The following is a 229,856-nucleotide window of genomic DNA, read 5'->3' on the forward strand; positions in this document are numbered from 1 at the left end:
CAGGACGGGCGCACGCAGGCCGCGCTACCGATCTTCATGGCGGCAGACCCCGGCATCGGCGCCGAGGAGATCCCCGCGCTCGACTCGTTCACCCGGCCGTTCGCCTCCGAAGTGACCGTGCTGCAACGGGAACGGTCGTTCGAGCACCCGGCGTGGTTGTTCAGCGTGGCCTCGTTGGTGGTGCTGGTGTGCAGCCTGCTGCTCGTCGCGGCCCTGTCGTGGGGGGCGGCTCGGATCAACAACCGCTACCCACACTCGACCCGAGCACCGGAACCGGTCGCCACCGAATGACCGTGCGCACCGACAACGTCGATGTGCTCGCGGATCATTCGATCCTGCTGGCGATCCCGGCATTCTTTCCCGCGGTACTGCTCGCCGGTGTCGTCCTGTTCATCGCCCTGCGCGACCGCCGCCAGGGCGATGAAGACGACGACGAAGACACCGGCGACACCGCCCCGAAACCCGACAACGATGCTTCGGCATCCGACAGCGACAAGGACGATTGATGGCACCCCTATGGCACCGCTGCGCGCTGGCTCTCCTCGGTGGACTCCTCGTGGCAGGGTGCGCAGCCGCCGATCCCGAACACACAGCCGAACCCGGTAATTCGGTCACCGCGCCGGACGCTCCCGCCGCCCTCGTCGTCGAGGTGCGGATCGCCGGTGGCCAGGTCACTCCCGCCGACCAGCGGTTCGACGCGAAAGTCGGCCAGCCGGTCGAGATCGTGGTCGACAGCGACGCCGAGGACGAACTGCACGTGCACGCCGCACCACAACACACCTTCGCGGTGACTCCCGGTGCGGGACAACGGTTCCGGTTCAGCGTCGACGTGCCGGGCCGGGTCGAGGTCGAACTGCATCACGCCGATCGCACGGTGGTGACGCTGCTCGTGCGCGCATGACGATCCTCGCCCACGGTATCGGCGGCGCCTCCGACCTGCCGATACCTTTGACCTACGCGCTCATCGGCGCGGCATGGGCGCTGACGTTCTCCTTCGGGATCCTGGTATTCGCCTGGCGTGAGCCACGACTGAACCCGCGGTCCCCCGGTTTCGCACTGCCCCCGGCGTTTCGCGCCGTCGTCGACGCGCCGCTCGCGCGGGTGTTCCTCGCGGCGGTCAGCCTTGTCGGCACTGCTCTCGTCTTGGCGATAGCGCTTCTCGGGCAGCGCGATTCGGCGCTCAGTCCGGTCCCCGGCGTGCTCTATATCTTCTTGTGGGTCGGTGTTCCCGTCGTCTCACTCGTGCTCGGCCCCGTGTGGCAGGTGATATCCGCGCCGCGTGCGATCCACCGTGCGCTCTGCGCCGTGCTCGGTCGACCGCTGGATCGAGGTGTGGTTCGCTATCCCGAATCGTGGGGGCAGTGGCCCGCGGCGGTCGGATTGTTCACCTTCGTCTGGCTCGAGCTCGCCTATTCGGAGCCGAGTTCGCTTGCGGCGGTGACGACGTGGCTGATCGGATATCTCGCCGTGACCACGGTCGGATTGATCGTGTGCGGCACCGCGTGGGCGGAGAACGCCGACCCGCTCGAGGTGTACAGCAGCCTGCTCGGCAGGTCGAGCGCACTCGGGCGCCGCGACACCGGCGAACTCGTCCTGCGGTCCCCGCTGGCCAACCTCGCGGGCACCCCGGTTCGTCTCGGCGGGGTCGCGGTGGCCGCCACCCTGCTGGGTTCCACCGCGTTCGACAGCTTCTCCAGCTTTCCCTTCTGGCGCGCACTGCTCGCCGACGCGGGCAGTGGATCAGGAGGCTCCTCGATTCTGCCGACCTTGATACGCACACTCGGCCTGCTCGGCTTCATCGTGTTCGTCGGCGGAATATTCGTGCTCGCCGCCCGCGCCACCGGCGGTCTCACTCCTCTCGACCGCAAGCTGATACCAGGCCGACTCGCCCACAGCCTCACCCCGATCATCGCGGGATACATTGTGGCCCACTACCTCACGTTCCTGGTCGAGAAAGGTCAGGCGACGGTGATCCTGTTCGCCGACCCCTTCGACCAGGGCTGGGACCTCGCCGGACTCGCCGACCGCGACGTCGCCTACCTCCTGTCGACCCATCCCGCGTTGCTCGGCACGATCAAGGTGCTCGCGGTGCTGCTCGGCCACATCGTCGGCGTCGCCCTCGCGCACGACCGCTGCCTGCGCCTACTCCCCCGCGCCCACCGACTCAGCGGCCAACTGGCCTTGATGCTCACCATGGTCGGCTTCACCTTCACCGGGCTGTACCTGCTGTTCGAGGCCTAGCGAAAGTACGGATAGTCCTGCACCCAATGAAATCCCCGGTTACGCAGGGTGAAACTGTCGAGATCGACACGTTCCAGGGTGATCGTGATCGGGTGGCCACGCAGACTTCCGTGGAGTACGAGCTGGTCCGGGTTCGGTTGCTCGGCAGACAGTCGCGCGAAGGGTGGCGCCGCGTCGGCCGTTCTGCCGCTCGGGTCGGCGGTGGTGGTGAGTTCGAACTCTCCGTTGGCGCGGAACTCGGCATGCGCTGGCACCAGTTCGCCGTTCATGCGTTGATACGTCGCCGCACCGGGATCATCGAAAACAAGCCGTTGCCAACGAGTCTCGTCGGTGATCAGCGGTGGAACCGACGCCCCGTCGAGGGCGAAATCCTGAACATCCCAGATGCCGTACAGCTCGGATTTGGGGCTGTCGGGGCCGTACTGCCGCTGCCAGACATCCCACCGGTCGTAGCCGTTCACGACGACCCAGAGGCACAAAAGCAGCTGTGCCACGAGCGCGATGCGGTTGCGGCGGCGGTCGGCGAACAACGCGGGTGGCCGCAGCGGTTCGCACGCACGTTGGCGCGCGAAGACATCGAACAGTCGCCGCGCATACGGTGCGAGCAGCACCATGCTCATCGCCAGCAGATGCAGCGCGAGCAGCTTCTCCGGAATATCGAACGCCATGTTGGTGAGCAGGACTTGCGCCATGCTCGCCAGGCTCACCGCGGAACCCAGCACCGCGGTCCTCGGTACGAACAACAGCAGCCCGGCGACCACCTCGACTGCGCCGAGCGCCATTTCGTACGGAAAAGAACTACCCACCTGCAACCACAGCACCGAGGCCGGGCTCAGGTGACCGTACGGCTCCAACAGCTGTGCCAGCGTGGGGCCCGGCATTTGGGTGGGAATCAGCTTCGCGAACCCGAACGACAACATCTGCCCGCCCAGACACACCCGGAGCAACAGCGTGAACCAGGCCAACAGCCGAGGATAGGCACCACGACGATCGACGGCCGTCCACACGGCGACAACCGCTGCCGACACCACCAGCAGACAGCAGGCCAGCACCCACATGGCCGCCTGGTCCCCGGCCCCGGAGTCGGTGTGCAGCACCGCGTCGACCCCGAAAAACGTGCGGCCCACCCAGGTGGTGACGGGATTCGTCAGGGGTGTCCCCCACGGTCCCGCATACCGGCCGAGCACACCGAGCAGTGCGAGCGGAATCGGCGTGTAGAGCAGGCAGAGCAGGGTGAAGTAGAGGAAAGAGAATCGAAACGCGATCCGCGTCAGCGGATGCCAATGGGGTCGCACGGTGAGCGCAGGTGCGTCCGATTCGACTCGCCGGATATGCTTTCCATGAATTACCAAGGTATTGCTCCTCTTTCATGAGCGGACGCTCACGGATACCAGATCCCGGTGCGCGGCCACGCACTATTGCTGTCGCATCCTCGGATCCTCGGTGGGGTCGGCATACGGTGGCGGACAGCCGTAATCTTCAGCACCGGGGCGCAATTCGAAATGCCACGGTTCGTTGACGTAGATCTGACACAGGCCGTAAGCAGCGCCGTGCGCGGACAACCACGCCGTGGCTTCGGTAGGACCGATATCCACCGCGTTACCCGTCACGTGCGCGGACGTATCGGCGGCGGCCACCCATCGCGCGGCTTCCTGCTCAGAGCCGTACTTCGCGACCGCCTCGCGCAGCAGCTGGGTCTGGTACTCGGCCGAGCGCCAGCCACTGTTGACGACGATCCGCACCCCGTCCCCCACCGCATCCGCGGCCGCTTGCCTTAGGGCACTGCGCAATTCGGGGTCGAGATCGGCCACGGTCGGCGCGTCGTCATCGAAGACCGACACCCCGTCGGAAGATCGTTCGGTCAAGAAGGACAGGGATGTCAACGCCGGCAAGGCGAGAACTCCGGCAAGCGCCGCGCCGCCGACGACAACGGCGGCCAGAACGCTCGATCGGATACCGTGGGACGCGGTTCGTGCTGGTTGGCTGTGCATCATGCCTTCAGTCAAGGCAGTGTGGCGTTGCCAGCACGTATGCGATTTTCGATACGCCGACGATATGTCCCGGCTGGGAGAATCGAGCACCTATGCGCGTGTTGATCGTTGAGGACGAACCCTATTTGGCCGAGGCCATCCGCGATGGATTGCGTCTGGCCGCGATCGCCGCCGACATCGCCGGTGACGGCGATACCGCCATGGAACTCTTGAGCATCAACACCTACGACATCGCTGTCCTCGACCGCGACATTCCAGGGCCCTCCGGCGACGAGATCGCGGAACACATCGTCGCCGCCGGCAGCGGTATGCCGATCATGATGCTCACCGCCGCCGACCGCCTCGACGACAAGGCGACCGGATTCGGCCTCGGCGCCGACGACTACCTCACCAAGCCTTTCGAATTGCGAGAACTCGTGCTCCGGCTCCGCGCGCTCGACCGGCGACGCGCCCACAGCAGGCCGCCGGTGCGGGAGATCGCGGGGCTGCGTGTGGACCCGTTTCGCCGCGAGGTGTACCGCGACGGCCGCTACATCGCGCTCACCAGGAAACAGTTCGCCGTGCTCGAAGTGCTCGTGGCGGCCGAGGGTGGTGTCGTCAGTGCCGAGGACCTGCTCGAACGGGCGTGGGACGAGAACGCCGATCCGTTCACGAACGCTGTGCGCATCACCGTCTCGGCGTTGCGTAAACGGCTCGGCGAACCCTGGATCATCGCGACCGTCGCCGGTACCGGGTACCGGATCGACGCGGGCGTCCGCCGTGGGTAGGCAGCCGGGATTGAGTGTTCGCCTCAAACTCACCCTCAGCTACGCGGGTTTCCTGATGCTCGCTGGCACCTTGCTGCTCGCGGCCGTCATGATCTTCTACCTGTACTTCTTGCCCGCCGGTTGGATCGACACCAACGGCAACTTCTGGATCGACCGCAAACTGCTGCTGCGCACCTTCGCGCCGTTCATGGCCCTTGTGCTGGCGTTTCTCCTGATATTCGGCCTCCTGGGGGGATGGATTCTCGCGGGGCGCATGCTCGCTCCGCTGACCCGCATCACCGATTCCACCCGCATGGCCGCGAATGGGTCACTCTCCCACCGGATTCGACTCCCCGGCCGCAGCGATGAATTCCGCGAACTCGCCGACGCCTTCGACACCATGCTCGCCCGCCTCGAAACGCACGTCGCCGAACAACAGCGCTTCGCGGCCAACGCCGCACACGAACTGCGCACTCCGCTGGCGATCACGCAAACCCTGCTCGACGTGGCACGCAAGGATGCCCAGCACGATCCCCGAGAACTGGCCGATCGTCTGCACACCGTCAATACCCGCGCGATCGACCTCACCGAAGCGTTGCTGCTCCTCAGCCGAGCCGACCGAGGGTCATTCGCCCGAGAACCCGTCGATCTCTCGTTACTCGCGGAGGAGGCCACCGAAACACTGCTTTTCCTCGCCGAAGAACACGGCGTCACGCTGGAAACCTCGGGCAGACCAGCACCGACCAGCGGCTCGCACGCCCTCCTCCTACAGCTGACGACGAACCTCGTGCACAACGCGATCGTGCACAACCTGCCACGACAGGGCATCGTGTGGACCACGACCGACGCCTACCCCGGCACCGTCGTGCTCACCGTGGAGAACACCGGCGAATACCTCACGCCGCAACTGGTTTCCACGCTGGTCGAACCGTTCCAGCGCGGCACCGAACGCGTCCGCACCCACCACTCCGGCGTCGGCCTCGGCCTGGCCATCGTCGACAGCATCACCCGCGCGCACGGTGGAATACTGACCCTCACCCCACGTCCCGGCGGCGGGCTGCTCAGCACCGTCCGGCTCCCCGTGACAGGAGCGGACGGGCACCTACGCGGTCCTCACTGATCGTCGACTTTCCCTGCGCGGAACGCGATCGCCGCGGCCGCGAGCAACTCACCGGGTGCGCGACCGGCGAGTGCGACCTCGCCATCCATCGTTGCGGCAGACACCGCGAGACCGCTTCCGAGAACATGCTCGACGCGTGGGCCAAACAGTACGGCCCGGAAAGACACCGGTGGCCCACAAGAGACTCACCACTGAGCTCGCGCGGCGGGAGGCCAGGCGTTGCGGCAATCGAATGCTGTGCGACCGGGAAGCTGTCGCCCCGTAGTCCGTCGGCGAGTCTTCGTGATCAGTTCGGGGCGTTGTGACCGGCGAGGGTCGAAGCACCCGCGTAGATCGCCTGTGCGCCGAGTTCGGTTTCGATGCGCAGGAGTTGGTTGTACTTCGCGGTGCGGTCCGACCGCGACAGCGAACCGGTTTTGATCTGGCCCGCCCCGAGGGCGACGGCGAGGTCGGCGATGCTGGTGTCCTCGGTCTCACCGGAGCGGTGCGAAACGATCGTGGCGTATGCGGCCCTGCGTGCGATGTCGGCGGTGTCGAAAGTCTCGGTGAGCGTGCCGATTTGGTTGATCTTCATGAGGATCGAGTTTCCGAGGCCGTCGCGGATGCCTTCGGTCAGTAGCGCTGGGTTGGTGCAGAACACGTCGTCGCCGACGAGTTGGCAGCGTTCGCCGATGACGGTGGTGAGTTGCGCCCAACCCGCGTAATCGTCCTGGGCGATGGGGTCTTCCAAGGACACGATCGGGTACGCGTCCAGCAGTCTCACCAGGTAGTCGATGTGTTCATCGACGGTCATCACCGTGTCGTCCGCGCGATAGTGGTAGGCGCCGTCGGTGTAGAACTCCGAGGCGGCGGGGTCGAGCATGATGACGATGTCCACGCCGGGTCGGTAGCCCGCCGACTCGATCGCCGCCACAATGTAATCCAGGGCCTGCTCCGCGGAACGCAAGTCGGGGGCGAACCCGCCCTCGTCGCCGACGTTGGTGTATTCACCGACAGCGGCCAGGTCGGCCTTCAGCGTGTGAAAGACCTCCGCGCCGATGCGCACCGACTCTCGGAAGGTGGCTGCTCCGATCGGCGCGATCATGAATTCCTGGAAATCGAGCAGGTTGTCCGCGTGCGCACCGCCGTTGATGATGTTGAACATCGGCAACGGCAACAGCCGAGCGGCCGCTCCACCGAGATAGCGGTAGAGCGGGGTCCGGTGGGATGCGGCGGCCGCCTTGGCGACGGCGAGCGAAACCCCCAGCGTGGCGTTCGCACCCAACCCCGCCTTGTTCGCGGTGCCGTCCAAGCTGATCATGGCGTGGTCGATCGCCGCCTGATCCTCGGCATCCTTGCCGACCACGACCGCCGCGATCTCGGCGTTCACACGCGCCACCGCGGTGAGCACACCGCGGCCGTGGAAGCGAGACCGGTCGCCGTCACGCAGTTCGACGGCCTCACGGGTACCCGTCGACGCACCCGAAGGCACGCTGGCCCGCCCCGTGGAGCCGTCTTCCAGTTCTACGGCGACCTCGACGGTGGGATTGCCTCGGCTGTCGAGGATTTCGTGTCCGACTACCGCCTGAATGCGTGTCATCAACCATGCCCTTCTGTCCTGAATATCGGGGTGCCCCGATGGCATGACAAGTGTCTTGGGCGTGCCCCTGGACGCGGTAGAGCCGGTTTCCTCGGGTACCCATAAGGTCGCTTTATGGGTTTGTCGTCGAAAGTCACCGATCTGGGGCCGTACGAACTGCTGGCCACGATCGCCGCCACCGGCAGCATCGGCGCCTGCGCCCGCCAGCACGGCCTCACCCAGCCCGCGGTCAGTACCCGCATCCGCGGTCTCGAGCAGCGCTTGGGTCTGCGGCTACTGGACCGGCATCCGCGCGGCGCGACCGTGACCGAGAGTGGTCAGCGGGTGTTGCGGTGGGCGCGGCCCGCGTTGGAAGCCGCCGCCAACCTAGACCAGGCGCTGACCGCGGTGAGCGGTGCGGCGCCGGTGCACCTGATGCTCGCGGCCAGTACCACCATCGCCGAATTCTTCCTGCCGACGTGGTTCTCCGCCTTGCGAAAACGGTTGCCGGGCACCAACGTCAGCCTGTTGTGCCATAACAGCGCCGACACCGTCGCACTGATCCGCCGCGGCGGCGCGGAATTGGGATTCGCCGAAGCGGGTCACATTCCCGCCGAGCTCGACCACTGCCCTGTCGTGCGTGATCGCCTCGTCGTCGTGGTCGCCCCGGACCACCCCTGGGCCGCGCGTGCGAGCATCACCGCCACCGACCTCGCGACGGCGCCCTTGATCTTGCGCGAATCCGGTTCGGCCACCCGCTCGGTGCTGCACGACCGGCTCGCCACCCTCCCCGACCCGTTGACCGCACTCCCCGCGATGGAACTGACCTCGGCCACCGCCATCAAGAACGCGGCCGCCAGCGGCCTCGGCCCCGCCGTACTGAGCGAATTGACCGTCCGCGGCGAACTCGCCGACGGCACCCTCCGCGAAGTCCCCATCCCCAGCCTCACCCTCGAACGCAACCTGCACGCCTGCTGGCGCCGCAACCACCGCTTCAGCGCCCCGGCGCGCAACCTGCTCGACATCGCCGTCACCCATGCCGACGACGCCGAACACACGCTTGCCGTGCGATGAACCAGGCAGTGCCCGGGTCGTCCTCGCGGCGAGCGGCCGGATCGAGTGGGTGTTACCAGTCCACGACCAATTCCGTCAGGCCGCCGTTGAGTCTGTCGCCGTCCAGGCTCGCGTCTTCGACCGCGTGGACCAGTCGCAGGCCCGGTAGGCGCCCGGGCATGGTGGAGAAGACCACGCTCAACTCGGCGCGGGCCAGAGGCGGCCGAGCGTCATCGTCATTCGCCAGGGCGGTACCCGAACACCCTGGCGAAAATATCGTCGCCGTAGCTGGTCGATTCCGGCGCGCCGACGGTGAGCCGATAGGTCCGGCCACCATCGGAAGCACGCTCGGCGTGGAGGAACAGATCAGTAGCTCGCTCATCCGCGTACCGTTGTCGCACGAAGTCGAAAAGGTGGGTGACCAGCACCACTTTCGTACCCGAATCCACCAACGCCGAGAAGATCGGTGCGGCGATCATCGCTGCCTCTCGGTCGTTGGTCGAGGCGAACGGCTCGTTGCACAGCAGCATGCCACCCGGCCGAAGCTGGTCGGTGATCGAGCGCATCCGCGTCAGCTCCTCATCGAGCCGGCCATGCTTCATGGTCTCGTCTTCTCCGCGCACGAAATGCGTGAACACCCCGGCCCGCACGTCGGACGCGAAACTCTGAGCGACCACGAACATTCCGGCCTGCATCATCAATTGGGCGAGGCCGACACTGCGCAGAAAGGTCGATTTTCCGCCGCTGTTGGCTCCCGTCACGACGACGAAAGTGCTGCCGAGGTCATCGATGTCGTTGCCCACCACCGCGTTCGAGGACAGGCATAGCGACGGATCTCGCAGGTCACGGCACTGGAGCGCGGGGCTGCCCACCACGGGCTGTGGCAGACATATCGGCGCCCCCATCCGGCCGAGTCGCTCATGCAAGTTCAAGCAGCCGATGTAGAACCCCAGCTCGGTCCGCAGCTGGCGAAAGAAGGCCTGCACCTTGTCTGCCGCGCGCGAGACCACCTCGGCGACCGAGTCGAGGGCCGGCTCGATTACCGCTGCCAGTGGGTCATTGGGGAGTTCGTAGTCGCTGGTCGCTTCGAACGAGCCACCGGAGCGTCGACTGAACAACGAAAGCTTCGCATTCTTCGACGTTTTCGGTGGTTCGTGCAACATGACCCGATCGGCCTTGTTGCCTGTCCCGAGCGCCGCACTGAGCAGCACGCCGTTTTCGAAGAACAACACCGGCAACAGGCTGTCCAGCTTCGTCAGGTAGTCGTCGTCGAGCTGCTCGGACAGCGTTGCCCGGAATCGGATAAAACCTTCCGAGCGGCTCTGTCCGGCATTTCGCTCACAGTATTGTCGCAGCCGACGCAGATGGCCGACGAGTTCCTCCAGCGGTTGCAGTCCGAGGCCGAGTTTCGATCTGGGCGCCCGACCGCGACCGACGGTCCAGCGGCGCGCCGTCGTTGCCTCGGTAGCGATGTCGTACAGGGCGCGGACTAGTTCGGGCTTTTCCAAGCACTCCTGGAGGACTCCTTGCCGGTATCGGATCACCGCGGGGTCGGTCAGACTGGCCGAAACGACGGATTTCACCACCGTCGCCACGAATTCGTCGTTGCAGGACATCGCTGCGCACAGCTCGGTCACACCGAGGTCCTCGCTGGTCGATTCACCATTGCGCACGACCTGCGGGGCGTAATTCGGAGGATGCAGCAGCCCGACCGGGATCATCGGACCCTCGCCCTGATCGCGTCGTAGGTCAATCCGTGCCGCTCGGCAACCACCGCGGCGTGCGCAAGCCCGTCGGGTAAACGGCGTTCGACGCGAAACGTCCGTATCGCATCGTCAGCGGAATCCACACCGGCAACCATGCTCACCACCTCCGGGCCCAATTCGGCGAGTTCTTCCAGAAATGTCACATAAACCGCGACTGCCCCGCGCTCCACTATTCGGCGCAATACTTCGCCGCCGAGTCGTGTGGCATCGGAAACAGTTGTCGTACTCAGGCTTTCATTCAGTACCACCAGGCTGCTCGCGGTAATATCTGCCAGAATATCGTGCAAGCGGGCGAGCTCACGCGCCAAGCCGCCCTCCGCGTCGCTGATGTCGTCTTCTCTCACGAAATGCGTGAAGATGTTGTCGGGCAATGGCAGCCGCGCACGGGTGGCGGGGACCGGGCAGCCCAGTGCGGCCAAGTAGGCCAATCCGCCGAACATTCGGGCGAAGGTGCTTTTGCCACCCTGATTGGGGCCGGTGACGACGATCGCGCGCTCCGCGCCTTCCAGCCGAAAGTCGTTGCGGACCACGGAGACTTTCGACTTGATCAGCTTGGGCACCAGTGCGGCGTCGTAGGCACCCTCGGCGTACATACCCGCGAAACCCTCGGTGACCTCGGGCAGGCAGAACGCCAGCCCGTGCTTGTCGAACTCGCGCACCATCCATAGATAGTCGAGATAGAAATGCAATTCGGCGTCGAACCGACCGAGTACTGGATCGATGAATTCTCGGTAGTGCCGAGCATGCCCTTCCAGTTGCTGGAACGGGCCTGGTTGCTGGTCGGCGACCAAGGCGATGACCTGCTCTTCGACCACGTTCATATCCGGCCACGGGTCGAAGAAGCGCTGGCGGTCCGCGTCGTCGTCCACGCCGAACCGGGCGAATGCGGCGGCGATGACGTCGCTGTAGTCGGATTGCCCCGCATACCGGTCGATAACCAGGTGTCGGCCGTTCACATGTACCGTATAGCGCACCTCGTCCAGGGCGGCGCGCACGTGCGCCTCGTCGGCCAGTAGCCCGCCGAAGTTCGGACCGTCGACGTACTCGGCCAACCAGTCGCGCCATTGTCGCAAGCCCTCGCCCGAGAGCGGTAGTTCACGCAGGGCCGCGTGCAAGTCCAGCACTGTGCGGCAGTACAGCGTCTCGGCGTCGAGTTGCCAACGGTCGCTCTGCCGAGGGTTCGTCAGCTTCCTGGCCCGCTCCAGATGTTGACGAACAGAGCTCATTCCGGCAACGAACGTCTCGAAGGCGCGTGACACGGCTTCGTCCTGTAGATCGTTGAACACCTGCTGTCGGTACCGGACCAGGCTGACATCACGCAGTGGACGATGGTGCGCGGCTTTGTGTTTCGTGGCTCCGGCCAGAACGAAGACCTGCTCCAGGTTCAGATCGATGATCGAATCGGACGGAGCACTCGCCGTATCGCTGGGGTTACCACTGTCCCAAAGAATGCTTACGAAGCGCTTCAAGCTACATCCCTTCCCCGGCCAGGCAGGCCGAAGACGCCACCCCACACGTGTGCGCACGCTAACCAACTTGTCGACCGGCAAGCTCCGTGCGGCATACCATACGTTAGGCTCATGCCTTGTCGGCCGTCAAGCAAATGAGGAACACCAATGGACAAGCGCCGTAGTGACACCAGGGAGCGAATCCGTTCGGTCGCCATCGAACTGTTCGCCGAGCGCGGATACGAGACAACGTCGCTGCGAGAAATCGCCGAACGGCTCGATGTCACGAAAGCCGCTCTCTACTACCACTTCCGCACCAAGGAAGACATCGTCGCGAGTCTGTTCGAGGATTTGCATCGCGGCATCGATGACATTGTGCGATGGGCAGAATCGGCACCGCCGGGCCGAGAACGCAGTGAACACATCGTTCTGCGTTATGGCGAGCTGCTGCACGATCTCGGTAGGGACATGATTCGGTTCTGGGCGGAAAACCAGTCCGCGCTCGGCGAAATCGGGATCGGCGCGAGCCTGCGGGGCCAGTTCCGAACGTTGGCCGACCTGATGGCGGGGCCCGACCGGACGCCGATCGCCGTCTTCCATGCCCGCCAAGCCCTGTTGGCAATCAGTCTGAGCCTGTCGATGATGAACGATCTCGATCTCGGCAACGACGAAAGCCACACGGCCGCAACCCAGCTCGCCTTGGACATCGCCGCCCGAGTCTTCCCCTCGTACGCGGAGCCCGAATAGGATAATGACACGGTGGCGGACCGGATCAAGTCCGCCGCGACTCTGCGCTACCGCGGGCTCAATCCGGTTCAGCTACGCCGCGACGTCGACCTGCTGTCGATCCGGCTCCGCGAACTCGACAGGCCATCCGCCGAAGGTGACATAGGCCGATGGAACAGGCATTACGCAAAACAATGCCGACACCCCGGCCCAGGGGCCGCACCCACCACGACTCCTTCTCCGGGACCGGACAATTCGCCCCTTCCGACCACGGAGACCAGCGGAACTCGAACACCGAGCGCACCCTTCTGGCGACGCTCGTTCGACCGACCATATTCCTACGTTGTTGTATATGGGGAATGTCGAACCCGTTCGATACGGAAGTTCACAAGATGCGCACGTTCGCCGAAATGAGCGGCTACACTTCGCCAACCGCCCCATCCGGCATTCGGTTAATTTGCCCAAATGTCAGGTATTTCCGAATGTTTCAGATGTCGGACGGGTTGGCCTGGGGAGAGTATTCCGCCGCATACGAGCGACCGCTGTGAACGCACATGTCGAACGGATCTGATGAGGGGTAAATGGACACAGCGAAGCCGACACGGCGAACCGAAGGCGAGCCTGAATTACGGAGCTTCCGCGAATTACTGCCGGTTCTCGGCAGTCTGCTGATCGCATTACTCCTCGCAATGCTGGACAACACCGTCGTGGGAACCGCGATGCCCACGATGGTCGGCGAACTCGGCGGTGCACAGCATCTGCTGTGGGTGGTGACCGGATACACGCTCACCTCCGGAATCTCGACCTTGGTCCTGGGTAAGATCGGTGATCTGGTCGGGCACAAAGCGGTTTTCCTGGCGTCGATCGGGCTGTTTCTGCTCGGGTCCGCCCTCAGCGGCGCCTCGCAGAACATGGTGGAGCTGGTCGTATTTCGCGCGATCCAGGGCTTGGGCGCCGGCGGGCTCGTATCCGGTTCCATGGCGATCATGGGGGCGATGGTGCTACCCGCTGAACGGGCGAGGTACCAGGGTCTGTTGATGGCGATCATGCCGATCGCGCTACTCGGCGGTCCGCTCGTAGGCGGTTGGTTCACTGATCACGCGTCCTGGCGCTGGGTGTTCTACATCAACCTCCCGCTCGGCGCGATCGTACTGCTGACGATCAGCCTCGCTGTGCATCTCCCGCATCGGGAGCGACCGAAACTGATCATCGATTGGTGGGGAATCCTGCTGCTGACGATATGGACCACTGCGCTGGTGCTGATCGGCAGTTTGGCAGGCGCGCACTACGCGTGGGGGTCGTGGCAGATCCTCGTCCTCGCCGTGGTGCTGGTCGTCGTGCTTCCCCTCTATGTCTGGGTCGAGCGTACGACGCCCGAACCGGTCACACCGTTGCATATCCTTGCCAATCGAGACTTCGCGATGGCCAGCGTGTTGGCGTTCGTCTCCGGCCTGGTGATGATCGCCGCGGCATCCTTCATTGCGCTCTACCTGCAACTGGTGCAGGGCTTTTCGGCGACCAACAGCGGATTACTCGGCCTCCCGATCATGGCGCCCGCCGTGGTCGTCAGTGTCCTGGTGGGTCAAGCCATCTCGCGCTCCGGTCGAGTCAGGATCCACCCGATCATCGGGTCGGCCGTCGCTGCCCTCGGCATGCTGCTGCTCGCCCAGATCGATGTGCACACCAGTCAACTGGTGGTGATCGGATACATGGCCGTGCTCGGTGTCGGCCTCGGATTCACGCTGCAGGTGCCGACTCTGATCGCGCAGAACAGTGTCTCGATGCGAGACCTGGGCGCGGGCATGGGAATCAGCACCTTCCTCCGCACGATGGGTATGTCGCTCGGTGCCGCGGTATTGGGCACAATCTATGCGAGCAGGTTCGCCGCTACCGCGGCTGATCGCGGCGGGCTCGGACCGCACGTGACCTCGGACGGCAGTGACCTGTCGCCGGATCTGGTCCGTTCCCTGCCATCAGCTGCGCAGGACACGGTGCATGCGGCCGTGACCTCGGGCGTGCAGACCGTCTTCTGGGTCGGAGCGCTGTGCGCGGTCGTTAGCCTCGTTGCCGCGTACCTGCTGCGAGATATTCGGCTGACGGTTCGTCCTCGGCCGGAACGCTCACGTCCTACGGCAAAGGTGAGCGAACCCGAATAGCGCCGAACAGATTCGATGTGTCGAAACAAATCACGGAGGGTTATCCAACGCGCGCATACCGCGCCCTGCAACGGTCGCGGCGGCCACAATGCCTTGCAATCGGGCGCCATCGTGGCAGCGAGGCCGGGCCCCGAGCGGAGGAAGGCCGGCCCATGAGCCGTTCGACGACGACCGTGCACCTCCGAACACGCACCGCCCGAACGGCAGGGGAAGCCGTGGCCCCAACAGTCCGGACTGCTGCGATGGTTATGAGCCCACCCCGGCACAGGCGGCGCCAGTCAGGCCGCTCAACAGCGTGTGACCATTCAACCTCTGGCCTACTTTTCGCAGCTCAACCCCGCGATTTGGTCCATGCGACACCCTTCCTATAATCTTGCTGAGCATCACCGGTCCGGGTGGCGGAATGGCAGACGCGCTAGCTTGAGGTGCTAGTGCCCTTTAACGGGCGTGGGGGTTCAAGTCCCCCTCCGGACACACCAGTGCTAACCCCACAGGGGTTGACACCAACGATGGCGCACCGCCGATCGGGTTGATAGCGCACTTCCAGTTCAAGTACTCGATAGAGTTCGGCCTTGTCGGCAGCCGGTGCTGCGGTCAGTTCGGCCTTGATATCGCCCAGTGATTCGAGGAGTTTTCGGATCTCGGTTTCGGTGCGTCGTTCGATTTTCGACAAGCTGGTCAGTTCGACTTGCGCTGCGGCTTTGTCACGCACGCCGTGGCGAGCGAATCCAGCATGCGCTCGTTGTCCTCCGGCGGCGGCAGGGTCCTCATCGACCCGTTGACATCGCCTATGGCGAAATCGCCAGCACAACAACACGATTAAGCCCGTCCGCTGACCGTGACTCTTCTTCTCAGATGCTCCTCGACCCCGTGTCAGCGAGGAGCTGGACGACCAACTTCACCAGGAAACCCGCCCGGCCAACGAGTTGACTCCTCAGCGAGGTGAGTCACGGAATACAGATCACTTCGATACAGATCCTTACCAGTCTCAACCCCCGACCGCGCTGACGCCATCGATGACCTTGCATCCGCAGGCGCGCATCGCGATCCGTGGGCGATCACCGTTCCCAGACCCTCATGACGGTTGACCAGGTGAATCCAGTTCGCGGCCGCTCAAGAGGGCTACGTGGGCACCCGGTGCGACACCCGTGGTCCGCGCTCGGGTGAGCAGGCCCGCCAGGGCAACCGCTCCCGCAGGGGTGGGGAACGCGTTGTACTGAGCCAAATTCGACGCGGCGGCGCACAGGTCCTCGTCTTCCACACCGTAGAGGGCACCACCGGTGTCCGCTACAGCCGCGAGTGCCTCCGGCCCGTGCAGGGCGTGCCAGTTGACCAGCGGCTGGTTGTGCTCGGTGGTACGGACTTGGTCAGGATCGAGCATTCGGTAGACCCCCGGCCAGCTGGTCAGCATCGCGTTGTTGCCACGTGAACCGACTCCGTTGATCGCGGTGGGCCAGTTCAGTGCCCGAAGGCGTTGGTGCACCGCGATGATGGTGGTCCCGTTACCCGCAGGGAGCCAGATCGCGGTAGGCGGCGTAAGCAGCGCCGCGGCTAGGGAGTCGACGACGATCCCGTGGCCCCGGAGGATAGTTTCAGCGTACTGACCGTCGACATTTCCGTCGGCTACGCCATAGTCGCCGTCGGCCATTGCCCGAGACCGGGATTGTGCGACCGCGTCCTCATAGCTGCCTTCGATCAACCGCACGTCGGCACCGGCGGCACGCATCCACTCGGCACCATCACTCTTGCCCGCCGGTAGCACTACCGTGCAGCTGATTCCAGCGGCGCGAGACGCGATCGCCATGGCACGCCCGTAGTTGCCGCATGAGCCGAGCACGATGCGGTGACACCCGTCGGCCATCGCCCGTGCGACCACCGCTCGCGCGGCTGGTTCTTTGTGACTGCCCGAGGCATACCTGGTCTCGTCTTTGATCAGAACGTGGGCACCCGGTACCAGTGCCGACACGTCGAGAAGTGGAGTCTGATCCGCATCGTCGGGTATGTGCGGTTCGCTGGCTTCGACTGATGACATGACGAATCTTTCGTTCGGAGGGCAGCGATCGTGAAAGTCAGTGCTGATCGAGCAAGCGGCTGTCTTCATGCCGCTGCAGTGCATCGCGGTCGCCGATCTCATCCGGCGGAATCGCGTCGGGCAGAGCATCTTCGATGAACCGCACCGGCCGGTACAACCACCCCCGCACCGCCCAACCGAACTGCAGCAGACCACTGATGACGAGCAGCAATGCCAGCCCGCGTGCCGGACCGGTACCCAGCAGCGGACCCAAGAGATCGGCAAGGGGACGCCCCGGCTTCAACAGTGGCTGCACATACGTTTCGGCGAGCGGTCCGATCAACAGATAGCTCAACGGCTCGGTCAGCAGCATCACCGTCAAGAAGCAGGACAGCACCCGGCCCTGCAGTTCGACACCGACTTTGGTTTGCAGCAGTGTCATCCAGTGAGCGATGGCCATGGACTCACCGAACGACATCAGGAACATTCCGCCTATCACCAGAATCGGCGAGGGGCTCACGCCGACAGCGGTGATGCCGACGCTGCACACGCCCATGAAAAAGAGCATCCCGTTCGCGCGGCGTGCCACGCCGCCCCACAGCCCCATAACCAGCCCAGCGCTGAGCGCCCCGAGGCCCCCTGCGGTCAGCGCCGCACTCAGCACCCAGGCAGATTGTTCGATGAGCAGCAGCGGCATGATGACCGCGAACCCGATCAAGAACATGGCATTGTCGACGAGAAAATAACGCAGCGCCGCCAGCAGGGATGGGCGGCGGACGATGTAGCGCCAGCCATTGAGAATTTCGGCGGCGAAGCGCTCTTCGCGCCGACGGAACAGTCGATCGGGGAAGCGCACCAGCAGCAGTGCGCTGACAGCCACGGCGAACGTGGCGATGTCGAGCAGGATCGCGCCTCCGACATCGATATGTCCGATCAGCCAGATGCCGACTATCGGCGCGACTACCGCGGCCGCACCGACGCCGAGTTGGGTAATCCCGTTGGTACGTCCGAGATAGCGCTTGGGGACGAGCTGGGCGACCGCCGCCAGATACGCGGGCCGTTGGAAGGCCACAGCCACAGAAGTGACGATGACCGCCAGGTAGACCTGCCACAGGTGTACGTCGCCGCTGTAGACGAGCACGGCGACGATCCCCATCGCTATGGCGGCCCCGAAATCACTGGCGAGCATCACCATTCGGCGATCCGCCGCGTCCGCGACAGCCCCCGCGAACGGCGAGACGATGATGCCCGGCAACATCCCCAGCGCACTGATCACGGAGAACTGGGTGATGGAGCCGGTCTCGCGAAACACCCAGATGCTGAGCACGAGTGCACTGATGGCACTGCCGAGCATCGAGATGGTCTGTCCCCCTGCGACCACGGCGTACCGTCGCAGGCTTGGCTCAGGGGACGATCGCGATGGCCGCGCCGCGACTACCCGACTCTCGGCCGGGGCACCGACCTTCGGGCTTACGGGTTTCGGTGCCGGTGGGCCGAACTTGTCGTGCAGTGCTTCGGCGAGCTGCCTGGCGTGGGTGCGAACGAAAAAGTGTCCTGCCCGTGGGATTACCGCCAGGTCGACGCTTTCAGCCAGCTGTTCCCACTCGTGGTGGCGCTCCTCGTACAGTTCCGTGGCCCGATCGCGCGCGCCGACGATGCTGATTATCGGAGCCTCCAGCTTGGCCTGCCCGGAATGCCGGTACTGCTCGGTGAAGTACTCTTCGGCGTCCCGCGCATCGCGGCGCACGTTGCGCAGCACAAACGCTTCCTCCTCCGGGCTACCCAAATCGATGAAACCGCCCCGAGACCGCAGAAAAGACAGGTAGTGCCGGTCGGAGACGAATCGGTCCAGCGGGAAGAGTCGGTAGAAGAGATCGAACAACCGACCAGGGAGGCGGGCCGTGGGAAAAGCGGCGCCGAGGCCGACACCGGCCAGTGGGAGACCTTCCGCTTCCATGCGCTTGGCGATTTCCACGGTCGCCGCGACGCCGAGGCAGTGCCCGTAGAGCAGCACGGACCCCGTCAGCGCCCGCACCTCCGCTACGACCGATGCCGCGATCTCCTCCACCCCGAGTAGCACCTCGTCTGGTCGCGCACTGTCATGGCCCGGCAACTCGGCTGCGTAGAGCGCCCAACCGATCGGCATCGAGTCGGCCAGCGGCTGGTACGAGACGGCACTTCCGCCGGAGTAGGGAATGGCGACAACGGTGAGGCCGTCGCGGTCGGCGTCGGTTGCGGTCAGTCGGTGCAGCAGGGGGCGCGGGTGATCGGCCGCTTCGGGTTCGGAGTCGAACCAACCGGCAAGCATGCGAATGGTCGGATTTCGATACAGCTCGAGCAATGGCGGTGCGGGGTCGAGACGCCGGGCAACCCTCAGCGCCGAAAATGAGTCACCGCCAAGGGAAAAGAAGCTGTCATCGATGCCGATGGTGTCGGGACCGGTGTCGATTTCGAGAACGGTCGCCCAGACCGCTGCGATTCGCTGTTCGGTCGTGGTGCGCGCGGTGATCGACACGGCGCGGTCCGCGACGGCGGGTATCGGGAGTGCTTTGCGGTCCAGCTTTCCGTTGGGTGTCAAAGGCAGGGAAGGCAATACGATGATCCGGGCGGGCACGAGATGGGGCGGCACAACCTCGGCCAAGTGCAGACGGATCGCGTTCTCATCGAGTTGCTCGGCGTCGGCTCCCGGCCTGGCTGCCACGTAGCCGACGAGATAGGCGTGGTCGGTCGAGGTGCGGTGCACCGCGGCGCCCACCGCCGCGACCGCGGGTAGCGCCGTCAGGGCGGCCTCGACCTCGTTCAGCTCGACGCGATAGCCGTTGATTTTGACTTGGTCATCGAGGCGGCCGAGGAATTCCACCACCCCATCGCCGCGCCAGCGAGCGCTGTCGCCTGTGCGATACATGCGCCCGCCATCCCGAGAGTCGAACGGATCGGGCAGGAAGCGCTCGGCGTTGAGCCGCTCACGTTCGTGATAGCCGCGAGCGACGCCACGGCCTCCGAGATAGAGCTCACCTACGATCCCGGCGGGGACAGGCGACTGGTGGGCGTCGAGCACATATACGCGGTTGTTCGGGAAGGGCCTGCCGATGGGAAGTGGCGCGTCGGCGGGCAAGCCCTCCACATCACCGTCGAAGTAGACGTTGTCGACGGTCACCTCTGTGACGCCGTAGGAGTTCACCACCCGCCCGTGCGGGCCGACGAGCCGACGGGCTCGCTCGTATTCTTGAACACTCCACTTCTCACCGCCGCCGATCAGCACCTTGACGAAGTCGAGCGATTGTTCCGTGGACTCGACGTACGCCAGTAGCCGACGAAGTACCGCGGGAACGAGTTCCGTACATGCCACCTGCTCGGTACTCATCAGTGTGAACAGCTCGCCCGGGTCGAGCAGTGTCTCGCGCGGGATCACCAGGAGACGGCCACCGGCACAGTGGGCTCGGAGCGTTTCGCCGACGAACATGTCGAAGGAAAAGCTCGCCGCCTGCTGAAAGGTCCACGAAGGCTCCAGCTGGTATGCGTGCTGCCACATCGCCGCGGCGTGCAACAGGTGGCCGTGTTCGACCACAACGCCTTTGGGATCGCCACTCGAACCGGAGGTATATGTCAGGTAGGCCGTGTCGGACGGGTCGCCGACTGGCACGGGATCGGTGCCGGGCTGAGCGACGATCTCCGCACTGTCGCGGTCGAGGGCGACAAGCACCACACCGTCGGGCGCCTGTGGACTGACCGCCATGTCCTGCCTGGTTATCAGAACCAGCGGTGCGCTGTCGCGCAGCATGAAACTCAACCGGCGAGGCGGATAGGCCGGATCGAGCGGGACGTAGCCGCCGCCCGCCTTCAACACTGCCCACATGGCGACAAAGAAATCTGTTCCTCGGTCCAGACAGATCGCCGCCCTGGCACCCGGGCCGATGCCGAGAGAGCGCAGCAGGTGCGCGAGCCGGTTGGCCGCGCGGTTCAGCTGCTCATATGTCATCGTCTGGTCGCGGTAGGTCAGCGCCGCCGCGTGCGGTGTTGTGCGAGCGTGATATTCGAGCAATTGATGGATTCCACGGTTCGCGGGCACGTCCACACTGGTGTCGTTCCAGCGGTTGATCAGGCGGTCACGCTCGTCGTCGGTGAGCCACCGCAGCCGCGTGACCGGGATGGCTGGATCGTTCATCGCCGCAGTGAGCAACGTCAGCAGATGATCGATCAGTGCGTCGACTCGGCTGGAATCGAACATCTCCGTCGCGTAATCGATGGAGAGAACCGGTCCATCAACGAAACAGTCGAGAGTGATCGACAGATCGACCGGAATGGTCGCCGGCCCTCCAGGCTGCGAGTGACTACCGAGACGCACTGGTTCGTGCACTGCGAGCACCACGTCACCCAGCGGATGGCGGTTCGAAGAGATGGGCAAGCCCGAGGCGGACACGATGTCGGACAGGGCCGGTAGCCGATGCTCGAGATCAGCGGCGACCGCGTCGCGTAGCTGAACCACCAAGTCGGCGAACCCCGGCTCGGCCCGCAGGTCACCGTGGATCGGCAGGCAGGTCGGTTGTACGTCGATGACGCTTACACCCGGGTCGACATGGTGGGCAGCCGCGGTGAGTTCGCGGTGCGCGGCGGCGTTCTCGATATCTTCCCGCCGACCGCCGACCATTCGGCGCGCGTGGAGTTCTGGGGCGAGGTCACCGGACTGCGTACGTGCACGATCGTCGCCACCGGCCGATGGAGCAAGGATGGTGACGCCAGTTCGCCCGGTGTAGCGGGAGATGACCGCGTGCAGCCCAGCCAGTATCACCGGGAACAGGCCGGCTTCCCTGGCATGGCCGAACTCTCGGAGCCGCTCGACCAGCTGTGTGTCCAGCCGACGGGTGACCCGTGCCGCGGCAAACGGCCGATCCTGCGGTCGTGGACGGTCACGCGGCAACTCGGCTGCGACGTCGGCATCGACCAGTCGTCGCTGCCAGTAATGGGTGAGTACCGCGTCCCGGTCTGGAGTCGCGACGGTGGGGACCGAAGGCAATGGCAGGCGACTGAGCGAGTGGGCTGGATCCTCGGTCACGGCGTCGAGCAGGGTGAGGAATTGGTCGGCGAGCTGGGCGACAGTGGTTTCGTCGAACAGTTCCTGGGCGTACTCGATGTAGAGCACGGGCAGACCGTCGGGAAAATCGATACTGAAGGTCAGATCGAGCTTCGTCATCCCAGGATGCGTGCTGCCGAGAAACTCCACCGAGGTTCGACCGCTGTGCGCCACCGCTGGTGGCGTGTTCTGCATCATCAAGATGACCTGGGTGAACGGGCTCCGGTCGGTGTGCACGGGCACGCCCAACGCGGTTACCAGCTCCGCCATCGGCGGGTCGTCATGATCCAGCGCGCCGAGCAAGGTGCGGTTCGCTCGGGCTATCACGGTCTGGAAGTCGGGATCACCGGCGAGGTCTGTGCGTAGCGGCACGACGGTGACGAAGGCCCCGATGCTCCGTTCACCATCGACGTCGGTGCGGTGGGCGACCGGTGCGAGCACGGTGATGTCGGTGTGCCCGGTCACCCTCGAGAGCAGAGTTTGCACAGCGGCGAGTACCACAGTGGCCGTGCTGGTTCCGGCCGCGGCCGCGATACTGCCGACACGGTCGAACCGGTCGGTGCCGATGCGGCGCTCGATGATCGCGCCCTGGAACGATCGCACTGCGGGCCGGGGTCGGTCGGTGGGGACGAGAACATCGGTGTCGATGCCGGTGAGCTGCTCGATCCAGTAATCGAGCGAGGTGTCACGGGGACGGGCGAGCTGGGTCGCGAAAGCGCCTGCCGGTTCGAGTGATGCGCCGTCGATCAGGGCGGCGAGGTCTTCGGCGAGCACAGTGGCCGACCAGCCGTCGAAGACGAGGTGATGCACGGCCACGATCAGCTCGGTGCTCTCGTCGGCGATGACCAGGGTCGCCGCGATCACGTCACCGGAAGCAGGATCGAGGACGGTGCGACCCCGTTCGCGGCGCAGCTGGTCGATCTCAGTCATGTCGGCGTATCTCACCCGCAGCGGCACCGACCGCGCGGGGCGGCCGAACACCATGACAGGGTCATCGCCGTCCAGACCGAATACGGCGCGCAATGCGTCGTGGCGTGTCACCAAGGCATCGAGCGCGGCCTGAATTCGGGCCGGGTCGGCGTCGCCGGTGATTCGATAGCACACGCCGATGGTGTGTAGCGGAGTACCAGGGTGTAGCTGGTCGGCCAACCAGATGTCGCGTTGAAACTCCGTCAGCGGCAACACGGTAGCTGGCGTCGGCGTGCGTTCGACAACCCGTTCGCGGGTGCGCACCGCCGCTGCGATGCCCCTGATCGTTGGCTCGGCATGCAGGTCGGCCAGCGATAACCGCACTCCGAACTCACGGGCGACGCGTGTGCCGATCTGCACCATGGCCAGCGAGTGGGTACCCATCGCGACCAGCGAATCGTCGAGACCGATCCGGTCGGTGGCAAGCACCGCGGCCAGCAGAGCCCGTACCCGTACCTCGGTGGGGGTTCCGCCACGGTCACCTGGATCGGGCGCGGGGTAATCGCGGTGCAGCGCAGCCACATCCACCTTGTCACGGCTGGTGCGCGGAAACGTGGCGACGGGTACGAGCAGCGAGGGGACGCTATAGGCGGGGAGTCGACTCTCGATGTGGTGGCGAACGTCATCGACGGTGCCACCGTCGATGATCAGGTAAGCGATCAACACGCCACGCGCACGATCGAGGTCTACCACCGCATCGCGGACGGCGAAGTGACCGAGCAGCGCACGCTCGACAGCGGCGCGCTCTATGCGGTAGCCGCGGATCTTGAGCTGACCGTCGGTACGCCCGCCGAATGCCAGGCGGCCGTCGGCCCGCATACGCACCCGATCGCCAGTGCGGTAATAGCGCTGTCCGTCGGGTCCGATGATGAATCGTTCGGCTGTCCGATCCGGCTGGCCGACGTATCCGACAGCGACGGTGGGGCCACCCAACAGCAGTTCACCTTCGTGCCCCTCGACCACATCGACCCCGGCATCGTCGACGACCCGCACGGCGATCCCCGGCAGCGGCCGACCGATGGTGGACTCACCGTCGAGATCGACCTGGCTGCGCGGGCCTGCCAGTTCGTCCGCGGTGACCGCGACTGTGGTCTCGGTCGGGCCGTACTCGTTCACCAAGCGAACGCGCGGGTCCAGCGACATCCGTCGCCAATCGGCCACCCGATCGGCGCGAACTTCCTCACCGCCGATGGTCACCAGCCGGACCGTCGCGGGCAGCCGCAATCCGTCCCGCACCATCGCATCGACGAGCTCATGCCAGTAGGCCGTGGGCAGCATCAGGATTGTGATCGCCCATTCGGCGCAGCGCTGAAGGAAGAGGTCGAGCGTCGCGACCATGGCGTCGTCGCGCAGCACGATCGTGGCTCCCGCGCGCAACGGCGGAAAGATGTCTTCGATGCATGCGTCGAACGACAAGGAAAAGAACTGCAGAATCCGATCCCCGGGGCCCATCTCGAAGTACTCGGCGGAGATCTTGCTGAAATGATCGAGGGCGCGTCGCGGAATGCCGACGCCTTTCGCGCGACCGGTAGTGCCCGAGGTGTGGATGATGTAACACAGGGCATCGGCGTCGACAGACCACCCGGCGCCGATCGGGCCGTCACCCGACCCCTCGGGACGCAGGCAGGTGAGGCCCGCCTCAGCGAACGTCGAGTGATGTTCGACCGCGGCGACCGCCACTGTGGCCCCGACGTCATGAACCATCTCGGCCAGCCGCCCCGGTGGGTCGCCCGGCTCGAGCGGAACGAACGCGGCATCGGCCAGCAGGATCCCGAGCATGGCCACGATGTTCTCGATGTCGCGGACCGCGGCGACCGCGACCGGTTCACCTGGGCGCACCCCGCAGCTGATGAGCTGGGCGGCGACCGACTCCGCGGCCGACATCAGCTGGCCATAGGTCAACACGCGGTCGCCGGCTATCACCGCGGCCGCGGACGATTGCGTCTCGACCCGACATCGGATTTCCTCCAGTAGCCCTGGCGGGCGGTCTTTTCCGGAGGTTCCAGGGCTGGAGATGACCTGCGCGTCCATCAACGCGCCGCCATTTCCGGGTAGAGCTGATCGGCGTCGCAGTTCAACGTGGCGAGGTAGTCACTGACAGTCTCCGCCCGCCGGATGCGTTCGACACTGCCGTCGGTGTGCAACAGCAACTCCTGTGGGCGCAGGCGTCCGTTGTAGGTGTACGCCTGTGACAGGGCGTGAGCCCCGGTGTCGTGCACCATCAACAGGTCGCCTTCGACGGTTCGCGGCAACGTTCGCGCAATGGCCAACTTGTCGTTGTTCTCGCACATCGACCCGACCACGTCTACGGTCTCCGTCGGGCGGCCTTCACCGTCGTGGACGGTGATGTGGTGATAGGCGTCCGGGTACATGCCCGGACGGATCAACGCGTTCATCCCGGAATCGACGCCGACCATTTCGCGCCACTTGCTCATCCGGTTGAGCACCCGGGTGACCAGTACGCCGTGCGGCCCGAGCATGTACCGGCCGCACTCGAACAAAACTCGCAACGGCCAGTGGTGTCGCTGCTCGAACGCACGCAAACGCTGGTGGATACCGTCCGCGAGCAGCGGCAGGTCGAACCTCTCTTGTTCGGGGCGGTACGGGATGCCGATGCCACCCCCGAGATTGAGCACGTCGACCCGAAACCCCGATGTGCTGCGCAGGAGCAAGCTCTGCCGCAACAGCAAGTCCAGGTTGCTCAGAAACTGGTCGACTCGCTGTAGATGGGAGCCCAGCATGATGTGCAGTCCGTATGTGGCCGCGCGGACCTGCGTGGCCTTCGCCGCGACAGCGGCCAAACGGTCGAGGCGGATACCGAATTTGGCCGAATTCGCACCCCCGAGATGCATGTCCTGGACGACAGCCGCCGCGCCAGGATGCACTCTCAGACACAGCGTCGTCGGCCGTAGTCGCATCTCGAGGAGTTTGTCGAGAACTGTCTCATCGTCAACTGTGATGATCGCACCGAGTCGGACCGCCTCTGCCAACTCCTCGCGACTTGTGTTATTCGAGGTGAAGGCAATGTCTTCTCCGGACGCACCCGCCGTAGTCGCGGCCGCAAGTTCGGCAGGAGAGCTGCAATCGAAACCGAAGCCATGCTCGGCGAGATGACGCAACATCACCGGATTCGGCTGCGCTTTCACCGAAAAATATTCACGGAATTCGATATCCCGAAACGCATAATTGAATGCTGTCGATGTTTCGTGCACGCCACAAAGATCGTAGATGTGAAACGGGGTACCGAAATGCTGGGCCACCGCAGGCAGCAAGGGGGTGAATCGACGGGTGAAATCATCACTCATGGGCATTGGAGCGATTTCTCCTTGTATTAAATTCGTAAGCTGTCAATATGCGAATATTTATTCTCGAAGGCCTCGCGAGTGCCGGCGGCACCGAAGCGGGTGAACACGTATCCGGCAGCGAGGCAAGGGTTTTGAACTGCGCTTCGGCGGGAATCATCGCGGTCGTACCGCCGGATTCCGCCCGTGCCGGGCGCTGCTGCACTCGTCGGCAACCTTGTCGCGGTACCGCGCGGTGACGGTTCACCGTGTCGGCTTCGGAATCGTATCGACCGGACCACTTCAGGCGCGGAACTCGAGCTACTCACGGAATCTTTACTCAAGTCGCGCCCTCGAACAGTGAACCCGGGGAAGTCCGAGTTTCGCACCTCAGTCTGACAGAGCAGGGTGCGTCGTTCAACAGACGCTAGGGCAAGAAGTGACACCTCGAAATGATGTCAGCGAGGCATCGGCCCATGCCTGGACCGCAATAAGCTGCGACAGCAGGATATTGAGCAACCTACTGGAGAGTTTTTGTTCAACCGCCGTTCGCGAGGATTTGGCGAAATGGAAAGCGAACGGGGCCTCAGCTCATTCGAATAGATGTCACTCGAGCACAAATAATGGACTGCCTCATGATCGATCCCGACGGTCGATCACTGAGCCCTTTTTTCATCCTCGGATGAGAGGTGTTGTGCCCGTTGAGGATTTGTGCGGTGTATCACCGCCCTGACCGAGAAAGCCCCTGATAGATCAGCTGTTTACCACAACCGCTGAACACCAAGGGCTTCACATGCTTTTCTACCGGTCCGCGCTGCCGTTGTCACGTCAGACCGTGCGCATTGGTGCCGCGACAAGACTCGGCCTCGTCTCCAGCAGTCGCTGCCCGTCACAACCCGCCCGCCCTGTCGTTCGCGTTTCCCGCCGCAGAACGGGATGGCTCGCGCGGCAACTATTTCCGTAGGTCGATCCGTGTGGTTAGCGGATGTATCCCTGGCGACGACACACAGTTACGACGTGACGATCGAATGGACCGGCAATCACGGCACCGGCACCGCTACCCAGGGCTATACCGGCCTGACCATGGAGGCGGTCGCGGTCAAATCCGGTGTCAACAAGACAACCCTGTACCGCTGGTGGTCGTCGAAGGACGCATTGCTGGCCGACGCACTCACCAACTCCGACCTGCTGAGCTTCCCTGTGCCAGGCACCGGGACCCTGCGCAGCGATCTACTCGAAGTCGCTGCGGCAATTCACGGTCTGCTCACCGACACGAAAACCGCGCCGCTCGCCACCGCCGTGCTCGCTGCCGCACCCGACCGCCCGCAGTTGGGCGCTATGAGTCACACCTTCTTCGCAGCAGGCTCGAACGCGAACGCCCCCTATTCGAACGAGCGGTCGAACGCGGCGAATTACCCGAATCCACCGATCCCGCAACGGTCATGGACGCGCCGAGCGCTTCGACCCCTCCGCCAATTCACTTGGACAGCTCACTGTCGACGTATCGGACCTGCCAACGGTCCCGACTTCGTAGGAATCCCGGGCGCGGCCGACGACGCATTCCCCGACGCTGTGATGCCCACGCCGAATCACCTCAGGCGGGATGGCTTTCACTCTTTCCCAGACGTGCCATTGACCGGCGGCGATCCCAACGCTGGCGGTCCGGAATAATAGGCGACCGGAGTCTGGGAGAATCGCAGCGGGTTACCGACATAGGGGACATCCGAACCGGGAACTCGTACCGCTACGGGCAGGCCGAGGCTCTCGGCGAAGGTGAACGCTTCGGCGATGTCGTTGATCGGGCCCGCAGGTACGCCCGCAGCGGTGAGATCGCGGAACCAAGCTTCCGCACCACGCGCCGCCAGTAATGGCAGGACCTCATCTCGCAGAGCATCGCGATGCTCGACTCGATCAGCATTCGTCACGAAACGAGGATCCTCGGCAAGATGTCCGACGCCGAGGACGGTGACGAAATCTCGGAACTGCCGGTCATTTCCCACCGCGACGACCAGTGGACGGTCCTTGGTCGCGAACTCCTCATAGGGCGCGATACTGGGATGTCGGTTACCCATAATCCCCGGCACGACCCCGGCCCCCTGATAGGCGGCCGCCTGATTGACCAGCGACGACAACAGCACCGAGAGAAGGTCGGTCTCCAAGTACTGGCCATTACCGGTCCTGTCCCGATGGTGCAGCGCGGCAAGGATTCCACTGAGCGCATGGGTGCCGGTGAGGACGTCGACGACCGCGACACCGACCTTCGTAGGTGCTCCGCGCTGCGACCCTGTAATGCTCATCAGCCCGCCGAGCGCCTGCACAAGCAGGTCGTATCCGGGCAGACTCGCGCCGCGGCCGCTGCCGAATCCGGTGATGGAGCAATAGATCAGGCCGGGGTTGGTGGCCGAGAGACGCTCGTAATCGAGTCCGAGCCGACCCATTGTTCCCGCCCGAAAGTTCTCGATCACGATGTCGGCGGTCGAGGCAAGCCGAACGGCTTCCGCCCGGCCCTGCGCGGTGGACAGATCGAGCACGGTGGATGTCTTGTTTCGGTTGACGGAGTTGAAGTAGGTGGTGGTTCCGCTTGGGTCGTAGGGCGGCCCCCAGGATCGAGTGTCGTCACCGGTGATCGGACGTTCGATCTTGATCACCCTGGCTCCCATGTCGGCGAGCATCATCGTCGCGTAAGGCCCGGCCAGTACCCTGGTGAAGTCGATAACGAGCAGCCCGTCGAGTGCTCCTGCGCTCATCGATCGCTCCTTCCGCCCCGCAAGTAAACGGTAGTCGGGTGGGTGAAGAATTCGACCGCGGCCCTGCCCTGTTCCTTCGGTCCGTATCCACTGGCCTTGGCACCGCCGAAGGGAACGTGCGGATCGGCTCCAGCGGATTCGGAGTTGATGTGCAGGATACCGACGTCGAGATCGTCCACCGCACCGAGCGCTCGACTGAGGTCATTGGTGAAAATGGCCGCGGAGAGGCCGAATTCGCTGTCGGCGGCGAGCATGAAGGCGTGGTCGGAGTTCTCGGCGCGGTGCACGGCGAGCACCGGACCGAACAGCTCGGTGCGCCACACCTGCGCCGTGGTGTCCTCGAGTTCCAGAATCGTCGGCGGCACAAAGCATCCGGCCTGTCGAAACCCCGACACATACGGCTGACCGCCGAATAGCACCCGAGCGTTCTGGTCGAGTGCCCCGCGTATTCCGGCAAGAATCGATGCCTGCGCGGCCCGGTCCACGACCGGGCCGATCCGGACATGCTGGTCGAGAGGGTCGCCGACGGCCCAGGCCCCGAGGCGTGCCACGAGTTCGTCGAGGAGAGCGTCGGCGATTCCGGGGGTGACGACCAATCTCGAAGTGGCGGTGCATTTTTGTCCGGCCGAACGAAACGCTCCGGCCAGCACCTGATCGACGGCGGTGCCGAGATCGGCGTCGTCGAGGACCACAGCGGCGTTCTTGCCGCCCATTTCGGCCTGCACCGGTATTCCACGGCCCGCCGCCGACGCGGCGATGGCGCGGCCGACAGAAGTTGACCCGGTGAAGGTAACTCCGTTGATATCGCGATGTTCCACCAGACACGCACCGAGCTCGCGATCGCCGAGGACGAGATTGCACACGCCCGCGGGCAGCCCGGCATCGGCGAGCGCCGTCATCAGACGCATTGCCAATAGTGGAACCGCCTCGGCGGGCTTCCACACCACGGTGTTACCCAGCGCAAGCGCGGGCGCGATTTTCCATGCCGGTATCGCGATCGGGAAGTTGAACGGTGTGATGACGGCTACGACACCGAGTGCTTTGCGGGTCACCAGGATTCGCTCGCCCGGGCGCGGCGAGTGGTAGCTCTCGCCGCTGGGGCGGTCGCCTTCCACACCGTAATAGCGCAGGATCTGGGCGGCCCGCCGCACTTCACCGATGGCTTCGGCGACGGGTTTGCCTTCTTCCCGTGCGAGTTCGCTGCCCCATCGATCGGCGGCGGCGTCGACCGCCGCGGCGGCACGCAGCAGTATGGCTCCCCGTTCGTGGGCCTGCGTGCGCGCCCAGTCGTGCGCTGCGGCACGAGCCGCCGCCACGGCGGCATCGAGTTCGGCGTGAGTTGCGTTGTGGCCGTGGGCAATGACCTCGTCCGGATAGGTGGGGCTCGTGCTCACGAACCGTTCCCCACTGCCGGTATGCCAGCGTCCCGCTATGTGGTTACGGAGGCCGACCGGTGCGGTGACGGTCGCACGACGACTCGACTTCACCGGAACGCGGACAGGCCGGTCAATGCGCGACCGATGGTCAGCGCGTGCATTTCGCTGGTGCCTTCGTAAGTGAGGACCGACTCCAGGTTGTTCGCGTGACGTAGCGGGGAGTACTCGAGGGTGATGCCGCTTGCACCGAGAATGGTGCGGCATTCGCGGGCGATCGCGAGTGCTTCGCGCACATTGTTCAACTTGCCGAGACTCACTTGTTCGGGCGCGGCGAGACCCTTGTCCTTGAGTCGGCCGAGATGCAGCGCCAGGAGGTAGCCTTTGCCGAGCTCGAGGGACATGTCGGCGAGCTTTTGCTGTGTGATCTGGAAGGACGAGAGCGGGCGATCGAACACCTCACGCACGGCCGCGTAGTCGATCGTGGTCTCCAGGCTGTCGCGGGCGGCGCCGATCGCACCGAACGCGATACCGAACCGCGCCTCGTTCAAGCAGGTCAACGGGGCACGTAAGCCTTTGGCCAGCGGAAGTTCGGCGGCGGCGGGCAGCCGGACGCCATCCAGCACGAGTTCGGAGGTGACCGACGCGCGCAGGGAAAGCTTGCGCTCGATCTTGTTGGCCGTGAAACCCGTTGTGCCAGTGGGGACGACGAACCCACGCACACCGTCGTCGGTCTGCGCCCAGATAGTGGCCACGTCGGCGAGATTGCCGTTGGTGATCCACATCTTGGTGCCGTCAAGAACCCAGTCCGAGCCGTCGCGACGAGCACGTGTACGCATCCCGGCCGGATTGGAGCCGAAATCGGGTTCGGTCAGTCCGAAACAGCCGATCGCCTCCCCGGTGGCCATGCGGGGCAGCCATTCGAGTTTCTGTTCCTCGGAACCGAATCGGTGGATCGAGAACATTGCCAGCGATCCCTGAACGGAGACGAAACTGCGTAATCCACTGTCTCCGGCCTCGAGTTCCAGGCAGGCAAGCCCGTAGCTGACCGCATTGGCCCCGGCACACCCGTATCCCTCCAGATGCATACCGAACAACCCGATGGCCCCGACCTCGCGGGCCAGCTCGCGGGGCAGTATCGCGGATTCGAACCATGCGGGCAGTTCCGGCCGCAGCCGGCTGTCGACGAACTTCCGCACGGTGGCGGCGACATCCCGTTCCTCGTCCTCGAGTAGTCCGTCGGTGGCGAACAGTTCCAGCGGTCGCTGGGTGGGCGCGGTGATCTTCATAATTTCCTCGAGACTGTCTGATGGCCGGATTACTACAGGACCGACTTCGGGGTCTGCCCGATGGGAATCATCCGTGAAATCTTGCCCAGAGCGGCATAATTGGGCCCGCCGATGCGGGCGATGGGGCGCAATGCGGAGGTATCGATCTTGCCGTCGCGATACAGTTCGTCACGGATATGGAAAGCGAGGATTTCCCCGACAACGAATTCCGCTCCGGTACTGCCGTATTCGGTGCTACTGCAGATTCTGCACTCCAGTGCGATCGGCGCGTCGCGCAATCGCGGCACACCGACATGATCGGACTCGATCGTGGACAGTCCCAAGACCTCTATCTCGCTCACCCCGGCCGGATATTCGACCGCGCTGCGATGCACCGCTTCGATCCAACCCTCGTCGGGAATATGCACGACATACTCGCGTGTCTCGTGGATATTCCGACCGGTGTCCTTGCGATTACCCGCTTTTCGGCCGATATTGATCCCGATCATCGGCGGCTTGTTCGACACGAACGTGAAGCAACTGAAGGGGGCGAGGTTGCCGATGCCGTCTACCGATTCGGTGAGGACCCACGCGATCGGCCTCGGCACCACCACGCCGGTCATCAGCTTGTAGGTCTGTTCTGGACTCAACGCACCGGGGTCGACCTTCATGCCTGCCGCTCGGTGATCGACCTGCGATACTCCTCGCGCGTCGACGCAGACGGGGGGTACACGCCTGCGAGCGGCGCTCCCGCACGAACTTTCGCGATGAGAAACTCCTCCAACCGTTCCTGCTCGACCGAGCCGAGGGCCACCTCTTCGGCAAGGTGGCGGGGGACCACGATCACGCCGTCGCCGTCGCCTACGAGCACATCACCGGGATACACCGCTGTGCCGCCGCAACCGACCGGGATGTTCTGGTCGATGACCCGCAGGTACGCACGGCTCACATTGGCGGTAGCGCCTGCCGAGTAACACGGCAAATCGGTGGCGCGCACGCCTGCGACATCGCGCAGACAGCCGTCGGTGACCAGCCCGGCGCCACCACGAACCCGCAGCCGCTCGATGAGAATGTCACCGCCGGTAGCGGTCCGGGTCTCCCCGCGACCATCGATCACCAGTACTGCACCCGCGGGCGTGGACTCGATCACCTCGAACAGCGAAAGACCTTTCACCGGGGTCGAACCGGGCAATAGGCCGTCGAGATCTTCCCGGGACGGAATCATCCGCATAGTCCACGCTGCGCCTGCGATCCGCTGGTCAGGAGCGAGCGGAGTGACTCCAGCGACGAACTGGTCGCGCAGACCGCGTTTGAGTAGCTGGCTGGCGACGGTGGCGGTGCCGACAGCACGGAATTTCTCGATGAGGTCGGGGTCGAGCGGAACCCAGGTCGGCTCGTTCATTTCGCACCCTCCAGCAGTCCCCACCTGGCAGCGGCCGCACGGACCGTGGCCTGCCCCTGTTCGGACAGCGGCGCGAGCGGCGCCCGCAGGGTCGGCGCGCACATATCGAGTTCTCCCATAAGCCATTTCACGGCAGTCGGATTGGTTTCGGTCAGCACGACATCATTGAGTTCGAGCAGCCGGTAGTGCAAATCTCTGGTCGCGTCCCAGTCGCCCGCACGGAACAGCTCGTACATTTGGGCGATCTGCATTGGGACGAGATTGGCTGTGACGCTGATGAATCCGGCACCGCCGATCGCTAGGATCGGGAAACATAGCGCTTCGAGACCGGAGAAGAGCAGGAACTCACGGCCGCATTCGTGTATGACGAAGTTGGCGTGCGCGAAATCCGGACTGGCCTCCTTCATGCCGATGATGTTCGGCACGTCTCGGTAGAGCCGTCCGACGGTCTCGGGCGTGATCTCGACCCCCGTGCGTGACGGGATATTGTAGATCAGTATCGGAATATCCACGGCCGCAGCTAGTTCGGAATACCAGGCGTAGAGGCCATCCTGGGTCGGACGCGCGTAGTAGGGCACGATGACGAGCGCGGCGTCGGCGCCGACCTCGGCGGCCTTGCGGGTGATCTCGATCGTTTCGGGCAACTGGTGAGTGCCGGTACCAGGCACGAACGGCAACCGTCCGTCGACTGCGGCAGCGGCCTCCTCGATCATGGTGAGCCGCTCGGACAGCGTCAACGCTCCCGGTTCGCCGGTGGTGCCAGTGACCGAGATGCCGTGCGTTCCTGCTGCGACCTGCTGATCGATCAGCTTACGCAGAGTGGGCAGGTCCAGCGACCCGTCGGGAGCGAACGGAGTGACCAGCGGGGTGATCGAACCACCCAGTTCTCGTGGTGCGTCGGCCATGCGTTGAACTCCCTCGGTTGCCGATTGCGGTAGCGAATACGACGCTATGAGCGGATTTCCGACGACTCAAGACAAAGCCGAACAGTATTGATAAATTCCAAGCATGAATGTGGATACTGCCCTTCTCCGCTCGTTCACCGTCGTTGCCGAGGAATTGCATTTCGCGCGCGCGGCCGAGCGGTTATACATCGAGCAGCCCGCCCTCAGCCAGCGAATCAAGCGTCTGGAGCAGCGAATCGGCGTGCGATTACTGACTCGCGATACCCGCAACGTGCGACTGACCCCGGCAGGTGCAACCTTCCTGAAAGATGCGGCGGAGATTCTCGACCGAATCGACAACGCTGTTGAGCGTGCCCGCGAAGCGCAGAAAGGTTCCCGCGGTCTGGTACGTATCGCATACACGCTCAGTGTGGGATACGAGACGTTGCCGGTGATACTGTCCGCCGCACACGAGCGGGCCCCCGGCCTCGAGTTCGAGGCGTTGGAAATGTGGGAGCGCGATGTGCTCGACGCGGTCCGTCGCCGCACCATGGATATCGGCGCGGTGCGCTGCGACCCACCCGGGGACGGACTCGTCTCCATTCTCATCCGAAGGGAGCCGCTGATTCTCGCTGTGCCGACCGGCCACCACCTCGCCGGAAGGCAAGGCATCAGCGTCACCGAACTCGCCGGTGAGCGTTTCGTCGTCACTCCCGCCACGCTGGCGCCGGGCTATCAGGGACTCATCGACGACATCTTCGCCGCCGCCGGGTTCACCCCGAAAGCGGTCGCCAACCCGGTCCCGGGCAGCAGGGTAATGACCGTACTGCGCCGCAACGAGGCCGTGTCCATCCTGCCCGCCTCCGCCGAGCAGATCCACCCCAGCGGCGTCGCGGCCTTTCTCCCCATCACCGACGACTTCGCGCGGTTGCCAGTCCGGCTGGTGTATCGCGAAGACGCGGATCCGGCCGTCGCCGCCTTCGCCGAAACAGCACAGCTACACGGACGCGAAAACAACTGGTTGTGACACGGATTCGGCCCGAGGCGATGGATCGCCCCGGGCCGAACGTACTCACGTGTGCACAGTATTTCGAGACAAAGCTCCTCGCGTCTCGTCGGCGCGCACGATCAGCACAAGGAAACCGACCGCGATAAGCAGGCTGAGCACGATCAGAACCGGCACCATACTGCCCGCCCCCGCACTGAGCGCCGTCACCAGCGTCGGCATCATCCCGCTCAGCCCGTAACCAATGTTCCAAGCGAATGCAGTTGCGGTAGAACGGAGTTCAGTAGGAAAGCGCTCGTTGAGGAAGATGATCAACGGGGCGCTGATCGCCCCGGAAGCCATCACCATGGTGGCGCTACAGATCAGCACGACCGCAAGATTGTCCGGGGTGACGTACCACATGAACGCGTACAGCCCGGGAATCAGGACCAGGCACGCGACACCCGCACCGAGAAACAACCGCTTACGACCGATGTGCTGACTCAGATGCCCACAGACCACTGCGACGATCGCCGAGCCCACCACATTGATGATCAGGAAGCTGCTCGTCTCCGACTGGGAAAGATGAAAAGCGTTCTTGTACACCGTCGGAAGAATTCCGGTGGTCAGATAGTACGGGGCGGATGCGGCGAAAACGATTGCCGCACTGGTCAACACCAGCGTGCGCCATCGGGCGGAGAACAGCTCCCGACCGGGACGTTCCACTCTCACGGTAACCGATTCGATGTCCCGTTCGTGGGCGATCTGGGCTTGCCGTCGCAGCCACAGCGGCGATTCCTCGATGCCGCGCAGCACAAAGTAATTCACAAACGCGCCGAGCAGCGCAACGGCGAACAAGATCCGCCATCCCCATTCGGCGAACGCCGCACTGCCGAACGCCGCGGTCAAACCCAAGACCAGCACATTGATCACCACGACGGCCAAGCTCGCACCGCCGCCTTTGATCAAACCCGCGGTCATACCCCGAAAACGCTCCGGAACGGTTTCGGTCGCGATCGTGTGGGTGGACGCGGCGATACCACCAACGAAGATACCCTGCACGATCCGCAAAACAATGAACAAGACCGGCGCGGCGAGACCGATGGTCACCACGCCGGGCAATGCTCCCATGGCCGCCGTCGCCGCGCCTGCGCCGAGAACACCGATCATCATCGACACCCGGCGCCCGGAACGATCGGAGAGCGAACCGAGCAGCAATGCACCCAGCGGGCGGACCAGCAAGCTCACTGCGAATGCGGCGTAGGTGGCCGTAAATCCGAGCATCTCGTTGTCCGAAGGGAAGAACGCCCTCGACACATGGCCTGCGACATGCAAGATGACCAGCAGATCGAACATGTCGATCGTCCAGCCCAGTACCGCTGCCGCGATGACCTTGGCATCGGCGCGCCCGAGTCGTTCCCGCGCGCTGTCCGGGTCACGCACGATGTCACCGCCGATCATCGTCGCCCCGGTTCACCGTGGCGAATCCGAACAGCTCCACGGGATTGTCTACCAGGATGCGCGCACGCATCCGCTCGTCCGGGGCGTAACGGGCAAGCAAGTCGAGCAGGTCGCCGTCATTCGGAATCGGTCCCGCGTGCAGCGGGTGTGGCCAATCCGTGGCCCACAGAACACGATCGGGTGCGTGCCTGATGTATTCGGCCGCGTAGGTGCGCGCGTCGTCCCACGGGTAGCCTGCCACCGAACGCCGGTCCCCATTGGACAGCATGATCCACCAATTGCCGCGCTCCAGTAGTTCCAGCAGATGTCGGAAGTATGGATCGTCGGTTCCGTGCTCGTATTGCAGTGGTCCCATGTGATCGATAACGACGGGCGTTTCGATTCCGTCGAGCAGCGGCGTCACCGTTCGTGGGTCGAGCCCATTCATGTGCAGCTTGAGATGCCACCCCAGCGGCAGCACCCGCCGGGCGGTCCGAATGACATCCTCCGGACTCGGCATCCGGTTCTTCAGCTTCGGATGGAAATTGAACCGAGCACCACGGACACCTGCTTCGTGCATGGCGGCCAACTCGACATCGCTGACCGAATCATTGACGACACCACATCCCCGGTATTCCGGGCCGGCGATACGCAGCGCCTCGAGCAATGCGCCGTGGTCGGCCCCGTATGCGGTGGACTGCACGATCACTCCGCGATCTATGCCGAGCTTCTTGTGCATATCCAGCATCGCTTGAACCGTGGCCTGGTGCACGACGTAAGCCGCATCCGGTTTGGTCGGAAAGCGTTGCGAATCACCGAAAATATGGACCTGACTGTCGCAGGCACCTCGCGGCACCGGATACTCCGGGGCTCGGGTATCGGGATCGAACAGCGCGTAGTCGTGCACAAGAACTCCTTCGAAAGACGCCGCCGCGAAACCGCGATCACGCGTTGGGCAGCACACCGACGACCTCGCACTGCACGAGAATGTGCGGCTGGGTGGTTCCGACCGTCACCTGTCGCGCAGGCCTACTGTGCGGGTCAGGAAAGAGATTGCCCCAGAAACGGTTCAGCGCTCCCCGAACCGCGGGCGAGGCGATCCGAACCGACATCTTCACAATGTCATCGGCGCTGCCGCCCGCAGCCGACATAATCGCGAGAACTCGCTCGAACATCCGCTCGCACTGCGTTGCGGCGTCCGGCGAGAACTCCTCAGGATCGCTCCCTCGACCGCCACCGTGCACCGCACCCGTGAAAAGCACGTTGTCGATCACACAGGCAGCTGGCACCGGATTCTCATGAGCGAATCCCTCGACATAAACACTGCGTCGGCGCGACATCGTGCCTCCTCGGCCACCTCGTTGTGCTGTGACCACCGACACTACGAACTACGCAAAAGCCTGCTCAAGTCACACAAACAGCAGTTTGATCAACAAAATGCATTAAATATCGCAGCCCCTTCATCACCCACGCAAGACCCGCACACTTCTCACAACAGGAGCGACAAGGGTGACTCCGTTGTTTTCGGCACGGTTCGCTGCGCAGCACTTGCCCGCCGACGCGCATAGTTTTTTTTCCGGCACAGAACGACCGCTACTGATCAGTCTGTCGCGGGATCAATTCGGCCGCAAAGTGATCGATGAATTCTTCGAAGGATCTTGGGCCGGTGTAGCGAACCACGAACTTGCTGAGTCCGGCCTCGAGGTAACCGTCGAGGAGTCGGTGTAGGTCTGCCCAGCCGTCGGCGATCATGCTCGTCGGGTCGATGCCGGGTCGGCGATGGCGGACTACCGCCGCCAGTTCGGCGGGGATGCCGCCCTCGGCGATGGCCAGGTTGATGCCGAAGTGGTCGTCCTCGATCTCTCGACCCGCGTCGGCCGCCGTGGACTGGATTGTTTCCCGTCCGATCCGCGCTTGCTCAGGAGTCAGAAAACTGCCGAGCCAACCGTCCGCGTAGCGGCCGATGCGGCGAAGCGCCGCGGGCGCGGAGCCGCCGAGCCAAATATCCAGCGGCCGCGCGGGGCGTGACCCGATGCCCGCGTTCCGGACGGTGAAGAATTCACCCTCGAACGAAACGTCGTCCGCATCGAGGACCGCGCGCAACAGGCGCAGCGACTCATCGAATACCGCACCACGCTGGCCCGGCGGCACCGGGAAAAGCTCACGTTCGCTCGGCTGAGCCGACTGCAGGCCGAATACCGGCAACACGCGTTTCGGCGCGAGTGCGGCGAGCGAGGCCAGTTGTTTGGCGACAAGAACCGGGTGACGACCAGGCAGGATCGCCACCGACGTTCCAACTTTCAAGCGGCTGGTCCGCGAGAGCGCGAAAGCCATACCGACGGCGGGATCCACGGCCTTCGAGTAGACGAGCTCGGACAACCACAAGGAATCCACGCCGGTCGACTCGAGCCGATCCACCACGGCCCCGAGTTGCTCCGGTGCGGTGTCAGGGCCGAGGCCGACGCCGATCCGAACTTTCATTCTTCCGCTCCTCTGCGCTCGACTGTGCCAACCGGAACCGGTGCACGATCCATTCCCCCGCCGGGCTCTCACCACCGCGAGGGTGCTCGCGGAAGCCAGCGGGAAACGCCGGTGCTGTCCGGGCGGAACGCTCCTGAACGCGCGGACGGATTCGCCGCCGCGTACCAAGGTATTGCACGGACGTGGGAGCCGTCGGTCGTAGAGTTTCGGTATGGCACAACGACTCGTCAGCGTCTGGCAGCCCTATTTCCTCGCCAACGAAGACTCCGCGGCGGTCACCGCCGCAGCGGTCGAACTGGAAGAGCTGGGGTACGCACGGCTTTGGTTCTCCGGGGGCTTCGGGAAGACCGTTCCACCACGATTCCGTGAGATCCTCGACGGCACCGAGCGGCTCGGACTCGCCTCGGGAATCCTGAGCATCTGGCATACGCCACCCGCCGAGACGGCGGCATTCACCGAGCAAGCCGAGCGTGATCATCCCGGTCGCTTCCTGCTCGGCCTCGGCGCCAGCCACGCCGCGCTGGTGGAAAACGACGACACCGCCTACCGGAAGCCGTACTCGAAGACGGTGGCCTACCTCGACGCGCTCGACGCGGCAGGGATCGCGCCCGAGCGACGGGTGCTGGCCGCGCTCGGCCCACGGATGATGGAGCTGTCACGCGACCGTTCGGTGGGCGCGCACCCGTACTTCGTTCCCGTCGAGCACACGGCCGAGGCGAGGAAGATCCTCGGGCCCGACCCACTGCTGGCACCCGAAGTCGCGGTCGTCGTCGAGCAGGACGCGGCCGCTGCGCGCCAGGTCGCCCGGCAGTACACCACCCTCTATCTCGCAATGCCGAACTACACCAACAACCTTCGACGCTTCGGTTGGACCGACGAAGACTTCGTCGATGGTGGCAGCGACCGCCTCGTCGACGCCCTCATCCCGTGGGGCACGCTCGAGCAGGTGGCGGCCGGGATCGAGAAGCACTTCCAGGCCGGGGCGGACGAGGTGGCGATCCAGGTCCTCAACGGTGGCGACGCCACCGCGTTTCCCGCCGACGCCTTCCGTGCCATCGCGGCAAAACTGATCTGACCAGCAATGAAGCGAAAGGCTCTGCGGCGCTGTATCTCTGGGTGACGAGGGCGGGTACCGCCGACAGGTGATAACGTCGATCTCGCCGAGGAAGGGAGCCCCGCCGTGGTCGCCGAGCCGTTCGAGGTCAGCATCACCGAGTCCGAGATCGCGGATCTGCGTGAACGGTTGCGACGAACGCGGTGGCCCGAGGCCGAGCCGGTGGACGACTGGTCGCAGGGGCTGCCGCTGGCTTACGCGCAGGAACTGTGCCGCAGTTGGGCCGAGGACTACGACTTCGGATTCGCCAAGCGGCTGAACGCTTTTCCGCAGTACCGCGACACCATCGATGGGTTGGGCATCCACTTCCTACACGTCCGCTCGCCGGAGCCGGACGCGTTGCCGCTGGTGCTCACGCACGGGTGGCCGGGGTCGGTGCTCGAGTTCTTGGATGTTCTCGGCCCGCTGACCGACCCGCGCGCGCACGGCGCAGACCCGGCGGACGCCTTCCATGTCGTCGCACCATCGTTGCCCGGGTACGGCTGGAGCGACAAGCCTTCGACGACCGGGTGGGGTGTCACTCGCATCGCGCGCGCCTGGGACGCCTTGATGGTTTCGCTGGGATACGAGCGGTACGGGGCGCAGGGCGGTGACTGGGGTTCGGCGGTGTCCGGTGCGCTGGGCGAGGTGGCGCCCGAACGGGTTGTCGGCGTGCACCTGAACATGGGGTCCGCGGCGCTGGGCACGTTCGATGATCCGACGCCGGCGGAGCTGGCGAATCTCGAGGCGGCGAAGGAATTCCAGCGCACCGGCCGGGGGTACTCGGGTCAGCAGGCGACGCGGCCGCAGACGCTCGGTTACGGCCTCACCGACTCCCCCGCGGGCCAGGCCGCCTGGATCGCCGAGAAGTTCTGGGCGTGGACGGACAACAACGGCCGCCCCGAGGACGCGGTGTCGCGGCAAACGATCCTCGACGCGATTTCCGTCTACTGGTTCACCGCGTCGGCCACGTCGTCGGCGCGCCTGTACTGGGAAAGCTTCGGCAGCTTCCGCGACAAGGTCACCGCACCGTCTGGGTTGTCGATCTACCCGCGCGAAATCACCCGCCCGTCCCGGCGAGAGGCCGAACGGCGGTTCACCGACCTGCGCTGGTTCGAGGAACTACCGCACGGTGGCCACTTCGCCGCATTGGAGCAGCCGAAGTCGCTGGTCGAGCAGGTGCGCGGATTCTTCCGTCTGTTTCGCTGATCGTCGGCGGCACAGCACTATTCGGTGTCGAATTATCGCGCCGCCGAGCCGTTCACCCCTCGCCCTCGAAGGTGTACGCGCCACCTTCGATTCGCTCGATCAGGCCGAGGGTCCACTCCGCGCCCGCGTCCGCCGAGTGCACCCAGAAGCGCATGACCTCGCCGATGTGACCGAACTGTTCGGACCCGCCCTCCGGGGCGTAGTAGTCGGTCACGCTCTTGCGCCACTCCGCGTGCCCCGCCACCCGCTTCCTCAGTAGCGCCACCGCCTCCTCGCGCGGCAGATGGACGAGGAAGCCGATGCCGGACGAGACGACGTCCATCTTCTGGTCATGGGAGACGAGCGCCCGGCGAAGGAGGGAGAAGAACTCCTCGGTGCCCCGCTGTGTGAGTTCGTACTCGGTGCGTGGCGGTCCGCCCGCCGTGGACGGGGCGATCTCGTGGGCCAGCAGCAGACCTCGCTTCGCCATTTGCTTGAGCGCGTGGTAGATCGAGCCGGGCTGTGCGCTCGACCACTCGTGCGCACCCCATTGTTCGAGGTCGTTGCGCACCTGATAGCCGTGCGCGCGGCCACGCTGGCGGACGGCGCCCAGTACGAGGAGACGGATCGCGGACATGCGGAAAACCCTTCCTCTTCTAGTCAATTTTGACTAGTTTAGCGGTATGGCCGAGAAGACGATCCCCCTACTCCCCTGTCAGACCATCCAGCCCGTCGTCGACTTCTATACGGCGCTCGGCTTCGAGGTGACCTTCCTACAGAAGAGTCCCAACCCGTTCGCGGTTGTCGAGCGCGGCGATATCGGGCTGCAGTTCTTCGGCATGAAGAAGTACGAGCCGAGCGAGTCGTACAGCACCTGCTATGTCCTCACCGATGACGTGGACGGGCTGTACGAGGCCTTCCGGGCCGGACTCAGGGCCGCGTACGGAAAGATTCCGAGCCGGGGCATTCCGCGGATCGGGCCGCTCAAGGATATGTCCTACGGGGTGCGGCAGTTCCTGATGACCGACCCCGGGGGCAACTGCATCCGGGTCGGGCGGCCCACCAGCGAGGACCTGCACCACCGGCCCGCACCCAAGGAGACCTTCGCGCGGGCGCTGCACAACGCCACGCTCTTCGCCGACTCCAAAGAGGACCCGGCGGGTGCGGCGAAGATCATCGACCGAGTGCTCGGACTAGAGGGCGAGCGGCCGACACCCACACAGCTCGTACGCCTGCTAGTCCTGCGCGGCGACGTGGCCGGGCGACTCGGCGACGAGGCCACGGCGGCGTCCACGCTGAAGAAGGCCGCCGCGGTCCAGCTCACCGATGCGCAGCGGCAGTCGCTCGGTGTCGACCTGGCGAGACTGCGGGACCTCGCAGGTTCGGAGTCGACGCTCGAGCGGTGACAGCTGCGCAGAACCGTCTTCCAGCCGACGACATCGTCTCCATATCAGCCGACCGGAAAACCGCTATTGGGCCGTGCGCGCGGGCGTAACCTGCGGTGATGGCAAATAAGACGAACACCCTCAATGGGCGGCCGTGCCCGGTGTGTGCGCAGCCTATGAAGCAGGACGTGCGATCGGTGATGGCGTTGACCGGCGACACCGAAGAGTGGATCAATGTCGGAAACCCGTACTGCGATGTGCCCGGCTGCAACGGGTACCGCCGGCTCTGATCCAGAGGCGACGACCCGCGCCTTGCCCGGATTGTCGGGTATGCGGCACACTCGCGAGTGCGCCAGCCTCGCCACCGCGCACGCGTGCGTTGACCCATGCGGTCGTTCGTGACGAGAACTCGAGCGCGCCAAGACTTTACCGCTCGCCGAGCGTTCGACCGATGCGCGTGCGGCTACCTCTGCGACTGATGCGGCGTCCTCGTCCAGCGGTAGCCGATAACCGCCACCGCGGTCGCGATCACGAATTGCACCACCAGAATGACCGCGAAGGCAGTGGTGTGGCCGGTGACGACGAGGGCGGTATACAGCGAACCGAACGCCGTGACGCCGATCGCCATCGAGCCCTGCTGGGTAGTGACCAGCACTCCCCCGCCGACCCCGGCGTACTCGGTCGGCACCGCGCCGAGCACGGAGATCTGCGACGATCCGACCACCAGTGCCTGGCCGAGCCCGATCAGCACCAGTCCGGGCATGACCAACCACACCGCGCCGTCGCCGTGCAATACGCCCAACAGCCACAGCACGCCGACGGCCTGCCCCAGTGCGCCCGCACTCATCGTCCGGTCACCCAGGCGCGCACGCAGTTTCGGCACCGCGAACGATCCGGCGAGGAACGCCGCCGACATCGGTGCCACGGCCAGTCCGGCTGGTGCGGGGTCGAGGCCGAACCCGTGTTGCAGCGTCAATGGCAGTGCGAACAGATATCCGGCCCATGCCGCCAGGAACGGTGCCACGAGCAGCAGCCCGGTACGCACCCGTGGCTCGGTCAGCACCGAGGGCGGCAACAGCGGCACCCGCCCCTGCTCGACGACCCGCGTTTCGGTGCGCCACAACACTATTGCCGCACACGGCAGCACAACGAGCAGGGCGACAGTCCACCACGGCCAGCCCAGCAGCGCCCCACGGTTGAGTCCCACCAGTAGCAGCACGATCGTCGTACCGAGCAGCGCGGTGCCACGCAGATCGATACCCGTGGGGTGCGGGGAACGGGTCTCGGGGACCAGCAGCAGCGTCAGCACCACCGCGGCGATGCCGAGGGGCAGGTTCACCAGGAAAATCAGCCGCCACGAAGTACCCCACAGGTCGGCCTGCACCAGCACACCGCCCAGCACCAAACCGAGGATGGCCGCGAGCCCGCTCACCGCGGCGTAGCGGCTCATCGCGCGCGGCTTGCGCTCGGCAGCTACGGCGGCCTGGATCGTGCCGAGTACCTGCGGCACGATCAGCGCGGCCGCCGCACCTTGCAGAACGCGCGCGGCGACCAGCCACCCACCTGCCCCGGCCAGGGCACACAGCAACGAGGCGAGCGTGAACACCACCAACCCGGTGACGAGGACCCGCTTGCGCCCATAGGCGTCACCGAGCCGACCGCTCAGGACCAGGAAAACCGTGAACGCCAACCCGTACCCGGCCACCACCAGTTCCAGGTCGGCCCCGGAGGCGCCCAGGTCGTCGGCGATGGTGGGTAGCGCGACATTGACGATGAAGGCGTCCATCATCGGCAGCAGTGCGGCCAGCAGCAGCGTGGCCAGGCCGAGCGATCCGAGTTTCCGCTCAGCGACGGTGGTCATGCGGTGCGGAACCCCCGGTAGCCCTGGGCCGCAACGTCATCGCAGATGCGGCGGTAGGCGTCCAGGCCCCCTGCGAAGGGGGCGAACACCCGCGCCTTTCCCTCGATGTTGGCGCCGAGGTAGTAGGAATCGGTGTGCGGGTACAGGGTTCGGCCCGCGAGTTCGGCGACCCGAGCCACCCAGTCGTTTTCAGCGGACTCCAGTGCCTCGACCTCGGTGATGCCGTGCGAGCGGGCATGCAGAAGCAGCTCGCGCACCCACTCGACGTGATGCTCGATTGCCCGCATGACGTTGGACAGCACCATGGTGCTGCCGGGGCCGGTCAGCGTGAACAGGTTGGGAAACCCTGCGACCGCGAGTCCGAGGTAGCTGCGCGGCCCGTCCTGCCAGCGGTCGGCGAGTGCTTTCCCGGCACGGTCGGTGAGGCCCAGTCTGGTGAGCGATCCGGTGAAGGCGTCGAATCCGGTGGCCAGTACGAGGACATCCAGCTCGTAATCGCCACTCCTGGTGCGGATTCCGGTCTCGGTAACTTCCTCGATCGGGTCGTGGCGCAGGTCGACGAGCTCGACGTGCGAGTGATTGAAGGTTTCGTAGTAGCCGTCATCGACGCACAGGCGCTTGGTGCCGATCGGGTAGCCGATCGGCGTGAGGGCCCGCGCGAGTTGCTCGTCGTGCACTGTTTCCCGTATCCGATCGCGAAAGTATTCCGCCAGTACAGCATTCGCTGTCGGGTCGCGGCCGGTGTCGGTGAAGGTCGCGACGATGTGTGTGCCGCCGCGCTCCCACCCCTTGTCGAATTCGGCGGCACGCTCGGCCGGTTCGGTGGCCAAGGCGGCTCTGCCGGTGCCAGTTACCGGGTGCCCGAAGCGAGTGGTGCTGGCGTGCACCACTTTCCGCTCGTATTCGGTAACGGCGGCGACGCGCTCAGCCTCGGTCAGCGGACGATTTCGAGCAGGCACGCTGAAGTTGGGTGTGCGCTGAAAAACCACCAGTTCGGCGGCTTCCCTCGCTAGTTCGGGCACGAGTTGGACCCCGGAGGAGCCGGTGCCGATCACGCCGACCCGTCGACCGGTCAGCTCGACCGGTTCGGTGGGCCACCTGGCGGTGCGCAATAGTGTTCCACCGAACTGTTCCAGGCCGGGGATGGGTGGCGTGTTGACCGCGGACATGCAGCCGACGGCCGTCACCACGAACCGCGCCCGCACCTGCTCACCGGTGTCGGTACCGAGGGTCCAGCTGCCGTCGGCGAAGGTCGCACCGAGCACCGTGGTCCCGAAGGTGATGTGCGGCAACAGGTCTTGGCGTTCGGCGAAATGCTCGGCGTAGCGAAGGATTTCGGGCTGACTGGCGAACCGCGACGACCACGCCCAGGCTTCGTACAGCTCCCGATCGTGCAGGTAGGAGTAGTCCAGGCTCTCCACGTCGCAGCGGGCTCCTGGGTAGCGATTCCAGTACCACGTGCCACCGACCCCGGGCGCCGATTCATAAGCGTGACAGTCGAATCCGTGCCTGCGGAGCTGATCGAGCATGTGCATCCCGGCGAACCCGGCCCCGATTACCGCGACATCCAACACGCCGCCCAGACTACCCATTCCGGACAAACCGGCCACGTCGGTCCACGCTCTCTGTTGCTTCGTCGGTTCTGTCGGGACCAGTGCCGCCGTACCGCCCGGGGCGGGCGGGGGTCACCGAGGGCACCGCCATCGTTCGAAACGTCCGGTGACACCCTCGGTGCGTCCTCGAACCGCCACGCCCGTGGGCGAAGGAACCCTCGCTCGGCACTCAGCTACCACTGGTGGCGTCGGCAGGATGGAGTGCCGAGATGTCGCTCAGGCTGTAGTTCATCTGTTCGTGCAGGAAGCGCACCATGGTCCACCACGCGGCGCCTTCCGCATCGAATTCGCCGAATCTGCTGCAATACAGGGGAATCCAGCGCAGGGATTGCTCGATCATGGTCTCGCGGGAGGGCTGCTCGCGACCGTAGTCGGAGTAGGAAATCGACCGGTGCTCGATGAAGAATCCACCGGGGAGACGGTTCTCGCAGAGGTCGACATACTCGCGGGTTTGCAGGATGAGGTAGTGCCACACCTCGTCGATCGCCTGCTCGACGGGCAAGAACAGCCCACCGAGCTGGTCGGGGTGCGCCGAAACCAACGTCAGATAACGTACCGCCTCCCGCACCTGCACCCGCGCGACCGCGTCGTCGACCTGATTGTGTTGGCGCACATAGTGCACCGTTTCGTCGTACAGCTCACCGAGCATGTCGTGTTCTGTCATCGGTTGCTTCCTCAGCGCTCGAGCCAGGCGTATTTTCCGGACTTACCGATCGGGATGTGGCGGCGATGTTCGACGGTGACGGAAAGTCCGGTCAGCTGCGCGGCCGATGCCGCCAACGCAGTGGTTTCGTCCGCATCCAGCGCCGTTTCGTCGAAGGTGGTGTACGCCAATCGGCCATCGCCGCCCTCGACGCGCAGCTGGTAAACGAACACCCGCGGGCTGACATTCGCGACGACATCATCGAGTTCGGCCTGCGAGGTGATCGCCGTGTCGGTGACGAGTAGTTCCTTCTCGCGCCCGCAGAACCGCACGATTCGCCGCGGGTCGGCCGAGCCGTCGCTGGTGTGCACGCAGTCACCGGTGTTGTAGCGCAGCAACGGCATGAACGGGTTCCGGATACTCGAGACGATCAGATTGTGGATCCCACGGGTACCGGGAATCGGTTGCAGCTCGACTTCCATGTGTTCCAGATGCGGGTGGTACCGGCCCTGCGTATCGCCGTAGTACAGATATCCCAGCTCGGTACTGCCGAACAGTTCGACCACCGGGCAATCGAGGTGTTCTTCGAGGAACCTTCGGACGTTGCGCGGCGTGAATTCGTATCCGTGGATCGCGCTCACCGGCTGCGCGAGTCGCGTTCCACCAGCGCGCAGCAGATACGCGGCATGATAGGACGAGCAGTCGAGATGGTAACGGCCGTCGCCCTTCTCGCTGCGTACGGTGTCGATCTCGGCGAGCATCCTCTCGACGGCCGCCGGGGTCCACAATGCCGGGTCGAGGTCCTGGTTGATGTAGAAGGTTCGGTCGTCGAGCCAGCGCCTGGCGATGTCGGTGGGCTCGCCACCCTTGGACTCGTTGACTCGCGCCACGTGATCGGTGGCCAGTCGTGTTGTCACCGAAATGCGGGGAACGCCGGCGGCGAAGGTGTCGCCGATATCCGGATGGTCCTGCCACACCGCGTAATAGGTGCGCAGGAGGAAAAGTGGCGGCCGGATCAGCTGCATCCTGGCGTGATTGGTGCCGGTTGACCAGACATATTGTGCCGCACCGGACTCCAGCGCCTGCTCGACCTGGGGCGTCAGGAACGACTCGGGAAATGATTGCGCCAGATCGGCTTTGGTGATGACGGGGAAAGAATTCGCCACGGCCTGTTCCCGATAGAACGGGATCGCGCGAGTGGCCTCGACGAACGCGGGCGAAAGAGGGCGGGCAACAGGGGCTTCCATCATAGATTACCGCTCGAAGCCGGGCCGGAAAACCGGCCCGGCTCCTGCATAGCGGTTAGGAGATGCAACCGGCCTTGGAGATGCAACCCGCCTTCGAGATGCACCCGTCCTTAGCGGCTGCCGCCGAGTTCACCGACACCCACTTTTCCCAATTCTCTTCCCGGGCAAGAACCTTGATCATGTCTTTCATGGAAAATCCCTTCGGTGGAGCTGAACCTGCGTGCGACACCCAGAGTAAAGCAAAGGTAAAGGAAGAGTTTGCTGGAGTGATGAGCGTCACAAGTGACGCCCAGCCCCCACGGCAGGGAACCCGACCACATCGACACTCGGGGTACCCCGCATCGCACTGTTGGCGTCTCAACCTCGTATCGGAACCAACGCCATTGCGGCGCAGTGATATACGTGCGCACTTTCGCACAATCCCAGACCCACCCTGGAAAGGTCGGTGACGCACCTACTGTGGTGGGTCGGCGCAGCTGGGGTGCAAGATCTTCTGGATCTCCGGGGACTCCAGGTTTTGCTTGGTGATGAGCATCGAGCCGGTGTCGGTATTCGGTTCCGACTCCCCACTGCCTCGGATCTTGCCGATCACCGAACGCACTGCGCCGTAACCCATTTCGAAGGGGTTCTGCGCTATCAGTCCGGTGATTACGCCGTCGCGTAGGGCATCGATTTGACCTTCGGAGCTATCCCATCCGACGATCTTGATTTGGCCCGCCTTTCCGGCCTGCCGCACGGCCTCCGCCGCACCGAGCACACTCGGCTCGTTGCCCGCGTAGATCCCCTTCAGTCGCGGGTTCGCCGTCAGAATGTCTTGGGTGACCTGCAGTGCGGTGTTGTAGTCGCTCTGACTCGATTGGCGGGCTACCAGTGTGAGCCCCGGATGCTCGGCCAAGCCAAGCTCGAAACCCCGGCCTCTGAGTTCGTTGGTACTGGTTCCCGGCTGGAACTCGATGTAGGCGACGTCGCCGGCGTCGCCGAGTTGCTCGGCCAGCAGTGCGGTGCCCTTTCTCGCGGCCTCCACATTGTTCGTCGCGTATACCGGAACACCCCTCGGCTGCGGGTCGGTGCCGGAGTCGAGGTTGACGACCCTGGTGTTCTGCTGCTGTGCGGTCTTGCTGACCTCGGCCAATGCCCGCGCGTCCGTTGCCGCGTAAACCAGCCCGTCTACTCCCTGCGCCAGTAGATCCTGCAAGAGGTTCTGCTGGCCGCTGACGTCTTCCTCCGAGGTGACACCGTCCCAGTGCAGGTTGATGTCGGTGTCCGTGGCCCCCGCGCATTCCGCGCCGATCCTGACCTGTTCCCAGAAGTCGAAACCGATGGCCTTCGGGACGACGGCCACCCGGATCTTGCCGGAACCGCCTGCGCCACCGGTGGGTTCGTAGATCGAGCAGGCCGACAGCAGTAGCGTAAGCACAACGACCACGAGGACTTTTCTCCGCCACATCGTATGCCGCCTATCCCTCGGCGCCGCTGAGCTTGCGCCGCTGGTAGCGGTCCCACCACACGGCAAGCCAGATGATCACGCCGATCAGCACGTTCTGGTAGAAGGTGCCGATATCGAGTTGCACGGCGCCGTTGCGGATCACCGCGACCAAGAACGCGCCGATCAAGGAACCCAGCACGGTGCCGCGACCGCCGAAAAGACTTGCGCCACCGATGACTACGGCGGCAATCACATCGAGTTCCAACCCGTCACCGAAGTTGGGCTGCCCCGAGTTGATGCGCGAAGCCGCGATCATCCCGCCGAGCCCGGCCAATGCACCGGAGACCACGTACACCAGGGTGAGATGCTTGCGCACCGGGACACCGGACAGCCGCGCGGCATCCATATTGGAGCCCATGATGTAGGAGTACCGCCCCAGCCTGGTTCGGGTCAGCACCACATGCCCGAGGATCGCGACCACGACGATGATCAAAACCGGGATCGGAATCGGTCCGAGCACCCCCTGCCCGAGCAATCGGAACGAGTCCGGTGCACCGAACACGGCCACCGCGCCCGTGGCGATCAGCACCAAACCTCTACCCACACTGAGCATTCCGAGCGTCGCGATAAACGGCGGCAGCTCGACCACCGACACCAACAAGCCGTTCACCAGCCCAGCGAGCGCACCGATCACAATGCCGCCGAGAATGCCGAGCACGGGACCGAATCCGTAGTCGGCCATCAGCATCACACCGAGCACGCCGGACAGCGCCGACACCGACCCCACCGACAGGTCGATCCCGCCGGTGATGATCACCAGGGTTACCCCGACCGCCATGACCGCGTTCACCGAGGTCTGTGAGCCCAGGTTGAACAGATTGTCGGCGGTGAGGAACGACGGCGCCGCGATCGAGAGCGCGATGAACAGCACGATCAGCGTTCCGGCCGCCGCCACCTGCGAAATCGCGCCCGACATCCGGCCTTTCATGCGCAGTCCAGCACCACTCGCGCGCAGTTGCTCAGTCATGAGTGTCCTTCGCTCCCGTAGCGAGGGCGATCACACGCTCCTCAGAGAAGTCGGAGAAGTCCGCCGAGCGCGCGACCTCGCCGGTGATCCGTCCCTGCCGCATCACCAGGATGCGATCGCACATGTTCAACAGTTCCGGCAGGTAGCTGGAGATCAAAACGAGCGCTTTACCCTGCGCCGCAAGTCGATCCATCTGATGGAACATCTCCGATTTGGCTCCGACATCCATCCCCCTGCCCGGCTCGTCGAACAACAGCACCTCGGCCCCGGTCTCCAACCAGCGAGCCAGCACCACCTTCTGCTGGTTACCGCCGGACAGTAGTCGCACGGGACGGCCCACCCATGGCACGCGGATTCGTAGGCTGTCGGTGTACTTTTCGGCCACCCGCCGCTGCGCACCCAGGTCGATCAGTCCCCTGCGCATCGGAAGCTTCGCCATCGTGATGTTGGTGTCCACACCCAGTTGCAGTGCCAGGCCGTCCTCTTTCCTGCTCTCGGTGAGGTACCCGATCCCGGCCGCGATGGCGTCGGCGGGGTTGCGGATCTTCAGCCGACGGCCGTCCAAGGTGACCGTGCCGCTGTCGGGCAGTTCGGCGCCGAATATGGCGCGCGCGAGCTCGGTGCGCCCGGCGCCGACCAGCCCGGCCATTCCTACGATCTCACCGGCCCTGACCTCGAACGACGCGTCGCGAACGGTATCGGCCAGATTCAGCTCGCTGACTCGCAAGCGCACCTCGCCGGGTTCCTGATACGCGCGCGGGTACAAATTCTCGACATCCCGGCCGACCATCAGACCGACGAGTTGTCCTTCGTCGAGGTCGGACACCGGCCGGGTCTCCACTACCGCCCCGTCCCGCAGCACGGTGACGCGGTCACCGATCTCGAAGATCTCGTCCAACCGATGCGAAATGTAGAGCACCGCAATGCCTTGCGCGGTGAGTTCGCGAACGATGCCGAACAGGTCCCGCGTTTCGCTTTCGGTGAGGGTCGCGGTGGGCTCGTCCAAGATCAGCACGCTCGCCTCGACCGCGAGCGCCTTGGCCAATTCCACCCGCTGCTGCTGTGCCGTCGACAGGTGTCGCACCTGCCGGTCCGGCTCGATCGCCAATCCGACCCGGCGCAGCAGTCGCTGCGCGGCCCGTCGTTCGGCACTACGGGAGATCCAGCCGTACTTACCGGGCTCCCTGCCGATGAACAGGTTTTCCGACACCGACAGGTCCGGGGCCAGCACGAATTCCTGGTGCACCATGGAGATTCCGAGGTCGCGCGCGGCACCCGGCCCCTGGTGGGGCATCGGGCGACCGTGCAACTCGAGCACACCCGAGGTCGGTGCCTCGATCTGCGCGATGAGCTTCATCAGGGTCGACTTGCCTGCCCCGTTCTCCCCCGCCAGGACATGCACCTCACCGGCCAGGATCTCGAGATCGACGTCCGACACCGCCACCACGCCGGGGAAGCGCTTGTTCACGCCCCGCAGACGGAGCGCGGGCGGCCGATCCTCGGGACTCGCGTTGGAAACCACACGCACCCTCCCCACGATCGGCACGTATCAACCGGGAAAAACTGTGGTCCGGATCATACCCACATCGTCGGCGATGTCGAAAGGGTCTTACCCACCAACGTTTTCCATGCGATCCTCGCGTCTGCCTCCACGAGAGCGCATACCTGGGGCGCGGCTCGTGTCAGGATTGCAGGGCGGCCAGGAACTCGTCGGTGTCTTCGACATCCGCGCGCTCGAAAGTGCTGACGCTCGCGAGAATTTCTGACGCGCCGGTTCGCTCGACGATCTTCGCCAGCGCGTCGGCCACCGCTTCGGCGGTGCCCGCGACGGCCGCGTCCGTCCAGGCGCGCACAGCTTCGATCTTTTTCGAACTGCTTGCGCCGCTGAGCATTCGACGCACGTGCGCCACCGGGCGCAGGGCACGGAACTCGCCGACGTCCCGTGAGTCGGCGTATGCCCAAGCCTCCGGTAGTAGCAAGTCGCGGGCGCGCTCGGTGGTTTCCGCTACCGACACCTCGACGCTCGCGATCAGATACGGGTCAGGCACGAGCGAGCTGGGTCGAAAGTTCTGGAAATAGGCGTCGAGTCGCTTCTTGTCCCGCAGGAGCGGACCTCCGATCACCACCGGCAGACCCAGTTCGGCGGCAAGTGTCAGACCGCCTTGGATGGCGAGCAGCAGTACGGGCGGCGGATCGACGCGGGGTCGGACGGTGATGTCGGCGCGCCCGTCCAGATAGGCCAGGATCTCCGCGATCTCGGCCGCGTACGCACCGTCGCGCACGATCGTCCGCCCCAGTGCGCGCCGCACCGGAGCTGTGAAGCCGAGCGAGCCGCCGAGCCCGATGTCCACCCTGCCGGGATAGAGCGATTCGAGCAGAAGCGCCTGCTCGGCAACCACCAGCGGACGGTGGTTGGGAACCATGATCCCCCCGGTACCGAGCCGAATCCGGTCAGTGCGTGCCCCGATCGCCGCGAGCAGCAGGGTGGGCGCCGCACTGGCAATACCGGGCACCGCATGGTGCTCGGCGGTCCAGAACCGATCGAACCCGAGCCGCTCCGCGCGCACAGCCCGTTCCACCGTGCCGGCCACCGCCTCGGCGTCGGTCTCACCGCTGCGTGTCCGTGCGCGATCGAGCAAGGAAACGCGCATCAGCCCTGCCCGTCAATCCTACTGTGGCGCACCGCATCCTCTTCCTGTGCTGGGTAGTCGAAACGCGTCCTCGAGCACGCCGCCGACCCCGATTCCACGGAGCACCGACCGCTCGATCCGCCGCTGTTGCCAACATCAGAACAGTCCGCCCGATTCCCTGCCCTTGGGACACCCGGACCACCACGACGCGATCATTGTCGTGCGTGCCGCGCACACCGGACCGGCCGCTCCACAGTGGCTGACGACCGGTGACTCACTGGCTGTCGTCGACGGCTTGATCACCGGCGGGCGCCTCGGAGATATGCTCGCGCCAGCCGTCACTTCGTGCTGCGAATTGTCACGATCAGACGTCGTCTCACGCGGTATGCGGTGTCGTAAGCTCGAGCAAACGGGTCACCCTAAGGAGCTGATTGTGCCGGCCACACATTCCGACGCGCATCCCAGAATCACTGCCGAAGAGTTTCTGGCCGCCGAGCCGGACGTGTTCAGCAGCACATTCGGTGACGTCGAGATCACCGACGGTCTCGTAGTTCGCTTGATGGCTCAATCCGAAGCACACAGCCGCGTCGTTCGGCGACTCGCGACCGCCATGGATGACGCTCGCGATCCCGTGGGCCCCTGTCTGCGGGTCGGATCCGATGTTGCCGTTCGCTTCGCCGACGCCGAGGATCGCCGAACCGACCACCAGCTCAACATCCGTTACCCGGACATCTTCATCCGTGACTGCGAGCCATACGACGTCAATACTGTCCGTCACCACATCGCCCTCGTCGTCGAGGTCGTTTCCAAAAGCACTGTCGATACGGACATCAGTGAAAAGCACAAGCTCTACGCGCGCACCGGAATCCCCGCCTATCTGATCGTGCACTTCGACAAGAGCTGGGAAGCCATCGATCGCATCGAGGAATATCGGCTCGACTGGTCAGGATTGCGATACATGCCACACAAGGTTCACCGCACCGCCTTGGTCCTCGACTCACCGGTCACCCTCGCGATCACTTTCGACACTCTCCACCGCCCCTGACGACAGCGGTCCTCTTGTCGTGATGTGCTTCGCGGTTCATTCGCGGAAGACGACTTCGTCATCGGGGGCGTCGCTCGATCTTTTGCGTCCGCGACCGGTGTGCTCTGCGTGCACGTCGTCCATGACTACCCGCCGCTACTTGCGACTGCGTGTGCGTGGCCGCAAGAGGCGCGCCAGCGCCGTGCAAGCTGGCCCGGAAACCATTGGGTCATGGATGAATTCGATGTTGTTGTGGTCGGTGCCGGACCGGTGGGGTTGTTCGTTGCCTGTGAGCTCGGCCTCGCTGGATGTTCGGTGGTGGTGCTGGAGCGGGAAGCGGAGTCGGGGTCGCCCTGGCGTGCGGCGCCGCTGGGTCGGCGTGGGTTGTTCGCCACTTCGATCGACGCGTTCTATCGTCGGGGGATGTTGCCGCAGCTACGGGCGGCAGGTCACACGTTTCCGGGTGCTCCTGGACCGTCGGCGCCGCGAATCGTTGGCCATTTCGCGGGCATGATGATCGACGGTTCCGTGATCGATCCGGCGGCTGCGCCGTACCAACTTCCTCGTCCCGCGCCGGGCATGCTGATGACCAGCCTCACCGAGATCGAGGAAATACTGGCCGCGCGTGCCGAGCATCTCGGTGTGCGGGTGCACTACGGGGCGGCGGTGACGGAGCTGACGCAAGAAGACAAGGGCGTGCTCGTGCGCGCCGGTGACGACGAATACGCAGCACGATGGGTGGTCGGTTGCGATGGCGGCCGCAGCACGGTGCGCAAGCTCGCCGGTTTCGAGTTCGTCGGCACCGAGCCACAATTCACGGGATACACCATGCGCGCCACCATTCCCGATCTGGACAAACTCGGCACCGGGATGATCACCACGACCCCGACCGGCGCCTACATTCGCATGTCGATCGGCCAACAGGTAGGCCACGTCGCCATCATGGATTTCGACGGCGGCGCGTTCGATCGCAGCCGGGAGCTCACGCGGGATTACCTGCAGTCGGTGCTGCGCCGTGTGTCCGGAACCGACGTCACGATCGAGGAGGTGCAGCTGGCCTCGAGCTTCACCGACCGTGCGATGCAGACGACGAGCTACCGGCGCGGCCGTGTTCTGCTCGCGGGCGACGCCGCGCACATTCACTCCCCGCTGGGCGGGCAGGGACTCAACACCGGTTTGGGTGACGCCGGAAATCTCGGCTGGAAGCTGGCCGCGACCGTGCTCGACGACGCGCAGGACGACCTGCTCGACAGCTATACCCGCGAGCGTCACCCGATCGGCGCACGAGTGCTCGACTGGTCTCGCGCCCAGGTGGAGGTCATGCGACCGGACGCCCATTCGCGCGCGACCCGCTCCCTGCTGCGCGACCTGCTCGCGACCCGCGACGGCGCAACCTATGCGGCACAGAAGGTTTCGGGCGCCTGCATCCGCTACGACCTCGGCGACCAGCACCCACTGGTAGGTAGAGACGTGCCGGACTTCCACCTCGAGGGCGGTAGCCGCCTCGGCGACCTGATGCACGAAGGACAGGCAGTCCTGCTCGACTTCAGCGCCGACCGAGCACTGCGGGCGCCGGTAGCGAACTGGGCGAACAAGATTCGCTACTCCGCCCTGCCAGCCCGCGACAATCTGGGATTGGCCGCCGTTCTGATCCGCCCGGACGGGATCGTCGCCTGGGCCGTCGACCACGACCCCGATCGTGGTGAATTCGAGCACGCCGCAGGTCGATGGTTCGGAAAACCCGTACTGCCAGCCGCGGCTCGATAATGCGCCGACGGTGACCACCGAGCCACGCGCTGGGGCGAGCACCGCATCGTGGTCGAACTCGCGGTTGTATTACGGGCCCTTGATCACCCTCGCCTCCCACGACCACCGGACAACGCGGAATGGTCGGGCGCGCGGAGGCGAATAGCAGTTTCCACGGTGTCTCGTTCGGCGGCCCGCCGCTCCTACGTGACCTGGTGCCGACGAACCCGCTCAGGTGCGAGGCTCGCGGGGAGTCGACAGATATACCGGCAGGTGGTGATGTCCGTTGGAGATGAAGCTGGCCACCGCGCCGAGTTCCGCTGGGGCGACGGCGAGTTCGATCTCCGGGAATCGCTGGAAGATGGCGGGCAGGGCGATCGTTGCCTCCAACCTGGCCAGTGGTGCGCCGAGACAGTGGTGCGCACCGTAGCCGAAGGCGAGGTGGGTTTTGAGCGCGCGGGTGGGGTCGAATTCGTCGGCGGTGGCGCCGTGGACCGCAGGATCCCGGTTGGCACCGGCGTATCCGGCGAGGATCGGTTCCCCCTGAGCGATCACCACCTCGCCCACCGTCAGGTCTCTGACGGCGAAGCGCAGCGGAACATGCGCGAGCGGTGCTTCGAAGCGCAGCACCTCCTCGATCAGCGCCGACCATTCGACCTGGCCCGCCAGCAGCTGTGCCCGCAACTGCGGGCGCAGCAGTAGCTGGTAGATCGCCTGGTCGAGAAGGTTCACCGTTGTTTCGTGCCCGGCGCCGATCACCAGCATCAACGTGTCGACCAGCTCCAGTTCGGTGAGCGGGGTATCGACATCGTCGGCGGCGGCGACGAGCAGACTCGTCATGTCGTCGCCGGGGTGATCGCGCCTGCGAGCGACGAGTTCGAACATGAGCTCGTAGAGCGCGGCGTAGTTCGCCTGGGATTGCTCGGGCGACAATGAGGTGTCGAAGACCCCGTCCACACATTGCCGTAGCCGCGTCCGCAAATCCGCTGGCACGCCCATCAATTCGCAGATCACCCGGATCGGCAAGGGGTATGCGAAGCGTTCCCGCAGATCGGTGGGCGTGCCCGCAGGGGTTGCGGCGAGCCCATCGAGGAGTTCCTCGGTGATTTCGTGGATCCGAGGTTCCAGTGCCGTAGTGCGCCGGTGCGTGAAGGCCGGGGCGACGATCTTGCGTAGTCGGCGGTGATCGGGGCCGTAGGCGGTGAACATATTGTTCACCGCCACCCATGGGAGAAGTGGCCAGTCCTCGGCGATTTCGCCGTCACGGAAGGCGGGCCAGTGCTGCCTGGCATTCTTCGACACGTCGGGCCCCGACAGCAGCTGCTCCAGCACGGCGGCATCGGTGACCGACCACGCTCGAATGCCGCCCGGCAACTCCACGAGGGCCGCGGGCCCCCGCTCTCGGAGACGGGCACTCTCGCCTTGGATATCCGATCCTGTCGGATCGAGGACCACGGGAGTGGTGTGCTTGGCCATCGAGAGCTCCTCACTCGACTATCAAAAACCGACCGTCCCGATCGGTGGACTCGGTGGGAACCGGACCGGCAGCGAGACCAGAGCCCGGTAGAACGGGTCGGGTCGCCACTCGAGTTTCGAGACCGGCACCGCGAGTTCCAATTCCGGGAGCGCGTCGAGGAGTTGGTCGATCGCGTCCTGCACGATCAGCGTCGCGGGCGAACGCGCGGGGCAGGCGTGCGGGCCCGCGCTGAACGCCAGATGCGAACGGTTGTCGAGGATTTCGCCTCGCCGAATGGCTGGATCGTTGTTGCACGCAGCCATACTCACGACCACCGGCTGATGCGCGGGCAACCACATTCGGTCCACCAGAATCGGCTGGCGCGGATAGCTGATGCAGAAGTTCGCCATCGGCGGATCGTTGAACAGGACCTCGTCCAAGGCGTCCCTGGTCGAGAGGCTGCCATCGAGGACCGTCGCGGCGAATCGGTCATCGGTCAGCATCAGCAGCAGCGAGTTGGTGATCAGATGCTGCGGTGGCTCGAGCCCCGCACCGTAGAGCAGCACGAGCTGCTGCATCATCTCTTCATCGCTCAACCCGACCGGATGCTGGATCAGCCAGCTTGTGACGTCCTCCCCCGGCGTCGCGCGTTTGAGCTGGACGAGGTCCTGCAACGCCGCACCGAGCATCGCGTTGCCCGCGGCGGCATCGACCATCCCGAAGATGGCGGCCATCCCCTCCGATGCGCGCTGACCGATTTCGGGCGTCACCCCGAGCATCGCGCTCAGGGCGGCGAAGATGAGCGGTTGGGCGTACTGGCCGAGCACATCGGCTTCGCCGGTCTCACAGAACGAATTGATCAGCGGAACCGCGATCTGTTCGACCGTCGCGTGTAGTCGGTGCAGATCGACCTTGGCCAGCGCCGAGGAGACCGCCGACCGGTAGCGTGTGTGGTCCTGACCGGCGCTGCGAATGGGGTTGGGCCGCCATTCCATCATCGGCAGCACGGGGCAATCCGCCGGAATATTGCGCTGCCAGGTCCGCGGATCGGCGGGAAAGTGCTCAGGATCGTTGAGGATCTGCAACGCCGCCTGGTAACCGACCACCAAGGTGGCTGGGACCCCTGGCGCCAGCTCCACCGGCACCAACGAACCGAACTGGTCACGCATTTGGCGGTATGCGGCATGCGGATCGGCCGCGAACTCCGCCGAGTACATCGCAAGACGCGGTCCGCCGAAACCGCCCGGCGATGTGGTCGTGAGAACTTCACTGTCGGATATCAATGTCCCCCGGTTCCCTACTTGTCTGGTCCACGGCCGGACGCCCCACCGCGCGGCTGCCCGTCGAATTGCACCCCCGAACCTACCGCAGGTCAGCGAATGCCGCAGCAGCGCAATCTATTCAGCAAGTAATTGGCGACCCCGCGCTGGTCGCCGACCGCTGGTCTTGCCATCGCCACTGCGCGCTGCTCCGAGGATAGTCAGCGGACCCACGAGCGCCGCGATACACGCCTTGCGCGGCAAACGCTTCGCATCCGTCCGGCCTCGACATCCTCGACTCATTGCTGAGACACGTACTGGAATGACAACGACCGCTGCCCCGGCAGCACACGCGGAAGCAGGCTGGTCAGGAAGTGGCGGCGACGGCGTCGATGTCGAGGTCGGTGAGCGGTCGGGTCCGCAGGTGCTCGGCGTCTCGGCTCGATCATTGTCGTTGTGTGCGCCATGATCGCTGGCGTGACTGATTCCGAAACGTTCGACAATAGTGCGCGCGCCGGTATCGCGCATCGTTTGGCGCCGATGACCGGACGTGACCCCGACGAGAGTGGTCGTGTGGCCTCGCCGTTGGAGCTGTTGGTCGACCTCACTTTCGTCGTCGCGGTCAGTGCCGCGGCCGCGCAGTTCGCCGAATTGCTCGCGCAAGGGCAGGTCATCGGGTCGATCGCGGCGTTTGTCCTCGCGATGTTCGCGATCTTCGTCGCCTGGTTCAGCTTCACCTGGTTCGCCTCGGCGTTCGACACCGACGACTGGTTCTATCGCGTGCTGACCATGCTGCAAATGGTGGGTGTCGTGGTGTTCGCTCTGGGATTGCCGCCGATGTTCCACTCGGTGGAACACGGCGATCAACTGGAGCTACGGCTCATGGTGATCGGATACGTGGTGATGCGGATCGCGATGGTGCTGCAATGGTGGCGCGCTGCACGCCAGTCCGAGGCATTCCGCTCGGTGGGGATCGCCAATATCCGCTGGACGGTGCTTGCTCAAATCGGTTGGGTGGTCCTGGCTTTCAGTCAACCGCCGCTCACCGTCACCATCATCGCGGTTCTCGTCCTCGGTGTGCTGGAGCTGTTGCTGCCGGTGCTGGCGCAGGGTGATGCGGGAGGAACCCCCTGGCACCCCCACCACATCGCGGAGCGCTACAGCGCCTTCGCGATCATCACCCTCGGCGAAGGCGTGGTCGGCACGGTCGCCTCCTCGAGCGGGCTGCTGGGCGGCGAGGACGGACTGGATTGGACCAGCAACGCGGTCGCGGTCGTCATCGCCGGTGTCGGGCTCACCTTCGGCATGTGGTGGGTGTATTTCGCGACGCCGTTCGGCGACATCCTCGAGCTACGTCGGCGACGGGGATACCTCTTCGGCTACGGACATCTGCCGCTGTTCATCGGAATCGCGGGCGCGGGCGCGGGACTGCACGTGGCGGGACTGCACCTCGAACACGACGCGGAACTCGGCGCCGTCGCCGTGGTGCTGGCGCTGGCTTTGCCGGTCGGGATCTACCTGTTGATGGTGTATCTGCTGCACACGCTGCTGCTTTCCCGCGCCGACCGCGCCCATGTCCAGCTGATCGTCGGCACGCTCGCGGTACTGGCCGCGGCCGTCCTCCTCGCGGCCGGTGGCGTTCCGGTGGCGGTCTGCGTGCTCGTGGTCATGCTCGTGCCGTTTGTCACGGTGATTGGTTACGAGACTTTCGGTCACCGACATCAGCGGCGGATGATCACCGAGCTCGAGGCGCGCGGCGACGGGCAATAGTTCCGCGCTTTCCGGTCTGCGGAGTGGTCCGGATGCTGTGAGATCCGCCCCCCGCGGGAATCACCACGAGCCCGAACGCCTTGGATGAGGGTATGAGCAACGAAAGCGTGGAACTCAGCCCCACCGATTGGGTGCAGGACCAGACGAAGAAGATTCTCGAGACCGGGACCACCGAGGGCATCGAAGTTGTGGGTTCGCCGGTGGTGTTGCTGACCCTGCGTGGCGCCAAGAGCGGCAAGCTGCGCTACACCCCGCTGATGCGCGTCGAGCACGAAGGCAAGTACGCGGCGGTCGCGTCGAAGGGTGGCGCGCAGGAGCACCCGGTGTGGTACCACAACATCAAGGCGCACCCCGAATTTCCGTTGCAGGACGGGACCGTCACCAAGGAATACACCGCGCGCGAGGTCGAGGGCGACGAACGTGCGCAGTGGTGGGAACGCGCGGTCGCGGCGTACCCGCCCTACGCCGAGTACCAGCTCAAGACCGACCGCCAGATTCCGGTCTTCGTTCTCGAGCCGAAGTAGCCACCGGTCGGGTTCGGCTGCACACGGTCGTCACGGCGCTCTCGATTCGGGAGGCCGCGGCGGCCGTCTCGCTTTCCTCGGGGGCCCGCGCATCGCGCCTGGTGGCACCCTAAAATCGACTCATGCTCGTTTCACTCGCGTCGTTTCTCGTCGCCGCGACCATCCTGGTGCTGATCCCAGGCCCGGACACCCTGATCATCGTGCGCGGCCTCATCCGTGGCGGACGTCGCGGCGGCATCCGAACCAGCGCGGGCGTGCTGTGCGGGCTCATGGTGTGGGTGATCGCCGCGACACTAGGATTGTCAGCCCTGTTGCGTGCCAGCGAGTTCGGCTACGAAGCGCTGAAAATCGCGGGCGCCTGCTACCTGGTCTGGATGGGCATTCAGTCGCTGCGCTCCCTGCGCCGCACCGCCACCGAGATAGCCGCGGTCGACGTGTCGAACACCGCGCAAACAGGACGTTCCACCGGCTTCCGCTCCGGCTTGCTCACCGACATCCTGAACCCGAAGATCGGCATCCTGTTCATCAGCTTCCTCCCCGGTTTCGTCCCCGACGGCTACCCCGTCGGCTGGACAACCCTCGGCTTGGCCAGCATCTACGTAGCGCTCACCGCCGCCTACTGCTTCGTCCTGGTCACCGCCGCCGGCAAGGTCGCCACCTGGATGCAAACCCCCCGCATCCGCAAACGCCTCGACGCCATCGCGGGCTTCGCCCTCGTCGGCTTCGGCGTGCACCTGGTGACCGAAGCCTGAGCGCTCGAACCAAGCAGCGACGGGCCTGTTGGCGCCGAGGTGTACTCCCGGGAAGATCCGGCCGCCTCGGCGCAGCGCGATCACTCCAGGCGCGCCCGCCCCAGGACATGACGCAACGCGGGTTCTAGTTCCGCGGCGCGAAACGCATGGTCGCTGCCGAGAAGGCGTTGCGGTGTCACGCGTTGGCTCGCCGTCGCGAGTTCCTGCGCGCCCTCGCCGCCCAGGAGCAGTTCCGGACCGAACGCGGGCACGGGAAGCAGTGTCGGTCGGCGCAGTGTTTTTCCGAGGGCACGCGTGAAGTCGTTGTTGCGCACGGGGTTCGGTGCGACGGCGTTGACAGGCCCGTGCAGCTCGGTGTCCCACAGCGCGCGGTGATAGATGTCGACGAGGTCATCGATGCCGATCCACGGCATCCATTGACGGCCCGCGCCGATTCGCCCGCCGAGGCCCGCGGCGAACAGTGGCCGCAGCAGCCGAAGAACGCCGCCGCGTGGCGACTGCACGATGCCGGTGCGCACGGACACAACGCGGGTGGTCCCGGTGGCGGCTTCGCTGGCCGCGTCCTCCCAATCGGCGACAACGTCGGCCAGGAAGCCGGTGCCGCGCTCGGCGTTCTCCGTCAGCACCTCGTCGCCGCGATCATTGCCGTAGTAGCCGATCGCCGACGCGGAGACAAATGTGGGGACGCCGCTGCGTGCGGTGAGCTCGGCGAGCTTGCGGGTCGGGTCGACCCTGCTGTCGCGGATCGCGCGTTTGTGCTCCTCGGTGAAGCGTCCCGCGATCGACTCACCCGCCAAATGGATGACCGCGTCCACCCCCGCGAGCAGCGCCGGGTTCGGGTCATCGGGGTTCCACCGGCGCTCGTCACTGCCGTGAGGTTGATGACGCACCAAGCGAACGACCGTGTGACCGCCCGCGGTGAGAAACGCGGTCAGTGCCGAACCGATCAGCCCGGAGGACCCGGTCACCGCAACCGTTTTGGCGGCGAACCCGCGTTCGGCCGCCCTGCCGTGGGCGTCGAGATCATCGGCGAGCTGGCGGTACCGATACGCGAACATGGGGCGGAGCGCGAATTCCGGAACCCAGGTGTCCACCCGGTCGATCACCCTGGTATGGGTGGGGTCGACTTCGGCGAATTCGTGCACGTGATGCCACGACAATGCCTTGGCGACGGGAATCGAAGCCGGTCCGTCTCGCGAAATCCGGTCAGCGAATCGAGACGGCGGATCATAGGCGGCGGCCTCGTGCTGGGCGACCCAGCGAAGCCCACCCGGTAGGCCGAGCACCGCCCGCCCGTCCGCGAGCGATTCGGCCTCCTCGACCAGCGACGCTGGCTGCCACGGCGGCGCAAGGCGGGCAAACGCTCCCGGGCGTCCGAACCACGCGAAAACTTCGGATCGAGGGACCGCGACAACAGTCGAACACTCGATGCTCATCCCCCGACCCTACGCAGCTCGGCTCGCGGTGATGGCGTTATCTTCGCGGGACGCCCTCGAGCGCGGAGCAGGGACGTCTGACAATGCCTGGTCATCGAGGTGAAGAACCCCAACCGCCACGGGTGCTGAGCGTCATGGCGACTTCCATGCTCGGCCTGCCCGAGACTCAGGTCCGGAGTTCGCCGTGCTCGAGATACGCGATGGTATCTGACTTGCACGAGCGACAGGCGTGGATGAGGCGGCGTTCGAGTCGCTGAATCACGTAGTCGGACAGCTTGTTTACGGGAACCCATTCGGTTCTGTCGATCTCGACACCGTCGACGCGCATCTTCTGTTCATCGTCACCGAGTGCACCGCAGTCGAATATGTACAGGATCTTGTCACCTTCGGAATCGCTCGGCGCCCAGTCGTGAACCAGCAATCGACGCACCGACCGGTTCAAGCCCAACTCCTCTCGAACCTCACGTTCGCAGGCCGACGCAGGAGACTCGCCCCTATCGACATAACCGCCGGGGAGATCCCACCGGTTGCCATAGGTCTTGCGAACAAGCAGGATGCTGTTGCCGTCGACAAACAGCGCACCGGCCGCAAGACGAGGTGTGGCAAATAGCTCGACTGGGTTACCTACCATCAGATCGACTCGAGAGCGTTCACGCGCCGCGCCAATCTGTCGAGTTCGACCGGACCATCCATCTTGCTACGCACCAATGCAATGACCACCTTTCTGCTCAAGTAATGTTGTCGAACTTGTTCGGGAGCGATTCTTTCGGCCATCAGTAGCGTGCTGAGCGCGTCGGCGCGGTTACCTCCAAGGCAATGTGCGCGAGCGATATCGAGGAGATAACGCGTACGTCGTTCCAAGGGCGCGCTGTTTACATTGATTGTCGAGTCGAGTGCAGTCTTAAAATCACCGAGCTCAGCCGCCGTATTGACACGGTGGATAGCAACGTTGGTGGGACCAAACGCAGTCCACAAGTGGTTTGCGTCTTTCCCTAGACATTGCGCGGCGTTGCTGGCTTTGTCCAGATAATCGAGCGTTCTAGCCCTATCGCCGAATCGTGCGGCCGCGATGGAACCGACTAGCAGAAGCGTTCCATAAACCGACAGGACGCTGTCGTTCTCGGGTACCTCGGCTGCCAGGCTCTCTACACCTGAGTCGACCAAACTCATTGCGGGTTCAAGACGTCCGCTCGACAGCAGGGCGAAAGCGACCGACCGAATCAACGAACCCCGAACCGACGGACTATCGGCAACATCAGATGCGTTCAAACCACGTTCTGACGCAATCCACGCGGCATCCACTTCACTCGCTTTCGCCAATACAGACGCAGTGCACTGATAGGCCATGGCGAGTAAACGGTACGCCCGCGGACGCTCTATTTCCTCGCAATGTCGTGAAACTGACTGCGCGTCAGGCAGTAACACCGCGCAGCGACTTGCCGCAGCGGCGAGGTGCGAGTGCTGATACGCGATGAAAGCGACTTCGAGATCGCGCTCCAAGGACTCGACTGACGGAATCTGACGTGGCCGACTCGGCACAGGTCGGTAGTGACTGGCACCGTAATCGGTCAGTACAGCACACAGTTGGGTGATCGCGGGCGATCTCTGTCGTGACGATCGTTCGTCCCACGGTATCGAGGCCGGTGTGCCGGGGCCGACAAGCTCAGTGGTTCGCCGGCTGGTTGTGATTTCGGCACGTAGCGCGGTAAGTGCCCCACCAGCGCCGAGAGCCTTATCCAGGGCTGCAACAAGTTCTGATGAAGGGAGGTTGGCGTCTTCCCATTCAGTCATCGAGACGTACTGGCGTGAGTAGCCGATCCGGGTGGCGAGCGCACGCTGACTGAGTCCAGCTTCGTCCCGGCGGCGTTTGATTTCACGCGCGAGTGCATCGGCCACGGCTGCGCGGTGCAGTCCGTGGTCGACTGGCTCGTTGGTAGGCCCCCTGCTCATGGGTTCATTGTGACTTACCAGGCAATGGTGGCAAGTCCCCTTTCGGGTAATTTGCCACCTTCCTTGCCTGCAGGGTGGCGCGGTGTGCTCAGTTCAGGCGGCACGAACCGTGTGCCCCGATCCGATTGGGAAGCACGAGGCTTGCCTCGAATGGCCTGTCCTCGGCGTCCGGAAACTCTGCCAACCGACTCGTGCACCAGGGGGCGCGCATGTCTGAGCTCGCGATCACCATCGTTGTTGTCGTCGGATCACTGGCGCTGCTCGGCGTCGTGTTCTGGCTGCTGCCGTGGCTACTCGATCGACCCGTCGACGTTCCCGGTGCGGTGCCGGTCGACGAGATCCTGAAGCGGGGATGTCATGCGGCGCCGGAGGCTCCGTATTCCGTCGAGCAGGCGCATCGTGTGATGCAAGTACGCATCGACTGCGATACCGCTACGTGTGCGGCGAAGCACGCCGCGTTCTGGACGGTGGTCGACGCCGGGCGGGCGACGCCGGACCCGCGTGTGGAGCGGTGAGCGAGGATGAACCGCTTCTCGCGCTCGGGTACCTGCGCGGCGACTTGTCCGGCGAGGCACAGCAGTGGGATGCGAAGCGGTTGCGGGCGTTGGCAACTCGCTACGGCTATCGCATGGACTTGATCGTGACGCACACGGCGAGCACTCCGAACCGCACCGCGGAGCTGCTCGACCTCGTGCGCCGGATGGACGTCGCGGCGGTGTTCCTTCCTGCTTTGGAACACCTACCGGTGTCGACGGTTCGAGCATTGCTCGGAGAAGTCGACGGGGTGACAACCCTGTACCCGCAGCAGACATTTCAGCGGCACGCGACCGCAGCGGATGTGGAATGCCCGCCGCGTCGACCGTTTTGATGAATCTCGTATATCGCCGGTGAGCTGGTCGCGGTAATGTCCGTGTATGGGTGGTGGGAGGCCGGGGGTCCGGTGGTTCGTGGTGGTGGTGCTGTGCGTGATCGGGGTGCTGTCCGGGTGTACACGGTCGGTGTCGGGGACCGCGGTGGACCAGAAGGAGGCGATCGCCGGGGTGTGGACTGGTACTTACAGCTGTACGCAAGGCGAGACCGGGCTGCGGCTGGCGATCGAGCCGTCCGGCAAGATCGAATTCTCCTTCTATCCGGTGAACAGTGGTAGTCATTCGGCGACAGGTAAATACCAGGCGGAGGCGGTGTTCATCATCGATACGCTTGGAATCGCGGCCAAAAGGTGGATCGAGCGGCCCGGTCGCTACGACATGGTGAATCTTCTGGTCAGGGAACGCACGGCGACCACCATGCGCGGCGAGGTGCTGTCGCGCGGATGCACGACGTTCTCGGTGAGTCGGAATCGGTAGCGGCTCTGTCGAACCGACCGCCCCAGCCCCCGAACGCGCTGATTTCGGGCGCCGCCCGGCGAGGGAATGTCGAGCCCCATCGCCTGCGGCAATCCGAATCGATAAGCTGGTGCACCCATAACCTCCTGCGGTGGAAGCTGATTCACCGCGTCAAGACCCGGGTGCCTCGAATCCTCCGATCCGCTGCTCGAGCAATTCGGCAAGCCGCAACGGCGTCCGGTCCTCGAACATCGGCCCGATGAGCTGCACGCCCACCGGCAAACCCTCGGGGGTTCGACCCGCGGGTATCGCGGTGGCGGGAAGTCCTGGCATGGTCGCTACACCGGCCCAGACCATCTGATCGCCGTAGGGGTGTTCGACACCGTCGATGTCGATTCCCTGTTCCCACGAATTGGGGCCTTGGTTGTGCGGGAACGCGGGGGTCGGTGTGATCGGGCATATCACGGCGTCGAACTCGGCGAAGAGTTGTCGCCAGCCGTGGCGGTGTCGCTCGCGGAGGTTGTTCGCTTCGATCCAGTCGCGGTGACTGAACACCGTGCCACGCAACCATGCGGCGTCACGACTCTGATCGTCGGCATCGAGTCCGGCCGCGGCGGCGCGCAACTGTTCGTACTGCTGCGCGGGGAAACTCGCGGCGACATTCGAGACCATCAATTGCGTGTAGAGCGTGGCGGCTTCGGTCAGGTCGGGTAGCAGTGGACTGTGGCGTTCGACGCGGGCGCCGTCGGCGGCGAGTGCGTCTGTGACGCGGTTCAGCGCGGCTCGTACGGCGGAACCGGTGGGAAGTACCGGATGCTCCTCGAGGATGAGGACTCGGAAGTCGCGCAGCTCCTGGTGCCGCGCGGGCGGCAGCGCCAGGTTGTACGCGACCCCGTGCGTCAGCGGATCAGGGCCTGCCATGACATCCAGCAGCAGCGTGAGGTCACGGGCGGTTCGTGCCATCGGACCCGCGACCGCAAGCTCTCCTTCGCTAGGCAATGCCTGTACCGGTGGCGGAACCATACCGCGCGTCGCCACCAGCCCGAACGACGGCTTGTGCGCGTAGATGCCGCAGAAATGCGCGGGCGTACGCAACGAACCGGCGAGGTCGGAGCCCAGCGACAGCGCACCGAATCCGGCGGCCAGTGCCGCCGACGATCCACCGGAGGATCCGCCGGGGGTGCGAGTGCGGTCCCACGGGTTGTTGGTGGTGCCGTAGATGTCGTTGTAGCTCTGCCAATCCTTCAGCATCAGCGGCACATTGGTCTTGCCGAGCACCACCGCCCCGGCAGCCTTCACCCGCGCTACCGCTACGGCGTCTTCGGTCGGCACATAGTCGGCGAACTGCGGCATACCCCAGGTCGTGGGGAGCCCGGCGACGTTGTAGGACTCTTTGACCGTCAGCGGGATGCCCAGCAATGGCCGGTCCTCGCCGCGCGCCCGCGCCTGGTCGGCCTCGCGTGCGGCGTCGCGCGCACGGTCGAAGTCCGGCACGCAGATCGCGTTGATCGTCTTGTCGTCGCTCTCGATGTGCGCGATCGCGTCCTCGGTCAGCTCCACCGAGCTCACTTCACCTGCGCGCAAGGCGGCCGAGAGCTGCTCGGCCGATCGGTAATTCCACTCCATGAACCCGACGCTAACTGCCCACAGGAGTGGGCATAAAATCCCAGTTCGCGCAACGTATTTGTGCGCTGCCGCCGACGAGTACCGTGGCGCCGACGGGAAGCGGTCAGGGGTAGACGACCACTAGGTGCTGAAGCCGATCGCGAGGGATCCGCGATCAGCTCTCCTCGCGCGGATCCCGTTGACGAGTGACTGTTCGAGGTTCTCGTTACAGCGGCAACCCCCACCGGACGCGCGAATTCCCCGGTAGCAGCGAGAGTTCCCGCCTCGATCCCGACTAGGCCACGACGCACGAAAGCCGATGATGCCTTGTCGCCCTTGTCCGTCCGGCGCCCTAGGGACTCCCCCAGCTACTGGTGGGCGAGGTCGTTGAGTTGGTCGCGGGCGTAGGTGCGGAGGGCATGCCTGATCATGGTGTAGCGAACCGGAGCAGATCGTTGGCCTTCCAGAGTGATCGCAGTATCGCGCCGATCGCAGGCACCTCGATCTCGCCGCTGTTCGTCCGTCGGACCGGGGAAAGCGTTGGCGACGCACACTACCTACGCCCGGCGGAGTTTATCCAGCGAATCGTGTGAATGGTCGGCGTGTAGTAGTTCGGTGAGACGGCGAGTCGCGAAGTCGACCAACGGTTGCGCCGGGATCAGTCGGCACGGCGCGTCGCCGATCATGACCTCCTCGATGCCTGCCCGCTCCTCGAATTCGCGACCGACGGTCGGGAAATGCCGCCCGTTGTCGTTGCCGACATCGAGCGTCTCGACCCACACCCGTTCGCCGTCGAACTCTCGGGGAAAGCGGCGAATCCGCAAGCGGGGGTTCGGTGTCAGCGTTTCGGCGTAATGCAGAAAGGTGTTGCGGTCGTGGCCGACTCCTAGCAGAAGAATATGGCCGCCGAGGTCGTGCAAGCGACCGAACGGCGATGTCGGTCCCACCGCGAATCCGAGCGTCTGGCGCCGAACGATGTCGGCGGCCCGAGCGCCGATGGCGGCCACGGAGGCCTGCGGATGCGCGCTGCGCATGCTCCCTGGCAAACAACGCAGCGATTCCGCGACGGCACCCATGCCGGTGGACGGCAGGTCGGGATGATAAGTGGGTACCGCCGCGCGCCGTCGCATTACCTCGACATCGGGGATCCCGACGCGACTGGGAGCGGGATCGGTGACCTGCCAGGTGAACGTGGGAGCAACGAGCGTGCCGGTCGGGCCGAGGACGGTGCGCAGACTGGCGATGACGGTGGCGGCCGCGCCCTCGACGCGGCCGATGCGCGACAGCGAGGAGTGCACGATCACCGACATGCCCGCACGCAACCCGATCGTGTGCCATCGCGCCACAAGGTCGGGTTGTGTCAATCCCTGTGTTCGCGGCCCGGTCATTCGCATGCTCGGGGGTCGCCGTCTACCGGACGGTGGCTCGCACTCACTTCGCCAGCGCCGCACGAAGAAACGCGAGAACCTCCGACTGGGCGGGCTCGGCCTGTGGTTCTACGCCGGGCATCGCGAGGAACCCGTGCCGTGCGTCCGGATACTCGGTGTACTGCACGTCGGTTCCCGCGGCGCGGAGGAACTCGGCGTAGCAGCGGCCGTGATCGGCGACGGGATCCCGGGTGGGCACGACGACGAGCGCGGGGGCCAGGCGGTCGAGGTTCGCGTACAGCGGCGACAGGACGCGGCCGTCGGTACCCGTTGGGATGGCCAGTCGTTGGAACAGTCGCAAGGTCGGCAGGTTCAGCCCGGGACTGTCCGTGGGCTCGGCGATCGAGGGGTAGTCGAACATCGTCTCGGACACATCGACCGCGGGGTTGACCAGTACTTGCGCAGCAAGGTCGAGCCCGGTGTCCCTGGCGCGAATGGCCGCCAGGGCGCTGATCAGTCCACCGCAGCTTTCGCCGAAGACGGCGACGCGCGCCGGATCGATACCCCACCGCACGGCATGGCGTACCACGTGGTCGAGCACGTCCCAGCCGTCGTCGACGGCATTCGCCAGCGGACTGTCGTGAGCGAGGAGACGATGCTCCACCGAGACGACGACGGCGGGCAGTCTGGCAGCGAGATGACTGTTGGTCCAGTCGCACTGCACTGCGGTCCCCACGAAACCGCCTCCGTGTACATGGATTACGAGTGGCAGGGCCGTTCCGGGATCACCGTCTCCTGTCGACCGCGGCCGGTACACCCTGACCGGTAGGTCGCGGCCGGGCAGCGCGATCTGCTGCCAGGTGATCACCGCGTCCTGGTGCGGTTCGCCGGTGATCGCTCGCATCTCGGGTGAGGCGCGGAAGCGGTTCTCCGCGTCGCGGTAGGCGAGCAGCTCTTCGCGCGTGATCGCCGCGAAGTCGGGGGCCAACGGCCTTGCCGCAGTGTTGATCTCGTTCATGATCTTCCTGTCCTGGGCCCGGTGTCACCGGGACCTCGGTGTAGTCGACAACGTCTTGTCCCCATTATGCACGCGGCGCGTGCAACAGCAAGTGCATAGGTTATGCTCGACTGGACGAAAGGGAACAGATGACTGGCCGAAGGCGATGGTCGACCGACGAGATCCTGGATACCGCGGCGCAACTGTTACGCACCGGCGACGCCGAGTCGTTCAGCGTGCGCAAGCTCGCGTCGGTGCTCGGCACCGACTCCTCCAGCCTCTACCGGCACTTTCGCAACAAGACCGAACTGCTGCGGGCGGTGGCCGACCGAATCCTGCTGGCCGCCATGGACGACTACCGCCCCGAGGGCGATTGGAAACAACGCATCACCGCGGTGGCCCTACGTTTACGCGCAGCCTTCGGCGAACAACCCCAACTCGCCGCGGTGTGGGGACGTTTCGGCTCCGGCGGTACCGGATCCCGCCTGGTGATGGAAGAACTACTCCAGGCCCTGCGCGTTTCCGGCCTCCCCGACACAGAGGTGCCGGTGCGCTACCACCGTCTCGCCATCCTCCTCGCCGCGCTGATCGCCGCGGAATCCGGGATCAGCACCGTCGCCCCGGCCGAGTACGAACAGGGCATGGAGCAATTCCGCGTCGCGGTACTCGGCGCCGACCCCGAACACTTCCCCGCCCTAGCCCATTTCGCGCGCGACATCCGCCCCCTGGGAGCCGAACGCACCGCCGCCTTCGAGCAGATCCTCGCCGCCCAACTCAGCCACATCGAGGCACAGATCCCCTGAACCTTGCCGGACGCGACTGCGTCGAAACAGTCCGGGCTCATTCCCAGCTAGTCGGCGAGCCGACCGACGGTGCTGCCGTCCAACCCTCGCGCGGAAGCGACCTCGGGACGCGCGGCACCGCTGCTCCTCGGCGGTTCGGGTGTCGGCACCACCGGGCTCGCGTAAAGCGCCGGGGCCGGGAACATCTCGCAGTCGGTCAGGGGCGACCGGCCGTGCGGTGGGCGCGGCGGGCCAGTTCGGCGAAAGCGGTGCGCAGTGGGTCCGGGGTGATGACCTCGATCTCGGCGTCGAAGCGCGCGAGCGTCGCGGCGAGGGCGATCCAGGACCAGGAACCGAGGCCGAGTTTGGTTCGAGTGGGGCCGAGCTCCTCGACGACGCCATCGCCGACAAACGGAACCACCTGTGCAGCAGGCAATTCGAGAATCGCCTCGCCGTAACACGGCCAGCTGTCCTCGGTTTCGGAGCCCTTGAAACGGGCCGAGAGGAACGTGGCGATGTCACCGCCGGGTAGGTGTTTCGACACAAAGCGCGGCCCGTTGGGGACCCGGAGCGTCATCCGGTCGACGCGAAAGACGCGCCAGTCCTCGCGGGATGGGTCCCATCCCACGAGGTACCACCGACCGCCGCGAGCCACGAGGTGATGGGCCTGCACGCGCCGCGGCGGCTGTGAGTCGATGGAATCGGAGCGTGTCGGTGATCGGTAGTCGAATCGCACCTCCGTACAGGTTCGGATGGCGGCGCTCAGTGCGAGCAGGACCGGCGGGTCGACCTGCGAGTCGCTTGTGCGCGCGGTTGTTTCGACCGCGGTGATCTCCAGAGCGTCCACGTGTTGGCGCAAACGCGAGGGCAGGACCCGGCGGATCGTCGCCAACGCGCGGGTCGCGCCCTCCTCGATGCCCGCGCCGGTCCCGACCGCGATGCGTAATGCCACCGCGAGCGCGACAGCCTGTTCGTCATCGAAACGCAGCGGCGGCAGTTCGCTACCCGCCTCCAGGCGATAACCCCCCTCGGGCCCCTTGACCGCACGGACCGGGTAGCCCAGCTCACGCAAACGATCGACGTCGCGGCGCACGGTGCGTTCGCTGATACCCAGCCGCTGCGCGAGCAGTTCGCCAGGCCAATCCCGACGGACTTGCAGCAGGGAAAGCAACGACAACAGGCGCGCGGAGGTCGTGGTCGAGGAAGCAATGGGCACAACGACCAGATTGCCATAAATAGCGGACGTTCCCTGACCGGTATCGCTGCCAGAGTGGTCCTCGTCGCACGGAATCCCCGGCGACGAAACCTCCTGCGAAGGGAACCGAACCACAATGTCGGTAAACGCTGTTGCTCACCTGAACTTCCACGGTCAGGCGCGCGCCGCCCTGGAGTTCTACCAGTCGGTGTTCGACGGGCAGGCCACGATCGCCACCTACGGCGACTTCGGGATGCCCGCCGAGTCGCCCGACGCGGCCAAGGTGGTGTTCGGCCAGGTGGTCGCCGACAACGGCTTCCGTGTGATGGCCTATGACGTGCCCGGCGCCGACGAACCGGCGAGCAAGGCCGCACCTTCCACTCGCCGCGAACACGGGACCACGATCACCGAGGAGCCGTTCTTCCTGTCCGTCCGTGGTGAGACCGTCGACGAGGTCGGTGCGCTGTGGAAACGCCTCGCCGACGGCGCCACGGTCATCGAGGACTTCGGCCCCGCCCAGTGGGCGCCCGCTTTCGGGATGTTGAGCGACCGCTTCGGCGTCACCTGGATCCTCGACGTCGTCGCCGAGTACACCCCGGCCTGATCGACACCCTGGGCGCGGCCGAACCTCGGTCGCGCCCAGTTCTTTTCCTGACGAACGTCGGCTACCACAGGAGACAGCATGCGCACCCGCCCACTGGGCCGCACCGGCATCCAGGTGAGCTCGTACACCCTGGGCACCATGAAATTCGGGCGCTTCGGCAACCCCGACCACGATGACTGCGTACGCATCATCCACCGCGCACTCGACAGCGGGATCAACACCATCGACACCGCCGACGTGTACGGCGGTGACGGCGAATCCGAGCGTATCGTCGCAAAAGCCTTGCGCGGCCGCCGCGACGACGTCGTTGTCGCCACCAAGTTCAACGGACCGATGGGTCCTGACCCCAATCGGCGTGGCAATTCTCGCCGCTGGATCGTCTCGGCCGTCGAGGCGTCGCTGCGTCGACTCGATATCGACCACATCGATCTCTATCAGGTCCATCACCCCGCACCCGACACCGATATCGAGGAAACCCTGAGTGCGTTGACCGATCTGCTGCGCTCGGGAAAAGTGCGTGCCATCGGCCACTCCAACCTGCCGCCCTCGGAAATCGTGGAGGCCCAATGGGTGTCCGACCATCGCGGACTGGCCCGATTCCGCACCGAGCAACCGCACTACTCGATTCTCGAGCGCGGAGTCGAACGTGAGATCTTCCCGGTCTGTCAGCGCTATGGCCTCGGCACCCTGGTGTGGAGCCCGCTGTCGATGGGATTGCTCACCGGCCGCTACCGCAGGCGCGGCGGCGAAACGGCATCGGATGCGCTCTTGCACTGGGCGCCGAAACACATTGCCGACGAACGCAAACGCGACGCCGTCGAAGCGCTCATCCCGGTCGCCGCACAGGCCGGACTGTCCTTGACCCACCTGGCCATGGGTTTCGTCCTCGCGCATCCCGCGGTCAGTTCGGCCATTATCGGACCGCGCACCGCCGAGCAATTGGACGACCTCCTCGCCGGAACCGCCACCGGCCTGAGCGACGACCTCCTCGACCAGATCGACGACATCGTGCCGCCGGGGACCGACACCGGACCGATCGACGTGGCATACGTGCCACCGCACCTCCAGGACGCGAGACTGCGCCGACACGCCTTCCACGATCGGGCTGCCGGATGACGCCGCGACAACCGGTCCCCCGGCTCGAGAGGTAGCCGCACGGCGCAGCTGGTAGTGCGTCGACGCCCGCGAGTTCGGCAGCCCGACGCACCGCCTCGGGCAACGTTGAAGGGGCGCGTACGCAGCTCTCCCACCGAAGTTCGAGTGTCTTTCGAACCGCCCCTCTAGCTGGGTGCGCGAAGGTGAGTCCGGCCCGCCCACTCCGGGTCGGGCGAGGACCCCGGCGGACCGAGCAGGAGTTTGATGTGGCGCACCACACCACCGCGGAACAGACCGCACCGCTGTCGGTGGGGCCGGACGTGGACACGCCACGTCGGCTCGCGGTGTCGGCGGTGGCCGGCTCCGATCCTGCGGGACCGCTCGGTGACCTCGATGGGTTTCGGCAATGGTTCGAGCAGTGCCACGGGCGCGCCACCATGGCGGTACGCCAGGTGTCGCTGGACGACCTCGCAGGGTGGCGCACCGACCAGGACACCGGCGACATCACCCACGACAGCGGCCGATTCTTCACCGTCGGCGGCTTGGAAGTACACCGCAGCGGCGCGCCCGTCTCGACCTGGAGTCAGCCGATCATCAACCAACCCGAGGTCGGCGTGCTCGGCATCCTGGTCAAGGAGTTCGACGGTGTGGCACACCTACTGATGCAGGGCAAGGTGGAGCCGGGCAATGCTCTTGGACTTCAACTTTCGCCTACCGTGCAGGCCACGAGGTCGAACTACACACGCGTACACGGCGGTTCGGCGGTCCCCTACCTCGACATCTTCCGCGACACGGCCCGACACCGCGTCCTCGCGGACGTGCGGCAGTCCGAACAGGGCGCGTGGTTTCGACAGAAGCGCAACCGCAACATGGTCGTCGAGGTCACCGAAGAGGTTCGCGAACTACCGGGGTTTTACTGGCTGACCCTGGGCCAGGTGCACCGATTACTGGCTGTCGAGGACCTGATCAATATGGACGCGCGGACGGTACTGGCTTGTCTGCCCTTCGCCGGGCCCGCACTGCGCGAGGCGATCGTGCCGCCGCACGGCGAGTTCCACGCCGCGCTGCTGGCTTCTTGCGACGCCGACAGCGGCGGCCTGCACAGCATGGCAGAGGTGCTCAGCTGGGTCACAGACATTCGCACCCACACCGAGGTCGCCACACGAGAGTTGCCGCTGGCCGCGCTCCCGGACTGGCATCGGGTCGACGGGACCATTTCGCACGTCAGCGGGCAGTTCTTCGATGTCATCGGGGTCGAGGTGCGGACGAGGACACGGGAGGTGCCCGGCTGGAGCCAACCCATGATCGCCGCCAAGGGCACCGGCCTGGTGGCGTTCCTGGTGGCCCGCGTGCACGGCGTGCTGCACGCACTCGTCCACGCTCGCGCCGAACCCGGATACCTCGATGTGGTGGAGCTGGCCCCGACGGTGCAATGCACGCCCGACAACTATCGGCACCTGCCTGCCGCCGCCAGGCCGACGTTCGTGGACGAGGTGTTGTCCGCCCGTCCCGAACAGATCCGGTATCGCACGCTGCTGTCGGAGGAGGGCGGCCGGTTCTATCGGTCGCGCAACACGTATGCGGTGGTCGAGGTCGAGCGCGACAGCCGCCACGAACGCCAGGACTTCCGCTGGATGCCGGTGCACCAGTTGGCAGATTTACTTCGCCACAGCCACTACGTCAATGTGCAGGCCCGCACGTTGGTGGCCTGCCTGCACAGCCTGACGATCCGGACCACTCGATGAAGGCGCGCGACTTGTCCGTCACCGGTGCGCTGGAATTCGATGCCACCGGCTTCACCGACGATCGGGGAAGCTTCGTCACCCCACTGGATGCCGACGTGCTCGCCGCCGAACTGGGCCGCCCGCTGTTTCCGGTGGCGCAGGGCGCGATCAGTCGATCCAAACGGGGCGTCTTTCGGGGCGTGCACTACACGATGCCGCCACCCGGCCGGGCGAAGTATGTGTGGTGCGCGCACGGTCGCTGCCTCGACATGGTGCTGGATGTCCGCGTCGGCTCCCCGACCTTCGGCGCGCTCGAGATCGTGGAATTGGACGGGAGTGCACAACGCGGCCTGTACCTGCCGATCGGTGTCGCCCACGCCTTTCTCGCACTGGAGGACGACACGGTGATGACATACCTGTTGTCCGGCGGCTATATCCCGGAAAACGAATGTGCGCTCGACCCGCGCGATCCCGAGCTCGGTGTGCACGTTCGCTCGGCCCAGCTACTGTCCGAGCGCGACACCAGCGCACCGACCTTGGCCGAGGCACTGGAACGCGACCTGCTCCCCCACTACGAGGACTGCCTCGCGCTGGAGCCGTGACCTGACAGATTCACCGCTGCTTCACCCCCACGAACAATCCCCGACCGAACGGCTCGGGCCGGACGAACTCCGCCGGGCACTTCGCTGTCGCGAATGCCGCGAGATACTGCGCGCGGGTGAACAACGCGAGCCGGTGCCGGTCGGTGAGGTGGTGAATCCCCTGCTCCGGCGTCGCGACCAGGTATTGCACGCTCATCACGACAGCGTCACCTTCCCGCACGGAATGGGAGAAGCGAGTCACCGCGCCTTCGTCGTCGCGGACCAGATCGGTCGCGAGGTAGTCGGGGGTAAAGGAATCGGGAAACACCCATGGCTCGACCACGACCACTCCGCCGGGCGTGAGATGGCGGCTCAGCGCGGCCAGTGCCCGCTCCAGATCGGCGTAGTCCTCCACATAACCGATACTGCTGAACATCAGCGTGACGACGTCGAAGGTGCGTCCGAGGTCGAAGTCGCGCATGTCGCCCTCATGGATGGTGATCTCGGGAATGCGCCGCTTGGCTGTCGCGATCATTTCCGGCGATTGTTCCAACCCTGCGGCATCGGGGAAATCCGCACGGAGGTAACGCAAGTGGTTGCCGGTTCCCGCGGCGATGTCGAGCACCGAAGCCGCGCCGGGGTTGCGCTCGCGCACGAGATCGGCGACCAGTCGAGCCTCCCCCGCGTAGTCCTTGCCACGGTGTGCGTGGATGCGGTCGTAGATGTCGGCGAACTCGCCCTCGTACATCTCAACGTTCCTCTCGATAGGCGTCTACCAGGGCTTCCAGCCTCGCCACCAGTGCGGCGGGTGTCGGCAGGGTGTGGATCTCGTCGCGCAGCCGCAACGCGCCTTCGGCGAGCGACGGGTCCGTCAGCAGAGTGTGCAGACTGTCGCGCAGCACCTGGGCGGAGAGCTTCTCCACCGGGACACACAGGCCAGCCCCTGCTTCCTGAATACCGTTGCCGCGCAACACATCCCATCCTTCTGCGACCATCAGCTGCGGCACACCGTGCACCTCTGCCGTGGAGCGGGTGCCGCTGCCGCCGTGATGGGCGACGGCCGAACAGGTGGGCAGCAGATCGCTGAGCGGGACGAAGCCGACGGCGCGCACATTCTCGGGCACCGGGATCGTCAGTCGCTCCGGGTCCAGCGTCGCGATCACTTCACAGTCCACATCGGCGACCGCGTCGAACAATTCGACCTGGGTCAATTCTCCGAGCACCGCGTCCAAGTGGTTGATCTGTCCGTGCTCGCGGTCGGTGACGCCCAATGTCAGGCAGAGCCGGGGGCGTTCAGGTGGGGTGTGCAACCAGTCCGGGACGACCGAGGGGCCGTTGTACGGGATGTACCGCAGGGACTCGTAGTGCAGTCCGGTGTCCACCCGCATCGCTGGCGGCGTGATATCCACGGTGAACTGGCCGGTGATTATCTTCTCGTCGAAGCAACAGTCGTACCTGGCAAGGGTATTCGACAACCACTCGCCGGTGGGGTCCTCGCGGTGACTCGCGGGCAGTGCGGCCGATGTGCGAAGCAGCGCCTGCCTGGCGCGCAGTGCACCGTCCGGCCCCCAGGTGAATCTGGCGTACGCGGCGCCGACGACACGGGCGGCGATGCTACCGGCGAACGTGAAGGTCTCCGAGATGACCAGGTCGGGACGCCAGCCCCTGGCAAACGCGACGATATCGTCCACCATCCGGTCGTCGTTCATGGTGGCGAACATCGCCGAACTCGCCATGTGCTCGAGGGCGAGCAGCCCGGTGTGTGTCCAGGTGTCGGTGCCCGCGTAATCGAAGTCGCGTACCTGATCGAGACAGCCGGGAAAAATCGTGGTGAGCAGATCCGGCGCGTGCTGGTCACCGAACCACTCGGCGCGCCCCGCTGTGACGGCGGTGAGTCCCGCACCGGTGATCGTCGGCACCATCGCGGCCTGGCTGACCACCCGCACTTCGTGCCCGGCCGTGCGCAGCGCCCAGGCCAGCGGAACCATGGAGTAGAAGTGCGTGGGCGCGGCGAAACAGGTCAGAACGACCCTCATACGAATACCAACTCTCAGATGTGCGGTGAGCCCGGCGTTTTGCTACCGCACGAGCAGGGGGTCGGTGCGCAGCGAAGCGACCGGCAGGTGCGCAAGCCCGCTGGTCGCCGGAGCGCACCGGCGGCGTACCGGGGCGCCGGTGGCCATCAGTCGAGGGTGGCGGGTGGCGATCGCCGTCACCACAGCGTCCGCGGTGGCGTCGACCAATGGCAGATCCAGTGTCCGCGGCCACACAGCGGGGCTGTTCAGCACGGCCACCTGACTGCTTCCTGGAATCACCTCCCCGGCAACGGTCACGTCCTCGGTCGTGGTTGTCAGCGACAGCGACAGCAGCGGGTTCGCGGCGCTGACCCGCTCGACCGCTCCCACGACGTCCGGCCATCGGCCGTCCGCGAGGAGGGTCGCGGCCGTGCGGCTGACCAGGTCGGCGGTGAGTCGTGGCGCGACCACAGCGAGGAAGAAGGCCGGTGTGCGGGGGCACAGTGCGTCGCGCAGGTTTTCGACCGCGGCGAGCATGCCCTCGGTGACCGAGGTCTCCTGTGGGCACAGGAAGTTGTCCAGCACCGCGGTGGCGCCGAGCAAGCTGTCCGGTTCGACGCCGAGCAGATCCGCGTATGCCTTGGCGCACAACGACTCCGCGATGGGCACGAGGTCGCTCAGTTCGTCGGGAACATCCCCCACCGCCGGCGGCGCTGTGTCGGCCAGCGCGGCCACATCCGCCGGATCGGCGGGTTCGATTTCCTCGGCGGCGACCGCCATCACCCTGGTGCCGGTCGGGCGCCAATCGGCGAGCCCTGCACTGGCCGCGAACAATTCAGCCGTATGCCTGCCGCCGACGACTACCGTCCCGGTGGTACTGCGGTACACCGAATCCGTGATCGTCGACGGTGCGGCCGCCGGGTGTCCACGCAACACTGCCGCCAGCGGGTCCCCCTCCGCGGAGCGCAACCACTGCAACCCGCGTACGAGCTGCAACCTCCGGCGTAGCCCACTGTCCACTCCCTACCCCTTCGCTCCCGAGCCGCATCCCATTCGTTTCGGACGCTAGTTCGGCCGCCTCCAAATCTGGTTGAAAGCACATACAGAAGCGCTCGGAGGTGCCGTGAACGACGGAAACGAACGCATTCGCCGCGCCCGACTGCGGTGCGTAAATCTGCGGAATACGCAATGCCGATTACACCCGAAGATTACCTCGACGGTCAGCTTGATCGAACAGGATATTCTGGCGAAAACACCCGCTGAACAGGCTGTTTGATGCGTGTTTCAAATTCGATGGCACGACTGATCCATTCTAGGATAACCTTTTTTAATTTTGTCAAATCAAGCTCTCATGTGCACTTCCTGAAAATAATTTGTACTGTCTTGTCCGTCGCTGTCTTCGCGGACGAGAAATGGGGAAATAATGTCATCGGATGCCGTACCCGTCAGCCTGGGAAAGGACCGGGGCAGAGCGCAGCCCGCCGGTCGTCTCGGCTCTGCGCTGGTGATCATCGTCGTGGTTCAACTCATGCTCACGATCGACCTGATGATCGTGACCGTGGCACTACCCTCGATCGGCAAGGACCTCGGCCTCGGTGAGAGCGGACTAGCCTGGGTGGTCAACGCCTACGGCCTCGCGCTGGGCGGTCTCATGCTGCTCGGCGGCAGATTCGGTGACACCTTCGGACGGCGCAAGCTGTTCATGCTGGGTATCGCGCTGTTCACCGTCGCCTCGCTGGCCGGCGGTTTCGCGATGTCCGACTGGTGGTTCCTCACTTGTCGTGCGCTGCAAGGCATTGGCGCGGCGATGGTCATGCCGAACTGCCTCGCGCTCATCCTGAGCCTGTTCCCGGCGGGACCCCAGCGCACCAAAGCGATCGCCACTTCGGCGGCGGCCTCCAGTTCCGGCGCCGTCGTCGGGCTGCTCCTCGGCGGTGTGCTGTCCACCGGGTTGTCTTGGCGTTGGGTCATGTTCGTCAATGTCCCGGTCGGCATCATCGTGCTCATCCTCGCCCCGCTCTACATCAAGGAGCAGTCCCGGATCCGCGGCAAATTCGACATCGCGGGGGCGGCGACGTCGGCGCTCGGTGTGGCGCTGCTGGTTTTCGGGCTCTCGCACGCGGGCGAAGCGGGCTGGTCAACGGTATCGGTGTGGCTGCCGATCCTGCTTGGAGCGGCATTGTTCGTCGCGTTCACGCTGGTGGAGCGACGAGCTTCGCAACCGATCATGCCGCTGTCGCTGTTCGCTGACCGTAATCGCGTGGCCGCCTACATCTGCGCGGTACTGGTCACCGGCGTCATGATCGGTCAGTCGTTCTTCCTGACGATGTTTCTGCAGGGGCCACTCGGATTCAGTGCGCTGTTGACCGGATTCGCCTTCTTGACCACCGGTTTCGCCCTGGTGTTCAGTTCCACCGTGGTGATCGGCCTGATGCGCAAGATCGGTGAGCGGTGGATGACCTTCGCGGGCGCGCTGATGCTGATCGCCGGTAACCTGTGGCTCACCACAATCGCACTCGACAGTGGTTACTGGGGAACAATTTTCGGCCCCTTGGCGCTGACCGGCATCGGTATGGCGGCGACGCTCATACCGGCCACCGAAATGGCGGGCGCAGGCGTCGAGTCGGGCAATTACGGCTCGGCCTCGAGCACCTACAACACCATGCTGCAACTGGGCGGGCCGTTCGTGCTGGCCATCCTCGTGACCGTACTCGCCACCGCCGGTAGGAACGTGACCGTACCCGCCGGGGTGCCTGGCGATCGGGCCGACTATTACGTGCTCACCGAGAGCATGGTCTCCGGTTTCGTCACGGCGGTCATTCTGTCCATAGGCGTGGCCGTGACAAGCCTTTTCATCCGCAGAACCACGCCTGCTCCCACACCCACGCCCACCGTGACACCTGCGCCCGTCCCCGCATGATCCGGCTCCGTTGCACGCCCGGTCCTGCATGCCGGGCGTGCAACGGACGTCCCGTTCGCTACGGACGTCTCGTTCAAAGCCGCGCGAGGACCTCACACAGGGCGCCGATCACCTTGTCCTGCACGTCCAACGGCAGCGAGGGGTACATCGGGAGCGAGAAAATCTCGTCGGCCAGCGCCTCGGTGACCGGCAGCGACCCCATGGCATAGCCGAGTTTCTCGAATCCGGACATGGTGTGCACCGGCCAGCGATAGCTGACGTTCAGCTGGATGTCGTAGTCCAGCAAAGCTTTCAGGATCTCGTCGCGGCGCGGATGGCGGACCACGTACAGGTAATACACGTGGTCGTTGCCCTCGGCGAGCACGGGAAGACCGAGGTCGGTCCCCGCCAAACCCTCGGCGTATCGGGCCGCGACGGCACGTCGGTGCGCGATGTACTCGTCGAGCCTGTCGAGCTTGCGGCGCAGAATCTCCGCCTGCACCTCGTCGAGTCGGCTGTTGTGTCCGGGCGTCTCGACTACGTAGTACTGCTCCGCCATGCCGTAGTACCGCAGCCGACGCAACCGCCGATCGAGCTCCGCATCGGCCGTCACGACCGCGCCACCATCGCCGTACCCGCCGAGCACCTTGGTGGGATAGAACGAGAAGGCGCTCGCGTCGCTCATAGTGCCCGCCACCTGCCCGCGCTGTCGAGCGCCGTGCGACTGCGCACAGTCTTCCAAGATCCTGAGCCCGTGCTCGGTCGCGAGTCGCCGCAGCGGCACCATGTCGACACACTGGCCGTACAGATGGACGGGCACAAGCGCTTTGGTTCGCTCGGTGATCGCCCCGGCCACCTGTGCGGTATCCATCAGATAGTCCTCGACGCGTACGTCTACGAACACCGGGGTCGCGCCGAGGGCGTCGATGGCAACGACGGTCGGCGCCGCGGTGTTCGACACCGTGATCACCTCGTCGCCGGGACCGATCCCCAGGGCCTGCAGACCGAGCTTGATCGCATTGGTGCCGTTGTCCACGCCGACGGCGTGGCGCGTCCCGTGATACGCGGCGAACTCGTGCTCGAACGAGCTCGTGCTCTCGCCGAACACGAGTCGGCCGGACCGGAAGACCTTGTCCACGGCGGCGAGAATGTCGTCGCGTTCGCTGTCGTATTCGCCCAGATAATCCCACACCAAGGTAGCCACGGATCAGTCCTCTGCAGTCGGGTCGATTCCTCTCGGGTTTACCAACGGCAACTCAAGCCTCACTGGAGCTTTCGTGGGAGCGCGGTTACGGTGGCGACGAGCCCAGGCCGCCTCTAGGCTGCACCTATGGGGAGTAGAAAACCGTTGGTACACAACCGGATCAGGACAGCCGTGGTGTTGGGTGGCACGGGCTGGGTCGGCAGGTTTGTCTGCGCGGAGCTGGCGCAGCGGGGCGCCCGTGTGGTGGCGGTGGCCCGCGGGCACACCGAAGGACTCCGGTGCGATCGGTTCGTCTCGCTCGACCTGTCCCGCGCGTCGGCGGCCACCACCGCGACCCTGTTGCACGAGGAGTCGGCCGACGTCGTGGTCAACGCCACCGACGCGGCGAACGCGACCGACGGATGGGACCGTACCGAGACCGAACTCCAGCGCGCCAACGTCGCGCTGGTCGAGCAAGTTCTGCGCGCGGTGCGAACGCAGCCACGGCCGGTGCGGTTGGTGCACCTCGGAACGATGCACGAGTACACACCCGTCGACTTCGGTGTCGCGGTCGACGAATCCGCCGCATGCGTGCCCGAATCAGCCTATGCCCGAACAAAACTCGCTGGCTCGCAGGCTGTGCTCGACGCGGCATCGGCCGGTGCCGTGGACGCCATCGTGTTGCGATCGGTGAATGTCTCCGGGCCGCAGCCGTCGCGGGCGAGTCTGCCGGGAAAGCTGGTGACGCTGCTGACATCCGGACAGGTGCGACTACCGATCGCCGACGCGCACCGCGATTGGCTGGACGTGCGCGACTTGGCGCGTGCCGTCGTGGCCGCCGCCCAGCGCCCCGGCGTGTGCGGCGTGGTCAATATCGGCAGCGGTCGGGCGGTAGCGATGCGCGAATTCGTGGAGACCTTCGTCCGAGAAGCGGGCTTCCCGCAATCGGTGATAGAAGATCTCCCGACCGAGGTCCGCGGTTACGGCGGGTCGTGGTTACAGGCCGACGTGGGTAGGGCGGTCGACCTGCTCGATTGGCAGCCTCGATGGTCGCTACAGGAGTCGCTGCGCGACATGTGGACGTCGAGGTGATCGGAAAGTCCGACCGTCAGTCGACAACCCGAACGTTCGGGGTGTACAGGATCCACTTGCCGCCACCGGCACGGAATTCGGATTCCTTGGCCATGATCTCCTCCGCGTGGTTCCACGCGAACAGCAGCGCGTAGTCCGGGTAGGGTGCCGCGAACGCTTCGGCGGGACGTACGGGCAAGTGCGCGCCCGGTGTCACCCGGTGCTGCTTGGCGGGGGTCGTGTCGACGACATAACGCACCTGGTCCGGCGTGATACCGCAGTAGTTGATGACGGTGGCACTCTTGGCCGTCGCTCCGTATCCCACGACGGTGGCACCGTCGGCCTTCAGCTTGTGCAGCAGCGCGATCAGCTCGGTACGGACCACCCCGACCTCGGCGGCGAAGCGGGCGAGGCAGTCACGATCGTGCAGGCCACGCACCGACTCTTCGGCCAACAGTTCCGCGACAGCCGGGGTCGCCGCGCGGGCACCGGCGCGAGCCAGGGTGTAGCGCACTTCGCCTCCGTGCACCGTCAGCCGTTGAACATCGACCAACTCGAAGCCGAACCGGCGGGCCATGGCATCCACCGAGGTGGCGCTGAAGAAATAGAAGTGCTCGTCATAAATCTGATCGAACGAGGTGCGCTCGACGATCTCGCCCAGGTACGGGTCTTCGAACACGAACACCCCGCCGGGGGTGAGCAAGGCATCCAAACCCGCGAAGATGGAGTCGACGTACGGGATGTGGCACATCGTATTGGCGGCGTAGACGACATCGGCGGGGCCGTATTCGGCGCGCACCGCGGCCGCGGTGGTGGCCTCGAAGAATTCGGTGAGTACGTTGATGCCTTGCGCGCGAGCGTGTTCGGCGACACCGCCGGAGGGTTCGACACCGAGATGACGCACCCCCGCTTTCGCGATGGTGCGAAGCATGATGCCGTCGTTGCTGCCGAGCTCGACGATAAACGGATCGGATCCGATCAGCTCTTGTTCCAGGAATTTATTCGCGGTGTTCTCGAAATGCTCGCGCATGACCGAGGAGCCGGAAGAGAAATAGGGATAGTCCGTGTGGAACATCTTTGTCCGCGGTACTTCTTCGAGCAATTGGGTCATCGAGCACGACCCGCACTGTCCTACCGCTAAACGATAGAAGAACTCCTCTCGAGTCTCTTCCTCGGTTCGGAAAGCATCCGACAACGGCTGCTGCCCGAAGTCGATGAACTCCGTAACGACATCGCCACACACTCGGCATTCGACCATGTCATGGACTGTATCGACCTGCTCGTGAAGACCGCTGGAGTCCTGCTAGAGCCGGGGTGCGGGGCGAAATCCTTTGCGCTAGTATCGCGTTCGGTCGAATTGGTTTCGTGCTGGTTCGAGGGTGGTGCCATCGGGGGGAGTCATGCTGCGGTCGAATTCTTCGTTTCTGTCGACCGTCCAGCCTTTCGGGTGAGCGGCGGGCGATTCGACCTATTCCGCGTGGAGAACAGGGAGCTTGAATGAACAGTAGTGGTGCGGATACTTTCGGTGCGCCGGTCGAAGCGGACACCGTGCGGGTAGTCGGCTCCCGCGGCGCGGCCGCCGAGGTAGCGCCGGTCGATCTGACCGTGAACTATCTCATCGACCCCCGCGGAATCGATGACCCGACGCCCACCCTGGGTTGGCGGCTGGACTCGACCGACCGTGCCGTCACACAGTCGGCGTACCAGCTCAGAGCCGCTTCCACCGCGCGACATCTCGAACAGGACCTGCCGGACCTGTGGGACTCCGGCGCAACGGAATCCGATCAGCAGACCGACGTCGAATACGGCGGTCGGGCGTTGTTCGCGCGTGCGCGGGTGTTCTGGCAGGTTCGGGTGTGGACCGGCGGCGATCGCCCCTCGACGTGGAGTCCGGTGGCCCATTGGGAAATGGGTCTCCTCGAACCGGCCGATTGGACGGCGCAATGGCTCACCGACCCCACGCCGACCGCACGGACAGCGCTGCCGATCTTCGCCAAGCGGTTCACCGCCGGGCCTGGTCGAATCGCGCGGGCGCGGCTTTATGTGTCGGGGCTCGGCCTGTACGAAGCTCGGCTCAACGGCCGCAAAATCGGCACGGATGTCTTGACGCCGAGCGTGACCGATTACCGGAAGCGAGCGCTGTACAAGACCTACGACATCGCCGAATACCTGCGGACCGGCGACAACGTGGTGGGACTCATGGTCGGCAACGGCTTGTTCAACGTGCCGGAACGAGAAGGCCGCTACTGGGAATCGGTGACCTGGAAAAGCGGACTCGGCGGCAGTGGGGAGACCGTCCGGCTGTCCGGCGAGCCAAAGGTGATCGCGCAGTTGGAGATCCACTATGCCGACGGAACAGTTCAGCGAGTGTCCAGCGACTCCTCCTGGCGAGCAGACGACGGACCCCTCGAATTCTCCGGCCATTACGGGGGCGAGGACTACGACGCACGCCGCTGGCAACCCGACTGGGATCGACCGGAAGGTGACCACTCCGGGTGGCGATACGCCGCGCCCGCCTCCGACATCCCCGCCGCGCTCAGCGCGCAATTCGAACCCGCCGTGACCGAGGTACAGCGGCTACCCGCCGTCGAGATGACCGAACCCGAGCCGGGAATCTATGTCTTCGATTTCGGCAAGTCCTTCGTCGGATGGCCGCAGATCGACGTCGAAGGGCCTGCCGGAGCGCGGGTCGCGCTGCTGCCCGGCTGGTATCTGGACAGCGGCCGGGTCAGCCAGAGCGGCATGGTCGGCTGGGTGCCGAATGTGGTTGTCGCCGACCACTACACGTTGGCGGGCGGCGGGATCGAACGGTGGCATCCACGCTTCACCTATCACGGATTTCGCTACCTCGAGATTCGCGGAATGCCCACCGCACCGAGCATTTCGAGCGTGACCGGGATCGTGCTGCGCGCCGCGACGGTCGCCACCGTCGAGTTCGAATGCTCCCATCAGCTGCTCAACGACATCGACAGAATCGCCGACCGCAGCATGCAAAGCGCCATGGTCTCGCCGACGATGCCCACCGATCCCAACCGGGAAAAGGCCGGGTGGCAGGCCGACCGCGGTGTCGCGCTGAGCGGCGGAGTCCATCGCTACGATTTCGCCGCCTACAACCAGGCGCTGCTGCGCGATGTCTTCGACGCGCAACGTCCTGACGGCGCGCTGTCGGGCATCGTGCCCGACCCCACCGGCTTCTGGTACATCGGCGACATCAACTGGACCGGGGCGCCGATCGTGCAAGCGTATGAAAGCTACCGCCGCTACGGTGACACCCGCTCGCTGCGTCGCCACTATCCCGAAATGCGGCACTACTTTCGGCTGCTGCGAGCCGGAGAAAAGGAAGGAAGCTACCCCGCCGGTGACTTCGCCGAGGGTTACTTCGGCGATTGGATGTACCCGGGCCAGCACTGGCAGCAGCCGTTCGATCAGGACAACGCCCACTTCACCCCACCTGAAGTGACGGTGACATGGGGGTATTGGAAACTTGCCACCGCGATGGCGGGTATCGCGCGAGCACTGGGCCGACCCGACGACATGCTCGAGTACCAACGCAGCGCCGAGGCCATCGCGACCGGGTACCACCGGAGCTTCTTCGACCCCGCCACCGGCACATACTCGCGGGGGTCGCAGACCGCGACAGCGCTGGCCCTCGATATGGACGCGCCTCCCGCGCGATTGCGCGCGCCCGTGCTCGCCCGCCTCATCGCGAGCATCAGAGAATCCGGAAACCACCTCAACGCCGGGATGATCGGATTGCTCGCCATTGTGCGTGCCCTCACCGAAGCTGGCAGACACGACGTCCTCTACGACGCCGCCACCCGAACCAGCTACCCCAGCTACGGGTATTGGATCGAACACGGTGCCACCGCTCTACCGGAGAGCTGGGAATGGAACGGCACAGCGGGCGTGGCGGATCTGAATATCCTCGGTGGACTGACCGCATGGTTCACCCGTGGCCTCGCGGGAATTCAGCAGGACCACGACGCGGTGGCCTTCGACAAGATCCGCATCGCCCCCGCCGTCGTCGGCTCGCTCACGGCGGTAACAGCGCGGGTTCGGACCGTACGCGGGGACATCACCAGTAGTTGGCGCCGTGCTGGCACGACGATGACACTGGATGTCTCGGTACCGGCGAACAGTATTGCCACCATCGTCGTGCCCCTGTTGCGAGCGAACGCGGAAGTCGACGCCGCCGATGACGCGTTACCGGTCGATCGAGACGCGAGGTTCGCCACCTACCGTGCTGGATCGGGGTCATGGACTTTCATCCAGCACTGAACATTCGAAACTCGGTGGTGGGCAGCGATTGTCACGAACTCGCGTGCAACCGGTCGGCCTCCGCGATCGCGCTGGCCAGGCTGCGTTGAACGAACCGGAGCAGCACTCGCAGCTCCTCCTCGGTGAAGTCGGCCAGGTCCTGCTCGGTCCGGTCGGTGAGGCCCGCATAGTAGGAACTGGCGCGCGCCAAGCCTTCCTGGGTCGCCGCGACCACTACCTTGCGTCGGTCCTTGGGATCGGTCGCTCGGGTAACGCAGCCGGCCGCTTCCAGTCGGTCGACCATCCGGGTCGCCGAGCCGGCGGTGAGACCGACACGGGCCGCGAGTGCGCCGGGTGTGGCCGGCCCGTCCTGCTGGAGTACGTGCAGACAGTGGAAGTCGGTCATGATCACGCCCATCCGGGTCGCGACCAGGCTGTTGATCCGGATCAGCTGCTGAAGCCAGTCGGGCAATAGCTCCAGCAACGCACTGACCTGCGCCTTTTCCTGCTGTCCCATAGTCATGTGACACGAGCCCATCCGTGGAAGTATTCTTGCGTCACACAATATTCACGCAACACAATATTTCTCACGCACAATATCACCGCAGCACAATGATGTGGGCTGCTAGCCGGTGCCCGACGCGAGACGACTTCTCGCGACCGCAGGAGATCCAAGGAGTTGGTCCCACTGTCTGGACGGACGAAAGTTCCACGCCTGCAGGCCACATTCGTCCCCGCCGAGAACGCCTTCGCCTGGTGGGGCCCGCTCGACCTCGATGCGGCCGTGCGCGAATTCGGGCTGCCCGCCGGACGAGTCGCGACGTGTTCGCTCGCGGCACCCGAGGGCGAGGCGGTGGTCGCCGCCGAGCGGGACGTCCGCCTCCTCGATCTGAACGAGGCTGTGCCCGCTCTGGTCGCCCTCGACCGGCGAGCCAAGGTGGGCAAGTCGGTGAAGAGCTGGCAGGCGGCCGCGCGATTGCTGGGCGACAGCGCGGCCAAAGACACGGACTTCGACGAACTCGCCGCCAAGATGCCCGCCGCCGCGCACGCCGTGACCAATCAGGACGGCGCGGCGGTGGCCGCCCCGACGGCGCTGCTCACCCAGTTCCGTCGCGCGGCGACCACCAGCGACATCCTGGCCGACACGGCGGTCGAGGCGACGCTACGCCCGTACCAGATCCACGGCGTGACCTGGCTCAACTCCCGCCCGGAGCTGGGCACGGGCGGCGTGCTCGCCGACGAGATGGGTCTCGGCAAAACGCTCCAGGCCATCTGTCTGCTGGCGATCCGACGTAGCGAGCGCCCACACCTGGTGGTCTGCCCGACCTCGCTGATCGGCAACTGGCGGCGCGAACTCGCGCGCTTCTCCCCTACATCGCCGGTGCTGCGATATCACGGCAGCAATCGCGATCTGCCCGAACAGTGGGAGCCCGGCACCGTCGTGATCACCAGCTATCCGGTGCTGCGCAGCGACAAACGGCTGATGGACAACGTGTGGGACATCGTCGTGCTCGACGAGGCGCAACAGATCAAAAACCCTGAGGCACAGGCGAGCCGGGCGGCCGCGCGGCTGCACGCGACGGTGCGGATCGCGATGACCGGCACCCCCGTGGAGAACCGACTCGATGAGCTCTGGTCGATCTTCCACGTCACCAATCCCGGCCTGCTCGGCACCCGAGGACGGTTCCGGCAGCGATTCGTGGCGCCGATCGAACAGCGCCGATCGGCCCCGGCCGCCGCGGCACTCAACGCACTGGTGCGCCCACACATGTTGCGCCGCACCAAGGCACTGGTCGCCGCCGAACTGCCACCCAAGCAGTACACCTCGATGATCTGCACCCTCACCGACGAGCAGGTGCGGCTGTACCGGGAGGCCACCGACCGAGCATTCAACCAGGGCCTCGGCAGCGGCATCGGCCGCAGCGGCAGGGTGCTCGCGCTGCTCACCGCGCTGAAGCAGATCTGTAACCACCCGGCGCACTACCTAGCGGACGGCCCCGCGGGCCCCGGCCGCTCGGGCAAGTTCGACCGGGCCGTCGAGATGTTGTCCGAGATCGTCGACGATGGCGACCGTGCCCTTGTCTTCACCCAGTACCGCATCATGGGTGAGCTCCTGTCCGAGGCGCTCGGCAAGACCCTCGGCACGGGTCGAGTGCCGTTCCTGCATGGCGGATTGTCCGGCGACAAGCGCGATGAGATGGTCCGCGCATTCCAGGAGGACGACGACGCACCTCCGGTGCTGCTGCTCAGTTTGCGCGCGGCGGGGTTCGGACTCAACCTCACGCGAGCCGCGCATGTCATGCATTACGACCGCTGGTGGAACCCGGCGGTCGAGGAGCAGGCCACCGACCGCGCCCACCGCATCGGTCAACAACGCACCCTCAACGTGTACACACTGGTCTCCGGCGGCACGATCGAGGACCACATCGCGCAGATGCACGAGGCCAAGCGTGGTGTCGCCGACGTCGTCGTGGACGGCGGCACCGAGGCCGCGCTCGCCAAACTGTCCGACGACGAATTGCATGCCGTCCTCGAACTCGACCAGGGAGCGATCGCCTGATGCCCGCCGAATTCGGCGCCACCCCGTGGGGGCGCTCATGGACCCGCACCGTGGAGTCCACCGTCACCTCGGCCCCGAACCCGTTGCTGCCCAAGGCCCGCAGCATCGCACGCAATCACCATGCCACGCTGAGCACGACGGTCGGCGCGGTCACCGCGAAGGTTGTGGTATCGGGCACCGAGTCCACCGTGCTGATCGAGCTACCGCCGTGGTCCGAGGCGACCAGGCAGGACGCGGAGCGACTGATCGCGAAGTCGCTCGCGGCCAATCCAGGACTTGCCACCGGCGACCTGCCCGATAGCTTGGAGTCCGAATTGACCTCGGCAGGAATCACTTTCGCGGTCCCCTTGGCCGAGCAGGTCGCGACCTGCGACTGCAAGACGCGTAAACGGCCGTGCGTGCACATCCTCGCCACTCTGTACGCGCTTTCGATGCGGGTGGACGAGCGACCACGGCTGGCGGTGGAGCTGCGGATGAACAGCGCCGCGGCCGCCGAGGTGGCCGACCCGGACTGGATCCCGCTGGCCGAACTGGACGCGGCGACCTTCTACGGGTGATCGAGCGACCCGGCCACCCATTGCGGGTGACCGGGTCCGGAGTGTCAGGCGGTGATGCCCAGCGCGTGTCCGAAGAAACCGGTCGGGTCGTATGCGGCCTTGGCGCGCTGCAAGCGCGGATAGTTGTCCTTGTAATACAGGTCGTGCCAGGCAGATTCCGACCGGTTCCAGTGCGGATCGGCAAGATCGGTGTCCGGGTAGTTGATGTACGACCCGTCCGACTGGCCGTTCAGGTCGGGGACACCACCGCTGTCCGCGTACAAATCTCGGTAAAACGACCGGATCCAGGCTACGTGCGCGTCGTCGCCGGCCGGGTCGGTCCAATTGTTCAGGTAAAAGGCCTTCAGTACCGAGTCACGCTGCGCGGTAGCTGTGGCATCGGGTGCCGTCGCCGAAGCCTGTCCGCCATACGCGGCGAGGATGACCCCGGCGGTCGGATTGTCGTAGGCGTCATCGGTGAGGTAGCGGTAGATGACGGCGATCTGCTCGTCGGTGTAGCGCCGCCGCAGGTAGGCCGCCTTGCACTTGGCCCGCTGGCCGTACACGTCGCCACGCATTCTCGGCCACAGCATCGATCGAAGCCACGGCCGCCGCCGCACATCATGGTCGTACCGCACGCCGACACCGGCGTTGAGTGCGTCGAGGTAATCCGACAACATCTCCTCGGCACCGTCGACGGTCGCATCCACCTGGGTGAGCAAGGCGATCGTATTCGACTGAGCGCGAAGCACTGTGAGGATGGAGAACAGGGCGTTCTCCGGCATGCCTGGCGCGCTGTGGTGCTCATGCCACCGGCCGTGGTTGGCCAGTAGTCGACGGAAGGAATCCGGCGTCATGTCCGACCACGACCACAACGTCAGACCGTCCAGGACCTCGGCGGGCGGTCTCGGCAACAGCAGCGCCGGGTTGTCGCCCTCGGCATCGGGTGCGCGCATCCAATACTTCGTCACCACTCCGAAATTCCCACCGCCGCAACCGGTGTGCGCCCACCAGAGGTCGTGGTGCCGGTCGGCGGCCTCGCGAGTAGCGACGACGATCCTGGCCTTGCCCGCCCCGTCCACCGTGACAACCTCGACGGCATAGAGGTGGTCGACGACGCAGCCGTGTACCCGGGTCAGCGGGCCGTAGCCGCCGCCGAGGATGTGTCCGCCCGCCGCGACCGTGTACTCGAGACCCGCTGGAATCGTGACACCCCAACCCTTCAGCAAACCGCGGTACACCTCGCCGAGCAGCGCCCCCGGCTCGATCGCGAACGCACGCATCCCAGCGTCGTACTCCACCCGGTTCAGCCGCGAGAGATCAAGCAACACTTCGGTTTCCGCCGAGTCGACGAAATCCTCCAAGCAGTGTCCCCCACTACGCACCGCCACACGCGCACCGGAGTCGGCCGCCGACTGCACCGCGGCCACCACCTCCCCCGGCGTTGACGGCACGTAGACGACCCGTGGTGTGCACCGAAAGCGGCTGTTCGCGGCCGTCGTCATCTCGAGGTATCGGGGGTCGTCGGCGGTGATCGCGGTGCGATCGAGCATCCCGGTCATCGGCGCACCAGGTCCATCGGGAGCTTCTTGGTGCCATTGAAGTCCTTGGGGTCGTGGAACACGATCTCCTCGCCCTCGGCTACCTGGAAGTCCTCGAACCGCTCGAGCATGGCGGTGAGCGCGATCCTGACCTCTTGCCTGGCCAGCGGCGCACCGAGGCAGAAGTGAATCCCCTTGCCGAACGCCAGATGTCGGGCCTGCTTGCGGTGCATGTCGAAGACATCCGGATCGACGAATTCGGCCTCGTCACGCATGGTCGAGACCAGTGAGGCGCTGACAAGTGACCCCTGCGGGATCTGTTTGCCGCCCAACTCGACGTCGACGCGCGCACGACGATCGATCCACACCAGTGGCGATCGCACGCGCATGACTTCCTCGATCGTCGGCGCGAGCAGCGCGGGGTCGGCGCGCAGCTGCTCGAGCAGACCGGGGTTCTCGTCCAGGCACAGCAGCGTATTGGTGAGCACGGTGCTGGTGGTGAGATGGCCCGCGGTCAGCAAAAGGGCGAGGAATCCGAGGATCTCGAAGTCGTCCAAGGTGCGCCCGTTGAGCTCGGCGCAGAGCAGGTCGCGGATCATCCCCTCCTTGTTCGAACGACGGTAGGAGTCCACATGGCTGAGCAGATACTCGTTCATCGCACGGATGGACGGTGCCATCGCCGCCACGCCCTCCTCGCTGAACAGCGCGTCCACGCCGTTGTCCACCAGTAGGGCGTCCGCCCACTCGCGGAACAGCTTTCGGTCTTCCACCGGCAGGCCCATTACCTCGGCGATGACGATCACCGGCAGCGGGGCCGCGAGTTCGGCCACGATATCGACCTGCTTCTGGCCACGTTCCACTGTCGCGTCGAGCAACTCGGCTGCTACCCGCTCCACCCTGGGCACCAGGCTCTGGACGAATTTCGGCGTGAAACCCTGGGTGACCAGTCCGCGCAACTCCCTGTGCCGAGGTTCGTCCATCGCCTGGAAGTTGCCCTTCCTGAAGTTCCGTAGTTCCTCGTGGTCGGGAATGAACTCGCTGAGATCGTTGGAGAAGACGTCGGAGTCGGAGATCACGCGCAGGCCGTCGACGTAGCGCAGCACCTCCCACCGGCCGGTCGACTCGTTGAACCGAACCGGCTCGTGCACGCGGCCGTGCGCGTAGTCGTCCATCATCGCGCGCAGTTTCGGAGAAGTGTGTGGACCGCCCATGGTCAGGCCTCCTGCTTGGTGAGTGCGAGCGCGAGCTGGCGGTAGAACGCGAGCACGCCGGGTTCTTTCGGACTCAGATGGCCGCGCTCGACGAAGCGGGAGCCGAGGGTGCGTTGCACCGCCTCCATGCCCGCTCGGTCCTCGGCGTTGATGACGCTGGTGATCGATTCGATCTCCTTGCGCATCACCTCCAGGGAGACGTGTTCCAGCGCCTGACGCGGGACCAGGGTGCCGCCTCGGACCTGAGTGCGCTCCAGCGACAGCGGGATGATGCTGATCCACGCCACCGACTCGCCGAACGTCGCCACCGCACCGCACGGGAAAAGTCGGTAGCTGTACATGACGGATCGTTCGGCTTCGGTGAGCGGCAGGATCGGCGCGTCGAACGGGGTCCCCGCGGCGCTGAGCAGTCGAGTCACCCACGGCGAGTCCAGGTGCACCGTCATGTCGATGCCACCGGTCATCAACGGCCGCACGGTCTCCGGGTGCAGTCCGATCGCGTGATAGTTCTCGTAGCCGTTCTCGACCGCGACCTTCCAGTTGCAGGCCCACTCCTCGGTCCAATGGCTCACTTGGACCATGTCGTCGAGCCGGTAATTGGTCATCTCGGTCTCGACGATGGCCAGATCGGGTTCGAACGAGCGAGCTTGCGCGTCCAAGTTGACGAACACCAAGCCGTGCCATTCGCGCACCGCGAAGCCGGGCAGGCGGCAGGTGGCCGGGTCGAACTCGGGGTTGTCGCGCATGTGGGTGGCCGCGCGCAGCGAGCCGTCGAGCTTGTATCGCCACAGGTGGTAGGAGCAGGTGAAATCCTTCACGGTGCCCTCCCCCGCCTCCAACAGCGGCATCGCCCGGTGGCGGCAGACCGGGGACATGCCGTGCAGCTGACCGTCTTCGGCGCGGGTGATGGCCACGGGCTCACCGGCGATGGACAGCGCCACGTAGTCGCCGGGTGCGGCCAGTTGGTCGGTGTGCGCGACCATAATCCAGTTCCGGTGGAAGATCCGCTCCCGCTCCAGCTCGTACACCTGCGGCGAGGTGAACATCTGCGGCGGCAAACTGATCGCGGGCGGGTCGGCCGCCGCGTAGCCGCTGACTTCGACCAGCAGCTCGGCCACCGTCTGGTCGGGCGTCGGTCCGGTTCGGACGGTTGTGTTCACTGCGGCTCCTTCGATTCAGTCCGTCGGCGGGAGGGCGCCCAACGCCGCCCACGCCGCGTCGTCCATCCACGGCGGGATACCGACCTCGCCGTTGGTTCCCTTCTCTACGAAGGCGATATTGCGGTAGGCCCGCACTCCCACCACGTCCTGCTGCGTCGCCGTGGGAACGCTCGCGGGACTGTGTTCGTGGTAGTGCAGGTCGTCCACCAGTCGCTTGATCAGGCCGATCGAGGTATCGGCGCCCGCCGACGGCCCCTCGGTGCCGCCCATGCGGGGGATGTAGGCGGTCTGCATGTCTTCGATGACGTAGAGCCCGCCCGGCCGGACGTACGGAAACAGTGCGTCGAAAGAGATGCGCACATGCTCGTTCTCGTGGCTCCCGTCATCGATGACGATGTCGAACGGCCCGTGCTCCTGCGCCAGCGCCGCCAACGCGGCGGGGTCGCTCTGGTCACAGACCAGCGCGGTCTGCCGAGGCTCATCGAGCGCGGACTTGTCGAACAAGTCGATGCCGAACACCTGGGCCCGGTGGAAGTACCGCTTCCACATCCGCAGCGAGCCGCCACCGAGGTCGCCGTCGAAGCCGCCGATTCCGATCTCGAGGATCCGCACGGGCTCGTCGCGGTACGGCGCGAACTCTCGCTCGTAATGCCCTGTGTACCAATGGAAGCTGGCCCACTTGTCCGAACCCGACGACGAGCACAGCGCACCCAGTTCGTGGCGCGGAATGGTCAGCCCGGTCATCAACGCGCCGGAAGCGCGACTGGTCGAGTCCACCAAGCCGGGCAGCCGGGACAGATCGTCGGGTCGGCTCGGCAGGAAGACGTCACTGAAGTCTCCGGTCCTGCGCTGGTCGAATCGGCCGTAGACGCGGCGAACCAGGTGCGTCAGTGACATTCCGAGCGCACGGCAGATCTCGCGGGACGCGTCGCCGTCGACCCTGGTGACGGGCTCGCCACCGACACTGCGGAACACCACGCGCCGGGTCTCGGCGTAGTGGGTGATGTCCAGCGCGATATCTACCGGATCCGGGTTGTTCGGCAGCGAGGCACGAAACAGCACCTCTTCGACCAGGGCGGCGAGCACCGCGTCCATGCCCTCTTCCTTGACGAGCACGGCGATTTCCGCATCCGAAGCGGTGCCCGCGCGCAGTAAGCGGTCGAGCAGCTCACTCATGACTGATCGGCCCCTCTGTTCCAGATCGACAGCTGGTCGAAGGCGTCGGGCCGGGCCAGGGGGATCACCTCGAACTTCAGATGCGGGCTGACCGGGTTGTCGTACAGCACCGACAGCAGTTCCTCATGCGAGTCGACATCGTAGATATTGAGCCCACCCGACGCACCGACGCGGATCCAGCTGTGCAGGATGGTGCCTTTCTCCACCAACGCCCGCGTGTAGGCGAAACCTTCGCCGAGACGTTCGCGGAATTCCTTCGCCTCCCCCGCGGCTGGGGCCTGTGTGGCCAAGACGGCGAACAACGCCATGACTGCTCCTTCGGTTTCGACTGCGGTGCACAAGGTTTCGTAGACGGTGCTAGTGCGTCAGCTGGGCGCCGTGTCGGGCTGCGGCGGCGACAACGGTCTCGACGATCTCGCCAGGACTCGGCTCGGCGAGCATGCGATCGCGCAGCGATCGCGCTCCCGTACGGAGATCGGGGTCATCGAGCAGTCCGATCACGCCCTCGCGCAACCGGCTACCGGTCAGCTCGTGCGGCGGCAGATAGCGGCCCGCCCCCAGCTCACTGAGGCGTTGGGCGCGGAAGACGTTGTCCCACATGCCCGCTACCACCAGTTGCGGCACGCCGTACACGGCCGCGGTGGACCAGGTACCCGCGCCACCGTGATGGACGATGCCAGCGCAGGTGGGCATCAGGGCGTGCAGCGGTACGAAGTCGACCGCCCTCGTGTTGTCGGGAATCCGGCCGACCTCGGCGATCTGCGCCGCGTCGAGCGTGGCCACGATCTCCACGTCGAGATCGGCGACCGCGTCGAACAGTTCGGCGGGGGAAAGGAGGTTGGGATAGGCCATATCGCGAGCGGTGATACCGAGGGTGAGACAGATACGAGGTCGAGAAGGCGTCTCGCGCAACCACTCCGGCACCTCCGACACTCCGTTGTATGGCACGTACCGCATAGGTATGGACTCACTCCGGCTCGGCAACCGCACGCCTTCGGGCATCTGGTCGATGCTGAAGTGCCCGGTGACGACTCGCTCGTCGTAGTCGAGACCGTGTCGTGCGAGGGTCCAACTCAACCATTCCTCCAGCGCGTCGTCGCGCGACTCCGGTGGCAACGCGGCGGTGTCGGCGCGCAAACTCTCCCTGGACAGTCCGAAAAGATCGGGGCCCCACAGCAGCCGGGCACCGGCGGTGTCGCAGGCGCGCGCGGCGACTCCGCCCGCGAAGGAGAACGGCTCCCAGATCACCAGGTCCGGTTGCCACCAGCGGGCATACGCGACCAGGTCGTCCACCATCGAGTCGTTGTTGGCCTGGGCGTAGAACGTCGCGGTGAGTAGGGAATTGGCGGCCTTGCGCGCACGCGGGCCACCGCGTTGACCGGTGAAGTCGATGTCGCGGTAGAAGCCGGTGAGCTCCTCACCCAGGTCGCGCACGATCTCATGGTGGGTGTGGTCGGTGCCGACCGGTACGGCGGTCAGTCCCGCGTGGGTGATGGCCTTGGTGAGCGCGGGCTGGCTGGCGAAGCGCACTTCGTGACCCGCGGCGCGCAGCGCCCACGCCAGGGGGACGGTCCCATTGAAGTGTGCTTCTACCGCAAGCGATGTCATGAGAACTCGCATCGTGGGCAGCTCCTAGTCAGTGGGCGGCAAGGGAATTCGCGTCGGCAACCGGCAAACGGATCAGAGCGCCCGTCACCGGCGCGCGCAGTCGTCGCACCGGCGCGCCGTCGAGGCGCAGTTCGGGGAAGCGGACCGCGACGGCCGCCAATACAGTCGCCGCCACCTCGCGGGTGAACGCCGCGATCCTCGGCACGCCCCGCAGTCCGATTCCCGCCGCGCCGATATGCACGACAACCTCGTCGCCGGCCGCGATCGCTTCGCCACCCAGGTCCAAATCTTCGCGAGCGACCCTGCGGTCCAGTCGCATCGGCGGGTACTCGGCGAGCACACCGTCGAGCAGCGCGCCGACCGCCACCGGGTCGGTGGACAACGCCCGCCAGCGAACTCGGTCGGCGAGCAGCAGGTGCGCGGCTTCCGCGGCCAGTGTCGCTGTGAGCTCGACGCCGAGAACCGACAGCGACAAGGCACTGTCCGGCACGAGTTTCCGCAGGCCGGCGCAGGCGTCGATCACAGCGCGAGCGTCGGCGAGTCGAGGCGCGCAGAGCGTGGCGTCCACCGCAGGTCCAGCGGCGATGACGTGGCGGGTGTAGGTGGCCAGGTCGGCGCCAGACACGGTCAACGCTTGCGCGGCCAGCCCGGCCACCGCCGGACGCAGAACGTCGCGGACAAGGTCGAACCGAGGACCGAACCCGTCGAGCGGCACGCCGCCGGTCGGCACCGGCGCCGTCCAGTCCGTCGCGGGAAACGGCTCCACGTCCGCGAGTACATGCGAGGACGGCAGTTCCGTGCCGAGACGCGGATCGGTGAGAACTCGCTCGGCGAGCTCCGAAGCACTGACCACCCAGGGGCCCGGTCGGCTGCGATAGATCCGCCCCCGCTGCTTGATTCGCTCGACGATCTCCTGGTTGTCCTCGTCTTCCGCGCGAAGCAGCACCGCGTACGGGTCACCCCCGTGCGCGAAGAGGAACTGCATTCCGCGTTCGGTCAGCAACAGCCGACCCAGGTCGCTATCCGTCCGGGTCATCTCGCCGCCGTGGTGGTCGGCGTCTGGTTCACCGGGACAATCGGCAGTTGCTTCATGCCGCCTCCTTCTGTGTGCTGCGTCGGGTTCCGCTGTGGTTGGTGAGCACCATCGCCGCGTTGAAGCCGCCGTGCCCGCGCGCCACGACGAGTGCCACCGACAACGGCAGGGCCCTCGTCTCGGTCACCAGGTCGAGTTCGTATTCGGGGACCGGATCGGTGACACCGACGGTGGCGGGAATTCGACCGTCGCGTATCGCGAGCAACGCGGTGGCGACGTCGAGCGACGCGCCACCGCTGCCGAGCCGACCCGTCATGGTCTTGGGTGCGGTAACCGGAACCCCGTGCGGCCCGAATACCGCGCGCAATGCGTCGGCTTCGACCCGGTCCAGTTCCGGCGTACCCGCGGCATCGGCGAATACGACGTCAACGTCGGTGGGCGCGAGCTCGGCGTCCGCCAGCGCGTTGTCGATGGCGCGGCGCAGCGTCGACGGCCGACCCGATTCCGGCGCGGGATCGAAAGTGGTTGCGTAGCCGGATACTTCGCCGTACCAGGATCCGACACCTCGCGCCCGGGCGCGCTGCGCCGATTCCATGACGAACAGTGCGCCGCCGTCGCCGGGCACATGGCCGCGTGCCGCGGTGTCGAAGGGTAGGTAGGCGCGTGCCGGATCGTTGGCGGTGCTGATCCGGCCGCTGGTGAGCTGCGCGACCCACCCCCATGGGGAGGGCGAGCCGTCCACGGCGCCACAGACCATCGCCGGTTGTCCCGCGCGCACTCGTCGGCGAGCGACCCCCAGCGCGTCCAATCCGCCCGCCTGCCCGGTCACGACGACGCCACTGGGACCACGCATGTCGTGGCGGATGGATATCTGTCCGGTGTTCACCGCGTAGAACCAGGCGAACGACTGGTAGGCGCTGACGTGCTGTGGTCCTTTGCGCCAGAGCTTGTCCAATTCGCGGTGGCCGAATTCGAAGCCCCCCGCCGAGCTCGCCGTGACCACGCCGACATCGAATCCGGCGGGGGCCGAGTCACCCACCGTCGAGTCGGCCAGGGCGTGATCGGCGGCTACCAGGGACAACTGGGTCATCCGGTCGGTCTGTGGCAGCAGTCGGCTCGGCAGATGGTCCTCGGCGGTGAATCCGGCGATCTCCCCGGCAAGGGTCGCCGAGTATCCGGAGGGGTCGAAGGCGGTGATCCGTGCGATCTTTCGCTGTCCCGCAAGGGTATTCGCCCAGTGCTCGGCGACGTCCATGCCGGTGGGGGCGATCACGCCCATCCCGGTGATCACCGCCCTCATGCGACTTTCCGCAGGATCATGGCGCTCTGGAATCCGCCGAAACCGCTACCGACGGTCAGCACCGTACCGACGGGTACCGCACGGGCGGTGAGTGGCACATAGTCCAGGTCGCATTCCGGGTCCGGCTCGTGCAGATTCGCCGTCGGCGGCACCAGGCCGTCGCGGATCGCCAGCGCGCAGGCGGCGACCTCCAACGATCCGATGGCACCGAGCGAGTGGCCGACCATCGACTTGATGGAGCTGACCGGGGTGCGGTAGGCGTGTTCGCCGAGACTCCGCTTGAACGCGGCTGTTTCGTGCCGATCGTTCTGTACGGTGCCGGAACCGTGGGCGTTGATGTAGTCCACGTCTTCGGCATTGACTTCGGCCTGGTTCATGGCTGCCCGTATCGCCTCGGCCATCTCCGCACCGTCGGGCCGCAGGCCGGTCATGTGGTAGGCGTTGCAGCGTGCGGCGTACCCGGCGACCTCGGCGTAGATGCGCGCGCCGCGGCGGCGCGCGTGTTCGTACTCCTCGAACACGAACATCGCCGAGCCTTCGCCGAGGACGAAACCGTTGCGACTGCGGTCGAACGGCCGAGAGGCGTGCTCCGGGTCGTCATTTCGCGGTGTGGTGGCCTTGATCGCGTCGAAGCAGGCCAGGGTTATCGGGGAGATCGGCGCGTCCGTCGCACCGCCGACCACCACGTCGGCCGAGCCCTCGGCGATCAGCTCCACGGCGTGACCCACCGAGTCCAGCCCGGAGGTGCAGCCCGTGGATACGGTGGAGACCGGGCCTTCGGCACCCAGTTCCCAGGCAACCTCGGTCGCCAGCGAGCTCGGTACGAAGTGGTTGTACAGGTGCCCGACGGCGTATGCCTCGTCGACGTTCCAGTGCTGACCCCCATTGGACACCACCACGTATTCCTGTTCCAGTCCCATCGTGCAACCGACCGCGCTGCCGACGACGACACCGGTGCGAGCCGGGTCGAGTGCGGACGGGTCGATGCCGCTGTCGGACAGGCATTCTCGTGCGCTCACCACCGCCAGCTGCGCGGCCCGATCCATCCGCCGGATCTGTTGTGGGGCAAGCCCTTCGGCGACAGGATCGAAATCACATTCGGCAGCCACCTGCGAGCGGAACCGCTGCGCGTCGAACAGGGTGATCCGCCGCGTCGCGGTGCGGCCGGAGGACAACAGATCCCAGAACGGCTTGGCTCCGGTGCCACCGGGCGCGACGACCCCGATACCGGTCATGACGACACGACGTTTCATCTCTCGGAAATCCTTACGGTTGCAGGCCGCGTCAGGCCTTGATGAACTCCAGCCTCGGCTCATAGAGGTTGGCGACGTTGGTCGCGCGTGCCCGGATCTCCTTGGCGTGGTCGGCGAATCCGGGTGCCGCGATGGCGTCCCGCCACGACTGGACGTCGGTCCACAGCGCGATGTTCACGTATTCGTCGGCACGCGAGGCATCTGTGTGCTTAGACAAGGTGAACTGGACGAAGCCGGGCTGTGCGGCCATGAACTCCGAGATGTCGGCGAACACCCGCTCGAACTCCTGCGGGTCGCCGGTCACGGTGAAGGTGTTGACGAAAGTCACGATGCCCTTGTCGGTGGCGTCGTAGCGGTCCTTGGCGTTCTGGGCCGTAGCGGTCATCGGTGCTGCTCCTGAGATCGTTTTCCTGGTGTCGTCAACGGTGCGCCCCGCGCCTCGTACCCGGCTAGATTCTCGACTCACAACAGGCTCAAACCCCCGTCTACAACGGCGATCGAGCCGGTAGCGAACTCGGCTTCATGCGCGGTCAATTGCCTTGCCCACCAGGCGATTTCCTCCGGCTTCCCGACGCGACCGGCAGGCGTTCTCGTCGCTGTATCGGAAAGGAAGGCGCGGTACTGCTCCGGCGTGGAGCCCATCCGAACGCCCATCCCGGAGGCGACGACGCCCGCCGCGATCGCCACGACCCGAATCCCCCTCGGTGCCAGTTCGACCGACCATGTCCTGGTCAGGAATTCGAGCGCGACCTTGGTTGCGCCATACACCGAGAATCCGGGCCACGCGCGTCCACCGGAGGCCCCCGAACTGCTGATATTCAGCACCGTGCCGTGGGTTTCGGCGAGCGCGTCGAGTGCCGCACGGGTGAGAAAAACCGGCGCGAGGAGATTGACCGCCACCTGGGTCTCGGCGGCGGCCCGTTCGACGTCCACGAGTGCGGCCGGGGCGGCCGTTCCCGCGTTGTTGACGAGAACATCGACGCGTGCGAAGATCCGCAGCGCCGTCTCGACGACGTGTTCGGCGGCACCCGCTTCGGTCAGATCGGCCGCGAGTACGCGAATGTTGTCGCGCCCCGCCGCCGTCGCGCGCAGGGTGGACTCCGTGCGCCCCACCACGAGCACGTCGCAATCCTCTGCGTAGCTGTGGGCGAGCGCCCTTCCGATTCCGGTCCCGCCGCCGGTGATGATCACGCCGCGTCTCTGCTTGGAGGTCATGCCCCGAAGTTAGGTTCGCGCACTCGCAGCGCGGTCGAGATCCGCTGATGCTCAGACTATTTCGTCGTCTCGAGTGACCACGCGTTCGGCGACCAGTAGTTCACCGTCGACGCGCACGAGCACGTCCTCACACACGCACATCGCGTGCAGGTACGACCCTTTGCCGCGCTCGGTCCTGACCACCTGCACGTAGGACTTGGCGAAGATCGATCCGTCGGCGCGCACCTCGACCAGGATCGTGCTGTAGCAGCGGCGGTATCGAATACCGTCGGCGGACAACTGGTCCGCGTTGGCCCGCAGTCCGGCTGCCAGCGTCGTGCGCCCCACGATCGGCGTGCTGATCTTTGGCGGCGAAACCATGGTGCCGTCTTCGGTGAAGGTGGCGGCGGTCTCCTCGGCGCGTCCCTCGTCCATCAACTGGACGTGGCGGGCGTAGAACCGCACCACCTCGGCGCAGACCTGTTCGTATGTCTTCTCCCCTACCGCTGCGTTCACGGTCTACCGCCTCTCGACTGGATTGATTCCTCAAACCTGGCGGTACCCGGTCGAAGTCCGCTGGAGAAGCCCTCGGGCCTCCCTGTGCGGCGGCTGGGATCAGACGGACACCGGAGGGACCCGCGCCCCGATCCGGTGCGCGGGCCCCTCCAGGCGCGTGTCAGGCGGCGGCCACCGGTTCGGCGCGAAGAACATGCGTCGCGATCGCCGCGGCCAGCGCCGAGTGCACCGCGGTCGGGAAGCTGTGGCCGAGGCCAGGGATTTCGAGCAACTCGGCGCCCGGGATGGATTCGGCGAGGAACGCGCCGTGCGGCGGTTGGTGGACCGGGTCCAGCGGCCCCTGGATCACCAACGTCGGCGTGTGCACATTCGCCAGTTCGCCACCGCGATCGGTGATATCGGCGGTCTCGCTGATCTTCGGCTGGTTGAGTCCCGCGATTCCGGAGTGCGCGATTTCCCGCTGCTCCCAGCGCCGGAACTCGCCAGGGTCGAACGGCAGCGCGGAGCCCGACATCGCGCGCGCCAACTCGACCCGGCGGTCCAACTCGGCCTCGACGTCGTCGAGGATCGGCGGTTGCATGATCAGGTCGAGCACCTCCCGACGGGGCGCGGGCAACCCGCTCGGGGTCGGTGCCCCGTTGTAGGCACAGTCGCAGCTGGTGAAGAAGTCCACGGTCAGCGCGGCCGCGCCGGTCATCGTCAAGCTGCGCAGACGGTCGGGATAGTCGAGTGCGATGAGCTGTCCGGTCGCCGCACCCAGCGCGAAGCAGACCAGGTGGACGCGGTCGATCTCCCAGCCGTCCAAGACCGCCATCGCGTCGGAGGCCAGCTCATAGAAGGTGTACGGCTGGGGATCCGCACGGAGGGAAACCGTCCGCCCGGTGTCGCGGTGGTCGTACCGGATGACGTGCAGTCCCTTCGCCGCGAGCGCTGCCACGAATTCGTCGGGCCAGCCTCGCGAGCTGTGCGCGCCGAGCAGGAGCAGCGGAGGGTCGCTCGGGTCGCCGAAATCTTCGGTCCACAGGCGGAGGTCAGCTGTGGAGACGACGCGTTCTGCCATGGAATTCACGCTTCCTATCTGATGTGCCCGACTCAGCCGAAGTCGTCGTGTGACTCGGCCCCACCTTGCCGCACAGGGCTAGCGGGGCGGCTCGAAACACACTCGAACTTCGATGGGGCCGGTACCGCGCGCTGGCACGCGGCTGTCAACGGCGCGGCAATATCTGAATTACGCACTGGTGCAACGTGTTCCCGGCATGCGGGAGCACACTGGCGAGCATCACTCTTCGCGTGTGCGGGGACCCGGGTGTATGTCCCGGATCCCCGCCCGGCGCTGCCACCGCTCGCAAACGCGGCGAGCGGATCTTTTCCGGCTACCGCGTGCCGACCACTCGGCTCAACGGAACAGGTCGGCGTTCGCCGTGGCCCATGCCTTGAAGGTGGTGGCGTGGCCGGTGAGGTCGGCCACCGTCGTCGTCGCGAGCTGCGGCTGATCGACCCTGGTGGCAAGGCCGTTCACGAAGTAGCCCGCGTAGTCGCCCATCGCGGGCTCCAGCAGCGCGATGAGCTCCTCGGGTGGCACCGTCACGAATTCCAGTTCGCGGCCGATCGCGTCTGCCAGATACTGGAGACGCTGTGCCCTGGTAATGGTTTCGGGGCCGGTCAGGTTGTAGGTCTTGCCGAGGTGCCCTTCGCTGACCAGGATGTTCGCGGCGACCCGGGCGATATCGTCCATGGCGATGGGAGCGTTCCCCGAATCCGGGTACGGTTCGCGCACGGCGCCGGTCGTGCGAATCTGCTCGGCCCAGTCGGTGGAGTTCTCCATGAATTCACCCGTCCACAGGTGTGTCCAGCCGACATCCGACTTTTCGACCGCCTGTGCGATGGGGTGCCAATTGGTGTTCTCGTCGCCGGACAGGTCGACGACGTGCGGAATGCCCGCTCGACTCACCAGATCGACTACGTCGGTGATGGTTTCGAGCGAGGGTGCGAGATACACCCGGTCGACACCTTCGAATGCGGCGGGCAATGAGGAAGGCCGTTTGAGGTAGCCCTTGACTACCTCTACTTCGGGTGGGAACGCGGTGCGTTCCGGATGGTTCGACAGCGCACGAATGTCATCGGCACCCAGGTTCACAAGATGATCCACCACCTTGCGGCCGATATTTCCAGTAGCTCCTGTAACGAGTATTTTCATGCCCCCAGGCTAGACAGATCAGTGACCATCGCGCACATAGAAATCTGTCGTGTGGCGGACACGAACCTGTCCTACTCGGTCACCGACCGCAGCGTCTTGCCACATTTTCCTGATCCATCTCTCTTATCAGTTGTCCTGATGCTCCGACCACCCGATCCACAGCGTCCGACCGCGTTCACCGTCGCGCCCGACACTGATGCGTAGGCACCCCCACAGATGGGTTATTTTCGATTAGTCAAGACCTCAAAGTATTTGTATACAGGCACGAAACACCAACGCACACAGGGTGGTTCGCGACAGATTCATACATTGACGTAGGCATGAAAGCCGGTATATCGTACGGGACATATCGGTCAGAGTCTGATCCGGGGAGGCAGCAAGATCCATGCGAGGGTCATTGGATCCTCATTTTCGATGTTCCAGGCAAGAGGCGCCGCCGTGAAGAGCGCCGATATTCAGTGTTTGGGGGAAGTATGGAATTTGGCGTGCTCGGTCCACTTTCGATAGAGCATCAAGGTAAATCAAATGTCCCCAGTGCTCCGAAACTACGCACCGTATTGGCGATGCTGCTGATCCACTCCGACCAAGTGGTACCGGTGTCCTCGCTTGTCACCGACCTCTGGGATGAGCTTCCGCCGGCGAGCGGGCTCACCACACTGCAGACGTACGTGCTCAATTTGCGCAAATACTTCGCGGGCGTCACCGGCCTGTCCCCGACGGAAGTCACCAAGCAGATCCTGATGACACGCCCCGGCGGATATCTGCTGCACGTCGAACCGAACGCTCTCGATATGCATCGCTACGATGCCCTCGTCGATTCCGGACTGGCCGCACTGGCCGGCGGAAACGACGAAGAAGGAATCGCCGACCTCGACGCAGCCCTTCGCACGTGGCGTGGTCCCGCGCTCGTGGACATCGCCACGGGGCGGGTGCTGGCGTCCAAGGCGCTGCAACTGTCGGAATCGAGGCTCGTCACCATCGAGTACATGCTCGACGGTGAACTTCGCCTCGGTCGGTACCGGGAAGTCCTGTCTCGGCTCGCCGCGTTGTGCGCTGAATACCCCCTCAATGAACGGTTGCACGCGCAGTACATGCGGGCGCTGCACCTGAGCGGGCGGCGGGCGCAGGCACTGCAAGTGTTCCACCGCTTGCGCGTCGCCCTGGTCGACGAACTGGGGTTGGATCCGGAGCGTGGCCTGCAGGAACTGTATTCCGCGATCCTCGGTGTCGACGACGACGCCCGAATCCTCACCCTCACCGCCCGCCCCGCGATGTTAGCCGGCCGCGGCGCCCCTGCCGCGCTGCGCATCGCGCACTCCCCGGTCCGCAACGTCTCCACCGCGCACGCCGACGTGCGACCGTAGTTGTCGCCGGGCTCGCCGACCACGCCGTGCACGACCCCACCGTCGGCATCGGCCACGAGAATCATCTGGTTCTCCAATATCGTTGTCACGAAAGCGAATACGTCCCCGAGCGAATCCTTGGTGGCTCTCTCGGACACTCTATCGAAGCTCAGGGGGTGTTCGCACATAGAAATGTGCGAGCGCTGGTCAAGACGGCGCAGGCCGAGGCTGCGGCGGCGCCATTCGCGTGCGTGAACCTGAGAACCGGCGCTGCATCGGAACTTCCACGAGCCGGTGCAGCCCCCACGCCAGCAGCACCGTCCCGCCCAGACCCACCACCCACAGTCCGATCGATTGCAGGAGGTTCGGCTGAAATTCGTTGCCGTAGAGGCGATACATGGTGTAGAGGACCAGTTCGTGCAAGAGGTAGAACGCGAATGAGATGTCGCCGAGCCACACCATCGGACGACTGGCGAGCCACGATCGCCCGCCCTCGACGTCGGTGGTGGCCACCGCGGGAATGAGCAACGCCAGCGGCAGGATGGTCGCCGCGACGATCGCGAACGTGGTCGGCAGCGACGACGCGGCCACATACCCGGCGACGAACACCAGCCCCGCCCAGAGCGGTCGCACCCTCGGCCATTTTCCCGTCATGACGATCCGCGCCATCACCATGCCCAGCACGAAGTCCAGCGCGCGCACCGGCGGGAACACGTAGACGAACCAGTATTCGTACTCGGGTATGGCCTCCCACCACACCTGAGGCTGTGCGGGCAACAGCTTCGCGAACACGGGCATCAGCAAGACCGCGGCCATGATCGCGCCCGCCCACCACCACAGTCGCTCCGCCCTGATCCGGCGCACCAGCACGATCAGCAACGGAAACGACAGATAGAACAGCGCCTCCACCGACAACGACCAACTGACGTCGTTCACGCCGAAAGCCACGTCGAGGTCGGGCCACCACGCGTGCAACAACAACAGTTGTCGCACGCTGCCGACGATCTCCCGACCGCTCGACAGCATGAGCCCGATCGCGAGCAGGAATGTGACGAGGTGGTTCGGGTAGATCTTGAACAAGCGCCGCCGCCAGAACCGCGTCGGGCGATCATGCTCGCGCGCCGACCACGTGAGCACGAACCCGCTGAGCACGAAGAAGAACCCGACACCGACGTAGCCGCCCATCTTCACCACGTCCATGAATGCCATCGAAACGTCGCCGGGGGGCAACAGGCCGGGCTGGAACGCGGCGTGCGTCGCGAAGACCATCAGCGCGGCGATCCAACGCAATCCGGTCAGCGACGGCAGCCTTGTCCTCGACCCGGCCGCTGCCTCGTCCCCGCTCACCGCTCGTCCACCAATGCCACCGCACGGGCCCACCCCGCCCCTGCCCGCGCCACCTTGACCGGAAAGCAGACGACGGTAAACCCCTGTGGCGGAAGCAGTTCCAGGTTCGCCAGCCGCTCGACCTGACAGTACTCACGGTCGCGGCCCGCGAAGTGCGCCGGCCAGAGAACCGAGGGGTCGCGCGAGCGTTGATACCGGTCGATGATGTCGGTGAAGGGTGCGTCGAGGCTGAACGCGTCCGTGCCGATCACTTTCACCCCCAGATCCAGCAAGTAGTTCGTCGCCGCCCCGTCCAGCCCGGCGAAGTCCGTGAAGTACTTCGGTGTGCCCCGGTGTCGCTGCGCACCGGTGTGCAATAGCACGATGTCCATCGGTTCGGGCAATGTGGCGATCCGCGCGAATTCCCGTTCCAGCACTTCTCTTCCGACGGCACCGGTCGGCGCGTCCGACAGATCGAGTACGAGGCCAGGACGGTGAAACCAGTCCAGCGGCATCTCATCGATGTGCCGAGGACCGCCCTCCCGGTAGGAGGCTCGCGTCCCGTAGTGCGATGGGGCATCCACGTGCGTGCCGGTGTGCGTGGTCAGACTCAGCCGGTCCAACGACAGGAATTCGCCGTCGGGCAGGTCGTTCACGTCGAAGCCGAGCCCGAAGTGCGCGGCCATTTCCGCACTCATGTGCCGAGCGCCCTCCGCCGGAGTGAGCACCGTGTGCTCCACCGGGTCCGATTCGTACTGCTCGCTATCCACGGGCGATGACAGGTCGATGATGTGCATTCGCCCTCCTGGACGGTTCGATCCGTCGCAGGGACGGCGCGCACAGCGGGGCCGAGCCCGCACGTCGCTGTTCGATTAGTCGTGCATCATCGAGGGTCGTCGCGGGGCCTCGAACTTCGGTGGAGGTTCGGGAGAAGCCAGGATTCGTTGGTCGTGACGTCCGTTCAGGGGTGGCCGAATTTCGTCTCGAGACGCGCGGGCCGGTCGTCGGCCTCCATTCATGTCCTAGCGGTTTTCGAATATCGAGCCGGAGACTGTCGGGAGGCAGTCGGTGGCGGCACGCGCCACCGAGCACCGGTGCGGCCGGGGCTGTTTCACCATCGAGGACGAGCCCGCTGCGCACGGATGTCGCCGACGCACTCGGGTCCAGTGGGAGTTGTGATGATCGGGCAAGCCACCGCTCTCGTGCTCGGCGGGACGGGTTCCGTCGGCACGCACGTCGTCGCGGCGCTGCGCGGCGGCGGCTATCGCGTCATCTCGGTGTCACGCGGACCGAGTAAGGCTGGCATCGACCATGTTTCGCTCGAACTCGCCACCGAAGACCCGCGACCATTGCTCGAGCTGCTGCGCCGATTCAGCCCCACCCTGGTGGTCAACGCGGCCGGATCGTACTGGGGCATGGATGAACCACAGATGTATCGGTCGCTTGTCACTCTCACCGAAACCACGCTGGTCGCGTTGGCGGCCCTGCCCGACCTGCGCGCTCGTTACGTCCACCTGGGCAGCATCATGGAGTACGGCCCACTTCCCACGTCCGGCCAGGTCGATGAGTCGGCGCCCACCGAGCCCCGATCTCCCTACGGTCGAATGAAGTTGGCGGCCACCACGGCCGTGCGGGCAAGCAAGGAACTCGGCGCCGTCGACGGGATCGTGCTGCGCGTGACCAACAGCCTCGGGCCCGGTGTGCATCACGGCACCCTGATCGGCAAAGTCGGCACCGCTCTTGCCGCCGGTCGGGCGCGTATCGAGTTGTCGACGTTAGGGGGATACCGCGATTTCATCGACGTGCGCGACCTCGGTGACGCGGTACACGCGGCGGCGCGCCCACCCACCGTCCCCGACGTCGTGAATATCGGTTACGGACAGGCAGTCTCGGTACGGCAGTTGGTTCACCGCTTGGCCGAGATCAGCGCGGTACCCGTCGATATCGTCGAAACGGCCACGGCGTCCGGCGCGCTCGGGGCCAGCGGGGCCAGCGCGCCCTGGCTGGAAGTGGCGACCGATACCGCCGAACGCACCCTCGGCTGGCGCGCCACCCGCAACGTCGAGCAAGCACTGCACGACTACTGGCTGACCTTCCGGTAGCGCGCCGCCCCACGTGCGCGCAGGCCAGAGCGCCGGTTGAGTCGGACTCACAGGGTCGGATCAGTGACGGCCCCGGAGTGGTCAGAAATCGACTTTTCCGTTCCCGCCGTCACTTGCCGTACCGCCAGCGCGCATCCACCGTCGAACGGCGCGACACCACGCCCCGCGCCCTGCCGTCCGGTCAAGCACTCGGTGGCGGCGACACGGCTGTCCACGTCACGCGAATCCTCCACTCCGCCAGCGGTACAACGATGCTCGTCGCCGTGGTCGAGGACGACCGGAGCGCCGATCCAGCGGCCCTCGACCTGCACGATCACCGCCGCACCGAGCACCGCTGGAGTGATCTTCTAGCGCACCACACGAGACTGTGCGCACGACACCTGCCCGCCGCGAACCGGTAGAGGGGAGACGAAGAGAATGCGCGTCCTGATCGCAACGTGGAACGTGCCGGGTCATCTGCGCCCGCTGGTGCCACTGGGCTGGGCGCTGCGCGCCCTCGGACACGACGTCGTGGTCGTGAGCAGCCCTGACATGGTCGATACCGTGCTCGGCGCCGGACTACCCGCGCTCGCCGCGGGTCCGCACTTCGATTCCTTCACGGCGCTGCGCGACGAATCCGCCAGGCGCGCATGGAAACCCGAGACAGAGGTACTCAGTACCGACCCGGCGATCGCCGCCGAGCAGGAAAAGCAGCGATTGATGATCGGGTTCGGGCTCGCAGCGGCCGCGGCGAAGGCCCAGGCCGCCGACGCAGTGGCCTTTGCCGAGCGTTGGCGCCCCGACCTGGTCGTCTTCGAGCCGACCGGAATCGTCGGACCCCTGATCGGCACGTTGCTCGGTGTGCCCACGGTCCGCCACCTGTGGAGTATCGACTTCACCGCGCGTATCGGGGAATTCGAGCACGATATCGTCGGCGAGCTCGCGCAACCCTTCGGTGTGACACGGATCGGGGTGAACGGCACGCACACACTCGATCCCGCACCCGCACGGTTGCAGATCGCCGACGACCGAGGCCGTGACCCGATTCGATTCATTCCCTACAACGGCCCCACGGTGCTGGACCCGTGGTTGTGGCAGCCGCCTCGGCGCCCACGGGTCGCAATCACCTGGGGCACTTCGAAGTCCGCGCTCGGCTTCGACCACATGGTGCTCGCGCCACGGGTGGTCGCCGCGCTCGCTCACCACGACGTAGAAGTCGCTGTGGCCGTCACCGACGACCAGCGTGAGCTGTTCGACGAGGTGCCCGACAACGTCGTGCACCTCGGCCCGGTTCCGCTGGACGCCCTGGTCTCGACCTGCTCGGTGCTCGTCGGCGGAGGCGGTGCGGGCACCGTGCTGACCTCGCTCGTCAACGGTGTGCCGCAACTGGTCATCTCGCATATGCCGGACGAGTCGATCCATGGTCAGCGGGTACAGGAAAGCGGATCCGGGCTGCATCTGCCGGGCGCCGACGTCACCGACAGCGAGATCGATACCGCCGTCCGACGGCTGCTCGGGACCGAATTTCGCACTGCCGCCAACGAACTGCGCGCCGATATGCGGGCCCGGCCGACACCGTTCGAGGTGGTCGAGCGGCTCGAACGCCTCGTCGCCGAGCACGCGCTCGCCCCGCAGTCGAGCGGACAGGGACGCCGAACGTGAAGGGCATAATCCTGGCGGGTGGCGCCGGTTCTCGGCTGCATCCGATCACCCGAGGCGTCAGCAAGCAACTGGTCCCGGTATACGACAAGCCGATGGTGTATTACCCGTTGTCGACCTTGATGTTGGCCGACATTCGCGACATCCTCGTGATCACGACACCGGAGGATGCCGAGGGCTTCCGGCGACTGCTGGGTGACGGTTCGCAATTCGGGCTGGCCATCGACTACGTGGTGCAACCGAAGCCGGACGGATTGGCCAGCGCGTTCGTGCTCGGCGCCGAGCACATCGGTGCGGGATCGGTCGCGCTGGTATTGGGCGACAACATCTTTCACGGTCCCGAGCTCGGCACCCGGTTGCGCCGGTTCCACGGTCTCGACGGTGCGGCCGTGTTCGCGTACTGGGTCTCGGACCCCACTGCCTACGGCGTGATCGAATTCGCCGAGGGCCGTGCGGTATCGATCGAGGAGAAGCCCAAGGTGCCGCGTTCCCATTACGCGATCCCCGGCCTGTACTTCTACGACAACGACGTGGTCGAGATCGCGCGCGGCCTGCGCCCCTCCGATCGTGGCGAATACGAGATCACCGACATCAACCGGACCTACCTCGAACAGGACCGACTGCGCGTCGACGTGCTCGCCCGTGGCACCGCGTGGCTGGACACCGGCACCTTCGACTCGCTGCTCGACGCCGCCAATTATGTCCGCACCATCGGGGAGCGCCAAGGCCTGAAAATCAGCGTGCCAGAGGAGGTGGCCTGGCGGATGGGGTTCATCGACGACGAGCAGCTGTGCCGGTTGGCCGACCCGCTGGTGCGCTCCGGCTACGGCCGGTACCTGCTCGGACTTCTCGAACACGGAAGGGATTGGTAACAATGCGGGTTCGAGAATTGGCGATACCCGGTGCGTGGGAGTTCACCCCGACCGTGCGTGTCGACCCCCGAGGCGGTTTCGCCGAGATGTTCAAGGCGTCGGAATTCGAGCAGGTGGTGGGGCGGCCGTTCGACCTACTCCAGATCAACAGCTCGACCTCGGCCGCCGGGGTGCTGCGCGGTATCCACTACACCGAAGATCCACCGGGACAGGCGAAATACGTGACCTGCACGCGTGGTGCGTTCGTGGACGTGGTCGTGGACCTTCGACCGGATTCGCCGACCTTCGGCGCCTGGGACAGCATCATCATCGATGATGTCGACCGGCGCTGGGTCTTTCTGTCCGAGGGGCTGGGCCACGCACTGCTTTCCTTGGCCGACGACTCGACGGTGACCTATCTGTGTTCGTTGGAGTACAGCCCCGAATTCGACCACGCGGTGGACGCTTTGGATCCGGACATCGGCATCGCCTGGCCGACTGCCGACCGCGAAGGACGGGCACTGCACCTGCTGCGCTCCCCCAAGGATGCCGAGGCACCTCGTCTGCGCGAGACGGCCGTCGCGCGTCGCGGTGTCGCGTGACCGCCACCGAGGACGAATGATTCATGGAACACACCGAGCAGCACGGCCGACCACCCGTCGACGCCATGCGCACCGAAAACCCGTTCTATACGCAGCTGGGTCGCACCGGCCTACGGGTCAGCCGACTCGCGTTCGGGACGGTGAACTTTGGTGGGCGCGTGCAGGAACCGGAAGCTCACCGGCTCATGGACTACGCCGTCGCGCACGGCATCAACCTCTTCGACACCGCGAATCTGTACGGCTGGCGCGTGCACAAGGGATACACCGAAGAAGCCATCGGCCGATGGTTGCGTTCCCGATCCGGTAGTCGTGACGGGATCGTGCTCGCGACCAAAGTCGGCAACGAGATGGCATCGGGACCCAACGACCGTGGCCTGTCCGCGCGACACATCATCGCCGAGTGCGAGGCCTCACTGCGGCGCATGCGCACCGAATGGATCGATCTTTACCAGATGCATCGAGTGGACCGCACCGTCGGCTGGGAGGAGGTGTGGCAGGCCATGGAGCTGCTTGTCGGGCAGGGGAAAGTGCGTTACGTCGGATCCTCCAACTTCGCGGGCTGGCACCTCGCGGCGGCACAGGAGTCCGCCCGAGCGCGCCACTTCCTCGGACTGGCTTCCGAGCAGTGCCTCTACAACCTGACCACACGGTTCGCCGAATCGGAGGTGCTCCCGGCGGCGCACGCCTACGGCATCGCTGTGCTCGCGTGGTCACCACTGCACGGCGGACTACTCAGCGGCGCGGTGCGCAAGCTCGCCGAGGGGACCGCCGTGAAGTCGGCGCAGGGCCGCGCGCTCACGGCGATGCATCACCGGCGCGACACCATCGTGCGATACGAACGGTTCTGCGACCAGATCGGACGTGACCCCGCCCAGGTCGGGCTGGCGTGGGTCCTCGCCCGCCCCGAGGTCACCGCCGCGGTCATCGGACCTCGAACGATCGAGCACGTCGACGGCGCGCTGGCCGCACTCGACGCCCCCTTGTCGGAGGCAGAGCTGTCCGGCCTCGACACCTTGTTCCCGCCGACGGGCCGGGGCGGGCCCGCCCCGGAGGCCTGGATTTCCTGATCGCCGTCGCCCTTCCATCGCCTGTGCGCCTTTCGGTAGGAGGGGCGCTGCTACATCGGGAAAGGAATCCGCATGACAGAGCCCACCCACACGAACCCTCGGCGGCTGCCGCACGAGTCCCCGCAGGAGAAGCAGGTGCGTGAACGGCTCACAGAGCTGCTCATCGAGACACCGATACCGCCGGTGTATCTGATCGACAATCTTCCGGTGTACCTTCGGCGCCACCAGCTCGCGGATCTGCTGACCATGGACGCCCTCTATCGCCTGCTCCCCGAGTTACCCGGCGTGATCATGGAATTCGGCGTCCTCCACGGACGTCATCTCGCGATTCTCTCCGCACTGCGTAGCCTGTACGAGCCCTACAACTGCTTCCGCAGGATCATCGGCTTCGATACCTTCACCGGATTTCCCGACCTCTCCGACATCGACCAGGTGAGTCCGAGCGCGGCCGTCGGCAGGTTCGCTGTCCCACCCCGTGAGGTAGACCATCTGCGTGAGGTACTTGCCGTGCACGAGTCCGGCGACGCGGTCTCCCACGTCGAGCGAACCTTCGTGATCCAGGGAGACGTCCGGGAGACGGTTCCGCGATATCTGGCGGAGAATCCGGAGACGATTATCGGTATGGCCTTCTTCGACCTCGATCTCTACGAGCCGACTCGCGAATTACTCGAAGCGATCCGCCCACACCTGGCCAAGGGCAGCATCCTGGCGTTCGACGAGCTCGGACACCCCCGGTGGCCCGGTGTCACCGCGGCGCTGCGTGAGACGTTCGGCCTGGATCGGGTGGTGTTGCGGCAACTCCCGCACCGTGAGCAACCCGTGATCTATCTGAAGTGGGGTGAGTGAACATTCGAGGATGAATCGAGCACGACCCGACAACCCGGAAACGACCGGGACGCACTCTCCCGCGCGAAGAGATAGGCGAGACCAGATGACTGACGCAAATCCGCAGACCGACCCCGCGATGGTCGATTTCGAACAGAGCTATCAGGACCACACACTCTCGCCGGGCGACGCGACAATGGACCGGCTGCCCTGGGAAACCGGCAGACCACAGCCCGAACTGGTCGAGTTCGAGAGGTCCGGCAGCATTCACGGCGAGGTACTCGACATCGGTTGTGGACCAGGTGATTCCGCTATCTACCTGGCGGAGCGTGGATATCGGGTGACCGGACTGGATCTCGCTCCGACCGCCATCGAGCAAGCTCGTGCGCACGCGGCGGCCGATCGGATCACGGCGTCGTTCGATGTCGCCGACGCCCTGACACTCGTCGGCTACGAGGACCGATTCGACACGGTTGTCAGCAGCGCGTTGTTCCACTGCCTGGAGCCGCAGCAGCGCCGGGCACACGTCGCCGCGTTGTCGCGAGTGACGAGGACGGGCGGCACGCTCATCCAATTCACATTCGCCGAAGGGGAATTCAGCGCGGCGTTCGCACCGTACGCGATCGATGCGGACGGGTTGCGCGAAGCGTTCGGCACTCCCGAGTGGTCGATCACCGTCCTTCGCGCGGGCAGCCTCGCGGCGGTGGCTTCGGAGTCGATGTTGGATTCCTTCGCGCAGACCGGCTTTCGACCCGGGCTCGATGACGACGGGTTCATGCGACTGCCGATCTGGGTCTTGGTGGCCGAGCGCACCTGAGCCTCCCGAAACCACCGCCGCTGCCCGACCGGTGCGGCTATCGGTCGCCCCCTCGAATCACACCCACGTCTGTCCGGCACGCCAGATAGCTGACAGGCGTGGGTTTTTCGGTTCCATGCTCGGCAAGTCCCGGCGCGTCGTCGCTGGACGCGTCCGCGTGCTCGCGGGCTTCGAGACAGTCTTCAGAGGACTTCAAGTGTGACGCGAGTCGCTGCGCCCAGGATCGCCTCATGACGAAAACACTTCTCCTGCTCCTCGGAGTGCTGGCCGCCACGGTGGCGCCCGCACAGGCACAGGCACAAGCCATCGAATTCTTGCCGGTCGGCACTTGGCAGGGTCTGGTCAAGGTGAGCGAGGACCCACCGCACGAGGCGACGTTCCAATTCACCGAGTCGGGCAAGATCTGCCTGACCTACGGCCAGCCCGGCGACGCTTCCGGCACCGGTACCGGCACCTGGCAGCAAGCCGGGCATAACCGGTTCACCTTCGAACTCACCCACGACGTGATCCTCCCGGACGGCACATTGGCGGCCTACGTCGCGGTACAGCACACCGCCGACCAAAACGGCGACAAGTTCAGCAGCTCCGGCGACACCCAGGTCACCGATCCCGACGGCAACCCGGTGAGCTCGGGACCGTCCTCGATCGAGGCGACCAGGACCAGCCCCACTCCTTCCGGCTGCGCGTAGCCGACCGGACACCGTCGCATCGGTCATTCGAGCAACAGCCCACGAGGCAAGGGAATTCGATGACCGAGCTGGCTCCAGAGAGGTATTACCCATGGCCGACAGGCATCTCACACTAGAGGATTTCCAGGGCATCATGCTCGCCGCGGCCGGCGGCGACGACGGTGTCGACTTCGTCACCGACAGCGAGCGGGAGTTCGAGGATCTCGGCTACGACTCGCTGGCGCTGCTGGAGGTCGGCGGTCGAATCGAACGCGAATTCGGTATCTCCCTTGATGATTCGGTCCTGACCGGTGCGACCACGCCGCAGTCGTTCGTCGACGCCGTCAACAACGTGATCGCCACGGGAACCGCGGCATGAGCGCGCAGGACGAACGTGTCGCGCTGATCACCGGTGCGACCAGTGGCATCGGCCTCGCGGTGGCCGATCAGCTGGCGACCCAGGGGCATCGAGTCTTCATCGGAGCACGAACAGCGGAGTCCGTCGCGCAGACGGTGAAAGCCCTGCGGGAGCGCAATCCGCACGTTGACGGCACCGAACTCGACGTGCGGTCGGACGCCTCGGTGCACGAATTCGTCGCCGCCGCGGTCGCGCGCTTCGGCTCGGTCGACGTACTGGTCAACAATGCCGGGCGCAGCGGCGGTGGCGTCACCGCGGACGTGACCGACGAATTGTGGTTCGACGTCATCGATACCAACCTGCACAGCGTGTTCCGCATGACACGGGAGGTGCTCAACACCGGCGGAATGCGAGACAAGCCGTGGGGGCGGATCGTCAATATCGCGTCCACGGCCGGCAAACAGGGTGTCGTCCTCGGCGCACCCTATTCGGCCTCCAAACACGGAGTGGTCGGGTTCACCAAGGCGCTGGGCAACGAGCTGGCGCCGACCGGCGTCACAGTCAACGCGGTCTGCCCCGGGTATGTGGAAACGCCGATGGCGCAACGGGTCCGGCAGGGCTACGCCGCGGCCTACGACACCACCGAAGAACAGATCCTCGCCCGATTCCAGTCGAAAATCCCGCTCGGCAGGTATTCGACACCCGCCGAGGTCGCGGGATTGGTCGGCTACCTGGTCTCCGACGTCGCCGCGTCCATCACCTCGCAGGCGCTCAACGTGTGCGGCGGCCTCGGCAACTTCTGACCACTTCATCCATCCCGTCCAGGGAGGCGGCAATGTCTACAGCAGATCAGCACGAATGCGAGCACGAGATCACGATCGCGGCGCCCGCCGAGGTCGTCTACCGTTTGATCGCGGAGGTCGAGAACTGGCCGCGCATCTTCCCACCCACCATCCATGTCGATCAGGAGTCCACCGGCGACCGGGAGGAACGTATTCGGATCTGGGCCACCGCGAATGGCGAGCCGAAGAGTTGGGTCTCACGGCGCACGCTGGATCCCGACCGGTTCCGGATCCGCTTCCAGCAGGAGGTTTCGGCGCCGCCGGTCGCCGCGATGCGCGGCGAGTGGATCATCGAGCCGGGTCAGGAAGGCAATTCGCGAGTGCGCCTGCTGCACGGCTACCGCGCTGTCGACGACGACGCGCAGGCCCTGGCGTGGATCGATGCCGCCGTCGACCGCAATTCCCGTGCCGAGCTGGCCGCACTGCGCGAGAACGTCGAATCCACCGTCGCGGCCGTGGACTCGACGTTCTCTTTCGAGGACTCGGTGCTGGTGCGCGGCGTCGCCGAGGATGTGTACGCCTTCGTCAACGAAGCCGACCGGTGGGTCGAGCGACTGCCTCATGTCGCGTCGGTCCGGTTCGAGCACACCGAACAGGGGGTGCAGACCCTCGAAATGGATACCAAGGCCAAGGACGGATCCACCCACCGCACCATGTCGTATCGGGTGGTGTTCCCGGCGAATCGAATCGTGTACAAGCAGGTCACGCTGCCGAAATTGCTTGCGCTGCACACGGGTGTCTGGACTTTCACCCCCGTCGGCGACGGCGTCCTCGCGTCGTCGCGACATACCGTGGTGTTGAACACCGAGAACATCACGTCGATCCTCGGTGACACCGCCACTCTCGCCGATGCGCGCGACTACGTGCGAAATGCCCTGAGCACCAACAGCAGCGCCACCCTGGACCTCGCCAAGGCTTATGCCGAGGACCGGGCGGGTTTCGCCGCCGCCGAGTGATCGTGGCTACGACCGACTCGGCGCGGACGTCGCCGAAGCCGCCACCGGTTGGCGAGGCTCGGCACGCCGTACGGGAGGCTACCTCGGTGCGCCGAATCGGTTTGGCGGCTGGCGACCTCACCCTCTCGGCGCTGTTGTGCGAGGCCGAGAACCCGCGCGCGACGGTCGTCGCGCTGCACGGCGCCGGTGCGAATGCGCACTACTTCGACGGCCGCGCGCACCCCGATGTTTCCTTCCTCGCACTGGGGGCGCGACTCGGATACACGATGTTGGCCGTCGACCGTCCCGGATATCGACGATCGATGCCGGATCTGCCTGGTGGACAGCGTATTTCGCGACAGGCACATACCGTGATGGTGGCCCTGCGGGACTTCCGCGCGCACAACGCGGTCGGCAAGGGCGTCTTCCTGCTCGGGCATTCCTTCGGTAGCGCGGTCGCCATGACCATGGCCGCCGATTCGGCGGCCATGGATATACTCGGACTCGAAATATCAGGGTGGGGGACCGCTTTCGCGGACTGCGCGCAGCCGGACGCGCTGCGCTTGCACTGGGGCGCGCTGCGGCTGTACCCGCCGGGCACGTTTCGCTCCGCCGCGTCGATCCTTGGTGAAGTGCCACGCAGCGAGCGAATCGAGGCATTCGGTTGGACCGCGACATTCGCCGAAGTCGCGGCGAGAATCACGGTCCCGGTGCACGTGACGTTCGCCGAACACGAGGCGCTGTGGCGCCATGACGCGCTGTCCGTCCGCGAGCTCGGCGACACCTTCCACGGCACACCGACAGTCCTCGTCGAACACCAACTCGGCGCCGGACACAACATCAGCCTCGGCTGGGCGGCCAGGTCCTATCATCTGCGCACGCTCGGCTTCTTCGACGAGTGTTTGGTCGCGCGAGCCGTGAGATGAACGCGCGACCGTGAGCCGGTCGCTATGGCGTGCTCAACGTCTGGCCGGGGTTCTCCTGGTGGCCGGATGTCATGGCGCCACGATGGTGATCGGTGCGCACCAGACCCCACCCGCCCGAACCACCGATCCCATCACGGGCCGACCACGATCAGACCGACCAACCCGCCCGATCGCGTCAGACTCCCTCGCGGACACCGATCACGGCATCGAGTTCCACGAGCGCGCCCTGCGGCAGCACATGCGTGGGCAGCGCGGTGCGGGCGTGGGCGCCAGCGTCGCCGAGAACCTCGCGCAACAGACGTGAGGCACCGTCGGCGACCGTGGGTTGATCGATGAAATCCGGTGCGCTCGCGATCCAGATATTGAGCTTCACCACACGTGCGACATTGTCCAAGCCGACGGCTTCGTGCACGCGCGCCAAGAGGTTCAGTGCCGAGGTCTCGGCGGCACCGACCCCCTCCTCGATCGTCGCGTCCGCGCCGACGCGGCCTCGCAGAATCTCCCCCGACGCCGTGCGAGAGATCTGCCCGGAGACCCAGAGTGTGTCCCCCCACCGCACGCTGGCCGCGTAGGCGTAGCGCGGCGCGCCAAGGGTCGGAAGTTCGAGCGACAATGCGTCGAGGCGTGCGTGCGCGCCGGTCATGCTGGCATCCAATTCACTAGCGGGACAAAGTGGTTCGTCAGGTCGACGCGTGCGAGATGGAGGAACCAGCCCCGCACGCGTCCGTCGTCATCGTTTGCTCACGATGTAGGTGCGGTCGCGCCCGATGTACCAGAGGTCCTCGGTGCCGATGGCGGCATTCTCGTAGCGCCAGGGGATTTCGGCCGCGCCGAACGAGCCGACGTCGAGCATGTGCTTGTAGCCGGGACGCAGCTCGTTGGCGAACGACTCCTGCTTACCCATCAGATGGCCCACATTGCGTTTGCGGTATTCGGTATTGAAGTCGACCTCCGTACCGAGCATGCCGATCTCGACCATCCGATCCAGATGCGGCGCGAGGTAACGCAGCGTGCCCTCGTGCACGTCCTCGCACAGCACCCCTGGCACGAGCTGACCGATGATCCCTTCGCGCACCACGTCGAAGAAGAAGGAATATGCCTGCTTCGCGGCCGCGGTACGCGGCAGCGAGCGCGCCATGTCGGAAGTCGCCACGGTGACGCCGTCGATGACGACACGCACCCCCGCATCGAGCTGGATGCATGTCGTCTCGTCGTTGATCGGAAAGTCGACGGGCGGGCCGGGAAACAGCATGCGGTTGGAGGAATGCAGGTTCGTGAAATAGGGCTCGACGCCGAACGGGATCTCGTGGCTCGTGTGGAACTCGGTGATCTTGTTCAGGTACACCGCGTAGATGTCGAGTTCGGTGAACGTGTTGCCCGCGTCGAGTTCGGTTTCCGCCCAGGCCAGCGCCTCCTCGATGGCGAAGACGCTCGTGCGCGCGGCGACAACCTGGAAGGCCAGGTCTTCGTTGTCGCGAATATCGCGCCAATGCGCGAGGTCTCGGGAGACCGGAACCAGTTGCGCCGCCGCGTGTTCCAGCTCGCGAGCCAAGCCGACGCTGATCCATTCCTCCTCGACACCCACGCGAGGTCCGGCCCCGAGCTCACCGATCGCCGCACCGATCGACGGGAAGCGACCGACCTGCGCGCCGGAGGTCGGCGCGGTGTCGGCGTCGGTCAACACCAGCAGCTTGTCGGAACCGGCGAGCCACACCGCGACCGTCGACGACGACGGGGCGAACCCGGTCACCTCGGTGAAATTGGGCGGCGCGGCCAGCAGCAACGCGTCCAACGAACGGTCGGCCACCAGTGCGCGCAGCGCGGAGAACCGCGTATCGGCGGTCGCGGTGAACTCCCCCGCCAGGCCCGACAGATGCTCCACGTCCTCGATCAGACGCCGCGCGATGTCCACGCCGGTCGCACGCCACCCCGCGAACCGCGCGAGCACCTCGTCGAGATCGACTTCGTATGCGGTGACCGGAGTGGGGTCCTGATCGTCAACGACGAGCCGCACCGAATCCGACAGCGCGAGAAAGTGGCTGTAGACGACGTCGGCGGCGAGCCGAACGTCCGACCCGGCGGCGAGCTCCCGCACCAGGCTGCTCAGGGACGCCGAAGCGGGGGTATCGGCGACGACACGCGGATCGATCGTCACCCAGGGCGCGTAGAACTTGATCCGGTCCTTCGGCACCCCGGCCGAGAGCGCGTTGCCTTGTTCCTGTTGGCGCACCAACAGGAACTCGTCGTCGTCGATGTCGGCGATCAGTGGCGCCACCAGCGGGGAGGAGTCGAGTCGGATCGCGGAGAACAGCAGGCTCTTGTGCGCCTCGAGTCCGTAGCTTCGGGTGACCCGTGCGGGGTCTGCGGTGATACTCAGCATTTCGTCCCTCTCGTGTCGAGCGGTGTTGTGGGATAAGGGTTTCGATGGCAGGTCTCAGCTGATTCCGGTGGTGACCCCGATGTGTGCTTCGATCTCGGTGACGTAGTCGGAGAACACCGTGGAGAAGCGGTGCTCCTTGCCGCGCGGTCGCGGCAGATCGATCGCGATGTCCGCGACGATCCGGCCGGGTCGACCGCCGACCACGACCACGCGGTCGCCGAGCCACACCGCCTCGGAGATGCTGTGGGTCACGAAGAGCACGCTGCATCCCGCCGCCTGCCAGATACGCTGGATCTCGAAATTCATCGAGTCGCGGGTCATGGCGTCGAGCGCGCCGAACGGCTCGTCCATCAACAGCAATTCGGGATGCGAGACCAGCGCGCGGCAGATCGCCACGCGTTGCTGCATGCCACCACTGAGTTCGTAGGAATAGCGGGTGGCTCGGTCGCCGAGACCGACCATATCGAGCAGTTCCTGTGCGTAACGCCGCGCCTTGTCGGTGCGGGCGCCGCGAAACTCCAAGGGCAGCAGCACATTGTCGATATTGTTGCGCCACGGAAGCAGCACGGGGCTCTGGAACACCATCGCGATGTCCTCGAGTCCCTCGCTGATCGGGCGACCCTTCACCAGGATCTCCCCCTCGGTGGGTTGCTGTAGTCCGGAGATCGTCTTGAGCAGGGTGGTTTTCCCGCTGCCGGACTGGCCGACGATCGAGACGAACTGGCCGGGATCCACCTGGAAGTCCAGCCCTTCCAACACGGTGTTGTCGTGTCCGTCGCGGGACCGGTAGGTCACGCCGATGCTGTTGACCGAGATGGCGTATTCGTTGTTCATGGTTCTGTCCGCCTGTTACGGGGCCGGGATGGTCTCGTCGCGATGCAACGGCGCGAGAAAATCGTTGGTGTAGACCTTGTCTGGGGTGAGACCGCTGTCCTCGGGCAAACCGAGGAACTGCTGCGCGACGTCGAGCATCTTCTGCGCACCCGCGTCGTCCATGACGCCGAAGTCGTTCGCGGACCGACCCGTTCCCCAATTCAAGGAACATTGCTCACGAATCGCCAGTGTCACCGTGTCGGTTTCGAAACCGGATACCTGGCGGCGGAAATCCTGTGCGGCCTCGTCGGGGTGCGCACACGACCAGAGGAAACCCTTCTGCATGGCCCGATTGAATCGGCGTACCTGATCGGGGTTCTCGGCGAGTTTCTTGTCCGAGACAACCATGCCGTTGCCGTAGAGGTCGATGCCGAGATCGGACCATTTCAACACCACCGCTTCGCGGCCGAGCGCGTCGATGGCGGGCTGATCGGAGATGTACAACGCGAGATTCGCATCCCACTGTCGCGCCAACAAGCCGGGGATCTTCGATCCGCTGGAAGCATGCACGACATGGACGTCGCCTTCGGTCAAACCGAGCTTGCTCATCGCGAACGGCCACATCGCGGTCATCGCACCCGCGCCCTCGGTGGCAAGGGTTTTTCCGCGCAGATCATCCCATCCGTTGATTCCGTTCCCCTCGATCGCGACAACGGCATAGGCGGACCTGGCCTGCAGGAGGTTGACCTGCTTTACTCGCGCGCCTCGCCCCTGACTGATGATGGTGGCGCCGAAGTCCGCGAAACCCGCGTCCACCCTTCCGGTTTCGACGGAGGTGACGGTGTTGGTCGACCCCGAACCCGGCATGATGGTGACGTCGATTCCCTCGGCCCGAAAGAAGCCGCGCTCGACCGCCGCGAAGAACGGCGCGTGTTTGGGCAGGTACCCGACGTCCATCATCACTGTCATCGAATTCTTGCCGCCGCCAGCGCACGCCGAGACGAGCACCAGTAATATCGCGCCGACGAGCGCGGCCGATATGCGTCGCGTATCGCGCATCCGAGTCTCCGATCCCGCGCTCACTTCGTGTGGTTCTTCCACGGAATCAACTTGCGGCCAGCGAGATCGACGAGGAAGAACAAGGCAAGGGCGATACACGCGAGCACAATGAATGCCGCGAACATCGAGGGCAGATCGACCTGACTGTTGGCCAGCAGGATCACATACCCCAATCCCTTGGAGCCCGCGATGAATTCGCCGACAACCGCGCCACCCACCGCAAGGGAGATGGAGATCTTCGCACCCGAGAAGATCGAGGGCAGGGCATAGATCAACTCGATCTTCGTCATTTTCTTCCACTGCGAGGCCTTGTTGATCCGCGCGAGTTCCTGCAATTCGTTCGGTACCGAGCTCAGCCCGTCGTAGGTATTGATCACCAGCGGGAAGAACGCGATCGCCATCGCCACGAAAGCCTTGGATTCGAAGCCGAACCCGAACCACACGATGAACAGTGGTGCGAGCGCCACCTTGGGAATGGTGTCGATCGCGACGAGCGCCGGGTAGAGGAAGCTGCGGATCGTCTTCGAATAATGCAGCGTCGCACCACACAAAACACCGAGCGCGGTGCCCAGTGCGAATCCGGCCAGCGCCTCTTGCAGCGTGACGAAGGTGTTGCTCGCGAAATACTCCGGCCGCTCGAGGAGTTCCGCGAACGCCGAGACCGGCCCGACCAGGAGGAACTCCGGCGGGTCGAAGATCACCACCAACAGTTGCCAGATGGCGAAGAGCCCGAAGATGCCCGCGACCGCCTTCATCCCGGTCGCGACCGAATCACGAGCTGGCATCCAGTTTTTCCTGCGACGTTCTCGCGGTACCCGAGGCTGCTGCTCGGTGGCCGATGGCGCCGCGGCGTTCGCACCGATCTCAGAAATGGCCACCGCGTGCACCCCCGTCGACGGGTGCGCAACAACGCACGCAGAACGTTCCGATCGACAGCGGCGGCGATCCGGCCCGCGCCCGACAGTCCGGTGTGGGTAGCGAAGATGTCATGGTTTCCTCACAGCGTTGGAAGGGGTCGACCAGGCATTGGTCGTGGTCGTTGGTGGTCAGACGGTCGCAGGTGCGGACCGCTCGAGCTGGCCGTCGACCCGCCGCCACACGCCCAACGGATTACCGTCGGTGAGTTCGGCAGGCAGCAGGGCCTCCGGCACGTCCTGGTAGGCGATCGGGCGCAGGAAACGGTCGATCGAGAGCGAGCCGACCGAGGTGGCGCGAGCGTCGGAGGTCGCGGGAAACGGCCCGCCGTGCACCATCGCGTGTCCCACATGGACGCCGGTCGGCCAGCCGTTGAACAGGATGCGACCCGCACGTTCCTCCAGCAGCGGCAGCAGGGTCTCGGCCAGGGCGGTGTCCTCGGCCGCCGCGTGCACGGTGGCGGTGAGCTGCCCCTCCAGTGCGCTCACCGCAGCGGCGAGTTCCGCGGTGTCGGCGCAGCGGACAAGCAGTGACGTCGCACCGAACACCTCGGCCTGCAGTCCCGGATCGGCCAGGAATCCCGCGGCGTCAACGGTCAACAGTCGAGCGAATCCGGCGGCCGCGCCCTCCGGTCGCTCGCCGAGCGCCAACTCCTCGACACCGTCGCGCTCGGCCAGTGCGGCGCCGCCCGCCGCATAATTGTCGGCGATCGCGCCGGTGAGCATCACGGCACCGGTATCGGCGGTGATCGCCTCGGTGGCCGCCGCCGTAAATGCTTCGAGCCCTTCGCTTTCCACCGCAAGCACGAGCCCGGGGTTGGTGCAGAACTGCCCGGCACCGAGGGTCAGCGAATCGACGAACGCCGCGCCGAGTCCGGCGCCACCCTCGGCAAGCGCGGCGGGCAGCAACAGCACCGGGTTGATGCTGCTCATCTCCGCGTAGACCGGAATCGGTACCGGCCGGGCGGCAGCTTCCGCCGCGATCGCGAGTCCACCGGCCCGCGATCCGGTGAAGCCGACCGCGCGAATGCGTGGATCACGGACGAGTCGGGCGCCGATCGCGTTTCCGGCACCCACGATCTGCGCGAAGGTTCCCTCCGGCATGCCGGTGTCCAGTGCGGCGTCGAGAACCGTGCGCGCCACCAGTTCGGCGGTGCCGAGGTGAGCCGGGTGGGCTTTGACGACGACCGGGCACCCCGCGGCCAGCGCCGAGGCCGTGTCGCCGCCCGCCGTGGAGAAGGCGAGGGGAAAGTTGCTGGCGCCGAAGACGGCGACCGGACCGATGGCGATGCGGCGTTGCCGGAGATCTGGTCGCGACTTCGCACCTGTGCGGCACTGGTCGATGCGCGCGCCCTGCCAGGTTCCGGTGCGCAGCTCGCTCGCGAACAAGCGCAGTTGTCCGCTGGTACGTCCCACCTCGCCGGTGAGTCGCGCACGGGGAAGCGCGGTTTCGGTGTGCGCACGCTCGACCAGCGCGTCGACGCGCTCGTCGAGCAACTCGGCGATGCGGTCGAGGAACCGGGCGCGGTGTTCGGCGGGCAGGGCGCGAAATCGCGGAAACGCCTGTGCCGCGAGCGCGCAAGCCTGGTCGATCTGTTCGTCGGAGGCGCCGGGATAGGCGGGGTCGAGCGCGTCACCGGTCCTCGGATCGGTCGAGCGAACGGCCTGCTCGGTACCGAGGACGGTTTCGGCTCCGATGATCATGGCTCCGGTGAGTTCGGTGGTGGATTCAGCTGGCACGAGGGGCTCCTTCGGCTTCATCGACATGCTGGCGGAGTATTCGACGACACTCAGACGGCCACCGAACGCGCGGTCTCGATGACGCTCGACAGCAACGCCATCTCGGTCTCGTCCAGGTCGGTCAACGGTGAGCGCACCGGGCCCGCATCCTGTCCGACCAGCCGCATACCCGCCTTCACGACGCTGACGGCGTATCCCGCCTTGCGGTCGCGGATCGCGGTATAGGGCAGCACAACATCGTCGAGCAGCCGTCGCACCGTGGTCCTGTCCCCCGCGCGCACCGCGCTGTAGAAGCTCAGTGCGAATTCGGGCAGGAAGTTGAAGATCGCCGAACTGTAGGTCGTGACACCCAGTTCCAGGTAGGGCAGCGCGAAGGTCTCCGCGGTCGGTAGGCCGCCGATGTAGACCAGCCGGTCGCCGAGTCGCGAATGGATGCGGGTGATCGCCTCGAGATCACCGACACCGTCCTTGTAGCCGATCAGGTTCGGGTGTGCCTCGGCCAACTCGGCCAGAATCCGCGGGGTGTACACCGCGTTGGCCCTGCCGTAGACCACGACGCTCAGCGAGGTCGCCGCGCACACCGCGCGCACGTGGTCGCGCAATCCGTCGGCGGAGGATTCGGTGAGGTAGGGCGGAAACAGCAGCAGCCCATCGGCTCCCGCGACCTCGGCGTCGCGGGCCATCTCGACGGCTTGCGCGGTGCCGTATCCGGCGGGGGCCAGGATCGGGGTGCCGCCCTCAGCGCTGTCGGCCGCCGCACGCACGACCCTGCCCACTTCCTGCGGAGTCAAGGAGAAGAACTCCCCCGTGCCTCCCGCGGCGAACAGACCCGCGACGTCGTACTTGCCGAGGCGGACGATGTTCTCCCGGTAAGCGGGCTCGTCGAACGCCAGTTCCTCGGTGAAGTGGGTGACCGGGAACGACAGCAAGCCGGAACCGAGCTGCGCGGCGAGTTCGGTCGGCGTGAAGGCGGACATCAGTGTTTCCTCCTGCGGGATAACAACCATTCGCGAGTGAATGACACCACACTAAGAAGGCGAAGCGATGCATGTCCAACACTCTTTAGGCATGCATCAATACCTATTATGAATCGGTGTTTACGCTGAGTCAGTTGGAAAGCTTCGTTGCCGTCGCCGAGACCATGCACTACGGGCGCGCCGCGCAGCGCCTCTCGATCAGTCAGCCACCGCTGTCGCGCCGCATCCAATTGCTCGAGCGCGAGTTGGGTGTCGAGTTGTTCGACCGATCCGGCCGCGCCGTCCGCCTGACCACCGCCGGGCACGCGTTCCTCGGCGACGCGCGGCGCATTCTCGGCATGTCCGAGCAGGCGACGCTGACCGTACGACGCGTACCGACAGGCGAAACCGGAACGGTGGCAATGGGTTTCACTGCCTCGTCCGCGCATTCGGTACTCGACGCCTTCGTCGCCGCGGCACGATCGCGACTGCCAGGCGTCGACCTGGTATTGCGCGAACGGGTATCGGGAACGCAGCTGGAGGAGTTGCGTTCGGGCGAGCTGGATCTGGTGTTGGTCCGTCCGCCGGTGCGCGACACCGGACTCGCGCACCGGTCGTTGTATCGAGAGTCGCTGCTGGCGGCAATCCCGATCGGGCACCCCTTGGCCGCGCAGGAACACCTACCGCATGTGCGTGATCTCGACGGCGAACCGTTCGTCATGTATTCGCCCGCCGAGGCGCGCTACTTCTACGAGGTCCTCGTCGGCGTTTTCCGTGGTGCCGGGATCGCGCCGCGCTACGTACAGCACCTCAGTCAGGTGCACACGATCATGGCGCTGGTGCGCGCCGGACTCGGGCTCGCGCTCGTACCGAGGGCCGCCGAAGCGATCGGATTGGACGGTGTGGTGCTGCGCCCGGTGCGCGGTATCGACGGCGAGCCGGTCGAACTGGTCACCGCGTGGCGTGCCAACGACGACAATCCCGCCATGCACGCGATTCGTGATCTCGTCGTGGAGGTCGCCGCCGGATTCACGAAAACGAGTGCGGCGCAACAGCAACACTCGTCACATCAACTGACGGCCGATCAGCAGTAACGCCCCGAAACACGACACGGCGATCGAAACCTTGCGCAGCCGAACCGGATCCAGCCACCGGTTCACATACCTGGACGCGAGGTAGCCGAGCACCGTCACCGGGATGAGGACGACGAACGCCACCGCGTTGTCCCGGTGGATCGACCCGGTAGCGGCAAGCACGACCAGCGACACGATCGAGCCGACCAGGAAGAACCCGCTCATCGTCGCACGCAACCGCGCACCACTACTGCCCTGGAGCACCAACGCCATGGGCGGACCGCCGATCGAGGTCGCGGTGCCGAACAGACCGGACGCCGCACCCGCCACCGCCAGATTCCGTGGCAGCGGCGGCGGCTGCCACCCCAGCACCGTGACAGCGGCACCTGCCAGCACCGCGAGTGCCAGCAGCACGGAAAGTCCGCGCTCGGGAATGAGGACCAGCAATCCCGCGCCCGCCGCGGTGCCGACGACGCGACCGACGAGCGCCCAGCCCGCGCCGTGCAAATCCAGGCTGGCGCGTTCCTGGAGCAGCACCAAGACCGTCACCGTGGTCGCCAACATGATCAGCGTTCCAGGGATCAGGCCGGGATCGATGAGCGCGACGATCGGCGCGGCCAACATGCCCATGCCGAACCCGATACTCGCCTGCATACACGCGGCGGCGAAGATCGTGAACCCGAGGACAACCCCCGCGGTGACACTCAATTCCGCCTCCCGAAGCCCGGCGCGTGCGGCTTCGAGTTCCCACACAACAACGCGACCCGACGCTAGGGCATGCCGCGACAGCCGTCGAACCCTATTTCCGCATCGGTCCATACCCCCCGCGCATCGTCCCAGTTCGCGCGCGTTCGCCGCCCGGTCAGCGCAAACCCAAGCCGGGGTTCGCACCGAGTGGATTCGGCGATGGCGGTGGCACCGCCGGCGGCTCGGGCGCGGACAGCAGCGCGGCGTCGGCGCCGAGCCCTTTCGCCGCGGCCGCGGTGCGGACCGCATCGACGACCAGCAGCAGCGCGGCGCGGCGCGCGGTGTTGGTGCGGTATGCCAGCGACACCGTGCGCGTCAGGATGTCGCCGAGCGCCACGATATCCACGCCGGGTGGGCGCAACGCCAAGCCGAGATCCGACACCAGGGTCACACCGAGCCCGGCCGCCACCATCGCCATCGCCGTCGATTGCTCCTCCACGGCGTGATCGATACGCGGGGTGAGCCCGGCGGATTGGAACGCCAACCGCGCCGCGTGACCGAAATGCGAGCGTGCGGGCGCGAGAATCCACGGGTGCTCGGACAGTTCCGCCAACGTCACACTGGCCGAGGGCACCGCACCGGCGGGGACCGCGGCGTAGAGCCGTTCGACCGCGATGATCGCGCGTTCCAGGCCAGCGTCCCAGGTCATCGGATAATTCGAGTAGTCGAGGACAAACGAGAGGTCCAGCGCGCCATCACGCACGGCGGCGGCGGTCGCCTCCGGTGCCAGTTCCTGACTGCGCACCAGAATATTGGGGTGGGTGCGCGCGAGCGCGGTGAGCGCTTCCGGTAGTAAACCCGACGCCACCGACGCCCACACCCCCGCGGTGAGCTTCGCCGTCACCGATTCGCCCGCCTCCTCCAACGCCTGGGTCGCGCGTTCGACGGCGGCGAGGATTTCCTCGGCATGATCGGCGAGCAGCACCCCGAGGTCGGTGAGTTGCACGCGACGCCCCCTTCGCTCGAACAAGCGGGTGCCGACGTCGCGCTCCAACTGCGCGAGCTGTTGGGATACCGCGGACGCCGTGTAATGCAACGCGGTGGCGGCCGCCGTAATCGTGCCGCGTCGATGCAGCTCTCGCAGCATTCGCAGGCGGGCCAGCGACAGGTCCATGTGATGAGCCTAAGCCGTTGTGCCACAACCGCACCAAGTCCCAGCACAGAACGGCGCGCGGGAACGCGCCAGGTCACTGTGCAGGAACGCTGAACACCTCCGTGTACGAACCGTAAATAGACGCGCGCACCGGTACGAATGCAGGCTTGGTGCACCGGACGCGCGCCGTCGGCCGGGAAGACAGTTGGCACCGAGATCATCGACCCCGCATTTCCAGCGGTGGGTGGTCGGTACCGAATCACATGGAAGGGGATCGCCGTGACGACGATGGAGAACCCGGCCGGTAACACTCCGCAGATCACTGCGCAGGCCGTCCCGACCCTCCCCGCGACGCCAACCGTCGTTCCCGCGGCACTGCGTCCCCAGCCGTATATGCGGTTGCAGTGGAACGATTCGGTGACCGGCGCGGTCGGCTATCTGGTCGTGCACACCTTGCGCGCGGGTCTGGCCACCGGCGGCACCCGCATGCGCGCGGGGTGCACGATCGGTGAGGTCGAGGACCTGGCTCGCGGCATGGCGAACAAGACCGCCACCTTCGACCTGCCGGTCGGCGGAGCCAAGGGCGGGATCGACTTCGATCCCAAGGATTCGCGCGCCGCCGAGGTGCTGGAGCGATTCTGCGAGGCGATGCGCCCGTGGATCGACTCGCACTGGGTGACCGCGGAGGATCTCGGCGTTCCGCAGCACCTGATCGACGAGGTCTTCGAAAAGCTCGGTCTCGGCCAGAGCTACCACGCCGCGATCAGCCGCGCCGCCGACCCCGCCGCGACCTTGGAGCGTGTCCGCAACGGACTCAACGCCGCGGTCGACGGTGGTTTCCTGCTCGGTGACGTGATCGGCGGATACGGTGTGGCCCACGCCTGTCTGGCCGCCGCGGTCTCCTGGGGGCAGTCTCCCGCCGAGACGACCGTCGCCATTCAAGGTGTCGGCACAATGGGCGGCGCGGCCGCCTACTACCTGCACGAGGCCGGAATGCGGGTCACCACCGTCGCCGACGCCGCTGGCACCCTGCACTGCGCGGACGGACTGGACATCCCCGCGCTGCTCGACCTGCGCGACGGTTTCGGCGAGATCGACCGCGCCCGGCTGCCCGACGGCGTCGAGCAGCTGCCGCGCACCGCGATTCTCGGTGCCGAGGTCGATATTCTGGTTCCCGCCGCGATCTCGTACGCGATCACGCCGGACAATTCCTACGACGTTCGCGCCCGCGTGGTGGTCGAGGCCGCGAATGCCGCCACGACACCGGAGGCGGAGGCCATGTTGGCGGGCCGAGGAATTCCGGTGGTGCCGGACTTCGTGGCCAACGCGGGCGCCGTCGCGTGGGCATGGTGGCTGCTGCTCGGCTGGGTGGACGACACCCCGGAGAACTCGTTCGATCGGCTGCGCACCATCATGCACACGAAGGTCGCCCAGTTGCTCGCCGCGTGGACCGAGCGCGGTGTCACTCCCCGTGACACCGGCCACCGTTGGGCCGACGAACCGGCGCCCGCCTTGGCGCCCGTTCACATCCCCTGATCGAATAGGGTCCTGCGCAGCATCTTTCGGCGGCCGGTGACGAGAAGACGCCACGTTTTCGTCACCGGCCGCCGTTGCTCGTCGTGGGTCCGATTCGGGCGAATTCGCGGCCGTCGACCGCGTCGGCTGTTGACACGCATCCGTAGCATGGGGTCAGCAGCGAGTCGGCAGGAGTTGGGCTCGCACCGTTTCCGTCGACGGAATCGACCCACGGCGGAAGCTATCGGGGCGCCGCTTGGACGCCATCGATAGTCGAGGGCGGTGAACGATCGACAAGGTGGTCGATCCGCCGTACTGGCAGCTCGCGGACAGTCAGCCGCAAGGAACGTGGAAGTGACGTAGCGAGAACTGCCGCAACAGACTAGGAGTCTCCATGCAACGAGAATCCAGCACAGTCCGAAACGGCGCCACTCGCACAGCGCGCCACGGCCGCAACAGCTACGACGACATCGAGCCACAGTTCGAGAAGATGGCCGGGTTCGAGCCGCGCGACCCCCGCAAAGCCGAGGTACGTACCGAGATCACCCGCCGGTGTCTTCCACTGGCCGAGCACATCGCCCGCCGATACGGTGGCCGAGGTGAACCGTTCGACGATCTGAACCAGAGTGCCAGGGTCGGCCTGGTCGAGGCGGTGGACCGCTTCGATGTCGGCAGGGGCACCCCGTTTCTGTCGTTCGCCGTTCCCACGATCATGGGTGAGGTCCGCAAGCACTTCCGCGACCGCACGTGGTCGGTGCGGGTGCCGCGCGGCATCAAGGAGATCCAGGCGCGCATCGGTCCGGCCACCGAGGATTTCGCGCAGCGCGAGTCGAGGATGCCGACCGTGCGTGAGCTGGCCGCCGACCTCGAACTCGACGTCGAGCAGGTGACCAGGGCGGTGCTCGCCGACAACGCGTATCAGGCGAACTCCCTCGACGGCTTCGGCAACGAGGACGGCGACGAGGCGACCGTCCCCCCTGTCCGCAGCCTGGGCAGCGACGAGCACTGCTATGAGCTCACCGAGCAGGCGATGACCGTGCGCCCGTTGATCGCCGCTTTGCCTGCCATGCAGCGCAGAGTACTCATTATGCGGTTCTTCGAATCCATGACGCAGAACCAGATCGCCGAACGCCTCGGCGTCTCGCAGATGCAGATATCACGCACTCTCGCAACGACTCTCGACGCATTGCGTAGCTCGGCATCGGCCGAGGGGCGACCGGCGCGCAACGCGGCGTAACGCCAGGCCGGTCGAGAAGGAAGCTCGGCGACCCTCGAGGTCGCCGAGCTTTGTCGGTTGATGGTGGCGCCCCGCCGTTGTCAGTCGGGGGCCTCGTCGTCCGCACCGGTCGGTGTCGTGTCCACGCTCTGCGTGCTCTGCTCCGAGGTCGGTGCGCTCTCCTCGACGATGTGCTCTTCGAGGTCGTCGACGACCTCCGACAGTCGGTGACCGTCGCCGGTGGTCGCATCGTCGGAGACCGTGCCGTCGGGTTCTTCGTGGCGCGTGCGCGCCTCGGCGGTCGCGTCCTCGTCGCGGCGTTCGGGTTTCGTCGCCACACCTACTCCTGTCTGCTCGTAGCCTCGATTCGCGTTACCCGGGCCGCACGGCCCGAAACAACAGGGCGGTTTCGAACCGCGTGATTCGGCCGTGGTTGTCCGGGTAGGACGTGAACGAGCACCGAACGTCGCTGCCGCACACGCAGGGGGCGTGGGTGCCCGAACAGACACGAAGGGAGTACGGCTATGCCGATTACCAGCACTTTGGACGCCGGGCAGCAACAGATCGCGGGGGAAGCACTGCGCGGCACCGTGCTCGATCTGATCGACCTCGCGCTCATCGGCAAGCAGGCGCACTGGAATGTGCTCGGGTCGAATTTTCGCTCGGTCCATCTCGCATTGGACGAACTGGTGGTTGTCGCACGGGATTTCACCGATGACGCGGCCGAGCGGGCCACCGCGATCGGCGTCAGTCCGGATGGTCGCGCCGCGACCGTTGCCGAGCAGTCCGGCGCTCCCGGTATCGAGGAGGGCTGGCAGCGCGACACCGAGATCATCGACACGATCGTCGGCAACCTCGCGACGGTGATCGAGCGAATGCGGCAACGTATCGACGCCACCGCCAAGGCGGACCCGGTCACCCAGGACCTGTTCATCACCATCGCCGCCCGACTGGAGCAGCTGCATTGGATGTGGCAGGCCCAACTCGCGGGCGACTGACAAGCCCAAGGACAAGTCAGGAGCACTCATGGCCGATCAGGACATCATCGCCCAACTCCGTCAGGACATCACCACCGCCGAGGACGCCGACGACCAGTCCACCGTCAGCCGACTGCGCGCGGAACTGGACAAGGCGGTCCGCGCTACCGACGACGACACACCGACGCGATGACCATCCGCGACCGCGCGACGTGCCCGAACTCGAGCCGTCGCCGGTCGCCGGTCGTCGGCAGACAGGTCCACTCCATCCGGTATCGGGGCCAACAGGCCGAGTCGGTGGCGCCGACCGTCGCCCGGCGCCTCGCGCAGCCCGAGTGCCACACCGCGATGAGCATCGTGGGGCAGACGACTCTCTCGCCGTAGCCGCCTGCCGTGTGCGATCGCCGCGCTGCCCGACACGAGTTCGCGCCGCCGCACGGTGTAGGCGCGATGCTGATTACCGACGCCAGAAGAAGTTGTGCACGACGCCGCTCGGGCTCGGGATCTGTTCGTGGTGGAATCGTTCGACGTATTCGTTCGGCCCGGTCCAGAACTTCTCGCCTCGACCGATCTCCACCGGCGCGACCGCGATGTGCATGGTGTCGACGAGGTCGGCGTCGAGGAACTCGCGCACCGTGGCGACGCCACCGCCGATTCGCACGTCCTTGCCCCCGGCGGCGTCGAACGCTTGGGTCAGCGCGTCCTTCGGCGAGGCATCGAGGAAGTGAAAGGTGGTCTCCCCCTTGCTGAACGAGGGGCGCGGATGGTGGGTCAGGACGAAGACGGGGGTATGGAACGGCGGTTCTTCACCCCACCAGCCCTGCCAGTCGTAGTTCTCCCACGGCCCACGTTCGGGGCCGAATTTATTGCGCCCCATGATCTCCGCGCCGACATTGTTGGCGTAGTCGCGGGTGATGTAGTCGTCGAGGCCGTAGGTGCCGCCGGGGTCGGTGCGATTGGGCCAATGCGCGGTAGCGCCCGCCCAGGACATCAGCGTTTCCGGATCGGCGTGCCCGAACGGGTGCTCGAGGCTCTGCCCCTCGCCCGACCCGTAGCCGTCGGTGGAAACCACGAAGTTTTGAATTCGAACAAGTGGTGCCATGACAAACCCCTTACTGGTTGCATTTTGCAAGTGGTAGGGAAACTACTCTAGACTGATCCCATGTTGCAACCAGTTGCATCTACGAAGCTACCGGTCCCGCCCGGCAAGTCGGGCTGTCCGATCAATATGACGATCGAACTGCTCGGCGACCGGTGGAGCCTGATCGTCCTGCGCGACATCATGTTCGGTGGACTCACCCACTTCCGGGAACTCCTGGCGGCGTCACTGGAGGGCATCGCTTCCAACATGCTGGCCGCCCGGCTGGCAAAACTCGTCGACGCGGGCCTGCTCACCCGCGACGCCGACCCGAGCCACCGACAGAAGGTGAGCTACCACCTCACCGAAGCGGCGATTCAGCTCGTGCCGGTCATGGCACAGGTAGGCGCGTGGGGTGCGCGATGGCTGGAGACCTCACCCGAACTCACCGTGCGCGCCGAGTTGTTGGCCGAGGGCGGGCCGGCACTGTGGGATCGGTTCATGGACGAACTTCGCGCCACCCACCTGGCGGGCACCCCGGTTCCCGACAACGGCGTCCTCGCGCAGTTGACCGAGGCCTACCTGCGCGCGGCGTCGCACACGACGGCCGCCGAGAGCAGCGGCGATTGAGCACGGGTTCGATAGCGCCCGCACCGAACGCATATCAGTGGGGAGCAGCCCGGCCCACCATCCGCGCGCGTCGGTAGCATTCGTCACGGCACCTCGAACACGCGAGGGGACCGGACGGATCTGCCTGGATTGTGCGCGACCGTATGCTCGAGGACCTTCTCGAAGGACGCGAATCGGTGCGGCCGTTGACGAATGTGGTGCTCGCCGCGATACCGACGGCGGCGACCTAACCCAGTTCGCGTAGTTCCGCGGCGACGATCTCGGGCGTCGTGTCGCTGATGAACACCTGCATCCCGGATTCCGAACCCGCCAGGAACTTGAGCTTGTCGGCGGCGCGACGCATCGAGAACAATTGCAGATGCAGCCACCAATCATCGCGTGGCACACCAGATTTCGGCGTAGGCCCCTGATTCCACGCGGCGATATAGGACATCGGGGTATCGAAGCGGCGCGCGAAGCGGCGCAGTAGGTCCAGGTAGAGGCTGGCGAAGGCGTCGCGTTGGGCGTCATCGAGTTCGGGGATGTCGGCGACACGACGATGTGGGTACACCTGCACCTCGTAGGGCCAGCGGGCGAAGGGCGGCACGAACGCCGTCCACTCCTCGTTCGCGGCGACCACCCGAATTCCCGACTCTCGCTCGGCGGTGAGCACATCACCGAACAGGTTCTCGCCATGCGCTTTTCGGTAGTCGTCCACATTCGCCGAGATCTTCGCGACGCGCGGCGACACGAACGGGTAGGCGTAGATCTGGCCGTGCGGGTGCGTCAGCGTGACACCGATGTCCTTGCCGTGATTCTCGAAGCAGAACACCTGACCGACCCCATCCAGCTCGGACAATTCGGCGGTCCGCTGGGCCCACACGTCGACCACCAGTCGGGCGCGCCTGTCGTCCAGTCGCGCGAACGACGAGTTGTGATCACTGGTGAAGCACACCACCTCGCAGCGGCCGAAACCCTCGCGTTGCCTGGTGAGCGGCGAACCGTCGACCGTCGGCGGCAACTCGAAGTGCACCGGCGCCAGCGACGGGAAGCGATTCTCGAAAACCGCTACCTGGTAATCGGATTCGGGAATCTCGGTGGCTCGATCGGGCGTCGATGGGCACAGCGGGCAGAGGTCGGCGGGCGGCAGGAACGTGCGGGTCTGACGGTGCGAGGCCATGACCACCCACTCCCCCAGCAGCGGATCGAATCGGGTCTGCGAGTGCGTTGTCGTCCGCGGCAGATCGCGAGTGTCGACGGCGGTACGCGACACCGGGTCGGCGTCGAAGTAGATGATCTCGCGACCATCGGCCAGCTCGGATCGAGTCGTGATCATGCCGTCACCTCCGTGGCCTGGGAATCGGTCAACGCTCACGGTGCGACCGAGCGCGACGATCCGCGAGCTCTACCCAACCTATCCCGGCGGCACGGCCGATCTGCGCCAGGGGTGCTGCTGATTTGCCGGAAATCCGGACCGGTCGTCTCGAAGAAGCAGTGACGCCTGAACCACACACCTCCGCGTCGCAGCTGCGGACATCCACCGTGCGGTGGAACTCTCCCACGATGCCCGTCCCGCGGAATCGCACGGTGGCGTAGACGCGCCGTTTACGGTGGATCACGCTATCGCCCAGCGGTCCGAGTACCAGGCACGCGGTTCGGCCGTGGTGCGACGCGGACGTCTCACGGGAGGTGCGCGGTGCGGCATGCTTCGTCCGCGCCTGGAAGTCGCCACTGCTTCATTCGCGGCGCGCGGTGTCGGCGAGAACCTCCCAGTCCCACGCCATCTCACCCATCAGCGGATTGTCCGGGGTGACCACGCGCGGGGTGGTGTTCAGACCGTCGGGCGGCCCGGACTGTGGTTCCACACAGATCGCGTCGGCGGGCTGGTCGAAGACGACGGCCCAGTGCAGGGGACTCGTCACGGTCATGGCGAGTTCCTGTGGCCAGACGAGGCCGACGCGAACGCCGTCGGGCATGCCGAAGCAGTCGTCCCACGGTCCTTCGCTCGGTGTGATGCGGCGGCCGGTCGGCAGATAGTCCTCGCCGCGTTCGAGCTGCCACGCGGGGTCGAACCGAATCTCGGCGGCGACGTCGTTGATTCGCCGCGCGAACCACGGGTGCCACCCGACCTGTGCGGGAAAGGGCGCCGAACTTGCCGCCACCGTCATGGTGAACGCCACACTCGTCCCGAGGGTGATCGATTGCGTCACCCTGCCCTCGAACGGCCACGGATCCGAGAGTTCCTGCGCTAAAACGATATTCGTCGCGCTGTGCGCCAACACCTGCCACGGCCGGTTGCGCACCGTGCCGTGTATAGCGTGCGGCCCGGACGTGCGAGGAAACCGATACTCGCCGCCCTCCCACTCCAGCACCCCGTCGCGCATCCGACCACACCACGGCGCCATCGGGAACAGCTCGTGCTCGCCACTCAGCACCTGCCGGTCACCGAGGCGAAATCCGGTCACACTGCCACGATCCTGGCTCACCGTCAGATGTGCGTCGCCAGCTCTCAATTCCAGGTTTCCCATTGCTCACCTCTTCGTGTCCGCGCGAGACCGGTGACTCCACTCAAACAGATCACCGCTGGATCGCCCGCGTCGGTGTCGCGACACGCTCGGCGCCCTTGGTCGTGGCAGCGGACAGATGATCGCCGCCTCCTGATCCGCCAACCGGCCCGGGCGGCGGGCGACTCGTACCCAGCCTCGGGGACCCGGTGTTCGCGGCGATGCCGACGAGGCCCAGCGGGCTTGTGTCGAAGTCGCCTACCGCATAGCGATCGCCGGGGGTCGACCGGACCCCGGGACCGTTCGGCCAAGAACGTGTTTCGACGTGGACGACGCACCTGCGGCCGACCGCGCACGGTGCCCGCCCGGAGTTATCCGCTGACGGCCAGCACCGCCGCGAGACCTTCGCGCAGATCCCTGATGAAGAACTCGGGCACTTCCAGCGAGGGGAAATGTCCACCGGCTTCGGGCGAGCGCCAGTGGACGATCTGCCGGTACCGCTGCCGCGCCCACGGTCGCGGGCACTTCTCGACGTCGCGCGGATACATGGTGAGTGCCGACGGGACCTCGACCCGCAGTTGCGGGTCGAGTGCGTTGTGGCTCTCGTAATAGATGCGGGCCGCCGAGGCGCCGGTCCGCGTCAGCCAGTACAGGGTGACGTCATCGAGGATTCGGTCCATCGCGATTGTTTCGAACGGAGTGTCCTCGGTGTCCGTCCACTCGGCGAACTTGTCGAGGATCCAGGCCAGCAGCCCGACCGGTGAGTCGACGAGTGCGTAGCCGATGGTCTGCGGTCGGGTCGCCTGCTGCTTCGCGTATGCCGCGCGGTGGCGCCAGAAATACTGGGTTTCCTCGGCCCATTCGCGTTCGGTCGCGGTCAGCCCATCCATGGTCACACCCGGTGGCGCCTGCGCGAACGTGGTGTGAATACCGAGAACCTGCTCCGGGAACCGGCCGCCGAGAACCGTGGTGATGTTGCCGCCCCAGTCGCCGCCGTGTGCGACGAAGGTGTCGTAGCCGAGCCGCTTCATCAGTTCCACCCAAGTGGCGGCGATCTTTTCGGTCCCCCACCCGGTGGTGGCGGGCTTGTCGCTGTAACCGAAGCCCGGTAGCGAGGGAACGACGACGTGGAACGCCGGTGCGTTCGCGTCTGTCGGATTCGCCAGCTCGTCGACTATATCGATGAAGCGCACGACACTGTCCGGCCATCCGTGCGTCAAGATCAGCGCGGTGGCATCCGGGCGCGGGGATCGGCGGTGCAGAAAGTGGATTCCCACACCGTCGATGCTGGTGCGGAACTGGCCGATTCGGTGCAGCCGCGCTTCGAACGACCGCCAGTCGTACCCGGTGCGCCAGTAGTTCACGACCTCGATGAGGTCGGCACGGGGAACGCCCTGCTCCCATCGGCGCGGGTCGGGCGCGGGGCGATAGACCGTCTCGACCTCCGGTAACCGCGCGGCGGCCAACCGCGCCCGCAGGTCGGCGAGGTCGGCGTCGGTTGCGTGGGCTTCGAAGGCGTGCACGGCGTGGGGATCGGACATGTGGCCTCCTGGGCATCGTCGAACCGGTCACCACCTCTGATGAACCGTCTAAGACGGTTCTAGCAAGCGGGAGCCGTCTTGCGCAACCGGCTAAGGTGGTTCCATGCCCGCCGACTTCCCGGACTTTCGCCTCGGCACCGAATTGGCGACCAGCTTCACCGCGACGCTCACCGAACGCCAGGGCGAAGCGGTCGAGCGAATTCCGACCCCGCAGCGGCTCATCGACTGGCTCACGGTCAGCGGGCTCGCCGTGGACTCCTGCACCACCGCACAGCTCGAACTCGCACGACAACTGCGGGAATCAATTCACGCCGCCGCCACAGCCGCCGCGACCCACGACACTCCCCCCGCGGCTGCCGTCCGAATCATCAACGACCGCAGCATTCGGGGTCGCGCCGCAGCCGTCCTCACACCCGAAAGCACACGGCAATGGCGACTCAGCTCGCCCTCCTCCGTGGTAGACGCCCTCGGTGTCATCGCCGCCGACGCGATCAGCATCATCGCCGGTGAACGCGACGGAAAATTGGCCTTGTGCGCATCCCCGACCTGCCGAGCGGCATTCTTCGACACCAGCCAAAGCCGCACCCGCAAATGGTGCGACATGAACACGTGCGGAAATCGCCAGAAGAAGGCACGATTCACTGCCAACCAGCGCAAGAACCCCAGATCGGCGAAATAATCGCAGGCAAAGGCTCCCACCGACATCATCCGGGATCGCCACCGATGCTCCTCCCGCGTGATTTCCATTACCCGCGCTCAGGTCGGTGTGTTCGTCACCTCGGGCCGCCGTAACGTCACTGCCGTGCCGATCACCGAAATACTCGTCATCCTGATCGCCGGTTTCGGCGCGGGCGCCATCAATGCCGTCGTCGGGTCAGGGACGCTGATCACGTTCCCCACACTGGTGGCATTCGGGTACCCCCCGCAGATCGCCACGATGTCGAATGCGATCGGGCTCGTCGCGGGCAGCGTGTCCGGGACCTGGGGGTATCGGCGGGAGCTGCGCGGACAGTGGCCCATGCTGCGATGGCAGATTCCCGCATCGTTCTTCGGTGCCCTGCTCGGTTCGTGGTTGCTTCTGCACCTGCCGCCCTCGGTGTTCGCGGCGGTCGTGCCGGTACTGCTCATCGCCGCACTGGTACTCGTAGTGTTGCAGCCACGGATTCAGGCGTGGGCCAAGCGTCGCTCCGAAGCAGCGGGCCGCGCCGCCGAACACCTCACCCGAACCAAACTGGTGTTGCTGACCGTCGGCACCTTCGCGGTGGGTGTCTACGGCGGCTACTTCACCGCCGCGCAAGGCATTCTGTTGATCGGCGTGATGGGCGTGCTCGTTTCCGAACCCATCCAACGCATGAACGCCGCCAAGAACCTCCTGTCGCTGATCGTCAATGTCGTGGCGGCACTGACGTATTCGATCGTCGCGTTCGATCGGATCAGCTGGGCCGCCGCCGGGCTCATCGCCGTCGGCTCACTGGTCGGAGGCACCGTGGGCGCACGATACGGCCGAAGACTTTCCCCCGCGGCACTGCGCGGCGCCATCGTCGTACTCGGCCTGATCGGGTTGTGGCGGCTGCTGGCCTAGCTTTCGAACATCCACCGTCGGCATCAGCGCCCGCACGTTCGCCGCGAAGACCGTCGCGGCACGGTCGGTCATCTCGCGAACACGAAACCATCGATGAGCTCGGCCAATTCGCGCGGACGATCACCCTGGACGGAGTGCCCGGCGTTCTCGACGACGGTGACCTGAGCATCGGGTCGCCGCCGGAGCAGCTCCGCGATGTCGGCGTCGTCGACCACCGGTGACCGTGCGCCACGGACCAACAACAGTGGCGCTTCGACGGCGGAAACATCGTTCCACAGCGGCGCGAGATCGAACGGCCCCTCGGCGGTCGGACGTTGCCGGTCGTAGCGCCACACCCAACGACCGTCGGCCCGACCGTGCGCGTTGTGCAGGATTCCTCGGCGCAGCGACTGGACGGACCGACCTGGATTATGCGCGACCGTGCGCTCGAGAATCTCTGCGAACGACGCGAAATCAGCGGGTCCATTGACGAAGGTGGTGATCGCCTCGGTCTTTCGCGGGTCGTCGGTGCTACCGGGTGTCACGTCGACGATGACGAGTCGGCGAACGAGATCGGGTCGGATCGCGGCGAGATGCCAAGCGGTCAAACCACCCAATGACATCCCCACCACCGCCGCCGCACGCGGAGCGAGCGCTTCCACGGCGATCGCGACCGCTTCGGCCAGCCGTTGCGGCGTGTACCGGTGATCGGACCACCAATCGGAATGACCGTGCCCCGGCAGATCCACCGCGACCAGTGGTCGATTCAAGGCCAGCGCCATCGTGTCCCAGGTATGCGCGTTCTGCGCACCGCCATGCAGCAACACCAGTTCCGGTTCGCCCGACCCCCACCGCAATGCGCTGACCCCTCGCCCGTCACCGATCCGCACCGAGCACCGCCGCACCAGAGGCGCCTCGGTCAACGGCAACCCCACTTCCTGGGCGTTCTCGGCGAACATCGCGAATTCGTCATAGTCCACCATGCCATTGTGCGTGCTCGCACGCGTCCACGCCGCGGGCCGCACGCCGTCAACGACCGATCGGTGTTCCTCAACGGGGGTCATCGATCGGTCGTCGGTTCGTCGGCGGCTGTTCACCTTCGCTGCCCCCGGCATTGCGGTTTCGGTGCTTCCCGACTTGCACGATGTGCCGAACAGGCAAGCACCGAACGTCAGGAGAACCACCATGTCGATACCGACGGCACGATCAGGATCGGGACGACGGTCACGGTGGTACCGGCAGCTCTACGTGTGGGTGCTCGCCGCGATGGCCGCGGGTGCGGTCACGGGTTTGCTCGCACCCGACTTCGGCCGCGCGCTCGAACCGGTGAGCGAGGGATTCGTCAGCCTGCTGACGATGGTGTTGGGGCCGATCGTGTTCTGCATGGTCGTCACGGGGATCGCGGCGGTGGCGAATCTGCGGCAGGTCGGCAAGGTCGCGTTGCGGTCGATCCTGTACTTCGAAGCGGTCACCACCGTCGCGCTCGTCCTGGGCATGCTCGCGGTCAACCTCGTCCAACCGGGTGCGGGAATGAACGTCTCGGCCGACAGCATCGTCATCGACGACTCGCTGTCGGAAAAGGTCGAAGCCGGGCGAGCCATGCACTGGTCGGATTACCTCACCCAACTGGTGCCCGGCAATATCGTCGACAGCTTCGCCGAGGGCGCGATCCTGCAAATCCTCGTGTTCGCCATCCTTTTCGGCATCGCACTGTCGTTACTCGGTGAACGCGCAGCGCCACTCGCACGCGGGATCGAACGACTGTCGGAGGTCTTGTTCACCATCGTCGGCTTCGTCACCTACGCGGCACCGGTGGGCGTGTTCGCCGCGATGGCCTACACCACGGGTACTTTCGGCGCCGACACCATCGGCGCACTCCTGAAACTGATCGCGACGTTCTACGTGACCGCGCTGATCTTTCTTGTCGTCGTCCTCGGCGGCATCATCGCACTGACCAGAATCAACCCCCTGCGGACATTTCGGTACTTCCGCGAGGAGATCCTGATCGCGCTCGGCGCCTCGTCGTCGGAGGCAGCGCTGCCGGGCATCGTGCGCAAGTTGGAAAACCTGGGCGTATCGAAGGGCACGGCGGGAATCAGTGTCAGCGCGGGGTACTCGTTCAATCTCGACGGGACCTGCCTCTACCTCACCCTGTCGTCGTTGTTCATCGCGCAGGCGCTCGGCATCCACCTCGACCTCGGTCAACAGCTGCTCATGCTCGGGATCATGCTCATCTCGTCGAAGGGCACGGCCGGGGTCACCGGCGGCGGGTTCGTCATGCTCACGGCGACGGTGTCCTCGGTGTCCGCGATCCCCGTCGCGGGCGTGATGTTGGTATTCGGAATCGATCGAGTCATGTCGGAGTGCCGGGCCGTGGTCAATTCGTTCGGCAACGCGGTCGCGGGACTGGTCGTCGCGCGCTGGCAGGGCGAGATCAGCGCCAGCGCGGTGAACGCCGTCATGGCGGGCACCTCGCCCACACCTACCGCGAAAATGGTTTCCCCCGCTGCGGATTCCACACCCGAACTCGACACCGCCGGGGCACCACGATGAACCTACCCAACCTGCACCGCCTCGAAGTGTTCCTCGCGATCGTCGACTCCGGCAGCCTGTCCGGTGCCGCCAGAGCCCTCGGACTCACCCAATCAACGGTTTCCACCCATCTACGGCACCTGGAAACCGATGTCGAAGCGGTCCTGATCGACCGGACCGGCAGGAATGCGACGACCACCGAGGCGGGCGCGGTCCTGCTCGAATACGCCCGCACCATCCTCGACCTGTCCCATCGCGCACTCACCGATCTGGAACACCTCGGGAACCGTCCTGTCGCGGGAACACTCGCCATCGGCGCAACAACGACCACCGGTGAACACCTACTTCCGCGACTACTCACCGCATACACCCGTCGGTACCCGAACGTTCGCATCGACCTGACGGTCGCGAACACCGGGGAAATCATCCGCAAGATCGTCGAAGGCGACCTCGCGCTGGGGCTCATCGCGGGCACCGCCGAGCACACGGCACTGCACACCGAACGCATCGGCGACGAACCACAGGTCGTCATCGTCGCGGGAAACCACCTACTGGCCGGTGCGCGGGTCGATCCGCGCGAATTGCGCAGTACCACCGTGCTGATGCGCGAATCCGGTTCCAGCACAAGGTCCTACCAGGAGCAACTCCTCGCCGTATGGCGCATTCCGCACGCCAGGACGAGCAGCATCGCCGGGACCAGCGCCATCATCAGCGCCGTCGCACACGGATTGGGCATGTCCTGCGTGCCGCGCGCCTGCGCACAGGACGCACTCGACCTCGGCAGGGTCGCCGAGATCCGGCTACTTCCCGAACCGGAGGACCGCCCCGTCCACCTCATCCGACGACATGACAAACCACTCACCACCACCGAAGACCTGTTCCTACGCAACATGACCGAGAGGGCCGAGCAATGACGCAGACGATCACCGTGAACCACCGTGACTACCGGGTACCCGAAGGCCCCGTCGTCGTCATCACGGTCGACGGCGGTGATCCCGACTACTTCACCGATAGCCTCGCCCGCTCGCTGATGCCGCGCCTGGCGGGAATGCTGCGCGACGGCGGCGAGATGCGGGTAGGCGCCTCCGAGATGCCGAGCCTCACCAACCCGAACAACCTCTCGATCGTCACCGGCGTCTCCCCCGCCCTCCACGGACTGCCGGGCAACTACTGCCGACTCGAGAACGGCGACATCGAACTACTCAACGACCCACGGTTCCTACGAGCGCCCAGCATCCACGCCGCCTTCCAGGAAGCCGGCGTTCCGACGCTGACGGTGACCACGAAAGACAAGCTGCGCCGCCTCCTCGGCCACGGCGGCGTGCCGAGTATCAGCGTCGAGAAAGCCGCGGGCACCGGCCTCCCCGAGTACGACATCACCGATCTGGAGAAGCTCGTCGGGTTGCCCGCCCCCGGCATCTACGACCCACTCGCCAGCCATTACGCCATGCGATCAGCTCTGGCGATCCACCGAATCCGGCCGCAGATCCGACTGATGTACGTGTCGCTCACCGACCGGGTGCAACACGCGTCCGCACCGGGAGACGAACTGGCCGACCTGTTCTTTCGCGAGTTCGACGCGCTGCTCGGTGACTTCCTGGACGCGGGCTTCACGGTGGGAATCACCGCGGACCACGGCATGAACACCAAACACGACGCCGACGGCCGACCCCGCGTCCACTACCTCGGCGATGTACTCACCGACGCGGGCATCGAATACGACGACATCATCCTGCCCATCACCGACCCCTACACCCGCCACCACGGCGCACTCGGCTCATTCGCATGGATCTACCTCCCCGAAGACCAGCGAGCCGCCGCACGCGCGACGATCGCGACCCTGCCCGGCATCGAGGAAATCTGGAACAAGACCGAATCCGCGACGATCTACGAACACCCGACCGACCGCATCGGCGACCTCGCGATCACCTCCAGCGCCGACACCGCACTCGGCTCACGCGCCGCCGACCACGACCTCTCCGGCTTGCACGGCGCGCTGCGCTCACACGGCGGACGACACGAACAGCTCGTCCCGCTCATCAGCAGCATCCCGATCCGCGGCGAACTAGCCGACCGGTACCACGCGAACATTCTGCGTAGCAGGGATATTCACGATCTGATCCTCAACAACACCGCAGCCCGGTAACAGCGACAGGCACGCACAAGGACGCTCTCGGTCCGACCGGACCGAGAGCGTCGTTGTTCAGCAGTATCAGGTCAGGCGAACTGGAGGTTGGCGGTGGCGAGGCCGAAGATCTTGCGGCCGCCGGACTTCGCGACAAGCGCGACGACGGCGCTGCGGGTCTCCGGGTCCACCGACTTCACTCGCGCGGAGTATTCGACGTGCCCGCCCTCGGAGGCGCTCACCACGGTGTAGTTGGACAGCCGCACGCCGTACCGGGTGACCGCGCCGGGATCCCCCGACCACGACGACACGAATCCCGCACCGAGACCCATGGTCAGCATGCCCTGGGCAATCACATCCGGCAGGCCCGCCAACTTGGCGACATGCTCATCCCAGTGGATCGGGTTGCCGTCACCCGAGGTACCCGAATAGTTGACCAGATCACCACGGGTGATGCGGGCCTGGCGAATCGGCAGTTCGAGGCCGACGGTGAGCTCGTCGAACGACAGCGAGGTGCGGGAGGCGCGGGCAGCGCCTTCGATCGACACGGTCGGCTGCTCGGTGGGCTTCACCTGCGACTCCGGCACAGCGGCCTGCGCGGCGGGGTCGCCCTCACCTTCCTTGCGCCCGAACATCTTCACGCCGTGCACCATGACGTTGTCGACCGCGGTCGCGATCTCCGGGTCGACACCCTCACCCACGAGGCCGAGGACCGTGGTGTGCATGATGTGCACGATCTCGCCGGAGCGGTCGTACAGGGTATTGGTGACGGTGACCAGGTCGCGGCCCGCGACCTTGCGCACCGCCGTCAGCTCCACGTCGGTGACCAGTTCGTCGCCGGCCACGATCGGCTTGTACTGCTCGAACACCTGCTCGGTCTGCACAAAGGTGTCGTAGCCGACCACTACCTCCTCGAAAAGGTAGCGGTTGGCGGCCATGGCGGGAATCGACACGAAGGTCAGCGGCGCGACCAAGCCGGTGTAGCCGAGCGCGGCCGCCGCGTCCTCGTCCCAGTGCGCGGGGTGATAATCCTGCACGGCGCGGGCGTACTCACGCACCTTCTCGCGGCCGACCTCATAGGTACCGTTCGCCCGGTAGTAAAATCCCAAACGCGCGGCCGTATCAGGTGCATCGACTACAGAACCCACCGTGTACTTATCCTTTGTTCGAGGAACAGACTCACGGCAGGATAGCCGAAATTTCCGTGCGGCGAGGTCCGACACCATCCGATCCGGGGTGTCATGCCAAGTGACCGCGCACAGCGGCAAGGCTCTCGGCCGGTGACACGGGTAATTCACCAGTCCGACAAGCGGTTTCACCGACCCGCCACGACACCACGGCACGCGGCAAAATACTGATCACGTCGCATTCCACAATTCGCGGTAATACTTCATTCGCGCATGATCCGGCACCAATCCGTAAGCGCGCACCAATTCCTCGTCCCAGCCGGGTCCGTAATCCTGCGCCTTCCGCACCACGATGTCGGGAACCGGCATCGGCACCACCTCGAAAGTCACCATTCGACCGTAGCGAACCGACGCCGATGCCCCACACGTCGTCGGCCCGCACGGACACGCGACGAGAATCCTCGAGCAGGGTTGCGCCCGCATCGTTTACGCTCGGGTACGGGGCACGGGAACATATCGATCGGATGAGCCGGGCATGGACATGCGCTACACCGTCGCTGCGCCGGACCACGCGGTGGATCGCGCGCGAGCGGCCCAGACCGCGACACACAACGCGTTGACGCGGCTCGTCGCCGACTTCGACACCGCGTGGGCCAAGGGCGAACCACCCGACCTCGCCGCACATCTACCCGTCGACGCCCCGCTGCGGCGCTCAGCGCTCATCGAACTCATCAAGGTCGATCTGCATCATCGGTGGCGCGACAGCGACGACGGCAAGCGCCTGGCCGACTACCGCGCGCAGTTCCCCGAACTCGACCATGCCGACCTCCCACCGGATCTCATCTACGAGGAGATCACCGCGCGGGTGCGCGCCGGTGATCGGTCCGTCGATATCGCGGAATACGAACAGGAGTTCTCGCCGCAACTGGCACAGATCGCCGACCAAATCCACGCCGAGAACTACCGCACCACCCTGCTGTCGGACCCGACCGCGGTCGGCGCACTCGACACCTTCGCCTCCGGCGACACCGTCGACGATTTCGATCTGCTGATCCGCCTCGGACAGGGCGCGTTCGCCCGCGTCTTCCTCGCCAGGCAACGGTCGATGCAACGCCTGGTCGCGGTGAAGATCTCCCGCGACCGCGGCAGCGAACCACAAACGCTCGCTCAACTCGACCACGAGCACATCGTCCGCGTCTTCGACCAACGTCAAATCGAAGACCAGCACCTGAAACTCATGTACATGCAGTACGTACCGGGCGGGACGCTGCTCGGAGTGCTCCGATTGGTGCGCGCCACACCGGTCGCGCAACGCACCGGACAGCTCCTGCTGGACGCGGTCGACGCGTCGGTCACCTCCGGCGGCGTCCTCACACCGCAACCCTCGACCACGCGCGCCGAACTCGCCGCACTGTCCTGGCCCGAAGCCGTCGCCTGGCTGGGCAGCCGCCTGGCCACCGCCCTGGACTACGCCGACCGCGCGGGAGTACTGCACCGCGACATCAAACCCGCCAACATGCTGCTCACCGCCGATGGCCAACCTAAGCTCGCGGACTTCAACATCAGCTTCAGCAGCCACATTCCCGGCAACAGCCCGGTCGCCTACTTCGGTGGATCACTCGCCTACATGTCACCCGAGCAACTCGAGGCCTGCCACCCCGGTCGCTTCACCACCGCCGCCGACCTCGACACCCGCAGCGACCTCTACGCCCTCGCCGTGGTGCTGTGGGAACTACTCACCGGCCGCCTACCCTTCGCCGACGAACCCGCACTGGGCGACTCGGCCAGCTCGCTGTCGCGGATGATCGCGCTACGCCACCGACCGATGGCCGAACGCCTCGCCGCCACCGCACCACCGGACTGCCCCTCGGTGCTACGACGTGCACTACAGACATGTCTGTCGCCCGATCGCGACGACCGCTATTCCAGCGGAGCCGCATTCGCGCAACAACTCGAGCTCACCCTCGACCGCACCGCGCGCAACCTGGTCGCACCACCCGCGCACAGCATCCGCTCCCGGCTCAGGATGCGTCCGATGCCGGTGGTGTCGGTCTCCGCGATCACCGGCCAACTACTCGGCGGCCTCTACCTACTCACGCACAACCAGATGCTCTTGAGCACCGAACTCACCGAGGCGGCCTACAGCCGCCTGGTGCGCCTCATCGTGGCGAGTATCCTCATCGGCTACCCACTCGGCTTCACCCTCCTCATGTACTGGTGTCGACGAGTCTTCCTCGTACCCAATGGACTACGCCGCGGCAAACGCTACGACCAGGACACTCTCGCCAAGGCGAGAGCGGACACACTCGCGTGTGGTGACCGCATCGCACTCGGCTCCTTCGCGGGCTGGATGATCGCCCTCACCGCATTCCTCATCGAGCTCAACCGCGTCTCCGACCTGCCAGCGGGCCTCCTGCTCAACCTGGCCGCATCCCATGTCGTCGCGGCCGCGCTGGCGGTTGTGTACACCTACTTCCCGGTGACGTTCTTCGTACTGCGCTGGTACTACCCGGGATTGGTCGACGCGGGCCACGTCTCGCCCCACGACGCGGTCCTGCTGCGACGTCTGGCCAGGCGCAGCAGGATCTACCTCGCTGTCGCCGCCTCGGTGCCGCTGATCGGGGTGGCCGCGGGCCTGGCCTTCCTCACCCCCGACGAACAACAGTCGGTGATCGTCTCGATCGTCGTGCTGTGCGTCGGCGGTCTGCTCGCGTTCCTCGGCGCGCTCCGCGTCTTCTACACGCTCGAATCCGATCTGCACGCACTCAAGCGCATCATCGATCCGCACGCGCGCCGCTAGCCTTCCGTCCGTCCTTGCGTTTTTTGGGTGACTGGAAGATTCGCGGCGAATAGCGGTTGCAGACCAGATAGTTATATGCGCATGAATACGTATCTGAATGGAAGTTATTGCAGGACAGCTCGAGAGATCCGAACCGGGCGCCGATCCGATACAGCGGCTTGTCGTCGGCAATCGCGCCCTATCCCCAGTCGCAGCCCGTAGGCCGTACGACCAGCACCCTCCCCCACCCCCGAATCCGATTGCTCCCCATAGCGTTCGAAAGCACGCTGCGTACCTCGACCCCGGCTCCTCCCCTGACACAACAGCATTCAGCACAAGGTCGTTCGCTTGGCAAAGCTTCGGTGAACTAACCTTCAGCGGTGCTTGGACATTCACATGCGACCAGTGGCGCGTTGGCCTGGTCGGGGGCGGCAGTGGCGTTACCCGTTTCGATACTCACCTATCCGACAATCCAGGGCGAGTCAGGTCACCTCGGCGTCGTCGATCTCCTGCTCGGCACCTTTCTCACCGCGGGAGCGGCATTGCTCCCCGACGCCGACCACCCCAGCGGCACCATCTCCCATGTGCTCGGCCCGGTCTCGCACTACCTCTGCAAACTGATCTCCTGGATCTCCGGCGGCCACCGCCACGCCACCCACTCGTTCGCCTTCGTCGCCCTCGTCACCTACGGGACATGGGCGGGTGAGCACTGGATCGGCCGCTGGTTCACCCTCGGCCTCGTCTTCTTCCTGCTGGCCCTCGCGGTGCGCGCACTGCACCTGTGCCCACCCGGCGAAGGATTCAAGACCTGGGGTGTGGTCGTAGTGCTCGCGGTGACAGGCACCTTCGCGATGGACCACTGGATCACGAACAAACCCGTGTGGTTGCCCTTCGCCGTCGGCCTCGGCGCGCTGGTCCACCTCTTCGGTGACTGTCTCACCGACCATGGCTGTCGCCTGTTCTGGCCGTTCAAGTTTCGCGTTGCCGTACCGATCATCGAACGCACCGGCAACAAGGTGGAGACCTGGATCCTCTCGCCGCTGTTCACCGCGGGCACACTCGCGGTCCTCTGGTACGGGATCACCCACCAGCCCTGACCACCCCCTCGCCTGTCTTTGCGTCTTTTGGTCGTGAGGACAGGTGCAGGTGCCTGGTCTCGCCGATAGTGCATCACATGGCTAGATGCGCATATCTGCGTATCAGGATGTATTTAGGTGATTGACCGAAGCGACATGGTGCGGACAGCTTCCTACCCCGCCGATCTCGCTCGACTGCCCCTGCCGCCATCGAGAGGGACGAAACCCCGCTCTCTCGAACGATTTTTCCGCGCAGGATTCGTACCGCTCCCCCGCCACAGGCACCGAGCTGCGGATTACGACAGGTGCCGTCGAACGGGACGGTGCGTTACCTCCGGACAGCGGCACCGACGCCGTAATCACCGTCAGACCCGCGCCGGAACCGACCGCCACCCCCATTCAGTGCACGACTGTAAACTGAATGAATGACGGGACGGGCACGGCAACCACGCGGCGAGGCCACGGCGCTCGCCCGCCTCGCCGGTGACGAGATCAGCGGCGCGGTGGACGGCATCGCCGCCGTGCACCGCGCGATCTCGAGCCGGGTCTTCGGCGCGGTTCGACTCGGGGTCGGCCCTGCCGTCGCGCCGGTCGAGGTGTTGCACAATGCGATCACCGATGGCGTGTACGAGATCGTCGCCGGTAGCACCGTCGCGGTAGGTGCCATGACGGAGCGGATCGTCGATCGACCCGATGTCACGGCGCCGTCGCGCACGGTATTCGGCTCGGTCGCGCTCGGCGTGATCCAAGGACTGATCGGTGACAGTCTGGAGGACCGGCGGCCCACGCTCGCCGGACCGATGACGTTTCGGCACGACGGAGCACCTGTCCCGCCAGAACTACTCGGTGCCACTGTGCCGCAACCGAGTTCGCATCTCATTGTGTTCCTGCACGGCCTGGTGGAAACCGAACACGCCTGGCGGTTCGGCGGACAGCCGAGTTACGCCGAACGGCTCGGCGAGGATCTCGAATGCTGCACGCTCCAGGTTCGGTACAACAGCGGCCTGCACATCTCCGACAACGCGCACGAGTTGAGCGCGCTCATGGCGCGCCTGGTGGAGCACTGGCCGGTACCGGTGGAACAGGTGTCGCTGATCGGCCATTCGATGGGCGGGTTGGTCGCACGATCTGCTTGTTTCGCCGCGACACAGCAGCGGCTGCCCTGGGTGCGCAAGGTGCGCAAGATCGTGTGCCTCGGTTCACCGCATCTGGGCGCGCCGCTGGAACAGCTGGCGCATTACGCGTCCGCGGCGCTGGTGGCCGTGCCGGAGACGCGGCCGTTCGGTCGGCTGCTGCGTCGGCGCAGCGGCGGCATCCGGGATCTGCGGCATGGTTCGCTGGTGGACGAGGATTGGCAGGGAATGGACGCGGATGCCCTACGCCGCAGGGCGATTCGTGAGGTGGCGTTACTCGAGGGCGCTGAGCATTATTTCGTCACCGCGACCGTCACCCGTAGCCCGCGCCATCCGATCGGCCGCATCATCGGCGATGGTTTGGTGCTCACCCCGAGCGGTTCCGGTCGAAATAGCGCGCGCCGCATCGGTTTCGACGAGACGAACAGTCTCCATGTGCCCGGCGCGCATCACTTCGCCCTGCTCAACCACGACGCTGTTTACGCGGCGTTGCGTCGATGGCTGCTATGTGACTGACGAATCCCGATCAAGTCGGTATCCACCGCGGGCCGATTGATTGTCAGGCGGGTCCGTATTCGCCGCTGCCGAACTGGCCGACCGACGAGGAATCGGCGCGGCGCCTGATGGCCGCGCCGACCACCCCGACGTGGTGGCGCGGTTCGCCGAACCCACGGGAAGCTCAGAGCATGTCCTCGAGTTCCGTGGCGGCGACCCGAACTTCGGCGGCGAACTCCTTCTCGGCTTGGTCGGGGTCGTCGAGATCGGTGTGCGCCACGTAGAGCAACAGGCAGCCTCGGATGCCGTCGAGTAGGTCCTCGAGCAGGTCGAGTGCGGGACGGGATGGGTCGAGTCGGCTGATCCGGAAGCCCGCGATCAGGCTCTCGCGTGCTTCCGGGTCGACGTTGAATTTATATGCCTGTGCTTCGATTTCGGCCAGCCGGGCGACCAGCTCCCACGGTGAGGGGATGCGTCCGTCGTTGACGGCGGTGGCCTCGGCGATCAGGTCGACGACGACGTCGGTGGCGGACTCCCCCGCGCCGACGCGTTCGAGGATGTGGGTCGGGGTCTCCACCTGGAGCGCCTCGATCTCGTCGGCTTCCACCACCACGGCGGCGGTGGCCAGGTCGGCAACTCCCCCGGCCACCTCGGCGGCGGCGTGCAGCCAGTGCGCGGCGGCCACGGAGGCGGAGGCGGGGTCCAGTTCGGTGAACAGGGCGATGGGGCCGAGCGGGTCAGCTTTGAGCAGGTCGTAGGCGGCCTGCACCTGAGCGGGAGAGACATCGGGGCGCGAGAGTTCCACGGCTTGGCGGGCGCGACCGGACAGGTCGCCGCGCTCGGCGGATTCGATGGCGATCTGTTCGCAGGAGACCTCGGCGACGACGGTTTCCAGCAGGGCGGTGTCGTCGAGTTGGTAGAGGATGCGTCCCACACAGTGCGCGGATTCGACGACACCGCTGTAGGAGACGAGCAGCCCTTCGTCGGTGGGCAGATTGGGCTTGCGGATGCTCGCCTCGACGTCCTTGAAGTTCCTGCGTTCGTCGGCGCGGCGCCACGCTTCGCTGTGTGGCACATCGGAGTCGCCTGCGGCACTGGCGGGATGGGTGTAGGTGCGCCACTGGAAACGCGAGAGCATGGTCAGGTTCGACGCGAGATCGGTGGCCTGGTCTCGGTTTGCCTGCGCGGGCAGCACGGCGACTGTCTGCGCCAGGTCGCCGCGTCCGGTCGCCCAGGTGGCGACGAGCGCGTTGCGGTCGGCGTCGAATGCGTAACGGGTCACCAGGCAAGTCTGCTCTGTCCGGCGCGGGTTCGCCCGCGACGGGGTGGGAATTCGCGGGACTGACGCTTGTTTCGGGGCCGCGTACTGGGAAGATGGTCGTATGACACTCGATCACGGTGATCCCGGCGACGCGCCTTCGATTCCACAGCCGACCGCGCCGGTGCGCAATCCGGCCCGTCCGAGCGCGGCGGAGGAGGCGAGAACCGTTGCGGCGGCGTCGAATAGTGGGACCATGGCGAGCCTCACCGACGACGGTGACCCGTGGGCGTCGTTCGTGACCTATGGGTTGCTGGCCGGACAGCCGGTCCTGTGTGTGTCGCGGTTGGCAGAGCACGGTCGCAATCTGGCGGGTGACCCGAGGGCGAGTATCGCGGTGCTGGCGCCGGATATGCCTTCGGATCCGCTGGCGGGCACGAGGATCACGTTGTCGGGCGTGGTGGAGCGGCCCGCCGACGCGGAGGCCGAGGCGGCGCGCGAGGCGCATCTGCTTGCCGTGCCAGCGGCGAAGTACTACATCGATTACAGCGATTTCACGGTGTGGGTGTTGCGGGTGCACCGGGTGCGGTGGGTCGGCGGGTACGGCCGGATGGATTCGGCGACGGCCGAGCAGTACGCGTCGGCAGAGCCCGATCCGGTGGTGTCGGTGGCGGCGGGGGCGATCACGCATCTGAACAACGACCACGCGGAGTCGCTGGCGTCGATGGCGCGGGTGTTGGGTGGTTATCCCGATGCGACCGAGGCCAGCTGTGAGCGCGCGGACCGTTACGGGTTGGATTTGCGGGTGGTGACGCCGCGTGGGGTGGCGCGCACGCGGGTGGGTTACGCGGAGCCGATCGGCTCGGCGGGCGAATTGCGTGCGGTGACGGCGGAATTGGCGCGGTTGGCGCGCGAGGGCTGAGTTCGTGTGGCGCCACCTACCGCGCTGGTCATCGGGGTGTGCGGCGGACCAGTTCTTCGATGAAGGTGGCGATTTCGTCGGGCTTCTCCTCGGCCATGAAGTGGCCGGCGTCGATGGGTCGGTACGTGGCGGCGGGCGCCCATCGGCGCCACAGGGCGGGGGCGTCGAACCCGAGTTGCGCGCCCCAGTCCTGGGAGATCACCGCGACGGGCATGGCCAGTTGGGTTCCTGCCGCACGGTCGGCGCGGTCCATGTCGAGGTCGATGCCCGCGGTGGCGCGGTAGTCGGCGACGATGGACGGGACGGCGCGTACCGAACTGTCGAGGTAGTGCTGGCGCACCTCGGGTGGGAATGTGGTCCCCGAGGGGTCCCAGGCGTCGAGAAACGAGCCGAAGAAGTCCTCGGCGACCGCTTGGATCATCCGCTCGGGCAAGCCCTTCGGTTGCGCCATCAGATACAGGTGCCAGGCGACCGCCGCGTCGACGCCATGCAACACCTCCCAGGTGTCCATGGTCGGCAGGACGTCCAGAATACCGAGGTGGGAGATCTTTTCCGGGTGGTCGAGTGCGGCGCGCACGCCGACCAGGGCTCCCCGATCGTGGCCGATCAAGGCGAACCGGGTAGCGGGCTGTGTGCCGATTTCGCGCATGATGTTGACGATGTCGCGCGCCATCGTGCGTTTGGAGTAGGTGTCGGGGCCGGTTTCTGTGGGTTTGTCGCTTGCGCCGTAGCCGCGCAGGTCCGGGACGACAACCAGGTGACGCTCGGCGAGGGTGCGCGCGACGTGACGCCACATGAGGTGGGTTTGTGGAAAGCCGTGCAGCAGGACGATCGGATCGCCGGAGCCGCCGACGGCGACATTGAGGTCGACCCCGCCGTCACCCACGATCCGCCGATAGTCGAAGCCGTCGATTGTCGTGCTCGTCATGAGCGCGCACCTTTCGTTGCGGGAGTGGCGGTTTCGCCCCGGTGGTCAGGAGAAGATGGCGGGGAGCGGCGGCGCCGGGGTGGTGGCGCTCGCTCGCAGTGCGGGGATGAGGATGGTGTCGACCAGGTGGGCGAGGTACTCGGGCCCGGTGGCGAGTCCGTTCAGCCTGCGCAGCAGCAGTACCGAACCGGTGATCTCCTCGTACGGAAACGGCCGCGCGCCCGCTGGCAGTTCGCCCCTGTCGATGGCGGCGGACAGCACCGATTCCGGCATTTTCGCCCCGGTCGGCCCGGTGTTCTCTTCGAGGTGGCGGCACAGGTCGGGGTCTTCCAGACCCGCGTGCAGGAGCATCAGGCTCATCGAAGGGTCGGCCGAGCGCATCGTGGTGTCGAGTCGTTCACACAGGGCGAGGAGGTCCCCGCGCAGCGAGCCGGTGTCGACAGCAGCTGCGCCGTTGCCGGACGCGGGGCCGGCCTTGATCGCGGTGACGACCATGTCGCGTTTGGTCTCCCAGCGGCGATACAGGGTGGCTTTCGATGCGTGGGCGCGCCGGGCCACCGCTTCGAAAGTCACTGCCTCGTAGCCTATTTCACCGAGTAGCTCGAGTACGCACGCGAGGATCGCGGCCTCACGGGCCTGGTCTCGGGGGCGGCCGGTACGTACCTCGGTGGGCTGATCGTTGGCGCTACTATTACGAAACGACACGTTTCGTACCGTATCAGACTGCCGCGGGGAGCTGGTAGTTCGTCGGTCCGCCATGTGTCTCGCCGCGTCCTGACTGGTTCGGCGTCCCCGCAGATCGAGAACCATCGTGACGGTGCACGCGACCTCCGCTCTATGCCGTACCTGCAGCCGCGTAGCCGTGGCCACTGAGGAGCCGACGAGACGGGGCGGGGATACGCGGGAGCGGGAGCCAGCTGCAGGTCAGGCGGCGGGGTGACACACGGGGGCGAGAAACCAGCAACACGCCAGGCGACGGGGTAACACACGAGAGCGAGAAACCAGCAACACGCCAGGCGACGGGGTAACACACGAGAGCGAGAAACCAGCAACACGCCAGGCGACGGGGTGATACGCGGGGGCGAGGAACTCCTCGCTGTGTTTTTGGCGGCTGGCGCCGCGTGGTTCGCGGCCCTGAGTCTCGCTGTTGAGTACCCGTTTCTTGCTCCTTCGTCGCCTACGAAACGGGCACTCAACAGCGAGACGGCCGCGAACTTACCGTACCGGTCTCGCTGCGCTCGGAACAGGTGTTCGGGCGGCTCGTGGGGAGGGTTGAGTTGGGTACGGGCGGTGGCGGTTTCACCGGGTGCCGGAGAGCGCAGCTGAGGACGGCAGCGACAGTTCCACCAGGTGCTGGCGAGCGTTGGAGGCCCTCTGTGGGGTCACGGTGGCGGCGCACGAGAGTAGCCGGGGTGCGCGGGAAGTGCGCAGGAGGTGCGCGTCGCCGTGCCGGGTGGGGCGGCACGGCGACGCCGGAATCAGGCCGGGTCTTGCAGTCCTGCTTCGATTTCCAGGGTGAGGGTGATTTTGTCGCCGATCACGACGCCGCCGCCGTCGGGCAGCGGCATGTCGATATCGAGGCCGAAATCGCGGCGGTTGACGACGGTTTGTGCCTCGAAGCCCGCGACCGGGCCACCGCCCATGCCGGGACTGACGCCGAGGAATTCGACGTCGAGGGTGATGTTCTTCGTGACACCGCGCACGGTGAAATCGCCTTGCACGGCGAACTTCTCGCCGCTGACCTGGAAACCGGTGGTCTTGAATGTGAGGACAGGAAACTCCTCGACCTTGAAGAAGTCGGCGGTGCGCAGGTGGCCGTCGCGTTGCGGGTTGTCGGTGGTGACCGAGTCGGCGCGGATCTCGGCCTCGGCACTGGCGGTGCCGTCTTCGGCGACGACGAGCTGGCCGGAGAAGTCGGTGAAGCGGCCGCGAATCTTGCTCACCATGAGGTGGCGCACGGAGAAGCCGACGGCGGAGTGCGTCGGGTCGATCTGCCAGGTGCCGGGGGTGAGTGTCGTGGTGGCCATCGGTCGTCCTCCTGATAAGTAGATGAACTTTTGATTATGTGTCCGGGAAACGGCGTAGGAATGTTTTCGAACACCGCCCCGGCCGGGGCGGTGAAGTAGCGCCGGCGACCCGTCGCCTGGTCACGGCTTCAGCTGAGCCTCGAGCAGTTGTTCGAAGGGCACGCTGTCACGGTACGGGTCGGCGGGGGCTCGGCGTGGTCGTTCGGTGAGCAGACTCGCGAATTCCGCCGTGGCGCGTTCGATGCGTGGGGCGAGCCCGTCGGCCGAGCCCCAGTCATCGGATGCCGCGTACACCGAGGTGGGCGCCACAATCGAGCGCAGGTAGGTGAACATCGGGCGCACCGCGTGCTCCAGGGCGAGCGAGTGTCGGGCGGTACCGCCGGTGGCACCGATCAAGACGGGCATCCCGGTGAGCGCGTCGGGCTCGAACACGTCGAAGAACGTCTTGAACAGTCCGCTGTAGGACGCGTTGAAGATCGGGGTGACGGCGATCAACCCATCGGCGGAAACGACCTGTTCGATCGTGGCACGCAATCCCTCGGCGGGGAATCCGGTGAGCAGGTTGTCGGCGAGTTCGTGGGCGTGGTCACGTAATTCGATCACCTCGACCTGTGCGTCATCGGCGAGCGCCGAGAGGGCCGCGGCAGTTCCCGCCGCGAGACGGTCGGCCAGCAGCCTGGTCGACGACGGCGAGGACAGGCCACCGGAGACGACGGCGATTCGGGTCATGACGTGCGCTCCTTTTCGGTGGTGTTGTCGGCGCGCGCGGCCAGCAGCGAGGCGTGTGTCGGTGCGTCGGGGACATGGGCGGGACGTTTCGCGGCGAACTCCTTGCGCAGCACGGGCACGACCTCTTCGCCGAGCAGGTCGAGCTGTTCGAGCACGGTGCGTAGCGGCAGTCCCGCGTGGTCCATCAGGAACAGCTGACGCTGGTAGTCGCCGAAGGTCTCACGGAAGGTGAGTGTCTTGTCGATCACCTGCTGTGGACTGCCCACGGTGAGTGGGGTCTGTTCGGTGAAGTCCTCGAGCGAGGGTCCGTGCCCGTAGACGGGCGCGTTGTCGAAGTAGGGGCGGAATTCACGCACCGCGTCCTGGGAGTTCTTGCGCATGAAGACCTGACCACCGAGTCCGACGATGGCCTGGTCGGCCTTTCCGTGGCCGTAGTGCTCGTAGCGGCGACGGTAGAGCTCGATGAGGCGCTGGAAGTGGTACTTCGGCCAGAAGATGTTGTTGGCGAAGAATCCGTCACCGTAGAAGGCGGCCTGCTCGGCGATCTCCGGACTGCGGATGGACCCGTGCCACACGAACGGCGCCACGTCGTCGAGCGGACGCGGGGTGGAGGTGAACGACTGCAACGGGGTACGGAACTTGCCTTCCCAGTCGACGACGTCTTCGCGCCACAGGCGGTGCAGCAGGCGGTAGTTCTCGATGGCCAAGGGAATGCCGTCGCGAATGTCCTTGCCGAACCAGGGGTAGACGGGCCCGGTGTTGCCGCGTCCGAGCATGAGGTCGACGCGGCCGTCGGCGAGGTGTTGCAGCATGGCGAAGTCTTCGGCGATCTTCACCGGGTCGTTGGTGGTGATCAGGGTGGTGGCGGTGGAGAGTTGGATGCGCTCGGTGCGGCCGGCGATGTAGCCGAGCATGGTGGTGGGTGAGGACGGGACGAACGGCGGGTTGTGGTGCTCGCCGGTGGCGAATACGTCGAGGCCGACTTCTTCGGCCTTCTGCGCGATGGTGACCATCGCCTTGATCCGCTCGGCCTCGGTGGGTGTGGTGCCGGTGGTCGGGTCGGTGGTCACGTCGCCGACGGTGAAGACTCCGAACTGCACGAGAACTCCTCGGACTCGATACTGGACTAACTTGTTGATGTGGCAACCAGGAGAACACGGACCACGGTCCGCTTATTCCGATCGCCTCATACCTCGTACAACTCCAACGGCAGGTCGTCGGGGTCGAAGAAGAATGCCATGCGCTTGCCGGTCACCTCGTCGACCCGTAGTCGCTCGGTCCGCACTCCCCTGCCGCGCAGGTCGGCCAATGTCGCGGCGACATCGCGGACGGCGAAGGCCAGGTGCCGCAACCCGGTCGCCTCCGGGCGCGTCGGGCGCGCGGGCGGGTCGGGAAAGGAGAACAACTCGATCCTGCTTCCGCCAGGAATCGCCAAATCCAGTTTGTAGGAACGCCGTTCGGCGCGGTATTGCTCCGCGATCACCGCCAAGCCCATGGCCTCGGTGTAGAACCGTTTGGACCGTTGGTAGTCCGATGCGATGATCGCGACGTGATGAATCCCTAGAAGTTCCACCGGGCGACGGTAACTCAGGCGCCGCACGCCACGCGGGAGCCCGAGCCGTCGCCACCGAAGCCGAACAGCCGCAACCGGTTCCCACCGGTCACGTCCCGAGACTCGGAGCATCCATGGTTACGCCAGCACGTTCGATCGTCGCCGTCCTCGGGGTACTCGCGCTGTGGTGCGGTTCGCTCGCGTGCTCGTCGCAGACCCCGACCGCGCCGACTCCCACACCCGAGCGCGGCACCATCGTCTCGACCACTCCGCTCGGTCAGCTGAACGCGGAGCAGGCGCGAGCCGCGCTCGCCGAGCGCGACATCGACGTGCCGGTGCGCAATGGCGTAGAGGCGTTTCGGGTGGAATATCGGACCATCGACCCGCAGGGCGGGCAAACCTCCGCGACCGGACTGGTGGTGTTGCCGGACACCGATAATCCGCGACCGCGTGTGGTCGGCTATGAGCACGGCACGATGTCGGCGCGCGCGGACGCGCCCTCGGTCGATGCGTCGGGCGAGGACCGGGCGCGCGCCCTCATGTTCGCCGCCAGCGGGTATGCGGCGATCGCGCCCGACTACCTCGGCCTCGGCGAAGGCCCGGGTTTCCATCCGTACGCGCACGCGCCGTCGGAGGCCAGCGCGTCGGTCGACCTGCTGTTGGCCGCGCGTGCGATGGCAGCACAGCGACAACGTGAGCTGGATCCCGAGGTGCTGGTGACCGGGTTCTCGCAGGGCGGGCAGGCCGCGATGGCGTTCAGCAGGGCATTGCAGGAAGGCCAGGCACCGGGATTCCGGCTCGCGGCGGCGGCTCCGGTGAGCGGGCCGTTCGATATTCAGCACACCGAACTGCCCGCTGCTTTCGATGGGCGGGTGAAACCAGCTTCGGCGGTGTTCTATGTGGCCTATTGGCTGACCTCGATGAATCGTATCTATCACCTCTACGACACTCCGCAGGAGGCGTTCCAGGAGCCGTCGGCCTCGAAGGTCGAGGGGTTGCTCGACGGGACGCATGACATGCTGTCCATCGCCTTGGGGTTGGCGATCACGCCGCGACATCTGCTCACTCCGAGATTCGTCGACCTCGCGACGCACCCAACGGGTGCCGTGTTGCGCGCGATGACCGACAGCGACAATGCCTGCGACTGGTCACCGAAGGTGCCGGTGCGCCTCTACGCGGCGTCCGGGGACCGTGATGTGCCGTACGCCAATTCCGAAGCGTGCGTGCGGGATCTGCACGCGAACACCAACGCACCCGTGCCACCTTCACCACCTTCACCACCTTCACGGAATGATGCGGCGCCGAGCACGCCGACGCCAACCAGCCCGGGGCCGAGCGGCACCGTGCCGAATGACTCAGGCCAGCAGGAGATTACGTTGAACGATCTCGGCAACCTCGATCACACGGGCACGGCACGCACCGCCATGCCGAAGATCCTGGACTGGTTTCAACAGCTGGCCCCACCCGCCTAGTTCGGGGTCAGGCGGACACACCCATCGGACTCGGTACCCCTCGGGTGAAGAGCACTCGATCGCTATCGGGTACCCAGTAGGTGGCGGGCGAGTCCGGGGTGTACCCGGCGGCGAAGTACTCGATCAGCGGCGGCAACGCCGGATGGTCGTTGCGCGTCGACCACAGCAGTGACCACGGGTAGGCGGGTGTCGGATCGGTGATGGTCAGCTGACGGCTGTGCGGATGCCAGGGGGTTCGGCCGCCGTCACCGACGAAGGTGACCATGCTCGCGGAGGTGGCGACCCGGTCCACCATTTTCTCGAATCCGTCGGGGTGGCTTCCCGTTTCGACCACGATGCCGCTGAATGCGGTGAGCTCGCGGTAGAAGTCGGCCCATTCGGATGCGACGACGGCGCCTGGCACCCACGCGGTGTAGGGCACGATCTCATCCAGGGTGGCCGAAGAACGGTGTGCGAGGGGATGTTCCCTACCCACGAGCAGGTGCAGTGGCTCGCGGTAGGCGGGGCAGGCACTGATGTGACCGGGCAGTGGTCGCGGTCCGCCGTGCGCGCGGGCGAAGGCGGCGTCGACTCGGCCGTCGACGAGGAAGTCGCGGGTACTGCACACGAAGTCGGCCGCGGCGGAATCGGTTGCCGGCTCGGTGCGATAGAGGGCACCGTTGGGGAGGACGAGTTCGACGTCGGCGGTGGGGTGTAGCGCGAAATAGTTGCGCATCAGTTCGATAGGCGCGATGCGTTCGGCGAACACCGCGACTCGCAGTGGTCGTGGACGTGCGTGTACGGCGGCGACGGCCTCGGCGCAGGCGGCGAGCATGGTGCGCGCGTGCGGCAGCAGTCGCGCGCCCGCGTCCGTGGGCGCCGTGCGGCCGGATCCGCGCGCCAACAGTGCCGCACCGACCTGTGTCTCCAGCTTGGCGATGCGTTTGGACACCGCTTGCTGGCTGATACCGAGCGCGGTGGCAGCGTGGCCGAATTGTTCGTCGTCGACGACGGCGACGAACGCACGTATCGCGGCCAGATCCAGATCCACCCCGTCACCTCGCTACACAACTAATGGTTGTCCTCTTCCGCGCGCCCGTTGTTCGACATCGACTATATCCACTGGTCAGATACGTGAGCCAACGAGATTCGCGGACATCAGATTACAACCATCAGGTGTCCGCACGGCCCGGCGGGTCGGCGAGCGCGACAAGGTGGAATCGATGAGCGAGGCCTCGTTCGTACATCTGCACAACCACACCGAGTTCTCCATGCTCGACGGGATGGCGAAGATCGACCCGCTGTTCACCGAAGCACAGCGACTCGGGATGCCCGCCGTGGGCATGACCGATCACGGCAACATGTACGGTGCGGCCGAATTCTACCGTCGCGCACAGGGTTCCGGGGTCACGCCGATCATCGGTATCGAGGCGTATGTGGCACCGGAGTCACGCAGGTCGAGCAAGCGGGTGTTCTGGGGGTCGGCGGGGCAGCGCGGCGACGACGTGTCGGGCTCGGGCGCCTATCTGCACATGACGATGTTCGCCCGCAATAGCACCGGGCTGCGCAATCTGTTCAAGCTGTCGTCGCTGGCCTCACTGGAGGGCAGGCTCGGCAAGTGGCCGAGGATGGACGCGGAACTGATCGCCGAGCACGCCGAAGGGGTACTGGCGACCACGGGTTGTCCGTCCGGTGAGGTCCAAACCCGTTTGCGGCTGGGCCAATTCGATGCGGCATACCAGGCGGCGGGCTCCTGGCGGGAGATCTTCGGCCCCGACAATTTCTTTCTCGAAGTGATGGATCACGGGCTGAGCATCGAGCGCAGGGTGCGCGAGGATCTGCTCGCGGTCGGCGCGAAGACCGGGCTCACTCCCCTGGCCACCAACGACTGCCACTACGTGCTGCGCAGCCAGTCCGAGGCGCACGCGGCCATGCTGTGCGTACAGACCGGTAAGACGCTCTCGGACCCGACGCGGTTCCAGTTCGGTGGCGACGGCTATTACCTGAAGTCCTCGGCCGAGATGCGCGCGCTGTGGGACGACGAGGTGCCGGGAGCCTGCGATGCCACCCTGCTGGTGGCCGAACGGATCGAACGCTACGACGACATCTGGGCGTTCACCGACCGGATGCCGGTGTTCCCGGTACCCGACGGCCATACCGAGGACAGCTGGTTACGCCACGAGGTCGACGCGGGATTGCGTTGGCGCTTCCCTGACGGGGTCCCGCACGACTACTCGCGTCGGGCCGCGTTCGAGCTGGACATCATCCGCGACAAGGGATTTCCCGCCTACTTCCTCGTGGTCGGCGACCTGGTATCGCACGCGCGCGAGGTGGGCATTCGGGTCGGACCCGGCCGTGGTTCGGCGGCGGGGTCGCTGGTCGCGTACGCGTTGGCGATCACCAATATCGACCCGATCGTGCACGGGCTGCTGTTCGAACGGTTCCTCAATCCGGAGCGCCCTTCGGCGCCGGACATCGATATCGACTTCGACGATCGTCGGCGCGGGGAGATGATCCGCTACGCCACCGAACGCTGGGGCGCCGACCGGGTGGCGCAGGTGATCACCTTCGGCACCATCAAGACCAAGGCCGCGATCAAGGACGCGGCACGGGTGCAGTTCGGGCAGCCGGGTTTCGCGATCGCCGACCGCATCACCAAGGCACTACCGCCCGCCGTGGCAGCGAAAGACATTCCGGTGCACGGGATCATGGATCCCACCCATGAACGCTACGGCGAGGCCGCCGAGGTGCGCGCGCTGATCGACAGCGATCCGCAGGTGCGCCGCATCTACGACACCGCGGCGGGCCTGGCGGGCATGGTGCGTGGCGCGGGTGTGCACGCGTGCGCGGTGATCATGTCCTCGGAGCCGTTGATCGACGTGGTTCCGCTGTGGCAGCGCCCGCAGGACGGCGCGATCATCACCGGATGGGATTACCCGTCGTGTGAGGCCATCGGCCTGCTGAAGATGGATTTCCTCGGCCTGCGCACGCTGACCGTGATCGGAGACTGCCTCGACAATATTCGCGGCAACCGCGGCATCGAGATCGACCTCGACACCCTCGGCCTGGACGATCCCGCCACCTACGCGATGTTGGCGCGTGGCGACAATCTCGGTGTCTTCCAATTGGATTCGGCGGGCATGCGGGAATTGCTGTTGAAGATGGCGCCCACCGAGTTCAACGATCTCATCGCCTCCAACGCGCTGTATCGGCCGGGGCCGATGGGGGTCGGCGCGCACTGGTCGTACGCCGATCGCAAGAACGGACGCGAGTCGGTGACCCCGATCCATCCGGAACTCGACGAGCCGTTGCGCGAAATCCTCGGCGAGACGTACGCGCTGATCGTCTACCAGGAGCAGATCATGCAGCTCGCGCAGAAGGTCGCCGGGTACACCCTCGGACAGGCGGATCTGCTGCGCCGTGCGATGGGTAAGAAGAAACCGGAAGTGCTCGCCATGGAGTTCGAGAACTTCCGTGCGGGCATGCGCGCCAACGGCTACAGCGACGCCGCGGTAACCGCACTGTGGGAGGCGGTGCTGCCCTTCGCCGGATACGCCTACAACAAATCGCATGCGGGCGGCTACAGCCTGGTCATGTACTGGACCGCATACCTGAAAGCCAACTACTGCGCCGAATTCATGGCGGCGCTGCTCACCTCGGTGGGCGACGACAAGGACAAGTCCGCGATCTATCTGGCCGACTGCCGCAAGCGTGGCATTCGGGTGTTGCCGCCGGATGTGAATACCTCGATCGCGACCTTCTCGTGCGTCGGTGACGACATCAGGTTCGGGCTCGGCGCGGTGCGCAATGTCGGTGTACACGTGGTGGATTCGATCGTCGCGGCGCGCGGCGTCGGACCGTTCGATACGTTCTCGCGTTATCTCGAGCGCGTGGACTCCGCCGCCTGCGGCAAGAAGGTGACCGATTCGTTGATCAAGGCGGGCGCGTTCGACTCGATGGGCCACCCGCGCAAGGGATTACACCTTGTTCACGAGGACGCCGTCGACGCCGTACTCGGCATGAAGAAAGCCGCCGCGGTCGGCCAGTTCGACCTGTTCGCCGCCGACAGCGGCGACGACGAACAGGCCGGTGCGGTGTTCGATGTGGCGGTACCCGACCAGGAATGGGACGCCGCGCAGGTGCTGGCGTTCGAGCGCGAGATGTTGGGACTGTATGTGACCGGTCATCCCCTCGACGATGTCGCCGACCGGCTCGCCGCCGTCGCCGACACCGCCATCACCGCGATCCACGACGGACGGATTCCGCACGGGCGCGCGGTGCTGCTGGGCGGCATCGTCGCCGGGGTCGAGCGGCGGGTCACCAAGAAGGGTGAGCCGTGGGCCATCGTGCGATTGGAAGACCTGGACGCGAGCATCGAGGTGCTGTTCTTCCCCGCCGCCTTCGCCGAGGCCGCTCCCGCGCTGATCGAGGACGCGATCGTGTTGGTCCACGCGAACATCAACGTGCGCGAGGGGCGGCTCTCGGTCTTCGGGGCCACGGTCACCGACCCCGACCTGCACCGCGACGGTCGCCGACCGATCACGCTCCGCATGCCCGTCCAGGTGTGCACCCGCGACACCGTACTGGCACTGCGCGAGGCACTGCGCCGACATCCCGGCGACACCGAGATCAGGATCGATTTCATCGGGCATCGGCAACGCGTCGGTTTCGCACTCGATCCCGCGCTTCGGGTGACACCGTCCCCGGCGTTGCTCGGTGAATTGAAGGCACTGCTCGGGCCGACCTGCACGACCGCACAGCCCGGATAACACCCCTTGTTGTCCGCCCGTGGCATACGGGGCGGTGCTCGGGCCGGAAGCCGATGCGATACAGCGGCTCATCGCTGGCAATCATGTCGCCGCCACGCCAGGCGATGCCACGGTGAGGCAAGCCGCCGCGACCCATCGGCGGTGCCGACGAACGTGGCAGATCCGCTCGTGGTGGACAGTTTCGGCGGCGCCGCCGAGGCTTCCCGCGTCGACGGCCGCATCCGCCGGACGTCATCGTCTCGGCGGGGAATCGCCCCGTGCCACCTGGTTCGCGGCAGACAGTGGCGTCGAGCACGTGCCACCGCACGGCCCGCTCGTTCGCGGCGAAGCACGCTGACGGATACCGCTTTCCTGCTCGATCCCGCCGGGTCACCAGCGATCGAGCGCGGCACCGGCTCCGATTATCGGCCCGCGTACCACTCGTTCACGCCCACCGGACAACGACCGCACGGCTGGTAGGTTCGATCGTCTATGGCCGTCGCACGAGGGACCGAGCCGACCCGCGATCACCGTCCCGGTCGGCGGTTGGCGCCTACGCCGTTCGCGATTCTCACCTACACCTTCACGGTGGTCATGCTCGCCACCACCCTGCCCACCCCGATGTACGCGCTCTACGCCCAACGGCTGCACTTCTCGGTGCTCACCACCACCGTCATTTTCGCCACCTACGCCGCGGGGGTGATCGCCGCGCTCATCGGTGTCGGGCGCTGGTCGGATGTGTTGGGGCGCAAGCCGCTGCTGCTGGCGGGGATCGTGATCTCGGCAGCCAGCTCCCTCACCTTTCTCACCGCGGGGCCGGTGTGGCAGTTGCTCATCGGGCGGGCGCTGTCGGGTATCTCCGCCGGGATCTTCGCGGGTGCCGCCACCGCCGCCGTCATCGAGGCCGCGGCGCCCGCGCATCGTGCCAAGGCCGCGATCGTCGCGACCGTCGCGAATATGGGCGGGCTCGGGCTCGGGCCCCTGATCGGCGGGGTGTTCGTGCAATATTTGCGCTGGCCACTGCATTTGGTGTTCGCGGTGCACGTCGTCTTGTTGCTCGTCGCGGCGATCGGGGTGCTGGTGGTGCCGGAGACCGCGCCGAAAGTCGAGGGTGGGCGGCTGCGACCGCAAGCGTTGGCGGTGCCCGCGCAGGTGCGCTCGGCATTCGTGCCCGCCGCCATCGTCAGCTTCGCGGGGTTCGCGGTGCTCGGCTTGTTCACCGCCGTGGTGCCCGCGTTTCTCGAACAAATCCTGGAGGTGCGCAGTCATGCCGTCGCGGGGCTGGTGGTGTCGCTGATCTTCATCGGCTCCGTGGGCGCGCAGCTCGGCACTCGGGGCCTGCGCACCTCCCGCGCGCTGACACTGGGCGGCGCGAGCTTGCTGGTGGGCATTCTGTTGATCTTGACCGCGCTACTCACCTCCTCGGCGAGCTTCCTCGTGCTCGGGGCGCTCGTCGCCGGTGCGGGACAAGGGATGAGCTTCAGCAAGGCGATCACCAGCGTTTCCGAGGCGGCGCCGCCCGACCGGCGCGCGGAAATCACCTCGACCCTTTTCGTCGTCGCCTACCTGGCGATCTCCGTGCCGGTGGTCGGCGAAGGGATGGCCACGCGACTGTGGGGGTTGCGCACAGCCGGTGTGGTTTTCGCGATCGTCGTCGGGACCGTCGCCGCCGTGGCCACCCTCGCCTCCTGGTGGGTAGGCACGCGCCGGTCCAGCGACCGGCCCGAATAGGCGGCGGGCCTAACGAATCGGCTGGGTCATGACATTCGCCGCACTCACGTGCTCGTCGTTGCTCAGGTGGTAGGCGGCGCTGAGATCTTCCAACACACGCTGCCACCGCGATTCGGCGTCGGCGCCGTGCGGTTCGCGACTCAACCGCACCAACACCCCCGCCGCGTCAGCGGCTCGCGCCGCCGCGTCCAACAGCACCGGCGCGGGATCCACCTTCGTGTTCGCCGCGAGCGCGCCGATGCGCAACTGGAGCAGGCTCGCGTCGAAACACGCCTGCTCCGCGGGATTGTCGCCGAGCACGGGCTCGCTCTCCACCGCGGCATTGGCGGTGTCGCGGTCGCTCGCCGACGCCGTGACAACCCGACGTAGTTCGGCACTGGCCAGTCGATGTAGCAACCCCACCATGACAGCTTGCTGTGTCGCCTGTCCCCGATCGGAGTCCGGCGGAATGTGTGCGCCGACCCGATCAGGGTCGACGTGCAGTATGGCCAGTACGGCCCGCAACTGCGCGATCGTCACCAACTCGGAAACCCTCGCTCCCCTTGCGATTTCTGTGATCAGCGTGGCTCAACCCGGCGATCAGCGGGGATCCCCCACTGAGTCCGGTCGCCACTATTGCACACGCGGACCAGGCATATCTGGCAATTAACCGAACATTAGCTTTGGTATGGACACCGAGATCCGGCTAACTGTCCGGAATCTCCGCTGCCACACCCCGAACCAGTGCGCCGCTCGCTCGGAAACCCTTGCACTGACAGATATTTCGACATTCGGCGAGACCGTGAGCACATGCTCACCCCCTGCCCACACACCGAACCGACACTTCGAGAAACACTCGCACGCCGCCCGCTCGACAGCGAGACTACCGACCCGATCCACCGACATCGGCATCCGCCCGCGCCGTGTCCCCGCGCCGAACAGGTTGACGATGTAAAGCTTCGAGTGATTGATTGACCACGTGGGCATTGTGGCGAAGACCATGCCGACCCGCCCCTCGCACGAAAGGCGATCCATGCGCTTCACCTACGCCGAAACCATGACCGACCCCGCCAACTACATTCCGCTCGCCCAGGCCGCGGAGACCGCCGGGTACACGTCGATGGTGATCGCCGACAGCGTCGCCTACCCGCGCGACTCCGACTCCACCTACCCCTACACCCCCGACGGCAGCCGCGAATTCCTCGACGACAAGCCGTTCATCGAAGCCTTTGTGCTCAGCGCCGCACTCGCCGCCGCGACCACCACCCTGCGGTTCACCCCGTTCGTGCTCAAACTGCCCATCCGTCCACCCGTACTGGTCGCCAAACAGGCCGCCTCGGTAGCCGCGCTCAGCGGCAACCGCTTCGGCCTCGGCGTCGGCATCAGCCCGTGGCCGGAGGACTTCGAGATCATGGATGTGCCGTTCCAGAAGCGCGGGGCGCGCATGGACGAATGCATCGACATCGTGCGCGGTCTCACGGCGGGGGGCTACTTCGAATTCCAGGGCAAGTTCTACGACATTCCGCCGATCAAGATCACCCCGGTCCCCACAGAACCGATCCCGATCCTCATCGGCGGCCACAGCGAACCCGCACTGCGCAGAGCCGCCCAACGCGGCGACGGCTGGATGCACGCCGGTGGTGACGACCTCGACCGACTGCTGGCCAGGCTCGGCGAACTGCGCACCGAATACGGCACCCGCGAGGACTTCGAGGTGCACGTCATCTCCATGGACGGCTTCACCGTCGACGGCGTGAAGCGCCTCGAGGACAAGGGGGTCACAGACGTCATCGTCGGCTTCCGCCTGCCCTACACCCGCGAAGCCGACACCGAACCGCTCGACCGCAAGATCGCCAACCTGGAACGCTTCGCGGAGACGGTCATCGCCAAGAGCGGGAACTGAGCACAGCGTGCTCGCATCCTGCTGAGCGACAAAACATCGCGGTATCGAGGGTTTCGCTCCACTGAGTGACCGGGATCAGTTTCCCGGTTGCTTGCGGAGGTCCTCCTCGGTGAAACGGCAACCGGTCGAACCGTTGACGAGCGCGGCCTTGTAGGTGCCCAGCTTGATCTCGTTGCCGTCGTCTGGGGAATGCAGCACCACATCATGACGTCCTGCGACATCGACTCGCACGGTGAACGACGTGAGCCCGTTGCGCCCGGCGATGTCGCGAGCGACACTCAACACGGCGGGCCAATCGCTGTCCGAGATCGGCACAGCCGAGGTGAGCGAACCGGTGGTCCTCGAGACACCGTTGGTCTCGAGATACGGCGATGGACAGCCCAGGGTCCCCTGCGCGCCGTTCGCGATCGGGTACCAGTCCAATTCCGGCGCAATGGTTTCAGCGGCGTCCGCGATCTGCTGGACGATCGACGCCACCGCACGCTCGGAATCGACCACCGAGGGCAGCTTCCGCATTTTCTCCTCGGCGTGTGCGATCTCGTCCTTTGTCACCGGCTTTTCCACACTGCCCCCGCACCCTCCTACGATCGCCGCGAGAATGACCGCCGCAACCACTCCCGCGGCACGATTCGTCATCGCCTCAACGCACCGCGAGCTCGGGCAGGCCAGCGATCACGACGGCCATGTTGTATGTAGCCGTGCGCAGTTCACCGTTGGCACTGGGCCGCGGGTATTCGCTGTGACCGTTCGAGTCCTCACGATGCACGCCGTCCTGCGTGGTGGTCTCCGCCACCGACAGTTGCTCCAGATCCGTGGTCACCGGGTCGGGTCCGAAAACGCCGAAACCGTCGGCGAGCGAAATCGGGTCGTCGGGTGCTCGCATCACGTACGCGTGACCTTGTTGTACACCGAGATCCGGCTCGTCGTTGGCGTTCACTCCGGGCGAGCCGTAGAACACCACATCGTCCACCGGTTGCCCAGGACCGGGATCCTGCAACGCGAGCGCGGTCGTGTACGAGCCGTAGGAGTGCCCCAGCGCGGTGATGTGTGGGTCGGGCTTGTTGGACGCCGCATCCACGCCGCCGAAGAAGTTCGCCAGATGCGGCGCTGCCTCCTTCGCTCTCCCGGTGGTCGCCGCGTCCAGACCCAGGTCCGGGGGCGGCTCGTAGCCGAGCCAGGCGATCGTGGCGACTCGCTCACCGGGACGGCCCGCTTTGATCAACTGATCCTGCGCCTCGCGTTGCAGTGCTTCACCCTCACGAACCATCCCGTCCATCGACTGGATGGTGGTTCCCACGCCGGGCGTAGTCACCGAAACGTGGTCGGCATTGTCGGGATCGCCTACCGCGATGGCTGCCATTCCCTTTTCGCCGGACTGCATGTCCAACAGCAGCAGACGCGCACCTTGGTCCGGCTTCGCCGGGTCGAGCGGGTGCTCTCGCACTATCACCTCGATCGTGTCGAGGTCCTTCAACTTCGCCTCGACGCGCGCCAGCTGCGCCTTGTCCGCACCGTTCGGATCAGGCGCGTTGGGGTAGCTGGCCCCGTTGGGTGCGCCAGCGAGCGCGGCTTGCAGGTCGTCGCGTTCTCGCGTCAGTCGGCTTCGCTCGGCATCGATGCGGTTGACGTTCGCTTCGTGTCTGGCAGCTGCCGGGATGCCATCGCGATTACCCACCCACTCAGGGTGCTGGTCGATCACCTCGCGGCGTTGTCGGTCGTCGAGGGTGTCCCAGTATTCCTTGCTCTGTTGGGGGGTGGCGTTTTCCGGAGGTGCGAGGGCGCTCAGGCCACCCTGGGCAGCGCCGGTGGCGGCAGCGGTGGTCACGTCGGTCGCTTCCTTGTCGGCTATCTTGCCGTCGGCGGCCTTGTTCAGGACGGCGGCGGCGTCGGCGTCTATGTCGTTGGCCTGGCGGATCACCGCGCGGGCAGCGTCTTCCAGTTCGGATCGCAACGCCGCCACCGAGGCCGCGTCGGGGGCACCGGGCGCGTCGGCGATCGTGACATGTCCGGTGTCCCATACCTCCAGTCCGTGCGTGGTGGCAGTCTGATCGATCTCCGCGAGCGTGGCCTTCAGATGTTTGACGGCTTGCCTTGTCTGCGTGGTCATTTCCCGCACCGCGCCCAATGCCGCCGCCTCGTCGGTCAACTGGTCTGCGGTGACGGCGAATCTCCTTCGAGCCGCGTCCGCCGAATCTCCCTGCCAGCCCGGCAATGCGCCGATATCCGCGAGTTGGGCCGCCACATCGCCGACGGTGGTGATTCGACGGGACAACGACGCTTCCAACATTTCCAGTGCGAGTTCGTTCCACCAGCGAACATCCGGCAGCTGCATCGATCAACGTCCCCCAGAGTCGGCATCGTGTGCAAGCGGTATCGTAACGGACACACGTGACCGCACGGAGGGGTGCCATGAGTGATTCCGTTTCGGTCGACCCCGACGCCTTGCGCGTCGCGGCAGGTCGACTCGACACGCTGTTCACGAGTTCGGCAGCGACGCTTCAGGACAACGATCAGGCGATCGCCGAGAACCATGACGGCTGGCGCGATGAAGCGGCGACGGCATTCGGCCGGTTCACCGGTTACCTGGACGGTCGCCGATCGACGCTGCGACAGCACCTCGCCGAACTTTCCGAGGCTTTGACCGTCGCGGCGAACACTCTGCGGGCACACGATGATTCGCATGCGGCGGTCATCAACCGACAGAACACGCCACCGTCGACCCTTGACCTCTGAGAGCTCGTCGGGGGCGCGAACGACTCGACGCGGTGGGGACGCGGGGAGCACCGCCGAACCAATCGTGGGCGGCGCGGCAGGTGAGTGCCGGGCGCGGTCTCGCTCAGCACGAACCGCATGCCATCGCCCGACCGCCGATACGTCGACCATGGGCAGCGCCCCACCTGATCGACCGGCAAGTTGAGCCGTCATCACGGCGCGCGCCACCAGATCGCCTCTCGACAGCCATGCTTCAGCCGTGTGATCGGATGGTGGTTCACCGGGCAGTGCTCGGTCACTGGATCATTCACACCTCGAGTGCCGCGCGGGCCGCGGTGAGTGTGCTGGCGCGGTAGGCGCTGCCGTACAGCGCGACGTGCACCAGCAGGGGGTGGAGTTGGTGCAGCGGAATGCGGGCGCGCCAACCGTCGGCGAGTGGGTACTGCTCGTCGTAGGCGGCGAGGATTCGGTCCAGGTGGGGTGCACCGAAGAGGGCGAGCATCGCGAGGTCGGTTTCGCGGTGGCCGCCGTGCGCGGCCGGGTCGATGAGCACGCCACCTTGTTCCGTCCAGACGACGTTGCCTGCCCAGAGGTCCCCGTGCAGGCGCGCAGGAGGTTCCGGTGGGCCGGACAAGGTGTCGATACGCTCGATCACCTTGTGCAGCAGGTCGATTCCGTCCTGGCCGAGATGGTCGGCAGCGGCCGAGAGATACGGGACGAGGCGGCGTTCGGCGTACCAGTGCGACCACGGTTCGTCGGTCGGGGTGTTGTCCAGGGGCAGGTCGGCAATGCGGCCGGGCCAAGGGGCACCGAAGTGTGGTGGTGAGTTCCGGTGCAGCCCTGCAAGTTCCCGGCCGAGTGCGGTGGCGGACACCGCCGTTGGTGCCGTTTCGGTGAGCCAGGGCAGTACGAGCATTCGTTCGTCGGCCGCGACCACTTTCGGCAGCAGGCGCGCACCATGCGAACTGCCGCTGCCCTCGAGCGATTCGCCGAGCCAAGTCAGCCCGGCGGATTCGGCTGTGAGCGCGGGATTCGGCGTCGCCGATGCCTTCGCGAACACTGTGCTGCCGTCGGCCAGCACCGCGCGGTGCAGCGTCCACGCGTGCGAGGCCCCCAGGTCGTCGCAGGAACGCACGGGGGTGGCAAGCAGCATTTCGAGCTGGTCGACGACCGTCACGGGTTCGCACTCAGTATTTTTTGGGTGTCCTCGTCGGCAGGGAAGAACGACTCGATGGCCAGCTCGGCGACCGTCACGTTCATCGGCGTTCCGAACACCGTGGTGACACTGAGGAACGACAACTCGCGACCGGCATGCTCGAACCGCAACGGCACCACTACCTGATCCGGTTCCGGCAAGCTCAGATCCGCCTCCCCGCCAGGATAGCTACGCAACTCCTCCCGCAACTCGATCAGCGCGGGCGCGCCCGTCACCTCGATCTGCCTGGTCAACCGAGCCAGCACATGACCGCGCCATTCCGGCAGGTTCCGAATATGCTCGGCCATCCCGTTCGGATGCAAACTCAACCGCAGCGCATTCACCGGCGGCGCCAGCAACGCCGGATCCACCCCCGAAAGCAGCAGCCCCACACCGGAATTAGCTTCAACCATCGTCCAGTTCTGGTCGATCGCCAATGCCGGATACGGTTCGTGCCCCACGAGAATCTGCCGCATCGCCGCACGCACGGCCACCATCGCTGGCGTATCGATCGCCGGTTCCGCATACGCGGGCGCATACCCCGCCGCCAGCAACAACCGGTTGCGCTCACGCAAGGGAATCTCCAAATGCTCAGCCAAGTGCGCGATCATCGTCCGACTCGGCGTCGCCCGCCCCGTCTCCAGAAAACTCAAATGCCGCGCGGAAGTATCGGCCCGCCCCGCCAACTCCAACTGACTCAACCTGCGTTCCAGTCGCCAGTGCCGTAACAAGTCACCGGCGGTTCGATTGCTCATGCGTCGATGCTACGAAGATGCTGTTCCGAGAGCCATTACCCGCGAGGTAATGGCGCGACCGACGCGGCACGAGGCACAGGTGCGACGGGATCAGTTCGCCGTCGCGGCGCGCCCACGGCTCAGTCGACAGGCCAGAAGATCGCATACAAGAGCACAGCCAATGGAATCCCCGACACCAGCACCAATTCCAGCGTATTCATATCACCGCCCAAGGACTCCGACTCAACGCCGGGCACCGGCAAGGACTGTGAACCGAGGCAACGACACACGGGGAACCGCGCACTCGACGTCGCAGACGCACAGCAAACGGTGCAGCGTTCGCGCGGTCACGTGAGCTGACGACGGCAACAGCACAGCCTCGTAGCCCGAAGACTCGACGTGGTCGGCGAGCCCGAGAAACGAACACCGAGGAATCCACGCGAGGTGATACCCGAGACGCCTAGCGAGCCTTGCCACTTGGGCCTCATCCCACTCGCCCGTAGGCGAGGTCGGATCAATCCATCCGAGCGCAACCATGTCCCCTTGCCCCTCAAACGTTCGCTGTCGGTACAGCGGATCTACACCGAGTCAGTGGATCTACACCCCCGGCATTGGGACCGAGCACCGATCCCCGGGGGCGAGAGAGACGCTAAAGACTCAGTCAGGACACCTGAACTTCGCGAAGGACGTTTCCTTGGACATTTCAGAACGCCAAATCGTCCCAAGTATGGTTGAACTATGCGCCACCGCCTTGAATCCGCAATGCTGAGAGCACAATTGGATTCCGCCACTCTGGCGGCAGCCGTCAACGTCGACACCAAGACCGTGAACCGGTGGCTCGCAGGTCGAACACCGCACAAGCGGACCCGTGTCGAAGTGGCTCAGGTGCTCGGTGAATCGGAATCGACGCTGTGGCCCGACAAGCGGCCGGATCTGGCAGCGGGCGCGCCCGCAACCGCTGAAGTCATTGCCGCGTACGCGCATCGGGCGGACATACCGAACGAGGTCTGGTCGTCCCTACTGCTCGGGGCGACCGAACGGATAGACATCATCGGATACGCGTACCCGTTCGTGTTGGAGCTATTGCCCGACGCATCGGAGTTGATTGCTGAAAAATGCCGCACCGGCGTCACGGTGCGGCTGGCGTTCGGCGATCCGGACTGCGCTCACGTCACCGAACGAGACCAGCTGGAGCAGATGCAAGGAACCCTGCCCGGGCGGATCCGTAACGCGTTGAGCATGCTCGGAGGACTTGTCGATACCCCGGGGTGCTCGATCGGATTGCACACCACGCACCTCTACAACTCGGTGTTCCGGTTCGACGACTCCATGGTAGTGACGCCGTACCTGGTTCGCGCCCGGGGTTACCAGCACACCGCGCTGCACCTGCGGAAGCTGTCGCCGCACGGAATATTCGCATCCTTCGAGGATCAGACAGAACAAATCTGGGAGACAGCGAAACCATACGTGCGGAAGGTGCCTGATGAGCTCACGACGTGACTACTACCGCGACCCAACGGCGCCCCCACCGAACTCACTGGTCCCCGGTAGCTCCGCCCTGATCGTCGACGAGCGGGGGGCGGTGTTGATGCAACGCCGGAGCGACTCGGGTAACTGGGCACTACCTGGTGGGATCATGGAACTGGGCGAAACTCTCGAACAGTGCGCGGTGCGGGAAACGAAAGAAGAGACTGGACTCGATATCGAGGTCATCGGGCTGCTCGGCATCTACACCGACCCCCAGCACGTGATCGCCTACGCGGATGGGGAGATTCGGCAAGAATTCAACATCACGTTCTACGGTCAGGTGATCGGCGGACGCATCGAGGTCAGCCGGGAATCGACAGCCGTCCGGTTCATCCCACCGGACGAGCTGTCGCAGCTACCTGTCCACGACACCGTCCGTCTCAGGTTGCGCCACCATGCGGAGCATCGGTCGCAGCCATACCTGGGCTGAACAATCCAGCTCACAATGCCACTTCAGGCGGTTGTCCGGTCCAGCAGGGTTGCGGTGCCGGGGCCGGTCAGGTCGGTGCAATAGGACGGTCTGCCTGCCATGGCCATCACGAGGGCGATGGTGGGGCCTTGGACCACGGGGCCTTCGCCTGCGGTGAAGGGGCCGTCGGTGGCTTCCAGCCGGAGGTTCTTCGCGGTGCTGTGACTCGGGACGGTGAAGTCCTTGCGGGCGAAGAAGTGGGCGACGGCGGTGGTGGCTTCGATCGATGGTGTGCGTGCGATGCCCAGTGGGCGGCGAATGTCTTGGGCATGAACGAGTACCTCGCCGAGCCAGGCGGCTGGGTTTCCGAAGGGGGCGGTGGTGCTGGTGACGATCGCGCGGAATCGTTCGAGGGTTTCGGTGGGGTTCGTGCCTCGGTGCTCGGCGAGTCGACGGTCGTTGTGCTTGTCGAAATCGAAGCGGACACCGAGAACGCTTGTCAGCCAACGGAGTCGACCGATGCTCGCGGCGGCGGTGAGATGAGCGATCACGTCCTCGACCGACCACTCGCCGCACAGCGAAGGCTGGACCCACTGTGCGCGCGACAAACCGGCGAGATCGTCGGCCAACGCGGCCCGTTCACTGTGCGTGAATGACCAGAGCGTGGCGGAATCGACGGACTCTGTCACCGATTGACCTCCAGTTCATGTGCGGCAGCACGCTACGTCGTACCAGATGCCTTGGCCGCGCGGATAATCCATTCCTGACTTCAGACGGCCGTGCCCACGCGAATTCATCGGTTGCCGTTCGCCGCTTGGTGCAGAAGGCGCTGGTGGAGTGTGAACGCGACAAGCGACGCAACGCGCGCCCCCGAATATGTACGGTACGTGGGTCTCCCATCGCATGAAAAGTCCGAGCAGTGTCGCACGCATGACGGGCTGCTCCGGTGTCGACAGCAGGTTGCTCGCAGCGTGGACAAGCGCTTCCCTCGGTTGACAGCACCTTCACCCGGAAACGCCATTCTAATTATCAGAGAACGGTACCCTCACTCTGGCGATACAGTCGGAGTTCGGAGCTCGAATATGCGTACGGTTCCTGTGGAGTTGGCGGCACGATACGAGGCCGAGGGGTGGTGGACGCGAGAGACGATCGGCGAGTTGCTCGCTCGGGGGTTGGCCGCCGCGCCGGAGACTTCGTTTCGGGTGCATTCCAAAGTCAGACCGTGGGCGGGCACGTTCGGGGACGTGGAGTTGGTGGCGCGCAGGCTGGCGGGTGGGCTGCGCTCCCGTGGGGTCGAGCCGGGTGACGTGGTCGCCTTCCAGCTGCCGAATTGGACGGAAGCCGCGGCGGTGTTCTGGGCGTCGGCGTTCCTCGGCGCGACGGTGGTGCCGATCGTGCACTTCTACGGGCGCAAGGAGATTCGCCACATCCTGGCCACCACGCAGCCGAAGGTCTTCATCACGACCGAGGGTTTCGGTCGACTGCGACTGCACGCCGACCTGTGTGAGCAGGTGCCGATCGTCGGGGTGGTCGGCGCGAATTTCGACGACCTGTTGGCCGACGAACCGATGACCGACACTGTCGCGGTCGCCCCGTCGACCCCCGCGTTGATCGCATTCACCTCCGGCACCACCAGGGACGCCAAAGGCGTCGTGCACAGCCACCAAACGCTCGGTCACGAGACCCGCCAGCTCGCCGGGCTGTTCCCACCGGATCGGGGCGACCAGCTCACCGCCGCACCGGTGGGCCATTTCATCGGCATGATCAACGCCTTCCTGATTCCGGTGCTCGACGCGTCGACGGTGAACCTGGCCGACACCTGGGACCCGGCGAAAGCGTTGTCGCTCATGCACACCGACGGCCTCACCGTCGGCGGCGGCGCGACCTACTACGTCACCAGCCTGCTCGACCACCCGGATTTCGGCCCCGACCACCTGCGATACATGAAGTACGCGGGACTTGGCGGGTCGTCGGTACCTTCGGTGGTGACCACCCGACTCGCGCGGCTCGGCATCACGGTATTCCGCTCCTACGGCAGCACCGAACATCCGTCGATCACCGGCTCCCGACACGACGCGCCGGAGGCCAAGCGTCTGCACACCGACGGAAACGTGTTGCCGGGTGTGGAGATTCGACTCGCCGATGACGGCGAGATCTTGAGCCGAGGACCCGATCTCTGCCTCGGGTACACCGACGACGAACTGACCGCCCGCGCCTTCGACGACGAGGGCTGGTACCACACCGGCGACGTGGGCGTCCTCGACGAGGACGGCTATCTCACGATCACCGACCGCAAAGCCGACGTGATCATCCGTGGCGGCGAGAACATCAGCGCACTCGAGGTCGAGGAGGCCTTGCTGGGTTTGCCCGGAATCGCGGAGGCGGCGGTGGTGTCCGCGCCCGATTCGCGCCTCGGCGAACACGCGGCCGCGGTGCTGCGGCTACTGCCCGGCCACCGGATGCCGACCCTCGACGAGGTTCGTGCGCATTTCGACCGGGCGGGGTTGGCCAAGCAGAAGTGGCCGGAGGAGCTGCGCGAAACCGAGGAGTTCCCGCGCACCGCCAGCGGCAAGGTCCAGAAGTTCTTGCTACGACGCGACATTGCGGCGAGCACAACAAGAGAATAAGATTCTCATTAACAGCAAAGGAGACTCTTATGCCCTCGCGAACCCTCCCGTATCCCCTGTTCGACGCGGATAATCACCTCTACGAGACCGAGGAGGCGCTCACCAAGCACCTCCCGGAGAAGTACAAGAACGCGATCCAGTACGTGCAGGTGAACGGCCGCACCAAGATCGCGATCCGCGGCCAGATCAGCGAGTACATCCCCAACCCGACCTTCGAGGTCGTCGCCCGTCCCGGCGCGATGGAGGACTACTTCCGCGTCGGCAACCCGGAGGGCAAGAGCCGCCGCGAGATCTTCGGCGACCCGATGCGTGCGATCCCCGCCTTCCGCGATCCCGCGCCGCGTCTGCAACTGATGGACGAATTGGGGATTCAGCGCTCGCTGATGTTCCCGACCCTGGCCAGTCTGGTCGAAGAGCGCATGCGCGACGATCCCGACCTGATCCACGCGGTGGTGCACTCGCTCAACCAGTGGCTGCTCGAAACCTGGTCGTTCAACTACGAGGATCGGATCTTCACCGTCCCCGTGGTCAGTCTGCCGATCGTGGACAAGGCGATCGAGGAGCTGGATTGGTGTGTGGCCAACGGCGCCAAGGCCATCCTGGTCCGACCGGCACCGGTCCCCGGTTTCTCGGGTTCGCGGTCGTTCGCGCTGCCGGAGTTCGATCCATTCTGGGAGCGCGTCGTCGAACACGGCGTGCTGGTGGCGATGCACTCCTCCGACAGCGGCTACGCCAAGTACGCCAGCGATTGGGAGGGCAACAAGGACGAGATGCTGCCGTTCAAGACCAACACCTTCCGGATGGTCAACGAATGGCGGCCGGTGCAGGACGCGGTGGCCTCCTGGGTGTGCCACGGCGCGTTGTTCCGGCACCCTGACCTGAAGATCGCGGTCATCGAAAACGGTTCGGCCTGGCTGGAACCGCTGCTGCAAACCCTCGCCGACACCTATAAGAAGGCGCCCGAGGGTTTCGGTGGCGATCCGGTGGCGGCGATCAAGCGCAGCATTCATGTCAGCCCGTTCTGGGAGGAAGATCTCGGTGAGCTGTCGAAGCTCATCGGCGCCGACAAGGTGCTGTTCGGTTCCGACTACCCGCACCCGGAGGGCCTGGCCGATCCGGTCAGCTACTACGACGCGATCAAGGATCTGGACGAGGGCGATCAGGCCAAGATCATGGGCGGCAATCTCGCGCGGTTGCTTTCGGTATGACGTGGACGACCATCCCCGAGATGGTCCTGAGTGCGGCCGACCGCTTCGGTGACGCCGAAGCGGTCGTCGACGGTCCGCTTCGGCTCAGCTTTCGCGAGTTGGCCGAGCGGGTCCGTCGCGCCGCGGGCGCGTTCGCCGCCGCCGGGATCGACAAGGGCGACCGCGTCGCGCTCTGGGCGCCGAATTCCGCCGAATGGATCATCGCCGCGTTCGGCCTGCTCACCGCGGGCGGCGTGCTGGTGCCGATCAACACCCGGTTCACCGACGCCGAGGCGGGCGAGATCATCGTGCGCGGCAAGGCCAAGGCCGTGCTGGTCGCGCAGGGGTTTCTCGACCGCGAGTATCACGCTCCCGACGGGGTGGCGCTCATCGACCTGAAGTCCGATTTCCTCACCACCGCAGCGCCTTTCGAACGGCATGTCGACGGCGACGACATCGCCGACATCGTGTTCACCTCCGGCACCACCGGGCGGTCGAAGGGTGTGCTGATGAACCACACCCAGACCCTGCGGCTGTACGCGGAATGGTGCGATCTCGCGGATCTGCGCGAGGGCGACAAGTATCTGATCGTCAATCCGATGTTCCACACCTTCGGCTACAAAGCGGGGTGTGTGGCCTCGCTGATTCGTGGCGCGACCATCTTTCCCGTGCCGGTCTTCGACGTCGAGCACGTGCTCGATCTGATCGAACGAGAACGAATCACGATGCTGCCAGGCCCGCCGACGCTGTATCACTCGCTGCTGGCGGTGCGTGGCGAACGCGACCTTTCCTCGCTGCGGGCGGCGGTCACGGGTGCCGCCGATATTCCGGTCGAATTGATCCGTCGGGTGCGCGACGAATTGCCGTTCCAGTCGATCATGACCGGCTACGGACTCACCGAGGCCGGGACCTGCACGGCGTCGCGACCGGGAGATTCCTTCGAGGACATCGCGACCACGGTGGGTTCGGCCTGCGACGGCGTGGAACTGGAGGTGGCCGAGGACGGCGAACTGCTGGTGCGCGGATACACCGTGATGAAGGGGTACCTGGACGATCCGGTGGCGACCGCCGAAGCGATCGATCAGGACGGCTGGTTACACACCGGGGACCTCGCGACCATCGACGCGCGCGGCAAGGCGCGCATCGTCGGACGCAAGAAGGACATGTTCATCGTCGGCGGATTCAATGTGTATCCGGCGGAGGTCGAGGGGTTCCTGCTCGAACATCCCTCGATCGCGCAGGTCGCGGTGATCGGCGTCGACGAGGAACGGATGGGGCAGGTCGGCAAGGCGTTCGTCGTGCTGAAAAGCCCGGTGTCCGAGGCGGATCTGCTCGCGTGGAGTAAGGACCGGATGGCGAACTACAAGGTGCCACGCTCGATCACCTTCCTGGAGGCACTGCCGCTGAACGCCACGGGCAAGGTGATGAAGGACCAACTACGGTGAGCCTGCACCCCGAGCGAAAAACGAGGCCCGATGACCGACTTCACTGATTTCGACACCCTGCGCGCCGCCGTCGGCACCGAACTCGGCACCAGCGACTGGCTCATCATCGACCAGGAACGCATCGACCGCTTCGCCGACGCCACCGGCGACCACCAGTGGATTCATGTCGATCCCGAGCGCGCGGCCCAAGGCCCCTACGGCCGCACCATCGCGCACGGTTTCCTCACCCTGTCGTTGCTGGCCCCGATCGGCCAGGAAGTGATGACGGTCAGTTGCGCACGCATGGCGATCAACTACGGGTTGGGCAAGGTGCGTTTCATCAACCCGGTCCTGGTCGACAGCCGCATCCGCGGCACGGTCGCGATCACCGGCGTCACCGACATCACCGGCGGCGTGCAGGTCGAACGAACGATCACGATCACCGCGGAGGACGCGACGAAACCGGCGTGCGTCGCGGAGAGTCTCGTGCGTTACCTGGAGTGAACTTCGCCCTCAACGCTAGCGACTCATTGACATCGTGTGGTCGACGCGCATACGGAACCAGCTACGTCGCAACATATTACGTTTTTCCCGCAAGTTAGCTACGTCGCTCGCTGCTCGAGCGCAGACTCGATCAGCGCACGGGCCGCGTCTCCGTAGACGGCACGGCGGTGCAACTCGTTCCATAACCGCTCGTACAACTCCAGTTCGCTCGGCGCGGTGACAGTGAGTTCTGCGCTGGCCGTTTCGATCAAGGCTTGCCTGCGATCGAAGAGGTGGAAGCTGCTGGAGAGGTAGGCGAACCGGGCTCGCAGCGGTACGACCCCGAAACCGACACGGGCATTGCCGAATGCCACCTCGAGCAGATGCCGTAATTGCGCAACGGTCACGTCGTCGTCGGCCAGCGTGGTGTGCAGCGCTGCCTCGTGGATGAGAACGAGCACCCGAGTGCCACCGCTGCGCAAGATGTTTTGGCGCGACATCCGTGCCGCGACCGCGGTGTCCAGGTCGTCGAGGGTGCCGAGGAATCCGATGCATTGCGCGAGTACAGCGCGGGCGTAGGACTCGGTCTGGAGTAAGCCGGGCACGATAGTCGGGTTGTAGATGCGCAGCTGCCGCGTCTCGGATTCGAGTTCCTGACCGCGCTGCTGGCGGCGAGTATGTCCGGTCGCGGTGATCCGCCGCCACTCCGCCCACTGCGCTCGGACATTGCGTAACGTCGCGACAAGATCTGGGAGCGCGAGCGTCGCATCGCACACCCGACACCACACCGCCAGGTCGGATTCGCTCGGCATCTGTTTACCGTGCTCGATACGGGATGTCTTGGACCAGTGCCATTCGGCGGCGGTAGACAGCTGCCGCCCGTCGAGCCCGGCATCTTTGCGAAGCTCTCGAAGCCGTGCTCCGAGAGCGACTTTCGCCCTGGCGGCCCCATTCATAGGTTCGTGTACTCGCCGAACGGTCTCGCCACCGACCACACACGATCACGGATCGCGACCGCGTGCGCGACGATCACCGGTTCCTCGGTCAGCGCCGCACCGACCCAGACGCCGCGTACGTCATACAGGGAGAACGCCACCAACCGGTCATCGAACAGCCAGAAGTCCTCGGTGATCGCATCCGACGGATCGGCGTCGTGCCGTGCGAGGTACCGAATATCCTCACCGGCTGCGACGTTGTGGCGGCTCAGCGCGAGCAGATACCGCGTGTAGAGCGTGTGCGGCTCGCTGACAATCCTGGCTCGACGCACCGCCACCCCGCCGGCCACCGTAGCCGAAACGTGGTTTGTCCAGTCCGAGAACCATTCCCCACCGGGGTCGATGGTCTCGTCAGCCCGGAACGCGGACAGCGACTCCGATTCGGACTCACTTACATAGTCGTCGCGCGTTTCCAGATGGAAGGCAGACCGGTCAGCCGCCGCGAATACCGGACGCAGCTCATCAGGCCCGTGCAGTAGGCGCATCCGGGCGCACCTCCTCAGCGATCCGCACCAGCACGGCCGCCTCGTGAGCCGGAATCTGCATGGCCCCCAGCGCTTCCGAGTCGGTGAGCGGTGCACCGGACAGCAGGAACGAGCCGTGGCCCGTGTCGAGCAGGCCCGCGATACAGGTACCCGGCTCGGTGAACCACAACAACCTGTGTGGAATTTCGACGGTATCGGGGTCGTCGGTTTTCCAACCCGGAACCGCGAACCGCGGCGGCTCGGTCTCGGTTACATACACGCGAGGTGACCCGTCGCCGCCGGATTCCCCGCCGATCAGTCGAACTTTCATGATGATGCCCTCCCGAACTGTGGGTGCGAGCCGAAGTGTGTCGCTCCACCTCCATTCTCGCTTCTTCATGCGATATTCGGCAAGCTCCGCGCACTCACGCGCACTTTTGTTTCGCCCCGAACTGTCCACGCTTAGCGTGCTTTTCACGCCTCGTCGTCGGGTGCTCGCACCCCCGGCGGCGGGTGCGAGCCACCGAACAGCGAGGGGAAACGGATGCGGCCGACCGCATTGGGATGGATCGACCACGACTCGAGCAGCGCACCCGAGCGGGACCGCGCGCAGGTATCGATACTCGCGGGTCGTCTCGGCTATCGCATCGTGTGGCCGGACGAACGTTCCGTGCTATCAGTCGCCGATCAGGCCCGCAATGCCGAGGTCGATGTGGTGATCCTGCCCGCACCCGACCACCTCGGCCCGCTGGAGCTCAACAGAGTCATGGACATCGCCGACGTCGAAACGGTGCTACCGCGGTTGTCCTTCGCACGATGGAACGCCACCGCGCACGAACAATGATCGCACTGGGGTGGGTCATCACGATCGGATTGCCGCTGGGAGTACTGATTTGGGCCGTGTGCTGGCCCTACCGCTGATCGGGCAATCAGGTATCCATCGGGATCGCGTCGGCACACGCCGTCACCGATTCCATTCCCCAAATGCCGAGAAAGCATTGCGGTGAGACGGTCGTTGGCTTTGCGCCAGAGAACCTTTCGACGACAACACCGCCGTCAGTTCGACGACAGGATTGTCACTCCCGCCACCGCCGTCGGCCCACCGATGTTGTGTGCCAGGCCGATTCGGGCGCCATCGACCTGGTTGACGGCTTGGCCGCGTAGTTGCTCGAACAGTTCGACGCACTGGGCTACGCCCGTCGCGCCGGGTGGGTGGCCCTTCGATTTCAAGCCGCCGCTGGGGTTGACCGGGAGTGCACCGCCGATGTCGGTGACGCCTGCCTCGATGAGTTTGTGTGCTTCGAAGCGGTCGGTGAAGCCCAGGTCCTCGTAGCTCATCAGTTCGACTCCGGTGAAGAAGTCGTGCACCTCGGCGACGTCTATGTCGGCGGGGGTGAGGCCTGCCATGGCGAAGGCGCGTTCGGCGGCGCGGACGGTGGCGGGGAAGGTGGTCATATCCCGTTTGTGTTGGTGCATCACCGAATCCAGGCCGAGGCCGACGCCGCGCACCCAGACCGGGTCGTCGGTGTAGCGGTCGACGACGTCCTCGGCGACCAGCAAAAGGGCCGCGGCGCCGTCGCTTTGCGGGGCGCAGTCGTAGAGACCGAACGGGCTCACCACGATCGGCGCGTCCAGCACCTGGTCGACGGTGAGTTCGAAACGCAGGCGCGCCTTCGGATTGCGCAGTCCGTGCCGGTGATTCTTCACCGCGACCATTGCCAGATGTTCCCTGGTGGCCGGTGATTCGTGCAGGTACCGGGTGACGTGCAGGGCGAAACCCGCGGGGGCGACGAGACCGAGCGGATAGTCCCATGCCATGTCTCGGGTCATCGCCTCCCACTCCCACAGCATGTTCTTCGTCGCGGTCTCGCGCAGCTTGTCCGCCCCCAACACCAGCGCCACATCGCAGGCGCCGGAGGCGATGCCGAACAGGGCGTTACGCACCGCGTCATGCCCGGTGGCACAGGCGTTTTCGACCCGGGTTACCGGAATATCCGGTAGGCCGAGTGCGTCGGCGAGCACACCGGAGGGGAAGCCGTCGGTGGTGCCGAGCTCACCGAACCACGCCGCCTGGATAGCGGATTTGTCGATGCCCTTGTCGACGCTGGCCGCGCATTCGGCGAACGCCATCGGCAGCAGGTCCTTGATGCCGAGCGCGAAGTGCTCGGCGAACGGGGTCATTCCCGCCCCGACGATGGCTACTTTCCGCATGTCGACTCCCGTTCGAACGCATACCCGTAATCCGGCACCCCGGAGCGCACCGCCACGCGGCGCAGCACCATGCGACCGCGGTCGCCGATTCCGATCGTGCCCGGCTCGGCGCCGGTCACCTTCATCAACGCGCGCACCCCCACGTCCTCGTCCAGGTCGACGATGACCAATGAGTACGGTGTCCGCAGTCCCGGCACGGGCAGCTGCACCGTGACCCCCGTGTACACGGTTCCGCTGCGCGGCAACGGAACCAGCTGGTAGTCGGCACTCAACCCGCCGTCGGCGCCGACGCGGTAGCGCGGCGGAAAGTCCAATTCCGCACTGCCCTCGTGCTTTCCGGCTTCCCATCGAACTTTTGCCTCGAACGCGCGCTCATAGGCGGCCAGGGAGATCGGCAGCTCCGTACCGGGGGTGAAGGTGCCCTCGGGTGCGCCGACCGCCGCCGGTTCGGTGCGGTACACCGCAGCACCTCCCGAGCCGACAGTCACACCGGACAGGCTGGCCTGCTCCACCCCGATGAGTGGTCCCGCGAGCCCCGACTGCGCCATCGCCGCGAGTGCGAACAATCCCGAACTCGCTCCGGCGGTGGGCAACGGCTCTGGCGTGGCCGCACACAGGGCGGCGGCTTGGGCGTGATCCACCCCCGCCACCGCCACCGGGGTGTCGACCCAGGCGGCGGCCAGCGCGGCGAGCAGTCCGCGTTCGTGCAACAGGCGCGGGTCGCCGTAGTCGTGTACCGCACCGGTCGCGTCCCTGGTCCGAACAGGAAGGCTGCGCGTCACCCTGGCGGCGGTACGAACCTGCGTGCCACGGTCGGCGGTCAGCACGGCCGCCGCACCGGCAGGGTCGAGGTCGACACCGATGATGAGGGTGCGCGAGCGTGCCGAGCTCAGCGCGTCCAGCGTCGCCGGTGCGCCACCGAGTCGTTCGGTCACCTCGAGTTCAGCGTCCAAGCCGAGCCCCGCCAACAACACCGCGCTGTTACTGGATTCCAGTAACGGCAGATCGCGACTGACCAGGACGACGTGCTCCACCGACCCACCGCCGCCGAGCGCGGCGCGACCCGCCTCGACGGCGAGGGTGACGGCGTCCTCGTCCTCCCCCACGATCCGATGATCGGGCTCACCCCAGCACGGCAGATAGGTGCCGATCGATGCGATATATGGCATGCGGTCCCTCTCGCGTTTCCTCGACAGCCGGTCTCAGGTGACCGCGCCCGCGGCCTTGAGTTCGATGATGCGATCCCAGTCCAGGCCGAGTTCGGTCAACACGTCCTCGGTCTGCGCGGCGAATTCCGGCGCGGGTTCGAGCTTCGGTGCGCTGACGTCGAACTGCACCGGATTCGCGGCCAACTCCAATTCGCCCGCCCGAACCAGGTATTCGTTCGCACGGATCTGCGCGTCGTCGCCGACCTGCCGCGAATCCTGCACCGGCGCCCACGGTCCGGCGAGGGTGGCGAAGCGCTCGGTCCACTCCGCGAGGGTGCGGGTCAGCAGCGTCTCGCGCAGGATCTCGACTGCCGAGGGGGTGTTCTCGGCGATTGCCTCGGCGGTGGCGAAGCGCGGATCGTCGGCCAATTCCGGTCGGTCGATGTGCCGGGCGACGTCGGCCCAGAACTTGCCGGGCTGCATCATGACGAAGGTGAGGAACCGCCCGTCGGCGGTGGCGTAGAGCCCCGACAGCGGGTTGGTCGGCGAACCGTGTACGCCGGGTGCCGGTGCGGCCATCGCCTTGTCCAGGTGCACCGACAGCGCGATGCCGTGCCCCATCGACCAGACGCCACTGCCGAGCAACGACACGTCGACGGTCGAAGGTTCGCCCGTGCGTTCGCGTTTCAGCAGTGCGGCGGCGATGCCACCGGCCAGGTTGGTGCCGGAGATGGTGTCACCGAACGCGGGTCCCGGCGGATTGATCATGCCCTGCATGCCCGCCGGGGTGAGCGAGGCGGCGATGCCCGCCCTGCACCAGAAGGCGGTCATGTCGTAACCACCCTTGTCCGATTCGGTGCCGCGCGGTCCGAGTGCGCTGCCGCGCGCGTAGATCGCGGTCGGATTCAGTGCGCGGACATCCTCGACATCGATGCCGAACTTGCGGCGATGCCCCGGCAGGAAGCTGGTCAGGAACACATCCGCCCTGCGGATCAGTTCGTCGAGGACCTCTTTGCCCTCCGGGCGCGACATGTCGAGGCCGATGCTACGTTTGCCTCGATTGGCGTGTTCGATATTGGGATTCGGGTCGCCTTCGACCACGAACTGCCCGGTGCGCCGCAGACCACGCTGTGGGTCACCGTTGACGGCGTGCTCGACCTTGATCACCTCGGCGCCCCAGTCGGCGAGTACCGCACCCGCCGACGGCACGAACCCGTACATCGCGACTTCGAGCACGCGGATACCTTCGAGCGGTTTCATGCGACCACCGCCGCGAAGGACTTCTGCTCCAGGAATTCCTCTAGCCCCGCGGTTCCCATCTCACGACCGATGCCGGACTGTTTGTAGCCGCCGAACGGAACGTCCGGTGCGAAGTAGTTGCCGCCGTTGATGCTGAAGGTTCCGCTGCGGATGCGGCGGGCCAGTGCGATCGCGCGCTCGTTGTCCGCGCTCATCACGCCACCGGAAAGACCGTAGGCCGAGTTGTTCGCGATGCGCACGGCATCGTCGTCGTCATCGAACGGGATGACCGCGAGCACGGGCCCGAACACCTCTTCCTGCGCGAGTTCGCTGTCGGGGTCGACATCGGCGAGCAGGGTCGGTGCGTAGAAGAAACCGGGGTCGACGCGCTTACCTCCGGTGACCAGGCGCGCGCCCGCCGTCACCGCACGCTGCACGATGCCGTCGACCTTGTCGCGTTGTTTCGCGCTGATCAGCGGACCCATATAGGTTTTCGGGTCGTTCGGGTCACCGTAGGACACGTGGCCGAGCATGGCCGCGACCTGTTCGACGATCGCGTCGTGCTGTGCGCGCGGCACCAGCAATCTCGTGGTGATCGCGCAGCCTTGACCGGCATGGCTGCAAATACTGAACGCGGCGAAGGTCGCCGCCGTGGCCAAATCCGCGTCATCGAGCACGATCAGCGCCGACTTGCCGCCGAGTTCGAGGAACACCCGCTTGAGGGTCGCGCTGGCGGCAGCCATGATCTTGCGGCCGACCACGGTGGAGCCGGTGAAGGTGACCGCGTCCACCTCGGGATGTGTCGAAAGCACCTCGCCGACAGCGACTTCGGTCGAGGACAGCACGTTCACCACACCGGGGGGAATATCGGTGTGCTCGGCGATCAGCTCGCCGAGTGCCAGGGTCACCAAGGGGGTGTCCGGCGCGCCCTTGAGCACCACCGTGCAGCCCGCGGCGAGTGCGGGACCGAGCTTGGCCAGTGCCAACTGGTGCGGATAGTTGTAGGCGACGATCGCGGAGACCACGCCGACGGCCTCCTTCTCCACCCAGCGTCGATGGCTCTGGCCACGTACTTCGATCGCGCCGAGTTCTTGGCTCAACGGGTAGTCGCGCAGCAGATCGGCGTAGTACCTGATGATCTCGATGGGCTGCTCGAGCTGATTGGCGTTGGTGAGCATGCGGGTGGCGCCCACCTCGGCGATCGTCAGTTCGCGCAGCTCTTCCTTGTGTTCGACCAGCGCGGTGTGCAATTGGTCGAGGCAGCGCACGCGCAGGTCGACATCGGTGGCCCAGTCGGTGGTGTCGAAGGCGCGTCGGGCCGCGTGCACCGCGGCTTCCGCGTCCTCGACACTCGCGTTGGGCGCGTGACCCATGACCACGCCGGTCGCGGGGTCGATCGACTCGAACGTGTGCGCGGTGGTGCGCAATTGCCCGTCGATGAGCAACCGTTTGGTGACCGGTGTCGCGCACCCGCCGCTCGGTTCCGCCGGTGCGGCATGGTCATGCGTTCGCATCTCGCCTCCTCGATGAGAAATGGAAATATGATTCTCATTCTAGGCGAATCACACATCCGATCGAGGAGACTGTAACAACAAACCCGCACCGCGCGCAGCCGGATCCACTCCGCGACCTTGCGCCGGGCGCACGCCATACACACCGCACACGCCCGGGATCTTGCCGATTGAGCAGAAACGAGAGTACGGTTCTTTTCAATAGGAAGGGAGATTCTTGTGATCGAGACGAAAGCCCTGAGCCCCGCACTGGGGGTCCAGGTGACCGGCGTCGAGGACCTGCTCGACGACGCCGTGGTCGGCCGGTGCCTCGAAGCCTTGAAATGGCGTGGCGTGCTACTCATTCGCGGCCTCGAACTCGATGACGAAGCCCAACTCGCCTTCAGCCGCAGGCTGGGGCCCGTCCTCGCGCCCGGCGGCAAGGAGATCTTCAAGGTCTCGCTGAACCCGAACGTCAACCCGGCGGCCGAATACCTCAAGGGCACCTTCCACTGGCACATCGACGACACCACCAATGTCGTTCCCGCCAAGGCGACCATGTTGTCGGCACGCCGGGTGGCCATGGTCGGCGGCGGCACCGAATTCGCCAGCACCTACGCCGCCTACGAGAACCTGCCCGACACGGAAGCCGAGCGCTACGAGGGATTACGCGTGGTGCACACCTTCGAGGCCTCGCAACGCAAGACCCACCCCGACCCCACCGACGAGCAGGTCGCGGCGTGGCGCAAGCTGCCGAGTCACGAATCGTCGCTGGTCTGGACACGCGACGACGGTCGCCGCTCGCTGGTGATCGGCGCGACCGCCGACCACATCGTCGGCATGACCCCCGACGACAGCCGCGCGCTGATCGACGAGCTGTTGAACTGGTCCACCCAGGAACGCTTCACCTACACCCACGAATGGCAACTCGGCGACATCGTCATCTGGGACAACACCGGCATACTGCACCGCGCACTGCCCTATGACCCGTCTTCGGAGCGCACCATGCACCGCACCACCATCGCCGGAGAAGAAGCATGGGCGTGACCAGGACGGCCGTCGTCACCGGCGGCGGCTCGGGCATCGGCAAAGCGGTCGCCGAACGCCTGCGCGCCGATGGACACCAGGTCGCGATCCTCGATCTCGCACCGAAAGAAGGCGAGAAGTTCGCCTACCGCGCCGACGTCACCGATCGCGCGGCGGTCGACGCCGCCGTCGCGGATATCCGAAACGAACTGGGCCCCATCGGGATTCTGGTGAACGCGGCCGGACTCGACGGGTTCAAACGCTTCGCGACGATGAGTTTCGAGGAATGGCAGCGCGTCATCGACGTGAACCTGCACGGCATCTTCCACTGCACCCAGGCGGTGCTCGCCGACATGACCCAGGTCGGCTGGGGACGCGTGGTCAACATCTCCTCCTCCAGCGCGCATTCCGGGCAACCGTTCATGGCGCACTATGTGGCGGCGAAGTCTGCGGTGAACGGACTCACCAAAGCCTTGGCGCTGGAGCTCGGACCTTCGGGCATCACCGTCAACGCCGTGCCGCCCGGCTTCATCGACACCCCGATGCTGCGCGGCGCCGAGGAACGCCGCCTGCTCGGCGGCACCATCGACGAACACATCCAGCGCACACCGGTCCGCCGGGTCGGCCGTCCCGAAGACATCGCCGCCGCGTGCGCATTCCTGGCCGCCGAGGAGGCCGGCTACATCACCGGCCAGATTCTCGGCGTCAACGGCGGACGCAACACATGATGACCGCGCACGCACGAAACCTCGCGCAGCCCCGCGACTTTCGTGTGTGCGCACACCACGGGAGAGGACACCGTCGTGGCGAGGAAGACCTATCACTTCGACCGGCACACCCCGCAATATCGCACCGAGTTCGACGCGGTCACCACCGAGATGCACCGCACCTGCCCGATGGCGTGGTCGGACACCTACGGCGGACACTGGGTCGCCGCGGGCAGCCGTGAGGTCTTCGCGCTGGCTCGCTCCGACGATGTTTCCAGCGACAACGACATCCACCATCGCCGACGCGGCTACCGAGGCATCTCGATACCGCCGCCGGAGGACTACGAGGGACGTCGCGGCGGCATCCTGGAAATGGACCCGCCCGAACACCGCGAGTTCCGTAGGATCCTGAACCCGTACCTCTCCCCCGCGGCGGTCGCCCGCTGGATTCCGTTCGCCGACGAGGTGGTGCGCGCCTGCCTCGACGAGCGGATCGAGTCGGGCCGCATCGATTTCGTCGACGACCTCGCCAATATCGTTCCCGCGGTCCTCACCCTCGCGATCCTCGGTATCCCGGTGGCGAAGTGGTCGCTGTACTGCGAGCCCGCGCACGCCTCGGTGTACACCCCACCTGATTCACCGGACGCGCCACGAGTGCGCGAGCAGACCAGGGCGATGGGCATGGATCTGTTGCAGAGCCTGCTCGCCGCGCGCGAGCAGCCCCGGCCAGGGTTGGTCCAGGCACTCGCCGACGCCGAGATCGACGGCGAAAAGCCTGATGACATGGAACTTCTCGGCATGCTCGGCCTGTTGATCGGCGGCGGCTTCGACACCACGACGGCACTCACCTCGCATTCGCTGGAATGGTTGTCCGAGCACCCGGACGACCGCGCGACGCTCAGCCGCGACCGCGACCTGCTGCTCGATTCCGCGACCGAGGAGTTCCTGCGGTACTTCACCCCCGCCCCCGGTGACGGGCGCACCTTCGCCGCCGATTGCGCGCTCGGCGACACCGAGTTCAAAGAGGGTGAGCGGCTGTGGCTTTCCTGGGCGATGGCCAATCGCGACCCGGCCGTGTTCGCCGACCCTGGCACCGTCGAGCTCGATCGAAAAGGCAATCGCCACTTCAGCTTCGGCCTCGGAATTCACCGATGCATCGGTTCCAATCTCGCGCGCACGGTGTTCAAACGCATGCTGCTGGCCGTCTTGGACCGGATGCCCGATTTCGTCTGCGATCCCGAGGGCGCGGTGCATTACGAGACGATCGGCGTCATCCAGGGCATGCGCCACCTGCCCGCGACGTTCACGCCAGGTCCACGCCTCGGCGCCGGACTCGACGACACGCTGCGCGAGCTACAACGCGTCTGCGACGAGCAGCGGATGGCCGAACCCGTCACGGCACGTCGCGACCCTCCCGACCGTCGCACCTGAACCACGCTCGAACCCTGCTGCGTAGCAATATCATTCACCGAACCGACGGAGGCGATGTGCCCGACGATCCCGAACGGCCGCTGCCGTTGCTCACCGCCGACAACGAGTTCTTCTGGACCTCGGGAGCCGACGGGACACTGCGCGTGCAGCACTGCGTCGAGTGCGCGGCGCTGATCCATCCCCCGCAACCGGTCTGCCGCTACTGCCGCGGTCACGAGATTGCGGTGCGGGAAGTCTCCGGGTTCGCCACCCTGGTCGGATTCACCGTCAACCACCGGTTCAGTGTGCCGGGAATGCCCGCGCCCTACATCGTCGCCCAGGTGGCGCTGCTGGAGGACGATCGAGTCCGGTTGACCACCAACATGATCGACTGCGAGGCCGACCAACTCACCCTCGGCATGCGCGTCGAGGTGTGTTTCGAGCAGATCGACGATGTGTGGTTGCCGCTGTTTCGGCCCAGTGCCGAGCAACCCGAACTCGCGCCGCTGCCGCGCGACGAGATCGCCCCCGAGCGCATGCACGAGCACGTGCGCCCCATGCTCGGCACCCGCAAGTTCGAAGACCAGGTCGCGCTCACCGGCATCGGGATGTCGCAGATCGGTCGACGCCTCATGCGCGCACCGCTGTCGCTCACCGTGGAGGCGTGCGAACGCGCCGTCGCCGACGCGGGCCTGGACCTTGCCGATATCGACGGTCTGTCCACCTACCCCGGTGGCGGACAGCTCGGTGGCTTCAGCGAAGGTGGCATCACCGCGCTCGAATCCGCCCTCGGCATCCGACCCACCTGGCACAACGGCGGTATCGAAACCTTCGGCCCCGGTGGATCGGTGATCGCGGCGATGCTCGCCGTAGCGGGCGGGCTGGCCAGGCATGTGCTGTGCTTCCGCACGCTGTGGGAGGCGACGTTCAACGAGCGCATGCGCAGCGGCGCGATCCCGCGCTCCGGTAGCGCACGCACAGCCAGCTGGATGACACCGTTCGGCGCCACCTCGGCCGCACACACCCTGGCGCAGAACGCGCAACGCCACTTCCACCGGTACGGCACCACCCGCGAGACCCTGGGCTGGATCGCGTTGAACCAGCGAGCCAATGCCGAACTCAACCCCACCGCGATCTATCGCACCCCGATGACGATGGACGACTATCTCGGCGCGCGCCCGATCACCACACCGTTCGGCCTCTACGACTGCGATGTGCCCTGCGACGGCGCGGTCGCCGTGCTCGTCTCCGCCGCCGATACCGCCCGCGACCTCGCGCAGCCGCCGGTGCTGGTGGAGGCCGTCGGCACCCAGATCCTCGAACGCCTCGACTGGGACCAGAGCACCACGGCGCACGAACCGCAGGTGCTCGGCCAGGCCGCGCACCTCTGGTCGCGTACGAGCTTGCGGCCCTCCGATGTCGATGTGGCCGAGCTGTACGACGGGTTCAGCTTCAACTGCCTGTCCTGGATCGAGGCACTCGGCTTCTGCGAAATCGGGGGCGCCAAGGACTTTCTCGACGGCGGCAAGAACATCGCGCGCGACGGTCTGATCCCGATCAACACCCACGGCGGACAGCTCTCGCACGGTCGCACCCACGGCATGGGATTGCTGCACGAGGCCGTCAGCCAATTGCGCGGCCATGCGGACGCGCGCCAGGTCGCCGACGCGAAGGTCGCCGTCGTGTCCAGCGGGGGGCTCACCCCCAGCGGAGCGATACTTTTGCGGAGCGACACATGACCGCCACCCCCGAGACGGCCGACGCTGGCACGCACGAGGTTTCGGTGCTCGCGCAGGCCCGCGTCGTCGACGGCATCCCGATGTCGGGCTTGCTCGCCGCGGCCGCCGAACCGCGCGCGGTGATCCTGGCGCTGCACGGTGGCGCGGTGCACTCCGGCTACTACGACTGCCCCGGCCACCCCGATCTTTCGCTCTTACGTACCGCCGCGGCACTCGGCTACACGGTGCTGGCCCTCGACCGCCCCGGCTACGGCGCCTCGCACCCACACGCCGATGAGTTGCGTTCGGCGGATCGGCGCGTCGAGCTGGTCTACGGCGCGCTGCGCCGACACCTCGGCGCGCGCTCCTACGGTGCGGGCTTGTTCGTGTGGGCGCACTCGTCCGGGTGTGAACTCGGAATCCGCGTCGCCACCGAGCAAACACTCGCCGCCGCACACGGATTCGAACTCCTCGGCATCGAGCTCGCGGGCACCGGTCGTGCACACCAACCCGTCGCGCACGAGCTCATCGGCACGATCCGTCGCGACCTTCCGCCCGGCAGTGTGCGCGATCTGTTGTGGCAGCCGTTCGCGCTGTATCCGAGGGAACTCGTCGGCGGCGCCGCGATCGGGTCACCAAGTCCTCCTTACGAAGCCGAGGTGGTCACCCGGTGGCCGCGCCACGATTTCCCGACCCTCGCACCGAGGGTGCGCGTACCGGTGCACTTCACCGTGGCCGAACACGAGAACGTCTGGCGCGGCGACCGATCCGCACGCGACGAGATCGCGGCCGTATTCCCGCGAACAACGGTCCGCTTCGATGACCAACCGGGCGCGGGCCACAACCTCAGCCTCGGCCACGCCGCGCGCGCCTACCATCTGCGCGCATTGGCATTCGTCGAGGAATGCGTTGTCGCGCGGGGTAATACGTTTACGCCGGGTTCCGCCGCGGCGAGCATGGCCGACACCCACGAGTCGGTAGACGCGGACGCCGGGGACTTCGCCGCCGCCGACGTCGCGGACAACAACGGCCGAACTGCGACGAACCCGACCTCGAACGGTCGCGGAACTCACGCCCGCGTCGGCCCTCGACACGGCATCGCCGCTGATCCCGAGCTCGCCGCCGGGGGGACACCATGAGACCCGTAGTGGCGCAGTGCGACTCGGTTTCGGACGAGCACACGAACCCCGATGGCGCCGAACGTCGACCCGACGCCACTGCGGTGCCCGCCGAGGCCGCCGAACGTCGTCCCGCGAGACCGTTCGACGCGCAAGATGACTCGATCCCCGATGACAACCCGACACAACAAGCGGAGGTGGGCCGATGAGCGTCGGCGATATCGGACTCTTACTGATCCGCGTGGTGGTGGGTGCCACCATGCTCGCGCACGGGGTCAACCATTGGCGCGGCGGCGGCAAGATCGCGGGGACCGGCCGCTGGTTCGCCAGCCTCGGTTTACGCAACGGGCCGTTGCAGGCGTGGCTGAGCGTGCTCACCGAGATCGCGGCGGGGGTACTACTGATCCTCGGGCTGCTCACGCCTTTCGCCTGCGCGGCAATCATTTCCGTCATGTTGGTGGCGGGGGTACTCGCGCATCGCGGGAACGGATTCTTCGTGATGAACGAAGGCTACGAGTATGTGCTCGTGCTCGCGGCGGTGGCGCTGGCGGTGGCACTGCTGGGCCCCGGCGAGGTATCGGTGGACGCGCTTGCCGACATCGCCATCACCGGGTGGGCCGGTGGCGCGATCGCACTGATCCTCGCGGTGGTCGCGACGGGCGGACTGCTGGCGGTGTTCTGGCGGCCGGAACGCCACAGCGAACAAGCGCGAACCGCATGACCGCGACAATCGAACGGGAGGCGCACTGATGCGTGTCGGATTCATCGGGCTCGGTAGCCAAGGCGGCGGCATCGCTCGCCGCATCGCGCATGCCGGGTACCCCACCACACTGTGGGCGCGGCGGCGTGAGGCGCTCGTCCCGTTCGACGACACCGGGGCGAAATACGCGAACTCACCCGCCGAATTGGCGGAGCTCAGCGATGTGGTGTGTCTTTGCGTGGTCGCCGACGCCGACGTGCGCGAGGTCGTCAGCGGCGAGAACGGGGTACTGGCCGGATTGGCCGAAGGCGGGATCATCGTCATCCACAGCACCGTGCACCCGCAGACCTGCCGCGACCTCGCCGATCAGGCCGCGGCCAAGGGCGTCACGGTCGTGGACGCCCCCGTCAGCGGTGGCGGCGGCGCGGCCGAGGAAGGCCGCCTGCTGGTGATGGTCGGCGGCGCCGACGCCGATGTCGCGCGGTGTCGTCCGGTGTTCGAGAGCTACGGCAATCCCGTGGTTCACCTCGGCGCTCTCGGCTCCGGCCAGGTCGCGAAGCTGCTGAACAATCTGTTGTTCACCGCGAATCTCGCTACCGCCGCAAGCACATTGACCCTCGGCGCCGCGCTCGGCATCGATGGCGATCAACTCGGCCGAGTGATCACCCACGGCACCGCGGACAGCTTCGCGCTGGGGCGGGTGGTCTCCGCGGGCGGCACCCTCGATCGCATCGCGCAACACGCGGGCGGATTGCTGCGCAAGGATGTCGGGTTGGTGGCCGGGCTCGCCGGAGCGGCGGACGTGCGACCCGGCGTGGTGCTCGATGCCGCCGACGCCACGCTCACCATGATGGATCATCCGAGATGAGTACGCCGGTGCGCGTCGGCCGGAGGGGTCTGGCGATGATCGGGCAGCTGCTCGCGGCGGGTTGTCCGTTGATCTGCGACCATGCAATCGCAACACGCATGGCCACACAGGGTTTCGACACCCCCGCGACGCCGAACAATTCGGTGCGAACGAACGGTGCCGGTCGGCTCGGCGCGGCGCACGAGCGCGCGTTCGACCCCACACGGCACCGGATAGCCGATCCGCGATGAGTACGCCGGTGCGCGTCGGATTCGTCGGGTCGGGCCGGATGGGTCTGCCGATGATCGAACGGCGTGTCGCGAGGGGTTGTCCGATGTGGATCACGGGCCAGCCGGACGAAACAGGCACGGCGCCACCGTGGTCCGTGCCAGCTTCTCCCCCGAGCAGCCCGGCGAGACCGACCGGCTTCGGCTGGGTCGGCGCGGTGCACGCGGGCGAACTCGACCCCGCACGGGACCTGGGAGCCGATCCGCGATGAGCATCCCGATGCGCGTCGGATTCGTCGGACCGGGTCGGATGGGTCTGCCGATGATCGAACGGCTCGTCGCGGCTGGTCATCCGGTGTGCGTCTCGGATCGGTCGGGCGAAAAAGGCTCCGCACCAGCGGAATCCACGACGTCGCCGACACCCGCCGGGCCGAGCCCGGTTACTGATGACGGTCGGCACGGCTCGGCGAGCGAGTCGCAGTCACATGACACACCCGCTGGCACGGCTGTGCACGCCGCGCGACCCGGTGCGGGTGCGGAAGACGACCACACCCCCTCCGACACTGACAGTTCCGGAGCGCTGACCGCGAGAAAGTACGCAGCCCTTCATCACTCAGGAGCGCGGACGGTAGGCACGGTGGCCGAAGTGGGCGTGGACGCCGACCTGGTGATCGTCTGTGTGTTCACCGACGAGCAGGTACGCGCGGTCTGCCTCGACGGTGAACTGTTGGCGCGCATGCCCGCTGGTTCCACCCTGGTCGTGCACACAACAGCAAGCCCTGCCACTGCGGAAGCCGTCGCGACGCGGGCCGCCGTTCGCGGCATCGGTGTGCTCGACGCGGCCATCAGCGGTGGCCCGCACGATATCGCGGCAGGACAACTCACCCTCTATGTCGGCGGCGACAAGGACACATTCGACAGGACCCGACCGGCGCTCGCCGCCTATGGGGATCCGATACTGCACGTCGGCGCCATCGGCGCGGGGCTACGGACCAAACTGGTGAACAACGCGCTGTTCGCCGCCCAGCTCGGACTCCTCGCGGACGCGGTCGCCCTCGCCGCGCACCTCGGGATCACCGAACACGCGCTGTTGGAGGCGTTGTCGCACGGCAGCTCGGGTGGTCGGGTAATCGACCGCGTCGCCGCGCGCGGCTCGCTCACCGAATTCACCACGGCCGTCGGCGGTTTCCTCGACAAGGACGTCGCCGTCGTCGAGCGCACCGCGGCCGAACTCGGTGGCGATCTCGGGGCGCTGGGCACCGCGATCCGCGCGCGACGGGGAGTCGAGCACGCATGAGCGCCCGACTAGCTCCTCGGCCCCGCGTCCACCTCGTCCGAGCCACCCGGAGCCCGCCGCCTCGGCCCCTCCAGGCGTTCCAGTTCGCGCTCGACGACCGCCAATGCCTCGGCGTGACCGCTGGACATGCCGAGCGTCTGTTCCATCACCAGCACCCGCGACAGGCTCGTCATGAAGAACAGGATGGCCGAAGGTGGAAAGTCCCCGAGATTGATCTCGTAACGCGGCATCAGGTTCTCGAGGGCCTCGAGTTGGGTCGTGCGAAACAGCTCGGCGTAGCGCGCCACCTCGGCGCGAATCGTCTTGCGGTGGTTGGACAGTCCGACGAATTCCATGGTCAGCGCGGTGCCTGCGGACTGGGTACTGAAATCCCAGAACGCCCACAGCGGCTGGTCGGAGTCCATCAACCGCGCCTGGTACGCCAACCCTTCCTCGGCACGACGACGGAAGACATCCAGGAACAGATCGTCCATGGTGCGGAAGTAGTAGTGCACCAGTTGAGGTTTGAGCCCGGCCGCCTCCGCGACCCGACGCGAGGTGACCGCCGCGTAGCCCTTGTCGAGCATGAGCTGCTCGGCGGCGTCGAGCAGCAGCCCACGGTTCTTGGCGTCCGGCGCACCGATCCTGCGCGGCGATGCCATCGCAGCCTCCTCAGTTCTCCGCATCGTGAATAGTCCGAATTGTCGGTTACCGCGGCCACTTTCCGCCATTGACCGCGCAGATCACCCTATGCTAAGCATGTGCTCAGCAGCAATTGCTGAGCACATGCACAGCATCCGCGGACAACCCGCGCGCCCTCTCCGCATCGCGCATCCCGGATCGTGCTCATCTCGCCAGGAGGTCCAGCCCCATGACCACCCACTTCGACGACACCCGCCCTGCCATCGACACCGACCGTGTCGATTTCTTCACCGACCCCTCGATCGTCGCCAACCCGTACGACTACTTCGAGGCCCTGCGCGACCGCTGCCCCGTCGTGCGCGAACCGCACCACGGCGTCATCGCGGTCACCGGTCACGAGCAGGCCACCGAGGTCTACCGCGACCACAACACCTACTCCTCCTGCATCGCGCCGATCGGCCCCTTCCCCGGACTGCCGTTCGAACCCGATGGCGACGACATCGGCGCGCTGATCGAGCAATTCCGCCACCAGATCCCACTCAACGAACACCTGGTCACCTTCGACCCGCCCCGGCACACCGCGCATCGCGCACTGCTGCGCAAGCTCATGACGCCACGGCGGCTGAAGGAGAACGAGGAATTCATGTGGCGGCTGGCCGACCGCCAGATCGACGAGTTCTTCAGCCAGGGCAGCTTCGATCTGATGGCCGAATACGCCCAGCCGTTCGCGGTATTGGTGGTCGCCGATCTGCTCGGTGTCCCCGAGGAGGACCGCGCGAGCTTCCGCGCCGTCCTCGGGGCCCAACGCCCCGGCTCCATCCAGGAGGACGAGGCGCTCACCGACAACCCGCTGCAATTCCTGGAAGAGAAGTTCACCGGCTACATCGAACAGCGCAGGAGCACCCCGCGCGACGATGTCCTCACCGAACTCGCGACCGCCACCTTCCCCGACGGCAGCACCCCCGAAGTCATCGACGTCGTCCACATCGCCTGCTTCTTGTTCGCCGCGGGCCAGGACACCACCGCCCGCCTGCTCAGCTCCGCGCTGCACGTGATCGCCGAACGTCCGGATATCCAGCGGCAATTACGCGAAAACCGTGACCTGATCCCGAATTTCATCGAAGAGACGCTGCGCATGGAGAGCCCGGTGAAGAGCGACTTCCGGCTGGCGCGCACCTCCACGACACTCGGCGGCGTCGATGTTCCCGCGGGCAGCACGGTGATGGTGCTCAGTGGCGCGGTCAATCGCGACCCCGAACGATTCGAGAACCCTGCCGAATTCCGCCTCGACCGCCCCAACGCCCGCGAGCACCTCGCGTTCGGCCGTGGGATCCATTCCTGCCCAGGCGGACCGCTGGCCAGGGTCGAGGCGAGGGTCAGCATCGAAAGGCTGCTCGACCGGATGTCGCGGATCGCGATCGACGAGTCCGTGCACGGCCCCGCCGACGCGCGCACCTACGAATACGAACCCACCTACATTCTGCGCGGGCTGCGGAAACTACACCTCGAGTACGACCCGTCCTGAGCCACGCGCCTTTTCGAGAAAGAAGTAGCGATGAACGACAACAGCAAATCCGCGCCGCAGACCAGCCGCGTCGCGGTGATCACCGGCGGCGCGTCCGGCATCGGCCTTTCGGCCGCACAGCACCTGGCCGCGCAGGGACACCGGGTCGCCCTGTTCGATCGCCAGGGTGAACTGGCCGAACAGGAGGCGAAGGCACTGCGCACCGGCGGCGCCGACGCTCTGGCCGCCGAGGTAGACGTGACCGACCGTGCCAGCATCGACGCCGCGCTGACCACCGTGCGCGAGCGCTTCGGCCCGGTGCAGATCATCGTGACCAGCGCGGGGATCGAATCGTTCCAACCCGTCACCGAGATCACCGCACAGGACTGGGATCGGCTGATCGCGGTGAACCTCACCGGCACCTTCCAGAGCATCCAGCCGGTGGTTCCCGACATGATCGAGGCGGGGTGGGGCCGGATCGTCACGATCTCCTCATCGAGCGCGCAATCGGGAGCCCCGAGCATGGCGCACTATGTGGCGTCCAAGGGTGGGGTGATCGGCCTGACCAAGGCGTTGTCGTTCGAGCTTGCGCCGCAGGGTATTACGGTGAACACGATCCCGCCGTCGATCATCGACACACCGATGGCGCGCAATGCCGAGCCCGGCGCCATCGTCCCCGATCTGGACGCACTGGCCGCGATGACCCCGGTCCGCAGAACCGGCACCCCCGACGACGTCGGCGCCGCCTGCGGCTACCTGTGCTCCGAGCAGGCCGGGTTCATCACCGGCCAGGTGATCGGCGTCAACGGCGGCTGGTACATCTAGCTGCGCGACCGCCCCCGCTCGGCCTTTGTCCGACGCCAGAACCAGGTGACCGGACACCGGACCGGCCTCCGGAGTACTCGACGCCGCGTCGTCCACCTCGGTCGACACAAGGCCGGGCCCATGGTCGGACTCGTTGCGACGGTATATGTTTCCTCACACGACGAGGGATCTCGAGCGACGAGAACGCGGCTTCCGATGACAACACCGGCCCTATGGTCGTATCGCTCGACAGCGGACGATACGTCGCCTCCGTCGGCCTGCTACCGAACGCGAGCACGGTGCGCCCGTGCCTAGACCCCTCCGTCGCCGATACCGCCTACGACGGTCGATATCTCGTCGCCACGCTCCCGGCATCCGAACGCACTCGCGCGCAGCTCGCGGTGACGGCGCTACGCCAAGCCCGTGACCAGTCCCGCTGCGGCAGCGGGCTATTCGTTGTCGCCGGTCGCAACCGGCCGGGCCGGGTTCGCGCTCCATTGCGACCATGATCCGGGGAACAGCGCTGCCTCGATACCGAGGATGCGCAGCGCCGCGATGTCCACGGCGGCGGTCACGCCCGATCCGCAATAGACGCCGACAGCGGGCGCGGTCGTCGCGCCCGCGGCGGCGAACACCCGCTCGAGTTCCACTGCGGGACGGAAGAAGCCAGCGTCGTCCAACACGCCGGAGCTCGGCACGTTGCGCGCACCGGGGATATGCCCCGCGACCGGGTCGACCGGCTCCTCGTCACCGCGGAAACGTTGCGGCGCACGCGCGTCGACCAGCACCCCGGACTCGGGTGCGGCGGCAGCCTCGAGGACGGTCAGCGTCGGTAGCTCGCCCTCGTAGAGATCGTCACGCAGCACCTCGATGTTCCCCGGCGTGATCTCCTCGGCCGCCGACGACACCGGGAACCCGGCCGCGATCCACGCGCCGAGTCCACCGTCCAGAATCCGGACATCGGAAATCCCCGCCGCACGCAGCACCCACCATGCGCGCGCCGAGCCCGCGCGATTCCAGTTGTCGTAGAGCACGATCGGCACGCCGGTGCGCGCGCCCCAGCCGCGCGCCGCGTCCTGCAATGCCGCTCCCGTCGGCAGCGGATGACGACCTTGGCCGGTCACCGAGTGGTCCGATAGTTCGGTCTCCACATCCGCGTACACCGCACCGGGGATATGGCCACTCGCGTAGTCCGCGCGGCCGTCGGGGCGCCCCAGCTGCCAGCGAACATCGACTACGGTCACCGGGTCACCGGCGGCAAGCCGCGCCGACAACTGTTCGGCGGTAATCACCGTGTCGGCGCGGAAGGCATCTGCTCGCAGGGCCATGTCGTGACTCCTCTCGTCCAGTGCACAGAACTACATCCCGGCTCGGCGGCGCAGGGTTGAAATCGACAAGATCGCAATACCGCGGCGGCCGGTGAACCCGATACATCGGAGGTTTCGATCAATCGGAGCCTGCGCAAACATACTCCTGTGCGCGAAGATGAGATTCGGCAACAATGCGTCGTATATCGAGGAGATCACGAATGCCACTGTCCCCGAACAGCATCGGACTATTCACGGGGACGGTCCTGCTCGGCAGCGACATTCCGGCACGCTATCGACACGACCGGTCCGGCCATGTTCCTTCCGGTGCGCCCGAGGCGCTGGTTTCGGCTGCGAATGTCGACGATGTGCGGCACGCGGTCCGGCTCGCCGCGGACTCGGGGTGGTCGGTAGTCGTGCGCGGCGCGGGAAGCGGGCTGGCGGGCGCCGCGGCCGCTGGCGCGGGAGCGCTGGTCCTCGACGTCTCCGGGCTGGACCAGATCCTCGAAATCGCGACGAGCGACGAGCTGGCGGTGGTGCAACCGGGCGTGAGTGCGGCCGTACTCGACACCGAGGCCCACCGACACGGACTGCGCTACACACCCGATCCCGCGAGCACCGCCATTTCGACCATCGGTGGCAATATCGCGACGAACGCCGGTGGATTGCGCTGCGTGAAGTACGGCGTGACCGGGGATTCTGTCCTCGGGCTCACCGTTGTCCTCGCCGACGGCGAGCTACTACACACGGGTCGCCGCACCGCGAAAGGCGTTGCGGGCTTTGACCTCACCAGCCTTTTCGTCGGCTCGGAAGGGACGCTCGGCGTCATCGTAGCCGCGACCGTGCGCTTGCAGCCGGTGCCGGTAGACACCGTCACCGTCGCCGCGTATTTCGCGGATATCGAGCAGGCGGCCGCCGCCTGCGCCGCGGTCCTCACCGCTCGGGTGCGGCCCGCGATGCTCGAACTGCTCGATGAGGCATCGCTGCGCGAGGCGCAGAATCTGCTCGGTGTCCGCGCGGAAGCGGCGGGTGCGTTCGTGGTCGCGCAGACCGACGGGTTCGGCGCCCGCGCGGAGGCCGACCGCATCGCCGAGACATTCGGGCGCGTGACCGCGCGGGTGCGCGTCGGCACCGACGCCGAGGCCGCGCACGAGCTTTTGGCCGTGCGCCGCGCGGCCCTGCCAGCCTTGGAGCGTCACGGCCGGGTGCTGATCGAGGACATCGCCGTCCCCCGCTCCCGGATTGCGGAGGCGGCCCGCAAGATCACCGAGATCGCCGCACGCCACGACAGCCGCATCTACACCTTCGGCCATGCCGGGGACGGCAACCTGCATCCGATCATCGTGGTACCCACCGACGATCCGGATGCTCACCCACGCGCGGTGGCGGCGGCCGACGAGATCTTCGCCACGGCACTGGAACTGGGCGGAACGATCACCGGGGAACACGGCATCGGCGTCTTGAAACGCGACTGGCTGGCCTGCGAACTCGGGCCGAGGGCACTGCGTGTCCAGCTCGCGGTCCGCCGCGCACTCGACCCGAACGCGCTGTTCAACCCCGGCAAGGCGGTATGAACATCGCCGCGCGAAACATGCGCGCCCCGGCGATCCGACATCGCGCCTGTCGATGTAGCGGCGGGTCACGCGACGGCCATCCAGTCGATGACGTGCTCGAGGCCGGGACCCGTCGGTGAGATCAGCGAATCGTCGATCTACTTCGGCGAGTGCACGACAACCTCGCCGACGCGCGCGATAACCCCGCCTACTCGAGCGGACGCGCGTGATTCGGATCGGGGAACGAGTGCCGGTACCGACGACCACCTACCGGGCCTCGTCGCAGCCAAGAAGATCTGCCGACTCCGCGCGAACACCCTTGCACACCAGCCCTTTACGCGACGCCGCGCAACCGCCGTCCCGCCACCGCTCGGTAGTGGTCGGTGATCGCCTCGATGGCGGTGCTCTCGATGGCGGCGTCGAGGCCGCGCCGAGCCACCAGGCGCACATCCACCGAACCCATCGCGGGCAGCGCGCGCACCTCGCTCACACCGTCGGGAACCATCGCGTGGAACGGCAGCAGCGCGATACCGAGACCGGCTTTGGCCGCGGCCAGCACGCCATCGAGGTTTCCCGACTCGGCGGTCACCGATACCTCGTAACCCAGTTCGGTCAGCTTGTGCACCGCGCGCCGACGGAGGCCACACGGTTCCTCGAAGGCCACCAGCGATATCGGGCCCGGCACCCGAGGAAGCTGCCAGCCCGGCCCCGCGACCCACCGCAATTCGAGTTCACCGACCTGCGCGCCCACCGGATCACCATTACCGCCGAGCACCACCGCGAGATCCAGGGCGCCCTTGGTCACCGATTCGGTCAGGGCGGTGGACCGCTCGATCCTGAAGTGCAGATACACATCCGGATAGGCCGCGCGCAACACGCCGAGTAGTTCCGGCAACAGCCCGTCGGCGGCGTGTTCGGTCGACCCCACCGTGATGCGCTGTGGATCCGAGGGGGTGAAGCGGGCGAGCATGCCGTCGTGCGCGGCGAGCAGCAGGCGCGCCTCGACCACCAGCCGTTCGCCGTCGGCGGTGAAACGCGAACTGCGACCGTCCTTTTCCACCAGCGACAGCTTCAACCGCCGCTCCAGGAGCCGAACATGCTGACTGATCGTCGGCTGACTCAGATGCAGGGCGTCGGCGGCGCGGCGAAATCCGCCGGTGTCGGCGATGCTCACCAAGGTGCGCAAATGCATCAGGTCCAGCGGATCCGCCATGTGTCCTCGCCGCGTCGAAACAATAGGAATATTCACGCGATTCAAGCGCGATCGCATCGCATTGAATACCCTTTTAATCTGCGGGATCGTAACGCTTCGAGCAGCTTTCGACTATCAATCGCTATCGGCGATACGAATTGAATAACGCGAATAAAACTCTGTCTCCGACCCGCCGATTTCCCTACTATTGCGACGCATCGAGTAACGATGTCCATTCACCCACCATGAATCGGTGACCCAGTTCGGCCCGAGAGGAACGTCATGACCGTCGCATCCGGCCAAGACGCGGTACCAGCCACCGCGGCACCCGAGGTCGAGTTCATCAGCCTCACCCACACCAATGCCTCGACCGAGCTGGCACCGATCCCCACGCGCGGCCTCGACCCCGCCTACATTCGCCGATACGTGCGCGCGTTGGAGGACGGCGGTTTCGATCTCACGCTGCTGCCCTACGGGTCCGGCAGCGCGGACTCCTTCGTGCTCGCCTCGGCGGTGGGCCAGCTCAGCGACCGGATCAAGCCGATCGTCGCGGTACGCCCGAACACCGTGTTCCCCACCGTCGCCGCCCAACAGTTGGCCACCCTCGACCAGTTGACCGAGGGTCGAGCCGTGGTCCACCTCATCTCGGGCGGCAGCGACGTGGAACAAGCGCGCCAGGGCGACTATCTCTCGAAGACCGAAAGATACTCCCGCACCAGTGAATTCATCGACATTCTCCGTCGCTCGTGGATCGAGACCGAGCCGTTCTCGCACGAGGGTGCGCACTACCGCTTCGACGGCTTCGGTCCCGGCTTCCCGCCACACGCGGGATCCATCCCGATCTCCATCGGCGGCCAGTCCGACGCCGCGTTCGAGATCGGCGGCACCAAGGCGGATGTCTTCTCCTTCTGGGGAGAACCGTTGGCCGACATCAAGAGTCAGATCGAGCGGGTGCACGCGATCGCCGCCGCATCGGGTCGCACCGACCGGCCGCGCATCTGGGTGACCTTCCGCCCGATCATCGACCGCACCGACGAGCTGGCCTGGGCGAAGGCACACGACTACGCCGACCGCATCGCGCGCACCTTCGAGTCCGGCGCCTTCCGCGCCCGCCCGCAGGGCACACCGCAGAATGTCGGCTCGCAGCGCGCACTGGAATTCGCTCGCCGCCAAGAGGTCTACGACCGTGCGCTGTGGACCAGGACCGCGGCCGCAACCAACGGCCTCGGCGCGTCCACCGCGCTGGTCGGCACCCCGGAGACGGTGGCCGCGGCGATCCTCGACTACATCGACCTCGGCGCGAGCCTGGTGTCGATCCGCGGCTACGACACCCTCAACGACGCCATCGACTACGGCCGCTACGTCCTGCCGCTGGTCCGGCAGGAACTGGCCCACCGCAAGGCCACCGGACGCCGCGGGTGCGTGCAGGCCGAGCACCTCGGCGCACTGGCCACGGCGGGTCGCCCGTGACCGCGAGCACCGGACGACGGGTACTGGCCGTGCCCGATCTGTCGCCCGAGGCATTGACCGCACTCACCACCGAACTCGCCGCCACCGCTGCGGAATACGACCGCAGCGGCGCGATCCCGGAGGCGGGACTCGTGGCCGCGCACCGTGGCGGTTACCTCACCGCCACGGTGGCCGACCGGTACGGCGGCCCCCGGCTCCAGCATCGCGACGTGGTGCGGATTCTCGCCGCACTCGGCGAGGGCGACCCTTCGGTGGCGCTCATCGCCGCCAACACCCTTGCCTGCCACCAGAGCCAGGCCGAGCGTCCGGGGTGGCCCGAGGACATCTACGCCGAAGTAGTCGCCCGCTCGGCCGTGCGCCCCACCCCACTGAACGTGATCCGCGCCGAACCCGAACTCGGCGCTCCCGCACGCGGCGGCCTGCCCGCGACAACCGCGCGCCGTACCGAGCGCGGGTGGATTCTCGACGGCAGCAAGAGCTTCGCCACCGGCGGCAGCGCGCTGGCCTACCACCTGGTGTGGGCGCGGACCGACGAGAACCCCACGCGGGTAGGTCATTTCATCGTCGACGCCGATTCCGAGGGCGTCAGTTGGCACGACAGCTGGGATCACCTCGGGTTACGCGCCTCCAACACCCACGATGTGACCTACACGAATGTCGTTGTGCCGCACGGTTATTTTCTGGAGATACCGTTTCAGGACGGCGTCTACCGCGATCCGGCCGCCACGTCGGGACCGGCCTCGTTCGGTCACGTCGCGATCTACCTCGGTGTGGCGCGCGCCGCACGCCGCGCCTTCGCGGACTTCGCGCGAACCAGGGTGCCGACCGCACTGGACCGCCCGATCGCCGACACCGAACGCATCCAGACCGTCGCGGGTGAGATCGACGCACAGATCACCCAGGCCGAGGCGCTGCTGTTCGGCACACTGCGCCGCGTGGACGCGGGCGAAGCGATTGCCGCGCACACCTTGGCGTTGACCAAGACCTTGATCGCGCGGTCGGTGATCGCGGCGGTACAGACCGCCGTCGCCGCACTGGGCAACGCCGCGCTGACCAGACACAACCCGCTGGAACGTCACCTGCGCGACGTGCTGTGTGTCCGCGTGCACCCACCCCAGGAGGACACCGCCCTACTCGCGGCAGGCCGCGCGGTCCTGCGCCCGCAATCCCCCTTCGCCGGTTAGTCGCACGCACCGAACCCACACCGGGACACCATGTTCCGGCCCTATCCCGAGGACTCGATCCGCTATGCCTACCACGACCCGCCTACTACGCCGGGCCGCCGTGTGCGCTGCCGCCGCACTCACCGCGTTCACCGCCGCGTGCGGCGGCGCCGACCAACCCAGCGGCCCCACCGGCGAGGGCCAGGCCCCGGTGCGCGGCGGAACGCTGAACATCGCGTTCTTCCCCGACAACGCGGCGTTCTCCTGCCTCGACCCGTTCCAGACCTACTGGATCGAGCACCGCACCCTGATCCGCAACTTCGCGGACTCGCTCACCGATCAGAATCCCGAAACCGGCGAGATCGTGCCGTGGCTGGCGACCGGATGGCAGATCTCGCCCGACGGCCGCGATTACACCTTCACCCTGCGCGACGGTGTCACCTTCTCCGACGGCGCGCTCCTGGACGCCGCGGCGGTCAAGGCGAACTTCGACGCGTTCCTCGCCCAGAGCCACGCGGACGGCACCACCACCTACGGTGCCAGCTATATCCAAGGCCTGCGCTCGACCGACGTGGTCGACGCTCGGACCGTGCGTTTCCACTTCGAGCAGCCGAATTCCTCGTTCCTGCAAGCGACCTCGACGACCAACCTCGCGCTGCTGTCGCCCGCGTCGTTGCAGAAGACCCCGCAGCAGCGCTGCCTCGGCGGCATCTCCGGCACCGGCCCGTTCACCCTGGACAACTACACGCCGGGCCAAGGCGTGACGCTCAGCCGCCGCACCGGCTATCAGTGGCCCTCCCCGCTCACCAAGAACACCGGTGACCCCTACCTGGACAAGATCCAGGTCAGCTACATCGCCGAGGACAGTGTGCGCACCGGCGACCTGGTCAGCGGACAGATCGACATCGCGTGGCCGCGCAATCCGTTCACCGTCGAGGACCGCGAACTCATCGAGCGCTCGGGCGCCTACCTCCGGTCGCGGTCGCTGCCAGGCGTGTCCTACGCGCTGTATCCGAATGTCTCCCAGGGCCGTCCGCTCGCCGACGACCAGGTTCGCCGGGCGCTGTACCACGCGGTGGACGTGCGCACCCTCGGCACCACCGTCTTCGGTCCCGAATACCCCTCGGTGGCAGGCGCGTTCGACAGCACGACACCGGATTTCGCACCGCAGGACGCGAAGCTGAACTACGATCCCGCCGAGGCCGCCGAGATCTTGGACGCCGCTGGCTGGCAGCTCGCACCCGGCGAGCAGTACCGCGCCAAGGACGGCCAACGCCTCACACTGACCCTGGCGGTGGAACCGGCAAGCATCGGCTCGGAACTGTTCCAGGATCAGCTACGCAAGGTCGGCATCGAGCTCCAGTTGCGGGTGATGACGCAGGCCGAGCGACAAGCCATCACCGCCAACGGCCAGTACGACCTGCTCGGTTCCTACTTCACTCGCGCCGATCCCGGTGCGCTGCAATTCATTCTTGTCGAGCAACTGGCCAACTCCAAGGCACTGGCCCGCAACGCGCAGAAGTCGGAGACGGCCGCAAAGATCGCCGACCTGTTCAACCAGGCGGTGCGCACCACCGACGCGGCGCGACGCACCGAGATCTACGGTCAGCTGCAAAGCGTGCTGATCGACGACGGGGTCACCTTCCCCTTGTTCGAGCGGGTACAGGACGCCGGAATCCGTAACCGGGTCAACGGTTTCCGGTTCACCTCCGAGAGCTTCCTCGACCTGCGCGACGTCTGGTTGCAGCCGTGATCCGCTACCTCCTCGGGCGGCTGCTCCAGGCGGTGGTGGTGCTGTGGGCCGCGTTCACCGTCACCTTCGTGGTGCTGTACCTGTTGCCGAGTGACCCCGTGGCGATCCAACTCGGTGCCGCGGGCATAGAGACCGATTCGCTGAGCCCGCAGCAGCTCGCCGCGGCCAAGGCGCAGTACGGGCTGGATCGGCCGGTGCTCGAACAGTATTGGACGCTGCTGACCGGGGTGCTGCACGGCGATTTCGGCACCTCGATCGCCAAACACGTTCCGGTGAGCCAACTCATCGGCGACCGCATCGGCGCGACATTGCTGCTCAGCGCGATCGCGGGCGTGCTAGCGGTGGGGTTGGGCACGACGCTGGCCTATCTGGCCGCCTTCGTCCGCACGCGAGCACTGCGACTGCTGTTGGACCGGCTGCCCGCGCTCGGTGTCGCGATACCCACCTTCCTGGTGGGATTGGCGCTCATCCAATTCTTTTCGTTCCAGCTCGGTTGGGTGCCTTCGACGGGTTCCGGCGGGTGGCAGTATTTGATCCTGCCGGTCATCACCATGGCATTGCCCGCCGCCGCACAGCTCGCGCAAGTGCTGGGGCGCAGTTTTCACGACACACTGCGTGAGCAGTACATCGTGACCGCGCGCGCGAAGGGTTTGTCGCGCGGCCAGGTGCAGTTGCGCCACGCGTTCCGCAATGCGGCATTACCGGCGCTGACGATCGTCGGCGTGCTCGTCGGGGTCACCGTGACCAGCGCGATCGTCGTCGAAACCGTGTTCAACCGCAATGGAATCGGGCGGCTGGCGCAGGAATCTGTGCTGGTCAAGGATGTGCCGGTGGTGCAGGCCATCGTCGTGCTCGCCGCGACGGGATTCGTGTTGGTCAACCTGCTCGTCGACCTGCTGTATCCGCTGCTGGACCCACGCATCACCCATACCGCGACAGTCGAAGGGGGCTGAGCCGTGGCGACACCCACCATCACCATCGCAGACACCGACGCGACACTCGGAGACGACGACGCGGCCACACCACGCGCCGGAGGCCGAGCCGCTTCGGTGTTGCGGCTGGTGCGCCGCCCCGGATTCACGCTCTCGACGCTGTTCGTCGCCTTCGTGATCCTCGCGGCGTTCGCGCCCTCGCTGTTCACTTCCGGCGACCCGTATGCGACAAACCCCGCCGAACGACTGCGATCACCCAGTGGCGCACACCTTTTCGGCACCGACGAGGTGGGCCGTGACCTGTGGACGCGCACGCTTTACGGCTCCGACCTCACGGTGAAGGCCGCGCTCATCGCCATCGGCATCGCCTTGTGTGTCGGCCTGCTGCTCGGCGTGGTCTCGGGGTTCTTCGGCGGACGCCTCGATGCGGTCATCATGCGGGCGATCGACGTGCAGTTGGCGATTCCCGGACTGTTGCTGGCGCTGGCGATCGTGACGGCACTGGGTTTCGGCGCCATTCCGGTCGCCGTCGCGGTCGGGATCGGGACGATCCCCGGCTTCGCCCGCACCACGCGCGCGGAAGTGCTGCGGGTGAAGACCCTCCCGTATGTCGAAGCGGCGCGCGCGGGTGGCGCGGGCTGGGCGCGGGTGCTGATTCGGCACATCCTGCCGAACTCCTGGGGACCGGTGCTCGGCCTCGCGGTGTTGGACTTCGGCGCGGCGATCATCGCGGTCGCCGCGCTGAGCTTCCTCGGCTTCGGCGCGGCGCCGCCGCGCGCGGAGTGGGGTTCGTTGGTCGCGGGTGGGCGCAACTTCCTGATCACCGCACCGTGGGTTTCCCTGCTCCCCGGCGCGGTGGTGGTGCTGACGGTGTTGGCACTCAACCACATCGCCAAGACGCTGCACGAGGTGCGACGATGACCGATTCCCCCGACGCACCGATCATCGAGATCACCGATCTGGATGCCGGATACCTGCGCAACGGCAAGGTGGCGCCCGCAGTGCAAGGGGTGTCGTTGCGGGTCCGTCCGGGTGAGATCGTCGCCCTGGTCGGTGAATCCGGTTCGGGTAAGTCGACCACCGCGCACGCCCTCGTCGGGTTGCTCCCCGACACCGGACGCGTCACGGGCGGCTCGATCCGCGTCGCCGGTGTCGACGTCGCCTCGGCCACCGAGAAAGTCGTGCGCTCATTGCGCGGCTCGACCGTCGGCCTGATCCCACAGGACCCGATGGTCGGCCTCAACCCGACCCAACGAATCGGCGACCAGGTTGCCGAGGCGGTGCGATTGCGTGGTGTGCCCCGCCAGCGGGTCGCCGACGAGGTGATCGGTGTGTTGCGCAAGGCCGGGCTCGACGACCCGCAACACCGGGTCGAGCACTACCCGCACGAATTGTCCGGTGGTCAGCGCCAGCGTGTGCTCATCGCGATCGCGTTGGCGGGCGAACCCGAGGTGATCATCGCCGACGAACCGACCAGTGCGCTCGATGTCACCGTCCAAGCACGCATTCTCGACCACCTGGAGACGCTGGTCCGTGACAGCGGCACCGCGTTGGTGATCATCACCCACGACCTGGCCGTTGCCGCCGACCGAGCCGATCGAGTCGTGGTGATGCGGCACGGTCGGGTCGTCGAAACCGGCACCACCGCCAAGATTCTCGACGATTCCGAGAACTCGTACACCCGTCGGCTGGTCGCCAGCGCACCCACACTCGCCCACGGCGGGCAGCTACGACCACGGGTACCGGCACCGGACCCCGCGGAGGAACCCGTCGCGCCGATCATCGAACTCGAGGCAGTGACCAAGCATTTCGACGCACGCCGCGGTGGTCGCGTGCTCGCGCTCGACGGCGTCTCGCTCCGGGTGACGCCGGGTCGCACACACGCGGTGGTCGGCGAATCCGGCTCGGGGAAGACCACGGCGCTGCGCATCGCCATGGGACTGACGAAACCCACGAGTGGCGCGGTGCGGTTCGACGGTGTCGATATCGCCGGGCTGTCGTGGCGGCGCTCGCGTCCGCTGCGGCGGCGGTTCCAGTTGGTGCATCAGAATCCGTTCGCCTCGCTCGATCCTCGATTCACCGTGCGCGAGAGCGTGCTGGAGCCGCTGGTCTCGTTCCGGGTCGGCACGCGTGCCGATCGCCGTGCGCGCGCGGCCGAACTGCTGGACCAGGTGGCATTGCCACGGACGTTCCTCGACCGGCTGCCCGCCGAACTGTCCGGTGGGCAACGCCAGCGCGTGGCCATCGCGCGGGCGCTGGTTCTGCAACCGGAGGTCGTATTGCTCGACGAGCCGGTGTCGGCCTTGGACGCACAGGTGCAGGAACAGATCCTCGACCTGCTCACCGAACTCCAGCAACGACTCGGCCTGACCTACCTGTTCGTCTCGCACGATCTGGCCGTTGTCGCGGGAATCGCGCACACCGTTTCGGTGTTCGACAACGGAAGGGTGGTCGAATCCGGTGCCACCGCCACCGTTTTCCGCGAGCCCGCCAGCGACTACACCCAACGGCTACTGGCGGCGATCCCCGGCCGCCGCCGCTTCGACCGCACCGAAAGGGCATTCTCGTGACCACAGTTCCCGACGCACGCACCGACTGGCAGCGCTGGCACGACGAGCGCGAGGCCACCGCGATCGATCCCCACGGGCCCGCGGCGCTCATCGGCACCCACTGGCTCGACGATCAACCGTTGGCCGTCGAGGCGACCGATTCCACCTGGGTCGATGCCGAGGGTGTCGCCGTGGGTACCGGCTCGCACGGGCGGATCGAACTCGCACCGGGCCATCAGCACCGGATCGGAAACCTCCTGCTGCACGCCATCGTTCGCGCGGGAAAGGTTGCACTGCGGGTGTTCGACCCGGACGCATCGACCCGCACCGATCTGCGCGGGATCGACGTGTTCGATCATGATCCCGCGTTGGTGCTCACCGGCACGGTCGACCTCGGCGCGGGTGGTCTGCGACTGGAACACATCGACGGTTTCCGCAGCGACAACGTCGGCGCCACCGTGCACCTCACGATCGGCACCGAAGCGGTCGCGCTGCGCGGTGTCGTCAACCCGGACGGCGGCGTCCAGATCACCTTCGCCGACACCACCAACGGCCAAGAGACCCAACGGTTCCGGTTCCTTACCCTGCCAGCGCCCGACGAGGAAGGCAGGGTCACGGTCGATTTCAATCGCGCCTACCTGCCGCCGTGCACGTTCTCCGACCACTTCCTGTGCCCGCTGCCGCCGCAGGACAACCGGCTGAATGTCGCGATCCGCGCGGGTGAGTCCCGGCTGCGGCGGACCGATGCCCGGTGACCAGGTATGTGATCGTCGGCGCCGGTGCGGTGGGTGCCGCGCTGGCTGTGCAACTGCGTGAGCGCGGCCACGAGATACTGCTCGTCGCGCGCGGGGAGACCTTGGAACATCTTGCGCGCAAACCGCTCTCGTACCACACGCACGCCGGACACCAGGACGTCTCGCTACCGGTGGTAGGTCCCGACGACGACTTCGGGTTGCGCGTCGGCGACCTGCTCGTGCTCGCGGTGAAGACGCAAGACCTGCCCGCGACGCTGCCGTCGCTGGCCTGGCGCGAGGTGCGTGACGGGCGCGGTGCGGCGGTGGGGGTCGCCGCCGACACACTGCCGCTGATCACCGTGCAGAACGGCCTCGACGCCGAGGGCAGCGCCGCACGCTGGTTCGACTCGGTCATCGGTGCCGTCATGATGTTGACGGCACAGTATTCACGCGTCGGTGAAGTCCGGGTCGGCGGGCATCCGCACATCGGCGGCGTGATCGCGGGCCACTCCGTCGGCGCTCGCGCAACGACCGAGCCGGTGGTCCGCGCGTTCGTCGACGACGTACGCGACGCCGGTTTCGTCGCCGCCGCCGTCGACGACATCGCCGCGTGCAAAGCGGGCAAGCTCCTACACAACGTGCGCAACGGCGTCGAGGTATTCGCCGGTCCGCGCGCGACGAAAGACGCCGTGGGCGCGGCACTCACGGCCGAGGCCCGCGAAGTATTCCTCGCGGCGGGCATCGAGTTCCGCGACGCACCCGACCTGGTCCTCGACCCCGCACAGCAGTACACCAGCGAACGCGCGGGCGTCCGAGCCGGACGAACCTCGACCTGGCAGAGCTTCACCCGAGGCGTCGCCAACGAGGTCGACTACCTCAACGGCGAAATCGCTCTGCTGGCACGACAACACGGCCTCACCGCACCACTCAACGCACGACTGCAACAACTCCTGGGCCGCGCGGCCGCCGACGGCGGCGGCACCGACCTATCGGGGTTGGCGGAACTGACGAAGTAAAAAGCGGTTTCGCCCATGTCGTGGCGTCCGTCCCACTCATCGTCACTCGATGCCCGACCAAGAGTTCCGTCGGACCCGCCGCCGGTGCTCAGCGGCGCTGACCGGTGCCGTGCACCCCGTGCTCGTCGATCGAGGCGAGTTCTTCGTCGGTCAAGTCCGGGAAATCCAGCGCCGCGAGGTTGTGATCGAGTTGTTCGGTCGAGCTCGCACCGATCAGCGCCGAGGTGACCTCCGGGCGACGCAGCACCCACTGCAGCGCGAGCTGAGCCAGCGACTGGCCCCTGGCCGCCGCGACCTTGTTCAACGCGGACGCACGCTCACGGTAAGTATCGTCGATGACCTCCGGCGAGAGGAACGCGCTGTTGAGTGCGCGTGCGCCCGCCGGAATGTCTTGCAGATACTTGTCGGTGAGCAGTCCCTGCGCGAGCGGGGAGTACACGATCGTGCCGAAACCGTCCTGCCGGGCCACATCCAACAGACCGTTGCGTTCCGGATTGCGGTCGAAGATCGAGTACCTGGCCTGGTCGATGAGCAGCGGAACACCCGAGGCGCGCAGCAGTTCGGCAGCGTCGTGCGCGCGATCCGGCGCGTAGTTGGACAGGCCGACGTACAGGGCCTTGCCCTGCTGCACCGCGCTGACCAAGGCACCGACCGACTCTTCCAACGGCGTCTCGAGGTCGGGGCTGTGGTGGTAGAAGATGTCGACGTAATCGGTGCCGAGGTCGCGCAGGCTGTGGTCGAGCGAGGTCAGCAGCGACTTGCGGGAGCCACCTTTCAGGTAGGGACTCGCGCCGATGGGGTTTCCCGCCTTCGTCGACAGGATCAGCTCGTCGCGGTAGGGCGCGAGGTCTTTGGCGAGCACGGCGCCGAAGTTCTGCTGGGCGCCACGGTGCGGCGGACCGTAGCGATCGGCATTGTCGAAATGGCTGATCCCCAGGTCGAAGGCGTGTAATACGATCTCGCGCTGGGTCGCGAACGGATAGTCAGTGCCGAATTTCTGCCACAGGCCGAAGGAGAACGCGGGCAGGTCGAGACCGGAAGTCCCGGTGCGGCGGTAGGGAATCCGCGCATAGCGATCTTCCGCCGCCACATGAACAGGATCGATCGGTCCGAATGTCATCGGTGTCGCTCTCCTCGGGGTATCGATTCGGTCGCCTCGACGGTGCGCCTGGCTCGCACAGCGGGCACATGCCCGTCCGCACGCGGAAAGCGTCCGTGACGACCAGTATCGGAACGACACGGTGGTCGAACAAGATTTACGCGCTCCAGGATTCGTTTCGATTCCGGTGACGGCGCGAGTTCGGCCCCTCGACCGACCTCAGATCACCCTGGAGTCGTGACCCGCCCAGTAGCGGTCCCGGAGCAGACGTTTCCGTAGTTTGCCGTTCGGGTCGCGCGGCAGGTCGTCGACGAAATCGATAGCGCGCGGACACTTGTAGGTTGCCAAGTGTTCCCGGCAGTAGTCGATCAGTTCGGCGGCGAGTGCACTGCTTGCCCCGGGTGCGTTCATCACGTCGGAGGCATCCGGCGCATCGGGGGCATCGGGGGCATCGGGGGCATCGGGGGCATCGACCACTTGGACCACCGCGCGCACCGATTCCCCCATCTCCGCGTCGGGCACGCCGATCACCGCGACATCCAGTACGGCGGGATGCGCGGCGAGGACATTCTCGGTTTCCTGCGGGTAGATGTTCACCCCGCCGGAAATGATCATGTGTGCCTGCCGGTCGGTCAGGTAGAGGTAACCGTCGGCGTCGAGGTACCCCATGTCCCCCAGCGTGCGCCAGCCTCTGACATCGGCGACCGAGGCTGTCTTGTCCGGGTCGTGGTGATACTCGAACGAACGCCCGCCGTCGAAATACACCACGCCGATCTCTCCCGGCGCCAGTTCGGCACCGTCCTCGTCGAGGATGTGGCATTCCTGGCGCGAGCGGCCCACCGAGCCGGGATGCGCGAGCCATTCCAGCGGGGAGATATAGGTGTCGCCGATGTCTTCGGTACCCGCGTAGTACTCGTGGATGATCGGCCCCCACCAGTCGAGCATCGCGCGCTTCACCGCGATCGGACACGGCGCCGCCGAATGCATCACGGTGCGCAGGCTCGACAGGTCGAAGCGCTCGCGTTCTTCCTGCGGCAGCCGCAGCATGCGCACGAACATCGTCGGCACGAACTGCGCGTGCGTTACCCGGTGGCGTGCAACGAGTTCCAAGCACCGGCGCGGCTCGAACCGTTCCAATACGACGACCTTCGCACCGAGCCGCTGCCACGACATCGACACCACCAGTGGCGCACCGTGATACAGCGGCGCGGGCGACAGATACACCACGTCCGCGCCGGGGTCACCCATGCGCAAGCCCTCGGCAATCCGCACGGGCGCGGACTCGGGATCGCCGAGCGGCGTGCCGGGCAGCGGCTTGCGCACCCCCTTCGGGCGCCCTGTCGTCCCCGACGAGTACAGCATCTCGCGACCCTCGCACTGCTCGGCGAAAGCCAGCGGCTGCGCGTCGGCGAGCACGCGATCGTAGGAATCGAAACCGTCGAGCGTGCCAGTGGTGCAGATCCGCATGGCGATCGCCGCCAGGTCGAGACCGGCGACCACCTCTGCCAGCGCCGCACTCGTCACCAACGCGCTCGCGCCGCAGTCATCGAGCACGTACTGCACCTCGGCCGGGCGCAAGTGATGGTTGATCGCGGTGTAATAGAGACCGGATCGCTGCGCGGCCCAAGCGATTTCGAGGAACGCCCGTTCGTTTCCGAGCAGGATTGCGACATGATCACCTGCCGCGAGCCCACCCGAACGCAACGCCCCCGCCATTCGACGCGAACGCTGCTCCAGCTGAGCGTAGGTCACCACCTCCCCGCTCCATCCCAGCACGATCGCCGCCGCATCCGGGGTGCGCTCGGCATGCCAGCCCAGCGTCATCGGCGCCGCCGCTCCCGTCGCACCCGTTCCTGATTCGTCCTCCGACACCGCACCACTCATCGGACCACCTCCGACCTCCGTCGAGTCACCGACTCGGCAAGAATGTTATTTACATACACGAGAGTGATATTCTCACGAAGAAGGGACAGCGGCGGCGATATGACTGGCGACGCAGCGATTGCGCCCGCGTCCGGTCCGAGGCGATCGGCCACGACGGCCGAGACAGTGAGAGCATGCGATGAGCGACCCGACAGCCGAACTTGTTACCGAGCGCCACGGCGCGGTCCTGCTCGTTCGCCTCAACCGTCCGCAGGCCCGTAACGCGTTGACCGGCGCGGTGATCCGCGGCATCGGTGCCGCGGTACGCACCGCGGAGCAGGACCCCGATGTGCGTGTTGTGGTCCTCACCGGCACCGGCGACCGCGCCTTCTGTGCGGGCATGGACCTGCGCGCCTTCGCCGACGGCGGTGATTTCAGCGGCAACGGCGACCCCGACTCCGTCGCGGCAGTCGACGCCTACGAGCGCCTCAGCCGCGGCAAGACCGACGTCCCGGTGATCGGCGCGGCCAACGGTTCCGCGGTGGGCGGCGGCCTCGAGTTACTACTCGGCTGCGACATCATCATCGCCGCGGCCACGGCGAGTTTCGGTCTGCCCGAGGTGAAGCGCGGACTGTTCCCCGGTGGTAGCGGCACCGCGCTGGGCTCCCGTATCCCGCTGGGTGTCGCGCTGGAGATGACCTTGACCGGCGAGGCGATCGACGCCGACCGCGCCTACCGTCTCGGCCTCGCGAATTCCGTTGTTCCGCAGGAAGAAGTACTCACGACGGCGCTCGCGCTCGCCGAGCGGATCGCGGCCAACGCGCCGTTGGGACTTGCCGCATGCAAGGAGCTCGTTCGACTCGGTGTCACCGACGCCGCGTCCGCGACCGAACGGCTGAGCCATTGGCAGGCGATCGTGTTCTCCAGCGAAGACGCCAAGGAGGGGGCGAGCGCGTTCATGCAAAAACGCGCGCCGGTCTGGCAGGGCAAGTGAGGTGCGCACCGTAGTCTGCCCCGTGTATGGGTCGCCGGAGGTGCTGCGCGTCGAGGAACGTCCTTCGCCGACACCCGGCCCGGGGCAGGCGCTGATACGGGTGGCCGCCGCCTCGGTCAACTACCCGGACGTCCTGCTCGTCGCCGACAAATATCAGATCAGCGTGCCGACGCCATTCGTTCCCGGCAGCGAATTCGCCGGTGTTGTCACCGAGATCACTTCCCCGACAACGGCTTTCGGTGTCGGCGATCGCGTCAGCGGCACGGGATTGTTCGGTGCGTTCGCCGAGGAGATCGTGGTCGACATCGCTCGACTCAGCGCGGTACCCGACGGCGTCGACCTGCGCACCGCCGCCGCGTTCGGTGTCGCGCACCGCACCGCCTATCACGCACTCCGTTCCGTCGCCGAGGTCGACGCGGACGAGGAGGTGATCGTGCTCGGCGCCGGCGGCGGCGTCGGACTGGCCGCGGTCGCGCTGGCAACCCGGTTGGGCGCCTCGGTGACGGCCGTCGCCTCCTCCGCCGACAAACTCGCCGCCGCGACCGCCCACGGCGCCGCACACACCATCGACCATCGTGCGGGCGAACTCCGCTCGGCGTTGCGCTCGACACTGCCCGAGGGCGCGCACGCCGTCCTCGACCCGGTCGGGGGCGCACTGTCGGAGCCCGCGCTGCGCAGTCTGCGCCGTGGCGGTCGCTTCGTCACGATCGGCTACGCCTCCGGAGAGATTCCGTGCATTCCGCTCAATCTGGTGCTGATCAAGGGAATACACGTGCTCGGCTTCCAATTCCAGGATCTACCGAGCCACCAGGTGCGCCGCAACGATGCCGAACTCGTCGAACTGCTCACGCAGGCGAAGGTGACACCGCATATCGACGCGGTGTACACCCTCGACAACGCCGCGGCGGCGCTGCGCCGAGTGGCCGATGGGAAGGCGGTCGGCAAGGTACTGCTCGACCTCACCGACCCCCCGTAACGCCCACTACCCCGCGGGCACCAGGTCAGGCGAAAGCCCGTGCAGCAGTTCGCAACTGCGGAACATCTCGGTCGCTCCGACCACCTCGGCGGGAGCAGCGGCCGCACGCAACGCCTGAGCCTTGAAGGCCCGAGCGGCCACGCTGAGTCGGTGTTCCACCGCACCGACGCGGTAGTCCAGTTCCTTCGGACACCCCTCGCCCCACAAGGTCACCTCCCCGGCCTTGCCACGGTCGAGCACCTCGAGCACACCGTTGCGCACGCGGCGATCGGAGCTGTAGAGGTCGACATCGACCGCGATCGACTGCGGCAGGGGGCTGCGCACCGTCGTCGCCATCGCCGCCTCCAGGTCCACCGCGCGCGCGCCGATGATGTGCAGTGGACGCGCGTCGGTGTGGTCGGTGACCACGGCGGTGACATCCCATCCCGCCATCGCGCGATCGAACAACCAGCCGCCCGCGAAACGGATGACATCGACCATGGTCGGCGCGACCACGACGATGCGATGCCTCAGTAGGTGTCGACGGGCGCCAATTGCCGTGTGAGCGACCGCGTGTACTCCCGGAACACCGTGGTCAGTGGAATCGATGGGTCGAGCAGCCATGAGGTTTCCATTCCGTTGAGAAAGGCGACGATCTCCACGGCCTTGACGGCCGGGTCCAGGTCATTGCGATACCGCCCCGTGAGCTGTCCGCGGCGGATACCTTCGGCCACGGTGTCCACCGCGACGCGCTGCCTGGCAAGTAGGCGATCGTGCAAAGGAGCATCCGGTTCGAGGTTCTCGATCAACAGCACCGCGAACACTCCCACCAGATCCGGTGCCCGGTCGAATCTCCAGGTGACGCGCTCGATTTGCTCGAGTATGTCTCCCGACCGATCCGCGTGGGCTTCGTCGTCGGCGTCCCTGGCCTCGAGTACCGCGTGAAGCAACTGCTCTTTGGACTCGAAGTGATGCAACAGTCCCGCCGCGCTGATCCCCGACTCCGCGGCGATCTGACCGAGTGTCGTGTTGCGCCACCCGTTGCGCCTCAGCAGTCGCTGAGCGACGGCGAGAATGGTGTATCTGCGTTCCTCACCCTTGGCGAGCAAGGTGGCATAGGGGCGTTGACCGGACACCGAACTCCTTCGTTCGACCAACCTACTGAACACACATTAGGTTGTTTTGCCGCCTGTGACAAGGGTCTCATTCGGTAACAGGTTCTACTGTCTCAGAGTCCGAGCGATTTGGCGATGATGACCTTCATGACCTCGCTTGTTCCCGCATAGATCCGCGCGACGCGCGCGTCCGAATACAGTCGGGCGATCGGATACTCGGTCATGTAGCCGTAGCCGCCGAACAGTTGCAGGCACCGGTCGACGACCCGCCCCTGACACTCCGTGCAGAACAGTTTGACCCGCGCCGCGTCCGCCGCTGTGAGTTCGCCATCGACCAGATCCAGCACCGCGCGGTCGAGCATCGTCTGCGCGGCGGTCAGCTCCGCCGACATGGCCGCGAGCTCGAATTTGGTGTTCTGGAACGAGGCCACCGGCGTGCCGAACGCCTTGCGCTGCTTGACGTAATCGACGGTCGCGGACACGGCGGCGAACCCCTGCGCGACCGAGCCGACCGCCACCGTCAACCGCTCCTGCGCGAGGTTGCTGCCGAGAAACTGGAAGGCGTCGCCCTCGGCACCGAGGCGGTTGGCCACCGGCACTCGCACGTCGTCGAACGACAACTCGACGGTGTCTTGCACCTTGCAGCCGAGCTTGTCGAGCACCCGGCCACGGGTGAATCCCGCCATCCCGTCTTCGACCACCAACAGCGTCAGACCCGCGCGACGATTCTCCGGATCGTGCCCGGTCCGCGCGACGACGATGACCAGGTCCGCGAGCAGCCCACCGGTGATGAATGTCTTGGCGCCGTTGAGCACATAATGCTCCCCGTCGCGCACCGCGGTGGTGCGGATACCCGCCAGATCCGAGCCGGTCCCCGGTTCGGTCATCGCGATCGCCGACAGCGTCGTGCCCGCCGCGAGGCCGGGCAACCAGCGCTGGCGTTGCGAGTCATCGGCGTAGGCAAGGAAATACGGCAGGATCACATCCAGTTGGGTGCGCACCGTGCCGAGCGTGACCATGGCACGCGCCGCTTCCTCTTGCAGCACAACGTTATAGCGATAATCCGCTACTCCCGCGCCACCGTATCGTTCGGGGATCGCCGTGCCGAGCAGGCCGAGCGCGCCGAGTCTGGCGAACACCGAACGCGGTATCCGCCCCGCCTTTTCCCATTCCGCGTACCGCGGGACGACCTCGGCGGCGATGAAGTCACGAGCCAGTTGCCGGAATGCCTCGTGGTCGGGGGTGAACAGCTCTCGGCGCACGACGCCACCTTTCGATCAGGAAACGAGTTCGAGCACAGTGGCATTGGCCGTGCCGCCGCCCTCACACATGGTTTGCAATCCGTAGCGAATCTCGTTGTCGCGCAGGTGATGCACGAGCCTGGTGAGCAGGACCGCACCCGAGCCACCGAGCGGATGCCCCAGTGCGATCGCGCCGCCGAGCGGATTCACCAACTCGGGATTCGCGCCGGTCTCGGCCAACCACGCCAACGGAACCGACGCGAACGCCTCGTTCACCTCGAACGCGCCCACCTCATCCAGCGCGATCCCCGCCTTGCCCAGCGCCTTCGCTGTAGCGGGAATGGGCCCGGTGAGCATGAGTACCGGGTCCGCGCCCGCCACCGCGCCGCCGCGATACCGGGCCAGCGGGCGCAGCCCCAGTTCACGCGCCTTCTCGGCGGTCGTCACGAGCACCGCCGCCGCGCCGTCGGAGATCTGCGAGGAGTTTCCCGCGTGGATCACCCCGTCCTCGGCGAAGGCGGGGCGCAGCGCGGCAAGGCGCTCGACCGTACTTGTCCTGCGCACGCCCTCGTCGGCGGTGACGACCCCCGATTCGGTGGGTACGGCGACGATCTGCGCGTCGAAGGCGCCTCGGTCCTGCGCGGCGGCTGCTCGTTCGTGCGAGAGCACGGAGAATTCGTCCAGCCGAGTCCGTGACAGGCCCCACTTCTTCGCGATGGCCTCGGCCGAAAGACCCTGGTTGAACGAGAAACCGTCATAGCGGGCAAGCGCTTTCGGTCCGTAGGGCGTTCCACCGGTCTTGGCGGCACCCAGCGGCACCCGACTCATCACCTCCACCCCACCCGCGACAACCACGTCCTGCTGCCCCGACAGCACCGCCTGCGCGGCGAAATCCACGGCCTGCTGGCTCGACCCGCAGGCGCGATTGATCGTGCAGCCGGGGATCGTCTCCGGCCACCCCGCCGCGAGCACCGCGTAGCGGCCGACGTTGCTCGACTGGTCGCCGATCTGGGACACACACCCCCACACCACATCCTCGATCACGGCGGGGTCGATCCCGCTGCGCTCGACCAACGCGTTGAGCACCAATGCCGACAGGTCCACCGGATGGGTCTGCGCCAGCCCACCATTGCGTTTGCCGACCGGGGTCCGCACCGCCTCCGCGATCACCACGTCACGCATCGTCATTCTCCTGTTCCTCGCGCGGGATCCGCCGACGGGCCGCGTCGCGGCACCGCCCACGCGCCGCGAAATTCCGGTGGTCGTTTGCCCGCGAAGGCCGCGAAGGCCTCCGCGCTATCGGAAGTAGCGAAATTCGTTGCCTGCGCGCGCGCCTCGGCCGCCAACGCTTCGCGCAGGGTGTGGTCGGCGCCCTCGTTCAGCAACGCCTTGGTCTGGGCCAGCGCGATCGGCGCACCCGAGGCCAGCCGCACGCCGAGATCCGCGACGAACCCGTCGATGCCCTCGGCCGCCACCACCCAGGTCACCAGGTGCAGTGCGTGCGCCTCGGCGGCATCGATCGACTCCGCCAGCAGCGCAAGCCGTTTGGCCTGCTGGAGGCCGACGAGTTTCGGCAACAACCACGACCCGCCGAGGTCGAGTGACAGGCCCCGCCGGACGAAGATCTGGCTGAAGGTCGACTCCGGCGTCGCCACCACCAGGTCGCACCCGAGCGCCAGATTCCATCCCGCACCGACCGCGACCCCCGATACCTTCGCGACCGTCGGAATCGGCAACTCGTGCAACAACAATGCCGTGTCGGTGAGCGCACGCATCTTGTAGGCCGGGTGTGTCGGGTCAGGGATAGCGATATCCGCACCGGAGCAGAACGCGCCCCCGGCGCCGGTGAGCACGAGCGCACGCACCGATCGGTCCTCCCCCGCCGCGCGCAGAGCCACCCGCAGCGCCGCCCACAGCTCGGGGTCGATCGCGTTCTTGCGGTGCGGACGGTTCAGCGTCAGCGTCCGCACGCCGTCCACGTCGGCGGACAGCAAAACCGGCCCGGCGTTCACGACCGCCACCCACGGCCCGTAGTCGGTGGACGCGAAACCGCACTGTTCCCACCAGGTCTCAGCGAACCCACGAGGCGACACCGTCTCGCATCTGCCTCACAACCCGTGCGGTGCGCTCGACACGATCGTTTCCAGCACACCCGGCATACGGTCGGTGGACGCGAAACCGCACTGTTCCCACCAGGTCTCAGCGAACCCGCGAGGCGACACCGTCTCGCATCTGCCTCACAACCCGTGCGGTGCGCTCGACACGATCGTTTCCAGGTCCGCGATCGCCGTCCGAAAACACGCACACACCGCTCACCGGGCTCGACCGGACGCTGCTGTCGAGCCGCGGGGCGGGCCACGGCGGCGGCCACTGCCCCTCGCACACCGCCCCGGGACACCCACGGCAGCGGAAACCGATCCGCGCGCGGTGCAACCGACCGTGACAAGCGTTGGCCCCCAGGGCAATCCGAGGGCGTGCCTGCGGAACGACTCCGTCCGTCCGCAGGCCGGTTCGCAGCAACACCGCTACATGCGCGTGCCGATTCGCCCGCCACCGCCGCACCGACAATCTCGCTCATGCGGGTCCGTGACAGGTGACCGCGCGCGTGGTCACGCCCTGCCCGCGCCGGGGCCCGGCGTATCGCCGCGCCGCCTTCGCCGCTCATTCGGTGGCCGCCCTTGCCTTTTCGACACCGTCCGCGCGCCCCTCGACATCCACGGTCCCGATCACGCGGCGCTGCCGAAGAGCCGCGATTTCCGCACGGTCGATTCCCACTTCCGCCAGTACCGCTTCGGTGTGCTCACCGAGACCCGGCACCGCGCCCATCGGCGGGTCGTAGTCCTGCAAGGTCGGCGGTGGTAGCAGCGCGGGAATCCGACCGGAAGGGGTCTCGACCGTGCGCCAGCGGTCACGGGCGGTCAGCTGTGGGTGGTCGAGAACTTCACTGGGCCGGTTGTAGCGCGCGTTGCCGATATTCGCCGCGTCGGCGGACGCTTGGATGTGTTCGAGAGTGTTCGCCGCACTCCATGTGCCGATAGCGGCATCCAGTTCCTCGCGGTGTTCCACCCGCCCCGCGTTGGTCCGCAACCGCACATCGTCGGCCAGATCGGCGCGCCCGATGAGGTCGCGGGCGAGGCGCTGCCACTCCCGGTCATTGGTGGTGCCGAGGACGACTGTCTGTCCGTCAGCGGTGCGGTACGCGCCGTAGGGCGCCACGGCGGGTGAACCCATCCCCCTCGGCTGCTGGTCGACGCCGGAATGCTGGGTGTAGTTCAGCGCGTAGCCCATCAACTCGGTCATCGTGTCGAACAGGCTCACGCCCACCGCACCCAGCCGCTGTGTGCGTCCGCGCCCGCGTTCGTACAAGAGGGTGACGATCGAGAGCGCCGCGTACAGCCCGCTGCATACGTCCGCCATCGGTGGGCCCGGCTTGGCGGGTTGATCGGGAAAACCGGTGATCGCGCACGCACCCGATTCCGCCTGTGCCAGCAGGTCGTAGGCGCGTTTGCCCGACAACGGCCCGCCGGGCCCGTAGCCGTCGATTTCGACCGTGATCAGCTCGGGATAGCGCACGGCCAGGGCACCGGGATCGAGGCCGAGTCGACCGGTCGCGCCGGGCCCGAGATTCGAGACCAACACATCGGCCCGGTCGAGCAAACGGTGCAGCACCCGCATCCCATCCTCTGACTTGAGGTCGAGCGCCACCGATTCCTTGCCGCGATTGCACCAGACGAAGTGTGCGGCAAGACCGTTGACCACATCGTCGTAGTGCCTGGCGAAGTCGCCCCCCTTCGGGTTCTCCACCTTGAGCACCCGCGCACCGAAGTCCGCGAGGGTGCGCGTGCACATCGGCGCCGACACCGCCTGCTCGAGCGCCACCACGGTGACGCCGGACAAGGGGCCCGACGATCGGGACGATTCGGCCATCACATCACCATGCCACCGTCCACCGGCAGCACCTGTCCGGTAATGAACGACGCGGCGTCCGAGGCGAGGAAGACGAAAGCCCCCGCGATTTCGGCGGGTTCGGCCCAGCGCCGCAACGGGATTCGAGCCAGCATGGTCTTGGCGAACTTCTCGTCGGTGCGAATGGTCTCGGTCATCGAGGTCGCCGCGAGCGGGGCCAACGCATTGACCAGCACGTTCTTGCGCGCGAGTTCGCGGGCCAAGGATTTCGTCAATCCGATGATGCCCGCCTTGGCCGCCGAATAGTTCACCTGCCCCAGCGTCCCGGTGATACCTGCCGAGGAGGTGACGTTGATGATGCGCCCGGTCCCATCGGTGGCCAGCGCCGAAACGGCCGCCTGCGCACAGTGGAACGCGCCCATCAGATGGATGTCGAGCAGACGCCGCACCGAATCCGCCTCGAGATCGGCGAACATCGCGGGCGCGGTGACCCCGGCATTGTTCACCAATATGTGCAGCGTGCCATCGGTGTGTGCCGCCGCCTGCGCCACGGCGGCGTCGGCGGCGGTGCGGTCGCGCACGTCCAGCGCGGCACTGTCGGCCTTCCCACCGGCGGCACGCAGCCGCTGGGCGACCGAGGCGGCGGCGTCCCCGTCGACGTCGGTGACCAGGACCGTTGCCCCGGCGGCGGCGTACGCCTCGGCGACCGCGGAGCCGATTCCGCCCGCGGCGCCGGTGACCAGCGCCGAGCGGCCGGTGAGGTCGAAGAGTCGAGTGTGATCGGCCATCAGTAACTTCCCATCAGTAGCTTCTCGGCATTCCCAATGTGTGCGACCCCAGATAGTTGAGGATCATTTCCTGGCTCACCGGCGCGATCTTCATCACGCGCGCCTCGCGGAAATACCTCGCGACGTGGTACTCCTCCGCGTATCCCATGCCACCGTGGGTTTGCAGCGCACGGTCGGCGGCGTCGAATCCCGCGTCGGCACAGAGATATTTGGCCGTATTGGCCTCCCTGCCACAGGGCAGTCCGTTGTCGTAGAGCCAGGTCGCCTTGCGCAGCACCAGTTCCGCCGCGTCCAGCCGGGCCAGCGAGTCGGCGAGTGGGAACTGGATGCCCTGGTTCATGCCGATCGGACGGTCGAACACCACCCGTTCGCTCGCGTACCGCACGGCGTGGTCGAGCGCTACCCTGCCGATGCCGAGCGCTTCGGCCGCGATCAGCATCCGCTCGGGGTTCAGCCCGTCGAGCAGATAGCGAAAACCGTTGCCCTCCTCGCCGACTCGGTCTTCGACCGGGATGCGCAGGTCATCGATGAACAGCTCGTTGGAGGTGACGGCGTTGCGACCCATCTTCGCGATCGGCCGGACCTCGATCTTGCTGCGGTCGAGGTCGGTGAGAAACAGCGTCATGCCGTCCGTCTTCTTGGTGACCTCGTCGTAGCTCGTGGTGCGGGTGAGCAGCAGGATCTTCTCCGACTCCATCGCCTTCGAGATCCACACCTTGCGCCCGTTGACCACGTAGTGCTCTCCGTCGCGCCGAGCGAAGGTCTTTATCCGCGAAGTATCCAGGCCCGCACCGGGTTCGGTGACACCGAAGCACACGTGCAGATCGCCTGCGGCCACCCTCGGTAGGGTGCGGCGCTTGAGTTCCTCCGAGCCGTGCACCGCCACCGGATGCATCCCGAAGATCGACAGGTGGATGGCGGTGGCGGCGTTCATGCCGCCGCCGGAGCGCGCGACCTGTTCCAGCAGCAGGCTGGCTTCGGTGATTCCGAGGCCGTGGCCGCCGTATTCCTCCGGGATCGCGATGCCGAGCCAACCACCGCTGGCCAGCGCGTCGTAGAACTCGGTGGGGAATTCGTGCGCTTGATCCTTGGCCATCCAGTATCGGTCGTCGAATCGCTGAAGCAATTCGGCGACCGACGTACTGATCAGCTTTTGATCCTCGGTCAAGTCGAAGCTCATGCCGCCGGACACCGTCACGGTCCACTCCTGTTCTTCGCCTGCGTGGTCGCCGGAACGCGGGGCCGAAACCCGGAGGCCCCGCGTCCGACGACCCGTATCCGATAGCCACCGAACGGCTTTCGCGTCGGCGCCCGTCCGCCGTGCAGTGCGGGGGCGCATCGGCCATCGGGACCTGGCGATCGCTCACCCGGTCGTTTCGGTTGCCAGCCATGGCAGCTCTGTTGCTCTCCTAAATAGAAAACTAGCTTCTCTTAGAATGAGAATCAATACCTTGCATCGGCGACGGGAGCAGCCCGCGCGCGGTCGATACAACCACCCGACCCACCGAATCCACCGGCCGCGAGCTCACCGGCGCCGCCGAACTTCGCCTCGAACCCAGCCCACCACCAGGATATTTGCACGCGAACCCAGAACACTCACCTGCTCGACGTTGACTATCCGACCAGCTCGTGAAAACCTGTTAGTCAAGACCGAGAATGCGATTCTCATAATCGAGAGGAGGAGGCGGATGCGGCTACCACCGTTACCGGCCGACGAATGGGACGACGAAGTCCGCGCCGCACTGGCCGGCATGCTGCCCGCCGGTCGGCAGAACCCGGCCGGCGCGGGAAACGCGCTCGCGACCCTGGTGCGCCACCCCGACCTTGCCAAGGCGTTTCTCGGCTTCAATGTGCACCTGCTGTTCCGGTCGACCCTGCCGCCGCGCCTGCGCGAGTTGGCCATCCTGCGGGTGGCCGCCCGCCGCGCCTGTACCTACGAGTCCGGCCATCACGAACATCTCGCCGCCAAGGCCGGACTCACCGGTGACGAGATCGCCGCGGCACGCCGCGGCGAGGCCGCCGATGACTTCGAGCGCACCCTGCTCGCCGCCGTCGACGAACTCGACACCACGTCCGTCCTGCGCGACGACAGCTGGGCCGCCCTCGGCAAGCAACTCGATGACCGCCAGCGCATGGACCTGATCTTCACCGTCGGCGCCTACGGCTTGTTGGCCATGGCCTTCAACACCTTCGGTGTTCAGCTCGAAAACGAGAGGTAATCCCTTGCCCCACTTCGCGAAACCAGCTGCGGGAAGCTGGACAGAGCACTATCCCGAACTCGGCACCGCCCCGGTCGACTACACCGACTCGATCGATCCCGAGTACTACGAGGACGAACGCGCCGCGATCTTCCGCCGCACCTGGCTGAATGTCGGACGCGTCGAGCGACTGCCGCGAAAAGGCAGCTACTTCACCAAGGAACTCGCCGTCGCCTCGACCTCGCTGATCATCGTGCGCGGCTCCGACAAGGAGATCCGCGCCTTCCACAACGTCTGCCGCCATCGCGGTAACAAGCTGGTGTGGAACGACTTTCCCAACGAAGAGGTCGCGGGCAGCTGCAAGCAGTTCACCTGCAAATACCACGCGTGGCGCTACAGCCTCGAAGGCGATCTCACCTTCATCCAGCAGGAGGAGGAGTTCTTCGACGTCGACAAGGCCGATTACGGGCTCAAAGGCGTGCGTTGCGAGGTGTGGGAGGGGTTCATCTTCATCAACCTCGACCCCGATGCCGCACCGCTCACCGAATACCTCGGCGACCTGGCCACCGGCCTGGAAGGCTATCCGTTCCACGAGATGACCGAGGTCTACACCTACAAGGCCGAGATCGGCAGCAACTGGAAGCTGTTCATCGACGCCTTCGCCGAGTTCTACCACGCGCCGGTCCTGCACCAGAAGCAGGCGGTGAAGGGCGAGGCCGACAAGCTGATCAGCTACGGGTTCGAGGCACTGCACTACGACCTCCAGAGCCCGCACGCCATGATCTCCTCCTGGGGTGGCATGGCGCCACCAAAGGACCCGAGCATGGTCAAGCCGATCGAAAGGTCGCTGCGCAGTGGGCTTTTCGGACCGTGGGACCGGCCCGACATCGACGGTCTCGAC

Annotated in this window: 208 protein-coding genes, 1 tRNA gene and 3 pseudogenes (2 of these 212 running past the window's edge); 101 read left to right on the forward strand and 111 right to left on the reverse strand. The window is 66.0% G+C overall.

All coding sequences use genetic code 11. From position 1 onward, the window contains the following. The 4 genes in view from ABEA50_RS11140 to ABEA50_RS11155 are tightly spaced (each overlapping or abutting the next) and all read left to right on the forward strand, a layout consistent with a single transcriptional unit that may run on beyond the window. Positions 1-291: the final stretch of a hypothetical protein gene (locus ABEA50_RS11140; protein WP_345496524.1), read on the forward strand. 1,482 nt of this gene lie to the left of the window's left edge; 291 of the gene's 1,773 nt are visible here — the last part of the coding sequence; the start codon falls outside the window, past its left edge; it ends in the stop codon at positions 289-291. Beyond that, the gene (locus ABEA50_RS11145) at positions 288-506 is read left to right on the forward strand and encodes a hypothetical protein (RefSeq protein WP_345495192.1); all 219 of its coding nucleotides are present in this window, start codon (positions 288-290) and stop codon (positions 504-506) included. The genes ABEA50_RS11140 and ABEA50_RS11145 overlap by 4 nt, the downstream gene beginning before the upstream one ends. Next, positions 506-901, forward strand: coding sequence for a hypothetical protein (locus ABEA50_RS11150; protein WP_345495193.1), 396 nt, complete (start codon positions 506-508; stop codon positions 899-901). Before ABEA50_RS11145 ends, ABEA50_RS11150 begins: the two co-directional genes overlap by 1 nt. Next, positions 898-2,241: a hypothetical protein gene (locus tag ABEA50_RS11155; RefSeq protein ID WP_345495194.1), complete on the forward strand. Its 1,344-nt coding sequence runs from the start codon at positions 898-900 to the stop codon at positions 2,239-2,241. The genes ABEA50_RS11150 and ABEA50_RS11155 overlap by 4 nt, the downstream gene beginning before the upstream one ends. Here ABEA50_RS11155 and ABEA50_RS11160 read toward each other — a convergent pair. Next, complete coding sequence (locus ABEA50_RS11160; RefSeq protein WP_345496525.1) at positions 2,238-3,536, reverse strand: DoxX family protein; 1,299 nt, start codon at positions 3,534-3,536, stop codon at positions 2,238-2,240. The two genes, ABEA50_RS11155 and ABEA50_RS11160, sit on opposite strands and share 4 nt — an antisense overlap. Before the next feature lie 120 nt (positions 3,537-3,656). After that, positions 3,657-4,235, reverse strand: coding sequence for a M15 family metallopeptidase (locus ABEA50_RS11165; RefSeq protein WP_345495196.1), 579 nt, complete (start codon positions 4,233-4,235; stop codon positions 3,657-3,659). 89 nt (positions 4,236-4,324) lie between these two features. Here ABEA50_RS11165 and ABEA50_RS11170 point away from each other — a divergent pair, with 89 nt between their 5' ends. Together ABEA50_RS11170 and ABEA50_RS11175 are read left to right on the forward strand one after the other, a co-directional pair. Further along, a complete protein-coding gene (locus ABEA50_RS11170; RefSeq protein WP_345495198.1) occupies positions 4,325-4,999 on the forward strand; it encodes a response regulator transcription factor in 675 nt (224 codons plus the stop codon). 10 nt (positions 5,000-5,009) lie between these two features. Beyond that, complete coding sequence (locus ABEA50_RS11175; RefSeq protein WP_345495199.1) at positions 5,010-6,098, forward strand: sensor histidine kinase; 1,089 nt, start codon at positions 5,010-5,012, stop codon at positions 6,096-6,098. Positions 6,099-6,384: 286 nt separating this feature from the next. Here the strand turns inward: ABEA50_RS11175 and eno are convergent, their stop codons facing one another. Next, on the reverse strand, positions 6,385-7,677 hold the full coding sequence (gene eno, locus ABEA50_RS11180; protein ID WP_345495200.1) for a phosphopyruvate hydratase: 1,293 nt from the start codon (positions 7,675-7,677) through the stop codon (positions 6,385-6,387). Between the two features lie 114 nt (positions 7,678-7,791). Between eno and ABEA50_RS11185 the strand changes: the two genes are divergently transcribed. Further along, positions 7,792-8,730: a LysR family transcriptional regulator gene (locus tag ABEA50_RS11185; RefSeq protein WP_345495201.1), complete on the forward strand. Its 939-nt coding sequence runs from the start codon at positions 7,792-7,794 to the stop codon at positions 8,728-8,730. Positions 8,731-8,945: 215 nt separating this feature from the next. Here ABEA50_RS11185 and ABEA50_RS11190 read toward each other — a convergent pair whose 3' ends face one another. Next, a complete protein-coding gene (locus ABEA50_RS11190) occupies positions 8,946-10,430 on the reverse strand; it encodes a MutS-related protein (RefSeq protein WP_345495202.1) in 1,485 nt (494 codons plus the stop codon). After that, positions 10,427-11,944: a MutS-related protein gene (locus ABEA50_RS11195; protein WP_345495203.1), complete on the reverse strand. Its 1,518-nt coding sequence runs from the start codon at positions 11,942-11,944 to the stop codon at positions 10,427-10,429. The genes ABEA50_RS11190 and ABEA50_RS11195 overlap by 4 nt, the downstream gene beginning before the upstream one ends. A gap of 147 nt (positions 11,945-12,091) precedes the next feature. Here ABEA50_RS11195 and ABEA50_RS11200 point away from each other — a divergent pair, with 147 nt between their 5' ends. The 3 genes from ABEA50_RS11200 to ABEA50_RS11210 all read left to right on the forward strand — a co-directional run bounded on the left by ABEA50_RS11200 (position 12,092) and on the right by ABEA50_RS11210 (position 15,279). Further along, a complete protein-coding gene (locus tag ABEA50_RS11200) occupies positions 12,092-12,670 on the forward strand; it encodes a TetR/AcrR family transcriptional regulator (RefSeq protein ID WP_345495204.1) in 579 nt (192 codons plus the stop codon). 560 nt (positions 12,671-13,230) lie between these two features. Continuing rightward, entirely contained in the window at positions 13,231-14,805 is a 1,575-nt protein-coding gene (locus ABEA50_RS11205; protein WP_345495205.1) for an MDR family MFS transporter, read from the forward strand. A 389-nt stretch (positions 14,806-15,194) separates the two neighbouring features. Next, a tRNA-Leu gene (locus ABEA50_RS11210) sits at positions 15,195-15,279 on the forward strand. A 601-nt stretch (positions 15,280-15,880) separates the two neighbouring features. Here the strand turns inward: ABEA50_RS11210 and ABEA50_RS11215 are convergent. Both ABEA50_RS11215 and ABEA50_RS11220 read right to left on the reverse strand, forming a co-directional pair. Further along, positions 15,881-16,837 (reverse strand): pyridoxal-phosphate dependent enzyme, encoded by a 957-nt coding sequence (locus tag ABEA50_RS11215; RefSeq protein WP_345495206.1) that lies wholly within the window; start codon positions 16,835-16,837, stop codon positions 15,881-15,883. Positions 16,838-16,874: 37 nt separating this feature from the next. Further along, on the reverse strand, positions 16,875-21,044 hold the full coding sequence (locus tag ABEA50_RS11220; RefSeq protein WP_345496526.1) for a non-ribosomal peptide synthetase/MFS transporter: 4,170 nt from the start codon (positions 21,042-21,044) through the stop codon (positions 16,875-16,877). Between the two features lie 321 nt (positions 21,045-21,365). Here ABEA50_RS11220 and ABEA50_RS11225 point away from each other — a divergent pair. After that, positions 21,366-21,518, forward strand: a pseudogene (locus ABEA50_RS11225) (hypothetical protein); the annotation flags it as partial. A gap of 318 nt (positions 21,519-21,836) precedes the next feature. On the opposite strand, the pseudogene ABEA50_RS11230 reads toward ABEA50_RS11225, so the two are convergent. Continuing rightward, positions 21,837-24,887 (reverse strand): annotated as a pseudogene (locus tag ABEA50_RS11230) (amino acid adenylation domain-containing protein); the annotation flags it as partial. Next, positions 24,887-26,167, reverse strand: coding sequence for a diaminopimelate decarboxylase (locus tag ABEA50_RS11235; protein ID WP_345495207.1), 1,281 nt, complete (start codon positions 26,165-26,167; stop codon positions 24,887-24,889). The gene ABEA50_RS11235 and the pseudogene ABEA50_RS11230, both read right to left, overlap by 1 nt. Positions 26,168-27,154: 987 nt before the next feature. Here ABEA50_RS11235 and ABEA50_RS11240 point away from each other — a divergent pair. Continuing rightward, positions 27,155-27,808: a TetR/AcrR family transcriptional regulator gene (locus tag ABEA50_RS11240; protein WP_345495208.1), complete on the forward strand. Its 654-nt coding sequence runs from the start codon at positions 27,155-27,157 to the stop codon at positions 27,806-27,808. On the opposite strand, the gene ABEA50_RS11245 is transcribed toward ABEA50_RS11240, so the two are convergent. From ABEA50_RS11245 to dapA, 6 genes are read right to left on the reverse strand one after another with little or no spacing between them, the layout of a single operon-like run. Beyond that, entirely contained in the window at positions 27,748-28,884 is a 1,137-nt protein-coding gene (locus ABEA50_RS11245; RefSeq protein ID WP_345495209.1) for a CaiB/BaiF CoA transferase family protein, read from the reverse strand. The genes ABEA50_RS11240 and ABEA50_RS11245 overlap by 61 nt on opposite strands. Continuing rightward, positions 28,881-30,371 carry an aldehyde dehydrogenase family protein gene (locus tag ABEA50_RS11250; RefSeq protein WP_345495210.1) on the reverse strand — a complete coding sequence of 497 codons (1,491 nt, stop codon included), beginning with the start codon at positions 30,369-30,371 and terminating at the stop codon, positions 28,881-28,883. The genes ABEA50_RS11245 and ABEA50_RS11250 overlap by 4 nt, the downstream gene beginning before the upstream one ends. Continuing rightward, entirely contained in the window at positions 30,368-31,546 is a 1,179-nt protein-coding gene (locus tag ABEA50_RS11255; RefSeq protein ID WP_345495211.1) for an acyl-CoA dehydrogenase family protein, read from the reverse strand. The genes ABEA50_RS11250 and ABEA50_RS11255 overlap by 4 nt, the downstream gene beginning before the upstream one ends. 32 nt (positions 31,547-31,578) lie before the next feature. Next, positions 31,579-32,196, reverse strand: coding sequence for a flavin reductase family protein (locus ABEA50_RS11260; RefSeq protein WP_345495212.1), 618 nt, complete (start codon positions 32,194-32,196; stop codon positions 31,579-31,581). Then, positions 32,193-32,927 carry an RraA family protein gene (locus ABEA50_RS11265; RefSeq protein WP_345495213.1) on the reverse strand — a complete coding sequence of 245 codons (735 nt, stop codon included), beginning with the start codon at positions 32,925-32,927 and terminating at the stop codon, positions 32,193-32,195. The genes ABEA50_RS11260 and ABEA50_RS11265 overlap by 4 nt, the downstream gene beginning before the upstream one ends. After that, positions 32,924-33,832 carry a 4-hydroxy-tetrahydrodipicolinate synthase gene (gene dapA, locus ABEA50_RS11270; RefSeq protein WP_345495214.1) on the reverse strand — a complete coding sequence of 303 codons (909 nt, stop codon included), beginning with the start codon at positions 33,830-33,832 and terminating at the stop codon, positions 32,924-32,926. Before dapA ends, ABEA50_RS11265 begins: the two co-directional genes overlap by 4 nt. Before the next feature lie 103 nt (positions 33,833-33,935). Between dapA and ABEA50_RS11275 the strand changes: the two genes are divergently transcribed. After that, complete coding sequence (locus ABEA50_RS11275) at positions 33,936-34,838, forward strand: LysR family transcriptional regulator (protein WP_345495215.1); 903 nt, start codon at positions 33,936-33,938, stop codon at positions 34,836-34,838. A gap of 45 nt (positions 34,839-34,883) precedes the next feature. Here the strand turns inward: ABEA50_RS11275 and ABEA50_RS11280 are convergent, their stop codons facing one another. The 4 genes from ABEA50_RS11280 to ABEA50_RS11295 form a co-directional block, all read right to left on the reverse strand. After that, the gene (locus ABEA50_RS11280; protein ID WP_345495216.1) at positions 34,884-36,257 is read right to left on the reverse strand and encodes an MFS transporter; all 1,374 of its coding nucleotides are present in this window, start codon (positions 36,255-36,257) and stop codon (positions 34,884-34,886) included. Continuing rightward, positions 36,244-37,143 (reverse strand): amidohydrolase family protein, encoded by a 900-nt coding sequence (locus ABEA50_RS11285; protein WP_345495217.1) that lies wholly within the window; start codon positions 37,141-37,143, stop codon positions 36,244-36,246. The genes ABEA50_RS11280 and ABEA50_RS11285 overlap by 14 nt, the downstream gene beginning before the upstream one ends. Before the next feature lie 37 nt (positions 37,144-37,180). Then, on the reverse strand, positions 37,181-37,576 hold the full coding sequence (locus ABEA50_RS11290) for a RidA family protein (RefSeq protein WP_345495219.1): 396 nt from the start codon (positions 37,574-37,576) through the stop codon (positions 37,181-37,183). Positions 37,577-37,829: 253 nt separating this feature from the next. Continuing rightward, complete coding sequence (locus tag ABEA50_RS11295) at positions 37,830-38,717, reverse strand: TIGR03854 family LLM class F420-dependent oxidoreductase (RefSeq protein WP_345495220.1); 888 nt, start codon at positions 38,715-38,717, stop codon at positions 37,830-37,832. Positions 38,718-38,928: 211 nt separating this feature from the next. Here ABEA50_RS11295 and ABEA50_RS11300 point away from each other — a divergent pair, with 211 nt between their 5' ends. Beyond that, positions 38,929-39,792 carry a TIGR03620 family F420-dependent LLM class oxidoreductase gene (locus ABEA50_RS11300; protein ID WP_345495221.1) on the forward strand — a complete coding sequence of 288 codons (864 nt, stop codon included), beginning with the start codon at positions 38,929-38,931 and terminating at the stop codon, positions 39,790-39,792. 105 nt (positions 39,793-39,897) lie between these two features. Then, a complete protein-coding gene (locus ABEA50_RS11305; protein ID WP_345495222.1) occupies positions 39,898-41,019 on the forward strand; it encodes an epoxide hydrolase family protein in 1,122 nt (373 codons plus the stop codon). Positions 41,020-41,071: 52 nt separating this feature from the next. Here the strand turns inward: ABEA50_RS11305 and ABEA50_RS11310 are convergent, their stop codons facing one another. Continuing rightward, positions 41,072-41,635, reverse strand: coding sequence for a PadR family transcriptional regulator (locus tag ABEA50_RS11310; RefSeq protein ID WP_345495223.1), 564 nt, complete (start codon positions 41,633-41,635; stop codon positions 41,072-41,074). 46 nt (positions 41,636-41,681) lie between these two features. On the opposite strand from ABEA50_RS11310, the gene ABEA50_RS11315 reads away from it, so the two are divergent. Both ABEA50_RS11315 and ABEA50_RS11320 read left to right on the forward strand, forming a co-directional pair. Further along, positions 41,682-42,404: a VOC family protein gene (locus tag ABEA50_RS11315; protein ID WP_345495224.1), complete on the forward strand. Its 723-nt coding sequence runs from the start codon at positions 41,682-41,684 to the stop codon at positions 42,402-42,404. Positions 42,405-42,502: 98 nt separating this feature from the next. Beyond that, the gene (locus ABEA50_RS11320) at positions 42,503-42,673 is read left to right on the forward strand and encodes a hypothetical protein (RefSeq protein ID WP_345495225.1); all 171 of its coding nucleotides are present in this window, start codon (positions 42,503-42,505) and stop codon (positions 42,671-42,673) included. A 173-nt stretch (positions 42,674-42,846) separates the two neighbouring features. On the opposite strand, the gene ABEA50_RS11325 is transcribed toward ABEA50_RS11320, so the two are convergent. From ABEA50_RS11325 to ABEA50_RS11360, 8 genes are all read right to left on the reverse strand, one after another. Beyond that, positions 42,847-44,244: an MFS transporter gene (locus tag ABEA50_RS11325; RefSeq protein ID WP_345495227.1), complete on the reverse strand. Its 1,398-nt coding sequence runs from the start codon at positions 44,242-44,244 to the stop codon at positions 42,847-42,849. Continuing rightward, positions 44,241-45,836 (reverse strand): flavin-containing monooxygenase, encoded by a 1,596-nt coding sequence (locus tag ABEA50_RS11330; protein WP_345495228.1) that lies wholly within the window; start codon positions 45,834-45,836, stop codon positions 44,241-44,243. Before ABEA50_RS11330 ends, ABEA50_RS11325 begins: the two co-directional genes overlap by 4 nt. Before the next feature lie 190 nt (positions 45,837-46,026). Then, the gene (locus ABEA50_RS11335) at positions 46,027-46,521 is read right to left on the reverse strand and encodes a glycine-rich domain-containing protein (RefSeq protein ID WP_345495229.1); all 495 of its coding nucleotides are present in this window, start codon (positions 46,519-46,521) and stop codon (positions 46,027-46,029) included. A gap of 11 nt (positions 46,522-46,532) precedes the next feature. After that, positions 46,533-47,747, reverse strand: a complete 1,215-nt coding sequence (locus tag ABEA50_RS11340; RefSeq protein ID WP_345495230.1) for a phenylacetate--CoA ligase family protein — start codon at positions 47,745-47,747, stop codon at positions 46,533-46,535. Positions 47,748-48,201: 454 nt separating this feature from the next. Further along, positions 48,202-49,173, reverse strand: coding sequence for a sugar ABC transporter substrate-binding protein (locus ABEA50_RS11345; RefSeq protein ID WP_345495231.1), 972 nt, complete (start codon positions 49,171-49,173; stop codon positions 48,202-48,204). 31 nt (positions 49,174-49,204) lie between these two features. After that, on the reverse strand, positions 49,205-50,200 hold the full coding sequence (locus ABEA50_RS11350; protein WP_345495232.1) for an ABC transporter permease: 996 nt from the start codon (positions 50,198-50,200) through the stop codon (positions 49,205-49,207). After that, positions 50,193-51,722 carry a sugar ABC transporter ATP-binding protein gene (locus tag ABEA50_RS11355; protein WP_345495234.1) on the reverse strand — a complete coding sequence of 510 codons (1,530 nt, stop codon included), beginning with the start codon at positions 51,720-51,722 and terminating at the stop codon, positions 50,193-50,195. Before ABEA50_RS11355 ends, ABEA50_RS11350 begins: the two co-directional genes overlap by 8 nt. A 160-nt stretch (positions 51,723-51,882) precedes the next feature. Further along, positions 51,883-52,851, reverse strand: a complete 969-nt coding sequence (locus ABEA50_RS11360) for an MsnO8 family LLM class oxidoreductase (RefSeq protein ID WP_345495235.1) — start codon at positions 52,849-52,851, stop codon at positions 51,883-51,885. A gap of 199 nt (positions 52,852-53,050) precedes the next feature. On the opposite strand from ABEA50_RS11360, the gene ABEA50_RS11365 reads away from it, so the two are divergent. Both ABEA50_RS11365 and ABEA50_RS11370 read left to right on the forward strand, forming a co-directional pair. Then, a complete protein-coding gene (locus ABEA50_RS11365; protein ID WP_345495236.1) occupies positions 53,051-53,875 on the forward strand; it encodes a Uma2 family endonuclease in 825 nt (274 codons plus the stop codon). A 210-nt stretch (positions 53,876-54,085) separates the two neighbouring features. Beyond that, entirely contained in the window at positions 54,086-55,621 is a 1,536-nt protein-coding gene (locus tag ABEA50_RS11370) for an FAD-dependent oxidoreductase (RefSeq protein WP_345495237.1), read from the forward strand. A gap of 210 nt (positions 55,622-55,831) precedes the next feature. Here ABEA50_RS11370 and ABEA50_RS11375 read toward each other — a convergent pair whose 3' ends face one another. Then, positions 55,832-57,076, reverse strand: a complete 1,245-nt coding sequence (locus ABEA50_RS11375) for a cytochrome P450 family protein (protein ID WP_345495238.1) — start codon at positions 57,074-57,076, stop codon at positions 55,832-55,834. 21 nt (positions 57,077-57,097) lie between these two features. After that, positions 57,098-58,273, reverse strand: coding sequence for a cytochrome P450 (locus tag ABEA50_RS11380; protein ID WP_345495239.1), 1,176 nt, complete (start codon positions 58,271-58,273; stop codon positions 57,098-57,100). Between the two features lie 519 nt (positions 58,274-58,792). Between ABEA50_RS11380 and ABEA50_RS11385 the strand changes: the two genes are divergently transcribed. The 3 genes from ABEA50_RS11385 to ABEA50_RS11395 all read left to right on the forward strand — a co-directional run bounded on the left by ABEA50_RS11385 (position 58,793) and on the right by ABEA50_RS11395 (position 61,361). After that, a complete protein-coding gene (locus ABEA50_RS11385) occupies positions 58,793-60,085 on the forward strand; it encodes a low temperature requirement protein A (protein ID WP_345495240.1) in 1,293 nt (430 codons plus the stop codon). A 92-nt stretch (positions 60,086-60,177) separates the two neighbouring features. Continuing rightward, the gene (locus ABEA50_RS11390) at positions 60,178-60,609 is read left to right on the forward strand and encodes a nitroreductase family deazaflavin-dependent oxidoreductase (protein ID WP_345495241.1); all 432 of its coding nucleotides are present in this window, start codon (positions 60,178-60,180) and stop codon (positions 60,607-60,609) included. Positions 60,610-60,731: 122 nt separating this feature from the next. Beyond that, on the forward strand, positions 60,732-61,361 hold the full coding sequence (locus tag ABEA50_RS11395; protein ID WP_345495242.1) for a LysE family translocator: 630 nt from the start codon (positions 60,732-60,734) through the stop codon (positions 61,359-61,361). A gap of 80 nt (positions 61,362-61,441) precedes the next feature. Here the strand turns inward: ABEA50_RS11395 and ABEA50_RS11400 are convergent, their stop codons facing one another. From ABEA50_RS11400 to ABEA50_RS11410, 3 genes are all read right to left on the reverse strand, one after another. After that, positions 61,442-62,797 (reverse strand): TIGR01777 family oxidoreductase, encoded by a 1,356-nt coding sequence (locus ABEA50_RS11400; RefSeq protein ID WP_345495244.1) that lies wholly within the window; start codon positions 62,795-62,797, stop codon positions 61,442-61,444. A 166-nt stretch (positions 62,798-62,963) separates the two neighbouring features. Then, on the reverse strand, positions 62,964-63,428 hold the full coding sequence (locus ABEA50_RS11405) for an NUDIX hydrolase (RefSeq protein WP_345495245.1): 465 nt from the start codon (positions 63,426-63,428) through the stop codon (positions 62,964-62,966). Continuing rightward, on the reverse strand, positions 63,428-64,693 hold the full coding sequence (locus ABEA50_RS11410) for a helix-turn-helix transcriptional regulator (protein WP_345495246.1): 1,266 nt from the start codon (positions 64,691-64,693) through the stop codon (positions 63,428-63,430). Before ABEA50_RS11410 ends, ABEA50_RS11405 begins: the two co-directional genes overlap by 1 nt. Positions 64,694-64,956: 263 nt before the next feature. On the opposite strand from ABEA50_RS11410, the gene ABEA50_RS11415 reads away from it, so the two are divergent. The 3 genes from ABEA50_RS11415 (at position 64,957) to ABEA50_RS11425 (ending at position 66,093) form a co-directional block, all read left to right on the forward strand. After that, a complete protein-coding gene (locus tag ABEA50_RS11415; protein WP_345495247.1) occupies positions 64,957-65,262 on the forward strand; it encodes a hypothetical protein in 306 nt (101 codons plus the stop codon). After that, positions 65,259-65,615: a hypothetical protein gene (locus tag ABEA50_RS11420; RefSeq protein ID WP_345495248.1), complete on the forward strand. Its 357-nt coding sequence runs from the start codon at positions 65,259-65,261 to the stop codon at positions 65,613-65,615. The genes ABEA50_RS11415 and ABEA50_RS11420 overlap by 4 nt, the downstream gene beginning before the upstream one ends. 145 nt (positions 65,616-65,760) lie before the next feature. Then, positions 65,761-66,093: a hypothetical protein gene (locus ABEA50_RS11425; protein WP_345495249.1), complete on the forward strand. Its 333-nt coding sequence runs from the start codon at positions 65,761-65,763 to the stop codon at positions 66,091-66,093. A 150-nt stretch (positions 66,094-66,243) separates the two neighbouring features. Here ABEA50_RS11425 and ABEA50_RS11430 read toward each other — a convergent pair whose 3' ends face one another. The 3 genes from ABEA50_RS11430 to ABEA50_RS11440 all read right to left on the reverse strand — a co-directional run bounded on the left by ABEA50_RS11430 (position 66,244) and on the right by ABEA50_RS11440 (position 70,062). Further along, entirely contained in the window at positions 66,244-67,698 is a 1,455-nt protein-coding gene (locus ABEA50_RS11430; RefSeq protein WP_345495250.1) for an amidase, read from the reverse strand. Positions 67,699-68,234: 536 nt separating this feature from the next. After that, a complete protein-coding gene (locus ABEA50_RS11435; protein WP_345495251.1) occupies positions 68,235-69,023 on the reverse strand; it encodes an AAC(3) family N-acetyltransferase in 789 nt (262 codons plus the stop codon). A gap of 85 nt (positions 69,024-69,108) precedes the next feature. Further along, positions 69,109-70,062, reverse strand: coding sequence for an alpha/beta hydrolase (locus ABEA50_RS11440; RefSeq protein ID WP_345495252.1), 954 nt, complete (start codon positions 70,060-70,062; stop codon positions 69,109-69,111). A gap of 128 nt (positions 70,063-70,190) precedes the next feature. Here ABEA50_RS11440 and ABEA50_RS11445 point away from each other — a divergent pair, with 128 nt between their 5' ends. Further along, on the forward strand, positions 70,191-70,844 hold the full coding sequence (locus ABEA50_RS11445; RefSeq protein ID WP_345495253.1) for a TetR/AcrR family transcriptional regulator: 654 nt from the start codon (positions 70,191-70,193) through the stop codon (positions 70,842-70,844). Positions 70,845-71,040: 196 nt separating this feature from the next. Here ABEA50_RS11445 and ABEA50_RS11450 read toward each other — a convergent pair whose 3' ends face one another. Next, positions 71,041-72,039 (reverse strand): helix-turn-helix transcriptional regulator, encoded by a 999-nt coding sequence (locus ABEA50_RS11450; protein ID WP_345495254.1) that lies wholly within the window; start codon positions 72,037-72,039, stop codon positions 71,041-71,043. Positions 72,040-72,154: 115 nt separating this feature from the next. On the opposite strand from ABEA50_RS11450, the gene ABEA50_RS11455 reads away from it, so the two are divergent. From ABEA50_RS11455 to ABEA50_RS11470, 4 genes are all read left to right on the forward strand, one after another. Next, positions 72,155-72,622, forward strand: a complete 468-nt coding sequence (locus ABEA50_RS11455; protein WP_345495256.1) for a VOC family protein — start codon at positions 72,155-72,157, stop codon at positions 72,620-72,622. 78 nt (positions 72,623-72,700) lie between these two features. After that, entirely contained in the window at positions 72,701-73,738 is a 1,038-nt protein-coding gene (locus ABEA50_RS11460) for an aldo/keto reductase (RefSeq protein WP_345495258.1), read from the forward strand. Positions 73,739-73,983: 245 nt separating this feature from the next. Then, positions 73,984-75,462, forward strand: coding sequence for an NDP-hexose 2,3-dehydratase family protein (locus ABEA50_RS11465; RefSeq protein ID WP_345495259.1), 1,479 nt, complete (start codon positions 73,984-73,986; stop codon positions 75,460-75,462). Beyond that, positions 75,459-76,043 (forward strand): dTDP-4-dehydrorhamnose 3,5-epimerase family protein, encoded by a 585-nt coding sequence (locus ABEA50_RS11470; RefSeq protein WP_345495260.1) that lies wholly within the window; start codon positions 75,459-75,461, stop codon positions 76,041-76,043. The genes ABEA50_RS11465 and ABEA50_RS11470 overlap by 4 nt, the downstream gene beginning before the upstream one ends. A gap of 10 nt (positions 76,044-76,053) precedes the next feature. Here the strand turns inward: ABEA50_RS11470 and ABEA50_RS11475 are convergent, their stop codons facing one another. The 3 genes from ABEA50_RS11475 to ABEA50_RS11485 are packed head-to-tail and all read right to left on the reverse strand — an operon-like array spanning position 76,054 to position 79,057. Then, entirely contained in the window at positions 76,054-76,770 is a 717-nt protein-coding gene (locus tag ABEA50_RS11475) for a class I SAM-dependent methyltransferase (protein WP_345495261.1), read from the reverse strand. 1 nt (position 76,771) lies between these two features. Beyond that, positions 76,772-78,058, reverse strand: a complete 1,287-nt coding sequence (locus ABEA50_RS11480) for an activator-dependent family glycosyltransferase (RefSeq protein ID WP_345495262.1) — start codon at positions 78,056-78,058, stop codon at positions 76,772-76,774. A 42-nt stretch (positions 78,059-78,100) separates the two neighbouring features. Then, positions 78,101-79,057: a cytochrome P450 family protein gene (locus ABEA50_RS11485; protein WP_345495263.1), complete on the reverse strand. Its 957-nt coding sequence runs from the start codon at positions 79,055-79,057 to the stop codon at positions 78,101-78,103. Positions 79,058-79,460: 403 nt separating this feature from the next. On the opposite strand from ABEA50_RS11485, the gene ABEA50_RS11490 reads away from it, so the two are divergent. Continuing rightward, the gene (locus tag ABEA50_RS11490) at positions 79,461-80,957 is read left to right on the forward strand and encodes an MFS transporter (protein WP_345495264.1); all 1,497 of its coding nucleotides are present in this window, start codon (positions 79,461-79,463) and stop codon (positions 80,955-80,957) included. Between the two features lie 73 nt (positions 80,958-81,030). Here ABEA50_RS11490 and ABEA50_RS11495 read toward each other — a convergent pair whose 3' ends face one another. Beyond that, entirely contained in the window at positions 81,031-82,140 is a 1,110-nt protein-coding gene (locus ABEA50_RS11495) for a DegT/DnrJ/EryC1/StrS family aminotransferase (protein ID WP_345495265.1), read from the reverse strand. A gap of 126 nt (positions 82,141-82,266) precedes the next feature. On the opposite strand from ABEA50_RS11495, the gene ABEA50_RS11500 reads away from it, so the two are divergent. Next, positions 82,267-83,211 carry an NAD-dependent epimerase/dehydratase family protein gene (locus ABEA50_RS11500; RefSeq protein ID WP_345495266.1) on the forward strand — a complete coding sequence of 315 codons (945 nt, stop codon included), beginning with the start codon at positions 82,267-82,269 and terminating at the stop codon, positions 83,209-83,211. Positions 83,212-83,227: 16 nt separating this feature from the next. On the opposite strand, the gene ABEA50_RS11505 is transcribed toward ABEA50_RS11500, so the two are convergent. Then, a complete protein-coding gene (locus ABEA50_RS11505; RefSeq protein WP_345495267.1) occupies positions 83,228-84,448 on the reverse strand; it encodes a class I SAM-dependent methyltransferase in 1,221 nt (406 codons plus the stop codon). Positions 84,449-84,687: 239 nt separating this feature from the next. On the opposite strand from ABEA50_RS11505, the gene ABEA50_RS11510 reads away from it, so the two are divergent. Continuing rightward, a complete protein-coding gene (locus ABEA50_RS11510) occupies positions 84,688-87,468 on the forward strand; it encodes a family 78 glycoside hydrolase catalytic domain (protein WP_345495268.1) in 2,781 nt (926 codons plus the stop codon). A gap of 31 nt (positions 87,469-87,499) precedes the next feature. On the opposite strand, the gene ABEA50_RS11515 is transcribed toward ABEA50_RS11510, so the two are convergent. Continuing rightward, a complete protein-coding gene (locus tag ABEA50_RS11515; protein WP_345495269.1) occupies positions 87,500-87,970 on the reverse strand; it encodes a MarR family winged helix-turn-helix transcriptional regulator in 471 nt (156 codons plus the stop codon). Between the two features lie 156 nt (positions 87,971-88,126). Here ABEA50_RS11515 and ABEA50_RS11520 point away from each other — a divergent pair, with 156 nt between their 5' ends. Further along, complete coding sequence (locus tag ABEA50_RS11520) at positions 88,127-90,007, forward strand: DEAD/DEAH box helicase (protein WP_345495270.1); 1,881 nt, start codon at positions 88,127-88,129, stop codon at positions 90,005-90,007. After that, the gene (locus ABEA50_RS11525) at positions 90,007-90,564 is read left to right on the forward strand and encodes an SWIM zinc finger family protein (RefSeq protein ID WP_345495271.1); all 558 of its coding nucleotides are present in this window, start codon (positions 90,007-90,009) and stop codon (positions 90,562-90,564) included. Before ABEA50_RS11520 ends, ABEA50_RS11525 begins: the two co-directional genes overlap by 1 nt. 44 nt (positions 90,565-90,608) lie before the next feature. On the opposite strand, the gene ABEA50_RS11530 is transcribed toward ABEA50_RS11525, so the two are convergent. From ABEA50_RS11530 to ABEA50_RS11595, 14 genes are all read right to left on the reverse strand, one after another. After that, entirely contained in the window at positions 90,609-92,105 is a 1,497-nt protein-coding gene (locus ABEA50_RS11530) for an FAD-binding oxidoreductase (RefSeq protein ID WP_345495272.1), read from the reverse strand. Beyond that, positions 92,102-93,295, reverse strand: coding sequence for a cytochrome P450 (locus tag ABEA50_RS11535; RefSeq protein ID WP_345495273.1), 1,194 nt, complete (start codon positions 93,293-93,295; stop codon positions 92,102-92,104). Before ABEA50_RS11535 ends, ABEA50_RS11530 begins: the two co-directional genes overlap by 4 nt. A gap of 2 nt (positions 93,296-93,297) precedes the next feature. Next, complete coding sequence (locus ABEA50_RS11540; protein WP_345495274.1) at positions 93,298-94,455, reverse strand: aromatic ring-hydroxylating oxygenase subunit alpha; 1,158 nt, start codon at positions 94,453-94,455, stop codon at positions 93,298-93,300. Between the two features lie 15 nt (positions 94,456-94,470). Continuing rightward, entirely contained in the window at positions 94,471-95,631 is a 1,161-nt protein-coding gene (locus tag ABEA50_RS11545) for a class I SAM-dependent methyltransferase (RefSeq protein ID WP_345495275.1), read from the reverse strand. Then, complete coding sequence (locus tag ABEA50_RS11550; RefSeq protein WP_345495276.1) at positions 95,628-95,939, reverse strand: muconolactone Delta-isomerase family protein; 312 nt, start codon at positions 95,937-95,939, stop codon at positions 95,628-95,630. Before ABEA50_RS11550 ends, ABEA50_RS11545 begins: the two co-directional genes overlap by 4 nt. A gap of 49 nt (positions 95,940-95,988) precedes the next feature. Then, entirely contained in the window at positions 95,989-97,251 is a 1,263-nt protein-coding gene (locus ABEA50_RS11555) for an activator-dependent family glycosyltransferase (RefSeq protein ID WP_345495277.1), read from the reverse strand. A gap of 16 nt (positions 97,252-97,267) precedes the next feature. Further along, positions 97,268-98,275, reverse strand: a complete 1,008-nt coding sequence (locus ABEA50_RS11560) for a cytochrome P450 family protein (RefSeq protein ID WP_345495278.1) — start codon at positions 98,273-98,275, stop codon at positions 97,268-97,270. A gap of 52 nt (positions 98,276-98,327) precedes the next feature. After that, a complete protein-coding gene (locus ABEA50_RS11565) occupies positions 98,328-99,572 on the reverse strand; it encodes a ketosynthase chain-length factor (protein WP_345495279.1) in 1,245 nt (414 codons plus the stop codon). Next, complete coding sequence (locus ABEA50_RS11570) at positions 99,569-100,825, reverse strand: beta-ketoacyl-[acyl-carrier-protein] synthase family protein (protein WP_345495280.1); 1,257 nt, start codon at positions 100,823-100,825, stop codon at positions 99,569-99,571. The genes ABEA50_RS11565 and ABEA50_RS11570 overlap by 4 nt, the downstream gene beginning before the upstream one ends. A 31-nt stretch (positions 100,826-100,856) precedes the next feature. Continuing rightward, positions 100,857-101,210 (reverse strand): antibiotic biosynthesis monooxygenase family protein, encoded by a 354-nt coding sequence (locus ABEA50_RS11575; RefSeq protein WP_345495281.1) that lies wholly within the window; start codon positions 101,208-101,210, stop codon positions 100,857-100,859. 77 nt (positions 101,211-101,287) lie between these two features. Then, the gene (locus ABEA50_RS11580; RefSeq protein WP_345495283.1) at positions 101,288-102,040 is read right to left on the reverse strand and encodes an SDR family NAD(P)-dependent oxidoreductase; all 753 of its coding nucleotides are present in this window, start codon (positions 102,038-102,040) and stop codon (positions 101,288-101,290) included. A gap of 51 nt (positions 102,041-102,091) precedes the next feature. After that, complete coding sequence (locus tag ABEA50_RS11585) at positions 102,092-102,535, reverse strand: nuclear transport factor 2 family protein (RefSeq protein WP_345495284.1); 444 nt, start codon at positions 102,533-102,535, stop codon at positions 102,092-102,094. A 160-nt stretch (positions 102,536-102,695) separates the two neighbouring features. Continuing rightward, positions 102,696-103,595 carry an alpha/beta fold hydrolase gene (locus tag ABEA50_RS11590; RefSeq protein ID WP_345495285.1) on the reverse strand — a complete coding sequence of 300 codons (900 nt, stop codon included), beginning with the start codon at positions 103,593-103,595 and terminating at the stop codon, positions 102,696-102,698. Between the two features lie 336 nt (positions 103,596-103,931). Then, a complete protein-coding gene (locus tag ABEA50_RS11595; RefSeq protein WP_345495287.1) occupies positions 103,932-104,732 on the reverse strand; it encodes an NAD(P)H-binding protein in 801 nt (266 codons plus the stop codon). Positions 104,733-105,295: 563 nt separating this feature from the next. Here ABEA50_RS11595 and ABEA50_RS11600 point away from each other — a divergent pair. After that, the gene (locus tag ABEA50_RS11600) at positions 105,296-106,096 is read left to right on the forward strand and encodes an AfsR/SARP family transcriptional regulator (RefSeq protein ID WP_345495288.1); all 801 of its coding nucleotides are present in this window, start codon (positions 105,296-105,298) and stop codon (positions 106,094-106,096) included. A 186-nt stretch (positions 106,097-106,282) separates the two neighbouring features. On the opposite strand, the gene ABEA50_RS11605 is transcribed toward ABEA50_RS11600, so the two are convergent. Both ABEA50_RS11605 and ABEA50_RS11610 read right to left on the reverse strand, forming a co-directional pair. After that, the gene (locus tag ABEA50_RS11605; RefSeq protein WP_345495289.1) at positions 106,283-107,422 is read right to left on the reverse strand and encodes an acyltransferase family protein; all 1,140 of its coding nucleotides are present in this window, start codon (positions 107,420-107,422) and stop codon (positions 106,283-106,285) included. Next, entirely contained in the window at positions 107,419-108,198 is a 780-nt protein-coding gene (locus ABEA50_RS11610) for a cyclase family protein (RefSeq protein WP_345495290.1), read from the reverse strand. The genes ABEA50_RS11605 and ABEA50_RS11610 overlap by 4 nt, the downstream gene beginning before the upstream one ends. A gap of 381 nt (positions 108,199-108,579) precedes the next feature. Here ABEA50_RS11610 and ABEA50_RS11615 point away from each other — a divergent pair, with 381 nt between their 5' ends. Further along, positions 108,580-109,503 (forward strand): NAD-dependent epimerase/dehydratase family protein, encoded by a 924-nt coding sequence (locus ABEA50_RS11615; protein ID WP_345495291.1) that lies wholly within the window; start codon positions 108,580-108,582, stop codon positions 109,501-109,503. 47 nt (positions 109,504-109,550) lie between these two features. On the opposite strand, the gene ABEA50_RS11620 is transcribed toward ABEA50_RS11615, so the two are convergent. After that, positions 109,551-109,820, reverse strand: a complete 270-nt coding sequence (locus ABEA50_RS11620) for a hypothetical protein (RefSeq protein WP_345495292.1) — start codon at positions 109,818-109,820, stop codon at positions 109,551-109,553. A gap of 100 nt (positions 109,821-109,920) precedes the next feature. Here ABEA50_RS11620 and ABEA50_RS11625 point away from each other — a divergent pair, with 100 nt between their 5' ends. From ABEA50_RS11625 to ABEA50_RS11675, 11 genes are all read left to right on the forward strand, one after another. Next, the gene (locus tag ABEA50_RS11625; RefSeq protein ID WP_345495293.1) at positions 109,921-111,144 is read left to right on the forward strand and encodes a nucleotide disphospho-sugar-binding domain-containing protein; all 1,224 of its coding nucleotides are present in this window, start codon (positions 109,921-109,923) and stop codon (positions 111,142-111,144) included. After that, positions 111,141-112,013 (forward strand): glucose-1-phosphate thymidylyltransferase RfbA, encoded by an 873-nt coding sequence (rfbA, locus tag ABEA50_RS11630; protein WP_345495294.1) that lies wholly within the window; start codon positions 111,141-111,143, stop codon positions 112,011-112,013. The genes ABEA50_RS11625 and rfbA overlap by 4 nt, the downstream gene beginning before the upstream one ends. Before the next feature lie 2 nt (positions 112,014-112,015). Further along, positions 112,016-112,594: a dTDP-4-dehydrorhamnose 3,5-epimerase family protein gene (locus ABEA50_RS11635; RefSeq protein ID WP_345495295.1), complete on the forward strand. Its 579-nt coding sequence runs from the start codon at positions 112,016-112,018 to the stop codon at positions 112,592-112,594. A gap of 23 nt (positions 112,595-112,617) precedes the next feature. Beyond that, positions 112,618-113,661, forward strand: a complete 1,044-nt coding sequence (locus ABEA50_RS11640) for an aldo/keto reductase (RefSeq protein WP_345495296.1) — start codon at positions 112,618-112,620, stop codon at positions 113,659-113,661. A gap of 72 nt (positions 113,662-113,733) precedes the next feature. Then, a complete protein-coding gene (locus tag ABEA50_RS11645) occupies positions 113,734-114,507 on the forward strand; it encodes a class I SAM-dependent methyltransferase (protein ID WP_345495297.1) in 774 nt (257 codons plus the stop codon). An 85-nt stretch (positions 114,508-114,592) separates the two neighbouring features. Beyond that, the gene (locus ABEA50_RS11650) at positions 114,593-115,303 is read left to right on the forward strand and encodes a class I SAM-dependent methyltransferase (RefSeq protein ID WP_345495298.1); all 711 of its coding nucleotides are present in this window, start codon (positions 114,593-114,595) and stop codon (positions 115,301-115,303) included. 230 nt (positions 115,304-115,533) lie between these two features. Further along, a complete protein-coding gene (locus tag ABEA50_RS11655; RefSeq protein WP_345495299.1) occupies positions 115,534-115,992 on the forward strand; it encodes a hypothetical protein in 459 nt (152 codons plus the stop codon). A 91-nt stretch (positions 115,993-116,083) separates the two neighbouring features. Next, entirely contained in the window at positions 116,084-116,350 is a 267-nt protein-coding gene (locus tag ABEA50_RS11660) for an acyl carrier protein (protein ID WP_345495300.1), read from the forward strand. Beyond that, positions 116,347-117,132, forward strand: coding sequence for a 3-oxoacyl-ACP reductase FabG (gene fabG / locus ABEA50_RS11665; protein ID WP_345495301.1), 786 nt, complete (start codon positions 116,347-116,349; stop codon positions 117,130-117,132). The genes ABEA50_RS11660 and fabG overlap by 4 nt, the downstream gene beginning before the upstream one ends. A gap of 32 nt (positions 117,133-117,164) precedes the next feature. Continuing rightward, entirely contained in the window at positions 117,165-118,127 is a 963-nt protein-coding gene (locus ABEA50_RS11670) for an aromatase/cyclase (protein WP_345495302.1), read from the forward strand. Positions 118,128-118,213: 86 nt separating this feature from the next. Then, a complete protein-coding gene (locus ABEA50_RS11675; RefSeq protein WP_345495303.1) occupies positions 118,214-119,032 on the forward strand; it encodes an alpha/beta fold hydrolase in 819 nt (272 codons plus the stop codon). A gap of 175 nt (positions 119,033-119,207) precedes the next feature. Here the strand turns inward: ABEA50_RS11675 and ABEA50_RS11680 are convergent, their stop codons facing one another. From ABEA50_RS11680 to kdgD, 7 genes are all read right to left on the reverse strand, one after another. Next, a complete protein-coding gene (locus tag ABEA50_RS11680; protein ID WP_345495304.1) occupies positions 119,208-119,675 on the reverse strand; it encodes a RidA family protein in 468 nt (155 codons plus the stop codon). An 87-nt stretch (positions 119,676-119,762) separates the two neighbouring features. Further along, positions 119,763-121,412 carry an aminopeptidase P family N-terminal domain-containing protein gene (locus ABEA50_RS11685; protein WP_345495305.1) on the reverse strand — a complete coding sequence of 550 codons (1,650 nt, stop codon included), beginning with the start codon at positions 121,410-121,412 and terminating at the stop codon, positions 119,763-119,765. Positions 121,413-121,466: 54 nt separating this feature from the next. Continuing rightward, a complete protein-coding gene (locus ABEA50_RS11690) occupies positions 121,467-122,246 on the reverse strand; it encodes an ABC transporter ATP-binding protein (RefSeq protein WP_345495306.1) in 780 nt (259 codons plus the stop codon). A gap of 15 nt (positions 122,247-122,261) precedes the next feature. Next, the gene (locus ABEA50_RS11695) at positions 122,262-123,284 is read right to left on the reverse strand and encodes an ABC transporter substrate-binding protein (protein ID WP_345495307.1); all 1,023 of its coding nucleotides are present in this window, start codon (positions 123,282-123,284) and stop codon (positions 122,262-122,264) included. A 20-nt stretch (positions 123,285-123,304) separates the two neighbouring features. Next, entirely contained in the window at positions 123,305-124,069 is a 765-nt protein-coding gene (locus ABEA50_RS11700) for an ABC transporter permease (RefSeq protein ID WP_345495308.1), read from the reverse strand. Positions 124,070-124,330: 261 nt separating this feature from the next. Next, positions 124,331-125,902 carry an aldehyde dehydrogenase (NADP(+)) gene (locus ABEA50_RS11705; RefSeq protein ID WP_425577640.1) on the reverse strand — a complete coding sequence of 524 codons (1,572 nt, stop codon included), beginning with the start codon at positions 125,900-125,902 and terminating at the stop codon, positions 124,331-124,333. Between the two features lie 86 nt (positions 125,903-125,988). After that, entirely contained in the window at positions 125,989-126,915 is a 927-nt protein-coding gene (kdgD, locus tag ABEA50_RS11710) for a 5-dehydro-4-deoxyglucarate dehydratase (RefSeq protein ID WP_345495310.1), read from the reverse strand. Positions 126,916-127,031: 116 nt separating this feature from the next. Between kdgD and ABEA50_RS11715 the strand changes: the two genes are divergently transcribed. Continuing rightward, on the forward strand, positions 127,032-127,988 hold the full coding sequence (locus tag ABEA50_RS11715; RefSeq protein WP_345495311.1) for a LysR family transcriptional regulator: 957 nt from the start codon (positions 127,032-127,034) through the stop codon (positions 127,986-127,988). On the opposite strand, the gene ABEA50_RS11720 is transcribed toward ABEA50_RS11715, so the two are convergent. Both ABEA50_RS11720 and ABEA50_RS11725 read right to left on the reverse strand, forming a co-directional pair. Beyond that, positions 127,959-128,675, reverse strand: coding sequence for a sulfite exporter TauE/SafE family protein (locus ABEA50_RS11720; RefSeq protein ID WP_345495312.1), 717 nt, complete (start codon positions 128,673-128,675; stop codon positions 127,959-127,961). The genes ABEA50_RS11715 and ABEA50_RS11720 overlap by 30 nt on opposite strands. A gap of 154 nt (positions 128,676-128,829) precedes the next feature. After that, positions 128,830-129,828, reverse strand: coding sequence for a LysR family transcriptional regulator (locus ABEA50_RS11725; protein WP_345495313.1), 999 nt, complete (start codon positions 129,826-129,828; stop codon positions 128,830-128,832). A 267-nt stretch (positions 129,829-130,095) separates the two neighbouring features. Here ABEA50_RS11725 and ABEA50_RS11730 point away from each other — a divergent pair, with 267 nt between their 5' ends. Both ABEA50_RS11730 and ABEA50_RS11735 read left to right on the forward strand, forming a co-directional pair. Beyond that, the gene (locus ABEA50_RS11730) at positions 130,096-131,343 is read left to right on the forward strand and encodes a Glu/Leu/Phe/Val family dehydrogenase (protein ID WP_425577641.1); all 1,248 of its coding nucleotides are present in this window, start codon (positions 130,096-130,098) and stop codon (positions 131,341-131,343) included. A gap of 373 nt (positions 131,344-131,716) precedes the next feature. Beyond that, positions 131,717-132,559, forward strand: a complete 843-nt coding sequence (locus ABEA50_RS11735) for a SigB/SigF/SigG family RNA polymerase sigma factor (RefSeq protein ID WP_345495314.1) — start codon at positions 131,717-131,719, stop codon at positions 132,557-132,559. An 80-nt stretch (positions 132,560-132,639) separates the two neighbouring features. On the opposite strand, the gene ABEA50_RS11740 is transcribed toward ABEA50_RS11735, so the two are convergent. Next, on the reverse strand, positions 132,640-132,876 hold the full coding sequence (locus tag ABEA50_RS11740) for a hypothetical protein (protein ID WP_345495315.1): 237 nt from the start codon (positions 132,874-132,876) through the stop codon (positions 132,640-132,642). Positions 132,877-133,062: 186 nt separating this feature from the next. On the opposite strand from ABEA50_RS11740, the gene ABEA50_RS11745 reads away from it, so the two are divergent. Then, positions 133,063-133,536: a Dps family protein gene (locus tag ABEA50_RS11745; protein WP_345495316.1), complete on the forward strand. Its 474-nt coding sequence runs from the start codon at positions 133,063-133,065 to the stop codon at positions 133,534-133,536. A 28-nt stretch (positions 133,537-133,564) separates the two neighbouring features. Beyond that, a complete protein-coding gene (locus ABEA50_RS11750) occupies positions 133,565-133,708 on the forward strand; it encodes a hypothetical protein (protein ID WP_345495317.1) in 144 nt (47 codons plus the stop codon). 264 nt (positions 133,709-133,972) lie between these two features. Here the strand turns inward: ABEA50_RS11750 and ABEA50_RS11755 are convergent, their stop codons facing one another. Beyond that, entirely contained in the window at positions 133,973-134,617 is a 645-nt protein-coding gene (locus ABEA50_RS11755; RefSeq protein ID WP_345495318.1) for a dihydrofolate reductase family protein, read from the reverse strand. A gap of 60 nt (positions 134,618-134,677) precedes the next feature. Here ABEA50_RS11755 and ABEA50_RS11760 point away from each other — a divergent pair, with 60 nt between their 5' ends. After that, positions 134,678-135,223 carry a winged helix-turn-helix transcriptional regulator gene (locus ABEA50_RS11760; protein WP_345495319.1) on the forward strand — a complete coding sequence of 182 codons (546 nt, stop codon included), beginning with the start codon at positions 134,678-134,680 and terminating at the stop codon, positions 135,221-135,223. Between the two features lie 226 nt (positions 135,224-135,449). Here the strand turns inward: ABEA50_RS11760 and galT are convergent, their stop codons facing one another. From galT to ABEA50_RS11775, 3 genes are all read right to left on the reverse strand, one after another. Continuing rightward, positions 135,450-136,517 (reverse strand): galactose-1-phosphate uridylyltransferase, encoded by a 1,068-nt coding sequence (gene galT / locus ABEA50_RS11765; RefSeq protein WP_345496528.1) that lies wholly within the window; start codon positions 136,515-136,517, stop codon positions 135,450-135,452. A gap of 421 nt (positions 136,518-136,938) precedes the next feature. Beyond that, positions 136,939-137,730, reverse strand: coding sequence for an aldose epimerase family protein (locus ABEA50_RS11770; protein WP_345495321.1), 792 nt, complete (start codon positions 137,728-137,730; stop codon positions 136,939-136,941). Between the two features lie 347 nt (positions 137,731-138,077). Next, the gene (locus ABEA50_RS11775) at positions 138,078-139,247 is read right to left on the reverse strand and encodes an epoxide hydrolase family protein (protein WP_345495323.1); all 1,170 of its coding nucleotides are present in this window, start codon (positions 139,245-139,247) and stop codon (positions 138,078-138,080) included. A 103-nt stretch (positions 139,248-139,350) separates the two neighbouring features. Between ABEA50_RS11775 and ABEA50_RS11780 the strand changes: the two genes are divergently transcribed. Both ABEA50_RS11780 and ABEA50_RS11785 read left to right on the forward strand, forming a co-directional pair. Beyond that, positions 139,351-139,926 (forward strand): CGNR zinc finger domain-containing protein, encoded by a 576-nt coding sequence (locus ABEA50_RS11780; protein WP_345495324.1) that lies wholly within the window; start codon positions 139,351-139,353, stop codon positions 139,924-139,926. Positions 139,927-140,049: 123 nt separating this feature from the next. Continuing rightward, the gene (locus ABEA50_RS11785; RefSeq protein WP_345496529.1) at positions 140,050-140,829 is read left to right on the forward strand and encodes a sulfite exporter TauE/SafE family protein; all 780 of its coding nucleotides are present in this window, start codon (positions 140,050-140,052) and stop codon (positions 140,827-140,829) included. Positions 140,830-140,897: 68 nt separating this feature from the next. On the opposite strand, the gene ABEA50_RS11790 is transcribed toward ABEA50_RS11785, so the two are convergent. After that, positions 140,898-141,791 (reverse strand): alpha/beta fold hydrolase, encoded by an 894-nt coding sequence (locus ABEA50_RS11790; RefSeq protein ID WP_345496530.1) that lies wholly within the window; start codon positions 141,789-141,791, stop codon positions 140,898-140,900. Between the two features lie 202 nt (positions 141,792-141,993). Between ABEA50_RS11790 and ABEA50_RS11795 the strand changes: the two genes are divergently transcribed. From ABEA50_RS11795 to ABEA50_RS11805, 3 genes are read left to right on the forward strand one after another with little or no spacing between them, the layout of a single operon-like run. Continuing rightward, a complete protein-coding gene (locus tag ABEA50_RS11795) occupies positions 141,994-143,361 on the forward strand; it encodes a cation:dicarboxylate symporter family transporter (RefSeq protein ID WP_345495325.1) in 1,368 nt (455 codons plus the stop codon). After that, positions 143,358-144,254: a LysR family transcriptional regulator gene (locus ABEA50_RS11800; RefSeq protein ID WP_345495326.1), complete on the forward strand. Its 897-nt coding sequence runs from the start codon at positions 143,358-143,360 to the stop codon at positions 144,252-144,254. The genes ABEA50_RS11795 and ABEA50_RS11800 overlap by 4 nt, the downstream gene beginning before the upstream one ends. Continuing rightward, positions 144,251-145,486, forward strand: coding sequence for an alkaline phosphatase family protein (locus tag ABEA50_RS11805; RefSeq protein WP_345495327.1), 1,236 nt, complete (start codon positions 144,251-144,253; stop codon positions 145,484-145,486). Before ABEA50_RS11800 ends, ABEA50_RS11805 begins: the two co-directional genes overlap by 4 nt. A gap of 71 nt (positions 145,487-145,557) precedes the next feature. Here ABEA50_RS11805 and ABEA50_RS11810 read toward each other — a convergent pair whose 3' ends face one another. After that, entirely contained in the window at positions 145,558-146,613 is a 1,056-nt protein-coding gene (locus ABEA50_RS11810; RefSeq protein ID WP_345495328.1) for a fused (3R)-hydroxyacyl-ACP dehydratase subunits HadA/HadB, read from the reverse strand. A 210-nt stretch (positions 146,614-146,823) separates the two neighbouring features. Next, the gene (locus ABEA50_RS11815; protein ID WP_345495329.1) at positions 146,824-146,982 is read right to left on the reverse strand and encodes a hypothetical protein; all 159 of its coding nucleotides are present in this window, start codon (positions 146,980-146,982) and stop codon (positions 146,824-146,826) included. A 145-nt stretch (positions 146,983-147,127) separates the two neighbouring features. On the opposite strand from ABEA50_RS11815, the gene ABEA50_RS11820 reads away from it, so the two are divergent. The 3 genes from ABEA50_RS11820 to ABEA50_RS11830 all read left to right on the forward strand — a co-directional run bounded on the left by ABEA50_RS11820 (position 147,128) and on the right by ABEA50_RS11830 (position 152,096). Next, entirely contained in the window at positions 147,128-149,392 is a 2,265-nt protein-coding gene (locus ABEA50_RS11820; RefSeq protein ID WP_345495330.1) for a serine/threonine-protein kinase, read from the forward strand. A gap of 359 nt (positions 149,393-149,751) precedes the next feature. Next, entirely contained in the window at positions 149,752-150,468 is a 717-nt protein-coding gene (locus ABEA50_RS11825; protein WP_345495331.1) for a metal-dependent hydrolase, read from the forward strand. A gap of 404 nt (positions 150,469-150,872) precedes the next feature. After that, positions 150,873-152,096, forward strand: a complete 1,224-nt coding sequence (locus ABEA50_RS11830) for a lipase family alpha/beta hydrolase (RefSeq protein ID WP_345495332.1) — start codon at positions 150,873-150,875, stop codon at positions 152,094-152,096. Positions 152,097-152,259: 163 nt separating this feature from the next. On the opposite strand, the gene ABEA50_RS11835 is transcribed toward ABEA50_RS11830, so the two are convergent. Further along, positions 152,260-153,357: a hypothetical protein gene (locus ABEA50_RS11835; RefSeq protein ID WP_345495333.1), complete on the reverse strand. Its 1,098-nt coding sequence runs from the start codon at positions 153,355-153,357 to the stop codon at positions 152,260-152,262. A 100-nt stretch (positions 153,358-153,457) separates the two neighbouring features. On the opposite strand from ABEA50_RS11835, the gene ABEA50_RS11840 reads away from it, so the two are divergent. After that, positions 153,458-154,255 carry a HugZ family pyridoxamine 5'-phosphate oxidase gene (locus tag ABEA50_RS11840; RefSeq protein ID WP_345495335.1) on the forward strand — a complete coding sequence of 266 codons (798 nt, stop codon included), beginning with the start codon at positions 153,458-153,460 and terminating at the stop codon, positions 154,253-154,255. Between the two features lie 28 nt (positions 154,256-154,283). On the opposite strand, the gene ABEA50_RS11845 is transcribed toward ABEA50_RS11840, so the two are convergent. The 6 genes from ABEA50_RS11845 to gloA2 form a co-directional block, all read right to left on the reverse strand. After that, complete coding sequence (locus ABEA50_RS11845) at positions 154,284-155,183, reverse strand: alpha/beta fold hydrolase (RefSeq protein ID WP_345495336.1); 900 nt, start codon at positions 155,181-155,183, stop codon at positions 154,284-154,286. Between the two features lie 45 nt (positions 155,184-155,228). After that, positions 155,229-155,888 (reverse strand): TetR/AcrR family transcriptional regulator, encoded by a 660-nt coding sequence (locus ABEA50_RS11850; RefSeq protein ID WP_345495337.1) that lies wholly within the window; start codon positions 155,886-155,888, stop codon positions 155,229-155,231. 773 nt (positions 155,889-156,661) lie between these two features. Then, positions 156,662-157,210, reverse strand: a complete 549-nt coding sequence (locus ABEA50_RS11855) for a YceI family protein (protein WP_345495338.1) — start codon at positions 157,208-157,210, stop codon at positions 156,662-156,664. Positions 157,211-157,330: 120 nt separating this feature from the next. Continuing rightward, on the reverse strand, positions 157,331-157,939 hold the full coding sequence (locus tag ABEA50_RS11860) for an FMN reductase (RefSeq protein WP_345495339.1): 609 nt from the start codon (positions 157,937-157,939) through the stop codon (positions 157,331-157,333). Then, positions 157,936-159,039, reverse strand: a complete 1,104-nt coding sequence (locus ABEA50_RS11865) for an LLM class flavin-dependent oxidoreductase (protein ID WP_345495340.1) — start codon at positions 159,037-159,039, stop codon at positions 157,936-157,938. The genes ABEA50_RS11860 and ABEA50_RS11865 overlap by 4 nt, the downstream gene beginning before the upstream one ends. An 86-nt stretch (positions 159,040-159,125) precedes the next feature. Continuing rightward, positions 159,126-159,512, reverse strand: a complete 387-nt coding sequence (gloA2, locus tag ABEA50_RS11870) for an SMU1112c/YaeR family gloxylase I-like metalloprotein (protein WP_345495341.1) — start codon at positions 159,510-159,512, stop codon at positions 159,126-159,128. A 113-nt stretch (positions 159,513-159,625) separates the two neighbouring features. Between gloA2 and ABEA50_RS11875 the strand changes: the two genes are divergently transcribed. Next, complete coding sequence (locus ABEA50_RS11875; protein ID WP_345495342.1) at positions 159,626-160,963, forward strand: alpha/beta hydrolase family protein; 1,338 nt, start codon at positions 159,626-159,628, stop codon at positions 160,961-160,963. A 7-nt stretch (positions 160,964-160,970) separates the two neighbouring features. Here ABEA50_RS11875 and ABEA50_RS11880 read toward each other — a convergent pair whose 3' ends face one another. Then, positions 160,971-161,993 carry a LysR family transcriptional regulator gene (locus ABEA50_RS11880; protein ID WP_345495343.1) on the reverse strand — a complete coding sequence of 341 codons (1,023 nt, stop codon included), beginning with the start codon at positions 161,991-161,993 and terminating at the stop codon, positions 160,971-160,973. A gap of 172 nt (positions 161,994-162,165) precedes the next feature. Here ABEA50_RS11880 and dnaE point away from each other — a divergent pair, with 172 nt between their 5' ends. Together dnaE and ABEA50_RS11890 are read left to right on the forward strand one after the other, a co-directional pair. Continuing rightward, positions 162,166-165,711, forward strand: coding sequence for a DNA polymerase III subunit alpha (gene dnaE / locus ABEA50_RS11885; protein WP_345495344.1), 3,546 nt, complete (start codon positions 162,166-162,168; stop codon positions 165,709-165,711). Positions 165,712-166,182: 471 nt separating this feature from the next. After that, positions 166,183-167,421 carry an MFS transporter gene (locus ABEA50_RS11890; RefSeq protein WP_345495345.1) on the forward strand — a complete coding sequence of 413 codons (1,239 nt, stop codon included), beginning with the start codon at positions 166,183-166,185 and terminating at the stop codon, positions 167,419-167,421. A gap of 9 nt (positions 167,422-167,430) precedes the next feature. On the opposite strand, the gene ABEA50_RS11895 is transcribed toward ABEA50_RS11890, so the two are convergent. Beyond that, positions 167,431-167,940: a hypothetical protein gene (locus ABEA50_RS11895; RefSeq protein ID WP_345495346.1), complete on the reverse strand. Its 510-nt coding sequence runs from the start codon at positions 167,938-167,940 to the stop codon at positions 167,431-167,433. 493 nt (positions 167,941-168,433) lie between these two features. Between ABEA50_RS11895 and ABEA50_RS11900 the strand changes: the two genes are divergently transcribed. Beyond that, positions 168,434-169,303 (forward strand): TIGR03619 family F420-dependent LLM class oxidoreductase, encoded by an 870-nt coding sequence (locus ABEA50_RS11900; protein WP_345495347.1) that lies wholly within the window; start codon positions 168,434-168,436, stop codon positions 169,301-169,303. Positions 169,304-169,378: 75 nt separating this feature from the next. Here ABEA50_RS11900 and ABEA50_RS11905 read toward each other — a convergent pair whose 3' ends face one another. Both ABEA50_RS11905 and ABEA50_RS11910 read right to left on the reverse strand, forming a co-directional pair. Continuing rightward, positions 169,379-169,855: an LppA family lipoprotein gene (locus ABEA50_RS11905; protein WP_345495348.1), complete on the reverse strand. Its 477-nt coding sequence runs from the start codon at positions 169,853-169,855 to the stop codon at positions 169,379-169,381. Positions 169,856-169,943: 88 nt separating this feature from the next. Further along, positions 169,944-171,635 (reverse strand): alpha/beta hydrolase, encoded by a 1,692-nt coding sequence (locus tag ABEA50_RS11910; protein ID WP_345495349.1) that lies wholly within the window; start codon positions 171,633-171,635, stop codon positions 169,944-169,946. 77 nt (positions 171,636-171,712) lie between these two features. Between ABEA50_RS11910 and ABEA50_RS11915 the strand changes: the two genes are divergently transcribed. Beyond that, positions 171,713-172,036, forward strand: coding sequence for a WXG100 family type VII secretion target (locus ABEA50_RS11915; protein WP_345495350.1), 324 nt, complete (start codon positions 171,713-171,715; stop codon positions 172,034-172,036). 286 nt (positions 172,037-172,322) lie between these two features. Here the strand turns inward: ABEA50_RS11915 and ABEA50_RS11920 are convergent, their stop codons facing one another. Together ABEA50_RS11920 and ABEA50_RS11925 are read right to left on the reverse strand one after the other, a co-directional pair. Continuing rightward, entirely contained in the window at positions 172,323-173,192 is an 870-nt protein-coding gene (locus ABEA50_RS11920; protein WP_345495351.1) for a fructosamine kinase family protein, read from the reverse strand. Next, the gene (locus ABEA50_RS11925; protein ID WP_345495352.1) at positions 173,189-173,965 is read right to left on the reverse strand and encodes a helix-turn-helix domain-containing protein; all 777 of its coding nucleotides are present in this window, start codon (positions 173,963-173,965) and stop codon (positions 173,189-173,191) included. The genes ABEA50_RS11920 and ABEA50_RS11925 overlap by 4 nt, the downstream gene beginning before the upstream one ends. Positions 173,966-174,682: 717 nt before the next feature. Here ABEA50_RS11925 and ABEA50_RS11930 point away from each other — a divergent pair. Next, the gene (locus ABEA50_RS11930; protein WP_345495353.1) at positions 174,683-175,444 is read left to right on the forward strand and encodes a helix-turn-helix domain-containing protein; all 762 of its coding nucleotides are present in this window, start codon (positions 174,683-174,685) and stop codon (positions 175,442-175,444) included. Next, the gene (locus ABEA50_RS11935; RefSeq protein ID WP_345495354.1) at positions 175,428-175,901 is read left to right on the forward strand and encodes an NUDIX domain-containing protein; all 474 of its coding nucleotides are present in this window, start codon (positions 175,428-175,430) and stop codon (positions 175,899-175,901) included. The genes ABEA50_RS11930 and ABEA50_RS11935 overlap by 17 nt, the downstream gene beginning before the upstream one ends. A gap of 23 nt (positions 175,902-175,924) precedes the next feature. Here ABEA50_RS11935 and ABEA50_RS11940 read toward each other — a convergent pair whose 3' ends face one another. Then, positions 175,925-176,569, reverse strand: coding sequence for a maleylpyruvate isomerase family mycothiol-dependent enzyme (locus tag ABEA50_RS11940; RefSeq protein ID WP_345495355.1), 645 nt, complete (start codon positions 176,567-176,569; stop codon positions 175,925-175,927). A gap of 393 nt (positions 176,570-176,962) precedes the next feature. On the opposite strand from ABEA50_RS11940, the gene ABEA50_RS11945 reads away from it, so the two are divergent. The 4 genes from ABEA50_RS11945 to ABEA50_RS11960 are packed head-to-tail and all read left to right on the forward strand — an operon-like array spanning position 176,963 to position 181,622. Continuing rightward, the gene (locus tag ABEA50_RS11945; protein WP_345495356.1) at positions 176,963-178,507 is read left to right on the forward strand and encodes an AMP-binding protein; all 1,545 of its coding nucleotides are present in this window, start codon (positions 176,963-176,965) and stop codon (positions 178,505-178,507) included. A gap of 29 nt (positions 178,508-178,536) precedes the next feature. Then, positions 178,537-179,715: an amidohydrolase family protein gene (locus ABEA50_RS11950; RefSeq protein WP_345495357.1), complete on the forward strand. Its 1,179-nt coding sequence runs from the start codon at positions 178,537-178,539 to the stop codon at positions 179,713-179,715. Continuing rightward, positions 179,712-181,139: a FadD3 family acyl-CoA ligase gene (locus ABEA50_RS11955; protein ID WP_345495359.1), complete on the forward strand. Its 1,428-nt coding sequence runs from the start codon at positions 179,712-179,714 to the stop codon at positions 181,137-181,139. Before ABEA50_RS11950 ends, ABEA50_RS11955 begins: the two co-directional genes overlap by 4 nt. Before the next feature lie 30 nt (positions 181,140-181,169). Further along, the gene (locus ABEA50_RS11960) at positions 181,170-181,622 is read left to right on the forward strand and encodes a MaoC family dehydratase (protein WP_345495360.1); all 453 of its coding nucleotides are present in this window, start codon (positions 181,170-181,172) and stop codon (positions 181,620-181,622) included. 98 nt (positions 181,623-181,720) lie between these two features. Here the strand turns inward: ABEA50_RS11960 and ABEA50_RS11965 are convergent, their stop codons facing one another. The 3 genes from ABEA50_RS11965 to ABEA50_RS11975 are packed head-to-tail and all read right to left on the reverse strand — an operon-like array spanning position 181,721 to position 183,520. Further along, entirely contained in the window at positions 181,721-182,557 is an 837-nt protein-coding gene (locus ABEA50_RS11965; protein WP_345495361.1) for a helix-turn-helix domain-containing protein, read from the reverse strand. Continuing rightward, on the reverse strand, positions 182,554-183,081 hold the full coding sequence (locus tag ABEA50_RS11970; protein ID WP_345495362.1) for a DUF6879 family protein: 528 nt from the start codon (positions 183,079-183,081) through the stop codon (positions 182,554-182,556). The genes ABEA50_RS11965 and ABEA50_RS11970 overlap by 4 nt, the downstream gene beginning before the upstream one ends. Beyond that, a complete protein-coding gene (locus tag ABEA50_RS11975) occupies positions 183,059-183,520 on the reverse strand; it encodes a hypothetical protein (RefSeq protein WP_345495363.1) in 462 nt (153 codons plus the stop codon). Before ABEA50_RS11975 ends, ABEA50_RS11970 begins: the two co-directional genes overlap by 23 nt. A gap of 84 nt (positions 183,521-183,604) precedes the next feature. On the opposite strand from ABEA50_RS11975, the gene ABEA50_RS11980 reads away from it, so the two are divergent. Further along, a complete protein-coding gene (locus ABEA50_RS11980; RefSeq protein ID WP_345495364.1) occupies positions 183,605-183,904 on the forward strand; it encodes a hypothetical protein in 300 nt (99 codons plus the stop codon). A 212-nt stretch (positions 183,905-184,116) separates the two neighbouring features. On the opposite strand, the gene ABEA50_RS11985 is transcribed toward ABEA50_RS11980, so the two are convergent. From ABEA50_RS11985 to ABEA50_RS12000, 4 genes are read right to left on the reverse strand one after another with little or no spacing between them, the layout of a single operon-like run. Then, the gene (locus ABEA50_RS11985; RefSeq protein WP_345495365.1) at positions 184,117-185,271 is read right to left on the reverse strand and encodes a thiolase C-terminal domain-containing protein; all 1,155 of its coding nucleotides are present in this window, start codon (positions 185,269-185,271) and stop codon (positions 184,117-184,119) included. Next, positions 185,259-186,440, reverse strand: coding sequence for a Zn-ribbon domain-containing OB-fold protein (locus tag ABEA50_RS11990; protein ID WP_345495366.1), 1,182 nt, complete (start codon positions 186,438-186,440; stop codon positions 185,259-185,261). The genes ABEA50_RS11985 and ABEA50_RS11990 overlap by 13 nt, the downstream gene beginning before the upstream one ends. Positions 186,441-186,473: 33 nt before the next feature. Next, positions 186,474-187,679 (reverse strand): CaiB/BaiF CoA transferase family protein, encoded by a 1,206-nt coding sequence (locus ABEA50_RS11995; RefSeq protein WP_345495367.1) that lies wholly within the window; start codon positions 187,677-187,679, stop codon positions 186,474-186,476. Beyond that, the gene (locus tag ABEA50_RS12000) at positions 187,676-189,172 is read right to left on the reverse strand and encodes an aldehyde dehydrogenase family protein (protein ID WP_345495368.1); all 1,497 of its coding nucleotides are present in this window, start codon (positions 189,170-189,172) and stop codon (positions 187,676-187,678) included. Before ABEA50_RS12000 ends, ABEA50_RS11995 begins: the two co-directional genes overlap by 4 nt. Before the next feature lie 216 nt (positions 189,173-189,388). Between ABEA50_RS12000 and ABEA50_RS12005 the strand changes: the two genes are divergently transcribed. The 11 genes and pseudogenes from ABEA50_RS12005 to ABEA50_RS12055 all read left to right on the forward strand — a co-directional run bounded on the left by ABEA50_RS12005 (position 189,389) and on the right by ABEA50_RS12055 (position 198,198). Beyond that, the gene (locus ABEA50_RS12005; RefSeq protein ID WP_345495369.1) at positions 189,389-190,195 is read left to right on the forward strand and encodes a TauD/TfdA dioxygenase family protein; all 807 of its coding nucleotides are present in this window, start codon (positions 189,389-189,391) and stop codon (positions 190,193-190,195) included. Continuing rightward, positions 190,192-190,902, forward strand: coding sequence for an SDR family NAD(P)-dependent oxidoreductase (locus ABEA50_RS12010; protein WP_425577591.1), 711 nt, complete (start codon positions 190,192-190,194; stop codon positions 190,900-190,902). Before ABEA50_RS12005 ends, ABEA50_RS12010 begins: the two co-directional genes overlap by 4 nt. Positions 190,903-190,977: 75 nt before the next feature. Next, positions 190,978-192,312 (forward strand): cytochrome P450, encoded by a 1,335-nt coding sequence (locus ABEA50_RS12015; protein WP_345495371.1) that lies wholly within the window; start codon positions 190,978-190,980, stop codon positions 192,310-192,312. 56 nt (positions 192,313-192,368) lie between these two features. Further along, positions 192,369-194,030 (forward strand): thiolase C-terminal domain-containing protein, encoded by a 1,662-nt coding sequence (locus ABEA50_RS12020; protein ID WP_345495372.1) that lies wholly within the window; start codon positions 192,369-192,371, stop codon positions 194,028-194,030. Then, positions 194,027-195,148 (forward strand): alpha/beta hydrolase, encoded by a 1,122-nt coding sequence (locus tag ABEA50_RS12025; RefSeq protein WP_345495373.1) that lies wholly within the window; start codon positions 194,027-194,029, stop codon positions 195,146-195,148. Before ABEA50_RS12020 ends, ABEA50_RS12025 begins: the two co-directional genes overlap by 4 nt. Continuing rightward, a complete protein-coding gene (locus ABEA50_RS12030; RefSeq protein ID WP_345495374.1) occupies positions 195,145-195,336 on the forward strand; it encodes a hypothetical protein in 192 nt (63 codons plus the stop codon). The genes ABEA50_RS12025 and ABEA50_RS12030 overlap by 4 nt, the downstream gene beginning before the upstream one ends. Then, on the forward strand, positions 195,333-195,848 hold the full coding sequence (locus ABEA50_RS12035; protein ID WP_345495375.1) for a DoxX family protein: 516 nt from the start codon (positions 195,333-195,335) through the stop codon (positions 195,846-195,848). The genes ABEA50_RS12030 and ABEA50_RS12035 overlap by 4 nt, the downstream gene beginning before the upstream one ends. 28 nt (positions 195,849-195,876) lie before the next feature. After that, a complete protein-coding gene (locus tag ABEA50_RS12040) occupies positions 195,877-196,695 on the forward strand; it encodes an NAD(P)-dependent oxidoreductase (protein ID WP_345495376.1) in 819 nt (272 codons plus the stop codon). Further along, entirely contained in the window at positions 196,692-196,925 is a 234-nt protein-coding gene (locus tag ABEA50_RS12045) for a hypothetical protein (protein WP_345495377.1), read from the forward strand. The genes ABEA50_RS12040 and ABEA50_RS12045 overlap by 4 nt, the downstream gene beginning before the upstream one ends. Positions 196,926-197,181: 256 nt before the next feature. Next, positions 197,182-197,277, forward strand: a pseudogene (locus ABEA50_RS12050) (NAD(P)-binding domain-containing protein); the annotation flags it as partial. 204 nt (positions 197,278-197,481) lie between these two features. Then, the gene (locus tag ABEA50_RS12055) at positions 197,482-198,198 is read left to right on the forward strand and encodes an NAD(P)-dependent oxidoreductase (RefSeq protein ID WP_425577642.1); all 717 of its coding nucleotides are present in this window, start codon (positions 197,482-197,484) and stop codon (positions 198,196-198,198) included. Between the two features lie 8 nt (positions 198,199-198,206). Here the strand turns inward: ABEA50_RS12055 and ABEA50_RS12060 are convergent, their stop codons facing one another. Next, the gene (locus ABEA50_RS12060) at positions 198,207-198,839 is read right to left on the reverse strand and encodes a TetR/AcrR family transcriptional regulator (protein WP_345495378.1); all 633 of its coding nucleotides are present in this window, start codon (positions 198,837-198,839) and stop codon (positions 198,207-198,209) included. Between the two features lie 209 nt (positions 198,840-199,048). Between ABEA50_RS12060 and ABEA50_RS12065 the strand changes: the two genes are divergently transcribed. Together ABEA50_RS12065 and ABEA50_RS12070 are read left to right on the forward strand one after the other, a co-directional pair. Further along, the gene (locus ABEA50_RS12065) at positions 199,049-200,344 is read left to right on the forward strand and encodes a cytochrome P450 (RefSeq protein WP_345495379.1); all 1,296 of its coding nucleotides are present in this window, start codon (positions 199,049-199,051) and stop codon (positions 200,342-200,344) included. Positions 200,345-200,374: 30 nt separating this feature from the next. Beyond that, positions 200,375-201,148 carry an SDR family NAD(P)-dependent oxidoreductase gene (locus ABEA50_RS12070; RefSeq protein ID WP_345495380.1) on the forward strand — a complete coding sequence of 258 codons (774 nt, stop codon included), beginning with the start codon at positions 200,375-200,377 and terminating at the stop codon, positions 201,146-201,148. A 428-nt stretch (positions 201,149-201,576) separates the two neighbouring features. On the opposite strand, the gene ABEA50_RS12075 is transcribed toward ABEA50_RS12070, so the two are convergent. Further along, entirely contained in the window at positions 201,577-202,455 is an 879-nt protein-coding gene (locus ABEA50_RS12075; RefSeq protein WP_345495381.1) for a sulfurtransferase, read from the reverse strand. A 200-nt stretch (positions 202,456-202,655) separates the two neighbouring features. On the opposite strand from ABEA50_RS12075, the gene ABEA50_RS12080 reads away from it, so the two are divergent. After that, positions 202,656-204,008 (forward strand): FAD-binding oxidoreductase, encoded by a 1,353-nt coding sequence (locus tag ABEA50_RS12080; RefSeq protein ID WP_345495383.1) that lies wholly within the window; start codon positions 202,656-202,658, stop codon positions 204,006-204,008. Between the two features lie 313 nt (positions 204,009-204,321). Here the strand turns inward: ABEA50_RS12080 and ABEA50_RS12085 are convergent, their stop codons facing one another. Continuing rightward, positions 204,322-205,200 (reverse strand): LysR family transcriptional regulator, encoded by an 879-nt coding sequence (locus ABEA50_RS12085; protein WP_345495384.1) that lies wholly within the window; start codon positions 205,198-205,200, stop codon positions 204,322-204,324. 261 nt (positions 205,201-205,461) lie between these two features. Here ABEA50_RS12085 and ABEA50_RS12090 point away from each other — a divergent pair, with 261 nt between their 5' ends. The 8 genes from ABEA50_RS12090 to ABEA50_RS12125 all read left to right on the forward strand — a co-directional run bounded on the left by ABEA50_RS12090 (position 205,462) and on the right by ABEA50_RS12125 (position 214,796). Continuing rightward, on the forward strand, positions 205,462-206,649 hold the full coding sequence (locus tag ABEA50_RS12090) for an LLM class flavin-dependent oxidoreductase (RefSeq protein WP_345495385.1): 1,188 nt from the start codon (positions 205,462-205,464) through the stop codon (positions 206,647-206,649). Next, positions 206,646-207,833 (forward strand): acyl-CoA dehydrogenase family protein, encoded by a 1,188-nt coding sequence (locus ABEA50_RS12095; RefSeq protein ID WP_345495386.1) that lies wholly within the window; start codon positions 206,646-206,648, stop codon positions 207,831-207,833. The genes ABEA50_RS12090 and ABEA50_RS12095 overlap by 4 nt, the downstream gene beginning before the upstream one ends. A gap of 64 nt (positions 207,834-207,897) precedes the next feature. After that, the gene (locus ABEA50_RS12100) at positions 207,898-209,565 is read left to right on the forward strand and encodes an ABC transporter substrate-binding protein (protein WP_345495387.1); all 1,668 of its coding nucleotides are present in this window, start codon (positions 207,898-207,900) and stop codon (positions 209,563-209,565) included. Further along, on the forward strand, positions 209,562-210,518 hold the full coding sequence (locus ABEA50_RS12105) for an ABC transporter permease (RefSeq protein WP_345495388.1): 957 nt from the start codon (positions 209,562-209,564) through the stop codon (positions 210,516-210,518). The genes ABEA50_RS12100 and ABEA50_RS12105 overlap by 4 nt, the downstream gene beginning before the upstream one ends. Positions 210,519-210,521: 3 nt before the next feature. Continuing rightward, positions 210,522-211,418, forward strand: coding sequence for an ABC transporter permease (locus ABEA50_RS12110; RefSeq protein WP_345495390.1), 897 nt, complete (start codon positions 210,522-210,524; stop codon positions 211,416-211,418). Next, on the forward strand, positions 211,415-213,067 hold the full coding sequence (locus tag ABEA50_RS12115) for an ABC transporter ATP-binding protein (protein WP_345495391.1): 1,653 nt from the start codon (positions 211,415-211,417) through the stop codon (positions 213,065-213,067). Before ABEA50_RS12110 ends, ABEA50_RS12115 begins: the two co-directional genes overlap by 4 nt. Continuing rightward, on the forward strand, positions 213,064-213,801 hold the full coding sequence (locus ABEA50_RS12120; protein ID WP_345495392.1) for a DUF1684 domain-containing protein: 738 nt from the start codon (positions 213,064-213,066) through the stop codon (positions 213,799-213,801). Before ABEA50_RS12115 ends, ABEA50_RS12120 begins: the two co-directional genes overlap by 4 nt. Beyond that, on the forward strand, positions 213,798-214,796 hold the full coding sequence (locus tag ABEA50_RS12125) for a ketopantoate reductase family protein (protein ID WP_345495393.1): 999 nt from the start codon (positions 213,798-213,800) through the stop codon (positions 214,794-214,796). Before ABEA50_RS12120 ends, ABEA50_RS12125 begins: the two co-directional genes overlap by 4 nt. An 88-nt stretch (positions 214,797-214,884) precedes the next feature. Here the strand turns inward: ABEA50_RS12125 and ABEA50_RS12130 are convergent, their stop codons facing one another. Together ABEA50_RS12130 and ABEA50_RS12135 are read right to left on the reverse strand one after the other, a co-directional pair. After that, positions 214,885-215,916, reverse strand: a complete 1,032-nt coding sequence (locus ABEA50_RS12130) for an aldo/keto reductase (RefSeq protein ID WP_345495394.1) — start codon at positions 215,914-215,916, stop codon at positions 214,885-214,887. Between the two features lie 198 nt (positions 215,917-216,114). Beyond that, positions 216,115-217,719, reverse strand: coding sequence for an acyl-CoA synthetase (locus ABEA50_RS12135; RefSeq protein WP_345496532.1), 1,605 nt, complete (start codon positions 217,717-217,719; stop codon positions 216,115-216,117). 238 nt (positions 217,720-217,957) lie between these two features. Here ABEA50_RS12135 and ABEA50_RS12140 point away from each other — a divergent pair, with 238 nt between their 5' ends. Both ABEA50_RS12140 and ABEA50_RS12145 read left to right on the forward strand, forming a co-directional pair. After that, entirely contained in the window at positions 217,958-218,752 is a 795-nt protein-coding gene (locus tag ABEA50_RS12140) for an enoyl-CoA hydratase/isomerase family protein (RefSeq protein WP_345495395.1), read from the forward strand. 1 nt (position 218,753) lies between these two features. Continuing rightward, positions 218,754-219,728: an NADPH:quinone oxidoreductase family protein gene (locus ABEA50_RS12145; RefSeq protein WP_345495396.1), complete on the forward strand. Its 975-nt coding sequence runs from the start codon at positions 218,754-218,756 to the stop codon at positions 219,726-219,728. Positions 219,729-219,734: 6 nt separating this feature from the next. Here ABEA50_RS12145 and ABEA50_RS12150 read toward each other — a convergent pair whose 3' ends face one another. From ABEA50_RS12150 to ABEA50_RS12185, 8 genes are all read right to left on the reverse strand, one after another. Beyond that, entirely contained in the window at positions 219,735-220,241 is a 507-nt protein-coding gene (locus tag ABEA50_RS12150; RefSeq protein ID WP_345496533.1) for a hypothetical protein, read from the reverse strand. Then, positions 220,238-220,843, reverse strand: coding sequence for a TetR/AcrR family transcriptional regulator (locus ABEA50_RS12155; RefSeq protein WP_345495397.1), 606 nt, complete (start codon positions 220,841-220,843; stop codon positions 220,238-220,240). The genes ABEA50_RS12150 and ABEA50_RS12155 overlap by 4 nt, the downstream gene beginning before the upstream one ends. Positions 220,844-220,935: 92 nt before the next feature. Beyond that, the gene (locus ABEA50_RS12160) at positions 220,936-222,084 is read right to left on the reverse strand and encodes an acyl-CoA dehydrogenase family protein (RefSeq protein ID WP_345495398.1); all 1,149 of its coding nucleotides are present in this window, start codon (positions 222,082-222,084) and stop codon (positions 220,936-220,938) included. Positions 222,085-222,099: 15 nt separating this feature from the next. Beyond that, complete coding sequence (locus tag ABEA50_RS12165) at positions 222,100-223,245, reverse strand: thiolase family protein (RefSeq protein ID WP_345496534.1); 1,146 nt, start codon at positions 223,243-223,245, stop codon at positions 222,100-222,102. Between the two features lie 2 nt (positions 223,246-223,247). Next, positions 223,248-224,075 carry an enoyl-CoA hydratase/isomerase family protein gene (locus ABEA50_RS12170; protein WP_425577643.1) on the reverse strand — a complete coding sequence of 276 codons (828 nt, stop codon included), beginning with the start codon at positions 224,073-224,075 and terminating at the stop codon, positions 223,248-223,250. Between the two features lie 649 nt (positions 224,076-224,724). Beyond that, on the reverse strand, positions 224,725-225,990 hold the full coding sequence (locus tag ABEA50_RS12175; RefSeq protein ID WP_345495402.1) for a CaiB/BaiF CoA transferase family protein: 1,266 nt from the start codon (positions 225,988-225,990) through the stop codon (positions 224,725-224,727). Continuing rightward, positions 225,990-226,757, reverse strand: coding sequence for an SDR family NAD(P)-dependent oxidoreductase (locus tag ABEA50_RS12180; RefSeq protein ID WP_345495403.1), 768 nt, complete (start codon positions 226,755-226,757; stop codon positions 225,990-225,992). The genes ABEA50_RS12175 and ABEA50_RS12180 overlap by 1 nt, the downstream gene beginning before the upstream one ends. Before the next feature lie 13 nt (positions 226,758-226,770). Then, positions 226,771-227,937 (reverse strand): acyl-CoA dehydrogenase family protein, encoded by a 1,167-nt coding sequence (locus ABEA50_RS12185; protein ID WP_345496535.1) that lies wholly within the window; start codon positions 227,935-227,937, stop codon positions 226,771-226,773. Positions 227,938-228,445: 508 nt separating this feature from the next. Here ABEA50_RS12185 and ABEA50_RS12190 point away from each other — a divergent pair. Both ABEA50_RS12190 and ABEA50_RS12195 read left to right on the forward strand, forming a co-directional pair. Next, positions 228,446-228,976, forward strand: a complete 531-nt coding sequence (locus ABEA50_RS12190) for a carboxymuconolactone decarboxylase family protein (protein ID WP_345495405.1) — start codon at positions 228,446-228,448, stop codon at positions 228,974-228,976. A gap of 4 nt (positions 228,977-228,980) precedes the next feature. Next, positions 228,981-229,856: the 5' portion of an aromatic ring-hydroxylating oxygenase subunit alpha gene (locus tag ABEA50_RS12195; protein WP_345495406.1), read on the forward strand. The gene runs 402 nt beyond the window's last position; the window shows 876 of its 1,278 coding nt (coding positions 1-876); it begins with the start codon at positions 228,981-228,983; the stop codon falls past the right edge of the window.

Source organism: Nocardia callitridis, from assembly GCF_039543305.1.
Classification (GTDB): domain Bacteria; phylum Actinomycetota; class Actinomycetes; order Mycobacteriales; family Mycobacteriaceae; genus Nocardia; species Nocardia callitridis.

Excerpts from the sequence above, each read along its gene's own strand:
- ABEA50_RS11145 (WP_345495192.1), top strand. The coding sequence starts at position 288 with ATGACCGTGCGCACCGACAACGTCGATGTGCTCGCGGATCATTCGATC.
- ABEA50_RS11150 (WP_345495193.1), top strand. The coding sequence starts at position 506 with ATGGCACCCCTATGGCACCGCTGCGCGCTGGCTCTCCTCGGTGGACTC.
- ABEA50_RS11155 (WP_345495194.1), top strand. The coding sequence starts at position 898 with ATGACGATCCTCGCCCACGGTATCGGCGGCGCCTCCGACCTGCCGATA.
- ABEA50_RS11165 (WP_345495196.1), bottom strand. The coding sequence starts at position 4,235 with ATGATGCACAGCCAACCAGCACGAACCGCGTCCCACGGTATCCGATCG.
- ABEA50_RS11170 (WP_345495198.1), top strand. The coding sequence starts at position 4,325 with ATGCGCGTGTTGATCGTTGAGGACGAACCCTATTTGGCCGAGGCCATC.
- eno (WP_345495200.1), bottom strand. The coding sequence starts at position 7,677 with ATGACACGCATTCAGGCGGTAGTCGGACACGAAATCCTCGACAGCCGA.
- ABEA50_RS11185 (WP_345495201.1), top strand. The coding sequence starts at position 7,792 with ATGGGTTTGTCGTCGAAAGTCACCGATCTGGGGCCGTACGAACTGCTG.
- ABEA50_RS11190 (WP_345495202.1), bottom strand. The coding sequence starts at position 10,430 with ATGATCCCGGTCGGGCTGCTGCATCCTCCGAATTACGCCCCGCAGGTC.
- ABEA50_RS11200 (WP_345495204.1), top strand. The coding sequence starts at position 12,092 with ATGGACAAGCGCCGTAGTGACACCAGGGAGCGAATCCGTTCGGTCGCC.
- ABEA50_RS11205 (WP_345495205.1), top strand. The coding sequence starts at position 13,231 with ATGGACACAGCGAAGCCGACACGGCGAACCGAAGGCGAGCCTGAATTA.
- ABEA50_RS11215 (WP_345495206.1), bottom strand. The coding sequence starts at position 16,837 with ATGTCATCAGTCGAAGCCAGCGAACCGCACATACCCGACGATGCGGAT.
- ABEA50_RS11220 (WP_345496526.1), bottom strand. The coding sequence starts at position 21,044 with ATGTTCGATTCCAGCCGAGTCGACGCACTGATCGATCATCTGCTGACG.
- ABEA50_RS11235 (WP_345495207.1), bottom strand. The coding sequence starts at position 26,167 with ATGCCCATGAGTGATGATTTCACCCGTCGATTCACCCCCTTGCTGCCT.
- ABEA50_RS11245 (WP_345495209.1), bottom strand. The coding sequence starts at position 28,884 with ATGAGCGCAGGAGCACTCGACGGGCTGCTCGTTATCGACTTCACCAGG.
- ABEA50_RS11255 (WP_345495211.1), bottom strand. The coding sequence starts at position 31,546 with ATGAAGATCACCGCGCCCACCCAGCGACCGCTGGAACTGTTCGCCACC.
- ABEA50_RS11260 (WP_345495212.1), bottom strand. The coding sequence starts at position 32,196 with ATGAAGGTCGACCCCGGTGCGTTGAGTCCAGAACAGACCTACAAGCTG.
- ABEA50_RS11265 (WP_345495213.1), bottom strand. The coding sequence starts at position 32,927 with ATGAACGAGCCGACCTGGGTTCCGCTCGACCCCGACCTCATCGAGAAA.
- dapA (WP_345495214.1), bottom strand. The coding sequence starts at position 33,832 with ATGGCCGACGCACCACGAGAACTGGGTGGTTCGATCACCCCGCTGGTC.
- ABEA50_RS11275 (WP_345495215.1), top strand. The coding sequence starts at position 33,936 with ATGAATGTGGATACTGCCCTTCTCCGCTCGTTCACCGTCGTTGCCGAG.
- ABEA50_RS11280 (WP_345495216.1), bottom strand. The coding sequence starts at position 36,257 with ATGATCGGCGGTGACATCGTGCGTGACCCGGACAGCGCGCGGGAACGA.
- ABEA50_RS11290 (WP_345495219.1), bottom strand. The coding sequence starts at position 37,576 with ATGTCGCGCCGACGCAGTGTTTATGTCGAGGGATTCGCTCATGAGAAT.
- ABEA50_RS11295 (WP_345495220.1), bottom strand. The coding sequence starts at position 38,717 with ATGAAAGTTCGGATCGGCGTCGGCCTCGGCCCTGACACCGCACCGGAG.
- ABEA50_RS11300 (WP_345495221.1), top strand. The coding sequence starts at position 38,929 with ATGGCACAACGACTCGTCAGCGTCTGGCAGCCCTATTTCCTCGCCAAC.
- ABEA50_RS11310 (WP_345495223.1), bottom strand. The coding sequence starts at position 41,635 with ATGTCCGCGATCCGTCTCCTCGTACTGGGCGCCGTCCGCCAGCGTGGC.
- ABEA50_RS11315 (WP_345495224.1), top strand. The coding sequence starts at position 41,682 with ATGGCCGAGAAGACGATCCCCCTACTCCCCTGTCAGACCATCCAGCCC.
- ABEA50_RS11320 (WP_345495225.1), top strand. The coding sequence starts at position 42,503 with ATGGCAAATAAGACGAACACCCTCAATGGGCGGCCGTGCCCGGTGTGT.
- ABEA50_RS11325 (WP_345495227.1), bottom strand. The coding sequence starts at position 44,244 with ATGACCACCGTCGCTGAGCGGAAACTCGGATCGCTCGGCCTGGCCACG.
- ABEA50_RS11330 (WP_345495228.1), bottom strand. The coding sequence starts at position 45,836 with ATGGGTAGTCTGGGCGGCGTGTTGGATGTCGCGGTAATCGGGGCCGGG.
- ABEA50_RS11335 (WP_345495229.1), bottom strand. The coding sequence starts at position 46,521 with ATGACAGAACACGACATGCTCGGTGAGCTGTACGACGAAACGGTGCAC.
- ABEA50_RS11340 (WP_345495230.1), bottom strand. The coding sequence starts at position 47,747 with ATGGAAGCCCCTGTTGCCCGCCCTCTTTCGCCCGCGTTCGTCGAGGCC.
- ABEA50_RS11350 (WP_345495232.1), bottom strand. The coding sequence starts at position 50,200 with ATGACTGAGCAACTGCGCGCGAGTGGTGCTGGACTGCGCATGAAAGGC.
- ABEA50_RS11360 (WP_345495235.1), bottom strand. The coding sequence starts at position 52,851 with ATGCGCGTTTCCTTGCTCGATCGCGCACGGACACGCAGCGGTGAGACC.
- ABEA50_RS11370 (WP_345495237.1), top strand. The coding sequence starts at position 54,086 with ATGGATGAATTCGATGTTGTTGTGGTCGGTGCCGGACCGGTGGGGTTG.
- ABEA50_RS11375 (WP_345495238.1), bottom strand. The coding sequence starts at position 57,076 with ATGGCCAAGCACACCACTCCCGTGGTCCTCGATCCGACAGGATCGGAT.
- ABEA50_RS11380 (WP_345495239.1), bottom strand. The coding sequence starts at position 58,273 with ATGTACTCGGCGGAGTTCGCGGCCGATCCGCATGCCGCATACCGCCAA.
- ABEA50_RS11390 (WP_345495241.1), top strand. The coding sequence starts at position 60,178 with ATGAGCAACGAAAGCGTGGAACTCAGCCCCACCGATTGGGTGCAGGAC.
- ABEA50_RS11395 (WP_345495242.1), top strand. The coding sequence starts at position 60,732 with ATGCTCGTTTCACTCGCGTCGTTTCTCGTCGCCGCGACCATCCTGGTG.
- ABEA50_RS11400 (WP_345495244.1), bottom strand. The coding sequence starts at position 62,797 with ATGAGCATCGAGTGTTCGACTGTTGTCGCGGTCCCTCGATCCGAAGTT.
- ABEA50_RS11405 (WP_345495245.1), bottom strand. The coding sequence starts at position 63,428 with ATGGTAGGTAACCCAGTCGAGCTATTTGCCACACCTCGTCTTGCGGCC.
- ABEA50_RS11415 (WP_345495247.1), top strand. The coding sequence starts at position 64,957 with ATGTCTGAGCTCGCGATCACCATCGTTGTTGTCGTCGGATCACTGGCG.
- ABEA50_RS11430 (WP_345495250.1), bottom strand. The coding sequence starts at position 67,698 with ATGGAGTGGAATTACCGATCGGCCGAGCAGCTCTCGGCCGCCTTGCGC.
- ABEA50_RS11440 (WP_345495252.1), bottom strand. The coding sequence starts at position 70,062 with ATGAACGAGATCAACACTGCGGCAAGGCCGTTGGCCCCCGACTTCGCG.
- ABEA50_RS11445 (WP_345495253.1), top strand. The coding sequence starts at position 70,191 with ATGACTGGCCGAAGGCGATGGTCGACCGACGAGATCCTGGATACCGCG.
- ABEA50_RS11455 (WP_345495256.1), top strand. The coding sequence starts at position 72,155 with ATGTCGGTAAACGCTGTTGCTCACCTGAACTTCCACGGTCAGGCGCGC.
- ABEA50_RS11460 (WP_345495258.1), top strand. The coding sequence starts at position 72,701 with ATGCGCACCCGCCCACTGGGCCGCACCGGCATCCAGGTGAGCTCGTAC.
- ABEA50_RS11470 (WP_345495260.1), top strand. The coding sequence starts at position 75,459 with ATGAAGGCGCGCGACTTGTCCGTCACCGGTGCGCTGGAATTCGATGCC.
- ABEA50_RS11475 (WP_345495261.1), bottom strand. The coding sequence starts at position 76,770 with ATGTACGAGGGCGAGTTCGCCGACATCTACGACCGCATCCACGCACAC.
- ABEA50_RS11480 (WP_345495262.1), bottom strand. The coding sequence starts at position 78,058 with ATGAGGGTCGTTCTGACCTGTTTCGCCGCGCCCACGCACTTCTACTCC.
- ABEA50_RS11490 (WP_345495264.1), top strand. The coding sequence starts at position 79,461 with ATGTCATCGGATGCCGTACCCGTCAGCCTGGGAAAGGACCGGGGCAGA.
- ABEA50_RS11500 (WP_345495266.1), top strand. The coding sequence starts at position 82,267 with ATGGGGAGTAGAAAACCGTTGGTACACAACCGGATCAGGACAGCCGTG.
- ABEA50_RS11505 (WP_345495267.1), bottom strand. The coding sequence starts at position 84,448 with ATGGTCGAATGCCGAGTGTGTGGCGATGTCGTTACGGAGTTCATCGAC.
- ABEA50_RS11510 (WP_345495268.1), top strand. The coding sequence starts at position 84,688 with ATGAACAGTAGTGGTGCGGATACTTTCGGTGCGCCGGTCGAAGCGGAC.
- ABEA50_RS11515 (WP_345495269.1), bottom strand. The coding sequence starts at position 87,970 with ATGACTATGGGACAGCAGGAAAAGGCGCAGGTCAGTGCGTTGCTGGAG.
- ABEA50_RS11525 (WP_345495271.1), top strand. The coding sequence starts at position 90,007 with ATGCCCGCCGAATTCGGCGCCACCCCGTGGGGGCGCTCATGGACCCGC.
- ABEA50_RS11530 (WP_345495272.1), bottom strand. The coding sequence starts at position 92,105 with ATGACCGGGATGCTCGATCGCACCGCGATCACCGCCGACGACCCCCGA.
- ABEA50_RS11535 (WP_345495273.1), bottom strand. The coding sequence starts at position 93,295 with ATGGGCGGTCCACACACTTCTCCGAAACTGCGCGCGATGATGGACGAC.
- ABEA50_RS11545 (WP_345495275.1), bottom strand. The coding sequence starts at position 95,631 with ATGAGTGAGCTGCTCGACCGCTTACTGCGCGCGGGCACCGCTTCGGAT.
- ABEA50_RS11550 (WP_345495276.1), bottom strand. The coding sequence starts at position 95,939 with ATGGCGTTGTTCGCCGTCTTGGCCACACAGGCCCCAGCCGCGGGGGAG.
- ABEA50_RS11555 (WP_345495277.1), bottom strand. The coding sequence starts at position 97,251 with ATGCGAGTTCTCATGACATCGCTTGCGGTAGAAGCACACTTCAATGGG.
- ABEA50_RS11560 (WP_345495278.1), bottom strand. The coding sequence starts at position 98,275 with ATGACCCGGACGGATAGCGACCTGGGTCGGCTGTTGCTGACCGAACGC.
- ABEA50_RS11565 (WP_345495279.1), bottom strand. The coding sequence starts at position 99,572 with ATGAGGGCGGTGATCACCGGGATGGGCGTGATCGCCCCCACCGGCATG.
- ABEA50_RS11570 (WP_345495280.1), bottom strand. The coding sequence starts at position 100,825 with ATGAAACGTCGTGTCGTCATGACCGGTATCGGGGTCGTCGCGCCCGGT.
- ABEA50_RS11575 (WP_345495281.1), bottom strand. The coding sequence starts at position 101,210 with ATGACCGCTACGGCCCAGAACGCCAAGGACCGCTACGACGCCACCGAC.
- ABEA50_RS11580 (WP_345495283.1), bottom strand. The coding sequence starts at position 102,040 with ATGACCTCCAAGCAGAGACGCGGCGTGATCATCACCGGCGGCGGGACC.
- ABEA50_RS11590 (WP_345495285.1), bottom strand. The coding sequence starts at position 103,595 with ATGGCAGAACGCGTCGTCTCCACAGCTGACCTCCGCCTGTGGACCGAA.
- ABEA50_RS11595 (WP_345495287.1), bottom strand. The coding sequence starts at position 104,732 with ATGAAAATACTCGTTACAGGAGCTACTGGAAATATCGGCCGCAAGGTG.
- ABEA50_RS11600 (WP_345495288.1), top strand. The coding sequence starts at position 105,296 with ATGCTGCTGATCCACTCCGACCAAGTGGTACCGGTGTCCTCGCTTGTC.
- ABEA50_RS11610 (WP_345495290.1), bottom strand. The coding sequence starts at position 108,198 with ATGCACATCATCGACCTGTCATCGCCCGTGGATAGCGAGCAGTACGAA.
- ABEA50_RS11615 (WP_345495291.1), top strand. The coding sequence starts at position 108,580 with ATGATCGGGCAAGCCACCGCTCTCGTGCTCGGCGGGACGGGTTCCGTC.
- ABEA50_RS11625 (WP_345495293.1), top strand. The coding sequence starts at position 109,921 with ATGCGCGTCCTGATCGCAACGTGGAACGTGCCGGGTCATCTGCGCCCG.
- ABEA50_RS11635 (WP_345495295.1), top strand. The coding sequence starts at position 112,016 with ATGCGGGTTCGAGAATTGGCGATACCCGGTGCGTGGGAGTTCACCCCG.
- ABEA50_RS11640 (WP_345495296.1), top strand. The coding sequence starts at position 112,618 with ATGGAACACACCGAGCAGCACGGCCGACCACCCGTCGACGCCATGCGC.
- ABEA50_RS11645 (WP_345495297.1), top strand. The coding sequence starts at position 113,734 with ATGACAGAGCCCACCCACACGAACCCTCGGCGGCTGCCGCACGAGTCC.
- ABEA50_RS11650 (WP_345495298.1), top strand. The coding sequence starts at position 114,593 with ATGACTGACGCAAATCCGCAGACCGACCCCGCGATGGTCGATTTCGAA.
- ABEA50_RS11655 (WP_345495299.1), top strand. The coding sequence starts at position 115,534 with ATGACGAAAACACTTCTCCTGCTCCTCGGAGTGCTGGCCGCCACGGTG.
- ABEA50_RS11660 (WP_345495300.1), top strand. The coding sequence starts at position 116,084 with ATGGCCGACAGGCATCTCACACTAGAGGATTTCCAGGGCATCATGCTC.
- fabG (WP_345495301.1), top strand. The coding sequence starts at position 116,347 with ATGAGCGCGCAGGACGAACGTGTCGCGCTGATCACCGGTGCGACCAGT.
- ABEA50_RS11670 (WP_345495302.1), top strand. The coding sequence starts at position 117,165 with ATGTCTACAGCAGATCAGCACGAATGCGAGCACGAGATCACGATCGCG.
- ABEA50_RS11680 (WP_345495304.1), bottom strand. The coding sequence starts at position 119,675 with ATGACCGGCGCGCACGCACGCCTCGACGCATTGTCGCTCGAACTTCCG.
- ABEA50_RS11685 (WP_345495305.1), bottom strand. The coding sequence starts at position 121,412 with ATGCTGAGTATCACCGCAGACCCCGCACGGGTCACCCGAAGCTACGGA.
- ABEA50_RS11690 (WP_345495306.1), bottom strand. The coding sequence starts at position 122,246 with ATGAACAACGAATACGCCATCTCGGTCAACAGCATCGGCGTGACCTAC.
- ABEA50_RS11695 (WP_345495307.1), bottom strand. The coding sequence starts at position 123,284 with ATGCGCGATACGCGACGCATATCGGCCGCGCTCGTCGGCGCGATATTA.
- ABEA50_RS11700 (WP_345495308.1), bottom strand. The coding sequence starts at position 124,069 with ATGCCAGCTCGTGATTCGGTCGCGACCGGGATGAAGGCGGTCGCGGGC.
- ABEA50_RS11705 (WP_425577640.1), bottom strand. The coding sequence starts at position 125,902 with ATGATCATCGGAGCCGAAACCGTCCTCGGTACCGAGCAGGCCGTTCGC.
- kdgD (WP_345495310.1), bottom strand. The coding sequence starts at position 126,915 with ATGTCCGCCTTCACGCCGACCGAACTCGCCGCGCAGCTCGGTTCCGGC.
- ABEA50_RS11725 (WP_345495313.1), bottom strand. The coding sequence starts at position 129,828 with ATGGACCTGTCGCTGGCCCGCCTGCGAATGCTGCGAGAGCTGCATCGA.
- ABEA50_RS11730 (WP_425577641.1), top strand. The coding sequence starts at position 130,096 with ATGGAGAACCCGGCCGGTAACACTCCGCAGATCACTGCGCAGGCCGTC.
- ABEA50_RS11735 (WP_345495314.1), top strand. The coding sequence starts at position 131,717 with ATGCAACGAGAATCCAGCACAGTCCGAAACGGCGCCACTCGCACAGCG.
- ABEA50_RS11745 (WP_345495316.1), top strand. The coding sequence starts at position 133,063 with ATGCCGATTACCAGCACTTTGGACGCCGGGCAGCAACAGATCGCGGGG.
- ABEA50_RS11750 (WP_345495317.1), top strand. The coding sequence starts at position 133,565 with ATGGCCGATCAGGACATCATCGCCCAACTCCGTCAGGACATCACCACC.
- ABEA50_RS11755 (WP_345495318.1), bottom strand. The coding sequence starts at position 134,617 with ATGGCACCACTTGTTCGAATTCAAAACTTCGTGGTTTCCACCGACGGC.
- ABEA50_RS11760 (WP_345495319.1), top strand. The coding sequence starts at position 134,678 with ATGTTGCAACCAGTTGCATCTACGAAGCTACCGGTCCCGCCCGGCAAG.
- ABEA50_RS11770 (WP_345495321.1), bottom strand. The coding sequence starts at position 137,730 with ATGGGAAACCTGGAATTGAGAGCTGGCGACGCACATCTGACGGTGAGC.
- ABEA50_RS11775 (WP_345495323.1), bottom strand. The coding sequence starts at position 139,247 with ATGTCCGATCCCCACGCCGTGCACGCCTTCGAAGCCCACGCAACCGAC.
- ABEA50_RS11780 (WP_345495324.1), top strand. The coding sequence starts at position 139,351 with ATGCCCGCCGACTTCCCGGACTTTCGCCTCGGCACCGAATTGGCGACC.
- ABEA50_RS11790 (WP_345496530.1), bottom strand. The coding sequence starts at position 141,791 with ATGGTGGACTATGACGAATTCGCGATGTTCGCCGAGAACGCCCAGGAA.
- ABEA50_RS11795 (WP_345495325.1), top strand. The coding sequence starts at position 141,994 with ATGTCGATACCGACGGCACGATCAGGATCGGGACGACGGTCACGGTGG.
- ABEA50_RS11800 (WP_345495326.1), top strand. The coding sequence starts at position 143,358 with ATGAACCTACCCAACCTGCACCGCCTCGAAGTGTTCCTCGCGATCGTC.
- ABEA50_RS11805 (WP_345495327.1), top strand. The coding sequence starts at position 144,251 with ATGACGCAGACGATCACCGTGAACCACCGTGACTACCGGGTACCCGAA.
- ABEA50_RS11820 (WP_345495330.1), top strand. The coding sequence starts at position 147,128 with ATGGACATGCGCTACACCGTCGCTGCGCCGGACCACGCGGTGGATCGC.
- ABEA50_RS11830 (WP_345495332.1), top strand. The coding sequence starts at position 150,873 with ATGACGGGACGGGCACGGCAACCACGCGGCGAGGCCACGGCGCTCGCC.
- ABEA50_RS11840 (WP_345495335.1), top strand. The coding sequence starts at position 153,458 with ATGACACTCGATCACGGTGATCCCGGCGACGCGCCTTCGATTCCACAG.
- ABEA50_RS11845 (WP_345495336.1), bottom strand. The coding sequence starts at position 155,183 with ATGACGAGCACGACAATCGACGGCTTCGACTATCGGCGGATCGTGGGT.
- ABEA50_RS11855 (WP_345495338.1), bottom strand. The coding sequence starts at position 157,210 with ATGGCCACCACGACACTCACCCCCGGCACCTGGCAGATCGACCCGACG.
- ABEA50_RS11860 (WP_345495339.1), bottom strand. The coding sequence starts at position 157,939 with ATGACCCGAATCGCCGTCGTCTCCGGTGGCCTGTCCTCGCCGTCGTCG.
- ABEA50_RS11875 (WP_345495342.1), top strand. The coding sequence starts at position 159,626 with ATGGTTACGCCAGCACGTTCGATCGTCGCCGTCCTCGGGGTACTCGCG.
- dnaE (WP_345495344.1), top strand. The coding sequence starts at position 162,166 with ATGAGCGAGGCCTCGTTCGTACATCTGCACAACCACACCGAGTTCTCC.
- ABEA50_RS11890 (WP_345495345.1), top strand. The coding sequence starts at position 166,183 with ATGGCCGTCGCACGAGGGACCGAGCCGACCCGCGATCACCGTCCCGGT.
- ABEA50_RS11900 (WP_345495347.1), top strand. The coding sequence starts at position 168,434 with ATGCGCTTCACCTACGCCGAAACCATGACCGACCCCGCCAACTACATT.
- ABEA50_RS11910 (WP_345495349.1), bottom strand. The coding sequence starts at position 171,635 with ATGCAGCTGCCGGATGTTCGCTGGTGGAACGAACTCGCACTGGAAATG.
- ABEA50_RS11915 (WP_345495350.1), top strand. The coding sequence starts at position 171,713 with ATGAGTGATTCCGTTTCGGTCGACCCCGACGCCTTGCGCGTCGCGGCA.
- ABEA50_RS11925 (WP_345495352.1), bottom strand. The coding sequence starts at position 173,965 with ATGAGCAATCGAACCGCCGGTGACTTGTTACGGCACTGGCGACTGGAA.
- ABEA50_RS11930 (WP_345495353.1), top strand. The coding sequence starts at position 174,683 with ATGCGCCACCGCCTTGAATCCGCAATGCTGAGAGCACAATTGGATTCC.
- ABEA50_RS11935 (WP_345495354.1), top strand. The coding sequence starts at position 175,428 with ATGAGCTCACGACGTGACTACTACCGCGACCCAACGGCGCCCCCACCG.
- ABEA50_RS11945 (WP_345495356.1), top strand. The coding sequence starts at position 176,963 with ATGCGTACGGTTCCTGTGGAGTTGGCGGCACGATACGAGGCCGAGGGG.
- ABEA50_RS11950 (WP_345495357.1), top strand. The coding sequence starts at position 178,537 with ATGCCCTCGCGAACCCTCCCGTATCCCCTGTTCGACGCGGATAATCAC.
- ABEA50_RS11955 (WP_345495359.1), top strand. The coding sequence starts at position 179,712 with ATGACGTGGACGACCATCCCCGAGATGGTCCTGAGTGCGGCCGACCGC.
- ABEA50_RS11960 (WP_345495360.1), top strand. The coding sequence starts at position 181,170 with ATGACCGACTTCACTGATTTCGACACCCTGCGCGCCGCCGTCGGCACC.
- ABEA50_RS11965 (WP_345495361.1), bottom strand. The coding sequence starts at position 182,557 with ATGAATGGGGCCGCCAGGGCGAAAGTCGCTCTCGGAGCACGGCTTCGA.
- ABEA50_RS11970 (WP_345495362.1), bottom strand. The coding sequence starts at position 183,081 with ATGCGCCTACTGCACGGGCCTGATGAGCTGCGTCCGGTATTCGCGGCG.
- ABEA50_RS11980 (WP_345495364.1), top strand. The coding sequence starts at position 183,605 with ATGCGGCCGACCGCATTGGGATGGATCGACCACGACTCGAGCAGCGCA.
- ABEA50_RS11985 (WP_345495365.1), bottom strand. The coding sequence starts at position 185,271 with ATGCGGAAAGTAGCCATCGTCGGGGCGGGAATGACCCCGTTCGCCGAG.
- ABEA50_RS11990 (WP_345495366.1), bottom strand. The coding sequence starts at position 186,440 with ATGCCATATATCGCATCGATCGGCACCTATCTGCCGTGCTGGGGTGAG.
- ABEA50_RS11995 (WP_345495367.1), bottom strand. The coding sequence starts at position 187,679 with ATGAAACCGCTCGAAGGTATCCGCGTGCTCGAAGTCGCGATGTACGGG.
- ABEA50_RS12000 (WP_345495368.1), bottom strand. The coding sequence starts at position 189,172 with ATGCGAACGCATGACCATGCCGCACCGGCGGAACCGAGCGGCGGGTGC.
- ABEA50_RS12025 (WP_345495373.1), top strand. The coding sequence starts at position 194,027 with ATGACCGCCACCCCCGAGACGGCCGACGCTGGCACGCACGAGGTTTCG.
- ABEA50_RS12030 (WP_345495374.1), top strand. The coding sequence starts at position 195,145 with ATGAGACCCGTAGTGGCGCAGTGCGACTCGGTTTCGGACGAGCACACG.
- ABEA50_RS12035 (WP_345495375.1), top strand. The coding sequence starts at position 195,333 with ATGAGCGTCGGCGATATCGGACTCTTACTGATCCGCGTGGTGGTGGGT.
- ABEA50_RS12040 (WP_345495376.1), top strand. The coding sequence starts at position 195,877 with ATGCGTGTCGGATTCATCGGGCTCGGTAGCCAAGGCGGCGGCATCGCT.
- ABEA50_RS12045 (WP_345495377.1), top strand. The coding sequence starts at position 196,692 with ATGAGTACGCCGGTGCGCGTCGGCCGGAGGGGTCTGGCGATGATCGGG.
- ABEA50_RS12060 (WP_345495378.1), bottom strand. The coding sequence starts at position 198,839 with ATGGCATCGCCGCGCAGGATCGGTGCGCCGGACGCCAAGAACCGTGGG.
- ABEA50_RS12065 (WP_345495379.1), top strand. The coding sequence starts at position 199,049 with ATGACCACCCACTTCGACGACACCCGCCCTGCCATCGACACCGACCGT.
- ABEA50_RS12070 (WP_345495380.1), top strand. The coding sequence starts at position 200,375 with ATGAACGACAACAGCAAATCCGCGCCGCAGACCAGCCGCGTCGCGGTG.
- ABEA50_RS12075 (WP_345495381.1), bottom strand. The coding sequence starts at position 202,455 with ATGGCCCTGCGAGCAGATGCCTTCCGCGCCGACACGGTGATTACCGCC.
- ABEA50_RS12080 (WP_345495383.1), top strand. The coding sequence starts at position 202,656 with ATGCCACTGTCCCCGAACAGCATCGGACTATTCACGGGGACGGTCCTG.
- ABEA50_RS12085 (WP_345495384.1), bottom strand. The coding sequence starts at position 205,200 with ATGGCGGATCCGCTGGACCTGATGCATTTGCGCACCTTGGTGAGCATC.
- ABEA50_RS12090 (WP_345495385.1), top strand. The coding sequence starts at position 205,462 with ATGACCGTCGCATCCGGCCAAGACGCGGTACCAGCCACCGCGGCACCC.
- ABEA50_RS12100 (WP_345495387.1), top strand. The coding sequence starts at position 207,898 with ATGCCTACCACGACCCGCCTACTACGCCGGGCCGCCGTGTGCGCTGCC.
- ABEA50_RS12115 (WP_345495391.1), top strand. The coding sequence starts at position 211,415 with ATGACCGATTCCCCCGACGCACCGATCATCGAGATCACCGATCTGGAT.
- ABEA50_RS12130 (WP_345495394.1), bottom strand. The coding sequence starts at position 215,916 with ATGACATTCGGACCGATCGATCCTGTTCATGTGGCGGCGGAAGATCGC.
- ABEA50_RS12135 (WP_345496532.1), bottom strand. The coding sequence starts at position 217,719 with ATGACGCTGGGCTGGCATGCCGAGCGCACCCCGGATGCGGCGGCGATC.
- ABEA50_RS12140 (WP_345495395.1), top strand. The coding sequence starts at position 217,958 with ATGAGCGACCCGACAGCCGAACTTGTTACCGAGCGCCACGGCGCGGTC.
- ABEA50_RS12165 (WP_345496534.1), bottom strand. The coding sequence starts at position 223,245 with ATGCGTGACGTGGTGATCGCGGAGGCGGTGCGGACCCCGGTCGGCAAA.
- ABEA50_RS12175 (WP_345495402.1), bottom strand. The coding sequence starts at position 225,990 with ATGGCCGAATCGTCCCGATCGTCGGGCCCCTTGTCCGGCGTCACCGTG.
- ABEA50_RS12180 (WP_345495403.1), bottom strand. The coding sequence starts at position 226,757 with ATGGCCGATCACACTCGACTCTTCGACCTCACCGGCCGCTCGGCGCTG.
- ABEA50_RS12185 (WP_345496535.1), bottom strand. The coding sequence starts at position 227,937 with ATGAGCTTCGACTTGACCGAGGATCAAAAGCTGATCAGTACGTCGGTC.
- ABEA50_RS12190 (WP_345495405.1), top strand. The coding sequence starts at position 228,446 with ATGCGGCTACCACCGTTACCGGCCGACGAATGGGACGACGAAGTCCGC.